Source organism: Corynebacterium breve, assembly GCF_030252165.1.
Lineage (GTDB): Bacteria > Actinomycetota > Actinomycetes > Mycobacteriales > Mycobacteriaceae > Corynebacterium > Corynebacterium breve.
In genome coordinates this window covers 798,495-1,029,180 of sequence record NZ_CP126969.1, presented here as the reverse complement: position 1 = coordinate 1,029,180, position 230,686 = coordinate 798,495, and the positions used below count along the sequence as shown (strand labels likewise).

200 protein-coding genes, 5 tRNA genes, 3 pseudogenes and 2 other annotated features (2 of these 210 only partly in view) are annotated in these 230,686 nt (G+C 56.7%); of the genes and pseudogenes, 85 read left to right on the top strand and 123 right to left on the bottom strand.

Features of this window, described 5'->3' with window-relative positions:
* Positions 1 to 357 carry the final stretch of a DUF2339 domain-containing protein gene (locus tag QP027_RS05050; RefSeq protein ID WP_284826505.1) on the top strand. Its footprint begins 1,641 nt before the window's first position, so 357 of the gene's 1,998 nt are visible here — the last part of the coding sequence; its start codon lies beyond the left edge, outside the window; it ends in the stop codon at positions 355 to 357.
* On the opposite strand, the gene uvrA is transcribed toward QP027_RS05050, so the two are convergent.
* On the bottom strand, positions 321 to 3,173 hold the full coding sequence (gene uvrA / locus QP027_RS05045) for an excinuclease ABC subunit UvrA (RefSeq protein ID WP_284826504.1): 2,853 nt from the start codon (positions 3,171 to 3,173) through the stop codon (positions 321 to 323). The two genes, QP027_RS05050 and uvrA, sit on opposite strands and share 37 nt — an antisense overlap.
* Positions 3,174 to 3,276: 103 nt before the next feature.
* On the opposite strand from uvrA, the gene QP027_RS05040 reads away from it, so the two are divergent.
* The 3 genes from QP027_RS05040 to QP027_RS05030 all read left to right on the top strand — a co-directional run bounded on the left by QP027_RS05040 (position 3,277) and on the right by QP027_RS05030 (position 7,236).
* Positions 3,277 to 3,879: an MBL fold metallo-hydrolase gene (locus QP027_RS05040; protein WP_284826502.1), complete on the top strand. Its 603-nt coding sequence runs from the start codon at positions 3,277 to 3,279 to the stop codon at positions 3,877 to 3,879.
* A gap of 116 nt (positions 3,880 to 3,995) precedes the next feature.
* Positions 3,996 to 4,922 carry a DoxX family protein gene (locus QP027_RS05035; RefSeq protein WP_284826500.1) on the top strand — a complete coding sequence of 309 codons (927 nt, stop codon included), beginning with the start codon at positions 3,996 to 3,998 and terminating at the stop codon, positions 4,920 to 4,922.
* A 112-nt stretch (positions 4,923 to 5,034) separates the two neighbouring features.
* The gene (locus QP027_RS05030) at positions 5,035 to 7,236 is read left to right on the top strand and encodes a HelD family protein (RefSeq protein ID WP_284826498.1); all 2,202 of its coding nucleotides are present in this window, start codon (positions 5,035 to 5,037) and stop codon (positions 7,234 to 7,236) included.
* Between the two features lie 57 nt (positions 7,237 to 7,293).
* On the opposite strand, the gene QP027_RS05025 is transcribed toward QP027_RS05030, so the two are convergent.
* From QP027_RS05025 to rpsA, 6 genes are all read right to left on the bottom strand, one after another.
* Complete coding sequence (locus tag QP027_RS05025) at positions 7,294 to 7,737, bottom strand: universal stress protein (protein WP_284826497.1); 444 nt, start codon at positions 7,735 to 7,737, stop codon at positions 7,294 to 7,296.
* A gap of 90 nt (positions 7,738 to 7,827) precedes the next feature.
* Positions 7,828 to 8,286 (bottom strand): universal stress protein, encoded by a 459-nt coding sequence (locus tag QP027_RS05020; RefSeq protein ID WP_284826496.1) that lies wholly within the window; start codon positions 8,284 to 8,286, stop codon positions 7,828 to 7,830.
* Positions 8,287 to 8,305: 19 nt separating this feature from the next.
* Entirely contained in the window at positions 8,306 to 10,399 is a 2,094-nt protein-coding gene (gene uvrB, locus QP027_RS05015; protein WP_284826495.1) for an excinuclease ABC subunit UvrB, read from the bottom strand.
* A 22-nt stretch (positions 10,400 to 10,421) separates the two neighbouring features.
* The gene (locus QP027_RS05010; RefSeq protein WP_284826494.1) at positions 10,422 to 10,775 is read right to left on the bottom strand and encodes a DUF4259 domain-containing protein; all 354 of its coding nucleotides are present in this window, start codon (positions 10,773 to 10,775) and stop codon (positions 10,422 to 10,424) included.
* Positions 10,776 to 10,829: 54 nt separating this feature from the next.
* Positions 10,830 to 11,435, bottom strand: a complete 606-nt coding sequence (coaE, locus tag QP027_RS05005) for a dephospho-CoA kinase (RefSeq protein ID WP_284826493.1) — start codon at positions 11,433 to 11,435, stop codon at positions 10,830 to 10,832.
* Between the two features lie 91 nt (positions 11,436 to 11,526).
* The gene (gene rpsA, locus QP027_RS05000) at positions 11,527 to 12,996 is read right to left on the bottom strand and encodes a 30S ribosomal protein S1 (RefSeq protein WP_284826491.1); all 1,470 of its coding nucleotides are present in this window, start codon (positions 12,994 to 12,996) and stop codon (positions 11,527 to 11,529) included.
* A gap of 209 nt (positions 12,997 to 13,205) precedes the next feature.
* Here rpsA and QP027_RS04995 point away from each other — a divergent pair, with 209 nt between their 5' ends.
* Positions 13,206 to 13,937, top strand: coding sequence for a class I SAM-dependent methyltransferase (locus tag QP027_RS04995; RefSeq protein ID WP_284826490.1), 732 nt, complete (start codon positions 13,206 to 13,208; stop codon positions 13,935 to 13,937).
* On the opposite strand, the gene QP027_RS04990 is transcribed toward QP027_RS04995, so the two are convergent.
* The gene (locus tag QP027_RS04990) at positions 13,922 to 14,944 is read right to left on the bottom strand and encodes a winged helix DNA-binding domain-containing protein (protein ID WP_284826488.1); all 1,023 of its coding nucleotides are present in this window, start codon (positions 14,942 to 14,944) and stop codon (positions 13,922 to 13,924) included. The genes QP027_RS04995 and QP027_RS04990 overlap by 16 nt on opposite strands.
* On the bottom strand, positions 14,928 to 17,528 hold the full coding sequence (gene polA / locus QP027_RS04985; RefSeq protein ID WP_432418620.1) for a DNA polymerase I: 2,601 nt from the start codon (positions 17,526 to 17,528) through the stop codon (positions 14,928 to 14,930). Before polA ends, QP027_RS04990 begins: the two co-directional genes overlap by 17 nt.
* Positions 17,529 to 17,670: 142 nt before the next feature.
* Between polA and QP027_RS04980 the strand changes: the two genes are divergently transcribed.
* The 10 genes from QP027_RS04980 to QP027_RS04935 all read left to right on the top strand — a co-directional run bounded on the left by QP027_RS04980 (position 17,671) and on the right by QP027_RS04935 (position 26,576).
* Positions 17,671 to 17,747 (top strand) — tRNA-Leu (locus QP027_RS04980).
* A 123-nt stretch (positions 17,748 to 17,870) separates the two neighbouring features.
* Positions 17,871 to 18,227: a hypothetical protein gene (locus tag QP027_RS04975; protein ID WP_284826485.1), complete on the top strand. Its 357-nt coding sequence runs from the start codon at positions 17,871 to 17,873 to the stop codon at positions 18,225 to 18,227.
* Between the two features lie 201 nt (positions 18,228 to 18,428).
* Positions 18,429 to 19,688 carry a Na/Pi symporter gene (locus QP027_RS04970; protein WP_284826483.1) on the top strand — a complete coding sequence of 420 codons (1,260 nt, stop codon included), beginning with the start codon at positions 18,429 to 18,431 and terminating at the stop codon, positions 19,686 to 19,688.
* A 36-nt stretch (positions 19,689 to 19,724) separates the two neighbouring features.
* Entirely contained in the window at positions 19,725 to 19,970 is a 246-nt protein-coding gene (locus tag QP027_RS04965; protein WP_284826482.1) for a hypothetical protein, read from the top strand.
* Between the two features lie 4 nt (positions 19,971 to 19,974).
* The gene (locus tag QP027_RS04960) at positions 19,975 to 20,946 is read left to right on the top strand and encodes a substrate-binding domain-containing protein (protein ID WP_284826481.1); all 972 of its coding nucleotides are present in this window, start codon (positions 19,975 to 19,977) and stop codon (positions 20,944 to 20,946) included.
* Between the two features lie 96 nt (positions 20,947 to 21,042).
* The gene (locus QP027_RS04955) at positions 21,043 to 21,930 is read left to right on the top strand and encodes a DUF368 domain-containing protein (RefSeq protein ID WP_284826479.1); all 888 of its coding nucleotides are present in this window, start codon (positions 21,043 to 21,045) and stop codon (positions 21,928 to 21,930) included.
* A gap of 105 nt (positions 21,931 to 22,035) precedes the next feature.
* The gene (locus QP027_RS04950) at positions 22,036 to 22,617 is read left to right on the top strand and encodes a 2-oxoacid:acceptor oxidoreductase family protein (RefSeq protein WP_284826477.1); all 582 of its coding nucleotides are present in this window, start codon (positions 22,036 to 22,038) and stop codon (positions 22,615 to 22,617) included.
* Complete coding sequence (locus tag QP027_RS04945; protein ID WP_284826476.1) at positions 22,610 to 23,866, top strand: transketolase C-terminal domain-containing protein; 1,257 nt, start codon at positions 22,610 to 22,612, stop codon at positions 23,864 to 23,866. The genes QP027_RS04950 and QP027_RS04945 overlap by 8 nt, the downstream gene beginning before the upstream one ends.
* Complete coding sequence (locus QP027_RS04940) at positions 23,866 to 24,912, top strand: thiamine pyrophosphate-dependent enzyme (RefSeq protein WP_284826474.1); 1,047 nt, start codon at positions 23,866 to 23,868, stop codon at positions 24,910 to 24,912. The genes QP027_RS04945 and QP027_RS04940 overlap by 1 nt, the downstream gene beginning before the upstream one ends.
* Complete coding sequence (locus QP027_RS04935; protein ID WP_284826472.1) at positions 24,912 to 26,576, top strand: NAD(P)-binding protein; 1,665 nt, start codon at positions 24,912 to 24,914, stop codon at positions 26,574 to 26,576. Before QP027_RS04940 ends, QP027_RS04935 begins: the two co-directional genes overlap by 1 nt.
* 82 nt (positions 26,577 to 26,658) lie before the next feature.
* Here QP027_RS04935 and QP027_RS04930 read toward each other — a convergent pair whose 3' ends face one another.
* Positions 26,659 to 28,758: a purple acid phosphatase family protein gene (locus QP027_RS04930; RefSeq protein WP_284826471.1), complete on the bottom strand. Its 2,100-nt coding sequence runs from the start codon at positions 28,756 to 28,758 to the stop codon at positions 26,659 to 26,661.
* A gap of 215 nt (positions 28,759 to 28,973) precedes the next feature.
* On the opposite strand from QP027_RS04930, the gene QP027_RS04925 reads away from it, so the two are divergent.
* From QP027_RS04925 to ehuA, 3 genes are read left to right on the top strand one after another with little or no spacing between them, the layout of a single operon-like run.
* On the top strand, positions 28,974 to 29,867 hold the full coding sequence (locus tag QP027_RS04925) for an ABC transporter substrate-binding protein (RefSeq protein WP_284826469.1): 894 nt from the start codon (positions 28,974 to 28,976) through the stop codon (positions 29,865 to 29,867).
* Positions 29,868 to 30,779, top strand: a complete 912-nt coding sequence (locus QP027_RS04920; RefSeq protein ID WP_284826467.1) for an amino acid ABC transporter permease — start codon at positions 29,868 to 29,870, stop codon at positions 30,777 to 30,779.
* Between the two features lie 2 nt (positions 30,780 to 30,781).
* Positions 30,782 to 31,552, top strand: a complete 771-nt coding sequence (gene ehuA, locus QP027_RS04915) for an ectoine/hydroxyectoine ABC transporter ATP-binding protein EhuA (protein WP_284826465.1) — start codon at positions 30,782 to 30,784, stop codon at positions 31,550 to 31,552.
* A gap of 1 nt (position 31,553) precedes the next feature.
* On the opposite strand, the gene QP027_RS04910 is transcribed toward ehuA, so the two are convergent.
* Genes QP027_RS04910 through QP027_RS04880 form a run of 7 tightly spaced genes read right to left on the bottom strand, consistent with a single transcriptional unit; the run spans position 31,554 to position 38,634 of the window.
* On the bottom strand, positions 31,554 to 32,300 hold the full coding sequence (locus QP027_RS04910; protein ID WP_284826463.1) for a sulfite exporter TauE/SafE family protein: 747 nt from the start codon (positions 32,298 to 32,300) through the stop codon (positions 31,554 to 31,556).
* Positions 32,297 to 32,773, bottom strand: coding sequence for a pantetheine-phosphate adenylyltransferase (gene coaD / locus QP027_RS04905; RefSeq protein ID WP_284826461.1), 477 nt, complete (start codon positions 32,771 to 32,773; stop codon positions 32,297 to 32,299). The genes QP027_RS04910 and coaD overlap by 4 nt, the downstream gene beginning before the upstream one ends.
* A 1-nt stretch (position 32,774) precedes the next feature.
* Positions 32,775 to 33,350 (bottom strand): 16S rRNA (guanine(966)-N(2))-methyltransferase RsmD, encoded by a 576-nt coding sequence (rsmD, locus tag QP027_RS04900; RefSeq protein WP_284826459.1) that lies wholly within the window; start codon positions 33,348 to 33,350, stop codon positions 32,775 to 32,777.
* A 21-nt stretch (positions 33,351 to 33,371) separates the two neighbouring features.
* Entirely contained in the window at positions 33,372 to 35,465 is a 2,094-nt protein-coding gene (locus QP027_RS04895) for an ATP-dependent DNA helicase RecG (protein ID WP_284826458.1), read from the bottom strand.
* 4 nt (positions 35,466 to 35,469) lie between these two features.
* Positions 35,470 to 37,014 carry a DAK2 domain-containing protein gene (locus QP027_RS04890; protein ID WP_284826456.1) on the bottom strand — a complete coding sequence of 515 codons (1,545 nt, stop codon included), beginning with the start codon at positions 37,012 to 37,014 and terminating at the stop codon, positions 35,470 to 35,472.
* An 11-nt stretch (positions 37,015 to 37,025) separates the two neighbouring features.
* The gene (locus QP027_RS04885) at positions 37,026 to 37,670 is read right to left on the bottom strand and encodes a uracil-DNA glycosylase (protein ID WP_284826455.1); all 645 of its coding nucleotides are present in this window, start codon (positions 37,668 to 37,670) and stop codon (positions 37,026 to 37,028) included.
* 1 nt (position 37,671) lies between these two features.
* Positions 37,672 to 38,634, bottom strand: coding sequence for a thiamine-phosphate kinase (locus QP027_RS04880; protein ID WP_284826454.1), 963 nt, complete (start codon positions 38,632 to 38,634; stop codon positions 37,672 to 37,674).
* Positions 38,635 to 38,668: 34 nt separating this feature from the next.
* Here QP027_RS04880 and QP027_RS04875 point away from each other — a divergent pair, with 34 nt between their 5' ends.
* Positions 38,669 to 39,601 (top strand): DUF3515 domain-containing protein, encoded by a 933-nt coding sequence (locus tag QP027_RS04875; protein WP_284826453.1) that lies wholly within the window; start codon positions 38,669 to 38,671, stop codon positions 39,599 to 39,601.
* A 126-nt stretch (positions 39,602 to 39,727) separates the two neighbouring features.
* Here QP027_RS04875 and QP027_RS04870 read toward each other — a convergent pair whose 3' ends face one another.
* Both QP027_RS04870 and QP027_RS04865 read right to left on the bottom strand, forming a co-directional pair.
* A complete protein-coding gene (locus QP027_RS04870; protein WP_284826452.1) occupies positions 39,728 to 40,789 on the bottom strand; it encodes a D-alanine--D-alanine ligase family protein in 1,062 nt (353 codons plus the stop codon).
* A gap of 19 nt (positions 40,790 to 40,808) precedes the next feature.
* Positions 40,809 to 41,807 carry an NAD(P)H-dependent glycerol-3-phosphate dehydrogenase gene (locus QP027_RS04865; protein ID WP_284826451.1) on the bottom strand — a complete coding sequence of 333 codons (999 nt, stop codon included), beginning with the start codon at positions 41,805 to 41,807 and terminating at the stop codon, positions 40,809 to 40,811.
* 96 nt (positions 41,808 to 41,903) lie between these two features.
* Here QP027_RS04865 and QP027_RS04860 point away from each other — a divergent pair, with 96 nt between their 5' ends.
* On the top strand, positions 41,904 to 42,911 hold the full coding sequence (locus tag QP027_RS04860) for an NUDIX hydrolase (protein WP_284826450.1): 1,008 nt from the start codon (positions 41,904 to 41,906) through the stop codon (positions 42,909 to 42,911).
* A gap of 70 nt (positions 42,912 to 42,981) precedes the next feature.
* On the opposite strand, the gene leuD is transcribed toward QP027_RS04860, so the two are convergent.
* Positions 42,982 to 43,572: a 3-isopropylmalate dehydratase small subunit gene (gene leuD, locus QP027_RS04855; protein ID WP_284826448.1), complete on the bottom strand. Its 591-nt coding sequence runs from the start codon at positions 43,570 to 43,572 to the stop codon at positions 42,982 to 42,984.
* Positions 43,573 to 43,583: 11 nt separating this feature from the next.
* Positions 43,584 to 45,005, bottom strand: coding sequence for a 3-isopropylmalate dehydratase large subunit (gene leuC / locus QP027_RS04850; RefSeq protein ID WP_284826446.1), 1,422 nt, complete (start codon positions 45,003 to 45,005; stop codon positions 43,584 to 43,586).
* 49 nt (positions 45,006 to 45,054) lie between these two features.
* Here leuC and QP027_RS04845 point away from each other — a divergent pair, with 49 nt between their 5' ends.
* Positions 45,055 to 45,750 (top strand): IclR family transcriptional regulator, encoded by a 696-nt coding sequence (locus QP027_RS04845; protein ID WP_284826444.1) that lies wholly within the window; start codon positions 45,055 to 45,057, stop codon positions 45,748 to 45,750.
* Between the two features lie 198 nt (positions 45,751 to 45,948).
* Positions 45,949 to 46,824 (top strand): alpha/beta hydrolase, encoded by an 876-nt coding sequence (locus tag QP027_RS04840; protein WP_284826442.1) that lies wholly within the window; start codon positions 45,949 to 45,951, stop codon positions 46,822 to 46,824.
* A 4-nt stretch (positions 46,825 to 46,828) separates the two neighbouring features.
* Here QP027_RS04840 and QP027_RS04835 read toward each other — a convergent pair whose 3' ends face one another.
* The gene (locus tag QP027_RS04835; RefSeq protein WP_284826440.1) at positions 46,829 to 47,998 is read right to left on the bottom strand and encodes an alpha/beta hydrolase; all 1,170 of its coding nucleotides are present in this window, start codon (positions 47,996 to 47,998) and stop codon (positions 46,829 to 46,831) included.
* Between the two features lie 200 nt (positions 47,999 to 48,198).
* Between QP027_RS04835 and QP027_RS04830 the strand changes: the two genes are divergently transcribed.
* Positions 48,199 to 49,541 (top strand): IS3 family transposase gene (locus QP027_RS04830; protein ID WP_432418610.1). Its coding sequence is split into 2 segments (ribosomal slippage): positions 48,199 to 48,640 and positions 48,640 to 49,541, totalling 1,344 coding nucleotides; the frame shifts between segments, so codons are not numbered across the junction.
* Between the two features lie 639 nt (positions 49,542 to 50,180).
* Here QP027_RS04830 and QP027_RS04825 read toward each other — a convergent pair.
* The 6 genes from QP027_RS04825 to QP027_RS04800 form a co-directional block, all read right to left on the bottom strand.
* Positions 50,181 to 50,963 carry a hypothetical protein gene (locus QP027_RS04825; protein ID WP_284826438.1) on the bottom strand — a complete coding sequence of 261 codons (783 nt, stop codon included), beginning with the start codon at positions 50,961 to 50,963 and terminating at the stop codon, positions 50,181 to 50,183.
* Complete coding sequence (locus tag QP027_RS04820; RefSeq protein ID WP_284826436.1) at positions 50,939 to 51,511, bottom strand: ATP-binding protein; 573 nt, start codon at positions 51,509 to 51,511, stop codon at positions 50,939 to 50,941. The genes QP027_RS04825 and QP027_RS04820 overlap by 25 nt, the downstream gene beginning before the upstream one ends.
* Positions 51,512 to 51,599: 88 nt before the next feature.
* Complete coding sequence (locus tag QP027_RS04815; protein WP_284826435.1) at positions 51,600 to 52,127, bottom strand: restriction endonuclease; 528 nt, start codon at positions 52,125 to 52,127, stop codon at positions 51,600 to 51,602.
* On the bottom strand, positions 52,058 to 54,568 hold the full coding sequence (locus QP027_RS04810) for a type III restriction-modification system endonuclease (RefSeq protein ID WP_284826432.1): 2,511 nt from the start codon (positions 54,566 to 54,568) through the stop codon (positions 52,058 to 52,060). Before QP027_RS04810 ends, QP027_RS04815 begins: the two co-directional genes overlap by 70 nt.
* A gap of 2 nt (positions 54,569 to 54,570) precedes the next feature.
* Positions 54,571 to 55,443 carry a DNA methyltransferase gene (locus tag QP027_RS04805; RefSeq protein ID WP_284826431.1) on the bottom strand — a complete coding sequence of 291 codons (873 nt, stop codon included), beginning with the start codon at positions 55,441 to 55,443 and terminating at the stop codon, positions 54,571 to 54,573.
* A 180-nt stretch (positions 55,444 to 55,623) separates the two neighbouring features.
* Positions 55,624 to 56,888, bottom strand: a protein-coding gene (locus tag QP027_RS04800; RefSeq protein ID WP_284826429.1) for an IS3 family transposase whose coding sequence is annotated in 2 segments (ribosomal slippage) — positions 55,624 to 56,597 and positions 56,597 to 56,888 — 1,266 coding nt in all. Because the reading frame shifts where the segments join, the coding sequence is not laid out codon by codon here.
* Positions 56,467 to 56,598: a sequence feature (AL1L pseudoknot), on the bottom strand. (Overlaps the previous gene by 132 nt.)
* Positions 56,889 to 57,377: 489 nt before the next feature.
* On the opposite strand from QP027_RS04800, the gene QP027_RS04795 reads away from it, so the two are divergent.
* The 6 genes from QP027_RS04795 to QP027_RS04770 all read left to right on the top strand — a co-directional run bounded on the left by QP027_RS04795 (position 57,378) and on the right by QP027_RS04770 (position 60,613).
* Entirely contained in the window at positions 57,378 to 58,433 is a 1,056-nt protein-coding gene (locus QP027_RS04795) for a sensor histidine kinase (RefSeq protein ID WP_284826428.1), read from the top strand.
* A gap of 27 nt (positions 58,434 to 58,460) precedes the next feature.
* Positions 58,461 to 58,622, top strand: a complete 162-nt coding sequence (locus tag QP027_RS04790; RefSeq protein ID WP_284826426.1) for a hypothetical protein — start codon at positions 58,461 to 58,463, stop codon at positions 58,620 to 58,622.
* Entirely contained in the window at positions 58,619 to 59,272 is a 654-nt protein-coding gene (locus tag QP027_RS04785; protein ID WP_284826424.1) for a response regulator transcription factor, read from the top strand. Before QP027_RS04790 ends, QP027_RS04785 begins: the two co-directional genes overlap by 4 nt.
* 168 nt (positions 59,273 to 59,440) lie before the next feature.
* On the top strand, positions 59,441 to 59,992 hold the full coding sequence (locus tag QP027_RS04780) for a hypothetical protein (protein WP_284826422.1): 552 nt from the start codon (positions 59,441 to 59,443) through the stop codon (positions 59,990 to 59,992).
* The gene (locus tag QP027_RS04775; RefSeq protein ID WP_284826421.1) at positions 59,979 to 60,242 is read left to right on the top strand and encodes a hypothetical protein; all 264 of its coding nucleotides are present in this window, start codon (positions 59,979 to 59,981) and stop codon (positions 60,240 to 60,242) included. The genes QP027_RS04780 and QP027_RS04775 overlap by 14 nt, the downstream gene beginning before the upstream one ends.
* Positions 60,239 to 60,613, top strand: coding sequence for a hypothetical protein (locus tag QP027_RS04770; RefSeq protein WP_284826419.1), 375 nt, complete (start codon positions 60,239 to 60,241; stop codon positions 60,611 to 60,613). Before QP027_RS04775 ends, QP027_RS04770 begins: the two co-directional genes overlap by 4 nt.
* Positions 60,614 to 61,280: 667 nt before the next feature.
* Here QP027_RS04770 and QP027_RS04765 read toward each other — a convergent pair.
* A pseudogene (locus QP027_RS04765) lies at positions 61,281 to 62,545 on the bottom strand (IS3 family transposase).
* Positions 62,124 to 62,255, bottom strand: a sequence feature (AL1L pseudoknot). It overlaps the preceding pseudogene by 132 nt.
* 71 nt (positions 62,546 to 62,616) lie before the next feature.
* On the opposite strand from QP027_RS04765, the pseudogene QP027_RS12340 reads away from it, so the two are divergent.
* Positions 62,617 to 63,345 (top strand): annotated as a pseudogene (locus QP027_RS12340) (recombinase family protein); the annotation flags it as partial.
* A gap of 78 nt (positions 63,346 to 63,423) precedes the next feature.
* Here QP027_RS12340 and QP027_RS04750 read toward each other — a convergent pair.
* From QP027_RS04750 to QP027_RS04740, 3 genes are all read right to left on the bottom strand, one after another.
* Positions 63,424 to 63,612: a hypothetical protein gene (locus QP027_RS04750; protein ID WP_284826413.1), complete on the bottom strand. Its 189-nt coding sequence runs from the start codon at positions 63,610 to 63,612 to the stop codon at positions 63,424 to 63,426.
* A gap of 87 nt (positions 63,613 to 63,699) precedes the next feature.
* Positions 63,700 to 63,837, bottom strand: coding sequence for a hypothetical protein (locus QP027_RS04745; RefSeq protein WP_284826411.1), 138 nt, complete (start codon positions 63,835 to 63,837; stop codon positions 63,700 to 63,702).
* 232 nt (positions 63,838 to 64,069) lie between these two features.
* Positions 64,070 to 64,145, bottom strand: a tRNA-Glu gene (locus QP027_RS04740).
* 129 nt (positions 64,146 to 64,274) lie between these two features.
* Here QP027_RS04740 and QP027_RS04735 point away from each other — a divergent pair.
* On the top strand, positions 64,275 to 64,688 hold the full coding sequence (locus QP027_RS04735; RefSeq protein ID WP_284826410.1) for a hypothetical protein: 414 nt from the start codon (positions 64,275 to 64,277) through the stop codon (positions 64,686 to 64,688).
* On the opposite strand, the gene QP027_RS04730 is transcribed toward QP027_RS04735, so the two are convergent.
* Positions 64,661 to 65,902, bottom strand: a complete 1,242-nt coding sequence (locus QP027_RS04730) for a glycosyltransferase (protein WP_284826408.1) — start codon at positions 65,900 to 65,902, stop codon at positions 64,661 to 64,663. The genes QP027_RS04735 and QP027_RS04730 overlap by 28 nt on opposite strands.
* Positions 65,903 to 66,660: 758 nt before the next feature.
* Here QP027_RS04730 and QP027_RS04725 point away from each other — a divergent pair.
* The gene (locus tag QP027_RS04725) at positions 66,661 to 67,749 is read left to right on the top strand and encodes an alpha/beta fold hydrolase (protein ID WP_284826407.1); all 1,089 of its coding nucleotides are present in this window, start codon (positions 66,661 to 66,663) and stop codon (positions 67,747 to 67,749) included.
* Positions 67,750 to 67,816: 67 nt separating this feature from the next.
* Here QP027_RS04725 and QP027_RS04720 read toward each other — a convergent pair whose 3' ends face one another.
* The 4 genes from QP027_RS04720 to gltX all read right to left on the bottom strand — a co-directional run bounded on the left by QP027_RS04720 (position 67,817) and on the right by gltX (position 70,424).
* Positions 67,817 to 68,362: a cupin domain-containing protein gene (locus QP027_RS04720; protein WP_349293181.1), complete on the bottom strand. Its 546-nt coding sequence runs from the start codon at positions 68,360 to 68,362 to the stop codon at positions 67,817 to 67,819.
* Positions 68,363 to 68,645: 283 nt separating this feature from the next.
* Positions 68,646 to 68,721 (bottom strand) — tRNA-Glu (locus tag QP027_RS04715).
* Between the two features lie 25 nt (positions 68,722 to 68,746).
* Positions 68,747 to 68,818: transfer RNA gene (locus tag QP027_RS04710), tRNA-Gln, on the bottom strand.
* Between the two features lie 115 nt (positions 68,819 to 68,933).
* Positions 68,934 to 70,424: a glutamate--tRNA ligase gene (gltX, locus tag QP027_RS04705; RefSeq protein WP_284826405.1), complete on the bottom strand. Its 1,491-nt coding sequence runs from the start codon at positions 70,422 to 70,424 to the stop codon at positions 68,934 to 68,936.
* Positions 70,425 to 70,563: 139 nt separating this feature from the next.
* Here gltX and QP027_RS04700 point away from each other — a divergent pair, with 139 nt between their 5' ends.
* Complete coding sequence (locus QP027_RS04700; protein WP_284826403.1) at positions 70,564 to 71,679, top strand: isochorismate synthase; 1,116 nt, start codon at positions 70,564 to 70,566, stop codon at positions 71,677 to 71,679.
* Between the two features lie 18 nt (positions 71,680 to 71,697).
* Here the strand turns inward: QP027_RS04700 and QP027_RS04695 are convergent, their stop codons facing one another.
* The 7 genes from QP027_RS04695 to QP027_RS04665 all read right to left on the bottom strand — a co-directional run bounded on the left by QP027_RS04695 (position 71,698) and on the right by QP027_RS04665 (position 80,132).
* Positions 71,698 to 72,489, bottom strand: coding sequence for a fumarylacetoacetate hydrolase family protein (locus QP027_RS04695; protein WP_284826401.1), 792 nt, complete (start codon positions 72,487 to 72,489; stop codon positions 71,698 to 71,700).
* A 22-nt stretch (positions 72,490 to 72,511) separates the two neighbouring features.
* Positions 72,512 to 73,081, bottom strand: a complete 570-nt coding sequence (locus QP027_RS04690) for an exonuclease domain-containing protein (RefSeq protein ID WP_284826400.1) — start codon at positions 73,079 to 73,081, stop codon at positions 72,512 to 72,514.
* Position 73,082: 1 nt separating this feature from the next.
* A complete protein-coding gene (locus tag QP027_RS04685; RefSeq protein ID WP_284826398.1) occupies positions 73,083 to 74,933 on the bottom strand; it encodes a DUF294 nucleotidyltransferase-like domain-containing protein in 1,851 nt (616 codons plus the stop codon).
* A gap of 64 nt (positions 74,934 to 74,997) precedes the next feature.
* Positions 74,998 to 76,431, bottom strand: coding sequence for a cell wall-binding repeat-containing protein (locus QP027_RS04680; RefSeq protein WP_284826929.1), 1,434 nt, complete (start codon positions 76,429 to 76,431; stop codon positions 74,998 to 75,000).
* Positions 76,432 to 76,567: 136 nt separating this feature from the next.
* The gene (locus QP027_RS04675) at positions 76,568 to 77,584 is read right to left on the bottom strand and encodes a 3-isopropylmalate dehydrogenase (RefSeq protein ID WP_284826397.1); all 1,017 of its coding nucleotides are present in this window, start codon (positions 77,582 to 77,584) and stop codon (positions 76,568 to 76,570) included.
* A gap of 70 nt (positions 77,585 to 77,654) precedes the next feature.
* Positions 77,655 to 77,849 carry a YbdD/YjiX family protein gene (locus tag QP027_RS04670; protein WP_284826395.1) on the bottom strand — a complete coding sequence of 65 codons (195 nt, stop codon included), beginning with the start codon at positions 77,847 to 77,849 and terminating at the stop codon, positions 77,655 to 77,657.
* A 12-nt stretch (positions 77,850 to 77,861) separates the two neighbouring features.
* Positions 77,862 to 80,132, bottom strand: a complete 2,271-nt coding sequence (locus tag QP027_RS04665) for a carbon starvation CstA family protein (RefSeq protein ID WP_284826393.1) — start codon at positions 80,130 to 80,132, stop codon at positions 77,862 to 77,864.
* A gap of 485 nt (positions 80,133 to 80,617) precedes the next feature.
* Here QP027_RS04665 and QP027_RS04660 point away from each other — a divergent pair, with 485 nt between their 5' ends.
* Positions 80,618 to 82,114: an alkaline phosphatase PhoX gene (locus QP027_RS04660; RefSeq protein WP_284826391.1), complete on the top strand. Its 1,497-nt coding sequence runs from the start codon at positions 80,618 to 80,620 to the stop codon at positions 82,112 to 82,114.
* Between the two features lie 74 nt (positions 82,115 to 82,188).
* Here QP027_RS04660 and serA read toward each other — a convergent pair whose 3' ends face one another.
* The 7 genes from serA to QP027_RS04625 all read right to left on the bottom strand — a co-directional run bounded on the left by serA (position 82,189) and on the right by QP027_RS04625 (position 91,098).
* A complete protein-coding gene (gene serA / locus QP027_RS04655) occupies positions 82,189 to 83,772 on the bottom strand; it encodes a phosphoglycerate dehydrogenase (protein ID WP_284826389.1) in 1,584 nt (527 codons plus the stop codon).
* Between the two features lie 49 nt (positions 83,773 to 83,821).
* The gene (locus tag QP027_RS04650; protein ID WP_284826387.1) at positions 83,822 to 84,712 is read right to left on the bottom strand and encodes a hypothetical protein; all 891 of its coding nucleotides are present in this window, start codon (positions 84,710 to 84,712) and stop codon (positions 83,822 to 83,824) included.
* Positions 84,693 to 86,498: a DUF262 domain-containing protein gene (locus QP027_RS04645; protein WP_284826385.1), complete on the bottom strand. Its 1,806-nt coding sequence runs from the start codon at positions 86,496 to 86,498 to the stop codon at positions 84,693 to 84,695. Before QP027_RS04645 ends, QP027_RS04650 begins: the two co-directional genes overlap by 20 nt.
* Positions 86,499 to 86,560: 62 nt before the next feature.
* Positions 86,561 to 87,487 (bottom strand): cation diffusion facilitator family transporter, encoded by a 927-nt coding sequence (locus QP027_RS04640; protein WP_284826383.1) that lies wholly within the window; start codon positions 87,485 to 87,487, stop codon positions 86,561 to 86,563.
* Positions 87,488 to 87,596: 109 nt separating this feature from the next.
* Positions 87,597 to 88,613 (bottom strand): ketol-acid reductoisomerase, encoded by a 1,017-nt coding sequence (ilvC, locus tag QP027_RS04635; protein ID WP_284826381.1) that lies wholly within the window; start codon positions 88,611 to 88,613, stop codon positions 87,597 to 87,599.
* A gap of 94 nt (positions 88,614 to 88,707) precedes the next feature.
* Positions 88,708 to 89,223: an acetolactate synthase small subunit gene (gene ilvN, locus QP027_RS04630; RefSeq protein WP_284826380.1), complete on the bottom strand. Its 516-nt coding sequence runs from the start codon at positions 89,221 to 89,223 to the stop codon at positions 88,708 to 88,710.
* A gap of 6 nt (positions 89,224 to 89,229) precedes the next feature.
* Positions 89,230 to 91,098 (bottom strand): acetolactate synthase large subunit, encoded by a 1,869-nt coding sequence (locus QP027_RS04625; RefSeq protein ID WP_284826379.1) that lies wholly within the window; start codon positions 91,096 to 91,098, stop codon positions 89,230 to 89,232.
* Positions 91,099 to 91,380: 282 nt separating this feature from the next.
* Here QP027_RS04625 and QP027_RS04620 point away from each other — a divergent pair, with 282 nt between their 5' ends.
* From QP027_RS04620 to QP027_RS04605, 4 genes are read left to right on the top strand one after another with little or no spacing between them, the layout of a single operon-like run.
* Positions 91,381 to 92,928 (top strand): mechanosensitive ion channel domain-containing protein, encoded by a 1,548-nt coding sequence (locus QP027_RS04620; RefSeq protein ID WP_284826377.1) that lies wholly within the window; start codon positions 91,381 to 91,383, stop codon positions 92,926 to 92,928.
* Between the two features lie 28 nt (positions 92,929 to 92,956).
* On the top strand, positions 92,957 to 93,460 hold the full coding sequence (locus tag QP027_RS04615) for a PH domain-containing protein (RefSeq protein WP_284826375.1): 504 nt from the start codon (positions 92,957 to 92,959) through the stop codon (positions 93,458 to 93,460).
* A gap of 1 nt (position 93,461) precedes the next feature.
* Positions 93,462 to 95,303 (top strand): dihydroxy-acid dehydratase, encoded by a 1,842-nt coding sequence (ilvD, locus tag QP027_RS04610; RefSeq protein ID WP_284826374.1) that lies wholly within the window; start codon positions 93,462 to 93,464, stop codon positions 95,301 to 95,303.
* A 10-nt stretch (positions 95,304 to 95,313) separates the two neighbouring features.
* On the top strand, positions 95,314 to 96,621 hold the full coding sequence (locus QP027_RS04605) for a glycosyltransferase family 87 protein (protein ID WP_284826373.1): 1,308 nt from the start codon (positions 95,314 to 95,316) through the stop codon (positions 96,619 to 96,621).
* On the opposite strand, the gene QP027_RS04600 is transcribed toward QP027_RS04605, so the two are convergent.
* Positions 96,559 to 97,428 (bottom strand): DoxX family protein, encoded by an 870-nt coding sequence (locus QP027_RS04600; protein WP_284826372.1) that lies wholly within the window; start codon positions 97,426 to 97,428, stop codon positions 96,559 to 96,561. The genes QP027_RS04605 and QP027_RS04600 overlap by 63 nt on opposite strands.
* A gap of 153 nt (positions 97,429 to 97,581) precedes the next feature.
* Here QP027_RS04600 and QP027_RS04595 point away from each other — a divergent pair, with 153 nt between their 5' ends.
* Positions 97,582 to 98,655, top strand: a complete 1,074-nt coding sequence (locus tag QP027_RS04595; protein WP_284826371.1) for a glutathione S-transferase family protein — start codon at positions 97,582 to 97,584, stop codon at positions 98,653 to 98,655.
* Here the strand turns inward: QP027_RS04595 and QP027_RS04590 are convergent.
* Entirely contained in the window at positions 98,627 to 99,484 is an 858-nt protein-coding gene (locus QP027_RS04590) for an ArgP/LysG family DNA-binding transcriptional regulator (protein ID WP_284826370.1), read from the bottom strand. The two genes, QP027_RS04595 and QP027_RS04590, sit on opposite strands and share 29 nt — an antisense overlap.
* A 70-nt stretch (positions 99,485 to 99,554) precedes the next feature.
* Here QP027_RS04590 and QP027_RS04585 point away from each other — a divergent pair, with 70 nt between their 5' ends.
* Positions 99,555 to 100,214: a LysE/ArgO family amino acid transporter gene (locus QP027_RS04585; protein ID WP_284826368.1), complete on the top strand. Its 660-nt coding sequence runs from the start codon at positions 99,555 to 99,557 to the stop codon at positions 100,212 to 100,214.
* Positions 100,215 to 100,302: 88 nt separating this feature from the next.
* On the top strand, positions 100,303 to 100,776 hold the full coding sequence (locus QP027_RS04580; protein ID WP_284826367.1) for a MarR family winged helix-turn-helix transcriptional regulator: 474 nt from the start codon (positions 100,303 to 100,305) through the stop codon (positions 100,774 to 100,776).
* On the opposite strand, the gene mgrA is transcribed toward QP027_RS04580, so the two are convergent.
* The 10 genes from mgrA to gatC all read right to left on the bottom strand — a co-directional run bounded on the left by mgrA (position 100,773) and on the right by gatC (position 113,656).
* Positions 100,773 to 101,849 (bottom strand): L-glyceraldehyde 3-phosphate reductase, encoded by a 1,077-nt coding sequence (mgrA, locus tag QP027_RS04575; protein ID WP_284826365.1) that lies wholly within the window; start codon positions 101,847 to 101,849, stop codon positions 100,773 to 100,775. The genes QP027_RS04580 and mgrA overlap by 4 nt on opposite strands.
* Positions 101,850 to 101,853: 4 nt before the next feature.
* Complete coding sequence (locus QP027_RS04570; RefSeq protein ID WP_284826363.1) at positions 101,854 to 103,149, bottom strand: YkvI family membrane protein; 1,296 nt, start codon at positions 103,147 to 103,149, stop codon at positions 101,854 to 101,856.
* A 180-nt stretch (positions 103,150 to 103,329) separates the two neighbouring features.
* On the bottom strand, positions 103,330 to 104,736 hold the full coding sequence (locus tag QP027_RS04565; RefSeq protein ID WP_349293180.1) for a YkvI family membrane protein: 1,407 nt from the start codon (positions 104,734 to 104,736) through the stop codon (positions 103,330 to 103,332).
* A gap of 208 nt (positions 104,737 to 104,944) precedes the next feature.
* Complete coding sequence (gatB, locus tag QP027_RS04560) at positions 104,945 to 106,444, bottom strand: Asp-tRNA(Asn)/Glu-tRNA(Gln) amidotransferase subunit GatB (RefSeq protein WP_284826361.1); 1,500 nt, start codon at positions 106,442 to 106,444, stop codon at positions 104,945 to 104,947.
* 62 nt (positions 106,445 to 106,506) lie between these two features.
* Entirely contained in the window at positions 106,507 to 107,538 is a 1,032-nt protein-coding gene (locus tag QP027_RS04555; RefSeq protein WP_284826359.1) for a 6-phosphofructokinase, read from the bottom strand.
* Between the two features lie 52 nt (positions 107,539 to 107,590).
* Entirely contained in the window at positions 107,591 to 108,931 is a 1,341-nt protein-coding gene (locus tag QP027_RS04550) for an MFS transporter (protein ID WP_284826357.1), read from the bottom strand.
* On the bottom strand, positions 108,900 to 110,522 hold the full coding sequence (locus tag QP027_RS04545) for an ABC transporter transmembrane domain-containing protein (protein WP_284826925.1): 1,623 nt from the start codon (positions 110,520 to 110,522) through the stop codon (positions 108,900 to 108,902). The genes QP027_RS04550 and QP027_RS04545 overlap by 32 nt, the downstream gene beginning before the upstream one ends.
* A 1-nt stretch (position 110,523) precedes the next feature.
* The gene (locus QP027_RS04540) at positions 110,524 to 111,699 is read right to left on the bottom strand and encodes a DUF1611 domain-containing protein (RefSeq protein WP_284826356.1); all 1,176 of its coding nucleotides are present in this window, start codon (positions 111,697 to 111,699) and stop codon (positions 110,524 to 110,526) included.
* Positions 111,700 to 111,868: 169 nt separating this feature from the next.
* The gene (gatA, locus tag QP027_RS04535) at positions 111,869 to 113,353 is read right to left on the bottom strand and encodes an Asp-tRNA(Asn)/Glu-tRNA(Gln) amidotransferase subunit GatA (RefSeq protein ID WP_284826354.1); all 1,485 of its coding nucleotides are present in this window, start codon (positions 113,351 to 113,353) and stop codon (positions 111,869 to 111,871) included.
* Positions 113,354 to 113,356: 3 nt separating this feature from the next.
* Positions 113,357 to 113,656: an Asp-tRNA(Asn)/Glu-tRNA(Gln) amidotransferase subunit GatC gene (gene gatC, locus QP027_RS04530; protein ID WP_284826352.1), complete on the bottom strand. Its 300-nt coding sequence runs from the start codon at positions 113,654 to 113,656 to the stop codon at positions 113,357 to 113,359.
* 130 nt (positions 113,657 to 113,786) lie between these two features.
* Here gatC and QP027_RS04525 point away from each other — a divergent pair, with 130 nt between their 5' ends.
* Complete coding sequence (locus QP027_RS04525) at positions 113,787 to 114,458, top strand: ACT domain-containing protein (protein WP_284826350.1); 672 nt, start codon at positions 113,787 to 113,789, stop codon at positions 114,456 to 114,458.
* Here QP027_RS04525 and ligA read toward each other — a convergent pair.
* Positions 114,441 to 116,459 (bottom strand): NAD-dependent DNA ligase LigA, encoded by a 2,019-nt coding sequence (gene ligA, locus QP027_RS04520; protein ID WP_284826348.1) that lies wholly within the window; start codon positions 116,457 to 116,459, stop codon positions 114,441 to 114,443. The genes QP027_RS04525 and ligA overlap by 18 nt on opposite strands.
* Positions 116,460 to 116,488: 29 nt before the next feature.
* Here ligA and QP027_RS04515 point away from each other — a divergent pair, with 29 nt between their 5' ends.
* Positions 116,489 to 117,163, top strand: coding sequence for a 3'-5' exonuclease (locus tag QP027_RS04515; RefSeq protein WP_284826346.1), 675 nt, complete (start codon positions 116,489 to 116,491; stop codon positions 117,161 to 117,163).
* Here the strand turns inward: QP027_RS04515 and QP027_RS04510 are convergent.
* Together QP027_RS04510 and mnmA are read right to left on the bottom strand one after the other, a co-directional pair.
* A complete protein-coding gene (locus QP027_RS04510) occupies positions 117,156 to 118,025 on the bottom strand; it encodes a uroporphyrinogen decarboxylase/cobalamine-independent methonine synthase family protein (RefSeq protein WP_284826344.1) in 870 nt (289 codons plus the stop codon). The two genes, QP027_RS04515 and QP027_RS04510, sit on opposite strands and share 8 nt — an antisense overlap.
* Positions 118,026 to 118,034: 9 nt before the next feature.
* Entirely contained in the window at positions 118,035 to 119,114 is a 1,080-nt protein-coding gene (gene mnmA / locus QP027_RS04505; protein WP_284826342.1) for a tRNA 2-thiouridine(34) synthase MnmA, read from the bottom strand.
* Between the two features lie 25 nt (positions 119,115 to 119,139).
* On the opposite strand from mnmA, the gene QP027_RS04500 reads away from it, so the two are divergent.
* From QP027_RS04500 to QP027_RS04480, 5 genes are all read left to right on the top strand, one after another.
* The gene (locus QP027_RS04500) at positions 119,140 to 119,940 is read left to right on the top strand and encodes a spermidine synthase (protein ID WP_284826340.1); all 801 of its coding nucleotides are present in this window, start codon (positions 119,140 to 119,142) and stop codon (positions 119,938 to 119,940) included.
* Positions 119,941 to 120,121: 181 nt separating this feature from the next.
* Positions 120,122 to 121,033, top strand: coding sequence for a PIG-L deacetylase family protein (locus QP027_RS04495; protein ID WP_284826338.1), 912 nt, complete (start codon positions 120,122 to 120,124; stop codon positions 121,031 to 121,033).
* Positions 121,034 to 121,053: 20 nt separating this feature from the next.
* Positions 121,054 to 121,866 carry an ATP-grasp domain-containing protein gene (locus QP027_RS04490; RefSeq protein WP_284826336.1) on the top strand — a complete coding sequence of 271 codons (813 nt, stop codon included), beginning with the start codon at positions 121,054 to 121,056 and terminating at the stop codon, positions 121,864 to 121,866.
* Positions 121,867 to 123,192, top strand: coding sequence for a glycosyltransferase family 2 protein (locus QP027_RS04485; protein ID WP_284826334.1), 1,326 nt, complete (start codon positions 121,867 to 121,869; stop codon positions 123,190 to 123,192). It begins immediately after the preceding gene.
* A gap of 46 nt (positions 123,193 to 123,238) precedes the next feature.
* On the top strand, positions 123,239 to 124,216 hold the full coding sequence (locus QP027_RS04480; protein WP_284826332.1) for a hypothetical protein: 978 nt from the start codon (positions 123,239 to 123,241) through the stop codon (positions 124,214 to 124,216).
* Here the strand turns inward: QP027_RS04480 and QP027_RS04475 are convergent.
* From QP027_RS04475 to QP027_RS04445, 7 genes are read right to left on the bottom strand one after another with little or no spacing between them, the layout of a single operon-like run.
* Complete coding sequence (locus tag QP027_RS04475) at positions 124,213 to 125,262, bottom strand: glycoside hydrolase family 25 protein (RefSeq protein ID WP_284826330.1); 1,050 nt, start codon at positions 125,260 to 125,262, stop codon at positions 124,213 to 124,215. The two genes, QP027_RS04480 and QP027_RS04475, sit on opposite strands and share 4 nt — an antisense overlap.
* 56 nt (positions 125,263 to 125,318) lie before the next feature.
* Entirely contained in the window at positions 125,319 to 126,446 is a 1,128-nt protein-coding gene (locus QP027_RS04470; protein ID WP_284826329.1) for a cysteine desulfurase family protein, read from the bottom strand.
* Complete coding sequence (locus tag QP027_RS04465) at positions 126,446 to 127,396, bottom strand: electron transfer flavoprotein subunit alpha/FixB family protein (RefSeq protein WP_284826327.1); 951 nt, start codon at positions 127,394 to 127,396, stop codon at positions 126,446 to 126,448. Before QP027_RS04465 ends, QP027_RS04470 begins: the two co-directional genes overlap by 1 nt.
* 9 nt (positions 127,397 to 127,405) lie before the next feature.
* Complete coding sequence (locus tag QP027_RS04460) at positions 127,406 to 128,200, bottom strand: electron transfer flavoprotein subunit beta/FixA family protein (protein WP_284826325.1); 795 nt, start codon at positions 128,198 to 128,200, stop codon at positions 127,406 to 127,408.
* 52 nt (positions 128,201 to 128,252) lie between these two features.
* Complete coding sequence (locus tag QP027_RS04455) at positions 128,253 to 129,407, bottom strand: THUMP-like domain-containing protein (protein ID WP_284826323.1); 1,155 nt, start codon at positions 129,405 to 129,407, stop codon at positions 128,253 to 128,255.
* On the bottom strand, positions 129,394 to 130,260 hold the full coding sequence (locus QP027_RS04450; protein WP_284826321.1) for an NUDIX hydrolase: 867 nt from the start codon (positions 130,258 to 130,260) through the stop codon (positions 129,394 to 129,396). Before QP027_RS04450 ends, QP027_RS04455 begins: the two co-directional genes overlap by 14 nt.
* A 20-nt stretch (positions 130,261 to 130,280) precedes the next feature.
* Positions 130,281 to 131,120 (bottom strand): ABC transporter ATP-binding protein, encoded by an 840-nt coding sequence (locus QP027_RS04445; protein WP_284826923.1) that lies wholly within the window; start codon positions 131,118 to 131,120, stop codon positions 130,281 to 130,283.
* A gap of 101 nt (positions 131,121 to 131,221) precedes the next feature.
* Here QP027_RS04445 and QP027_RS04440 point away from each other — a divergent pair, with 101 nt between their 5' ends.
* Both QP027_RS04440 and glgB read left to right on the top strand, forming a co-directional pair.
* Complete coding sequence (locus tag QP027_RS04440; protein WP_284826319.1) at positions 131,222 to 133,249, top strand: maltotransferase domain-containing protein; 2,028 nt, start codon at positions 131,222 to 131,224, stop codon at positions 133,247 to 133,249.
* A 109-nt stretch (positions 133,250 to 133,358) separates the two neighbouring features.
* Positions 133,359 to 135,566, top strand: a complete 2,208-nt coding sequence (gene glgB, locus QP027_RS04435; protein ID WP_284826317.1) for a 1,4-alpha-glucan branching protein GlgB — start codon at positions 133,359 to 133,361, stop codon at positions 135,564 to 135,566.
* 43 nt (positions 135,567 to 135,609) lie between these two features.
* Here glgB and QP027_RS04430 read toward each other — a convergent pair whose 3' ends face one another.
* The 19 genes from QP027_RS04430 to rho form a co-directional block, all read right to left on the bottom strand.
* Complete coding sequence (locus QP027_RS04430) at positions 135,610 to 136,494, bottom strand: tetratricopeptide repeat protein (RefSeq protein ID WP_284826316.1); 885 nt, start codon at positions 136,492 to 136,494, stop codon at positions 135,610 to 135,612.
* Complete coding sequence (locus QP027_RS04425) at positions 136,495 to 136,806, bottom strand: thiamine-binding protein (RefSeq protein WP_284826315.1); 312 nt, start codon at positions 136,804 to 136,806, stop codon at positions 136,495 to 136,497.
* Positions 136,807 to 136,816: 10 nt separating this feature from the next.
* On the bottom strand, positions 136,817 to 137,110 hold the full coding sequence (locus QP027_RS04420) for an Rv1322 family protein (protein ID WP_284826313.1): 294 nt from the start codon (positions 137,108 to 137,110) through the stop codon (positions 136,817 to 136,819).
* Complete coding sequence (gene nucS, locus QP027_RS04415; RefSeq protein WP_284826311.1) at positions 137,111 to 137,803, bottom strand: endonuclease NucS; 693 nt, start codon at positions 137,801 to 137,803, stop codon at positions 137,111 to 137,113.
* Between the two features lie 10 nt (positions 137,804 to 137,813).
* Positions 137,814 to 138,278, bottom strand: coding sequence for a DUF2550 domain-containing protein (locus QP027_RS04410; protein ID WP_284826309.1), 465 nt, complete (start codon positions 138,276 to 138,278; stop codon positions 137,814 to 137,816).
* Between the two features lie 187 nt (positions 138,279 to 138,465).
* Positions 138,466 to 138,834, bottom strand: coding sequence for a F0F1 ATP synthase subunit epsilon (locus tag QP027_RS04405; protein ID WP_284826307.1), 369 nt, complete (start codon positions 138,832 to 138,834; stop codon positions 138,466 to 138,468).
* A 10-nt stretch (positions 138,835 to 138,844) separates the two neighbouring features.
* Positions 138,845 to 140,290 (bottom strand): F0F1 ATP synthase subunit beta, encoded by a 1,446-nt coding sequence (gene atpD, locus QP027_RS04400; protein ID WP_284826305.1) that lies wholly within the window; start codon positions 140,288 to 140,290, stop codon positions 138,845 to 138,847.
* A 3-nt stretch (positions 140,291 to 140,293) separates the two neighbouring features.
* Positions 140,294 to 141,268 carry a F0F1 ATP synthase subunit gamma gene (locus QP027_RS04395; protein ID WP_284826304.1) on the bottom strand — a complete coding sequence of 325 codons (975 nt, stop codon included), beginning with the start codon at positions 141,266 to 141,268 and terminating at the stop codon, positions 140,294 to 140,296.
* Between the two features lie 47 nt (positions 141,269 to 141,315).
* Positions 141,316 to 142,992 (bottom strand): F0F1 ATP synthase subunit alpha, encoded by a 1,677-nt coding sequence (gene atpA / locus QP027_RS04390; RefSeq protein WP_284826921.1) that lies wholly within the window; start codon positions 142,990 to 142,992, stop codon positions 141,316 to 141,318.
* Between the two features lie 23 nt (positions 142,993 to 143,015).
* The gene (locus tag QP027_RS04385; protein WP_284826302.1) at positions 143,016 to 143,840 is read right to left on the bottom strand and encodes a F0F1 ATP synthase subunit delta; all 825 of its coding nucleotides are present in this window, start codon (positions 143,838 to 143,840) and stop codon (positions 143,016 to 143,018) included.
* 5 nt (positions 143,841 to 143,845) lie between these two features.
* Positions 143,846 to 144,415: a F0F1 ATP synthase subunit B gene (locus QP027_RS04380; RefSeq protein WP_284826300.1), complete on the bottom strand. Its 570-nt coding sequence runs from the start codon at positions 144,413 to 144,415 to the stop codon at positions 143,846 to 143,848.
* 51 nt (positions 144,416 to 144,466) lie between these two features.
* Entirely contained in the window at positions 144,467 to 144,706 is a 240-nt protein-coding gene (locus QP027_RS04375) for an ATP synthase F0 subunit C (RefSeq protein WP_284826299.1), read from the bottom strand.
* Between the two features lie 109 nt (positions 144,707 to 144,815).
* On the bottom strand, positions 144,816 to 145,613 hold the full coding sequence (gene atpB / locus QP027_RS04370) for a F0F1 ATP synthase subunit A (protein ID WP_284826298.1): 798 nt from the start codon (positions 145,611 to 145,613) through the stop codon (positions 144,816 to 144,818).
* A gap of 426 nt (positions 145,614 to 146,039) precedes the next feature.
* Positions 146,040 to 146,483 (bottom strand): Cg1360 family ATP-synthase-associated protein, encoded by a 444-nt coding sequence (locus tag QP027_RS04365; RefSeq protein WP_284826296.1) that lies wholly within the window; start codon positions 146,481 to 146,483, stop codon positions 146,040 to 146,042.
* 33 nt (positions 146,484 to 146,516) lie between these two features.
* Positions 146,517 to 147,695: a glycosyltransferase family 4 protein gene (locus QP027_RS04360; protein WP_284826294.1), complete on the bottom strand. Its 1,179-nt coding sequence runs from the start codon at positions 147,693 to 147,695 to the stop codon at positions 146,517 to 146,519.
* Positions 147,696 to 148,355 carry an L-threonylcarbamoyladenylate synthase gene (locus QP027_RS04355; RefSeq protein WP_284826292.1) on the bottom strand — a complete coding sequence of 220 codons (660 nt, stop codon included), beginning with the start codon at positions 148,353 to 148,355 and terminating at the stop codon, positions 147,696 to 147,698. It abuts the gene before it with no gap.
* A 30-nt stretch (positions 148,356 to 148,385) separates the two neighbouring features.
* Entirely contained in the window at positions 148,386 to 149,261 is an 876-nt protein-coding gene (gene prmC, locus QP027_RS04350) for a peptide chain release factor N(5)-glutamine methyltransferase (RefSeq protein ID WP_284826290.1), read from the bottom strand.
* Entirely contained in the window at positions 149,230 to 150,303 is a 1,074-nt protein-coding gene (gene prfA, locus QP027_RS04345) for a peptide chain release factor 1 (protein ID WP_284826289.1), read from the bottom strand. The genes prmC and prfA overlap by 32 nt, the downstream gene beginning before the upstream one ends.
* Positions 150,303 to 152,384 carry a transcription termination factor Rho gene (gene rho / locus QP027_RS04340; RefSeq protein WP_284826288.1) on the bottom strand — a complete coding sequence of 694 codons (2,082 nt, stop codon included), beginning with the start codon at positions 152,382 to 152,384 and terminating at the stop codon, positions 150,303 to 150,305. Before rho ends, prfA begins: the two co-directional genes overlap by 1 nt.
* A gap of 309 nt (positions 152,385 to 152,693) precedes the next feature.
* Between rho and QP027_RS04335 the strand changes: the two are divergent.
* The 6 genes and pseudogenes from QP027_RS04335 (at position 152,694) to mobA (QP027_RS04310) (ending at position 157,958) form a co-directional block, all read left to right on the top strand.
* A pseudogene (locus QP027_RS04335) lies at positions 152,694 to 154,429 on the top strand (long-chain fatty-acid--CoA ligase).
* Positions 154,430 to 154,490: 61 nt separating this feature from the next.
* Positions 154,491 to 155,624 carry a GTP 3',8-cyclase MoaA gene (gene moaA / locus QP027_RS04330; protein WP_284826287.1) on the top strand — a complete coding sequence of 378 codons (1,134 nt, stop codon included), beginning with the start codon at positions 154,491 to 154,493 and terminating at the stop codon, positions 155,622 to 155,624.
* Between the two features lie 9 nt (positions 155,625 to 155,633).
* The gene (locus tag QP027_RS04325; protein ID WP_284826285.1) at positions 155,634 to 156,884 is read left to right on the top strand and encodes a molybdopterin molybdotransferase MoeA; all 1,251 of its coding nucleotides are present in this window, start codon (positions 155,634 to 155,636) and stop codon (positions 156,882 to 156,884) included.
* A 27-nt stretch (positions 156,885 to 156,911) separates the two neighbouring features.
* Positions 156,912 to 157,388 (top strand): cyclic pyranopterin monophosphate synthase MoaC, encoded by a 477-nt coding sequence (gene moaC, locus QP027_RS04320; RefSeq protein ID WP_284826283.1) that lies wholly within the window; start codon positions 156,912 to 156,914, stop codon positions 157,386 to 157,388.
* Complete coding sequence (gene mobA / locus QP027_RS04315) at positions 157,385 to 157,669, top strand: molybdenum cofactor guanylyltransferase (protein WP_349293179.1); 285 nt, start codon at positions 157,385 to 157,387, stop codon at positions 157,667 to 157,669. The genes moaC and mobA (QP027_RS04315) overlap by 4 nt, the downstream gene beginning before the upstream one ends.
* Positions 157,575 to 157,958, top strand: a complete 384-nt coding sequence (gene mobA / locus QP027_RS04310; protein ID WP_284826282.1) for a molybdenum cofactor guanylyltransferase — start codon at positions 157,575 to 157,577, stop codon at positions 157,956 to 157,958. The genes mobA (QP027_RS04315) and mobA (QP027_RS04310) overlap by 95 nt, the downstream gene beginning before the upstream one ends.
* Before the next feature lie 3 nt (positions 157,959 to 157,961).
* Here the strand turns inward: mobA (QP027_RS04310) and QP027_RS04305 are convergent, their stop codons facing one another.
* A complete protein-coding gene (locus tag QP027_RS04305; RefSeq protein WP_284826280.1) occupies positions 157,962 to 158,450 on the bottom strand; it encodes a molybdopterin-binding protein in 489 nt (162 codons plus the stop codon).
* 211 nt (positions 158,451 to 158,661) lie between these two features.
* Here QP027_RS04305 and QP027_RS04300 point away from each other — a divergent pair, with 211 nt between their 5' ends.
* From QP027_RS04300 to QP027_RS04265, 8 genes are all read left to right on the top strand, one after another.
* On the top strand, positions 158,662 to 159,999 hold the full coding sequence (locus QP027_RS04300; RefSeq protein ID WP_284826278.1) for an MFS transporter: 1,338 nt from the start codon (positions 158,662 to 158,664) through the stop codon (positions 159,997 to 159,999).
* Between the two features lie 57 nt (positions 160,000 to 160,056).
* Positions 160,057 to 163,785 carry a nitrate reductase subunit alpha gene (locus QP027_RS04295; RefSeq protein WP_284826276.1) on the top strand — a complete coding sequence of 1,243 codons (3,729 nt, stop codon included), beginning with the start codon at positions 160,057 to 160,059 and terminating at the stop codon, positions 163,783 to 163,785.
* Positions 163,785 to 165,380: a nitrate reductase subunit beta gene (gene narH / locus QP027_RS04290; RefSeq protein ID WP_284826274.1), complete on the top strand. Its 1,596-nt coding sequence runs from the start codon at positions 163,785 to 163,787 to the stop codon at positions 165,378 to 165,380. Before QP027_RS04295 ends, narH begins: the two co-directional genes overlap by 1 nt.
* A gap of 2 nt (positions 165,381 to 165,382) precedes the next feature.
* Positions 165,383 to 166,078, top strand: a complete 696-nt coding sequence (gene narJ, locus QP027_RS04285) for a nitrate reductase molybdenum cofactor assembly chaperone (RefSeq protein WP_284826272.1) — start codon at positions 165,383 to 165,385, stop codon at positions 166,076 to 166,078.
* 9 nt (positions 166,079 to 166,087) lie between these two features.
* The gene (gene narI, locus QP027_RS04280) at positions 166,088 to 166,882 is read left to right on the top strand and encodes a respiratory nitrate reductase subunit gamma (RefSeq protein ID WP_284826269.1); all 795 of its coding nucleotides are present in this window, start codon (positions 166,088 to 166,090) and stop codon (positions 166,880 to 166,882) included.
* 122 nt (positions 166,883 to 167,004) lie between these two features.
* Positions 167,005 to 167,745, top strand: a complete 741-nt coding sequence (gene modA, locus QP027_RS04275; RefSeq protein WP_284826267.1) for a molybdate ABC transporter substrate-binding protein — start codon at positions 167,005 to 167,007, stop codon at positions 167,743 to 167,745.
* Entirely contained in the window at positions 167,745 to 169,685 is a 1,941-nt protein-coding gene (locus tag QP027_RS04270) for an ATP-binding cassette domain-containing protein (protein ID WP_284826265.1), read from the top strand. The genes modA and QP027_RS04270 overlap by 1 nt, the downstream gene beginning before the upstream one ends.
* A gap of 15 nt (positions 169,686 to 169,700) precedes the next feature.
* Positions 169,701 to 170,435, top strand: a complete 735-nt coding sequence (locus QP027_RS04265) for a helix-turn-helix transcriptional regulator (protein WP_284826263.1) — start codon at positions 169,701 to 169,703, stop codon at positions 170,433 to 170,435.
* On the opposite strand, the gene thrB is transcribed toward QP027_RS04265, so the two are convergent.
* The 4 genes from thrB to argS all read right to left on the bottom strand — a co-directional run bounded on the left by thrB (position 170,425) and on the right by argS (position 175,887).
* On the bottom strand, positions 170,425 to 171,354 hold the full coding sequence (gene thrB, locus QP027_RS04260; protein ID WP_284826261.1) for a homoserine kinase: 930 nt from the start codon (positions 171,352 to 171,354) through the stop codon (positions 170,425 to 170,427). The genes QP027_RS04265 and thrB overlap by 11 nt on opposite strands.
* A gap of 29 nt (positions 171,355 to 171,383) precedes the next feature.
* Positions 171,384 to 172,712, bottom strand: coding sequence for a homoserine dehydrogenase (locus QP027_RS04255; protein WP_284826259.1), 1,329 nt, complete (start codon positions 172,710 to 172,712; stop codon positions 171,384 to 171,386).
* A 170-nt stretch (positions 172,713 to 172,882) separates the two neighbouring features.
* On the bottom strand, positions 172,883 to 174,220 hold the full coding sequence (lysA, locus tag QP027_RS04250; RefSeq protein WP_284826918.1) for a diaminopimelate decarboxylase: 1,338 nt from the start codon (positions 174,218 to 174,220) through the stop codon (positions 172,883 to 172,885).
* 14 nt (positions 174,221 to 174,234) lie between these two features.
* Positions 174,235 to 175,887 carry an arginine--tRNA ligase gene (gene argS, locus QP027_RS04245; protein WP_284826257.1) on the bottom strand — a complete coding sequence of 551 codons (1,653 nt, stop codon included), beginning with the start codon at positions 175,885 to 175,887 and terminating at the stop codon, positions 174,235 to 174,237.
* Between the two features lie 236 nt (positions 175,888 to 176,123).
* Between argS and QP027_RS04240 the strand changes: the two genes are divergently transcribed.
* From QP027_RS04240 to QP027_RS04230, 3 genes are all read left to right on the top strand, one after another.
* The gene (locus tag QP027_RS04240; protein WP_284826255.1) at positions 176,124 to 177,734 is read left to right on the top strand and encodes an alpha/beta fold hydrolase; all 1,611 of its coding nucleotides are present in this window, start codon (positions 176,124 to 176,126) and stop codon (positions 177,732 to 177,734) included.
* A gap of 92 nt (positions 177,735 to 177,826) precedes the next feature.
* Positions 177,827 to 177,900: transfer RNA gene (locus QP027_RS04235), tRNA-Arg, on the top strand.
* Between the two features lie 227 nt (positions 177,901 to 178,127).
* Positions 178,128 to 179,117 (top strand): GNAT family N-acetyltransferase, encoded by a 990-nt coding sequence (locus QP027_RS04230; RefSeq protein ID WP_284826254.1) that lies wholly within the window; start codon positions 178,128 to 178,130, stop codon positions 179,115 to 179,117.
* 67 nt (positions 179,118 to 179,184) lie between these two features.
* On the opposite strand, the gene QP027_RS04225 is transcribed toward QP027_RS04230, so the two are convergent.
* Positions 179,185 to 179,370, bottom strand: a complete 186-nt coding sequence (locus tag QP027_RS04225; protein WP_432418619.1) for a PspC domain-containing protein — start codon at positions 179,368 to 179,370, stop codon at positions 179,185 to 179,187.
* A gap of 122 nt (positions 179,371 to 179,492) precedes the next feature.
* Positions 179,493 to 180,002 (bottom strand): MarR family winged helix-turn-helix transcriptional regulator, encoded by a 510-nt coding sequence (locus QP027_RS04220; protein ID WP_284826250.1) that lies wholly within the window; start codon positions 180,000 to 180,002, stop codon positions 179,493 to 179,495.
* Positions 180,003 to 180,213: 211 nt separating this feature from the next.
* Here QP027_RS04220 and QP027_RS04215 point away from each other — a divergent pair, with 211 nt between their 5' ends.
* Positions 180,214 to 180,753, top strand: coding sequence for a YceI family protein (locus QP027_RS04215; RefSeq protein ID WP_284826248.1), 540 nt, complete (start codon positions 180,214 to 180,216; stop codon positions 180,751 to 180,753).
* A 108-nt stretch (positions 180,754 to 180,861) separates the two neighbouring features.
* Here the strand turns inward: QP027_RS04215 and QP027_RS04210 are convergent, their stop codons facing one another.
* Genes QP027_RS04210 through QP027_RS04195 form a run of 4 tightly spaced genes read right to left on the bottom strand, consistent with a single transcriptional unit; the run spans position 180,862 to position 188,621 of the window.
* Positions 180,862 to 183,501, bottom strand: a complete 2,640-nt coding sequence (locus QP027_RS04210; RefSeq protein ID WP_284826245.1) for an AAA family ATPase — start codon at positions 183,499 to 183,501, stop codon at positions 180,862 to 180,864.
* A gap of 3 nt (positions 183,502 to 183,504) precedes the next feature.
* The gene (locus tag QP027_RS04205; RefSeq protein WP_284826243.1) at positions 183,505 to 184,641 is read right to left on the bottom strand and encodes a metallophosphoesterase family protein; all 1,137 of its coding nucleotides are present in this window, start codon (positions 184,639 to 184,641) and stop codon (positions 183,505 to 183,507) included.
* 58 nt (positions 184,642 to 184,699) lie between these two features.
* Positions 184,700 to 185,503 (bottom strand): SWIM zinc finger family protein, encoded by an 804-nt coding sequence (locus QP027_RS04200; RefSeq protein ID WP_284826242.1) that lies wholly within the window; start codon positions 185,501 to 185,503, stop codon positions 184,700 to 184,702.
* Between the two features lie 25 nt (positions 185,504 to 185,528).
* A complete protein-coding gene (locus QP027_RS04195) occupies positions 185,529 to 188,621 on the bottom strand; it encodes a DEAD/DEAH box helicase (protein WP_284826241.1) in 3,093 nt (1,030 codons plus the stop codon).
* Between the two features lie 112 nt (positions 188,622 to 188,733).
* Between QP027_RS04195 and putP the strand changes: the two genes are divergently transcribed.
* Genes putP through QP027_RS04180 form a run of 3 tightly spaced genes read left to right on the top strand, consistent with a single transcriptional unit; the run spans position 188,734 to position 191,456 of the window.
* Positions 188,734 to 190,317 carry a sodium/proline symporter PutP gene (gene putP, locus QP027_RS04190; RefSeq protein ID WP_284826239.1) on the top strand — a complete coding sequence of 528 codons (1,584 nt, stop codon included), beginning with the start codon at positions 188,734 to 188,736 and terminating at the stop codon, positions 190,315 to 190,317.
* Between the two features lie 7 nt (positions 190,318 to 190,324).
* On the top strand, positions 190,325 to 190,942 hold the full coding sequence (locus tag QP027_RS04185) for an HNH endonuclease family protein (RefSeq protein WP_284826238.1): 618 nt from the start codon (positions 190,325 to 190,327) through the stop codon (positions 190,940 to 190,942).
* Positions 190,943 to 190,982: 40 nt separating this feature from the next.
* Positions 190,983 to 191,456 carry a DUF2269 domain-containing protein gene (locus QP027_RS04180; protein ID WP_284826235.1) on the top strand — a complete coding sequence of 158 codons (474 nt, stop codon included), beginning with the start codon at positions 190,983 to 190,985 and terminating at the stop codon, positions 191,454 to 191,456.
* Between the two features lie 10 nt (positions 191,457 to 191,466).
* Here the strand turns inward: QP027_RS04180 and QP027_RS04175 are convergent, their stop codons facing one another.
* Together QP027_RS04175 and QP027_RS04170 are read right to left on the bottom strand one after the other, a co-directional pair.
* A complete protein-coding gene (locus QP027_RS04175; protein ID WP_284826234.1) occupies positions 191,467 to 192,387 on the bottom strand; it encodes a hypothetical protein in 921 nt (306 codons plus the stop codon).
* A gap of 155 nt (positions 192,388 to 192,542) precedes the next feature.
* A complete protein-coding gene (locus tag QP027_RS04170; protein ID WP_284826232.1) occupies positions 192,543 to 194,720 on the bottom strand; it encodes a DEAD/DEAH box helicase in 2,178 nt (725 codons plus the stop codon).
* A gap of 171 nt (positions 194,721 to 194,891) precedes the next feature.
* Between QP027_RS04170 and QP027_RS04165 the strand changes: the two genes are divergently transcribed.
* The 4 genes from QP027_RS04165 (at position 194,892) to QP027_RS04150 (ending at position 199,965) form a co-directional block, all read left to right on the top strand.
* Positions 194,892 to 195,455 (top strand): hypothetical protein, encoded by a 564-nt coding sequence (locus tag QP027_RS04165; protein WP_284826230.1) that lies wholly within the window; start codon positions 194,892 to 194,894, stop codon positions 195,453 to 195,455.
* 54 nt (positions 195,456 to 195,509) lie between these two features.
* Positions 195,510 to 195,911, top strand: a complete 402-nt coding sequence (locus QP027_RS04160; protein WP_284826228.1) for a (deoxy)nucleoside triphosphate pyrophosphohydrolase — start codon at positions 195,510 to 195,512, stop codon at positions 195,909 to 195,911.
* A gap of 113 nt (positions 195,912 to 196,024) precedes the next feature.
* Positions 196,025 to 198,802: a DUF3427 domain-containing protein gene (locus QP027_RS04155; protein WP_284826226.1), complete on the top strand. Its 2,778-nt coding sequence runs from the start codon at positions 196,025 to 196,027 to the stop codon at positions 198,800 to 198,802.
* Positions 198,803 to 198,879: 77 nt separating this feature from the next.
* Positions 198,880 to 199,965 carry a ParA family protein gene (locus tag QP027_RS04150; protein WP_349293186.1) on the top strand — a complete coding sequence of 362 codons (1,086 nt, stop codon included), beginning with the start codon at positions 198,880 to 198,882 and terminating at the stop codon, positions 199,963 to 199,965.
* On the opposite strand, the gene QP027_RS04145 is transcribed toward QP027_RS04150, so the two are convergent.
* The 7 genes from QP027_RS04145 to QP027_RS04115 form a co-directional block, all read right to left on the bottom strand.
* Complete coding sequence (locus tag QP027_RS04145; protein ID WP_284826223.1) at positions 199,962 to 201,122, bottom strand: ATP-binding cassette domain-containing protein; 1,161 nt, start codon at positions 201,120 to 201,122, stop codon at positions 199,962 to 199,964. The genes QP027_RS04150 and QP027_RS04145 overlap by 4 nt on opposite strands.
* Complete coding sequence (locus QP027_RS04140; RefSeq protein WP_284826221.1) at positions 201,113 to 201,799, bottom strand: energy-coupling factor transporter transmembrane component T family protein; 687 nt, start codon at positions 201,797 to 201,799, stop codon at positions 201,113 to 201,115. Before QP027_RS04140 ends, QP027_RS04145 begins: the two co-directional genes overlap by 10 nt.
* A 2-nt stretch (positions 201,800 to 201,801) precedes the next feature.
* Entirely contained in the window at positions 201,802 to 202,575 is a 774-nt protein-coding gene (locus QP027_RS04135; RefSeq protein WP_284826219.1) for an ECF transporter S component, read from the bottom strand.
* 117 nt (positions 202,576 to 202,692) lie between these two features.
* A complete protein-coding gene (locus QP027_RS04130; RefSeq protein WP_284826217.1) occupies positions 202,693 to 203,643 on the bottom strand; it encodes a nucleoside hydrolase in 951 nt (316 codons plus the stop codon).
* A complete protein-coding gene (locus QP027_RS04125; protein WP_284826215.1) occupies positions 203,633 to 204,208 on the bottom strand; it encodes a histidine phosphatase family protein in 576 nt (191 codons plus the stop codon). The genes QP027_RS04130 and QP027_RS04125 overlap by 11 nt, the downstream gene beginning before the upstream one ends.
* 51 nt (positions 204,209 to 204,259) lie before the next feature.
* Positions 204,260 to 205,063, bottom strand: coding sequence for a hypothetical protein (locus tag QP027_RS04120; RefSeq protein ID WP_284826213.1), 804 nt, complete (start codon positions 205,061 to 205,063; stop codon positions 204,260 to 204,262).
* A 157-nt stretch (positions 205,064 to 205,220) separates the two neighbouring features.
* The gene (locus QP027_RS04115) at positions 205,221 to 206,456 is read right to left on the bottom strand and encodes an MFS transporter (RefSeq protein WP_284826212.1); all 1,236 of its coding nucleotides are present in this window, start codon (positions 206,454 to 206,456) and stop codon (positions 205,221 to 205,223) included.
* Positions 206,457 to 206,566: 110 nt separating this feature from the next.
* On the opposite strand from QP027_RS04115, the gene QP027_RS04110 reads away from it, so the two are divergent.
* Entirely contained in the window at positions 206,567 to 207,073 is a 507-nt protein-coding gene (locus QP027_RS04110; protein ID WP_284826210.1) for a hypothetical protein, read from the top strand.
* 1 nt (position 207,074) lies between these two features.
* On the opposite strand, the gene QP027_RS04105 is transcribed toward QP027_RS04110, so the two are convergent.
* Positions 207,075 to 207,956 carry a hypothetical protein gene (locus QP027_RS04105; protein ID WP_284826209.1) on the bottom strand — a complete coding sequence of 294 codons (882 nt, stop codon included), beginning with the start codon at positions 207,954 to 207,956 and terminating at the stop codon, positions 207,075 to 207,077.
* A 147-nt stretch (positions 207,957 to 208,103) separates the two neighbouring features.
* On the bottom strand, positions 208,104 to 209,708 hold the full coding sequence (locus QP027_RS04100; protein ID WP_284826207.1) for a carboxylesterase/lipase family protein: 1,605 nt from the start codon (positions 209,706 to 209,708) through the stop codon (positions 208,104 to 208,106).
* A gap of 265 nt (positions 209,709 to 209,973) precedes the next feature.
* On the opposite strand from QP027_RS04100, the gene QP027_RS04095 reads away from it, so the two are divergent.
* The 3 genes from QP027_RS04095 (at position 209,974) to QP027_RS04085 (ending at position 218,402) form a co-directional block, all read left to right on the top strand.
* Complete coding sequence (locus QP027_RS04095) at positions 209,974 to 210,879, top strand: hypothetical protein (RefSeq protein ID WP_284826205.1); 906 nt, start codon at positions 209,974 to 209,976, stop codon at positions 210,877 to 210,879.
* 56 nt (positions 210,880 to 210,935) lie between these two features.
* Complete coding sequence (locus QP027_RS04090) at positions 210,936 to 214,574, top strand: ABC transporter ATP-binding protein (RefSeq protein ID WP_284826916.1); 3,639 nt, start codon at positions 210,936 to 210,938, stop codon at positions 214,572 to 214,574.
* A gap of 123 nt (positions 214,575 to 214,697) precedes the next feature.
* Complete coding sequence (locus QP027_RS04085) at positions 214,698 to 218,402, top strand: multifunctional oxoglutarate decarboxylase/oxoglutarate dehydrogenase thiamine pyrophosphate-binding subunit/dihydrolipoyllysine-residue succinyltransferase subunit (protein ID WP_284826203.1); 3,705 nt, start codon at positions 214,698 to 214,700, stop codon at positions 218,400 to 218,402.
* An 89-nt stretch (positions 218,403 to 218,491) separates the two neighbouring features.
* Here the strand turns inward: QP027_RS04085 and QP027_RS04080 are convergent, their stop codons facing one another.
* Together QP027_RS04080 and QP027_RS04075 are read right to left on the bottom strand one after the other, a co-directional pair.
* Positions 218,492 to 219,223, bottom strand: a complete 732-nt coding sequence (locus QP027_RS04080) for a type 2 periplasmic-binding domain-containing protein (RefSeq protein WP_284826201.1) — start codon at positions 219,221 to 219,223, stop codon at positions 218,492 to 218,494.
* Between the two features lie 65 nt (positions 219,224 to 219,288).
* Positions 219,289 to 219,846, bottom strand: a complete 558-nt coding sequence (locus QP027_RS04075) for a YflT domain-containing protein (protein WP_284826200.1) — start codon at positions 219,844 to 219,846, stop codon at positions 219,289 to 219,291.
* Between the two features lie 130 nt (positions 219,847 to 219,976).
* Here QP027_RS04075 and QP027_RS04070 point away from each other — a divergent pair, with 130 nt between their 5' ends.
* Genes QP027_RS04070 through QP027_RS04060 form a run of 3 tightly spaced genes read left to right on the top strand, consistent with a single transcriptional unit; the run spans position 219,977 to position 223,001 of the window.
* Positions 219,977 to 221,281, top strand: a complete 1,305-nt coding sequence (locus QP027_RS04070) for a magnesium transporter MgtE N-terminal domain-containing protein (RefSeq protein WP_284826199.1) — start codon at positions 219,977 to 219,979, stop codon at positions 221,279 to 221,281.
* Positions 221,274 to 221,828: a DUF1003 domain-containing protein gene (locus QP027_RS04065; RefSeq protein ID WP_284826197.1), complete on the top strand. Its 555-nt coding sequence runs from the start codon at positions 221,274 to 221,276 to the stop codon at positions 221,826 to 221,828. The genes QP027_RS04070 and QP027_RS04065 overlap by 8 nt, the downstream gene beginning before the upstream one ends.
* Before the next feature lie 39 nt (positions 221,829 to 221,867).
* A complete protein-coding gene (locus tag QP027_RS04060) occupies positions 221,868 to 223,001 on the top strand; it encodes an Mrp/NBP35 family ATP-binding protein (protein WP_284826195.1) in 1,134 nt (377 codons plus the stop codon).
* A gap of 2 nt (positions 223,002 to 223,003) precedes the next feature.
* Here QP027_RS04060 and QP027_RS04055 read toward each other — a convergent pair whose 3' ends face one another.
* The 3 genes from QP027_RS04055 to sigE form a co-directional block, all read right to left on the bottom strand.
* Positions 223,004 to 223,429 (bottom strand): twin-arginine translocase TatA/TatE family subunit, encoded by a 426-nt coding sequence (locus QP027_RS04055; RefSeq protein ID WP_284826193.1) that lies wholly within the window; start codon positions 223,427 to 223,429, stop codon positions 223,004 to 223,006.
* Between the two features lie 37 nt (positions 223,430 to 223,466).
* Positions 223,467 to 223,865 carry an anti-sigma factor family protein gene (locus QP027_RS04050; RefSeq protein ID WP_284826192.1) on the bottom strand — a complete coding sequence of 133 codons (399 nt, stop codon included), beginning with the start codon at positions 223,863 to 223,865 and terminating at the stop codon, positions 223,467 to 223,469.
* A 106-nt stretch (positions 223,866 to 223,971) separates the two neighbouring features.
* Positions 223,972 to 224,607 (bottom strand): RNA polymerase sigma factor SigE, encoded by a 636-nt coding sequence (sigE, locus tag QP027_RS04045; RefSeq protein WP_284826191.1) that lies wholly within the window; start codon positions 224,605 to 224,607, stop codon positions 223,972 to 223,974.
* Between the two features lie 128 nt (positions 224,608 to 224,735).
* Between sigE and QP027_RS04040 the strand changes: the two genes are divergently transcribed.
* Positions 224,736 to 225,383 carry an O-methyltransferase gene (locus QP027_RS04040; protein ID WP_284826189.1) on the top strand — a complete coding sequence of 216 codons (648 nt, stop codon included), beginning with the start codon at positions 224,736 to 224,738 and terminating at the stop codon, positions 225,381 to 225,383.
* A gap of 121 nt (positions 225,384 to 225,504) precedes the next feature.
* Here the strand turns inward: QP027_RS04040 and glgC are convergent, their stop codons facing one another.
* A complete protein-coding gene (glgC, locus tag QP027_RS04035; RefSeq protein WP_284826187.1) occupies positions 225,505 to 226,722 on the bottom strand; it encodes a glucose-1-phosphate adenylyltransferase in 1,218 nt (405 codons plus the stop codon).
* A gap of 164 nt (positions 226,723 to 226,886) precedes the next feature.
* On the opposite strand from glgC, the gene glgA reads away from it, so the two are divergent.
* Positions 226,887 to 228,041: a glycogen synthase gene (glgA, locus tag QP027_RS04030; RefSeq protein ID WP_284826186.1), complete on the top strand. Its 1,155-nt coding sequence runs from the start codon at positions 226,887 to 226,889 to the stop codon at positions 228,039 to 228,041.
* Positions 228,042 to 228,061: 20 nt separating this feature from the next.
* Positions 228,062 to 229,444, top strand: coding sequence for a GH32 C-terminal domain-containing protein (locus QP027_RS04025; RefSeq protein WP_284826184.1), 1,383 nt, complete (start codon positions 228,062 to 228,064; stop codon positions 229,442 to 229,444).
* Here QP027_RS04025 and QP027_RS04020 read toward each other — a convergent pair.
* The 3 genes in view from QP027_RS04020 to QP027_RS04010 are tightly spaced (at most 59 nt apart) and all read right to left on the bottom strand, a layout consistent with a single transcriptional unit that may run on beyond the window.
* Positions 229,441 to 230,307: a class I SAM-dependent methyltransferase gene (locus QP027_RS04020; protein WP_284826182.1), complete on the bottom strand. Its 867-nt coding sequence runs from the start codon at positions 230,305 to 230,307 to the stop codon at positions 229,441 to 229,443. The two genes, QP027_RS04025 and QP027_RS04020, sit on opposite strands and share 4 nt — an antisense overlap.
* A gap of 59 nt (positions 230,308 to 230,366) precedes the next feature.
* A complete protein-coding gene (locus QP027_RS04015; protein WP_284826180.1) occupies positions 230,367 to 230,537 on the bottom strand; it encodes a DUF3117 domain-containing protein in 171 nt (56 codons plus the stop codon).
* A 42-nt stretch (positions 230,538 to 230,579) separates the two neighbouring features.
* Positions 230,580 to 230,686: the 3' portion of a cell division protein DivIVA gene (locus QP027_RS04010; protein ID WP_284826179.1), read on the bottom strand. The gene runs 190 nt beyond the window's last position; 107 of the gene's 297 nt are visible here — the last part of the coding sequence; its start codon lies off the right edge, out of view; it ends in the stop codon at positions 230,580 to 230,582.

Genomic DNA, 230,686 nt, shown 5'->3' with positions numbered 1-230,686 from the left:
GCCGTGGTGACATTTGTGTCCTTCGTCTTCAGCTTTGGTTCCCAGACTCTTCTCATTCTCGGGTTCGTCATTGGCCACGCGTCAGTATCTGTTACTTGGATCACCTTCGCAGCCTGGATACTGCTGGCACGTACCCGACTGTCCAACAGGATGAGTCTTGGAGCGGGTTTTGTCCTGGCAATCGCCGCGGTGATGAAGCTCATCTTCTTCGATCTTGCGTCGCTGAGCGGTATCCCACAGGTCGTAGCTTTCATCATCTCCGGCATCATCCTCATCGCGATTGCTGCGATCAGAGCACGACGCCAACCCCAAGCCCAGAGTCAGACCAACAACTCGGACAAGTATGAACCTGTGTAAGAGCCGTCAACCTTGGCCACGTCTTCCGGCGTGCCTTGTGCAACAACGCGTCCACCGCCACTGCCACCTTCTGGGCCCATATCGATTACCCAGTCGGCGGACTTCACCACATCTAGGTTGTGCTCGATCACCAGGACTGTATTGCCCTTCTCGACGAGGCCTTGCAACACCATCAAGAGCTTGCGGATATCTTCAAAGTGCAAGCCAGTTGTTGGCTCGTCGAGGATGTAAATTGTCCGTCCGTTTGAGCGCTTTTGGAGTTCCGCAGCGAGCTTCACACGCTGCGCCTCACCGCCTGAGAGGGTGGTTGCGGCTTGTCCCAAGCGGACATATCCGAGGCCAACATCTGCCAAGGTCGCGAGATACCGGTGGATGGACTGGATCGGCTCAAAAAACTCGGTGGCTTCCGAGATAGGCATGTCCAAAACCTCGGCGATGTTCTTGCCCTTGTAACGAACCTCTAGAGTCTCGCGGTTAAAGCGTGTTCCCCCGCACACTTCGCAAGGAACGTACACGTCTGGCAGAAAGTTCATCTCGATCTTGATAGTGCCGTCTCCACGGCAGGCCTCGCAGCGTCCGCCCTTAACGTTGAAGGAGAATCGCCCCGCTTTGTAGCCACGGACTTTCGCTTCATGAGTCTCCGCGAAAAGGTTGCGTATTTTGTCGAATACACCCGTATAGGTAGCCGGATTTGATCGAGGGGTCCTGCCGATTGGCGATTGGTCAACCTGAACCAGCTTGTCCAAATGTTCTACTCCCTCGACCCTTTTCACTCGCCCAGGTACTTGTCGTGAACGGTTCAGATTATTCTGCAGCGTCTTGGCCAAGATCTGGTTCACCATCGTGGACTTGCCTGACCCAGACACACCGGTCACCGCAACGAGGACACCCAGCGGAATATCCACATCAATATTGTCCAAGTTGTTCTCGCGAGCGCCGATTATGTGGAGCTGCCGTTCCGGATCCACTGGTCGTCGTGAAGCGGGTACCTCGATTTTCTTGCGACCAGAAAGGTAGTCCCCGGTTACCGAGTTCTTGGCCGTCAGAATTCCTTTTGGCGGTCCTTGGTAGACGACTTCACCGCCATATTCACCCGCTGCGGGCCCAATGTCGATCAGCCAATCAGCTTCACGGATGGTGTCTTCGTCGTGTTCAACAACGATAAGTGTGTTGCCGATGTCCCGCAGTTTCTTCAGAGTGGAAATCAAACGCCTATTGTCGCGCTGGTGCAATCCGATCGAGGGCTCGTCGAGGACATACATCACGCCGGCGAGACCCGAGCCAATCTGTGTTGCCAGACGAATGCGCTGCGCCTCACCACCCGAGAGCGTGCCAGCCGAGCGGTCGAGGGTGAGGTAAGTGAGCCCAACATCGATCAAAAAGTGTAGGCGAGCTTGTGTTTCTTTGAGTACGGCGCCGGCAATCATTTCCTCGCGGTAACCCAAAGTTAGATGGTCCAAGAAGTTGGAAGCATCGTTGATCGAAAGCGCGGTGAGATCGGCAATAGACAGTTCACCGTGTGTGGACGAGTTGAGGCGAACTGCCAGAATCTCCGGCTTTAGACGAGCACCCTTACAGGTCGGGCACGCCACTTCGCGGGTATAGGACAAATAGCGTTCTTTGGCAGCTTCTGTCTCCGCCATGTCGAGCTTTCGTCGCAAGTAGCCCATCACGCCCTCGAACGCTGATGTGAAGTTGCGCTGACGACCGTAGCGATTCTTGTAGCGCACGGATACCTGGACCGGCGAGCCCTCTAGCAGAGCGCTTTGCTCTGACTTTTTGAGCTGCGAGAACGGCGTACTCGGGTCGAATTCTAGTTCTTTTGCAAGCCCCTCGATGAGTTTGACAAAGTAGCTCTTGTTTGGGCTGGAGTTCCACGGTTGGAAGGCATCAACCGCTGGTGCGTCGGGATCGGGAACGATCAAATCGGCATCCATCTCTGTGCGGGTGCCTAGGCCATCACACGCCGGGCAAGCGCCAAATGGTGCGTTGAAAGAAAATGATCGTGGCTCGTAGGAATCGATGTCCAAAGTGTGACCGTTCGGGCAGGCCATCTTCTCGGAGAAAATTGCGTAGCGCGCTTCGGAATCTTCAGGTTCATCGACGAACTCTAGGACAACGAGTCCATCGGCAAGCCGCAGCGCTGTCTCCACCGAATCAGTCAGGCGCTGTTTCTGGCTCTCTTTTACTTGGAGTCGGTCGACGATGACATCAATGGTGTGCTTGATCTGCTTCTTCAGTATCGGCGGCTCTGAAAGCGAGTACACCTCGCCGTCCACCTTGACGCGCGAGAACCCCTGAGCTGAGAGATCCTTCAACAGATCGACAAACTCTCCTTTTCGCTTCCGGACTACTGGCGCGAGAACCTGAAACTTTTTGCGCTCTTCCATGCTGAGGACTTGATCCACAATCTGCTGCGGAGTCTGGCGCGCAATTGGCTCGTCGCACTGCGGACAATGGGGTGTGCCGGCGCGAGCATAGAGCAATCGCAGATAATCGTAAATCTCCGTGATGGTACCCACGGTGGACCGCGGGTTACGGTTAGTGGACTTCTGGTCAATCGAGACAGCCGGTGACAAACCGTCAATGAAATCAACGTCCGGTTTGTCCATTTGGCCTAGGAACATGCGTGCATAGGAGCTCAGGGATTCGACGTAGCGACGCTGCCCTTCGGCAAATATGGTGTCAAAGGCCAATGATGATTTGCCAGAGCCCGAGAGCCCCGTGAACACGACCATTTTGTCGCGTGGCAGTTCAATATCAATACCTTTGAGGTTGTGTTGGCGTGCGCCTTGCACGATGAGCTTGTCAGCCACGTAGAGACCTGTCCTTGCTTTGAGGAGCGAACCAGAGCAACATTGTCGAACATACCATCGATCAAGGCCCGTGCGCTAGTGAGGTTTCCCGTAGGCTGGTGCCATGACTGAGACTTTATCGCTGCACCACATTTCTGTGGGAAAGATGGACAACAACAGTTACCTAATCGCCTCCGACAGCAAAGCTTTGTTGATCGATGCACCAACCGATGCCGATGCATTGCTCAAGCTTGCCGACGATGCCGGCGTGACGATCACGGACGTGCTCACCACACACCGCCACGCGGATCATGTCCAAGCCCTCGTCGAGGTACTTGAACACACAGGCGCCACACACTGGGCATCATATCTGGACTCCCCGGCCCTGCCGGCAAAGGTAGATCGCGAGCTGGATCACGGCGACGCACTGGAATTTGCTGGGCACTCCATTCCTGTCATCGTCCTACGCGGACACACACCGGGTGGCGCTTGTGTTGCTATCGAATTGGAAGGAAAGCCCAACCTATTCGTCGGCGACTCCATTTTCCCGGGTGGCCTAGGAAAAACGGGTTCCGAGGGAGACTTTGTCCGCTTATACAACGACGCCAAAGAGCGCGTTTTCGATGTTTACCCGGACGAGACTGTTATCTGGCCAGGTCATGGCGCAAATACCACTGTCGGCGCTGAGCGTCCTCACTTGGCCGAATGGTGGCAGCGTCGCTGGTAACTAACCGGCACAACGTTAGTAACTGAAGCAAATCTTTACCTCCCTGTGACAATCAAACGTCTACAGTGGTTGGGGTAAATCTATAACACAATCCTCATAGAAAAGGACTGAGTTTCATGATCCGCAAGATTGCCCGTCCCATGCTCGCGTCGGTATACATTGCTGACGGTGTAGACACCGTAGTGAATACGTCGAGCCATGTTGAAGCCTCCGAGCGCTTCCTCAAGCAGCTTCGTACGGTGCTTCCTGCCGAATACGCAAAGAGTGTTCCCCAGGATCCTGAACTAGTTGCGCAGATCCTTGGCGGCACCAAGATCGGTGCTGGCACCCTGTATGCACTGGGTAAGGCACCTCGTTTGTCTGCAACCATGTTGGCTGCAGCGGCAATCCCGACTTTGATTGGTCGCCACGCATTCTGGGAGGCGGAGACCCCTGAAGAGAAGTCCTCCCGCCGCAATGGAGCGTTGACAAACGTCGCACTACTCGGTGGTTTGTTCCTGGCTTCTGCCGATACCGCTGGCAAGCCTGGTGTTGCTTGGCGTGCCAACAAGGCAGCCAAGACTGTGAACAAGAAGGTACAGGCAGCGCTGCCAACCCAGTCGGAGTCCGAGAAGGCTCGCGAACAGGCAAACGCTTGGTTGCAAGACACCGCAGACAAGGTCACCGTAGGCGCCACCGCTGCGACGGCTAAGGCCTCCGATGCTGGAGCAAAGGTTTCGGACTTTGTCGCTGAGAACAAGGATGATTGGATCGACACCGCAACTAAGTGGGTTGACTCCGCCGTGGATTCTTCAACCGATTGGTTCGACACCGCCCGTGTTTCCGCTCAGGATTGGTTGGACGAAGTCAACAACGACACCAAGGCCTCCCGCAAGCAGATTGTGAAGAAGGCCAACAAGGCTCAGGATCGAGCAGCTAAGGCCTACAAGAAGGCCGACAAGACGAACGGCCGTGCAGCAAAGCGTGCGAATAAGGAAGCGGAGAAGCTTCAGGCTCGTGCAACCGATGCTGTTGAAAAGGCTCGCAAGAAGCTTGACAAGTAGTGTTGCTGGCTGACTAGCCAACTCTTTTGGCCCGCCCCCTCGACTCGCTTCGAGGGGGCGGGCCAGTTTTGTTAGGCTGATACGTCAGTCTTGTCCAAGGAGGTCTCAACTGATGGGTCACGAAAGTGGTGATTCTCGCCAGATCGCTCAAGAGCAAACGTACGTGGATACCTTGTTTCAACACCTCGACATGGAGGTTGAACAGGCGCGCGATCGTCTGCAACTGGTGCAGAGCGATGTCGACCCAGATAACCCCGACCCCGATGCTTTGGTGCGACGTGAAACCGAGTATCACGGCCTCAACGCCAAACTGGACGCGCTCAATGTTGCCGAGATCGGTCTAGTCTTTGGTCGCATTGATATTGCAGATCCAGGCGGAGACAATCCTGTCCCGGGCTCCGAACACCTCGATCGTCGCTACATCGGGCGCATGGGAATCGACGATCGTGAGGATCATTACCGCACCCTACTTCTCGATTGGCGCGCTCCCATGGCACGCCCCTTTTACTTGGCCACGACAGCTCATCCCGAAGGGGTGGAAGTGCGCCGCCACATTCGTACAAGTGGCCGCACAGTGACAGGTGTTGATGATGAGGTGCTATCTGGCGCTATTGTCGACGACCCCGTGGCCAATGTGGGTTCCGAGGCCGCGCTTCACCGAGCGATGAACGAAGCACGTTCCGGCCATATGAGCTCCATAGTTGAGACGATCCAGCGCGAGCAGGACGAGATCATTCGGGCTAATACTCGTGGCGTCCTTGTCGTCCAAGGCGGTCCCGGCACAGGCAAGACAGCCGTCGCTCTCCACCGAGTGGCGTATCTCCTGTACACATGGCGCGAGCAACTCGCCAGGACCGGTGTGCTGATCGTCGGCCCCAACCGAGCCTTCTTGGATTACATTTCGCGCGTTCTTCCGGAGTTGGGTGAAACAGGAGTCGTGCTCACCACAATTGATGGACTAGTTCCAGGCGTGCAACCAGAAGGCACCGAGTCTTTGATAAGCCGAGAGATCAAAGGCTCGGAAGAAATGGTCACCATCCTTAAGCGTGCGATGCAGTCGTGGCAGACTATCCCCGATGACACCGAGGTGGTCACAATCGAGTCGATCAACCTCGATGTCACGCCAGAAATAGTGAAGGCGGCGCGAACCCGCGCACGGCGTACCCGTAAACCCCATAACCAGGCTCGCGCAGCGTTTGGCGAGCACCTTACTCAGTTGCTTGCTCTGCAGCTGGCCGACAAGATCGGCGCCGATCCGCTCGGCGGTGAGAACCTCCTTTCTACAGCCGACGTGGACCAGCTGCACGATGACTTGGCTGAGGAGCCTGCGGTTCAGACAATCGTCGACAAGCATTTCCCGGAGCTAGATCCAGTGACGGTGCTTGAGCACCTGCTCACCAGCAAGGAGGTGATCGCCGAGGTCGCAGGTGATTACGACACGGTCACGCAAGACGCACTTTACCGGGAACCAGGCTCTCCCCTGGCACCTTCTGACGCAGCGCTTATCGACGAGCTGGCGGTGCTCATTGGTATTGCCGACCCAGAAGAGCAGCGCCGAAGAGAAGAGGAAGAATGGCGTCGGCAGATCGAGGAGGCGGAAGAAGCCCTGGACGTTTTGGCGTCTTCGGAAGCAACGGATAACGACGACGACCTGTTTGAGGCAGAGATCTTGTCGGCGCACGACGTGATCGATGCGGAGACGCTGGCCAAGCGTCAACAGGCTCGGGATACGCGGTCAACCGCTCAACGAGCAAGGGAAGACTACCGTTGGGCGTACGGCCATGTGATTGTTGATGAGGCACAGGAGCTGTCGCCCATGGAATGGCGCATGATTTTCCGCCGCTCGCCTTCTAGGTGGATGACTCTCGTCGGAGATACGGCTCAGACGTCATCCCCGGCAGGCACCGATGACTGGGCGACAAGCCTTGAGCCGTACGTGGGCACGCGTTTCGCGCAGCACGAGTTGACCGTGAACTATCGAACACCGTCCGAAATCATGGTGGTTGCTAATCAGATTCTGCAGGTTATCGATGCTGAAACCACCCCAGCCACAGCGATTCGCTCGAGCGGACAGGACGTGCGTTTCTTGCCATCGGGCACCGATCCTCACTCAATCAGCTTTGACGACGGGAGGTTGGTCGCCATCATCACGGCCGATAACGTGAAAGAGGTCAAAGGGTTGGAGTTCGACCACGTGATCGTGGTGGAGCCAGCGGATTTTCTCCAGGCTTCGCCCCAAGGTTTGCAGGATCTCTATGTAGCTGTGACTCGCGCGACCCAAACTCTCACTGTTATCGGCGACTTTGAGGTGTAAAGACGCACAGAGCCCGTTCCCAGCGTGGTTGGGAACGGGCTACCTTAGCGTTTGGTCTTAGCTCACGGTGTGAACGATCATGACATCGCAGTCGGACTGACGCGCAACGTCGGCAGGAACGGAGCCCAGAAGGCGACCAGTGAGGGAGTTGATTCCACGGTTACCAACAACGAGCAGATCTGCGTCGTTGGAGTTAACGATTGCCATCAGCGCCTCCACTGGGGTGCCCGGACGGACGGCGGTTTCAACGTTGGTTGCGCCCGCCTCACGTGCGGCCTCAGATGCGGATGCAAGATTCTTCTGTGCAGTGCTGTCACCGAGAATGGTCACGGAGTCCTGACGAAGAGTCTTGGACGCTTCCTCTTCGGACTCGTAGTAAGCGCAGCCGATGATCAGCTTTGCATCGAAAGCCGCCGCGATCTTCGCTGCACGGGTTACCGCGAGCAAGGAAGACTTAGATCCATCAGTACCGACAACGATGGTCTCGTACTTTTCATTCATAATTGTTTTGACCTTTCGATTTCTGCGCGTATGCACTGCGGAGAACCGCCTGCTTAAAGATTCTCTCTTAGTGTACCAACATGGTATTGGTTAGTCGTTTGCTTGGGATGATGTATCGACGATCATGACGTCCACATTGGCTTTTCGCGCTACACCGGTAGGAATGTTGCCAAAGACGCGACCCGACAATGTGTTGACTCCCCTGTTACCCACAACGAGCAGATCGGCGTCGTACTTTTCTACTGCATCGATCAGCATCTGTACTGGGGATCCCGACAGAGCTGCGGCAGTGACGTTGGTCGCCTTTTCCTCTTCGGCGACTGCTTGTGCCTGCGCTAGGTATTCCTCTGCGCGAGAGTCGCTGACTACCGGCAGGGTGGAATATTCTGCGCTTGGCGAATTCAGTAGTGAACCGGTGGTGTTGTAGTAAGCGCAGACGATCACCAAGTGTGCATCATATGCGCGGGCAAGACTTGCGGCAGTACGCACTGCCATCAACGAAGAAGCGGAACCGTCGGTACCAACTGTGATCGTGTTGTACTTGTGCATTATTGTTCCCTCAACCTTTCTAGATTCCTGATTCCTTAATACCACGAAGCTCACGTTTCAGGTCGGCAATCTCGTCGCGAAGCCTTCCTGCCAGCTCAAACTTAAGCTCACGCGCGGCCGCGCCCATCTGTACAGTGAGCGAATCGATCAGCTTTTGCACCTCGTCTTCAGCCATTGTCGACGTGTCAGGCTTGTCGACGACTGCAGCGTCACCCGCTGCCTGATCCGAGTCGCCCGAATTCTCGTACACCTCGTCCAGAATGTCGGATATCTTCTTGCGCAGCGGCTGCGGATCGATACCGTGTTCTTTGTTGTATGCAATCTGTTTCTCGCGTCGACGTTCGGTTTCCTCGATCGCCTGCTGCATCGAATCTGTGACCTTGTCTGCGTACATAATGACGGTGCCGGACACGTTTCGTGCCGCTCGGCCGATGGTCTGGATCAAGGACTTCGTGGAACGCAAGAAGCCTTCCTTGTCAGCGTCGAGGATTGCAACCAGGGAGACTTCTGGTAGGTCAATACCCTCGCGGAGGAGGTTAATTCCTACAAGCACGTCGAACTCACCCAGGCGAAGTTGCCTGAGCAGCTCGACGCGCTGCAATGTGTCAATGTCGGAGTGCAAGTAGCGGACCTTCACCCCGTTTTCCACGAGGTAATCAGTGAGGTCTTCCGCCATGCGTTTAGTCAGCGTTGTCACCAATACTCGTTCATTCTTCGCGGTCCGTTGCCGGATTTCCTCAATCAAGTCATCGATCTGGCCCTTCGTCGGGCGCACATCCACATGCGGATCGACCAGGCCGGTCGGGCGAATCACCTGTTCCACGTATTCGCCCTGTGCAGCCTCCAACTCGTAGTCACCGGGGGTCGCCGACATGTAGACGGTTTGCCCTACACGTTCCTCAAATTCGGCAAAGGTCAGGGGTCTGTTGTCCAGCGCCGAAGGCAAGCGGAAGCCGAACTCGACTAGATTGCGCTTGCGCGACATGTCGCCTTCAAACATTCCGCCGATCTGTGGCACGGTGACGTGTGACTCGTCGATAATGGTCAGAAAGTCTTCTGGGAAATAGTCGATCAGCGTCGCAGGTGCCGAACCAGCCTCTCGCCCATCCATGTGGCGAGAGTAGTTTTCGATGCCTGAACAAAAGCCAACTTGTTGGATCATTTCTAGATCGTATTCGGTGCGCATGCGCAGTCGTTGGGCCTCGAGGAGTTTACCGCGGTTTTCCAGCGACTCGAGCCGATCGGCTAGCTCCTCCTTAATCGCCTCGACAGCCTTCTCCATACGTTCTTCGGTGGCAACGTAGTGTGTCGCCGGGAAAATTCGCAGTTCATCCACCTTCCGCAAAACGTCGCCTGTCACGGGGTGGATGTAGTAGAGCGCGTCAATGTCGTCGCCGAAGAACTCCACGCGGACCGCGAGCTCCTCGTAGGCCGGGATGATGTCAACCGTGTCGCCCTTCACGCGGAATGTACCGCGCCGAAAGTCGATATCGTTGCGCTCATACTGAATATCAACGAGCAAGCGGAGGAATTGGTCCCGATCCACTTCTTCGTCTAGGCGTAATACCACCGATCGGTCAAGGTATGACTGCGGAGTGCCAAGGCCGTAAATACACGACACAGAACTAACGACGACCACGTCGCGCCGCGAGAGCAGCGCCGACGTAGCGGCGTGGCGCAGGCGTTCGACATTTTCATTGATGGAAGAGTCTTTCTCAATGTAGGTGTCCGTCTGGGCGATATACGCCTCTGGTTGGTAGTAGTCGTAGTAGCTAACAAAGTACTCCACGGCGTTGTTGGGCAAGAGCTCTTTCAGCTCATTCGCAAGCTGAGCTGCGAGCGTTTTGTTCGGTGCCATCACCAACGTGGGGCGTTGTTGTTGTTCGATGAGCCAGGCCGCAGTCGCAGACTTACCGGTACCCGTGGCACCCATGAGGACCACATCTTCTTCGCCACGGTTCAGCCTTGCATCTAATTCGGCGATCGCTTTGGGCTGATCGCCCGAAGGCTGAAACTCTGAGATAACTTCAAACGGTTTGTCGGATCGTTCGACCTCACCGACGGGGCGGAACTCGGAGTGAGAATAGACAGGGTGTTCACCAGCAAAAGCCATACATTCCAGGGTAGCGCGTCAGCTACGGGATCACCCGCGTTGTCTCCTCAATCCACTGCTCCAACTCCCCGGTGTCCTCCCACAATGCATACAGCTCGGACTGACCCGGCATGATCGCACTCTTCATGTTCTTCGCAATCCAGCGCCTGTCGCGAAAAGACAGTTGTTTATCTATCCCCTCTAGATTCACACCTTCAGGGCGTTCACCTGCAAGGAGCGCACCAAGTGCGATAACCCTTTCTGCCTGCTGCGCCGTTAGTGGCCCATTAGCGCATTCGAACTTGAGCTGTTGCATGCGAAAGACACCGCGCTGCAGCTCGGATACAAGCTCAGACGCGGTGTCGTTATCAAAAGCACCAACACCCCACGTACCCATGGGTAGAAAGACTAGGGAGTTAAAGTTACATCTACGTAACCCCCGTCTTAATTTTCAATACACGTTGAGCGAATTGATGCGCTGAATCAGCATTTCAACCTGCGGGCCGAGAGCTTCAACAGGACCGTTGTTGTCGATGATGACATCTGCGGCCGCACGTCGCTCATCGTCGCTTATCTGTCTCGCAATACGATTCCTTGCGTCTTCCTCATCAAGTCCCCTATGCTCCACCAGACGCTTGACTCGCTCATCAGCCGCAACATCCACCACGACGACAAGATCCATCTCTTTGTGCCTGCCTTGTTCGATCAAAAGTGGCATGTCATAGATTGCGGCCTCGGCGCCTTCTTGTTCGGCTTGGGCAAAAGACTCCTGCACACGCTGTTGAATTGCAGGATGAGTGATGGAGTTCAGAAGCTGTGTCTTTTCTTCGGAAGCGAATGCACGCCGAGCAAGCTCTGCACGGATGAGGTCACCATTTGAATCTAGAATGTCCGATCCAAATCCATCGGCCAGAGCCGACAAAGTGGGTGACCCCGGTTCGACGATCTCACGTGAAATCTTGTCGGCATCGACAACGGGAAAGCCGTCCTGGGCGAGCATCTTTGCCACGGTCGATTTGCCGCTACCGATTCCACCTGTCAGTCCGATGAGTTTCATGATGTACATCGTATCGTCGCTAAGCAAAAGCAAAGACCCCAACACCCTTGCGGGATGTTGGGGTCGAAGAGAGCTTGTAGCTAGCTAGATCCTAGTTGCCAGCGAGCTTCTCGCGCAGAGCTGCGAGCTGCTCGTCGGAAGCCAGGGAGCCGCCAACCTCTGCTTCGGTCTCGGAAGACGCCGGAGCTGGTGCGTCCTCAGTGGACTCGGAGCTGTAGTTGCCTGCCTCTGCCTGCTCTGCCGCTTCTGCTGCAGCCGCACGGTGACGCTCGATCTGAACGGTGTGGGCCTGGAAACGACGCTCTGCCTCTGCGTAGCGTGCTTCCCATGCCTGGCGTGCTTCGTCGAAGCCTTCCATCCACTCGTTGGTCTCTGGATCGAAACCTTCTGGGAAGATGTAGTTGCCCTGCTCGTCGTAGGAGTCAGCCATGCCGTAGCGGGATGGATCGAAGTCTTCTGCGTAGTCTTCGTCAGCCTGCTTGAGGGATAGCGAGATGCGACGACGCTCGAGGTCGATGTCGATGACCTTGACCATGAGTTCTTCGCCAACGTTGACGATCTGGTCTGGAACCTCGATGTGACGCTGTGCCAGCTCGGAGATGTGAACAAGGCCCTCGATGCCCTCTTCGACGCGGACGAACGCACCGAATGGAACAAGCTTGGTGACCTTGCCTGGCACGATCTGGCCCACTGCGTGGGTGCGTGCGAATACGCGCCATGGATCTTCCTGAGTTGCCTTCAGAGAAAGGGATACGCGCTCGCGGTCGAGATCGACGTCGAGAACCTCAACGGTAACTTCGTCGCCAACGGTGACAACCTCAGATGGGTGGTCGATGTGCTTCCAGGACAGCTCGGAAACGTGAACCAGTCCGTCGACACCGCCGAGATCGACGAATGCGCCGAAGTTGACGATGGAAGAGACAACGCCCTTGCGGACCTGGCCCTTCTGCAGCTGGTGCAGGAACTCGGAGCGAACCGCAGACTGGGTCTCTTCCAGGTATGCACGACGGGACAGAACAACGTTGTTGCGGTGCTTGTCCAGCTCGATGATCTTTGCCTCGAGCTCCTGGCCAATGTATGGCTCCAAGTCGCGGACACGGCGCATCTCAACCAGGGATGCTGGCAGGAAGCCGCGAAGACCGATGTCGAGGATCAGGCCGCCCTTGACAACCTCGATGACGGTACCGGTGACTGGCTGCTCGTTCTTCTGCAGCTCTTCGATCGTGCCCCATGCGCGCTCGTACTGTGCACGCTTCTTGGACAGGATCAGGCGACCTTCCTTGTCCTCTTTGGTAAGGACAAGTGCGTCGATCTCATCGCCGACCTCGACCACGTCATCTGGGTCGATATCGTGCTTGATGGACAGTTCGCGAGTCGGGATGACGCCTTCGGTCTTGTACCCGATGTCAAGCAGAACCTCGTCGTGATCGACCTTAACGACGGTGCCGGAGACGATGTCGCCATCATTGAAGTACTTGATGGTTGCGTCTACTGCGGCGAGAAAGTCCTCAGCAGTGCCAATGTCATTGATGGCTACCTGAGGGGTGTTAGAAGTGGACATTAATTAATGTGCTCCGATATGGATAGGAGATAGAAAACGGACAGAAGCATGTCTCTCGAAAAACCTTTGATAAGCTGGCATTTCAATCTCGCCCCGAGCACGCGCCGCCCCTCCTATTACGGGCAGCAGCGCCTGAAAGCACAGACATGCCCAATAGACTTTAGTACGTTTGTGCAGCTCGGGCAAATGATTTCAAAGGAATCACCCTCATGGCGAACCCCTCACACGCAAACCGTCAGTTTTGGGACTCTGATGCCACTCGATATCACTCAGAGCATGCGAATTACCTCTCCGGATTTTACTGGTGCCCAGAGATGTTCGCGGAATCTGAAGCGCGTCTTCTAGGAGACGTCAGCGACAAGTCAGTCCTCGAAATCGGATGTGGTTCAGCGCCGTGCGCTTCCTGGCTTGCCGACGACGGGGCGGGGTTTATCACTGCATTCGATATTTCCCGGGGCATGCTGGATCAAGCTCGCCGCAATCTTCCACTTGCGCAAGCTGACGTCCTAGCCCTTCCCTATCGCGCTGAGGCGTTCGATGTCGCATTCTCTGCCTTTGGCGCGCTACCATTTGTCAAGGATGTATCGATCGCTCTCAGGGAAATTGCTCGGGTCCTACGGCCACAAGGGCGTTTCATCTTCTCTGTTAATCACCCGATGCGCTGGGTGTTCCCCGACGATCCTCAAGCCTTTGTAGCCCAAATCAGTTACTTCGCTCGCGAATATGAGGAGTATGACGACGGAGGTCAGTTGACCTATGCCGAGTATCACCGCACTTTCGGAGATTGGGTCCGTGCACTTACTGCCTCAGGTTTTATCCTTACCGACATCATCGAGCCTGAGTGGCCCGAAGATCTCACCGAAAGCTGGGGACAATGGTCACCGGAGCGCGGACGTCTTTTTCCAGGCACGGCGATCTTCGTCGCTCAGAAGAACGGATAGTCGCGAAACTTCCGTCTAATCCCAGGCTCCGCGTACGCCGGAATTCCGGCAACATCTTCAATCACAAGTTTGTCCCCGACTTTGCGCCACGAACCTCGCACGACGCCATCGACCACCACGGGTTTGCGGAACACCCCCATGTTCCTTGGGACAACATGTTCGTGCGTCTCCTGGCTCATCGCAAACAGGCGATCCTTATAGCCCAAGATGTACTCATCAAAGGCAGGTAGCAGATGTGGCGCACGCAGCACGCTTGACGACGATCCTGCGGCTTCGTCGATAAGCCCTGCCCGGAGATAATCCTCACCGGAAGTTTCGATGTCATTCGGAAGGTTACGCAGCGACTCCTGAACCAGCTTCTTCGGTAGCTTCGACCACCAGACGATGTCTTCTAGAGTGACTGGGCCGTGGGTACGGATGTATCGCGCGATGATTTCATTTGCGGCGGCTTGCCGGTCGCCGTTGAAGACCTCTTCAAGGCTGCCTCCGGTAGGCGCCGGGCCGATGCGTTGGTCACGGCCGAGGTACGCCAAAGTGCCCTCGACCATCAAGAGGTAGCGCGTGCGGTAAAGAATTCGCGCACTCGCTTCGGGATTGACCTGGGTGACGATTGCTTTGAATTCAGCGTTGGTTACTGGGCCCTTGTCTAGAACGATGTGGCGAATCGCATCGATATCCGAATCGCTGCCTCCGGAATCAATCACCGTTGTGCGGGCACGTTCGATACCCGGATTGGCTAGGAGTTCGGTCATCCACCGCAGATCCTCTGCGGGTGCGGCAAAGACGGTGCCGCGCATGGGGTAGCCGCGCACGATTTCCTGCGACTCCAGCGCATGCGCTACATCGGCGATGTCTCCGGTCGAACGCAGCGCTATCGAAGAAAACACGGATTGATCTTGGCCCTGCATCAGTCCAAATGCGCGCATGGCATCAACAGGATTGACCCACTTCACGCCGACAAGGCGCTGCGCAACAAGCCGGGTACGAGCTTTAGTGCGCGGCTTCATCCCAATTCTTTCCCGCTCCTGCCGAGACCTCCAATGGAACACGCAGCGTGATCGCCTTGTCCATTTCACGCTCGACGATCACTTGAACTTGGTCCAACTCTCCCGGAGCTATCTCCACGACAAGTTCATCGTGTACCTGCAACAGCACGCGGGATTTCATTCCTTGCATCGCCTTGTCTACCCGAATCATGGCGACCTTGATGATGTCGGCTGCGGTACCCTGAATGGGCGCGTTGAGCGCTGCACGCTCGGCATTCTCTCGAGCAACTCTGTTGTCCGAGTTCAACTCCGGCAAGTAACGACGACGCCCAAAAACGGTCGACGTATAGCCATCTTTACGGGCCTGATCGACCACGTCGTCAAGATAGCGTTTCACGCCACCGAAGCGATCAAAGTAGCTTTCCATAATGCCCTTTGCCTCACCTGGCGAGATACTGAGCTGCTGAGACAACCCAAACGCCGAAAGGCCGTAGACCAAGCCATAGCTCATCGCTTTGACGCGACGACGCAACTCGGGAGTCACTTGGTCGATTGGGACATCGAACACCTTAGAGCCGACATAGTTGTGCAGGTCCTCGCCATCTTTGTATGCCTCGACCAATCCCGCGTCTTGCGATAAGTGCGCCATCACGCGCATTTCAATCTGGGAATAGTCGGCGGTCAGCAGGCACTCATAGCCCTCGCCCACTACAAATGATGAACGAATCTTCTTACCGGCATCAGTACGCACCGGAATGTTTTGCAAGTTCGGTTCGGTGGAACTCAAGCGGCCTGTTGAAGCCACGGTCTGGTTGAAGGTGGTGTGAATCCTGCCGTCGGACTGCACAGTCTTGATTAAACCTTCCAGCGTCGACTTCATCTTTTGGTACTCGCGGTGAGAAAGCAGCTTGTCTAGGAATGGGTGCGGATTCTTCACCGCCAACGCTTCAATTTCCTTCGCGGCCGTGGAGTAACCCGTCTTGGTCTTCTTCGTCTTTGGCAGGTCGAGTTTGTCAAACAGCACCACAGAAAGCTGCTTCGGGCTCGAGAGATTCAATTCCGGTTCGTCGACAAGTTGGCGGGCTTCGGCTTCCACCTGTGTCGTTTGGTCGGTAAACACCTGCAGCTGGTCCTCCAACACCGCGAGGTCTACCGCAATTCCGGTGTGCTCCATGCGCGCGAGAATCGTGAGCAACGGAATCTCTAAATCCTGGTAGAGCTCAATCGCGTCGATCTCCTTGAGTTGAACGGTGAGTTCTTCTGCTAGCTCCAAGATTGCTGCTGCCGAATCCACTAGCGAGGTGTCCCCCATCAAGCTCATCTGCTGACTTGGTTCTGCTAGTTGGCGTTGCAAATGGCGCTGGTAGACATCACTAAGTTCGTAAGTGCGCTGGCCGGGGCGCAGCAGGTAGGCCGCGATCGCGGTGTCATGCGCGATACCACGCAATTCGATTCCGCGGCCCTTCAACATGTGATAAGTTGCCTTCGCTTCATGAAGGTACTTTGGGTCCTCGGACTCGAGCCACTGCCCAAGCGCCTTGTCTTCCTCAGCCGAGAGATCTGCGAGTTCTTTGGAGATACCATGGCGCTGCTTATCGACGATCCCGATCGCCGAGGCATCACCCTGGAACGGAGCGGAGTTACCTAAGACATAGACAGCGAGTCCTTGACCGGAGCGAGCGTGGAGCCACTCGTCGAGCGGGCCTTGGTCAACCGTGAGATCGGCAAGCTCAACGCTTTCTTCTGTCAGAGCTCCAGTTGTTTCCACTGCAGCGAGAACTCGCTCGCGTAGGTTTACCCCGAATTCAAGCTTGTCAAAAGCGACAGCAACGGTGCCCACGTCCACTGGCTTCATGTCCAACCCTTCTGGATCGACGGGGAGCTCCATGTCGGTGACCATTTGGGTGAGCTGACGGTTCAAGCGCACTTGATCAATGCGCTCGCGCAGATTGTTGCCTACCTTGCCCTTGATCTCTTCAGCGTGGTTCAGCAGGTTTTCAAGGTCGCCGTACTGCTTAATCCATTTGGTGGCGGTCTTCTCACCGACACCTGGAATGTTGGGCAAGTTGTCCGATGGGTCGCCACGGAGAGCCGCAAAATCCGGGTACTGCGCAGGGGTGAGATCGTATTTCTTCTCCACGGCCTCAGGGGTAAATCGTGTGAGTACCGAAACACCCTTGGTTGGGTACAAGACGGTGGTGGAGCCGTCGACAAGCTGTAGATAGTCTCGGTCGCCAGTGACGATGATCGTTTCGAAATCACCCGATGCCTTGGCCTGGGTGGTCAAGGTGGCGATGATGTCATCCGCTTCGTAATTTTCCTTAGACAATGTGACGATACCGAGGTCACCCAAAACGTCTTCGATGATCGGGACCTGGCCCTTAAACTCTTCCGGGCTTGCCTCGCGCTGCGCCTTGTAGTCGGGAAACATCTCGGTACGGAACGTCTTTCGTCCGACGTCAAACGCAACCGCGGCGTGGTCCGGCTTTTCTTCCGCCAGGATATTAGCCAGCATGGACAAGAACCCGTACACCGCGTTGGTATGCTGCCCGCCCGAGGTAGAGAAATTCTCCGCCGGCAAAGCATAAAAGGCACGGAAGGCCATCGAGTGTCCATCAATGAGCAGCAAACGTTTTTGAGTCACGGTTCCCCAGTGTAGCGTGTGGCCCAACACGCAATTTCTTTGATTCACAGGGTGTGCGCTATGCTTATTTCTCGCTAGCCCGGAGCTTGTTTTTCCGAGCTAAGCCCCTGTAGCCCAATTGGCAGAGGCAACGGATTCAAAACCCGTCCAGTGTGAGTTCGAGTCTCACCAGGGGCACCACCAACCCCCTTGTAATGCTTCATTGCAACACAAGGGGGTTTCGTCGTCCCTCAAAATGGTCAAAATGCGAGACTTGGATAGGCTCACTTTCTCGAGCGCATAAGCCGAACAAAGGGTTAACGCATGGCAATCACAATTGAACAGGCAATGATGATCATCAGGAAATCTCCATTGCCCGTCTCCCACTGGGCTCGAACAGTCCTTCCGAAATGGACTGGTGAGCCGTTCGGGGCCGATTCACTCCCCACGACGGGTGCATACACACATTGGGTGGACGGCAGAGAAGTGAACGCCATTGTCACCACCCAAGCAATCCAGTCAGCAGCCGAGGAGTGGGCACGATTGCGCCTTCACGACGCCGAGGAACGGATCGCCTCCGATGCTCGCGCGGTGCTTTCCGGCAGGCTTCCTGAGCGTCTGGCGCCTCGGTCAATCGATGAGATTATACAAATTGCTGCGTTTGCCCAGGTACGCCACTAACTCCACAAACACCGTGTTTTCGACGAATACTTTGACCGATTTCCGCACGCCGGTTGAAAATGGACTGAAAAACACTTAACTCAGGTTTAACTTTGGTTTCATGACGATTTCATAGGTGAATGGTTATGTGAGCTGCGGTGCACGCGCCAAAGCGTGTCTATATTTTTGCTAGCTTCTTCCACTACTCCGAAAGACATGACAATGAGTCCAACCAGCTCCATTGAAGATGATCTCCGGGACAAGAACGAAGTCCTCGAAGAAACCGCTCTTACTGAAACCGATGAGAAGCCAGCGCCTAAGTCTCCGCTTGAGCGCTTTGGCTTCTCGGGCAAGTCTCTTTCCATTGCTAACTGGGTTGCAGTCGCACTCTGCATCTATTTGCTGATTACCGCGGTGAGCGTGATCGGTGACGGGTTCAAGGCCGCCACTGGAGACCAAGCCGAGCAGCTCTTCGCTTTTGCATCAAACCCAATTATCGCGTTGATGATTGGTCTCCTGGCAACAGCGCTGATCCAGTCATCCAGTACCACCACCTCGATCGTCGTCGGTCTTGTTGCTGGTGGCCTTCCAATGGGCATTGCGATTCCCATGCTCATGGGAGCCAATATTGGTACTTCCCTGACTTCCACGCTTGTGTCATTGGGCATGGTCAAAGATAAGGAATCTTTCCGTCGCGCTTTCGGTGCAGCAACTGTCCACGATATGTACAACCTGCTAGCGGTACTTATTCTCTTTCCGCTTGAGATCTTTACTGGTTATTTGGAAAAGCTCTCCGGTGCCGTTTCACGTAGCTTGGCTAGTTCGGATGGCGGAATTGTAGCCACCCTCTTCAACGGTCTTGGTGCGGCTATCACTTTCGTCACCGATCCACTGGCCGACCTGATCGGCATGCTCGGTGACGTTCTCCCTGCACCTTGGGGAGGCATTCTGCTCATCATTATTGGTGTGGCTGGAATCCTGATCGTGATCAATATGCTGGGAGATCTTCTCCAAGCTGTGCTTGTAGGTCGTGCTAAGGAAGTTATGCACACTGCCATTGGCCGTGGCCCTATCTCAGGCATCACCTCAGGCACCCTGGTGACCGCGATGGTGCAGTCCTCGTCGACAACCACCTCTCTGTTGGTCCCATTGGCAGGTGCCGGAACCATTTCGCTCAAACAAGTTCTACCGTTCACTGTTGGTGCAAACATCGGTACCACTGTGACCGCACTCCTTGCGGCTTTCGCATTCACTGGTGTCGATGCCCAGCCGGCACTTCAGGCCGCATTGGTGCACATGTTCTTTAACATCACTGGCGCTCTCATCGTCTTCCTCATTCCAGGAATGAAGAATGTTCCAATCTGGGGCGCATCCACTCTTGCTCGCTTGGGCGCGGAGAACAAGCTCTGGGTCGTAGGCTGGGTCGTCGGCGTGTTCGTTATCCTGCCTGCGATCCTCATCGGTATCACCGTTCTCTTGTAGTTCGGCATTCAAACCCCACAACTGTGAAGGATTCGCATGACTGACAATAATCAGCACAACCCAACCACCGACCAGCTTGAGCAGATCCTCAAGGACACTGAGGATCTCACTCGCGAGCTTCGTGAAGAGATTCAGCTGAAGCGCCAGCACGAAGCGGTCGAGCAGCTCCCAGAACTGTTCAAGACAGTCGACCAAGCAAAGTGGTCCAACCTGAGACTACTTCTCGAAGAACTCGTGTCTGAGTTCCGCGAGCGTCGTGAAGCAAAGCGCGGAGGCGAGTAGGAACATGCCATTCGCATTCCGTAAGACAGCGATCTCCGCTCTCCTTGCAACCTCCCTGGTCCTCACCGGCTGCGCACAGAACAGCGAGGACGACGACGCGATCCGAATCACTGGTTCCGCCACCGTCGAGCCAATCACCCGCCTTGCTGCTACCGAGCATAAGGCGAAGATCAATATGACCGCTGATGGTACTTACGACGGCTTCGAAGCATTCTGCGCGGGCAACTCCGATATCAACAACGCTTCTTCCGCGATCACCGAGGAATATATCGAGGCCTGCGAGAAGAATGGCGTTGAATTCGTCGAATTGCCGATCGGCATCGATGCTTTGAGCATGGTGGCAAACCGCGCAAACTCGGAGGTGGACGATCTTAGCACCGAGGAACTAAAGAAGATCTGGGAGCCAGACTCCCAGGTTAAGACATGGGCAGATGTCCGCGAAGGCCTTCCTGACGAGGAAATTCGTCTAGTCGGTCGCCCGGAAGGTTCCGGCACTTTCTCCTACTTCACCGCGATGGTCAACGGCGAGGCTGATGCAGTTCGTAAGGACTACGAGAAAACTGACTCCATCACCGAGCTCACCGGTTGGGTTTCTGAAAGCGAGTACGCGCTGGGATTCATGGGCGTAGGTAACTACCTCGCGTCAGATGAAGATCACCGCAACGAAATGAACACTCTGACGGTCGATGGTGTCGAGCCGAGCTTGGGTAACGCCCAGGACGGTTCCTACCCATTCACTCGCCCACTGTTCATCTACGTTTCCGTTGACGCTCTGGAGAAAAAGGACGGAGTTGAGGAATTCGTCACCGACTATGTTGAGAACTCCACCAGCATCGTTCCGCGCGTGTTCTTCTACGGTCTCACCGAGGACGCACAGGAAGCTGTAGTAAAGCGTTTGGAAGACCGCGAAACAGGTTCGCTCTTCGACGGTGATCCATTCCAAGAGCTGGACGTAAACGAGGAACTAACCAAGTAGCTCCGCGCTTAACGACGATTGCCCGGGCCTCGTCGGCTACGCTCATGAGAGTTCATATCTGTTAACTCTTAGAAAGCGACCGACGAGGCCTGTTTTATGTCTGCTGACTCACACGCCACAAAGAAGCGTTCACTATTGTCCTATATCGCCGATGTTTTCCGCGGGTTCTTGATCGGCATGGCCGAGCTTGTCCCCGGCATTTCGGGAGGTACAGTCGCCCTCATCGTCGGCATCTACGAAAAGGCTCTACACAACGCCGACCTCTTGGTGCGTCGTAAGTTTCGCGAAGTCGATTGGCTTTTCCTTGTTTTGGTCGGCATCGGCATGGTCGGCGCCGTCTTTGGGATGTCAACACTCATGCACACCTTTGTCAGTGAGTACACGGACATGTCGAATGGACTCTTCCTCGGAATGGTTGCTGTGTCGATTTTGGTGCCAGTAGGCATGATGGATCGTCGTACAGCATCTTGGAAGCTCGTTGCTCTTTTCGTCCCGTCCGCGATTATCGGCTTCATCGCTACTGGCTACATTTCCGAGCCTGTGGAGAACCCGTCACTGATTGTCATCTTCTTCGCTGCCGCGATCGCCATCTGCGCCCTGATGATCCCTGGTGTCTCGGGTTCGTTCCTCCTGCTTGCCATGGGGCTCTACGAGCCGATTGTGAAGGCCGTCTCCGAGCGTGACCTCAGTGTCATCGTCGTCTTTTGCCTTGGAGCCTTACTCGGCGCGGTAAGCTTCGTCCGCGCGTTAAGCTGGTTGTTCAAGACCCACCGTAATACGGCACTTGCCGTAATGTCGGGACTAATGCTCGGCTCACTTCGCGCCTTGTGGCCGTGGAAGGACGGCGACTTCTCTAACGCCGGACCAGTCATCGGCATGATTATCCTTGGCGCCCTGATCGTCGCCGCGTTCATCGTTGCCGACCGCAGGAAATCGACCCACCAACCTGCCGAGGTTGTTGAAGAAGACGCCCCGCGCGTGTAGAAGGTCACCGCAGGTAAAACCCCCGATTGTGCCAATCGTCACAATCGGGGGTTACTGATCTGTGGCCCAGCCCGCAAATCACATTTTCCCCATACTCTAGGAAGTATGGTCGAAGTTCGAATTCACGGTCGAGGCGGCCAAGGCGTGGTCACTGCCTCCGACCTCATTGCAATGGCTGCATTTGCCGAAGGGCGATTTGCACAAGCCTTCCCCTCGTTCGGTTCTGAACGCACCGGAGCTCCGGTGGTGTCCTACTGTCGCATTTCCGACGAAAAGATCCGCACCCGCGAACCTGTTCTCTACCCCGACCTTGTCGTGGTACAAGACCACACGTTGCTGCCTGTTTTGGACGTCTTCTCCGGGCTGACCGAAAACGGTTACGTGCTGATCAATTCGTCGAAACGCTCCGCAGAGCTGGGTTTGTCTGACCTTCAGGCACGCCAACCGGCGGGTCACTTCATGACGATTCCGGCAACCGACATCGCCCGCGAGCACACCGGCCGCACTGTGCCCAATGCGGTGCTTCTCGGTGGTGTCGCGGCCTTGACCGGCTTGTACAAAATGGAAAGCGTGAATGAGGCGATTATGAACCGATTCCCGGGCAAGGTCGGCGAAATGAATGTCGCCGCCGCCCAAGCAGCATACGACCTAGTCGTTCAGAAGCAGGAGGAAGCCGCCCATGCTTAAGCAAATCCAAGGCTCCAAGGCAGTAGCCGAAGCCGTCGGAGCGTGCCGACCGGAAGTTATTTCGGCCTACCCGATCTCCCCACAGACACATATCGTCGAGGCGCTGTCAGCAATGGTCAAGGCCGGCCAGATCGACAATTGCGAGTACGTGAACGTGGAGAGCGAGTTCTCCGCCATGTCCGCTTGTATCGGCGCATCTGCTGCCGGTGCTAGGACCTATACGGCGACTGCTTCCCAGGGGCTGTTGTTCATGGTCGAAGCCGTGTACAACGCGTCTGGACTCGGCCTTCCCATCGTAATGACCGTGGCCAACCGTGCAATCGGCTCCCCGATCAACATCTGGAACGACCACACCGACTCCATGTCGCAACGTGACTCTGGCTGGCTCCAGCTCTACGCCATCGACAACCAAGAAGCCGTTGATCTGCACATTCAGGCATTCAAGATCGCCGAAGAGCTCTCCTTGCCCGTCATGGTGTGCATGGATGGATTCATCCTCACCCACGCTGTGGAGCAGATTGATATTCCGGAACGTGAGCTCGTCGACAAGTTTTTGCCTGAGTTTGAACCTCGCCAGGTGCTCGACCCTGAAAACCCGATTTCGATCGGCGCGATGGTGGGGCCAGAAGCGTTTACCGAGGTTCGCTATCTGGCTCACAAGAAACAGCTGGACGCCTTGGAAATCATCCCGCGTGTACAGAAGGAATTCCAGGAGGTATTCGGCCGTGAATCTGGCGGATTGCTCCACGAGTACCGCACCGAAGATTCCGAGACGATCATCGTGTGCCTGGGCTCAGTGACGGGTACTCTGCGCGATGTCGTCGATGAGCGACGCGAAAACGGTGAGAAGATCGGCGTTTTGTCGCTGGTATCGTTCCGACCATTTCCTACAGAGGCAGTGCGTCAGGCGCTGGAAAACTGCGAACGCTTCGTCGTATTGGAAAAAGCATTCTCGGTTGGCATTGGCGGCATCGTATCGTCGCACTGCCGCGCTGCGCTTCGCGGAACAAGCTTCAAGTGCCACGAACTCATTGCAGGTCTCGGCGGACGCGACATCACCAAGAACAGCTTGCACGCCTACCTAGACAAGGCAGTGAAAGATGACGTCGAAGACACGACATTCCTTGATTTGGACTATGAACTCGTGGACAACCAGTTGGCGCGTGAGGCAGCTGAACGACGAAGTGGCTCGGCTCCAGAGAACATGATGCGCGAAGCCGCCACGCGATCGAGGAAGAAGGACAACTAATGACTACCCACCTACCTAACCCCTCTTTCCCCGCAACTGAAATCCCAGGCAGCGAGGACTACCAGTTCTACCAGGTAGGCACCTTTGCTGTGGGCAACCGCTTGGTGGAGGAAAAGCTAAAGTCTGAGCAGGCAGACACCGAACGATTTAACTCGCTTACGTCTGGACACCGCGCCTGCCAAGGCTGTGGCGAGGCACTGGGAGCGCGCTATGCGCTGGATGCTGCCGTGGCCGCCGCTGATAAAAAGGTCATTGCGGTCAACGCAACCGGTTGTTTGGAAGTGTTTTCTACTCCATACCCAGAAACCTCGTGGAATTTGCCGTGGCTTCACTCCCTGTTTGGCAACGCCGCCGCCGTGGCAACCGGTGTTCAGGCTGCGATGCGCGCCAAGGGTCGCGAGGACGTCCGCGTGATCGCCCAGGGTGGCGATGGCGGAACTGTGGATATCGGCTTTGGTCCCCTGTCAGGCATGTTCGAGCGTAACGACGATGTCCTGTACATCTGTTACGACAACGAGGCCTACATGAACACCGGCGTGCAACGATCAGGCGCTACCCCGCCGGCTGCGCGCACCGCGACTACTCAGCCCGTCGGCCCACGGCCTGGCAACGAGTTCGGTCAAGGCAAGTTCTTGCCACAGATCGCCATGGCGCACAACATTCCATACGTTGCCACCGCATCAGTGTCTAACCTGCACGACCTAGAATACAAGGTGCAGCGTGCGATGGAGTTCCGTGGCGCACGTTACCTGCACGTGTTTGTCCCTTGCCCGCTGGGCTGGGGCTCTGCGTCCAAGGACACCATCAAGATCGCACGTCTGGCAACTCAAACGGGTCTGTTCCCGATCTTCGAAGCCGAATACGGAGAAATCACCTCGGTAACAAAGATTCGTCGTCAAGAGCCAGTGGAAAACTACCTGAAGTTGCAGCGTCGTTTTGCTCACCTGTTCAAGAAGAATGCTGATCCTTCCGTGATCGAGCGTTTGCAGCAGCACGCTGATCGCAACATCCGCCGGTACAACCTCATCGACAAGGAGGAAAACTAATGACTGAGACTAATTTGGGCATGCCGACGACTCAGTTGCCTTTTGCCATCACGCTGGAAACCGGCTCATCGCTGGCTAATCACACCGGCTCATGGCGCTCCGAACGTCCGGTTTACGTGGACCTTCTGCCCCCTTGCAATAAGGCGTGCCCTGCAGGTGAAAACATCCAAAAGTGGCTCTACCACGCAAACGAAGGCGACTACGAGGCCGCGTGGCGCGAAATCATGGTGAATAACCCGCTACCTGCTGTGATGGGGCGCGTGTGCTACCACGACTGCGAAACCAACTGTAACCGCGTCGAGGTCGACGAAGCGGTGGGTATCAATGCTGTCGAACGCTTTCTGGGCGACAAGGCCATCAAGGAAGGCTGGACTGTAGAGCCACTCCTCGATCCATCGGGCAAGAAGGTGCTTGTGGTGGGTTCCGGCCCATCGGGTCTGTCTGCGGCGTACCACCTCGCACGTATGGGCCACGACGTCACAGTGCGCGATCAAGGTGAGAAACCCGGAGGCATGATGCGTTACGGCATCCCTTCCTACCGCCTGCCGCGCGAGGTACTTGATTCCGAGATCGCACGCATCGAACAGCTCGGTGTCACGTTCGAGCAGGGAGCGCGTGTCGACGATCTTGGGGCTGTTCTGGAAGAATTCGATGCAGTTTTCACTGCCGTTGGTGCCCAGATCGGTCGAAACATCAACATCCCTGCTGGCTCCGCTGCCAACATGGTTAACGCGGTGGATATGCTGCGCGAAACCGAGATGAACGCCGCAAGCACTGCCGACGAGAAGCCGCTGCTTGGCCGACGTGTCGTCGTCTATGGCGGTGGTAATACGGCAGTTGACGCTGCCCGTACCGCGAAGCGACTCGGAGCGACCGACTCAGTAATTCTTTATCGTCGTACCCGTGACCACATGTCGGCTCACGATTCCGAAGTGATGGAGGCCGAGGAAGAAGGCATCACCATGCGGTGGCTATCCACCGTGCAGCACGTGGACCAGGGAACCGTCAAGATTGAAAAGATGGAGATCGACTCCGAGGGAAACCTCACCCCTACAGGCGAGTTCGAAGACCTCGAGGCAGACTCGTTGGTGATGGCATTGGGCCAGGAGTCCGATCTGACGCTATTGGAGGAGCTCGAGGGAGTCAGTATCGAACGCGGTGTCGTCCAAGTCGACACCAACATGATGACCGGACGCGAAGGCGTCTTCGCCGGTGGCGACATGGTCCCGAGCGAGAAAAACGTCACCGTTGCGATTGGCCACGGCAAAAAGGCCGCTCGCAACATCGACGCTTGGCTGCGTGGTGGTTCCTACGAGCCTGCCGAGAAGCACGGCGACGCCACCCTGGATCGCATGGAGACCTGGTACTACACCGATGCCCCACACCAGGTGCGCGAACGCTTGGAAGGCGCTCGTCGCGCTTCCAACTTCGACGAGGTGGTCAAAGGCCTCGATGAGGATTCCGCCCTGTTTGAAGCACGCCGCTGCATGAGCTGTGGCAACTGCTTCGGCTGCGATAACTGCTTCGGAGTCTGCCCCGACAATGCGGTCACCAAGCTAGAACCAGGTAGTTACGAATTCAAGTACGACTACTGTAAGGGCTGTGGTATCTGCGCCGAGGAATGCCCGTGTGGTGCGATCAGCATGGTGACAGAAGAAAACTAGTTCTCTTCGCCCACCAAAAACACAATCCCGCCCCACCCAGCCGTTCGTAGCTGGGTGGGGCGGGATTGTCGTTTTAAAGCGCCTAGCGTTTAAAACTTAGGCCCAGCGGGCCCTTGAAAACGTCCCAGATCTTGTCCATCGTTTCGGGGCTAAATGGCATCAATGTGAACGCCGTAGTGACAAGGCCCAAGAAGGTGATCAACTTGCCGAGGAAGCTCGGGTCATCGGAAGAGTTCTCGGTGTCGTCGTTTGGCTCGTCGATCGGTTCGTCGATCGGTTCTTCGGCGGTGTCATCGTCGATGTCGGCTCCCGAGCACTCGGATCCGCGCGGGGCTGGTGTTCCGTCAGCGTTGAAGAAGATGGACTGGACATCGTTGTACTCGCGACGCTCAACCTCGACCAAGTTGTAATCACTGTCAAGAACTGGGAACGCATACACCGGTGTGGTGGTGAGTTTCGCTCCTGTACCACCATCGGCGCATTCGACAGGCTCAAGGTCCATCTGCAGATGACCGTAGTGCTTGCCTCCATCGATGAGTTGGCGAACTCCGTCGACGTCTTGCCAGTTCTCAGGCTCGTCGGCCTGGGCCATCCACTCGGAATAGGTGTTGAAATTAACTGGGGTGACTTCCCCGTCGACCTCTTGGCGGTAGTCACCGCGCAGACCGTCAGCAGCCACTCCCACGTCAAAGCTGTGGAAGCCGACACCGTCGCCGTCCATGTCGACCCAAGACCGCTCAAACATTTCATCGTGACCAGAGATCACGGCAGCTACACCGTACTTCTCAAACATCGGGGTGTACACGCGCATGGGCGTGCCTGGCTGTGCGTCAGGGGTTGCCGAGCGGGTGGCGGTGCCGTGCACGCCGTTGGAATAAGCCGCGTGGTGGAATTGGACTACAACATATTGACCAGCCTCGCGGGCGTCGGCAAGCTGCTTTTCTGCCCAGACCCATTGCTCCGATCCTTCGCCAAAGTCAGGCTGGTCGGTGTTCCCGGCAGCCTGGATACCTTCGAGGCTGTAGCTGGTATTGGTGTCGGTACCAATTGCACCTGCTGCTTCGATGTCCTTGTCGTTGCCAGAAATCTGCTCCTGCTTGACCTCGTCGTAGTTCTCATCTGGCAGGCCGTTAGTGGAATCAAGGGTAATGATGGTTAACGGGCCGTGGTCAACGCGATAGTAGGAATCTGCGTGGTCAGGGTTATCCGAGCCAAAGGTGTCGATGTAGGTCTGGTATGCAGCTCGCCCCTTGTGCGCACCGTGGGCAACACCATTCTCATCCGAGTAGGAACCGTTGAGAGCGCCAAAGGTTTCCCAGTTACCCAAAGCGGTAAGCATCGGAGTCGATGCCGCAATGTCACCATTCTCGCCCGCCACATAGCCCATGTACTCGTCCCATGCCGGTTGGTAGCCAGAGCCCTGGGTCAAATCACCCGCGACCATGAGCAAGTCAGGGTTCTGAGCCTCGACGATCCCCAGGTTGTGGCGGAAAGCCTCGTCCTGGGTCAGCGGGTAGCGGGGTTCATCCTGGCCCTGACGGTTGTTCGATCCAAACTTTTCAAACCAAGCGGAACCTGCACCTGGACGATCTAGTGAACCTTCCGCAAACGTGCGGTTGCGCTCCCATTCACGCGCTCCAGAGACCTTCGGGCGGCCAGCCGGCTCGGTTTCAGAGTCGGAAAAAGCGATAACGCGAATGTTGTCCCACTCGTCGCTGGTTGGCGCGGTGGTAAATGCGTTGCTGTACTCAACTTCATCGACGGTCACTGTGTAGTTGTAGGTCGTGTTCGGGGCGAGGTCTGACACCGTGACCGAGTACTTGTAGTTGTCGTTCGACTTCAACCACGATCCCTTGTCTAGGCCCTCGATTTCTTGTTCAAGTTCAAGCTGGGTGTACTGCAGATTTTCCTGGTACTCGCCCCGCGCTTGCTCTTCGAGGACAACCTCGCCGGACTGAGTCACGGTTACGGTGGCGTCGTTGCCAAGCTCGGTGAAGAAGTTGATGGTCATCTGGTCAGACGCTGGCTTCATAAGATATGGAAGCACGCGGAAACCCGGCTGCGGTGCCGCGGGTTGGGAAACGCTTGGTGCGTTTTCCTCTGCGATTGCTGGGACGTGGACGAAAGACAAGGCCGTTGCTAGAGCAAGTACGGTCGCGGGAACACGGCGACGAGAAGACACTGCAGAATTCCTTTTCAGTTAATCGGGGTGTATAGGCAACACGGATGTAGAAAGCCATTGTGGCAAACTAGGGTTAACAGTACATCTACCTGTGATTACTTTCAGATTAACCTTATCATCGGCTGAGGAACAATTTTCCGCTGTTTGGTTCCAGCCCTCCCTCCACGCTGGGGCGATACCCGCCTTCCGGTGCTGAGCAGGTAGAGTTTTGCACTATGAAAAAACACGTCACATTGGTCGCCACCCTGGCGGCTGCCGGAACACTTACCGGCTGCGTGACCAACGTCGAAGGAGGAAACCCCGACGGGTGGGAGCAAGTCTCTCCCGGCGAGGTTCCCGAAATCGCTGCCCTAGTGCCTGACGACGTCGCCTCCGACGGAGTCTTGACCGCGGGCACTAATCCACCTTTTGCTCCGTTCGAGTTTAAAGACTCAAAAGGGCGGATCATCGGTGTGGAAATGGATTTGGGCCACGCAATTGCATCCGTTTTGGGGTTGGAGTTCCAACCAGTCGAGCAAGATTTTGCCATGATTCTGCCTGCAGTTCAGGCGGGGACGCTCGATTCGGGCATGTCAGGGTTTACCGACAACGAGGAACGTCGGCAGAACTACGACTTTGTCAATTTCCTCTACGCAGGAATCCAGTGGGCGCAGCAGCCAGGAGATAACATCGATCCCGCTGACCCCTGTGGACTCACCGTCGCTGTGCAGCGTACAACCGTTTCTGAAACCGACGACGTTCGCCCGAAGAACGACGAGTGCATCGCGGCCGGTAAGGACCCCATCACAATTTTGTCCTACGACACGTCCGACAACGCGGCGCTAGCGCTATTAGTCGGACGCGCCGACGCACTATCCGCCGACTCTCCTGTCACCGCGTGGGCGGTCAATCGCTCCGACGGCGAGATGGAACTCGTCGGCGACATGTTTGATGCCGCCCCTTACGGCTTTGCGGTACCGAAAGACTCTGAACTTGGCCCAGCGATGGCTGCGGCAATGCAACACCTCATCCAGACCGGCGAGTACGAACGCATTCTTAGCCAATGGTCAATCACCACAGGCCTCCTCGATGAGGCCCTCATCAACGAACAACCAGTGGAGGGAATCTAAATGAGTACACGCCCAGAAGCTATCCAAGCTAGGCCACTGCGCCACCCCGGTCGCTGGGTTCTCGCCACGATCATCCTCGCGCTCGCCGTGTGGTTCATCATCGGTGCGGCGAACAACCCAGCCTATGGGTGGAGCACCTACTTCTCGTATCTTTTCGATTCTCGTATTGCGATCGCGGCGCTTCACACGATTGCCATCACGATCCTTGCGATGATTATTGGCGTTGTCGGTGGCGTGCTCCTCGCCGTCATGCGCATGTCCGACAACCCTGTCTTCAAGGCCGTGGCGTGGGTCTTCCTCTGGATCTTCCGAGGCACTCCGGTCTACGTCCAGCTGATGTTCTGGGGTCTTTTGGGTGCGCTGTATCAAACAATCAACCTTGGTTTTACCGAGATCTCTCTTGACGCCGTGACTTCTTCTGCCTTCCTGCTTGCTGTCATTGGATTGGGCCTCAACGAAGCGGCATACATGGCCGAAATCGTCCGCTCTGGTGTGTCATCCGTTCCGGAAGGCCAAATCGAAGCCTCGAAGGCACTGGGCATGAGCTGGTCTCAAACAATGCGCCGAACTGTGTTGCCACAGGCCATGCGTATTATTATCCCGCCCACCGGCAACGAGTTCATCTCCCTGCTTAAGACTTCGTCGCTCGTAGTCGCGGTCCCATATTCACTAGAGCTTTATGGTCGCTCGATGGACATCGCGGCAGCACTTTTCGAGCCGGTGCCAATGCTTCTCGTAGCAGCCACCTGGTACCTCGCGATTACCTCGATCCTCATGGTCGGCCAGCATTACCTGGAAAAGCACTTTGAAAAGGGAGCCACCCGCGAACTCACCGCGCGCCAGCTCGCCAGCCTCGCTGATGCTGAAGGCACCGTGCCAGGAAACGTCACCATCGTCGAAAGGAACAACTAATCATGGCAAACGATCTCATGATCAAAGCCGATAACGTCTGGAAGTCCTTCGGCAACTTGGACGTTTTGAAAGGCATCAACCTTGAAGTGCCCAAGGGCACTGTCACTTGTTTGATCGGCCCATCGGGTTCCGGAAAATCGACCTTGCTACGCTGCGTCAACCATTTGGAAAAGGTCTCAGCAGGTCGCCTGTATGTCGAAGACGAACTGATCGGCTACAAGGAGAAAGATGGCGTACTGTACGAAATCTCCGAAAAGGAAGCTTCCCGCCAGCGCGCCGACATCGGCATGGTATTCCAGTCCTTCAACCTCTTCGCACACCGCACTGCGCTAGAGAACGTCATTGAGGCCCCCGTGCAGGTAAAGAAGCAGCCCGTCGCTGCAGCCAGAAAGCGCGCCATGGAGCTGCTCGACATGGTGGGTCTCGCTGCGAAAGCGGATGCTTACCCAGTCCAGCTGTCAGGTGGTCAGCAGCAGCGTGTGGCCATCGCACGTGCGCTAGCCATGGATCCTAAGCTGATGCTTTTCGACGAACCCACCTCCGCCCTCGACCCAGAACTTGTCGGTGAAGTCCTGCGCGTCATGCGCGACCTAGCAAACCAGGGCATGACGATGCTCGTCGTCACGCACGAGATGGGGTTTGCCCGCGAGGTCGCCGATACCGTCGCGTTCATGGACGGCGGAGTGATTGTCGAGCACGGCACCCCCGAGGAGGTCTTGGATCATCCGAAAGAGGAACGAACAAAGTCCTTCCTCTCGTCGCTCTTGAAGTAAATTAGCCGACAAGCCCGATAAGTCCGCGGATCACCGCGGTAAGCCCACCTAGCACTGCCAACGCCAAGGCAAGCTGGTGGGCTTTTTGGCGCGAGATCCGCGGTGCGATTTTCACTCCGGCGAAGATGCCTGCTGCCATTCCGAAAAGCCCCAGCGGCCAAATGGCTGGATCGATTGTGCCCAGGTCGCCAGCGCCGGTGAACTGCTTGATGATAAACGACAGCGCACCAGAGACCATGAAAATCGGCTGAAGTGTTGCGGCGTACATCCGCTGGTCCCACCGCGCCGCGGTCGAGTAAACAGTGATGGCAGGGCCTGCGATCCCGGCAAGGGTGTTCATGAAACCAGCGACGATGCCGGATGCTGCCATGGGGACGTAGCCCTCGACGCGCGGGACATAGCGCTTACCCGCTGTTACTACTGATAGCGCCAAAAGGAGCAACGTTCCGGCGACCAAAAGCAGCCAATCCGGTGACACCTCACGCACCATGATCGCGCCTGGCACTGCGCCAAAAACGAGTACGGAGGCAATCACAGCGAAGTATTTCCAGTTCACGTTTTTGCGAACGGTAAGAGTTGTCATCAAGGCGTTGATGGTGGCAAGGACGTTGAGCACCAAGATGCCGTTGACAGGTCCCATGACAAGCATCAAGACGGGCCCGCCGACAAGACCTAAGCCCATGCCTGAGATGCGCTGCATGCACGATCCGATGAAGACCGTGAGAAAAACAATAATTGCTATGGTCACCGGTACTTCTCTTTCATCGCTTCAAGAACGATGTCAGGAACAAGACCCTTGATGTCACCGCCATACTTCACTACTTCTTTGCACAGCGACGACGACACGTAGCCGTATTTCTCATCTGTCATAAGGAAGAAAGTCTCCACCCCAGACAGACGACGATTCATCTGAGCCATCGGCAGCTCGTAGTCATAGTCAAGCGAGGACCTCAGTCCCTTGACCAAAGCACCCACGCGATGCGCCGTGGTGTAGTCCACCAGGAGTCCGCCCCAGAAGTCAACGCGGACATTCTGGATGTCGCGAGTGACCTGGCGAATCAAGTCCATGCGCTCTTCCACCGAAAACAGCCCCGTCTGCTTCGCTGGGTTGGCGGTGACCAGCACTATGATCTCATCGAAATTCCGGGCGGCCCGGCGGAAAATGTCCAGGTGGCCGTTGGTCACCGGATCGAACGATCCAGGGCACACTGCGATAGTCATGTCAGGACTCCTCCATCATCGAGTAGGTCGCCATATCCATCCTGGCAATCCCATATAGGCGTTTCTTCAACTTTTGACCGGTGGGAGTAAACCCTTCGGGCCATTGCGTTTCGGGGCTTTCTCTATGCCGCTCGACGACGACGATCGCGTCGTCGACAAGCGTGGGTTTGAGGGCCGTAAGCATCTGGACAACTGATGCGTCCTCGAGCTCATAGGGCGGGTCAGCAAGCACCATCGAGAAGTACTGTTTCGGCGCGGTAGCTAGATAGGTGGACGCCGCGACGGGTGCGATCGAGACGTTGGGATGTCCGACAACTTCTGCATTGTGCTCAATGACAGCCAGTGCACGCGGGTCATCTTCCACCAAAACGACGTGCTCAGCACCGCGGGAGGCTGCCTCAAGACCCAGCGCGCCGGAGCCCGCAAACAGATCGAGCACGGTCTGCCCCGCAAATCCGACACGGGCATTCAGAGATGAGAAGAGCCCTTCACGCGCACGGTCTGAGGTGGGTCGGGTGCCTTCTGGCGGAACCTTGATCTTGCGGCCCCGCGCTTCCCCGGCGATGATGCGATTCATGGTGACCACCTTAGCGGGTGACTAGCTCTTCTCTAGATATTCGAGGTCGTCTTGCGCCAATTCCGCAGTTAGTGATCGCGCAAGATCTGCATTCTTTTCGACAATTCCCGCGGCATCATCGTTGGCACGTTGGATAATGGAGAAGTCTTTCGTCAGGTTGATCAGCTTCAAACGTCGCTGCACTCCCGACTGCGCAGTGCCTAGCACGTCGCCTTCGCTGCGAGTTTGCAAATCCAGTTCAGCCAGCTGAAAGCCGTCCGAGGTGCTCGCCACGGCTTGCACTCGGGCGAACTGGCCCGAGTCCTCTTCTGCCAGCGTGTGGAACAGGCACAGAGACTTATGCCCGCCACGACCCACGCGACCGCGCAGCTGGTGGAGCTGGGATACGCCAAAGGATTCGGATTCGCGGATCATCATGACAGTTGCGTTCGGTACGTCAACGCCGACTTCGATAACTGTGGTGGATACCAATACGTCGATGCCTCCACGAGAGAAGTCGGCCATGATGGCGTCTTTCTCTTCTCCTTTCATTCGCCCATGCAAGATGCCCACCGAGAGATCTGGGAATTGGATGCGCTGAAGATAGTCCGCGATCTCCAGGACACCGCCCTCGCCCTCAATGCGTGGACACACAACATATGCTTGACGCCCATCCGCCACTTCTTCGCGGATCTTCTCCCACGCACGCGCCACCCATTTAGGGAAAAACTCGGGGACGACCGACGATTGGATGGGCTTTCGCCCACCCGGAAGTTCCTTGAGAGTGGAGACTTCCAGGTCTGCGAAAACCGTCATCGCAATGGTGCGAGGGATCGGCGTTGCCGTCATCACCAGCATGTGCGGGGTGTAGCGATCATTCTTCGAACGCAGTTGGTCACGCTGTTCCACACCGAAGCGGTGCTGCTCATCAACCACCACGAAACCTAGATCGAAGAAGTCCACCGAATCCTGTATCAGCGCATGCGTGCCCACAATGATGTCTGCCTCACCGGAGACAATGGAGAGCAAGGACCTTTGTTTAGTCGCAGTGTTCATCGAACCGGTCAAGGCCACAACACTGACTTGCGCCCCTGCGTTGAGCAACGTCATCTGCAGGGAACGCGCATGCTGCATTGCGAGGACTTCCGTCGGCGCCAGCAACGCACATTGCTTCCCGTTGTCGATCGCCTGCAGCATCGCCAACAGCGCAACGATCGTTTTGCCCGAACCAACCTCACCTTGCAAAAGGCGCATCATCGGGAGTGAGCGCGCGAGATCGTCGCTTAGTTCGCCGACGGCTTTCTGCTGGCCTTTTGTCAGAGGAAAAGGCAAGCTCCGAAGCAGCTGGTCTTGGGCCCGACCTTCGACGCGCAGAAGCGCAGGAGCAGTTTCGTGGGACGCATCCACTCGTCGCAAAGCCATCACTAACGCGATCGACAACGCCTCGTTGTACTTCAACCTGTCGATGGCCAAGTCTGGGCCCTCCGGCCCCGGCGCATGCACCTGGCGCATCGCCTCATCAAAACCGATCAGCCCGGCGGGGGTTTCCTCGAGTGGCTCTAGGATCGGTGGCAACGATTCGAGTACCGCATGCGCAGCACCCATGAGCGTCCACGTGGATACTTTGCCCGTAGCAGGATAGACGGGAAGCCACTCGCGATCTGCAAGCATGTCGCTGAGGGACCCGAATTTGCTCAGTTTTTGCAGCGAGCCTGTCGCTTGGCCCGACCCGTTGAGTAGTACATAAGAAGGATGAGACATCTGGGGCTGCCCCCGGTAAAAGCTGAGCTTTCCTGTGACCATCAAACGGGTGCCCACCTCAAGGGTCTTTTCCAGGTAGGCAGAATTGAAGTATGTTGCGCGCACGCTGGTGACGCCATCAAAGATGGTCAGGTGCAAGATGTGTTTATTGCGACGCCACTCGCCACGCACCGCCTGGATCGTACCCATGAAGCTAATCGTGTCGCCGTCGTGAGCAGACATGATTGCTGAAGTTCCACCGTAGTGGATATAACGTCGCGGATAGTGTTCAAGGAGATCTTGACACGTCGAAAGCCCAAGGTGCTTCTTTAGCTGCTGCGCCTCCTTCTCCGGAATTACGTCGACAAGGAGACGGTCATCCCGAAACCCCAACACGGCGCTACTCCACCCCGATTTCCGCCAACACGTCTAATGCATCTGCAGGATAAACTACGACCTCGACATCGAGGGTCTGCGCAAGTTCTTCCTGGACAATCGAATCGACAAACTCCGAGCGCACAAGCAGGGTGACCATTTCGCCGCCGGGTTCTAAGAGACGGCGACAACACGACGCGATCGTTTCTGCCAACGAATCTCCCACCGCGATGACCTCGCCGTGCGCATGTGCGACGATATCGCCTTTCGACGCCGGACCAGACTTGGTCAACACTGCACGGCTAGCCTCCGTGACCACCGCTAGTCGCATCTCCCCTGCTGCCTCCGACATCGTGTACGACGCCGTGGCCAGAGGCTGCGACGGATCGTGAACCGCCAAAGCCGCGATACCAGAGACGAGGCGCACAGTGGGCAGCAAAGTGATCTGCTGTTCAAACGCAGCGGTGGCCTTCTCCACTGCGATGAGGCTGCGATTGTCCAGCATGCCGTTGGGCAAAAGCACAATCTCTTGGGCACCGGAAGCACGAATCGTCGACAAAATCTCCGCGACGATGTCTTCGCTCGGGTTCACTACAGTCGCCGATGCCTGGGTGTACAACTCCGCTAACGATCCCGGCGGGGTCACAGCCATGACGATGCGTTCGGGCGTCGACGTGCGCGGTCCCCCTGGCAAAATTTCGAGGCGAAGGTCACTGACCTGCCCCGCAGCAAAAGCAGCTTCGATCACGCGCCCTGCATCATGAGAATGTACATGCACGGTCCCCTCAGTCTCACTGCTGCGCGCAACAACCAGGCAATCACCCAGGGGCTTCAGAATCTCTTCCAGCTCGGCCACGTCACCTTCGTAGAAGAACATAATTTCCAGTTCGCCCTGTCCCCCATGCGTTTCAGGGTGCAACGCTCCGGCATTGCTTAACGACGATTCTTCCGCTTCTTCACCCGTCACTTCACTGTAAAGGGCATCAAGCAAGACGACGAGCCCTGCACCGCCGGCATCCACAACTCCTGCTTCGCGCAAGGCACCTAGCTGCGAAGGCGTGTTTGCCAAAGCTGTCCGAGCTGCCTCAGATGCGGCCACGACGACGTCGTGAAGCTGTGGCCCCGCAGTGCGTGCGGCCGTTGACGCCGAACGAAGCACCGTAATCACGGTTCCTTCCACGGGATCAGCTATCGCGCGATCAACAAAGCGAACCGCCACATCGAGGGCGTCCGCCACGCAGGCACCATCGATGCTTCCCGTCGATGCGGATTGGGCCAAACCACGCAGCACTTGGGAGAGCACCACACCGGAGTTGCCACGTGCGCCCCTGACGCTGCCGGTGGCCAGGGCCTCGGCAACCTTATCTGCAGGCGCATCAGTTCCGAGGGCCTTCGCGTGCTCCAATGCCGCGTTCATTGTGTAGGCCATGTTGGAGCCAGTGTCTGCATCCGGTACCGGGAAAACGTTGAGGGCGTTGATGTCTTCACGGCGTCGGTTGAGTTCGTCAACGGCACGTTGCGCCCAAGAAAGAAGTCGGGCGCCATTCAGCTCGGAAGGAAACGTTGACATGATCGATAAGTTTACAGTTGCCAGTCGACGGGCGTGGCACCCTGGCCGGTGAGAGATACGTTTGCTTGAGAAAAGGGACGTGAACCGAAGAATCCGCGGCTAGCTGAAAGCGGCGAAGGGTGTGCCGATGCGATAACGGGGGTATCACCGAGGAACTTCTTGGCCTGCTGTGCGTCACGGCCCCACAGGATCGCAACCAACGGTGTGCCACGCTGAGCTAGGGCGCGGATGGCATGCTCTGTCACCTGCTCCCATCCTTTTCCACGGTGCGAACCTGCGGCACCTGGACGGACGGTGAGCACCCTGTTCAGCAGCAGCACGCCTTGGTCAGCCCACCTCGACAGGTCTCCGTCCGAGCGCGGAGGGATACCGAGGTCGTCGTTAAGCTCCTTGTAGATGTTCATCAGCGAGCGAGGAGGTTTGACTCCCGGCATCGTCGAAAAGCTTAAGCCCATGGCGTGACCAGGTGTTGGATACGGGTCTTGGCCAACGATCAGTACCTTGACTGAATCAAAGGGATCGTGGAAGGCGCGCAAGATGTTGTCGCCCGCGGGTAGAAAAGCAGGCTCTGAGCGGAGGAAATCGCCGAGCCGGTGAATTTGGTCTTCGACCGGTGCAAGGACTTGTTGCCACGAGGGATGAACAGGTAGTGCCATGTTAGAAACTGTGCCATCCTTCGCCGAACTTCGGGCTACGGCCGTCGATGCGAACCGCATCTCCCTTGGTCACCTGACCAATCGAGCGGAAACCCGCCGGCGCTTGGCCGCTTGTGGTGCCGAGGAGAGTGTGGTCTTCCCCACCGGAGAGTACCCACAGCCATGGATCGACTCCAAGGAGTTCGCCTGCCTCGATGAGCAAGGCGTCGGGTTGGATCGAGACTGAAGACACGTTAATGCCGACGCCCGAGCGCGTTGCAATCAGCTGCAGATCCTGGACAAGTCCGTCGGAATTATCAGTCATGGCCGTGGCACCGGCGGCGCGAGCGATCACACCGCGACCGGGAGTCAAGCAAGGTGCCTGGTGAGATTCCACAAGTGGAACAAGGGAATCCGGGATTTTCCTCCCCGAAGACAAAAGCGCGAGCCCAGCGGCAGAGTAACCGATGCGTCCGTGCGCGACCACGCGCTGGCCAACTCGGGCGCGATCCAGGGAAAGCTCGGGAAGATTTCCACCAAGCGAGCCGATGGCGGTCACGGAAAGGACAAGCTGCTCGCCCGCGGTCAGGTCGCCGCCAACCAGCTCAGCCGCGTATTCGTCGCAACGCGAGGCAATTCCTTCGGCAATCCCCCTGACCACTGCCACCGGGGTGTGCACCGGTGCGGAGATCGCCAGAAGGGCCGCGATCGGGCGGGCACCCATCGCTTCAACATCGGCGAAGTTCTGCACGATGGCCTTCCGACCCAGCTGAAACGGGGTAGTCCAATCGCTGCGGAAATGGCGACCTTCGACCAGCATGTCCGTGGTGGCCACCGCACGTGAGTTCGGAGAAGCGTGCATGAGCACGGCTGCGTCGTCACCATTTACCGACGAAGGCGCAGCATCCACGATCACTTGAATTGCCGCATGCTCACCGATATCACCCAGCGTGGGGCCATCAGTAGGAAAACCGGTGCTGAACATAGGTGGCGGAAGCCTTTCAGTAGACTTTAGGTTTATGACTCACGATACGTCGAGTGATGAACTCCAATTTAACCGAACACCGGTCTACATCAGCCTCGGCCTAGCCTTGGCGCTGGTTCTCGCGGTCATTGTCGGTGCAAAAGTGTACTTTGACAGGCTGACTAATCAGCCAGTTGCCATGACTCCACTGCCCGCCCCCGATGCTGAATCCGCGGAATGCGCCTCGCTGTTGGAATCGCTTCCCGACGAACTGCTTGGCCACAAACGTGCCGAGCTGGTCGAGCCCGCACCGGCTGGTGCCGCAGCCTGGCAGACCAGCGAACTCGAGCGTATTACTCTGCGTTGTGGCGTCGACGTTCCGCTGCAGTACACCGAGTATTCCTCCACGGAAAACATCGGCGGTGCGGAATGGTTGCGCGTTGATGACGCCACACCCGGATCCACGTTGAAGACGTGGTACACCACAGATCGCTTCCCTGTGGTGGCCGTGACCACTGATGAACTTGGTTTGGATGGTGCCACGGAGCCTGTGTCCGAATTACCTGTCGCTGAGCTGAAAGAACAGCCAGTGAATCCAAGCGATGCGCCTTTAAAGCAGCTGGCTGGTGGCGATTCTTCGGCGTGTGCGCCTCTGATGAGCGTCTTGCCTGATGAAGTAGCCGAGGGTTACAAGCGTTTGGAAGTAGCTGAGGAGTTCACCGCGGCCTGGGTTGCTGACGGCCAGGAACCAGTTGTGCTGCGCTGCGGTGTCGCGGAACCCGAGAACTACGAGGCGGGCGTGCAACTGAATCAGATCAATGGCGTTCCTTGGTTCGAGGACACCAAATTGATTAATGGCTCTACCTCCTCGACGTGGTTCGCGCTGGGCCGGGAGGCTGAGATCGCGGCTTCCATGCCTCAGGCGGTGGGCAACGAGGCAGTGGTCAAGTTGACTGACGCGATTGCCGAGTCTGTGCCGGAGAAGTAGTTCCGGACGCCCTTCGCAGAACCCGAATGGCAAAACCCGAACGCCCTGGATGGCTTAACTCGCAGTGAGTTTCCATCCAGGGCGTTCGGGTTTTGGCGTTCGAGATGTACCCAAACTGCACGAAAACTAAGCCATTCGACCACCGCGGGCCAGCGCAGTTTGGATCAAAGTGTCCAAAAGCTCCGCGTAACCCACACCATCGGCGGCAAAGACTTGTGGGTACATCGAAATCGGTGTGAAACCTGGCATGGTGTTGACCTCATTCAACACCGGGCCCTTCTCTGTCACAAAGAAATCCACTCGAGACAGGCCAGTGCAGTTGAGCGCCCGGAAAGTCTCGATCGCCAGCGCCTTGAGCTGACGAATCGTCTCCTCGTCGTAAGGCGCTGGAATCTCGGCGGAAACGACATTATCCAGGTACTTGGTCTCGAAACCGTAGAACCCCTCATCGGAATCCTCAGTCCCCAACAACTTCGCAGGCGAAGAGGCAACTAGGCGACCATCGGGATATTCAAGCACACCAACTTCGACCTCGTCTCCAACGATCTCAGATTCGATGATCACCTTGTCATCCGATTCGCGAGCCAATCGGATAGCCGCGCCAAGTTCATCCCAATCGGTCACCTTAGAAATTCCGATCGACGATCCGCCACGCGCCGGCTTCACAAAAACAGGCAGGCCAAGGCGGGCTTTTTGATCCTCGGGCAAAACGTCGTCGCCACGCAAAATGTACTCATCGGTGACTGGAAGCGACTCGGCCATCATGAGTTTCTTGGTGAATTCCTTGTCCATGCCACACGCGCTCGACAGCACGCCGGTGCCGACATACGGCAGGCCAGACATCTCCAGCAGCCCTTGGATAGTGCCGTCTTCACCGTACGGACCATGCAAAACGGGGAATGCGACGTCAACAGTTGCGATGGTTTCGCCAGAGGTCACATCGATGAGCTGACCGCGACGAGTCGGGCTTACCGCGAGTTGAATTTCCCTGCCCATGGTGACTTCGGGCAAACGAGCTTCGCCGACTGGGTCGAGCGAGCCCTCCACCCACGCGCCTTCGCGAGTTATGCCAACTGGGACGATGTCGTACTTTGACCGGTCCAGCTCTGCCATGATGGCTCCGGCCGAGATGCACGAAATGGAGTGCTCAGTGGATTGACCACCATAAATAACTGCAATACGGATCACGCGCTCATCCTACCTTTTCCTATTCCGACTTCTTCGACCGGCCCATGAGGGCTACGACCATATCCGCCACGGTCATGTCGCGATGGCAGACCGCGTAAACAGCCTGGGTAATTGGCATTTCTACACCAACGGTGCCTGCTAGATCAAAAATACTTTCCGACGAAATAACGCCCTCGGCGACCTGACCATGCGTGGCTTCCTTCGCTTCTTCCAAGGTGCCGCCCTGCCCCAGTTGGTAACCGAAGGTGCGGTTACGTGACAGCGGGGAGCTGCAGGTAGCGACGAGGTCGCCAATCCCGGCCAGTCCAGCAAACGTGCGCTGATCCGCGCCAAGCGCCATGCCCAGCCGAGTGATTTCCGCGAGTCCGCGCGTAATCACTGTAGCGAGTGTGTTCTCACCCAGTCCCCTACCCGATGCCATACCGCAGGCAAGCGCGATCACGTTCTTACAGGCACCGGAAATCTCGCACCCAATAACGTCGGTGTTGGTGTACGGGCGGAGATAACCGGTGGCGCAGGCAGCTTGCACGAGCTTGGCGCGATTCTCATCGATACATGCGATGACGGTGGCGGCGGGCTGCTCTTCGGCGATCTCGCGTGCAAGGTTCGGTCCGGTCAAGACGGCAATTCGGCTTTGGTCGGCCCCGGTGATTTCCGCGATGACTTCGGTCATCCGTTTGTACGTTCCCGACTCAATACCCTTGGAAATTGAGACAAGTGTTGCGTCGTGAGGCAACAGTGGCGACCAGACTGTGAGGTTCTCGCGCATGGTTTGCGAAGGCACTGCGAAGACAACGATGGTGGCACCCTCGAGTGCAGCGGTGGCGTCGGACGTTGCCGAAACAGCCTCTGGAAGCTCCACATCAGGCAGGTAATCGGGGTTGACGCGGGTGGCTTGGATCTCGCGGGCAAGTGAGTCGCGACGTGCCCACAGGGTCACAGTGTTTCCTGCGTCTGCAAAGACTTTGGCCAGTGTCGTGCCCCATGAACCGGCTCCCATGATCGCAACATTGACCACCGTGCAGCGCCCCTTACTTAGATTCGTCCAATTTCTTGTGAAGATCATCTTAGATGAGATAGCGAATCGTCTTCGAGTGCGCCACAATAAGAAGTTATGGGCAAGAACAACGCACTGCATGAGCAAGACAAAGATGCACAAGGAGAAAAGCTCGTCACGGGGCGTCTCCAAATGATTCCGAAGGACCCCGCGAAGGAGTTCAAACGGACAACTCTTGCCGCGGGCGCTGTGCTATGGCGTGGAGATTTGAGTGATATAGATTCCATCGAGGTCGCTTGTATCCACCGCCCTGGCTACGACGATTGGTCTTTGGCTAAGGGAAAAGTCGACCCAGCAGAGTCGCTGCCGGTCACGGCAGTACGTGAGATCCTCGAAGAAACGGGATACGAAGTGCGCCTAGGAAAGCTTCTCGGTCGCACAATTTACCCAGTGCTGGATCGCACCAAGGTGGTCTACTACTGGACCGGCGAAGTCATAGGCGGTGAATTCGCACCCAATGAGGAAGTCGACGAGATTCGCTGGCTCCCCATCGCCGAGGCCCAAGACATCATGACTTATGATCTCGACCGCGAAGTCCTAGTTAAAGCCGAGAAGCGCTTCCGACTTCCCGCGACTTCCCGCATTCTCTACGTCCGCCACGCCAAAGCCCACGAGCGCGAGAAGTGGGCCGGAGACGACAATCTGCGACCGCTAGAGAAGAAGGGTCGTCGCCAAGCAGAAATGCTCGTGCCAATGCTTGCGCCTTTCGGCCCCGATCGCATCTACTCTGCGGTACCTGATCGGTGCCAGCAAACCGTTGCACCGCTTGCCGACGAACTTGGGTTAGACGTGATCGTCGATAAGCGATTGGGCGATGACGGGCTTATCGACGATCTTGTGGGCGCACAGCAGGCCTTCATGGACGTTGTAAATGAAGGTGGTGTGAGCGTGATCGTGAGCCAGGGGTTGAGCATTCCGGATGTGATCGCTTGGTTGTCGGCGAACGGGCGGCTCCCGATTGATATTGAGATCAAGGCGAAAAAGGCGTCGGTGTGGGTGCTGTCGTTTAACAATGGTGAGCTGACAGGGGCGGATTATCTGCCTTCGCCTTTGCCTGTGCGGTAGGTGTTAAAAGTAGCCTTCCGCAAAACCGTACGGTGGGTCGCACGGTTTTGCGGAAGGCCAAGAAAACTACCTACTGTACAGCGGGTTTGAAGGCGGGACGTTGAGCTTCGAAATCAACGATCGCGTCTTCTTCGCGCAGGGTGAGCCCGATATCGTCGAGGCCCTCCATGAGACGCCAGCGAGTGTAATCGTCGATGTCAAAGGTATAGCTCGATTCGCCAACTGTGACGGTGCGGTCCTCGAGTGACACGATAACTTCGCGGCCTGGTTCCTCGTTAAGCAGCTTCCAAATCAGCTCGATGTCGGATTCAGCCATGAGTCCCGCGAGCAGGCCGGCTTTGCCGGAGTTACCGCGGAAGATGTCTGCGAAACGAGGGCTGAAAACAGCCTTGAAACCATAATCCATTAGGGCCCACACCGCGTGCTCGCGGGACGAGCCAGTACCGAAATCAGGTCCGGCAAAAAGCACGGATCCTGCCTTGTATGGCTCTTGGTTGAGGACGAAATCCTGTTCATTGGTGCGCCAGTTGTTGAACAATCCATCCTCGAAGCCGGTGCGGGTGACGCGCTTGAGGAAGACAGCCGGGATGATCTGGTCGGTATCAACGTTTGTGCGTTGCAGTGGAACGCCAACGCCGGTGTGAGTGGTGAACTTTTCCATGCTAATTCTCCTTACAGATCGGCTGGGCTGGACAGGTGGCCGGTGACTGCGGTGGCGGCGGCGACCAGTGGCGAGACAAGGTGCGTGCGTCCACCTGGGCCCTGGCGGCCTTCAAAGTTTCGGTTTGAAGTGGAAGCGGAGCGCTCTCCAGGCTTGAGCTGGTCTGGGTTCATGCCCAGGCACATGGAGCAACCCGCGGTGCGCCACTCGGCGCCGAAGTCGGTAAAGATCTTGTCCAATCCCTCTTCTTCGGCCTGTTGCTTCACGATCGTGGAGGACGGCACCACCATCATGCGAGTTCCCTCTGCAATCGCGCGACCTTCCACAACGGATGCCGCAGCACGCAGATCCTCGATGCGGGCGTTGGTGCAGGATCCCAAGAAGACGGTATCGATCTTGATATCACGCAGCGGAGTGCCTGGAGTCAGATCCATATATGCCAGAGCTTTTTCGGCGGATTGTTTGGAGCCCTCGTCCCCGAAATCCTCTGGGTCTGGAACGTTGGCGCTGAGCGGCAGGCCTTGACCCGGGTTGGTACCCCAGGTGACAAATGGGGTCAGTGCGGAACCGTCGATTTCAACAACTGTGTCAAACTGCGCACCCTCGTCGGTGGGCAGGGTCTTCCAATAGGCAACCGCTTCGTCCCAGTCCGCGCCCTTCGGCGCAAACTCGCGGCCTTCGACGTAGTCAAAGGTCTTCTGGTCAGGCGCAACCATGCCGGCACGCGCGCCTGCCTCGATGGACATGTTGCAGATAGTCATACGTGCTTCCATGGAGAGCTTCTCGATTGCTTCTCCGCGGTACTCGATGATGTGGCCTTGGCCACCGCCGGTGCCGATCTTCGCGATGATCGCCAGAATCAGATCCTTTGCAGAAACGCCTTGTTGGAGTTCGCCGGAGACCTCGATCGCCATGGTCTTGAACGGCTTGAGGGACAGTGTCTGGGTCGCCATGACGTGCTCAACCTCAGAGGTTCCGATTCCCATTGCGATCGAGCCGAACGCGCCGTGGGTGGAGGTGTGCGAGTCGCCACACACGATGGTCATGCCTGGCTGGGTAATGCCCAGCTGCGGGCCGACGGTGTGCACGATGCCCTGCTGCTCGTCGCCCATCGAATGGAGACGCACGCCGAATTCTTCGCAATTCTTGCGCAGGGTTTCTACTTGTACGCGGGAGGTCTGCTCCTTGATCTCAAGAAGTGAGCCGGTGACGATTCCCTCGGTAGGTACATTGTGATCCTCGGTCGCTAGGTGTAGCTCTGGGTGACGCATGGTGCGCCCCGCCATCCGCAGGCCGTCGAACGCCTGTGGGCTAGTGACCTCGTGTAGAAGCTGGAAGTCAATGTAGATCAGATCTGGGTCGCCGTTTTGCCCCTGCTTGACCACGTGGTCGCGCCAGACCTTCTCGGCCAGTGTGAGCGGTTGGTCCGCCATGTACGCCTCCTTAACCAATCCCAGTGTATGAGATGATATTATCCGTTGTATGGGACAGTATAGCGTAGAATCCGGCATCCAAGTTCTTGACCGTGCCATTGCGATCATCGATGCGATTTCCCAGGGCGACAAGACCTTGGCAGAGCTCGGCGACGCCACGTCCATTCCACGAGCAACCACCCACCGCCTTGCCACGGCCCTCGAAATCCACCAGATTCTCGACCGCACCACCCAAGGCGCGTGGACCATCGGCCCTGCGCTTGCTCACTTCCATTCCAATACGCCGACACGCCTAATCAACATCGCGACACCAATCATGGACGAACTCGTCGACACCACCGGCGAATCCGTCCAACTCTACAAACTCACCGGCACCACCCGCACCTGCATCGCCGCCATCGAGCCACCATCCGGCCTACAAAACACCGTCCCGGTCGGCTCTCGCCTGCCACTCACCCACGGTTCCGCTGCCCGCGTCTTTGCCGCTTTCACCGAGCATTTGCTTATCGACGACCCCTTCGCCCCTGACGACCTTGCCAAAGTAAGGGAATCTGGCCTAGCCGAGTCCGTCAGCGAACGCGAAGTAGGTCTCGCCAGCGTCTCCGCGCCGATTTTTGCCGGCAACCAAGAAATCATTGCCGTGCTTTCCGTCTCCGGGCCTGCTGAGCGCTTGCGCCCGTCACCAGCAGATAAGTGGGGCAAAGAACTGGTCGCTGCCGCCGAGCAGCTCACCCGCGCGCTGTAGCTATACACCTGCGTCGATACCATCGAAGCTTCTAGGGGTTCATACACGCCGCGCTAGTTTTCACTCGGGTTATTCTCTCAGTCTCCCCGCATGAAATAATGAAGCTAACAACTCCAGAAAGCGGGCAGCCCCATGAAAAGAGTAGTTTCACGAATACTTCTAGCACTCGTAATAATAGTTCTTTTATTGTCTTGTGCAGTGTTTCTTTTCATGGGGTCGCAGGTGTACAAAGGCACCACGCAACTGTCTTCTCCGGAGTCCACCACCAAAGAAACCGCCGACTTTCTCGACTACGCCGGGGTGCACCGCGAGGACATCGCCAAGGACTTCACCATCGAGGAGTTCACCGTCACCGCCTCGCACGATGACCACACCATCCCCGCAATTCACATTCACAACGGCGACAAAGACCGCGACACAGCAATCTTGATCCACGGTCTCGGAGGCACCAAAGACGCAACTCTTCCTGTCGCGAAAATGTTCCTCAATCTGGGATACAACGTGATCGCCTACGACCAGATGAACAGTGGAGGCAATACAGCGTTGGTCAACACTTTTGGCGCGCGCGAGTCTGACGACACGATGAAGGTTCTCACACAGCTTGACACCGAGCTTTCCGACGACTGCGAGATCGTTATGTGGGGAACATCCTTCGGTGGCGCGACGGCGGCGATGGCCGCAGCGAAGGACGAGGGAATCGTCGACAAGCTTGTGCTGGATAGCCCGATGGCCGACGCACTCGACATGATTCGGATCGAACTAGACAAAGTTGCAGGAGAAACGCCGTTCTCTACCAACTTTATGCTCGCTGCGGGCGAACCATTTCTCCGCGTGCACCAGGGCGTGTCTTACTACGAGCTCGACGCTGCCGAAGCGATCAAGGACTCGGACATGCCGGTACTTTTGATCCACTCGCGTGACGACGAAGTCACCCCGCCGCACATGGGCCACGAATACGAAGAAGCCCTCGGCGATCGCGTGACGGCAATCTGGACCGAGGGCAAACACTCCGAGGCATACATCACCCAGCCGGAGCAGTATCAGCAGTGGCTAGCTGATTTCTTGGGCCAGTAGGATTTTATTCCACCCCGAGAGCTGGACCGATGGTCTTCCAAGTCTCTGGGAGCTGGCGGCGAAACAGTCCCCAGTTGTGGGTTCCTTCGTCGAATTCATACCAGTCGATGTCCAAGCCAGCGTCACGAGCGTTGTCAACGAAAGCGCGCGAGCAAGCGTAAGCAAACTGCTCATCGACGACCAGCGCTGGCATCGGCGAATCCTTCACTTCCTCGTCCGTCTCTGTCGGCACACCGCGGGATGCCGCCGCGAACAACTTGATCCCGCGCATGTCCTCGAGGTTGAGCATCGGCGAATGCTCAGCCCACGCTGGATCGGATGACGCTCCCCACATGTTCGCTGGATCGCCACCGTAAAAACGCACTGTCGATGATGCGAATGGTTGGCCCAGCACGCCGGTTGTGGACTGGCAGCTCGAATACGTGCCAGCAACCTTGAAGCGATCGTCCATGGTCGCGATGTGAAGTGCGGGGCCGCCAGACATAGACATTCCACCGATTCCATCGGTTCCGTTGCCGTAGAACATCTCGTCGATCAGCTGTGGCAACTCCTTTGCCAGGTACGTCGACCACTTGTAAATGCCCATTTCAGGGTCCTCGTGCGCCCAGTCTGCTTGCTGCGAACCGACAGCGCCGCGTGGTGTCACCACGTTGATCAGCTTGTCCTTGAAGAAGTCCGGCGCCCCGCCCGCACCAGTCCAACCGCCACCACCTGCACCACCGAGCAGGTAATAGGTCGGGCGCGGGGTGGTGTTATCCGGGCCACCTTCCGGCAGAACAAGATCGTTGGTGATCTCACGCTGCATTGACGGCGAGTACACCGTGAGCGTCCAAAGGTTATCGCGCTCATGCACCAGGGAGACGAACTCGGCCGCCGGCGCGTTTGGATCCGGGAACGTGTCCGCGATGTCCACCGTGCTCGATCCCAGTGCCTGGCTGCTTCCAGAGCTTCCCCCGAAAACGTGGGTGCCAAACGCGAGATCTCCCAGCGGGCCTTCCATGAGCGAGGCGGAGCTCAGACTCGACGCCTCCACGCCAGCTGACGAGGCATCACTCTGGCCTAGCGGTTGCCCGCTTGCCGACGACTGAGCCAGCGCATCTGGGGCCACCAATACAGAAAGGGACAATGCGGAGGCAAGAGCAAGCGATAGGCCACGACGAGGGTTTAATTCCATTTGGTCAATCTTACGGGAACAGTAGTTGCCACAAAAATTGATTTGTGCGCGGAAGGATTGGTATGAGTGCGCGTGGAACAGAGCCCCGAAGCAAAAGATGAATGTGATCGGGGAACATAAAAAGCCCCCAACCGAAATGTGAACTGCTCCCCACTAGTTGGACTGAGAAATCAGTTTCCGACTAGTGGGGAGTTTTTCTTTTGAGAGCACGAAGTTCGTTGAGTCAGGCACAGCGGGAGCAGCTCGTTGAGTTATTTGAACAAGGGCTGGGCTATACGGCAGCAGCTCATCGTTTAGGGGTTAACCCCTATCCGGTGAAGAGGCTTGCCCGACGGTTCAAGCTTCATGGCAAGCTATGTCTTGTGGAGAAGCCAACGAAGCAGCAATATTCCTTTGAGGTAAAGAAAGACATCGTTGATCGGTTCAATGCTGGCGAGTCCAAGATGGAACTCGCCAGGGAATTTGGTTTATCTTCGGATCAACTTGTCTCTGGTTGGGTGCGTGCCTGGCGTGCCGGCGGTGATGAAGCTTTGCGGCCGAAACCGAAAGGGCGCCCGAAAGGCAGTTCACCTGCGAAACCGTTCACTGAGGAAGATCGGTTGCGTCGCGAGGTAGAGAAATTGCGGGCGGAAAACGCGTATTTAAAAAAATTGCGGGACTTGAGGAACCAACGACGAGGCTAAAAGCTGAGGTCATCGTCATCCTCAAGTCAACTCACCGCCTGGACGATCTGCTGGGTGCGGCAGGGCTTGCCCGGTCAACATTTTTCTATCACCAACAACGCCTCACCATGGGCGATAAGCACGCCCAGCTCAAGCAAGCAATCATCGAGGTCTTCGAGCGTATGAACCGTCGTTATGGTTACCGGCGGGTGCACGCCCAGCTACGCCGGGCAGGATGGGTCGTTAACCATAAGCTGGTCTATAAGCTCATGGACCAGCTCGGGTTGAAGTCAAAGGTCCGAGTGAAAAAGAAGTACAACTCGTACAAAGGCACTGTCAGCCACATTGCGAAGAATGTACTGGATCGACACTTCACACCTGATAGGCCCAACACGGTGTGGGTCAGTGACATCACGGAATTTCGCGTTGCTGGCACCAAGGCTTATTTGTCGCCAATCATGGATCTATATGACCGGTCAATCCTGTCGTACAGCGTATCTACCTCACCAAATACAGCCTTGACATCACAGTCTCTGCGTGACGCCATCGCACAACAATCACCAGGGCAAGGACTGCTTGTACATACAGATCAAGGGGTCCAGTACCAGCATTCCAGCTGGCGCGGGCTGATCACAAGCATCGGTGGAGTGCAGTCAATGTCAAGGAAAAGCAACTGCTATGACAATGCGGTGATGGAAAACTTCTTCGGGCACTTAAAGACTGAGATGTACCACGGTGAATCATTTACCAGCTTGCAGGAATTCTACAAGGCAATCGATGACTACATCTACTGGTACAACCATGAACGCATACAGAAACGACTCAAGGGTCTGACTCCGATGCATTATCGGAACCAGACCCTTGAACCCCTAACCGCCTAGAATTAAACCAGTCCAACTTTCAGGGGCCAGTTCAAATTGGCTGGAGGCTTCTACTGGTACCCCAGATGGTACGCAACATATATAACGACTTGTCAAGGCTGAGTGAGATCAGCATCTCTGCACTTCAGGGGGCATAAAGAGAGAGGTTGATCACTAGGGTCCTGGCCGAAAAAGTGGGCTCAATATGCACTTTAAAGACCCTGCGGGACACTACACATAAAACAAAACCGTCCGGAATGCTTGGGCATGAGGCATCCGGACGGTGTTAGTTTAGCAATAATTATGTGTAAGGATAGTTTGGTGGAGTTCGATAGATTAAAACCCCTTATGCTTATCCTCTTGATTCGATGATTAAGAAAATAAAAAGGATTGATCAAAACCGCTAATATTTATACAATATTAAAGTGGTTATGCTATTGACAATCCTTTTTAATTATGTGTTAACTTAGATTGGTGGCCCTAACTATTTGCACCACATAATAACTAGGATTGGTCAAAAAGCCATTGGCTCTGACCCCTGTTAAAAGCTGCTTCGAACTGATTTTACACAAAATCGCGAGCTAGAAAAATGGTCACTTTTCGGCTACCAGCTCGACTGAAATACGTCGCCTCTCATGAGCGATGGCATGTTTTCACCTGCTAGTTGCCACCGTACATGGCAATATCAAGGCGACAAGCCGCTCTTCTCAAAGCATTTGCGACCTTGCCATCATCCTCGTAAAAAGAATTAAAGCAATCTAGTATCACACGACAATAAAGATCAAAGTATTGGTCAACCTCATCATTTTCTAGACACTGAACCGACTCAAGGACCAAACGCGCATCTTCGGAGTTAGAGATTCCGACCAATTGTTCATCACCGGATCTCAGCCGCTCCAGAAATGAAATCTTCTTCTTCGAAGACTTATGAGTAGATGCCGCAGAAGGACACTTCATCAGTAGCTGATCACCTGACTCGAGTCGCTTCAGCAACCTTGTCTTGGCCTGAGATCTAGTCTTCTCAGCCCTAATTTCGTCGGCAGCGAAGTTGATACTCCAACCCGCTGCCTTACGGAAGAAGTGAATGGGTACAAAAGCCGAAGACCCAGTCGCCGCCGCTTTAACATAACTCTCCGGTGACTCACTAGGATCTTGATTAAGGAAGCGCACGATAATATCTTCCGATGTCACTGCCGAGTGAATAACCTTGTCCGTAGTAACTGTTATTGTACTAGCTGGCTGAACTTCACCGATTAGTTTAAGTGTCGGTGCGCCAACGGTTTCGCTGAACTCACCTTCCCGGATAAACGAAATACTGTCCACGAGCTTCTGGTCGATAAGTAACTTTTGTCCACTAGCCCCACGCACCTCTTTTTTCGACAGATCAAAGATCGCAGCGTTTTTGGCACCAGCCTCAATCAAGTACCGAAACTGTTCAAGCAATAGCTGAGATTCTCGTTCCCTTGATTCTGCAATAATCCGATTGAGCTCCGGGTACTTAATTTTCTCCGAGCGAGAATTATACCGATAAAGAATGTCGCCCTCTTGCACAACCTGCTTTCCGGTATTGAATGTTTTTTCGTGACGCCGGGCTTGTTTTCTGATTCAGCCACATAAATCACACCCAGGGTTCTCCCTTCGAGCTTAAAAGTCTCGGCCTCCCATCGAATTTCCGGAGAAAAATACTCGTTCAAACCATCAGTTAGTTTGGCACGATCTAGGTTATCGAATTGATCCAGATGACTCCCTTCTAAGCCCTTGAGTGATCTTGGATTGTCAGTGACCCCAAAAATTATGTATCCACCCTTGGCATTTGCAAACGCTGCCATGGTTCGAAGGTAGAGAGGAAGAGCGCCGAAACTAAAAGACTCCTTGAACTCCTTCTGCGTCCCTTCTCTGGTCTTAACCGTAATACGCTCGCCGCCTGAAGAAACCTCCAGAAGAGATTTGAGCACACTTTTTGTTACTAATAGCAAGGAGTCGCCATTCATTTGCGCTCACCCCACTTTGCGCACAGTCTTGCCGACTCCCAGCGCAGGCGTCCGCCTGACAAGACTCGTTTGACGCCAGCTTTCGGAATCATCCCAGCACCTGCTTAATCATCGACACAATGTCGTCATTTTTGAGCTGCGCGCGGAAAGCCACGTCAACACCCGACTCCTCCATCGATTCAAAGAACTTCTTGGCGGCAGCGATCCGCATCTGTTCACTCTGGCGTAAATCAGTCTTCTTTTCAACGTCTTTCGTCTCAATAATAAAGTTCAACGCCATCTGCCCATCACCCTTCTTGAGGACATACATGAAATCTGGGCTGGTCGTTCCACCAAAATACAGCGGAACCTTGATCGAGCGACGAGGGATTTTTCCGTACACCACCACTTGGTCCACGTCAGAATCCCGGATCGTTTCTTTCTCTTTCGGTGAATCGAAAACGAAAACATCATAGAGGAATTTGTCCGGCACCTTGGATGTTGCGTCCTTATACACCCCAATGTTGCCCTGAACAATATCCTCTAAAGGTTCGCCCGCTTCATCCGTTAGCGCAGTAGCACCGACAACTCCCCGCACCTGGGTATAAGAGAACCGGTTGAGGAACTCCTGCTCCATCCACTCATTGAAAGCCGCCACAAATCGACCCAGCGTCGCCTTATTGAAAAATCCTTTGATATCTTCTTGGATTTGCTCTTTTCAACTAGTCCATGATGGATTCTGCTCACCGGGAGGTACGTCTGTTTGTAGGCCAGTTGCAACCACTGCCCATACGGAATCGGCTCAGTAGCGTCAAAGGTAGCCTTTGTCTCTGAGCGTGTTTCTAACTCACCATCCTCACCCGAGATGACGACGTCTTGAGCGAAGCGCCCCAACTGAGCCTGGTACACATCCTGATCCAAGATATCCGCGATGCACTGATCAACCTCAGCGTCTGTCAAATCGTCAAGCCGTAAGTAGTACTTGTCGTTGACCTTCTCCCACAGCTGCTTAATCTCGTGGTACCGATCCTGCCTGATCCCAACACGCGCCCGGCTCTTATCTTCCACAATTTTGTCCGGTTGCAGCCGTTTCTTCGTAAACTCCGGATAAGCCGCAAAGAACTCATCGGCCTTCTCGGGGACAATGTTTTGATCGGCATCAATGTACCCAGCAGTAAGAAGCTCAACCATCAATTCGGTCACGGTCTTGCCCCGTTGCTTGCCGACGGCCTCCAGCAAGCCCTTCACCGAGGCCAACTTCTCACCGACATCCGAGTTCACCTCACTGACCAGCTTCTGCGCAAAATCCCGCTCGGTGTAATCCACCAAATACGTCAAATAGAACTGCTCACCAGAAAGCCTGGTCCCTGACACATCCACCGGCAAACGAAGACCACGACCAACCTCCTGCAACTTAGAGATGTCCGACCCCGAGGAACGCAACTTCACGATCTGAAACACATTCGGGTTATCCCAGCCCTCACGCAACGTCCACTTCGAGAAAATGAAACGCATCGTGTTCGGCTGTCCGTCAGCATCCTCAAACGCCAGTAATTTCTGCTTGTCCCGCAGAATCTGATCAACCTCACGCTGGATCGCCTCATCCGCTGTCGAGTTATCCGCCGAAAAGTACCCACCGTTAGTGGCCAGGATATCTCCCAGCGAAGCCTCAAGATACTTCACGTATTGTTTCGCCGTTGACGACGAATCCCCGCTCCTGGCCTTAATCTCCTGACGAAGTTTCTCCTCAAGGAGTTCCTCAAACCTTTGGCGCAAATGGCCACTGGAACCATCCACCCCACGGTACGACTCCACCGCATCAATGAAGAACAAACTCAACGTCTTAATCCGCGAGGCCCGCCGAAAGTTCTTCCACTCCTGCCCAAAGTGGTTATCCAGCGCCTGTCGCATCATCAATGCCTGATACGTATCCGAGTAGACATTGGCAGAAATAATATCCCCGCGCGCCAGCACCTGATCGTTAGACAGCGTCACGCCCGACTTGATTGCCGGATTCGGGGTCTTGCCCACCGCCTCTACGGTCAGCCCCGCAAAATCCCCCGCGATAGAGCCCAGTGACTCGGTCAAGCCAAGCGACACGCTTTTACCGGTCTCAACATTCTGGAAAGTAGCCGTCTTCGGCTTCGACGCCGACAGATTAGTCAACTTCAACCGCACGGTATCCTGGCTCTCGGCCTCCGGGTACTGGATCGCCACGCCCTTGACGAGCTGCTCATTGAAGGCCTCGATCGCCCCCAAGTTGAAAATGAGGTTGTTGTAGTCTGTTTGCTTCGTCTTACCAAGCTCTGGGAAGGTAGCCCCAAACCGAATAATGGCCTGCGGCTGAATCTGATCCAGCAACGCCTCATACGCCTTATTTTCACGCTTAAACCGATGCGGCTCATCAATAATGACAATCGGGCGTGTTTGGGCCAATGCCTCGTACGGCACACTCGACGAACCCAACACCATCTGGTCATAATCCGCCGCCATCGTCGCCTTCGACAGCAACATTCCATCAGTCATCAACAACGCCGAAATCCGACCCTTGGTCAAACGCGATCCGGACACAAAGTTAGCAATCGCCGATGGAAACAGCTTCCTACCCTTGGAACGCTTCTGCGGATCAAGCACATCCAGATCAAGTCTGATCCGCCCGCCATACGCATCATTGAAGTACTGCCGCGCATAATCTGCCTGCATAAACGAGCGCGCCCCCTCCTTAATAGGAGTCGACGGCACAAGAACAATGAACTTGTTAAAGCCATACAGCCGGTTCAACTCATGCATCATCTGGGTATAGACAAGCGTTTTTCCAGTGCCTGTCTCCATCTTAACGTCGATACCCAAAACCCCGTCATCGACCTTGCCCCGCCACGACGAAGGAATAGCGTCAACCCCCTCAACCTGGCCGATCTGCAAACTATGGATATTATCCCGCAGCTGCGGATCAGCCGGATCAAACACCGGATTCGCTTCGTGGCGTCCGCCATAGTCCAACTCCACACCGTCAAACACCTTATTGACAGCACGAAGCGCGCTCTGCTGATGCTCAAGAGTCTGTAAACGAATCTGCATACTTACAGCCTCTCAATGACCGTGACATTGCGGCCGGACTTCAACACGTTCATATTCTTCTTCAACTCATGCATCACATTGAACTTCACCGAATAACCGAACACCACAATCCGCGACACATCTAGTTCGCCCGTTTCAATCAGGCGCACCAACTCCACCACGTCATCACTAGTCAAGCCCGTGTCGATAATGTAGGCCGAATCCTCGCAGACATCAAGCGTGTAACCAGCAAGATTGACCTGCCCAGGTTTAGCATTCAAACCAAAACCATCCTGATTCAACCACGTCGTCAGGATCACGTCCTTACCCGACGCTTCATCAGTAGCGAACTTCGAAACATAGTCCCCCTCAAACAGCGCTCCCTGCGATGGATCAAACTCATACAGCTGGTCAATCGTCTGCTCGGACGGCTCATCCAAACGGAAAAGCTTAAAACCGTAGTCTATGTCCGCACCGGTCTCTTCCTTGATTTTTGCAGCAGCGCGCTTAATACGTTCACGACCGATTTGATCAATCGTCGCGAATCCTAGGGTCCGAGCGATTCTGTCTTCTGCAATACCATCATCCAACTGCACCAGGATGTACTTTAGACCGAGACCTTCTCGAGCGTTGATGTCCAAGACCGCCTCTGCTGTAGTCGCTGATCCTGAAAAGAAATCTATGACCGTAAAATCGGTGTCGTTTTCTACGCCACGCATATGCCCTAAGAGCGCGCGAATCAATCGGACTGGCTTAACCGTGTCAAAGACATCTTTGGTGCCAAAATATTCTTTCAATTCAAGGTTTGCGGATTCCGCAGTTCCGTAAACATCCTTCGCGAATAGATGTGACCAGAACGGATGATAGGTATTTGCGTCCTCATCATCGGGGCGCATCCTCAAAGCTGGACGCCCATCTATTAACTCAAGATCACCTCGCTCTTGATAAAACGAAATTGTGTCTTTACCAAGCTGCCTGAATCGGCCTGAGTTTTGTGGAGACTACGGGCAAAAGCCTTACTGGGCTTTTCGTGCGGTGAATCGGCCTGAGTTTTTCGGAGACTACGGGTAAAAGCCTTACTGGGCTTTTCGGGTGGTGTTGAATTCCTCGTAGTCCTGCTCGTATTCGATCGGGGGAACGTCACCGATCGACGAGTGCAGACGCTGGTGATTATACCAATAGATCCAGGATGCCGTTTCCGTTTCGACCTCCCGGGCATCCCTCCATGTGCGTGCGGGATCGACGTCGATGAGCTCAGTCTTGTACAGCCCGATCGTCGACTCCATCATCGCGTTGTCCAAGGCATCACCGACCGAGCCGATCGAGCCCTGGAGTCCGGCGTCTGCCAGCGCGTCGGTAAACGCCAGCGAGGTGTATTGCGCCCCGGCGTCCGAGTAATGGACGATGCCGGTGGCGGTGAAATCCATGCGGGTGCGTCTGCGACTGAACAACGCGTGTTCCAGGGCCATGAGCACCATCCTGGTGTCCATCACCGTGGTGACGACCCAGCCGAGGACCTGCCGCGAGTAGGCGTCGACGATGAAGGCGACGTAGCAGAATCCCTCCCTGGTCCAGGCGTAGGTGAAGTCCGCGATCCACCACTGATCCGGATGCCAGGGGTAGGTCCACCGACGGTCCACCAGGTCTGGGTGCCGGCGGTGCGCAGGATTGGCCACGGTCGTCTTCTTGCGGTGCATCCCGCGGGACACACCACGAATACCGGTGATCTTCATCAGTCGTTCCACCTGGTCACGACCAATAAGCATGCCGTCACGGATGGCTGCTTTCCAGAGCTTGCGCCGGCCATAGACCTTGCGGTTGTCCTCCCACAATCGGTAGATGCGGTGGGCGGCGTAGGCCTCATCCAACTCGGCGTCGGTGGGGCCGAAGCCGCGGGACTGGTGGGCGTAAAAGGTGCTCGGGGCAATCGCGATGCCGTGGGCAGTCAAGGTCTCGCAGATTGACTCGACCCCGAAGCGGTTCCGGTAGGTGCGGATGAAATCCACGACTACCGAAGTTTGCGGTCGAGCTCCGCCTGGGCGAAAAAAGCTGACGCCGTCTTGAGGATGTCATTGGCTCGTCGCAGTTTGGCGACTTCCTTGGCCTGCTCCTCGTAGGCAGCCTGGAGCTGCTCGTAGGACAGGGAGCCGGGCTGGGGTGCTTGTTCCTGCTTTTCCTGTTTTCGGATCCAGTTGCGCAGGGTGGATTCCTTTACGCCGAGTAGTTCGCCGATTTCTCGGCGGGCGGCTGCTTTGGAGATGTCGCCGTCTTCGAGACGTTCGAAGTACATGCGTACCGCGCGTTGTTGGGTGGCGGTGTCGTACTTGCTGGGCCGTGCCATGATGCTGATCGTCCTCCTAGGGTAAAACCTAGTCTCCGACCAACCCAGGCCGCCTCAGAGTCCTTCCAGAAACCCCGGCCCCGTGTGGGCCGCGGTCGTTCGTTTGAACTGACCCCATCGTCACAAACACCCAATCCCACCTGCCCGAAAGCAACCCACGACCAACATTAAGGTCACACCACTGCAATGGTTCGGCTTGCAACCTTGGTAGACGGATTCGCGTAATACCAATTTAACGATTCGCGTGTGAAAATATTTCACCTTTGTAACCTAATGGCCTGTTGACCGTATGTGAAACCTGACCAGCAAGATCGATTGCCCTGGGCGGTCCACCACGAACGAACCCACAGATCCGTTCCGCTCGTGGGAAATGCCAGCTCTCCTTGTCAGTGCGCAACACTTCTACTTGCGGCCTGTCCTCGACCTTCGAATCGGCAGGAAGCCTGGTGCAAGTACGCGGTGCGGGATCGACTGGGTAACCTCAAATCCATGCCTGTCCAGCGTTTTCCTACCACTTTTGCACTGGCGACAGTCGCCTTGATTTTCGGTGTTGTCGGCATTGCCAATGAAACCGAAGTCACGCCACTGTTCACCGGGTTGGTCATCATTCAAGCCCTCAGCTTGATCGGCTCCCCCCGCTACCCGTTCGCCAGCATCACGACTTACATCGCAGCCTTCATCGGCACACTGCTGGCCGGCCATTCCACTGGCCTAGAAATCTTTCTCGGAATCTTCCTCATCACCGCACTCATCGCCACTGATCGCCAACTCCTAGCTGCAGTGATCGCAACGACAATCACGCTCGGTGGTTTCTACTCTCCCATCAAAGGCCACATTCATTTCGACCTTATAGCCCTGTTCATCTTCCTTACCATCATTTTGTTGGCCTACCTGTTGGGCTTCTGGATCAACCGCACCCACAAGCAACGGCACCATGACCAGCTACTGAGGAAATCAAGAATCCAGGAACTCACCAGCCTGCTGCATGACACCATCGCTTCCGACCTAACTTCACTGATCGTTCAGTTGGAAACGCTTGCCCTCACTACCCCTCAACGCCACAAAGAACTCAAAAAGGCAGCGCACACAGCCCGCAACACTCTCGATAGAATCCGCCAACTACTCACAGCCCTCAATACCCAGCCCAATACACGGCCCACTGCAAGTTTTCCGAACACCCTGGAATCCTTTATTCAACGACTCCGTGACCATGGTTTCACCGTCACAACCTCCGCAGAACTGGACACCCCGGTAACCATGACGCTGCACAACACCGCTCTGCAACGCGTGCTCAGCGAAGCCTCAACCAACATCATCAAACACGCCACGCCCCAATCCACTGTGACTATCGACGCCATCACCAACGACCAAGGCATCGCACTCAGCATCACTAACCACCACGCCCCCACGAAGAATTCGACCTCAGACTCAACAGGTCTCGGGCTGGCCAATATGCTCCACGTACTATCCGCTGTCGGTGGAACGCTGAGAACATTCAGTGATGACCACCAATGGGGCATCACTGCCCACATCCCCTTTCATTAAGACACGCGATGGGCTATCACTATAAGCATGATCAAAACGACCACATACGCAATCCTGGGCGCGCTCTTGCCGCTCACCCCTGCATTAACCGCTCCTCCCGCAGAAGAAACCACCCTTGCAGTGGTCTACGGCATCAACGATTGGCTGAGCTGCGCGAAAAAACCAGAGTTGCCGTGGTGTAAAGGGTGACCACAAAACTTTTGCTCGTCGATGACGATCCCACCATCCTCGAGTCATTCCCCACGTACTTCGCTACCACCCAGGACCTAGAAGTAGTGGGCACAGCAACAACAGGCCGCAAGGCACTTCATTGGTTAGAGTCCAACATATGTGACCTCATCTTATCGGATGTTTACATGCCTGATATTGATGGTATCGACCTGTTACAGCTCATCAGAAAACACGACCATCCTCCACTCTTTGTCTCGATGACTGCTTTCGATACTGACGAAACCATGCTCAGATGCCTCAGCCTTGGCGCTGTGGGGTACATCATTAAAGGCCAGGAGCCAGAGACAATAATCCACTCGATACGCGTTGCAACACACGGAGGAACAAGCCTCTCTCCGGACTGCCTCAGCCGACTTGTTAAAATTAGAACCCCTGATGAAGACCTCGACAGCAGCAAACCTGTCGCTCCATCTCTTAGTCATCGTGAACAAGTCATCCTCTCCTTAATCTCCGAGGGGAAAACAAATAGAGAAATCGGTGAATCGCTACGCCTGGCGGAGATCACAGTCAGAACAGTGATCTCGCACCTCTTCTGGCGATTCTCCGCTCGAAACCGCGTCGATCTTGCTGTTAAGTACCAGTCGGTCAAAGACTCATACCAGCGCTAGTCGCTTTCGTCCATCTGTTGTTTCCCAAGACATGCAGCCCCATCGGTTCAGCTAATGACCCCTTTGAGGTGTATCGCAAGCGATACAAAACACCTGGACACGCCCACAAAACCACCTTGCAGAATACTCTGAGCCTTGTCATAGTTCCCTCACATACGGAGTAATTCTATGATTCAGAAGAGCCGAAAGTTCCTCACACCATTACTTGCCACCGCGGTGGCTTTCGCCACTATAATTCCTGACGCGTCTGCAGACACCCCCGTGGTGTCCCAACAGGCAAACGGAACAGTCATCACCTCACCTGCCGACATCTCCTCACTAGATACAGATGCAAGTGGCAATCACGCCCCAAGTGTTACGCCTGACGATGATCAAGGTAACGCTGAAACAATCCCTGTGGCAGGCGGACAACAGACAGTGTTCACTATCGACTCCCCAGAGTCTTCTCACATTAGAACTTTTGACCTCGGTCTTCCCGACGGGGCGATCATCGTTGAGCGCGATGGATTCTTCTTCGTAGAGCAGGATGGACAGATCACTATCCGCATTTCCGATCCGTGGGCTAAAGATGCCAACGGGAACGCTGTGAACACATGGTTCACTACCGATGGAAAAACACTAACTCAGTATGTGGAGAAGGACGAATCAGCCGTCTATCCGATCACAGTCGACCCACGCTGGACATGGGGGGGTTGTTTCAGGACATGTGTATTTCAGTAAGGAAGAGACCCGCAAATTGGCTGCCGGCGGCGCTGCCGCAGCTGCAGTTGGTCCTTTTTGGCTAGCGGTTCCGGCACCGTTCGGCCCTGCCATCGCGGCATGGTGGGTGAAGAACTCAATCCACGTCACCGAAACAGCGACGCGGGCGGTAGCCGGCAATAAGGGCGCCCAGTTGAAAGTCGGCTATATTGGAGCAGGATCGGGTGTTATCGGTGTTACTCCAGATGAATATACCAATGGGTGTGCATGATTAATAATAGATATGCTTTCACTTTCGGCTTGTCCGTCTTCTACGCACTATCCACAGCAACGAATGCGGCTAACCAACTTGTCGAAAGTATCAACACAAACACGACTCAGCTTGTTATCAACAGTCTGCTGTTGATCTTGGTGGCTATTGTTGCCACCGTCATCGTGGCTATGTTTAGGCGTAAGCGCTCCCCCGTGGAGCTAAATCGCGTATCCATAGTGTCTTTCACGGTCATCTTTGTTGCAGTCGTCCTGCTCAATAAACTCTCTTTGTCAATGCTAATTTTTCCGGCCTGCATGTTTGTAGGTTTTGTAGTCGTTCCGAGCTACCAGGAATGGCTTAAGCAAAGCGAGGCTCACGCAGCAACCTAAGTACTACCAGCGTTCCGGCGCGAGCCGACTACTGGCAATGTGCCAGCCATGTCGGCGAACCTAGATGCAGATCCTTCACTATCGGAACGCTCAGGCACCTCGCCATAAAGGCTCTACCAGATGGACGGCGGACGGCCCGACCTTGGGTTCGCGTATGGCAGGTACGCAGACAAGCCCCTACGCTTCACAGTGTGGGGGCTTGAAATACAAATGCCTAGCTCGGGAGTCTCATTGGCATGGGCGCGGTAGCCTCGGCACCTTTACGGTTTAAAGAGGTACTTCATGGTTTTCAGCGCGGGCAGAACGTCCCCTACTCGCAGGGCAGTGGCGGTGGCCATGGTGTCATCCTTGGACTCGGTGGTTCATGGCCCCGTGCGAGCCGCGATCGTTCGTTTGAACTGACACCATCGTCACAAACACCCAATCCCACCTGCCCGAAAAGAAGCGGTGCCGCACTATCAAAGTGCAGCACCGCGTCGGCTAGGAAATCTAGTTGATTCCCTCGGGGTAGGCATTCTCAGGGCCACAATCAGTAACAAGGATTGAGACGAGTTCCAGGCTTCGCTCAAGACCGCTGGCGTCACCGTCGAGTGCTCTGCTTATACCGGAATCAATCTGACCCCATTCTGAATCGGCCTGAGTTTTTCGGAGACTACGGGTAAAAGCCTTACTGGGCTTTTCGGGTGGTGTTGAATTCCTCGTAGTCCTGCTCGTATTCGATCGGGGGAACGTCACCGATCGACGAGTGCAGACGCTGGTGATTGTACCAGTAGACCCACGAGGCCGTTTCCGTTTCGACCTCCCGGGCATCCCTCCATGTGCGTGCGGGATCGACGTCGATGAGCTCAGTCTTGTACAGCCCGATCGTCGACTCCATCATCGCGTTGTCCAGAGCATCACCGACCGAGCCGATCGAGCCCTGGAGTCCGGCGTCTGCCAGCGCGTCGGTGAACGCCAGCGAGGTGTATTGCGCCCCGGCGTCCGAGTAATGGACGATGCCGGTGGCGGTGAAATCCATGCGGGTGCGTCTGCGACTGAACAACGCGTGTTCCAGGGCCATGAGCACCATCCTGGTGTCCATCACCGTGGTGACGACCCAGCCGAGGACCTGCCGCGAGTAGGCGTCGACGATGAAGGCGACGTAGCAGAATCCCTCCCTGGTCCAGGCGTAGGTGAAGTCCGCGATCCACCACTGATCCGGATGCGACGGATACCTCCACCGACGGCCTATTCGGTCCGGGTGCCGGCGGTGCGCAGGATTGGCCACGGTCGTCTTCTTGCGGTGCATCCCGCGGGACACACCGCGGAGGCCGGTGATCTTCATCAGCCGTTCCACCTGGTCACGACCAATAAGCATGCCGTCACGGAAGGCTGCTTTCCAGAGCTTGCGCCGGCCATAGACCTTGCGGTTTTCCTCCCACAGTCGGTAGATGCGGTGGGCGGCGTACGCTTCGTCGAGTTCGGCTCCGGTGGGGACGAAGCCGCGGGACTGGTGCGCCTAGAAGGTGCTCGGGGCAATCGCGATGCCGTGGGCAGTCAAGGTTTCGCAGATTGGCCAGACCCCGAAGCGGTTCCGGTAGGTGCGGATGAAATCCACGACTACCGAAGTTTGCGGTCGAGCTCCGCCTGGGCGAAAAAAGCTGACGCCGTCTTGAGGATGTCATTGGCTCGTCGCAGTTTGGCGACTTCCTTGGCCTGCTCCTCGTAGGCAGCCTGGAGCTGCTCGTAGGACAGGGAGCCGGGCTGGGGTGCTTGTTCCTGCTTTTCCTGTTTTCGGATCCAGTTGCGCAGGGTGGATTCCTTTACGCCGAGTAGTTCGCCGATTTCTCGGCGGGCGGCTGCTTTGGAGATGTCGCCGTCTTCGAGACGTTCGAAGTACATGCGTACCGCGCGTTGTTGGGTGGCGGTGTCGTACTTGCTGGGCCGTGCCATGATGCTGATCGTCCTCCTAGGGTAAAACCTAGTCTCCGACCAACCCAGGCCGCCTCATTATCGTCCACAAATTGGACCGCCTGGCCCGCAACCGGGCCGACGATGTAGCCATCACCAACAAGTTCAAAGAGTATGGCATTCGGCTAGTCTCCACCTCGGAAAACATCGACCAGACACCTGGTGGCATGCTGATGCACGGCATCATGAGTTCCATCGCCGAGTTCTACTCCAACAACCTGGCCAACGAGGTAACCAAAGGCACGGACGAGAAGGCCCGCCTCGGTGGCACACCAGGCCGAGCCCCCATTGGGTATCTCAACATTCGTCAAACCGTCAACGGGTCCGAAGTCCGAACCGTAGAGATAGACCTCGAGCGAGCACCCCACATCCAGTGGGCGTTCAAGCGCTATGCCAAAGGAGACATCTCGGTACTCAACCTGGCCCACGCTTTAACCGCGCGAGGCCTACTGTCCGTACCAACCAAGGCCAAGCCCGCTAAACCACTGTGGGGCAACCACGTCCAACGCTTCCTGACCAACAAGTACTACCTCGGCATCGTCACCTACAAAGGCGTGGAATATCCCGGCAACCACCAACCACTGGTCAACCAAGAGACCTTCAACCGAGTACAAACATTGCTCAAATCCAGACGCACGGGCGAACGGCACGTCAAACACGACCACTACCTCAAAGCGACCCTCTGGTGCGGACACTGCGGCCAACGCCTGATCTTACAAAAACCCACCTCCCGCAGTGGCAGACAATACGAATACTTCGTCTGCAACGGCAGACTGTCCAAGCGCACCAACTGCGACATGTCCGCTGTTCCCCTGGAATATTGCGAGGACTCAGTCCAAGAGCTGTACCGGCGGATCGAACTACCGCAGTCCCTGATCGATGACCTTTCCAGACATGTCAAGCAGGAGATCAAGACCTTCCACCAGGACCAGATCGAAGAAAAGACCATGCTCCAGGCTAAGAAACGGCAGATCGAGGACCGTCAAGCCAAGTTGTTTGAGCTGTTCTACGCCGAAGCCATCTCCCCTAAAGCCATGGCCAAGGAGCAAAAAGCCCTCGAGGTAGAACTAGAAGTGGTCAGTGCCTCGCTCCAGCGAACTGAAGAAACCTACGCAGAACACACCGACCTTATTGACCTAGCGGTCAAGCTCGGAGCTAGCTGCCACGGCCTCTACAAACGAGCCGAGCCTCACCAAAAGAAACTGCTCAACAACCTCTTCTTCAACAAGATCTACGTCCATCACGACCAGAACGGCCACCACATGCACGGTCACGCCAACGAGTGGATTCTAACCTTCCGCTCCACCAACACTATCTACGCCGACAACTGCGAGCTCAAACACAACCTCGCCATCGAGCCACACCCTGACGAACCTTTCCCGGAAGCCGCACCAGCGACAGAACTAACCCCGATCTCCCCCGTTTCTACAAAAACAAACGAGGCAGCCAGTGAAACTCCACTGACTGCCTCATTTAATTTTGCACGTGGTGTGTGTAACCACGAAGTGGTACCCCGTACGGGATTTGAACCCGTGTTACCGCCGTGAGAGGGCGACGTCCTAGGCCGCTAGACGAACGGGGCATGATGCTCGCGTTTGCGACTTGCTAACAGTAGATGACGCACGGCGTGTTTCACAAATCACCTGCTCATCCACCCCTTTTCACGCACTTTCATCAGCACCCGGACCGCTGCACGATCTACACTTGAACCATGAAGCAATCGGCGAAGATCACGCTCACCGTTCTCGCTTGGTTTCAGGCGATCTCAACTGTCATTGGGTGGGTGACGTTGTGGTTTGTCCCGCATATTTACGATTCCACGCTTGACCCCACACCGTTTGCGGGCCAGCAGATCCTAGCGGGATTCCTCCTCGGCGTAATCGTCGGCGGTCCGCAATGGGCCGCCATCATCATTGAGCGAGTCAAACCACAGTGGCGCGCGCTCGCCCACCTCGTTGCGGGGTTCGTCATGATGTGTTGGGTCTTCGGTGAGTGCCTCGTGCTTAACAGCTTCAACTGGGCGCACGCATTATGGGGAGGCATAGGACTATTGCAATTGGTCTTCGTCGCCATCTTCCTCGGGGCGCTGGAGCCTACCTACTCCCGCCCCGCGGCCAACCCCTGATAGAGCCTGATTATTTCTTCTGCCTGCGATTCCACTGACCACTGACTGGCCAGCTCGATGGAGCGCGCGGCGGCACGTGTGCGCCAGGTGTCGTCGTCAAGCTGGTTGATCACCCGAAGCAAAGCGGCGGCAAATGCTACGGGGCCATCGTTGGCGATTAGTCCGTTAACACCGGGGTCGATAACTAGATCAAGCTCGGGATCAGCGGTGACAATCGGCAATCCTGCCAGCGCTGCTTCGTGGAGCACCAGCGCCTGGGTGTCAGTAGTAGACGGAAACGCGAAGATGTCTGCCATGCCGTAGAACGCGCCCAGCGACTCGCGCGGCTGCTCCCCGGGCAGTAACACGTTATGGCCGGCTCGGAGTTCCTCGAGGCGTTTGCGGATCTTCTTATAGCGAGTCCAGTCCCCGACAATCATCAGCTGCGCGTCGGGAATCGCCTCGGCGACCAGCTCGAACGCGTCGCACAAGAGAGTCAGTCCCTTTTCCGGAGCGATGCGGCCTGCGTACATGATGAGCGGGCCGTGGCCACGTTCGATGGGAGGCTCGCTAACAGGCAGCGGATCGACCCCATTGGGCACGCACAGCACCTTGGCATCCGGTGCGAGCATGAGCGCCCGTTTGACTGTCTTGGGCGATGGCGCGGTGACAAGATCTGCCTCAGTCAGCATTCTCCGCATCAGTCCGAGCAGCGAGGAGTTCTCCCCCAGCTCAAGGCGGTCGGTCTTTCGGGACTCTGCATCGAAAATCTCTGACCGGTTAAGCCGGGCAAAGATCTCCACAACGCCCTTGAGAAACGGGATCGTCCTTGGATAGTGCCGCGCATACGCATCGAAGTCGGTGTGCCAGGTGACCAGAAGCGGGATGTCTAATCGCAGCGCGACCCATAAACCCAATACGCCGAGCGGGCCAAGCCCATGCACGTGGATCACGTTGGGTTCAAGCTTTGCTACACGCTTGATGGTGCGTTTGAAGTGCCTTCCGGATGCCACACGTGTGGGCATCCGTGGCACCCACACCGAGGGCATGCGAATCTCGGTGCGCTCTGGATGTCCCTGGTGCGGATTCGGACCTTTGGCCGCAGGAGCCACAACTACCACTTGGTGCCCGCGGGCTAGTAAATCCCCTTCGAGCTGTTGTACCGCGAACATCAACCCGTTCGAGCCTGGGCCGTAATTATCAACAAAGTGAGCGACTTTAAGCCGTTGCGTCATTGCTATGAATCTAATCTCTGGTCCAAGTTTGCGCACCAGTAGCGAAAGGACCGCCCCTCACCGGAAGTGCGAGGGGTGGCCCTTCTGAACCAACCTAGGGTTGATTACGTTCTATTGAGCTGCTGGTCATCGTGCGGAAGTCTCTCTAGCCCGAGTTGGTGCTTACTCGTAGCTACGTCCGCTTTTATTATTTGGTTGACGCGCGAGGCTTCAATACAAAGCAATCAGGTCCCTGAGGATTTCGGCAACTGATGCTGGTCGAGACGTTTCGGGTGTAGCTCCTTGGCTTCTCGCATCACTGGCGATTGGGAAGTCCTAGATTCTGGCTATGCCGCGATTGATCCGAAGCGCACCGGCAGATCAGTCTGGCTGAAATGATCGGTGCCATTTACTGCCATCCATTCTCCCTTCTGCGTTACGGTTCAGTCTTCACGAATTCTCTGCTCATCCCGCGTTCCTTACTAGTTTTGCGAGTGGCTTCGATTTCGTACTTCTGAGTCTATGGTGCACAAGGCACGAAAAATAGCTTAACGACGAATCATTCACTGGTTATAACCCCGAGTCACATGAACACCGTTGACAACACAGATATCGGATCAACCGGTCTGGGGTGAACACCAGGTTAACTGCGCGGGAACTAGAGTTTTCCTCGCGATCCCCGGCGCCCCGGCACCAGCCGACGTACACTTGAAGCAGATACTAATTGAGTATTTCCACCTCGCAACCAGCGATAAGCCCACTAAGCAGGGTTCGCCATCATGACGCCACAATCTAAACCGTTGAGCCCGCGACGCCGATTGGGCGCGTGGAAAATCATCGCCCTCATCATCCTCTTCCCCGTGGTCGTCGTCGTGGCTTTTGCAGGCGGGAAGCTCGCCGTAATCAACCACAGCCGAAACAAGGTGATCCAATCCCATTCGATCTCTGAGATTCGCGAGTACACCTTGGGCGGCATCCCCCAAAAGGTCATGCTTGACGGCGCCGACTCCTCTGCTCCGTTGGTTGTCTACTTCCACGGCGGACCCGGCTCCCCGCTCCCCTACAACGTTGGCAGTCGCGGAATGCTGCCAGAGGTGGCCGAAGCCAACATCCTGGTCACTTGGGACCAGTACGGCTCGGGAGTAAACGATCCTGGCAATCTAGACGACATCAACTTGGACACCATCTCCCAGATGGCTGTAGATCTCATCGTCGAGCTGAAAAAAGACTTCCCCGAAAACCGACTCACCGTCTTTGGCATGTCATGGGGCTCGGTCCTGGCCGCCAACGTGGCCACCGAAAAACCAGAGCTTATCGACGAGGTCGTCGTCTACGGCCAGATCACCCACCAGCTCTTTATTAACGACGAGACACTCCGCGCCCTCGACGCTGCCGAGCTGTCGAAGAAGGAGCGGATGCAATTGGAATCCGTCAAAGCAAAGGAGACGTACACCGCCAGGGACGTGGAGATTATCTCCCCGATGCTGATGAAACGTACCGAGGGCTTCTACGCCGAAGGCTCCAGACTTACCGACTTCCTTGACCCCATCCTGGGCTCGCTCATCAGCCCCGACTACTCAATTGGCGACTTCACAGCACTATTCAAAAACAGCTACACCGGAAAGCATGAGCCACTCGAAGAACTGCTGCGCGTTGACATTCGCCCACAGCTCAAGGAGGTTCAAGTCCCCTACTACATCGTCCAAGGCGACAAAGACCTAGTGACCTCCACTGCAGAGGTAGCAAAGCTAATCGACGACACCAGCAACTCCAATCTCCACTTTGAAATCGTCGACAATAGCTCGCACTTTCCGTCGCCCGAGGCCACTGCTTACGTGCTGGACTTTGAGAACTTCCGCGCTACATAGCAATCAATCGTGGAATTACCAATGACCACGCCAAAAGACGTGGTCATTGTAGGACTTGCTCTGGGAACTAGTGCTCGTCAGCGAGCGCATCCGCCTGAGTCTCGTGAACGGTGCCCTTTGGGTGATGTGGAGGCGCATAGATTGTGTAAATCTTCAGTGGCACTTCACCGGTATTGATTACGTTGTGCCATTCCCCGCGAGGCACGAGCACTACGTCCTCAGCGGCGATGTCCTTAGTAAAAGTGACCTCATCCTTAGTAGGGCCCATCTCTACGCGAGCGTTGCCCTGCTCCAGGCGAATGAACTGGTCGGTGTCATCGTGGAGTTCCAGACCAATATCGCCACCGACAGGGATCTCCATCAAAGTGACCTGCAGGAACTCACCAGTCCACAGTTCGGTACGGAAGTTCTCATTCTCCAGCGTTGCATCTTCAATATTGGTGGTGAATGGACCATCCACTCGAGCTGGCTCGCTTGTCGACGACATCTCCGACCCAATGAGCGACTCAAGGAAGCCCGCCGAGGACTGTGCCTGGGCAGCTGGGACGAAAGAACCGAACAAGACAGATGCCGCGACGGCGGAGGCAGCAATTCTCCGGATACTCTTCTTCACTATTAGACTCCTCTTGTATAGACATACTGTGTACAACTCGAACGATACCGGCCGACCCCTAATACTTCTTCACATTTGTATCGAGAAGCTATAAGCCCAATAGGAAAACGCGTTCATCCCGATGTGCTGACCCCGCTTCCAGCGATAGGGGAACTACCTGGGGAAATAGGAGCCATGCAGGAAGCCCCCCCCCTAAATGGGTATTTCCCTGAGGCCCCAAAACTCCATAAGTCAAAATCGGAACGCAAAAAGGCAGCCAGCGAAACTCGCTGACTGCCTTGCTTGGTACCCCGTACGGGATTTGAACCCGTGTTACCGCCGTGAGAGGGCGGCGTCCTAGGCCGCTAGACGAACGGGGCATAGAACTTGCAGATTTCTCTGCTGCTGGCCTACCAGGACTCGAACCTAGAATGACGGTACCAGAAACCGTAGTGTTGCCAATTACACCATAGGCCATTGTTTTTCTTAGCAGCCGAGCTGCTCTGAACAACGTTGATAACTATAACCAGAGAACCCATACGAGGCCAAATCGGCTGGTCACACCGCCCAAATGACCTCGCTGTAATTCATTTTATGCTTGAGCTACATAAGGAGTCTGCTCACGAGTCGCGCGAAGGCGAGCAAGGGTGGATTCGCGTCCCAGCAGCTCCATCGACTCGAACAGTGGCGGCGAGATCGCCTCACCGGAGATACCTACGCGCAAAGCGCCGTAAGCAACGCGTGGCTTAAGCTCCAGCTCTTCGATGAGCGCCTTGGATAGCGCAGCCTCGATCGCTTCAGTGGTCCACTCCCCGATCCCCTCCAGTGCGGCGATGCCCGCCTCGAGCGGCTGAATGGCAGCTTCTTTGAGGTTCTTCTTCGCAGCCTTCTCGTCGAGGACGATGTCTTCGTCGGCAGTGACCAAGAACTTGAGCAGGCCGTAGGCATCCGACAGCGTCTTGATGCGCGTCTGCACCAGATCAGCTGCCACCGCAAACTTCTCCTCCGGGTAGTCCTGCGGGAAGTCAGTGTATTCAGTGAGGTATGCACGCAGCCGGTTCTTAAAGTCCTCTGGTTCCAGCATGCGGATGTGGTCAGCGTTGATCGCCTCTAGCTTCTTCTGGTCAAAGCGCGCTGGGTTACCCAGGACATCGGCGACGTCGAAGGCAGCGGTGAACTCGTCGACAGTAAAGATGTCTTGATCTGACGACAGTGACCAGCCCAAAAGCGCCAGGTAGTTGAGCATGCCCTCCGGGATGATGCCGTTGTCGCGGTGGTTGAATAGGTTGGACTCTGGGTCACGCTTGGACAGCTTCTTGTTGCCCTGGCCGAGCACGAATGGCAGGTGGCCGAACTCCGGAGTGAAGTCGGTGACACCGATGCGCTGAAGCGCTTCGTACAGCGCGAGCTGGCGCGGGGTCGAAGACAACAGATCCTCTCCGCGCAAGACGTGGGTCACCTGCATCAGCGCGTCGTCGACTGGATTGACCAGCGTGTACAGTGGCGCACCGTTAGAGCGCGCGACAACATAATCCGGCTGGGTTTCTGGCTTGAACTCCATCTCGCCACGGACCAGGTCGGTCCACTTCCACACCTTGTTCGGCATGCGCAGGCGCCACACTGGCTTGCGCCCCTCGGCCTCGAACGCAGCAATCTGCTCGTCGGTGAGGTCACGGTCGAAGTTGTCGTAGCCAAGCTGCGGGTCACGCCCTGCTGCCTTGTGTCGCTCCACAACCTCTTCGTTGGTGGAGTACGCCGGGTACACCTCGCCTGCGTCGATCAGCTTCTGCAGGATGTCTGCGTAGATGTCCATGCGCTGCGACTGGCGGTACGGCTCGTGTGGACCACCAGTCTCCACGCCTTCGTCCCAGTCCATGCCGAGCCAGCGCAGCGATTCGACGATCGCCGCGTAGGACTCTTCGGAGTCACGGGCAGCATCGGTATCTTCGATTCGGAAGATGAGCTTGCCGTTGGTGTGGCGGGCGTAAGCCCAATTGAACAGTGCCGTGCGCACCATACCTACGTGCGGCGTGCCGGTAGGCGATGGGCAGAATCGTACGCGTACATCAGTCATGTACGCCATGTTACAACTTGGACAGGACGGGTCGTCGATAAGCGAGCGATGCTACGGCGACCAACCGAAGCTAGTCACTATCCTGCGGGCCACACGAACGTGCCCCGTATTGATAACGCGGAAATCCGTAGGGCTAGAATCGGCTTCCATGTGTGCCAACAGACCGTCAACCGCGCCCGACTTCCTTCTGTCGCGCGCGCACGGCTCCGTGCGCACCCAAGGCTCGCTAGGGTCATTTCTTGATGTGTGGCAGGCTGTTGAGGCTCTGGACACGGGCGACGTAGACATGGTCGTGGGCGCTCTCCCCTTCGACCGCGACGCAGCAGCAGCTTTGACCGTTCCGCACAACATTATCCGCGAACCTTCCGCCCTGGAGCCTCACCCGTACTACCGCATCGGGGAAGGCTCAAAGCTCAACGCCAAAGTGTGGGGCTTTGATCCGGAGCCTTCTGAGCACCTGCGCCGTGTGGAAGCCGCAGTGGAAACTATCCGGAGCTCCGTCTTGGACAAGGTTGTACTTGCGCGGGCGGTGGACATCGAGTTCGACCCGCCTGTCGATCCGCGCCTGGTCGCAGCTCGTCTGATCGATCTTTCCTATACCCGCGACGGTTTCATTGCGGACCTCACTCCTGCCGGAAAACTAGGCCACATGCTGGTCGGTTCCAGCCCCGAGGTGCTGGTGCGCCGCCAAGGAAACAAGGTCACTTCCTACCCGCTCGCTGGTTCTGCACCGCGTAATTTTTACGATAAGGCCGCTGACGAGGCGGCCGGCCAAGCACTCGCCTCCTCAGCAAAGGACCACGAGGAACACGCGTATGTGGTCGAACACATTCGCCAGATCTTGGCGCCGCTGTGTTCGTCGTTAAGCATCTCTGACCAGCCGATCCTAGATAAGACCAACGAGATGTGGCACCTGGCCACCCCGATTGAGGGCGTGCTCAAAGACCCTGCGCCGAACGCGCTGGAGCTTGCGGCGATGCTCTACCCCACCCCGGCTGTCTGCGGCACGCCGACTGATGCTGCCGAGGCGCTCATCGTCACCGCCGAATCCGATCGCTGCTTCTACGCGGGCACTGTCGGCTGGTGTGATTCCTCCGGCGACGGCGAATACATGGTCGCGATCCGCTGTGCCGAAGTCGATGGAGCTGGAACCATGGCGCGCGCGTGGGCCGGCGGCGGCCTGGTTGCTGATTCCGACCCCGAAAGCGAGCTGGAAGAAACAACGGCCAAGCTGCGCACAATCATGCGCGCGCTCGGCCTGTAGTCTCAGATGCTCTAGTTTTTAGGCACGCTCGACTGGGTTGCCCAGCTTGCCAATACCCGGGATTTCCACCTCGATGAAGTCGCCCGGTGCCATTGCCTCGGTGCCCGCCGGGGAGCCGGTGCAGATGACGTCGCCTGGGAGCAGTGTCATGGATGCGGTGATGAACTCGATGATCTCGCCGAACTTCATGATCATCTGGTTGGAGTTGGAGTCCTGCTTGGTCTCGGTCGTGCCCTCGTGGGTCAGGTGTGCCTTGATTGGCAGGTTGTCCAGCTCGAACTTGTCCAGGTCGGTCTCAATCCATGGGCCGAGCGGGCAGAAGGTGTCGATACCCTTCGCGCGCGCCCACTGACCGTCGGCAAACTGCAGGTCACGGGAAGACACGTCGTTGACGATGGTCACGCCGCGAATAACGGATTTCCAGTCCTCAGCCTTGACGTTCTTGCAAGGTTGGCCGACGACCAGCGCCAGCTCGCCTTCGAACTCGACCTTGGTGGCAAACTCTGGGATCTTGATCGCAGCGCCAGGTCCGATGACAGATGTTGGTGGCTTAAGAAACAGAGTCGGTGGCAGGTGCTCAGCAGACTGCTTGAACACCTCGGCTACGTGGTCGGCGTAGTTACGACCAATCGCTACAACCTTGCTTGGCAGCATCGGCGCCAAGAGTCGCACGTCTTCGAGTGGCCATTCCTTGCCGGTGTATTCAGGTTCAGTAAAAGGAGTTCCCGCGATCTGCTTCGCGGTGGTTCCCTCGTCGTCGATTACCGCGAAGGTCATGCCTTCCGGTGTTGCAATTCGTCCAAAGCGCATGTGATGAAGCCTACATCACTGATTATTCGGCTGTCAGTGCTAGGTACACTTCAGCACACGCAATCGCATCAGTCAGCGCATTATGGTTCCCGTAGTTGGGCAAGCCGTAGCGACGACGCACTCGCGCCAACCGCAGATCTTCACCGCGCGGGTAGGTGCCCATCCGCTCCATGTGACGGCGCTCCATCGTCATCGTGTCGGCGATCTCATGCTCCCGGAATTTCCAGCCCGACCCTCGAACCGTCTTGTGTAGATGGTCCAAAAACCCGGTCTCGATCTGGGCAAAGTGTGCAAGCAGCTTCCTGCCTTCGAGAGCTTCTACTACTGCATCGAGGACGAGAGCAGGTTCAACTCCCTCTTTCGCCACAATGTCGTCGGTCACGCCGTGCACGGTGGCCGAATTACCTACGGTTGCCCCCGCCAACACAAAGTAACCCGCACCCGACAAGTCAATTTCACGCCCGTTGACCGGCACATAGCCCACCGACACCAGTTGGTCCTTCTTCGGCGAAAGCCCCGTGGTCTCCACGTCGATCGCAAGGAGCTGGCCCTCAGATACTTCACGACGAGCCCCGCCAAACAGCCCGAACATCCTAGATCGTCCTGACTGGGTACTTCGATGCCAATGCGCTCTGCAAGCCCTTGATCACGCCGAATGCGTCACGCAGGCTGTCGCGTTCCATCGACGGCAGTGCCTTCGGGTCGATGTGGTAATTCGGCTCTTCCCCGCGACGCATCTGCTGTGCTTGTTGCCTGACCGCAATGTTTTGCAAATAGTCAAAGGCGTCGAGCAGATCCTCCGCTCCCTTGATCGAAATGCTCTTCCCAGCGCTAGCTTGAATGCGCGAGCGAGTATCCACTTCAGGAACTCCTGCCGAGATCGCATACAACCGCGCCATTTGCACGACAGCCGCGGTGCCTCCCTTCTTGATGTCTAGGGTGTCCGCGTAGTCACCGGAGCGCTCGACAACGAACCCGCGGAAGAACCCAATCGGAGGCTCTCGCCGCGCAGCCAGCGCCGCGAGGTGCGCGTGCAAACGCCGTGAGCCCTTAGCGTGCATCACGGCCTGCTCATGCACCACATCGGCCAGCGACTGCTCACCGTAAATCAGGCGGAAATCGAAGAAGATCTGCGCGTTAAGCAGTGCCTCAGCTTCCGGAGCGGTGATCCAATTGTGAAAGGTGCTGTGCCACTGCGACACCGTCATGCGCCATTCCGGGTTCGATGCCATCATGTCCCCAGGACACAGCACCTGACCAGCGCGGTGTAGTCCTTGGCACACGAACTCTGTGATCTGCGCGAAGTACTCATCGTGTTGCGCTGGGTCGAAGGAATCGGCAAGTACCAGCGCGTTGTCTTGGTCGGAAGCAGGCCCCATCTCGCGACGCGCCTGGGAGCCCACCGCGACAAACGCGTATGGCACTGGTGCTGGGCCATACTTCTCTTCTGCAAGGACAAACAAGCGCGCTGCGATCGTGTCCGCCACAGAGCTCAACAGCTTCGCAGCTTCCGAGGCAGATGCCCCACGGTCGAGGAATCGGACTGCAACCTCGGCGGCTCGTCGATAAGCTCCTTCAAGCTCTTCAGCGGAGCTATGAGCGAGATCGGCGGTGAGGTAGATCGGGTCACTTTGCAGCTGGGCCAAGATGTCACTGCTGTTGAGCACTCCCACCACGCGCTCGCCCTCCATCACCGGCAGGTGGTGGATACCTAGTTCACTCATGGCAAGCATCGCCTCGAAGGCCAGCATGTCTGGTGCGATGGTGCGCGGCTCCGGCGTCATGATGTCTGTTACCGGCGCCGAAGTATCCGTGCCGGCAGCAACGACTCGCTTGCGCATGTCGGTGTCCGTCACGATGCCCTTGAGCCCCGCATCGACGATCAGTAGCACCGTTGAGCGGTCCTCTGTCATTTTCTGGGCGGCCTCGCGGATCGTTGCTTCGGGGCCGAGTTGAGCAACATGACGCTTGTCGACGAGCTCCTCAACACGGGTCCGCAGCGCATCCGCCGACGTGTCGTCGGAAAGTTCCTTCGCCGCGGAACGCACGCGTTGTGACTGCGTAGAGAAAAACCGCGCGATGTCGGGATTTTCGGCGACCAGCTCGGTGAAGACCGCGCGCGGCATGCACAGAAGAAGAGAATCCTCCACCGCCACCATGCGGTACGAGGATTCAGGCTCTCCCACCAGCGTGGAGTAGCCGAAGTTACGACCGGTCTCGCGGCGGTCGATCAGCATGTCGCCCTCTGCGACAACGTCCACGGCACCGGAGCGGATGATGTAAAGCGTGTCGTTGACTTCACCCATGCGTAGGAGTTCTTCGCCGCGACGAACGTATGTCATCTTAAGCTTTGCTGGCAGCGCGTCGAGGGTGGCGTCGGGGAGGTGGGCAAAGGGCTCATGTTCGGCGAGGAATGAGCGGACCTCGTCGAGTTCAACAGTCATGAGGACACAGTAGCGCAACTGTGTCCCACACAACAGACTTTCTGGGATATGACGTGCAACTCTCCTATTGGTAGGAAACGAACCACGGACGCGGGTCTACCTTCTCGTAGGTCTCCTGCGGTGTAAACATCGGCAGATCCTCGTCTTCGAAGTTCTTCCACGCCATGAAGTAGTCAGGGCTGAGATCCTTGCGCATGACATCCCACGTGGCAAATTTGTCCTTTTCCACTCCGTGGCCGTCCGCATGCAAAATGAATGCCAACTCGGGGTGATCGGTGTTGATTTGCTCACGATCGCGCAGCATCTGCAGCTGGAACTGGTGCAAAATCAAACCCTTTTGCGGCAGGTTGTTGTCCCTGGTGAGTTGCGCCAGCCAGTCGGCTACCTCGTTGATCTCGTGCGCTTCTGCTGACCCCACTCGTTGCATCGGCATTTCATTGGGCCCGATGTTCCACTCGGGATCCAAAGCGAGGCCAACGTTCGGGCGCTTCAGCAGCTCCTCGTAGCGTTTCGCCTGATCCAGAAAGTTCGCCCGGCCAGGCTGGAGATCCAAGAATGCATACCCGCCAGCCTCGGTGATTGCATCGACTAATGGTAACAATTCTTCGATGGTGGCTTCGTTGGAAAAGTCACCATCATCACCGGGAAACTCACTGGCCACAGTCGCGATAATCTCGAATGCCGGCAGCACCGGTTGGTCTTCAAGCGGCTGGTACTCATCGATGAAGCCTTGCAGACGCGCCACGGAATCCTCCGGCGACTGCTCGCCCAGCATTCCTAACGCCCCGCCTGACGGGTGCCCATAAAGCGCCACCATGCGACGCCCAGGGAAGACCAGCCCCCCACCACCTGGCAATTCCCCATTGCTTGCCAACTCCACGCGATCAGCAAATTCCTCCGAACTACCGAACTGCTCACCAAGCGCTAAAGTGTCCTGCTCCGCCACGGTCTGCATTGACTCTGAGGTCAGTCGTGGATCGGCAACATCAAGCACCTGAATCTCAGCGCCCGCAGCACGCGCCGTTGCTACCGCCGCCAGCGAGGTCTCGTTGGTAGCGAAAAATGGTGGCAGCTGCAGCGTGGCTTCCTCTCCTGGCTCCAGCTCCGCGACCGCTGCCGCAAGACTGTCTTGCTTGTCGACGACGGGTTCAGTCTCTGTCACTTTCTGATCGTCGCTGGGCACCTCGTGGATGTCCTTTGCACCGAGGCGTTCGACTTCTTTGTCCACCAAGGCTTCTGCACCGGCGACCCGGGTCAACAGCGGAGCACCGAGTTCCACCGCAAGGGTTGCACCGCGACGTTGGTCTTCCTCGGATTCCGATGCAATGACAACGGCGTCGGATTCGTCGAAAAGCAACTGCGAGACTTCAATTCCTGTGCCGTTTGCGTCGGCGATGACCTCGGGACCGTCAGTTTCAAGGGCTGGGAGTTCAGCCTCGGAGGCACCGTTTGCGGCGGGCTGGTCTGTGCGTGGCCCTGCTTCGCCACATGCGGTCATGGTCAATACGAGTGTGGCTACGGCCGATGTGACGAGAAGTTTTGAGCGTCGCACGGAAGTCCTTTCAGCAGAGGGAAGAAATGCGTCCCCGCATAGACACTTGACGGGGACGCATTGATTAGCAATGCTTCATAGTTTACTGCAAAGCGGCGACGATGCGATCGCCCACTTCCGAGGTCACCACTGCGGTCTCGGTACGTGCAGAAACATCGGCCGCGACGGCATCTTCGATGCGAACGGCATTGGCTTCGTCGCCAAGCCAGCGCAACATCATCGCGACGGAGAGGATCATCGCGGTAGGGTCTGCAATGCCCTTGCCAGCGATGTCAGGCGCAGAGCCGTGCACTGGTTCAAACATCGAAGGGTTGGTGCGCGATGCGTCGATGTTGCCGGACGATGCTAGACCGACGCCACCTGTGACAGCTCCTGCCAAGTCGGTGAGGATGTCGCCGAACAAGTTGTCGGTGACGATCACGTCGTAGCGCTGGGGATCGGTGACCATGTAGATGGTCGCCGCATCGATGTGGTTGTAGTCCACCTCAACCTCAGGGAACTCCTTGGCCACATGATCCACGGTGTTCTGCCACAGGCCGCCGGCATTGACGAGGACGTTCTTCTTGTGCACCAGGGTGAGCTTCTTGTTGCGCTGCATCGCAAGGTCGAAAGCGTAGCGGACGGTGCGCTCCACGCCGTAACGGGTGTTCTGCGACACCTCGGAGGCAACCTCGTGCGGGGTGCCTTGGCGCAGGGTGCCGCCGTTTCCGGTGTACATTCCCTCGGTTCCTTCGCGCACGACGACAAAGTCGATGTCGCCTGGGTTTGCCAGTGGGCTGACCGAGGTTGGGTACAGCTTCGCTGGGCGCAGGTTGATGAAGTGGTCCAGCTTGAAACGCATCTTCAACAGCAGACCAATTTCCAGTACACCAGCTGGGACATTGGCAGGATCGCCGATAGCGCCTAAGAGAATCGCGTCGTGCTCGCGCAGGCTGTCGAGATCAGCGTCGGTAAGAAGCTCGCCGTTCTTCTGGTAACGGCGCGATCCGAGGTCGTAGTCGGTCGTTTCGACATCGTCACGCACCGCATTGAGGACTTTGAGTCCCTCGGTCATGATTTCTTGCCCGATACCGTCGCCGGCGATCACCGCGATTTTCATAATGTGGGATTCCTTTCTCACCATGTGGTCTTTTGGCCTAGTTTAACAGCAACGGTTTAGCAGCAACGGTTTAGCAACACCTCGCGCCGGGGTTGGCATCTTGCTTAGCCCACCGCGCCTTCCAATATTCACGCTCACTCGGTGGCGTTTGACCTGGGTGATGCCGCCTCAGGTGAGCGCAATACTTGGCGTAGTCGTTGTCCCCCATCAGCTCCTTGAAGTACCAGGACACCGAAGACAAGCTCTTCTTCAATACACCAACCATGATTGTCACCCCCTAGTTCTCGCCCGAGGATCCGACAGTGATTCCCAAGTCTTTAGCCAGCTGTTTTTCTTCCTTTGTGGCCACAAGATCGCGCGGGACAAACATCGTCGAAGGCGTATCAGGTTCTTCAGTGGTCAGGATTTCCTCGCCGGCCGCGCGCATGCGCACAGCCTTGATGCAGGCTGCGATGCCCGCAGCTACGACAACCAAGACAAGCACAGCAAACACGACGGACAGGATGCCCTGCACCATGGTGTTGCGGATGACGGCATCAATCGCCTCGGCAGACTTAGCGGTGCCAAACTCCGTAAGTCCCTGCGCCTTGGCATCTTTGAAGCGCGCATGCTGCGCAAAGTAGCCGATGGAAGGGTTGGAGTGGAAGATCTTTTGGAAGCTCGCGTACATCGTAATCACCAGATCCCAGACCAAAGGCACACCCGGGATCCAGGCCCACTTGTACAGCCCCTTCTTGATGAAGACCACAAATACCAGGGTCAGCGCCATTGCTGCCAACAACTGGTTCGCGATACCAAACAGTGGGAAGAGCACGTTGATACCACCCAGCGGATCGGTCACACCCATGATCAAGATGGCGCCCCACAGCAGGCAAACAAAGACCGTGGAAATCCAGTGGCCCAGTGTCCAGTCCGGATCCTTGAACTTCTTCAGGCCCGGGATGTTAGCCAAAGTGTCAGTCATCATGAAGCGTGCAACGCGGGTGCCCGCATCGACAGTGGTCAAGATGAACAGTGCCTCGAACATAATCGCAAAGTGGTACCAGAACGCCTGCATCGCGGGACTACCCAGTAGATCGGTCATGATTTCTGCCATGCCGTAAGCAAGCGTTGGCGCGCCACCGGTACGCGAGACGATTGTTGCCTCGCCAATCGTTTGTGCAGCAGCGTCGAGCTCGGCCGCGGTAATCGGCTGACCGGGCAAATCAAGCGTGGCGACGAATTCGGCGGCGCCCTCAGAAGTCCCGCCAGTCAACGAGGCCGGTGAGTTCATAGCGAAGTACTTATGGCGATCGATGACAACCGCGGTGATGAGCGCCATGACTGCGACGAAAGACTCCATAATCATTCCGCCGTAGCCAATGGTGCGCATCTGTGTTTCCTTCTCAATTAGCTTCGGCGTGGTACCGGAGGAAATCAGCGCGTGGAAGCCCGACAGCGCGCCACAGGCGATCGTGATGAAGAGGAACGGGAAGAGGTTGCCTGCAAAAACGGGCCCATCGCCGTTTACCGCAAATGAGGTCACCGATGGCATTTGCACCTCAGGGCGTTCAATCAAAATTGCCACAGCCAGAAGTGCGATAACACCGATCTTCATAAACGTAGATAGGTAGTCACGCGGAGCGAGGAGCAGCCACACAGGAAGAATCGCCGCAACGATGCCGTAGCCGATGATGACGAATGCCAGCGTTTCCTTTGACCAGGTGAACATCTCCGCGCCCCATTCGGTATCGGCTACCCATCCGCCGCCGATAATCGCAGCGAGCAACAGGACAATTCCGATAATAGAGACCTCTGTAACGCGACCCGGACGCAAGAAGCGCTGGTATACGCCCATAAACATTGCGATCGGGACCGTCATCGAAATTGAGAAAACGCCCCACGGGGAATCCGCCAAAGCATTAACGACGATCAGCGCCAATACAGCAATAATGATCACCATGATGACGATCGTGGCGATGATGCCCGCCGCACCACCGACCTTGCCAACCTCGTCGCGAATCATCTGCCCCAGCGAACGGCCCTTACGGCGCGTAGAGACCCACAAAACAAGAAAGTCCTGCACTGCACCGGCGAATATCACGCCAAAGACAATCCACAGGGTTCCTGGGAGGTAACCCATTTGAGCTGCCATAACCGGGCCTACAAGTGGGCCTGCACCTGCGATAGCCGCAAAGTGGTGCCCGAACAGCACGCGGCGATCGGTCGGAACAAAGTCTGACCCATCGTTGACGTACTCGGCTGGAGTCGCACGAGTGGTAACGGGCTTGACCACTTTGTACTCAATTAGACGAGCATAAAGAGTAAAACCAATAACGTAGGAACCGATGGCCGCGAACACGAGCCACACAGAGTTGATTGTTTCATCACGGTTGAGGGCGATAGCAGCCCATCCGAAAGCCGCGACTATTGCGAAGAATGCAATAACGATTCGTTCAACGGTACCGATGACCTTCTTCGGCCGGATACCGACGATGTGCTCGACGCCGCCGTCGTCGACTGTCTTCTCTATCCGGTCGTTGTCATACCGGTCGATTGCAGTGCTCACAAGCTACTGCCTTTCTCTTATGTGAGGCAAGGTACATTCCCCATCGGCGGGTGATTCACAGCACCGGCCGAAGGTAGGTGCTATTTTTACACACTCCACATAGCTACGTACAGACTTTCCCAAAGATCGCCGTGTAGAGACAAAGGTTAGTTGACAAGTAAACCTACACAAGACCACCGCTCAACCCGCGAGAAATGAATTATCACCCCTGTCCCGCCCCGGCGATCCCGCACGCCAGTAGCCCACTCCGGGCAGCACACTCGTGGGCCACCCAAATTGAATACCCCCATTATAGGGCGACACGGGCGCAAGGCCGTGTCGATCCAAGCCAACAAACGCCAGCATAATCCAGTTTTTGCCAATTGCACTCCAAATGTTTACCTATCGTTTTTCATTTGGCCACCCTTTTGAAAATCAATGTACAGGCAATTCTGCTGGACCGTGAGCGACCAAAGAGTCTTGTATTTCCCTGAAAGGTATCTGAAATGTCCCTGTCTCGTCGTTCTTTCCTAGGCGCTGCAGCTGCTACCGGCTTCATCGCTGCTGGCACCGCTGCACACGCTAACGCTTCCAGCCTCAGCTCCCTGTCCTCCTCCAACGGCTTCGGCCAGCCAGGCCTCTCCTCCGGCCGCAAGAAGGCTCCACTGCTGAACAACATCGTCGACGATCAGAAGCTCGCTCTTCCAAAGGGCTTCAAGGCAAACCGCGTTTCCACCATCGGCGTCGAAGACCTGCTTGACGACAAGGGCGGCGCAGTCGTCGGCAAGATCCCATCCAACTTGGACGGCACCGGCGCGATCCCAGCCGCTGCGGGCACCATCTTGATCCGCAACCACGAGTGCCGCTCCAACGCCGACGTTCCAGTTCCACTGGTTGAAGGAACCATCTACGACGCAGGTTGCGCAACCGGCATGGGCGGCAACACCAACGTAGAGGTTGACGCAATGGGTAACTTCGTACAGCAGTGGGTCGCTCTTTCCGGCACCATCCGCAACTGTGCAGGTGGCGAAACCCCTTGGGGAACCTGGCTGGCATGTGAAGAGGACACCACCAAGGCTGGTACCGAGGTTGTCTCCTCCGTCGATGGAAAGACCTACGTTACAGAGAAGGATCACGGCTACGTGTTCGAGGTCTTCCCTGGTGGCGTCGCAGACCAGCTCCCAATGCCAATCAAGGCATGGGGCCGTGCGGTTTGGGAGGGTGCAGCTATTGATCCATCCCTGACCAAGGCATACATCACCGAAGACACCGGCGGCGGCCTCTTCTACCGTTGGATCGCTCCAGAAGGCACCAAGATCGGCGCACGTATCGCTGAGCAGTTCGGCGAGAATGACGGCATCCTGCAGGCGGCAAAGCTGGTCAAGGACGGCAAGGATCTCATCCACTACTCCGAGCTCACCGAAGCTGACAAGGGCAAGGCATACCCAGTCACCTGGGTTCACGGTGGCGAAGACCGTCAGGCACAGAACTCCGACCTGCGCGCGCAGTTCCCAGGCGCAACCGTTCACCCAAAGATCGAGGGCTGCTGGCCAGATGCAAACGGCCTCTGGTTCACCCTGTCCTACACCAACCAGAAGCAGCTCGATCAGTACCCTTCGATCACCGAACTCGACTCCGGCATGATCATGTACTACTCCTTCGCTGACGAGACCCTGACTCTCAAGGAGTACTACCCAGCAGACAACAGCATGGGTGGCGTTGTTCCGAACCACCCAACCGAGGAAATCAAGCAGTTCCACGGCCCAGACAACATCACCGTCACCCCATGGGGCGGCGTTGTCACCACCGAGGACGGCGACAACCCTTGCAGCCTCATCGCTTACAATGACTCCTTCGGTTCCCGCGAGATCGCCCGCGACCTCGCTGACCGTGGCGAGTGGGCAGGCCCTGCATTCGACAAGTCCGGCATGATCCTGTTCGCTTCTGTTCAGGGTGACTGCACCTACGCAATCTCTGGCCCATTTGTTTCGATCTGCAAGTAGCATCCAGATATAGCTATCGCCTCCCCGCTTCGAATGAAGCACGGGAGGCGATAACTTTTTGCTAGAACGACTAACTAGTCAAGTTCGACCTGGAAGCTAGAAGCGCTGAGCAGCTCTGCAACCTTTGTCTCCAGCTCAGCAGGCACCTCGGAGTCAACGCGCAGAATCAGGATTGCACCGTCACCCTTGGTGGTCTGGGTCAGTGCAGCAGCCTCGATATTGATGCCCTGATCACCCAAGTGGGATCCGACCTTGCCCAGTGCGCCTGGCTGATCGGTGTAACGCAGGAACAGGTTGCGACCAGCAGCGCGCATGTCGATGCCGCGGCCATTGATACGGACGATCTTCTCCACGCGCTCAAGGCCAGTCAGTGCGCCGACGACAGTCGCTGCGTCGCCAGTGGCGGACACAAGCTGAACCTCGAGAACGGAGCGGTGGGTCTCTGATTCGGTCTCGGTCTCAACGGTGTACTCCAGGCCGCGCTGTTCTGCAACCTGCGGAGCGTTAACAAAAGTGACTGGCTCTTCAGTAACGCCAGCGAAAACGCCACGTACTGCAGACAGTGCCAGTGCGGAAACTTCTTCGGTGGACAGCTCGCCACGTGCGGTGACCTTGAGGGAGACAGGAGCGTCGTCGAGAAGCTGCGCTGCAACCGAACCAAGCTTGCGGGATAGTTCGAGCCAACGAGCAACTTCCTCGCCAACCTTGCCGCCGGAGACGTTGACTGCGTCTGCAACGAATTCGCCGGCGAGAGCCTTCAACACGGAAGCCGCGACATCGGTGCCTGCACGGTCCTGCGCCTCGACGGTGGACGCGCCCAGGTGCGGGGTAACAACAACTTCGTCCAGCTCGAACAGCGGCGAGTCGGTGCAAGGCTCGGAAGAGTAGACGTCGAAGCCCGCGCCACGGATGTGGCCGGACTTGATTGCATCTGCCAGTGCCTGCTCGTCAACTAGGCCGCCACGCGCAGCGTTGATGATGATCTGGCCCTTCTTGGACTTTGCCAGCAGGTCCGCGTTGAACATCCCTGCAGTTTCCTTGGTCTTAGGCAGGTGGATGGTAACAAAGTCGGCCTGAGCCATGAGCTCGTCAAGCTCTACCAGCTCGACACCAAGCTGCTTTGCGCGAGCTGGGTTGGCGTATGGATCGTACGCGATGATGTTGGTTTCAAAGGCAGCGAGGCGCTGAGCGAACAGCTGACCAATGTGACCGAAGCCGACGATACCGATGGTCTTTCCGAAGATCTCGACGCCCTTAAAGGAAGAACGCTTCCACTCTGCGTCGCGCAGGGTCTTGTCTGCTGCAGGAATTTGGCGAGCAGTCGACAGGAGAAGTGCAATCGCGTGCTCGCACGCGGAGTGGATGTTGGACGTTGGAGCATTAGCAACCATGACGCCACGTGCAGTAGCGGTCTCAATGTCCACATTATCCAGGCCGACACCCGCGCGTCCGACGATCTGGAGCTTTGGAGCTGCCTCGAGGACTTCTTTGTCCACGGTGGTTGCAGAGCGAACAAGCAGTGCATCTGCTTCTGGAACCGCTGCGAGAAGCTCTGGGCGGTTTGGTCCGTCGACCCAGCGCACCTCCACAGCATCTCCGAGAGCGTCAACGGTTGACTGTGCGAGCTTGTCTGCAATGAGCACGACGGGTTTGGTCACGAGAATTCTCCTGAAATATCGACGAAAAAGACGATTTGCCTGGCTTATTTTAGCCGGAAGGGAACGGCTTTGCGTTCGGTTCGACTGTTAAATCAACCTCACCTACCCGAATTTGGGCAGACAACTCCGCAGCGGTTCCAAACTCTGCTCCCAAAGCGATCAACGGCTGGTCACTCAGCCCGATCACTTGTGCAAGCGTGCGTTCAGATTTCGCGGGATTGGGGTCGCTCACCATAGTAACTTCCGCTCCGTAGCTGCGTGCATTCACTACCGCTACAAGATCAGAATGGGGCGTAGCAATCACCTTCGGTGCCATATCAGCATCCCTCGGCGATTGCCCCGGAACCGGCCGAGCCTCTGCCCGCTTACCGACGAACGGCTCCGCCCACCCAGCCCGCAACCACGTCGGAGTCGCTTCATCCACGTTTGCCACCGCAGCGACAGCATCCTCTGCTTTCTCCACCACTACTTCCTCAAACTGCAAGGCCGTGAACTCCCCCAACGCCTCCGGGCCACCTGGATCACGTATCACATTGCGAGCACCTTCCGAAGGTGCCAACGCAACCGACCCAACCGTCAGGATCGTGTGGGCACCCAACCGGTCGAGCTCGGCCAACATTTCTTTGTGGTGGTCAGGCTTGTACACCAACATTGGGGCGTGAACGACCATGGCGACAGATCCTCCGCGCAGGCCCGCCGCGACGGTGTCGTCGACAAGCACTGCGATTTCGGACTTCTGGAAAAACAGCTCAGAGGACTTGTACCCCTCTGGATCATCGAGCACGATGGGGTGGTCTGGAAACCGTCCGGATTCCGCTCGATTGTGATTAACGGCCTTGGCCTTCTGCCAGGGATCAGCAGGTTCATCCGAGGAACAGGCAACCAGAGTTGTGCCAAGAAGCAGAGCCGCTAGGAGTGCGCTAATTTTCTTCTTCGTCACCAGTACGCTCAGGCTTGTCGACGAAAATCTGGCTCATGTCCTCGCCATCGCGCACTACGGGTTTGTTCATCGCATACTCGATCATGCCGAGGAAACGCTCACGGCGCTCACGGAAGAACCGCTCGATGTCACCGTTGAATAGCGTATCTGGATTGACCTCGTGCGTTGCGACCACCGCATCAAATTCATCGTCTTCCATGATGGACTTCGACTGCATGCGGCGAATGTAGCGGTTGGGTGCTCCCCCGTCAATCATGATCTCCGTGCGACGGCCCATCGGGGTGCGGTTTACCACGGATTCCGCGAGCTCGGGGCGCACGCCGGTGGCTGCGCAGAACGGGCGCGGGAAAATCTGGGCGAAGTGTGGTTGCAATTCTGCGATGGTCTCGGAGTTGAAGGGCAAACCGGTGCGCCAGTCGCGCGCACCACGAGCCATGAGTAGCGCGTATAGGCCGCGATACACACCAGAATCCTGGTCAGCGGTGATCAGTCGCGATTCCTTGAATTCAGCGTCAGCGACGGTTTTGGGAACCTCGTCAGTAGCACCACGCACCCACGCAGTGACTTGGTCAACGTCTCGACCTGCGCGGATGGTCGGTGCCGCAGATCCATAAAGCTCCCCGAATACGCCCGACCAGAACCATTGGTTCAGACGATCGCGTCCTTGGACAGATTCCAACACCTCTGGGCTGTCCTTCAAGATTGCGAAGATCACAGTCAGCGGCACCAGCTGGAAGCTGTACGGCACCTGATCGGTCGAAACGATGCGTCGCTTGTACAGGAATTCCGCCGTGGTGTCGTAGGCAGGCAGCAGTTCTTCTGCAGCTTCGAGGTATTCCTGCAGCGACAAGTTCAAGATGTCACCGCGATGGCCCATCGCGGACCCACGTCGGCTAGTGACCAAAAGTGCCACAGACCGGAGGAACTGGATTCGTTCCACCCCATCGAGCGCTGGATGGCGGCGTAGGTAGGCCTCCACCTCAGCCCAGTGATCCGCCAGTCGGAATGAGTGATCTTCGTTGGCAAATACTGCAGTTAGAAGCTCGAAAACGTCCATGGGCTGGCCCACCGAGTTTGCCTGGGCAAAAATCTGGCCGATACCGCGCTGCGCGGTATCACGATCTAGGCGCACCATGGGAATGTCGTAGGCCGTCATCGCACGCACGATGCGATTGTGGAACTGCTTCACGGCGTCGCGGATCTGCGGATCATCCGACTGGGTTGCCATGTCAAAGAGAAGATCGTTGCCTGCCTCGCCGAGCAGGCTGGATACAGGAACAATGTGGTTATTAATCAGATCGTCGCGGGTTTTGATGCCCCCCGGAATGGAAGGGCCAAAGTGCGAACGGACGTTGCCGTCCATGTCTACTGCGAAAACTGCCTCATCCGGCATGGGGTCGTTCTCCACCGCGTGGACAACATCGACGAAAAACCTCCGTCGAATGGAATTACCACGAAAGCCAACGGTGTCAACGACACCGTCTCCGCGGAGGGAATGGTACAAGGCCGTCAGTCGCTGCTGCCCATCGAGTAGCAACAATCCAGGCTGCACACCCCGATTCGGCGCGCCCTTCACTGGGCGCGGCTTGAAGCGCGACGGGGTGTTCCGGGTGTCAAGCGCAAGTAACGAACCAACCGGGTAGCCACGCAAAACGGTGGTGAGCATAGATCGAATTCTGTCGATATCCCAGGTGTATTCGTGTTGAAAGTCAGGAAGCTGCAGTTCGGAGCGGTCAATACGTTCGAAAAGATCATTCAGCGAGTAGCTTGGCGTGGTAAAACCCATGAGCCTACTGTAACTGGCTTGCCACTTCCCCGCCGATCAAGCCCCGCCATTTAATCACACCTTTAGCAATAGTGTTCATGGCTTTGGTGGCCCGGGTGTTCGATCTGGATTGTCGAATGATCGATACCGTATTCCCTCAGCCTCGCTTGGGCTGCATCCAGCACTGGAGCGGTGCAATCTCGATGCTCCACCACAAGATGACAGGTAGCCAGCGCCTCAGTGCCATTGGTCGACCACACGTGGAGATCGTGGACGGCGTCAACTTCCTCAATCCCCTGCAAACTGCGCTCGATTTCCACCACGTCATACCCTTCGGGAACCTGATGCAGTAAAACACCCAGCGACGAACGGAGCAACTGTACGGCCCTTGGGATAACTAGCGCTGCAATCAACAATGAGGCGATGGTGTCGGCAGCACGGAACCCAGTGAAATGGATGACTACCGCCGCAATAATGACCGCAACCGAGCCCAACATGTCTGTGAGAACATGCAAGAAGGCCCCTTCCACGTTTAGGGAGGATTTGCGTTGCGACGACAACACCCATGCCGAAACCGCGTTGGCCACAAGTCCAACGACAGCGACAATGCCCATGACGTGCGTTTTCACCGTCTCGTCGGAATTCAAACGAAGGATCGCTTCGACGACAATCCACACCGAGACACCTGCCACTGTTAACGCGTTTACCGCCGCAGCCAATGCCTCCACACCGCGGTAACCGTAGGTCGCCGTAACAGTGGCAGCCTTCTTACCAACGATCACGGCGATCACCGCGATAATGAGGCCCGTGGCGTCAGACAGCATATGCATGGCATCGGCCAACAGCGCCAACGAGCCTGAGACGAGCCCACCGATAAGCTCGGCAAAGAAAATTACGCCGGTGATAGTCAGCGCCGTTACCAACGCACGCAGTGGTGTGGTGCGCACGTCTATGCCGTGGTCATGGTCGTGACCATGACCGTGACCATGCGAGTGTTTGTGACCGCCCATATCTGTCACACTATCCCACCGCCCACCTTAATGGCAATCAATTGAAAACACCCGCACAAAACAAAAGCCCAGGATTGTCCTGGGCAGATGTTGTCGTCGCTAAGCGAAATTAACGAGCAGTGTCAGACAGGTCAACCTTGACCCAGCTCATCATGTCACGCAGCTTGGCGCCGGTTTCCTCGATTGGGTGCTCAGCGTACTGCGCACGCAGGCCCTCGAGCTCCTTGTTGCCACCCTCGACGTTAGCGATCAGGCGCTTGGTAAAGGTGCCGTCCTGGATGTCGGTGAGGATATCCTTCATGCGAGCCTTGGTGTCAGCGTCGATGACACGTGGGCCGGAGAGGTAGCCACCGAACTCAGCGGTATCGGATACCGAGTAGTTCATGTTGGCAATTCCACCCTCGAACATCAGGTCGACGATGAGCTTGAGCTCGTGAAGAACCTCGAAGTACGCCATCTCTGGCTCGTAGCCAGCCTCGGTAAGAACCTCGAAACCGGTCTTGACCAGTTCCTCGGTGCCGCCACACAGAACAGCCTGCTCGCCGAAGAGGTCAGTGACAGTCTCTGCCTCGAAGGTGGTTGGGATAACACCTGCGCGGCCGCCGCCGATTGCAGAAGCGTAAGACAGTGCGAGTGCCTGGCCATTGCCCTGTGGGTCCTGATCGATTGCGATCAGGCAAGGAACGCCCTTGCCGTCAACGTACTGACGACGAACGAGGTGGCCTGGGCCCTTAGGGGCAACCATGCCAACAATGATGTTGTCAGCTGGCTTGATCAAGTCGAAGTGAATGTTCAGACCGTGGCCAAAGAACAGTGCGTCGCCGTCATTGAGGTTTGGCTCGATGTCCTTGGTGAAGATCTCAGCCTGTGAGGTGTCTGGAGCAAGCAGCATGACAACGTCTGCCCATGCGACCGCATCCGCGTTGTTCTTTACCTCGAAGCCAGCTTCCTTTGCCTTTTCTGCAGACTTGGAGCCGTCACGCAGACCGATGACAACCTCAACGCCAGACTCACGCAGGTTCATTGCGTGTGCGTGGCCCTGAGAACCGTAGCCGATTACAGCTACCTTGCGACCCTGGATGATGGACAGATCAGCGTCGTCGTCGTAAAAAACCTCAATTGCCATGAGTGAAACACTCACCTTTCTTGTGTAAAAGTATTCAGTGGCTGATTATGCCACGGGTGTTTTTGGAAACTTCTTTAGGTTGTGATGTGTCCGACTATTTAGTCGGCGCCATTGTCTTTGGACCGCGGTTCAGCGCAATTTCACCAGAACTGATGAGCTCGCGGATACCGAATGGTTCCAATACGTCGAGCAAAGCGCGCAGCTTCGAAGGCGTACCAGTTGCTTCGATAACAACGGATTCCTGTGCGACGTCGACAATGCGAGCACGGAAAATATTCGCCGCATCAACCACCTGTGGGCGGTTGTTGTTGTTCGCGTTAACCTTCACCAGCATGATGGAACGAGCAATGGTTGTCTCGTCTTCCAGGCGAACGACCTTGAGCACAGGGATGATCTTGTTGAGCTGCTTGGTGATCTGCTCGATCGAGTGCTCGGTGGCCTCCACGACGATGGTCAGGCGGTTAATACCATCGGTCTCGGTCTTCGCGGACACCAGAGACACCAGGTTGAAACCACGACGGGTAAACATTGCGGTTACACGAGAGATGATGCCGTCGATGTCTTGAACCAGAACGGACAGGATATTGCGAGTGATATCGGTATCAGCCATTGTGAATTACCTACCCTTCTTTTCGGACAAAGCATCCATCACTTCGTCGATTTCCGCAGGAGATTCCGCAGCGGACTCGTCCTCGTCAAAGAATGGGCGGAGTCCACGCGCGTACTGGATTTCGGAGTTCGAGTTGCCAGCGGCGATCATTGGCCACACCTGAGCGTCCTCGCCAACGACGAAGTCAATGACCACTGGGCGATCATTGATCTCACGCGCCTTGCGGATTGCCGGAAGAACCTCCTCTTCCTTGGTTACGCGAATCGCCTCTGCTCCCAGCGCTTCAGACAGCTGCAAGAAATCCGGCACATAGTGTGTGTCTTGATGCAGCTTGGTGTGGGAGTAGTGCTTGTCGTAGAACAGTGTCTGCCACTGGCGAACCATGCCTAAGTTTCCATTGTTGATCAGAGCAACCTTAAATGGGAACCCTTCGACGGCAGCAGTGGTGATTTCCTGGTTTGTCATCTGGAAGCAGCCATCGCCGTCGATTGCCCAGACTTCCTTGTCCGGGCAACCGGCCTTTGCACCCAAGGCAGCTGGGATTGCGTAGCCCATGGTGCCCAGGCCACCGGAGTTGAGCCACGTGCGTGGGTGCTCGAAATCGAGGAACTGTGCCGACCACATCTGGTGCTGGCCAACGCCGGAGACGTAGACAGCCTCAGGGCCAACCTCTTTGCTCAAGGTCTCGATGACAAACTGCGGTGACAGAGAACCGTCTGACTGTGGTTCGTATCCGCGTGGGAAACGCTCTTTCAAGCCGTTGAGGTAGTTCAGCCAAGGCTCGATATCTGGTCGTTCGACCTTCTTCGATTTCTTGAAGTTATCCAGGAGCGCGTGGAGCACTTCCTTTGCGTCGCCAACAATAGGGACATCAACTGGACGGATCTTGCCGATCTCCGCTGGGTCAACATCAGCGTGGACAACCTTGGCGCCCGGCGCGAATGCGTCAGGGTCGCCGGTTACGCGGTCGTCGAAACGCGCACCGATGGTGATCAAGAGATCAGATTCCTGCAGAGCGCCGACTGCTGGAACGGTGCCGTGCATACCAGGCATGCCCATGTGCAGTTCGTGGGACTCCGGGAATGCGCCCAGTGCCATCAGAGTGGTCACAACAGGGATACCGGTGTATTCAGCAAAGGCGAGCAGCTCTTTGTTTGCGTTCGCCTTAACAACGCCACCGCCGATGTAGAGGACTGGGCGTTGTGCTTCTGCAATCATCTTTGCAGCCTGGGAAATCTGGCGCGAGTGAGGAGTAGTCACTGGCTTGTAGCCGGGCAAGTCAATGACTGGCGGCCAGGAGAAGTCCATTTCCGCGTTTTGAACATCCTTCGGGATGTCGACCAAGACTGGGCCTGGGCGACCAGTCTCTGCAAGGTGGAATGCCGAAGCGATGGCCGCTGGAATCTCGGCTGCATCGGTCACCATGAAGTTGTGCTTGGTAATCGGCATGGTGACACCACGAATGTCTGCCTCTTGGAAAGCATCAGTACCCAAGAGCTGGGAACCGACCTGACCGGTGATCGCGACAATTGGCACGGAGTCAAGGTGTGCATCTGCAATTGCGGTGACCAGGTTTGTCGCACCTGGGCCCGAGGTCGCAATGCAAACGCCGACGCGGCCAGAAGAGTGTGCGTAGCCTTCTGCTGCATGTCCTGCGCCCTGCTCGTGGCGCACGAGCACGTGACGGAGTTCAGGCGCTGCGTACAGTGCCTCATAGAGAGGAAGCACCGCACCGCCTGGGAGACCGAATACAAGATCGGTTCCCAGTTCGATCAGGCTTCGCACGATGGCTTCTGCACCAGTCATGCGCTCCGGAGCTGCGTTAGTCGCCTTCTTGGCGACCTTCGCAGGTGTTGGCTTATTGGAAGCTGCCACTTTTGAAAGCTCCTTCAAAAAGAGTTGGTTGTAAACGAATTCACGACCCAGGGGTGGCGGATCGAAGTGTTTAGCCGTAAGTGTTGCGCGACCACATAACAAAGCCCTCGTCCAGCACTACGGGTGGGTGCTGTCGAGGGCGCTTGCACAACGACGAGAAGTGATTTCTCACCGTCACGGCAGGCGCCGCGTCGGTACCACTACTAGTCGCAAAATGATCATGGGCTAATAATACACACTTCACAGCTGGTTACATATATAGGGGGATAACTTGGGGGCACTATGATCCCGTTTGAGTTACTTTTCACTTCTCTGTGGCGCTGGATTGCAGGTCCTGGTGTCAATATCGCTATTTTGATCGTGCTGACCATGCTGGTCCCCCGCGCTGGTCGCTTTGCCAACCGCGTCCTTGAAGCGCGCGTTGCTAGACAAAGCGACGAACAGGAAGGAAAGGGCAAGCTCGCGCTGGCTGGCGTAGGCGTTTACATTGCTCAGCTCATTGCCTACTTCGTCTTGCTTGTGCTGCTCTTGCAACAGCTCGGGTTCTCCTTTGCCGGTGCTGCAATTCCCGCCACGGTTGTTTCCGCCGCCATCGGTTTCGGCGCTCAGAGCATCATCGCGGACTTCCTTGCGGGCTTTTTCATCATCTCGGAGAAGCAGTACGGCGTAGGCGACTGGGTTGCATTCGAGGGCAACGGTGTCAGCGTGGAAGGCACCGTCATCCAGGTCACAATGCGCTCGACCCAGATCCGCACGATCGACCAGTCCACGGTGAATATCCCAAACTCCACCGCACGCATTTGTATCAACCGCTCCCACTACTGGTCCCGCGCCGTCGTAGTGATCCCCGTGCCGTTACTTGGGTCTGCCAATGCTGAAGAGACACTTCATCGCACCGAACAAGCCACGCGCCGAGCTTTGCGACGACACGACGTGCGATCCGAAATCATCGGCGATCTTGAGGTGCACCCAGCAGTCGGGGTGAATCCCCCTTCTACCGTGGGCATGCCATGGACCGTAGATATGCGACTGATGATTCAAGTCAAGGCTGGCTCCCAGTGGCTTGTCGAGCGCGCGATCCGCATGTCAATCCTCAACGAGTTTTGGAACGAGTACGGCTCTGCCACCACTGTCTCGGGTGAACTCATCGACGATGTCCGCACCCCTGCGCTGCCCCTTGTCGACCCCACTCCGACCCAGGAATTTGAACCAGTCACAGGAGAAACGACGATCATCGAAAGTGAAAATACACCTGCCAATGATTCCACCCAGCCTGGTGTGCCAGAGCTTTTCGACGAAGGCGACGGCGAGGACCCAGCCGCACGCGACGCCTCGAGTGATTTCTCCAGTGAGGACGAGGAAGATGATGCACCGCTTCCGATGACCAAACTCCAATCTATCTTGACGGCCGGCGGACGCATGCGCGCGTCTTCAGCTGCTTTGATCGTGTTGTTCTTTGTCCTATTACTACTGCGTGGAATGAGCGCTTCCGGCACTGTCGATGATGAGTACTTTTCGGGAGTGCTGGCACCTCCGTCCACGTTTACGTCGCAAAGCGAAACACCGGAACCAGAACTTACTCCAACGCCAACAAGCGAGCCCGAATCAACACCAATTCCGACGACGTATCCAGAGGAACCAGCCACCCCAACTGAGTACCCCTCAACCGAGCCCACCACTGCGGCTCCGACGAGTAACTATGCCCCGCAAAACGCGCCGCAGCCATCACCGCAGCCATCACCGCAGGTGCAGCCAACTGAGGCAGTAGACGTTCCACCGGAGACGGAATTCCCGCCACAAACCGATTCTGAGACAGCCACTGCACAATAGTGAGACGCGATTGGCTAGCATGTCTACCATGAGTTCCGAAGCAGAACAGCCGGATGCCACCTATTTCCGGCCAGAAAAGACGCACGTGGTCGCCACGGTCATGATGATGTTTATCGCCATGATTGGAATATCCTGGGCTCCACTGCGCCTTGGGTGGATCTTGATCCTCCCAATCCTGTTTATCGTGTGGGTTTACAAAGCCAGCACACGCGTAGACGACGAAGGCATCGCAATCAGCTACCTCTTCCGCAAAAACGTTTCCATTCCTTGGAGCGATTTCAATGGCGTTGCTTTTACCGGATCTCGCGCCAGCGCCGTTGACAAAGACGACAACAAGTACATGCTGCCAGGGGTGACTTTCAACTCGCTTCCAAAACTTGAAGCAGCTTCGAAAGGTCGCATCCCCGATGCACTTACCGCTGGAATCGAAGCGGCCGATAGCAAAGTCGAGGTGCACCATAAAGATGGTCACCAGGTCCTCATGACAAAAGAAGAATTCGCACAACACGAACACAAAGAAACTAAGGAGTGAAATGGTCTTCCCTCTTCGATCTAAAGTCACCACAGTCGGCCGCCAAGCAGCAGGTGCACGCGCCCTGTGGAAGGCAACTGGCACCAAGGACAACGAATTTGGCAAGCCAATCGTTGCCATCGTGAACTCCTACACCCAGTTCGTACCCGGCCACGTTCATCTGAAAAACGTTGGCGACATCGTCGCGGAAGCAGTTCGTGCTGCAGGTGGCGTGCCGAAGGAATTCAACACCATTGCAGTAGACGATGGCATTGCCATGGGCCACGGCGGCATGCTGTATTCCCTGCCTTCCCGTGAAATCATCGCGGACTCGGTGGAGTACATGGTCAATGCGCACACTGCTGATGCAATGGTCTGCATTTCCAACTGCGACAAAATCACCCCAGGCATGCTCAACGCTGCGATGCGTCTGAACATCCCTGCCGTCTTCGTCTCCGGTGGGCCGATGGAAGCAGGCAAGGCAGTCGTCGTTGATGGTGTGGCTCGAGCCGCGACCGACCTCATCGATGCCATCTCGCTGTCCGCAGACGACAACGTCTCTGACGCAGAGCTCGATGCTGTTGTCGATTCTGCATGCCCAACTTGTGGGTCCTGCTCAGGCATGTTTACTGCAAACTCGATGAACTGCCTCACAGAGGCTCTCGGCCTGTCCCTGCCGGGTAACGGGACCACTTTGGCAACGCACTCTGCTCGACGGGATCTTTTCGTTAAGGCAGGCCAGACCGTCATGGAGTTGTGCCAGGCTTACTACGGCAATGAGGACGAATCGGTTCTTCCTCGCAACATCGCAAACCGCGATGCATTCCGCAACGCCATGGCACTTGATATGGCGATGGGCGGCTCCTCCAACACCATCCTCCACACCTTGGCTGCAGCACAGGAAGGTGAGATTGACTTTGATCTCACCGATATCGATGAGCTTTCCCACGTCATCCCGTGCCTGTCCAAGGTTGCGCCAAATGGCACAGCACACGTGGAGGATGTGCACCGCGCAGGTGGCATCCCCGCAATCCTCGGCGAGCTCAACCGCGCCGGCAAGTTGACCGCAGACGTTCGTTCCATCAAGTACGACAACCTCAATGATTGGCTCAACGATTGGGACATCCGCGGCGGCGCGGCAACTGAGGAGGCGGAAGAGCTCTTCTATGCAGCTCCAGGTGGCGTTCGCTCCACCGAGGCTTTCTCTCAGTCCAACCGCTGGGAAACCCTGGATAAGGATCCAGTCGACGGCGTCATTCACGATGTCGAGCACGCACACACCGCGGACGGTGGCCTCGTCGTATTGCGTGGCAACCTCGCTCCGGACGGCGCAGTGCTCAAGACTGCAGGCGTGGAGGAAGAACTGTGGGAGTTTTCCGGGCCAGCCCGAGTTGTCGATTCCCAGGAGCAGGCAGTTTCTATGATCTTGAACCGTGAGGTGCAGGCGGGCGAGGTCGTCGTAATCCGTTATGAAGGTCCAGCCGGCGGCCCAGGAATGCAGGAAATGCTGCACCCGACTTCCTTCCTCAAGGGCGCCGGGTTGGGCAAGAAATGCGCACTTATCACGGACGGCCGCTTCTCCGGAGGTACTTCCGGATTGTCTATCGGCCACATCTCTCCAGAGGCAGCTCACAAGGGGCTGATTGGGTTGATCGAAAACGGTGACACCATCAGCATCTCTGTAAACAACCGCCAGCTTTCGCTGGATGTTGATGAAACCGAGCTTGAGCGTCGTCGTCAGGCGATGGAGGCGTCTGAGAGCCAGTGGACCCCGAAGCGCGAACGCACGGTGTCCAAGGCGCTACGGGCATATGCCAAGATGGCTACAAGTGCTGACAAGGGTGCTGTACGACACGTGGACTAATATGGCCTAAATGAACGATCTTGATCTCCGCCAACTCCTGCCCCGGTTCGTCACGGTTCTGGGGTTGGCCGCAGGCCTTGGGGCAATCTGGCTGCATATTGCGCAGACAAACTTCCCCGTTGACATGATCATCTATCGCGAGGGCGCACGCGCGTTTTTCTCGGGTGGCGAGGTGTACTCGCAACCGATGTACGCGGGCGACCTCGCGTTGCCATTTATTTACCCACCTTTTGGTGCGTTAGTCTTGGCTCCCCTCACGCCTAGTTTCATTAGCGACGACATGGCGGGCAACATCATGATCGTTATCTCAGATGTGTTGCTCTTGGCGTGTTTGTACTACATCTTCAAGCATCTTCTTCCGAAGGCAGGTCAGTGGGAGCGCTGGGCTGTCATCGTTGTGGCGTGGGTCGTTGGAATGATGATCGAGCCCGTTGTACTGAACCAAGGCTTCGCACAGATCAACATGGTGATCATGGGCCTTGTGTTCTTGGATCTTGTGCCCCGAAAGCGTCGTTTACCTCGTGGATTCTGGATCGGGATCGCCGCGGCTATCAAGATCACTCCCCTTGCAATGTGTTTGGTGTTCCTGCTTCGCAAGGAATTCCGGGCGATTTTTGTCACCGCAGCGTCGGCTGTTGGCGCGACGTTAGTGGCAGCTGCCGTGCGTTGGGATGCCACTGTGGAGTATTTCTCCACTACTTTGCTGGGAATGAACTCGGGCAATGAGTTTGGCGTCGATTCTTCATATCAGTCCAACAGCTCGATTAAGGGCGTGCTCATGCGCTTTGCCGAATCGCAGGAGCAATTGGATACGCACTCGTCGTTGGTGAATATCTTGTGGCTCATACTTTCACTAACGACGATTGGCCTCGGCGGATGGCTCATGTGGGCGTTGCTGCGTCGCGAGATGGTCCTTGACGCTATCCTGGTGAACTCACTGATTATGCTGTTGATCTCGCCGGTATCGTGGTCGCACCACTGGGTGTGGCTTGCACTAATTCTGCCCGTGGCTACCTGGCGCATTTTTACCTTGTTCAGAAACAACGACACCGCCCTCAGCGCGATCGTTGCACTGTGGGCGGTGCTGGTTCTGACCAATCCACCGAAGTGGTGGTTCGGCGATGCGATTCAAGTATTCGAATTGCCGATCTGGCAGAAAGTCTTGGTAAGCGACTTCGTTTGGCTCGCTATCGCGACGATGGTTGCGCTAGCCGTGGCGCTGCGTACAGTGCCACGAGCACAACCGGAAGCGGTGCTAGGCAAACGGATTGATTCCGGTTCCGAACCACCACGCAGCGACAACGCCAGCTACGCCTAGGATGATGAAGACCCAGGAGCTGACCAGCGGGCGACGTGCCCAGCCGCGACCAGTGTCAAAGGAGTACAGGCCAGGGCCGGTAAATTGAACAACCACCGACAGGCCGAAAAGAATTAGTGCGAGCCAAGCAGATTCTGGCCAGGAGAAGGCGTTGAAACCGGCACTGGCTGCAGACACTTCGTGGAGAGCCATGAAACCCGTGACGATCGTTGCGATCATAGCTGCAACTGGAGTGAGAAGTCCCAGCACGAGGAAGACGCCAGCGGCTAGCTGCAGGGTCGGAACAATGACGGCAAGTAGGTCACCGGCAGCGTAGTCAGCAAATGCCTTCTCTAGCCCGCCCAGACCCTCATTGCCTCCGAGGCGGAAAAACACCGTAACTGCCGAGAAGATCAGGTAGCCACCTAGCAGCAGACGCAGCAAGAACAAACCGAAATCGATGGTGCCACGTCGGTGCTCAGTTGGTTTGTCTTCTTCGACCTCGGTGCGGTCGGCCACGGTGACCGAGTTTGCAGCTGAATCTGTAGCGGGAGCCGACACGTACTGAGGACTTTCGTAGTTGTCGTAGTTCTCAGAGACTGGGGCGAATTCCGTGTCCGCGGTGCTTTGGCTACCGCGGTCCATGGAAATCGTCTCAGTGGCCGGCTGCTGCGGTCCGACAGACTCGGGGGCCGCTTTGCCGGAACGCTGGTAGATAGAGGTTGAAGCGTCGGACGAATTGCCCTGATAGGTAGGCACGTCGAGGTCTTGCATGTCATCAAGATTGTCAAAATGTTGGTTATTCGGATTAGTTGATTTGTCGCTCATACGGCCAAATCTATGCGAGTGACACGGCAATCTTGGCTAGGTCCCTCGGCGTGCCTGCGGGATTTTCCCGCCTTGTGTAGGTAATTCGTGATTGACAGGTACACAAACCACACTTAACCTTGTTGTTATATCACCAAATTAAGGAGCTTGACCATGCCGAAGACCACGTGGGACGATCCCGCCCAAAATGCTTCCCCAGACGGAGAATTTGTGCGCGACACCACTTATATTGAAGACCGCTTCTCCGCCGAGCTCGTTGCCAAGAATGCACCACAGGCCATGAAAAATGGCGCGTTTAGCTGGCCTGTCGAGCCCGGTCGTTACCGTCTGATGGCAGCACGCGCTTGCCCATGGGCCCATCGCACGGTAATTACCCGCCGCCTCCTCGGCCTAGAAGATGTCATCTCCCTGGGACTTGCAGGTCCGACGCATGACCGTCGCTCGTGGGTCTTTGACCTTGACCCGAATGAGGAAGATCCCGCCACTGGTCTACATTTTCTACAGGATGCGTACTTCAATCGATTTCCCAACTACCCACGCGGCATCACGGTGCCCGCGATCGTCGAAACCGCATCGAAGAAGGTAGTAACCAACAACTTCCCGACCATTCCAGTCGATTTCATCGATGAGTGGGCCCAGTATCACCGTGAAGGTGCTCCCGATCTGTATCCAGCGCACTTACGTGCAGAAATCGATAAGGTGACCACCGAGATTTACCACGAGGTAAATAACGGGGTGTACCGCTGTGGCTTCGCAGGCTCGCAAGAGGCATACGACACGGCATACGATCGCCTATGGAAGGCAATGGATTGGCTGGAAGACCGTCTGTCCACACGTCGCTTCCTAATGGGTGAGCACATCACCCTTGCAGACATCTACCTCTTCCCTACCTTGGTGCGCTTCGACCCTGTCTATTACTCGCATTTCAAGTGTTCGCGACAGCGCCTGACCGAAATGCCGAACCTGTGGGGCTACCTCAAGGAGCTCTTCCAAGTTCCGGGCTTTGGGGACACCACCGACTTCACCGAGATCAAGCAGCACTACTTCATTACCCACCAAGAAATTAACCCGACCGCTATTGTTCCTGCTGGCCCGGACATGTCAGCGATCATGGAACCGCATGGGCGCGACCATTTGCCGGGTTCCCCTTTCCCCGAAGGAACCGTCCTGCCCGGACCGGTCCCTACTGGCGAAGAGGTCAAGCATCCGGAGTCGTTCCAGCACTAATTACGGCCTGAGTTAAGGCACTCAGCAGTTCCGATTCCAGCCTCCAGCGTTGCCAGTAAAGCGGAACCTCCAATGGCTCGTCGTCAAGCACAACGAGCCGCTTTTGTGCCACGAGATCCGACGCAAGAACCTCGGGGAGCAACGCCCACCCGAGCCCGACGCAAATTGCCTCGGTAAACGCATAGACATCGGGGATGATGCTCTCCGCCCGCTCAACTCGCTCCCCGAGGGTGAGGTGCCTATCCAGCATTTGATCCTGCAATCCGTCCGCAGGCCCAAATCGCAGGACGGGCAGTGTGGCCCAATTGATACCCTCGGCGACCAAGCTAGGTGCGGCAACTGCGAGATAGCGCTGAGGGCTCAGCGAAGTAACCTCGCAACCGCTCACCGGCGTGGACTCTTTGGTCACCGCCCCAAGGACATCGCCTCGTCGCAAGAGTGCCAATGTTTGCGATTCATCCTCCACCCGCAAACGTAAACTTGCCTTTCCTAGCTGCGCCATTTCCGCCAGAACTGGACGAAACCAGGTGGACAAGGAGTCCGCGTTGACCGCAATCGACAAAGGCACCCGCGATAGCCTGTTCTTCAGCTTTGCATCCGTTTCCGCCTGTAAGAGGGCCATTCGTCGTGCCGCTTGTACGATGACCTCTCCGGCATCGGTAGCGGTCACAGGAGTCGTGCGTCGGAGAAGAACACGCCCGGTGGATTTTTCCAGCGACTTTACTCTTTGCGAGACAGCACTTGGCGAAATGCCAAGTGCATAGGCCGCTTGCTCAAAGCTTCCCTCGTCGACAATCGTCGCTAGTGTTTCCATCTTTATCGCGTCCATGAAGCAATTCTAAACCAGGGTGAAAAAATGTAACTGGACTTCATCGCCGCGTCATGCTTTGATCATGTGCATGACCACGATCTTCGCAGGAATCGCCCTTGGCTTTTCGCTAATTGTCTCGCTTGGTCCCCAGAACATCTTTTTGATTAAGCAGGGCATTAAGCGCGAGGCTCTTGCTGCAATTGTCACCGTCTGTATTCTCTCTGACATTTTGCTTTACGTCATCGCGGTCACTGGAGTCGGAGAGCTTACGCAACGCGCCCCGATAGTCCTGGAAGTTCTGAAATGGATCGGCGTGGCATACCTTGCGTGGTTTGGTTTCCAAGCTTTTCGGGACGCCGCCACTGCAAGCGAACAAGAGCTCCAAGTCGTCGAGGATTCCGCTCCCGTGAGGCAAGCCTCAGCCGGGCAGGTGCAAGTCAAGGCGCGCGCGGCCACCACGCAGAAAGTCTCCGCGCCCATCGGCACTCTTCTTATGCTGACCTGGGTCAACCCGAATATGTGGATTGACGGCGTTGTCATCGGAGGCATCGCAAACCAATATCCAGGTACGGGCCCGTGGCTTTTCATCATCGGCGCGACCATCAGCAGCCTCATCTGGTTCCCCATGGTTGCCTATGGAGCTTCCGCCCTTTCTCGGCCGTTGTCCAGCCCTCGCGTCTGGCGGGTACTCAACGTTGTTATCGGAATCGTCCTTACGATTTTGGCGATTAAACTCGCACTGCTCTAGGCGCTCTGGTCTTGGCACCCTAGCCGTCGCACCCTAGCCGTCGCACCCTAGTTGAAGTTTAAACCTAATCAGGCTTAGACTCATGCTCATGGACGAGATTCGCTGGCTTGACGACGAAGAAACACGCACCTGGCTTGCCTTGTGGGCGGTATCCGCCTGGTTGCCGACACGTCTCGACGAACAACTAAAACGCGACCATGCTATGAATCTGCATGACTACTTCACATTGGCACAGATCTCGATGGCAGACGATGGTCGCCTCACGATGAGTGAACTTGCCGCTCTAACGCAGATGTCGCCGTCGCGGCTCTCCCACGTAGTTAGTCGCTTGGAAAAGCGCGAATATGTGGTTCGCACACCCGACGAAGATGATCGACGCACCAACATCGCCTCGATCACCGACAACGGCTGGGAGTTCATCACTGCCGCAGCGCCGAGTCACGTGCAACGGGTGCGCGAACTCGTCTTCGACCCACTCACCGAAGACGAGACTGCCCAGTTCGGTGTTTTGCTGCGCAAGATTCTTACACAGCTCGATCCTTCCGCGATGCCACGCGCTTAGCCATGCGTGCGCGACGCGGTTGCTCCCGCCCAGATGTTAATCCCAGCATCGTCGGCAACCTCGTCAATCGCAGCCAGCTCCTCGTCTGAAAACTCTAGGTTGTCCACTGCATTCAAATTCTGGTCCAACTGCTCCACGCTCGAAGCACCTACCAAAGCACTGGATACAGTTTCTGCGCCGAACTCGCCCTGCTCCCGCAGAGCCCAAGCAATTGCCATCTGAGCCAACGTCTGGCCACGTTCGGCAGCGATATCGTTGAGAGCGCGAACCATGGCGAGGTTCTCGTCGGAAAGCATCTCTTGCGACAACGACTTGTGCTCGGAGGCTCGAGACCCCTCAGGGATCCCATCGAGGTAGCGATTGGTAAGCAGCCCCTGGGCTAGTGGCGAGAAAGCGATCACACCGACCCCAGAATCTGCCGCCGTTTCCAGCAGCGACATGTCATCTTCACCCGGCTCTTCGACCCAGCGGTTGACGATCGAGTAGCTTGGCTGATGGATCAATAGCGGGCAGCCTTCCTCGGCCAGGAATTCCGCTGCCTCTGCGGTGAGTTCAGGGCCGTATGAGGACACTCCAACGTAAAGCGCCTTACCACTGGCGACGATATCGCGAAGCGCGTACATCGTTTCTTCCAACGGCGTTTCGGGGTCCGGGCGGTGATGGTAGAAAATGTCTACGTAGTCCACGCCGAGTCGCTCAAGGGATTGGTCCAGTGAACTCATGAGGTACTTTCGTGAACCGCCATACCCATATGGGCCTTCCCACATATCCCAGCCGGCTTTGGATGAGATAATGAGCTCGTCGCGGTGACGCTTGAGGTCTTCTTTGAGAATGCGCCCGAAATTGATCTCGGCACTGCCAGCAGGTGGTCCGTAGTTATTGGCTAGGTCGAAGTGCGTCACGCCGCGGTCAAAAGCTCGGTGGATTATTCCACGCTGGGTTTCCAAGGACTTATCGTCGCCAAAGTTGTGCCACAAGCCCAGCGACACCGCGGGGAGCTTCAATCCAGAATTTCCCACGGTGCGAAAAGGCATCTGCGAATAGCGGTCAGGATGTGGAGCGTAGTCAGTCATACACTCAATTGTGCTCTTTTTCGCCTCCGACCGGTTGTATATCGCCCTGAAGATCCTCTGCTAGTTCGATGTCTAGCTCACTTGCCACATCTTCTTGCACAGATTCCCACAGTTCTTTACCGTCGACGCGGGATTCACGAGCCAACTCCACCACTTCCTTCTTTTCCGCTCGGGTCAGATCATCCTGCTCTGGATCGAGCTTCTGTTCGGCGAGTTCGGTTAGGCGATCGCGAACTTCTTCTTCCTTTTGCAAGCGTGGACGTCCGCGGAACCACGCGATCGTAGTAACCACGATCATCACCATGCCCACATAGCCAATGACCGGGTAGACCCAACCCAAGAGGTTAGAGAACCCGAGGAAGGACACTACGAATCCTGCAATGGTGACGGTGAAGTAAACAGCCACGAATCGCTCTGGTTTGTCCACTGTGATGCGGCGCGCCAGGGCATAAAACATGCCGATTGCAGTGTTGTAAATCATCGCGTAGATCACCCAAGCAACGACGAAGCTTACAGCCGGATGCATCGAGTCGAAAACTCCAAGTAGTGGTAGGTCCAAACCTCCGACCTTGTCAATGTTGAAGTAGATGACAAATGCCAACACGGCCAACATCACAGAGAAAATGATTCCACCGAGGAGACCCCCGCGCCACGCTGCTTTTGTCGACGACTCATTGCCACCGATCACAAGGATCATGGACACACCGAGCATCAGCGCCATTGCCGTGTAGTTCACACTAGATAACAACCAATGCGGCAACGCGGGAGTGAGCTGCTGCGCTGTTTCATTCAGCGACGAAGTGTCAGTTGGCCAGTTCATCAGCGTGTAGACGAAAGCAACGACGATGGCAATCACGATGAAAGGCGTGATTGCCGAGATCACGTTGGTGACCTTGTCAACGTCTAGAAGGCCAGATACGAGTACCAAAATGGTCATCAGCACCGAGCCCACCCAGGTTGGCCAACCGAATTGCTGTTCTAGGTTGGAGCCTGCACCTGCGAGCATGACGAAACCAATACAGAACAGGGTCGCGATTGTCGTCCAATCAAGAAAGCGAGACACCCAAGGGTGCGCAACGTTTTGAAACACTGCGTTGTGCTCTTTGGCTAAGAAGTACGACCCAAGCTGAAAGATGATGGCGCCGGAGAAGATCATGATTGCCGCTGCGACTGCAACACCGACCAGCCCAATCTGACCAAATGAAATGAAATATTGAACAACTTCTTGTCCGGTAGCAAAGCCTGCGCCTACCAGCAAACCGACGAAAGCAAATGCGATGGTAATACTACGTTTCCACATAGGGAAATGAGCCTTTCCGTAACTTGTTTTCAGGACAGTTGACGCACGAGTGAGTCAATTCTGAAATCAATACGGCCGAGCTATCCCAATTCCCCCCGGAATTGTGCTTACTGGGACACTGCACCCATATCGTGCTTTTCCCGTGCGACAACGCGTCTACACTACCACTTGCACAGAAAGTTATCTCTTTGAGTTCGATTCCCCCGCTGATCCAGGGTTGTAATACTCGTCGTACGCTTGCCAGTCGATCTCTTCCGTGTCACCTTCTGGTGGACCAGAATACTCCTCGTGGTCAGGGTCAAATTGTGGGTAATCTGCCAGCTCAAACTCACTAAATGGATCCGCGTCTAGATCCGAGGCTACTTCTTCTTGGACAGATTGCCACAGCTCTGCGTCTTCGACGTGAGACTCCCCTACCAACACCTCAACCTCTTTGCGTTCGCGTCGCGAAAGGTCCGAGCTTTCAGGATCAAGCTGAGTTTCAGCCAGCTCTGCTAGGCGCACGCGACGTTCCGTTTCTACTGCGATGTCGTCGCGACTCTTGACCCATGATGCTGTAAGTACTGCCACCAAAACGACACCCAAGTAACCCAAGATCGGATAAATCCAGCTGACAAGGTCGGAGAATCCGACAAAGGACAAAAGGAAACCGATACCTACGACAGTGAGATAAATCGGGAGAAAACGCTCGGGGTGCCCCGTGGAGAGTCGTCGAGACATGGCATAGAACATTCCGACAGCAGTGTTGTAGATCATGGCATAGATGATGAGCGCCACTACCACACCTACGGCCGGATGCATGTTGTCAAAGACCATGAGAAGAGGCATATCTGCACCGACGATATCTTCCATGTTGAAGAACAAAATCAAAGTGAGAAGAATTAGAAGAGCTGCAAACAACATGCCGCCAACTAGTCCACCGGCACCTGCGTGACGAGGGTTCATCTGCGAGCCTGCAATGACCAGGATCATCGAAACTCCGACGATGATACACAGACCGGCATAGTTCAGCGCAGAGACCCACCAGCTCCCAAACACACCCGAGGCGGCTTGGTTGGACATTGCGATCTCATTCAGGTGCTCGGTATCTAGCTCAGGCAATCTCAAGATGGTCACCACTGCCGCTCCGAGGACCGAAATGATAAGCAATGGAGTGATGGCGGAGATGATGTTCGTGATCTTATCTACGTCGAGGAATCCGGATATCACCAGAAGCGCCGTCATGATCAAGGCGCCGATCCAGTTGGACAGTCCGAATTGCTGTTGCAAGTTGGAGCCTGCACCAGCAATCATGACGAAACCGATGCTGAACAGCGTGATCATCGTGGACAAGTCGAGAAACTTCGAGACATTTGGGTGCGTCACATTGTCGAAGACAACGCTGTGGTTGTCCGCCAGAAAATAGCTGCCCAGTTGAAAAAGAACGGTGCCCGAAATAACAATGAGTACACAGGCGAGCATCGCGCCAATTATGCCTTTTGTACCGTATGCCGAAAAGTACTGAATCACCTCCTGCCCTGATGCGAAGCCAGCTCCGACGAGAAGCCCGACGTACGCGAGTGCAATGGTGATCGATTTCCTTATCACGGTATGTTTCCCTGTGTTTACCCAGCCCTTTCACGCAGTTCCGTGGCTGGTCGTGCAATTTTCAGGCCCTGCGCACCAAGTTACAAGGTACCGAAATTATCATAAGTTCTAGCTTATATCTATCGCTGCGCACGTGATCGAAACACAATCGTAATACGTTGAAGCCCCGCCTACGGTGCAGTAGACGGGGCTTCGTAGCGTTGAGAATCTAGCTCAGCTTTTTCGCAATTAACTGGTTGACCTGCTGCGGATCAGCCTTGCCGCGGGTTGCCTTCATTACCGCGCCGACGATCGCACCAGTAACTTTCGTGTTGCCCGCTTTGTACTTCTCGACGATGTCCGGGTTGGCGGCCAAGGCCTCGTCGACAGCAGCCTCAATGGCGCCATCGTCACGTACGACTTCGAGACCGCGAGCCTGTACAACCTCATCCACATCCCCTTCGCCGGCGATAACACCGTCGAGGGCCTGTCGAGCAAGTTTGGTGGTGAGCTTGCCTTCCTTGACCAGCGCAACCACGCGAGCGACGTGCGCAGGGGTAACACCGAGTGCATCGAGGTCCTTGCCCAGCTCGTTCGCTTTACCGGCAATGTAGGAAACCCACCAGGCACGCGCTTCGTCAGGAGTCGTTCCTGCCTCGACGGTGTCGGCAACGAGATCGAGGGCACCGGCGTTGACTAGGTCGCGGAATTCCTTTTCTGGAAGCTGCCACTCTTCCTGGATTCGAGCGCGACGCACCCACGGGAGCTCTGGCAAGGTCTGACGGATCTCTTCGACCCACTCTGCCGGCGCAAACACTGGAGGAAGATCTGGGTCGTTGAAATAGCGGTAATCGTCGGAGTTTTCTTTCGGCCGGCCCTTCGAGGTAGAACCGTCGGTCTCCTGGTAGTGGCGGGTTTCCTGAACGATCTCCTCGCCATTTTCAATCGCACGGGCTTGGCGCTGCATTTCAAAGCGAACAGCCTGTTCGACGGACTTCAAGGAGTTAATGTTTTTGGTCTCGGTACGAGTACCAAACTCTTCCTGACCGTGCGGGCGCAGCGAGACGTTCGCGTCGCAGCGCATCGTGCCTTGGTCCATGCGACCGTCGGATACACCAAGTGCGCGGACGAGCTCGCGGATCGCGCCCACATAGGCACGCGCGATCTCCGGCATGCGCTCGCCTGCACCGATGATCGGCTTGGTCACGATCTCAATCAAGGGAACCCCGGCGCGGTTGCAGTCAACGAGGGATGCGGTTGCGCCGTGGATACGACCGGAGGTGCCACCCAAGTGAGTGAGCTTGCCGGTGTCTTCCTCCATGTGCGCACGTTCGATCTCAACGCGCCATTCGGTCCCATCCTCTAGCAAGACGTCTAGGTAACCGTCGTAGGCGATTGGTTCGTCGTACTGCGAGATCTGGTAGTTCTTTGGCTGGTCTGGATAAAAGTAGTTCTTGCGAGCGAAACGCGAGGACTCCGCAATTTTGCAGTTCAGTGCCAAGCCAATTTTGATGGCCCACTCAACGCCCTTCGCGTTGACCACTGGAAGCGCACCCGGCAGGCCGAGGGACACAGGGTCAACATTAGAGTTAGGCGCCGCACCGAAATGTGCGGAAGCTGTAGAGAACATCTTCGTCTCAGTGGCGAGCTCGACGTGTACCTCAAGACCCATTACTGGATCGAATTTCTCTAGTACCTCGTCGTAATCCATCAGGTCATACGCAGTCATGCGCACTAGTCTAGTTCTCTGCCGGATCGCCTGCTGCGTGAGGGGGCAGCTTATCGGTAGGCCTAGCCGAACATCGAGCGAGCGGTGTCATAACGGTGGTCAGGAACGGTCTTGAGGTGACCAGTTGCAGCCTCCAGAGTGACAAGCTCGATGTCCTCGCCCTTCAGCGCCACAGAGGTTCCAAAGTTGCCCTCGTGTGCTGCGCGTGCGGCTGCCACGCCGTAGCGAGTAGCCAGGACACGGTCGTATGCAGTTGGGGTGCCACCACGCTGAATGTGACCAAGAACGGTAGTGCGAACATCGTAGCCTGTGCGACGGTGAATTTCGTCCGCAATGACCTGGCCCATGCCGTTGAAAGTCTTGTGCCCGAATTCGTCTTCTTCGCCGAGTCCAGCGTCCATGGTGCCTTCCTTTGGAATAGCTCCCTCGGCAACCACAACAATTCCGTACTTCTCGCCCATCTGGAATCGGCGTTCCATTGCCTTGGTGATCTCTGCAATATCAAAAGGCTCTTCAGGGATCACGGTGTAGTGCGCGCCGCCGGCCATGCCTGCATGCAGCGCAATCCAACCTACGTGGCGACCCATGACCTCGACAATCAGGATGCGGTTGTGCGACTCTGCCGTGGTGTGCAAACGATCAATTGCGTCGGTCGCTACCGAAACAGCGGTGTCGAAACCGAAGGTGTAGTCCGTCGCGTTGACATCGTTGTCAATGGTCTTTGGCACGCCAACGACCGGGATGCCGTTGTCGGAGAGCCACTTTGCGCCCTTCAATGTGCCCTCGCCGCCGATTGGGATCAGTGCATCGATCTTCGCATCAGCGAGGTTGTTCTTGATCTGGTCGATGCCAGCCTTGAACTTGTCTGGGTGCAAACGGCCAGTGCCCAAAATAGTGCCACCGCGCAGGAGGATGCTGTCGATGAAGTGGTCGTCGTAAAGCTGCATCCGTTGGTCTTCGAGGAGCCCTACCCAACCGTCGAGGTAGCCCACAACCGTCGAGCCGAATTCAGTGTTCGCGGTACGGACAATGCCGCGGATTACAGCGTTCAAACCGGGGCAGTCGCCGCCGGACGTCAAGGTGGCTAGTCGCATACTTCAACACCTTAGCGGTTCTGCGGAAAATTGGCTGAGTCAAAACTATTAGTCATTGCTCGATATCGGAAACAAGAAATAGCGATGCAACCAAACCAACAAGCATCACCGCAGCAAGGATGAGCATGGTCCACGCAGTCGCCGCTTGGAGGCCTAGTGCTGGGGTCCAGGTGCCCAATGCCCCGCCGATCAGAGCCACACCGATGACACTTCCGACTTGGCGGACTGTGTTGTACGCACCCGAGGCGGCCCCTGACGCTGATTCGGGAATGGTGCGCATAGTAGTGGCGGCGTTCGGAGCCCAGATGAACGCGCTACCCACGCCTTTGAGCGCAGTAATCCCGATCATCCACAGCGCAGACCCCTCGCCGAGCATGAGCGCCCACGACCAGACCATCGAAACGAAAAGCGTGCCAAATCCCACCACCGACAGAACCTTGGGATCTATCCTGTCGGCTGCAACACCGACGAAAGGGGTAAGCACGAGCGCGACAATCGACATGGGAATTGTAAGCAATCCTGCTGTGACGGCATCGAGACCTCGGATGTCTTGCAGCCAGTACATGATCGGGATGAACTGACACGCGACGACGAAACCCATAGCAGCAATGCCAATTGAACCCAGAGTGAAATTGCGATTTCGGAAAAGACCCAGCGGAAGCAGAGCCTCATCCCCAGAACGCGTCTGCAGCCACGCGAAAAGAATAAGCGCCACGAGACCGACGACGATGGCCCACGCCTGCGCATATTGGATGCCCCACATCAGTAAGCCGAGGCCTGCAAGAGAAATCAGGACCGAAGGGGCATCGATAACAGCACTTGTGGTTGACAAGCGCGGTAACCACAAGACAGCAAGAATCAAGGCGACGGTACCCAGGGCCACCTGGGCTGCAAAAGCACTGCGCCACCCAAACTCGTTGAGCAGCACGCCAGCGAATAGCGGCCCAACCAGTGAACCTATCGAGCCGACAACACCCCACAAAGCGAAAGCTGGTCCCCTAGCGTCGGAAGGAAAGACCCGACCGATAATGCTAAATGCCTGCGGAAGGAATGCAGCCGCGCCGAGTCCTTGGATCGCTCGCCCGACCACCAAAGCAATGAACGATGAGGACAGCGCGCAGACAAGTAATCCAGCAATATAGGCGACAAGTCCTACGAGGTAGATCCGGCGCTGACCACGCTTATCACCAAGACGACCAGTGACAAGCATCGGTACAACCGTGCACAGTAGGTAAATACTTGTAATCCAGACCTGGTCATCCACAGCTGCAGGCAATCGCGGAGTCAGCACCGGCATCACTGCTTGATCAAGCATGATCAAGAAGTAGCCTGCGCTAAGGGCACAGAGAGAAAACCAGCGACTACTCTTCTTCGTCTCCTGCGAGGACTTCATCCTGCCCGCTTTCCTCCAGCTGCTCATCATCAACGTTCCACACTACGTGGTCGCTTGGGAGTAAATCGAGTTTGGCCGTGGAAATCAGCACGACACCTGGGTAGTCCGCTATGAATTGGAAGAATTCTGTCAACGCTTGACCGTCGAGTTGGTGATCGACATCTTCCAACACCAGCAAAGGCGGGGTGTTCAAGGCTGCACGGGCGATCTTAAGTCGAGTGGTTTCTCCAATGCTCCAAGGAGCGCCACCACTTTTCAGTTGGAGCTTCATCCCTTTGGGGTGGGATTCTACAGTTTCAGTCAAGCCCACCGTTTCAAGAACACTGGCCACCTTCTCTGGGCTCGCGTCTGGCTGACGCAACGTCAGAAGCCGCTGAATCGAACCACGCTCAACTGGGACGTAATCTGAGGCAAAGCCAACAAGGTTTCGCCTTACTTTCTCTGGAGCCAGGCCGAAGTCATAACCTGCGATTACCAGTTTGTCAGCTTGATTTACCGACAAGATTGCCGCGAGAGTGTCACGGATTTTAGAACGATCGTTGGCGGACATAAGTACGATGTCCCCAGCATCAACAACGAAATCTTTGCCTAACTGCACCTGACCGTAGGGCAAATCTGGGTAGCTGAGTAGTTCGTTGCCATACCTTAGTTCCCACTTCCGCTGGCGCTGACTCTCCCGCCCTGACAGCTCATCGGCCTTTTCCAGTACCGGGCCGAGGATGCGAGTCGCCGCCTTGTAGTTTTGGCGATATTCCACCACTCGCCCCAAGTCAGTTACAGGAGCTGCAAGAACTCCCAACAAGGTCATCGCCGAGGCAACTACCGACGAGTCCGCCCAGCCTTCCACAGCGATCAAGACCACTGCAACTGTGCACAGCGACGCCGCCGTCGCCGTCAAGGAACGGGTGAGACCTGTAACCCACGCACGATCCACCGCAGCGTCGACGACTCGGTCGCTATGCCGGTCAATTGCCTTGACCTCGCGGGCAACGGCGCCCGAAGCACGCACAGATTCACTGGCCATGACGGTATCTGCGATGCGGGATGAAAGGCGCCCGCGGCGTCGTCGTAAAGCACGCGATCGCACATAAGTCATGTGGGCCAAAATCGGGATTGCTGCGCCGATCAAAGCGATTGGGATTGCAACGGCAAGCCCAATTTGAGGCGAGATGAACAACAATCCGATGAGGACAACGGCAATCAACGGAATGCCTGTCACCAGCGGGACGATACCTAGTGCGATCCAGTTGCGCACTGCCGAAAGATCGTTGGAGGCTCGCGTGACCGTGACTCCCAGAGATCCTGAATAGTCCGCTCCCCCGACCGAAGAAATAATCAAGCGGTGCCGTTGCTCAAAGACATAGTCTTGGCCGAGGTCTTCTGCGACAACGCGCTCGATCCAGCGTGCGATACCGATGCCGAGTGCCGTGCCGACGAGGGCGACGCTGTCCCATTTGTCAGTGGCGATACCAGGGCTGAGCAAGGCATCGACAGATAGAGCCATGATCAAAGCGAGCACGGCCTGGAATATACCGAGCGTGACAAGGAGAATGAAAAGCCCTCGCCGCCGCCCAGCCCACATTGGAGGCATTTTAGTCACGCTTTAGCAGTGTAGTTGCCACGTCAGGACAAGTCAGATCAAATGTACTGATAACAGGCACGTTCAAATCTCCCAGGACCTCATCGGCCTCTTGGGTTGCGAGTGGAGACGCAGTCATGACACCGGTCGCACAGGCGATCTGCAGCTTTGCTTCCTGCAGCGTCTGCACGCCGGCCCGAGCGCCGAGGGCGTCGACCGCGGAGAACACGACTTGGTCCACGGATGCATGGAAAATCTCGTCACGCAGCAAGCGCGCTGTCTCTGTCTGGTAGACGCCGTCGGCAATCTCAACGATGACGACGTCGTTGTCGCGTGAAAGAACGTCGATCATGTTGACGGTAAGGTCGCGCAGCTTTTGAAAGTCCATCTTGAAGGTAGAGCCGTAGCCGAAGTCAGTAAAATCGATGACTTCCGCCGCGCCTGCGTCGTGGTAGATCATGCGGTCATTTCCCGCACCGGTACCGGTAATCTTTCCTGCTCCCACCTTCTTGCCTGCCTTGGTTAAACCGTTAGCCAGGCAAGCGAGTGTGGTGGACTTTCCCGAGTTCATTGAGGTTCCCAACACTGCGATCACCTCTGGACGACTCTCAGCAGCGGAGTCGCGAGGCTCGTTGGCATACGGAGCGTAGTCGCCGATGTTAACGATGCCCTTGTCGGTTGCAAGCAGCCCCAGTGGCTCAATTAGCGTCGGATCATCCATGTTCGCATGCGATTCAGTGACCACACCGGCAATGCCACCAGCTGCGACTAGGTGGCAGTAATCAAGGTTGTCGGGAATATGCGCAAGGAATTGGTCGGCTGCGTAGCGGTGGCCATAAGCCAACAGGATCAGGTTTTCGTCGAAAAGCTTCGCCTTACGAGATTGCTCAGTTTCCACGCGCTTGTGGTTGTGAATTCCCACAACTTTGGCCAAAACGACATCGCCTGCGCGTGGGGCGACGTCCTCCCCAGCCACCAAAAAGTAGTCCTCTGGTGATTCGTGATAAGGATCCGAGATGAACCGACAGGTGTAGGAGTTTTGGATGTGCTGCGAAGGCAACGCTTCACGACGACGTGCCCCCTGGGACGCAGGCGCAGGGCCAGTCGGGCGACTAGCGGCATTGAGTGCCTCGTTGAGCATTGCGGTTTGACGTTCGAGGATTCCTGCACGGGCGAAGTTCATTGACATTTTCGGGACCTTTCTAGATGCAACACACTTATTTCATATTCGAAGCACCATTAAAGCCGACATGTATGAACCTTTCATGAAACTTTGATTAGGGATCATTCATGTGCACAGGAACAAAAAATCCCCCTTTGACGCTTGCTCAGCGCCAAAGGAGGAAAACGCGGATCACTTAGGAAAATTTCGCCTCATATGCAGAACCGACGCGGTACAAGCGATCATCGTGGAAGGCTGGAGCCATCAGTTGAAGCCCCACTGGCAAGCCTGTGTCTTCCGCCACACCAATTGGCAGGCTCATGCCCGGTAGGCCAGCTAGGTTCAGCGGCAGCGTGTACAGGTCGAAGTTATACATCGCCAAAGGGTCGTCGACCTTCTCCCCCAGCATGAACGCCGTGGTCGGGGTGGTTGGCGCCACGATTACGTCCACCTGCTCGAAAGCACGCTTGAAGTCGTTGGCGATGAGCTGGCGCACACGCTGTGCCTGCAGGTAGTAGGCATCGTAGTAGCCGACAGACAGCGCATAGGTGCCCAGCATGATGCGTCGCTTAGTTTCAGGCCCGAAGCCGGCCGCGCGGGTGATCTCCATGACGTCATTGGCGGAGTTCTTGCCGTCGTCACCTTCGCGCAGGCCGTAACGCATGCCATCAAATCGTGCGAGGTTCGACGAAACCTCGGATGTCTGAATGATGTAGTACGCGCCCATAACATCGTCAAAGTGTGGGCAATCGACCTCGATAACCTCAGCACCGAGCGATGCCAGATCCTCGTAGGCCTTGGAAACCGCATCCAGTACGCCTTCTTGGTTACCGGGACGCTCGAACTGCTTTACCACGCCAATCTTGATGCCGGTCAGATCCCCGGATGCGCCCTCGCGGGCCGCTTGGACTACCGGAGCGATCGGCTTGTTCACGCTAGTCGCGTCGAATGGATCCACACCTGCCACAATCTCGTGCAATAGCGCGGTGTCAAGGACGGTACGCGCGGTTGGGCCACCCTGGTCCAGAGATGATGCCGCGGCAATCATGCCGTAGCGCGACACAGTTCCGTACGTTGGCTTCACACCAACGGTACCGGTCAAGGCTGCCGGCTGACGGATGGAACCGCCGGTGTCCGTGCCGATGCCCAGCGGTGCCTGTCCCGAAGCCACCGCAGCGGAGGTACCGCCGCCTGACCCACCAGGTGTGCGATCAATGTCGTGCGGATTGCGGGTAACTTTAAACGCAGAGTTTTCGGTGGACGAACCGAGTGCAAACTCATCCAAGTTGGTCTTACCCAGGATTGGGATTCCAGCCTCGCGCAACTTGGTCACCACGGTTGCGTCGTAAGGGGAGACATAGCCGTCCAGCATCTTGGATGCCGCGGTGGTTGGCGCATCGGTGGTAACAAACAAGTCTTTCAGCGCCAAAGGCACGCCTGCCAGTGCGGATGCGGGCTTTTCCCCTGCCTTGATCGCCTGGTCAACTTCGTCGGCGGTAGCCAGAGCTTCCTCGGCACCCACATGAAGGAACGCGCCTAGCACCTCGTCGGTCTGGGCAATACGGTCAAGATGTGCCTGGGTAACCTCGCGGGAGGTGACCTCGCCGGAGTGGATCTTTTCAGCCAACTCGGCTGCGGACAGGCTGGTCAGTCCCGTAGTTGGGGTGGTGTAGTCAGTCATGTTCTATTCAGCCTCTCCAAGGATTTGCGGAACAACGAAACGATCGTCTTCGACCTCTGGTGCCTGCGACAGTGCCTGCTCCTGAGTCAAGGTGTCCACGACAATATCTTCACGCATCGGAGCCTCAATGGAATGAGGGTGACTCATTGGCTCCACACCTTCGGTGTCGACCTGAGACACCTTGGCCACGGCTTCCAAGATGGTGTCCATCTGGTCGGCATATGAATCTAGCTCATCATCCGTCATGCGCAGACGGGCGAGACTTGCGAGGCGGGCGATGTCCTCGCGGGAAATGTCAGACACGTGAACTACTTCCTTTTATACGTTGTTCCTTTAACCGCTCCCATAATACGGCACCAAGGTTTCTTTCAGGGCGTGGGGAGCACTGGTATAAATGATGGACGTATTCGATTGCAAGGAAGGGAAGGAAGCGATGTCATATCTAATCCGTATCCTGCTCCCCGATGAGCCAGGAAGCCTCGGTGACCTCGCCCAGGCTTTCGGAATTATTGGCGCGAACATCCAGTCCGTCGACATCGTCGAAACGCTGCCTAACAACACAGTCATGGACGACATCGTCGTATCCCTCCCGAAGGGCACGATGGCCGATGCACTGATCACCGCTGCAACCGCGGTGGATGGCGTGGAAGTCGATTCAATCCGTCCCTTTACCGGCCGAGTAGATCGACGCGGTCAGATTGAAATGCTTTCTCGCGTCGCGGCGCAAGCCCACGATGTCCCGCGAGCCATGCAGGAACTCGTCTCTGTCATGCCTCAAGCCTTGACCTCCTCATGGGCCGTGGTGTTACGTCAGGATGCCCACGGTGTCTCCCGCGTGGCAGCGTCGGACGGTGCCCCCGGTGACGATGGCTCTTCCCCATCATTAACTAACATCACCGAGGCGCGCGTGTTGTTCCCCGACCTTGAAGAGTGGATCCCAGAATCCTGGGGCCTGTTGGACTCGACGCTTGCCGCAGCCCCCCTGCCTCAGACCGACCTAGTCTTGATCATGGGACGCATCGGTGGCCCCGACTATTTGGCCACCGAAGTCGAGCACATCGGCAATGTTGGCGCTATCGTCGGAGCGCTACTGCGCTGCTCCTGATTCCAACAAAGTGATAAAGCCGGCTTCGTTAAGCACCGGCACGCCGAGCTCCCTGGCCTTGGTCTCCTTGGAACCAGCGTTCTCCCCCGCCACTACGTAGTCGGTCTTTTTCGATACCGAACCAGCTGCTTTGCCACCTCGGGACACAATCGCTTCTTTCGCAGAATCACGCGTGAAGTTGTCCAACGTCCCGGTGACCACCACGGTTAACCCCTCCAGAGTCTGGGCGACCTCGTCGGAAGTATCAGCTTCCATAGTGACTCCCGCAGCCGCCCACTTATCGACGATCGCCCGGTGCCATTGCTCTTCAAACCACTTTTTGAAGGCCTCGGCGATAATCCCGCCTACGCCATCGGTTTCTGCCAGATCCTCCACAGGCGCATCGATGAGCGCCTGCATAGAGCGGTAACGTCCCGCGAGTGCGCGCGCTGCTGTAGGACCGACGTGGCGGATAGACAATGCGACGATCACGCGCCATAGATCCACGTTTTTCGCCGTGGTGAGATTGTCTAGGAGCTTCTTCCCGGAGGCATTTACCTTCCCTGCTTTGGTCGTATAGACCTTGGTCTGCAAGAGATCTTCTTCGCTGAGGTTGAACAGATCGCCTTCGTCGACAAGCGCGCCGGAGCGGATGAGATCCTCGGCGCCTTTCTCACCAAGCGCTTCAATATCAAATGCGCCGCGGCCAGCCAGGTAGGTCAAGCGAGTCGACAGCTGCGCAGGGCAGGACCTAGTGTTCGGGCAGCGCCAGTCGATATCGCCATCTTTTTGCGGCGCCAAACGGGTGCCACACGCGGGACACAGCGTGGGGAAAATGAATTCGCGCTCTGTTCCATCACGAAGGTCAGCAACTGGGCCGAGCACTTCCGGGATAATCTCGCCCGCTTTGCGAATGACCACGGTATCGCCGATGAGCACGCCTTTTCGCTTCACCTCGGACTGATTGTGCAAGGTGGCCATCGATACGGTGGAGCCTGAGACGAACACAGGCTCCATGACTGCAAATGGCGTGACTCGACCGGTACGGCCTACTCCAACTTGGATGTCTTTAAGTTTGGTAGTTACTTCCTCCGGCGGGTACTTGTAGGCGATAGCCCAGCGTGGCGCACGTGAGGTGGCGCCTAAACCACGCTGTTGCGCAATCGAATCCACCTTGATTACCACGCCGTCCATCTCGTGGATCGCGTCGTGGCGATGGTCCGCCCAGTAACGCACCGAATCGACCACTTCCTGTGCCGTTTCGGCCCGCTTGGTGTATTCCGATACCGGCAAGCCCCATGCTTTGAGGGCTTCGTAGGCCTCATGCTGGGTAGCCGGAGTGAAACCCTCTCGCGCTCCAATGCCATGGCACACCATATGCAGCCGACGCTTCTTCACATCCTCTGGGTTCTTCTGGCGCAGGCCCCCAGCCGCGGTATTGCGCGGGTTGGCAAAAGGCTTACCGCCTTCTTCAATGCGTTGGGCGTTGAGCTCTGGGAAATCCTCTGGCCGGATGAATACCTCGCCACGAATCTCCACCAGTTCAGGGAAATCGCCTTGCAACGCGTGCGGGATGTCCTCGATCACGCGTGCATTCGCAGTGATGTCTTCGCCCACTCGCCCATCGCCACGAGTGGCGGCCTGCGCCAATTCACCATTCCGGTAAACCAAATTGATAGAGAGACCGTCGATCTTGAGTTCCGTCAAGTAGGGCCCGGGCGTGCGCGCGAGCCAGTTGACCAACTCTTCTTCGCTGAACACATTGTCCAAGCTCATCATGCGCTCAAGATGCTCAACATCGTCAAACGATCCCGTAACAGGCGCACCGACCTCCTTAGTCGGAGAATCCGGCACTGCGAGCTCGGGGTGTTCGTCTTCTAGTTGTTGTAGCTTGGCCAACAATTGGTCAAACTCAGCATCAGAGATGATGGGGTTGCTGTTGTAGTACAAATCGCGGTGGCGACGAACTTCCTCAGCTAGGTCGTCCCATTCGCGGCGCAGTTCAGCAAAATTATCGGTCACGGTTAACAAGTGTAGCTAGAGTAAAGGACATGCCGACTTTCAACGCTTCCCGGATGCTTTCGTTCGACTTGGAGACCACCTCGGTCAATCCTACTGAGGCTCGCATCGTTACTTCCGCCATCGTGAGCATCGACGGCCGAGACGTCGAAGCAAAAGAAACCCTGGCTGATCCGGGCGTCGAGATCCCGGCCGAAGCCGCCAAGATTCACGGCATTACCACGGAGAAAGCCCGCGCCGAAGGTCGCCCACACGATGAAGTCCTGCAGGAAACTGTCGACGCGATCAAGCGGGGTTGGGAAAAAGGGCTCACACTCATTGTGTTCAACGCCCCCTACGACCTCTCCGTTCTGCGCGCATTGACCAGCGATTTCACAGTTACCGGCCCGGTGTATGACCCGTACTTGATCGATCGTGCTCGCGACAGATACCGAAAGGGCAAGCGCAATCTCACCGCTCTGTCTGAGTTTTACGGCGTCAAGCTGGAAAACGCTCACGAAGCTACTTCTGACGCGATGGCCGCCGCCCGCATCGCTTGGAAGCAAGTAAACAAAATTTGGCCGGAGCTTGCCACAATGGATACCGATGAACTCATGGAATATCAGGCCGTTGAGTACTACGAACTCCAGATAGAGCTGCGCAAGTTCTTAGAGTCCCGGGGTCGCGACTCAACAGACGTCACCACAGCCTGGCCCATGATCAGCTAAGAAAATCTCGCTGCAAGATGTCGTCCACCTCTCGCGCACGACGGTAGTCTTCCGCGCGGCCACCTGTCGCGTAGACATCGATCTTGATTACCACCGGATCGATCTGCAGCTTGTCGACGATCTCTCCCACCTTCTTGGGTTCCATCGGCGCAATGGCAAAACGGTGCCCTTGTCCCAAGGCAGCACCCGCTTCGTCGAGAAGCTTTGTCGTAGTCAATGAGCTCAGGTCGACGGTGATCCACGGACTATCGAACAGTGGCGAGGTGGTGTGCAGCAAAACGTCGCCGAAAAGCTCAAGGCGCTCATACACCTTTTGCGGATCGACCTTGGCAATCGTGTCGTAGTCCGTAGTTCCTTTAACGCGACCCGCGAGTACCTGCGGCAACTTGGGTTCGTCGAGTTGGACAACAACATCCGCACCAAAACGCTTGGCGACGTCCGCGACGTGGTTCTCAACGGCCTCACGCAGCGCTGCCGTGAGATCCTCTAGTGCTCCGCGATCCGACAGCATGCGGTGCCCGTTGGGCATCTCGATCTCCGCGGCCAGAGTCCACGGACCCACCAACTGGACCTTTAGCTGTTCAATCTTGCCCGCCCAGAGTTCTTCCAACGTGTCGAGATCGCGCTCGAATTGGTCGGCGGCCCGACGGGTCATGATCTGCGGGCGCCGAGTCACTATCCATGACCGAGGGCCTTTGTCGAGGTGAAGAGGCAAAAGCGCCGCTGTCCGTCCAATTAGATCGGATCCGAGTCCCCGCTCCGGCAGTTGCGGAATATGCGGTAGTGGGGTTTCCGAAAAGACGATGTCGGCTGCCTCGACGAAGTTAGTGCCGGGCAGCTCACCAAGACCGAATGCTGTCATGGGCTTATCCTATGCGGTGCCGCAGATGGTTCCGGAACCTAGAACCACGTCTCCCAAACCGTCAGGATCCGGGAGGTAAAGCACTGCTGCTTGGCCACGAGCCACGCCCGACAGTGGCTCTTTCAGCCCGAGCTGCATCGAGTCACCCTGGACGTTCGCCCAGCACGGCACTACCCCGCCGTGTGCTCGGATCTGCACGTTTGCTTCGAATTCGCCTTGCATCTGGGGGTGCAAGACCTTCAGCCTGTCGGCGGTGATGGAGGTAACTTCGAGTGCTTGACGCGGGCCCACGGTCACCGTGCCGGTCGAGGCATCCACGTCGGTCACGTAGCGTGGCTGGCCATCAGCGGCTGGCACGCGCAGGTCGAGCCCTCGGCGCTGGCCGATGGTGTATTGGAATGCTCCGTCGTGTTCCTTGAGTTCGGTGCCGTCTTGATCGACAACCATGCCGGGGCGCACGCCGATCGAACGTCCAAGGAATGCTTGTGTGTTGCCATCGGGAATGAAGCAAATGTCGTATGAGTCTGGTTTGTTCGCTGTGGAAAATCCCTTAGCTTGCGCCTCTTCACGGATCTGTGGCTTCTCCGTGTCACCCACCGGAAAGATGCAGTGGTCGAGTTCATCGCGGGTGAGAACACCGAGTACGTAGGACTGATCCTTCAAAGGATCGGCAGAACGGCGCAGGTTGCCTTGGTCGTCGATAATTGCGTAATGGCCTGTGGCGACAGCATCGAAGCCGAGAGCTAACGCGCGCTCTAACAAGGCTGCGAACTTGATTTTCTCGTTGCAGCGCAAGCACGGGTTAGGTGTTTCGCCGATGGCGTAGGAATCGACGAAGTTGTCGATGACTTCTTCTTTGAAGCGGTCAGAGAAATCCCATACATAAAAAGGGATGCCGAGTTTGTCGCAAACGCGGCGGGCATCGGCGGAATCTTCGAGCGAACAGCAACCACGGGCGGACTCGCGGGTGGCCAACGGATCTTGCGACAGGGCAAGGTGCACGCCGACCACGTCGTGGCCGGCGTCAACAACACGAGAGGCCGCCACCGACGAATCGACCCCTCCGGACATTGCTACAAGAACTCGCATGTCGGGCAGTGTACCCTCTTCATCCATGGCCAGAAAACAGCAGGACAACAAGATCTATGAGATTGATACTGGGATTGCCGAAATCATTGAGGAGTCTGACGGTTCCTTGACTCTCATGGTCAACGGAGTCCCTTCTTCTAGCATCGTCGTGGGTGAACCGGAGCGGCTGGATTTTGAGTACATGCGTTGGATTGCCGCTGCCATCGAAGAACTGACATCATACGAGAAACCGCGTCTGACGCATTTGGGCGGAGCTGGCTGTTCCCTGGCGCGCTATTTCGCACACGTGTGGCCAAACTCGAGAAACACCGTGGTAGAGATCGACATGGATTTGGCGGTGCTAGTGCGCGAGGTTTTTGACATTCCCAAAGCACCTGCGGTGAAGATTCGGGTCGGTGAAGCGCGGGAGGAAACCGACAAGTTTGTTCCGGCCAGCCGCGACATCATTATCCGAGATGTCTTTTCCTCAGCTGTGACCCCGCGCCCGTTAACTACGGTGGAGTTCTTTGAGGCCGCACATTCGTCGTTAAGCGCCACCGGCTTGTATGTAGCCAACTGTGGCGATTACTCGGATTTGAAGAACGCGCGCGAGGAACTCAGTGGCATGCTTCAGGTCTTCCCCCACGTTGCAGCTATCGCCGATCCTCCGATGCTGAAGGGGCGCAGGTACGGCAACATCATTCTGCTCGGATCCAACCAGCCGCTAGAAAATAGCGCGGCGCTAACGAAGAAGTTATTACAAGGCGCGGTGCCCGCCCAGTTCAAAAATGAGGATTGGGCGAGGTCGCTGGCATCCGGCACAGTCGCGCGCCAAGATGAAACTTAAATGAGAGTTTCTTTGCCAAGTTTCCTGTCACCTGCAACAACGATCCAAGATTTTTGGAGATTTCTAGTATCCAGATGAAACGCTTTTCATAATGCGATCGACATTAGTTGCGGGTAACAAAAATCGCGGTTACCGTGCTGTTTGTTATAGTGGCACACACTTTGGCAAAGGAAAATTGAAAATGTCTACGCTCCTTGAGTCGCTCTTACTGCTCCTTTCAGTGTGCGGCCTCCTCTTCTTCTCCCGTCCCAAAGTTCGCCGATTTCTCAAGCGCAACTATCGGGCTCCCGGAGCTCTTTTCAGGGCTATCCGAATCGGTTTCATCCTCACAGGGCTTCTTGCTGCGGGTCACTTGTTAACCACCCACCCGTGGTTCCTTTTCGGCAACGTTATTGCGATTATCGCGCTATTAGGAATGCTGGCCTACGTTGGCCACTACTCTCGCATTCCGCAGCACTCTGCACCACGTCCCTCCAGCGTATTGATCGTTGCTGCGCATCCCGACGACCTTGAAATCGCGTGTGGATCGACAATTGCAAAGCTTGTCGACTCGGGCCACCAGGTACACGGGATCATCATGTCGGACGGTGCAGATGGTGGCGACGCTGCCGTCCGCCCGGACGAGGCTCGCGCGGGTGCAACTTTCCTTGGACTTTCCAGTGTTACGGTTTTGTCGTTGACTGACCGCGCTTTGGACGAGCACATGAACGAAATGATCGATGCCATCGAAGCGAAGATGGGTGCCAAGCAGCCCGATTTGATCTTCACCCATTCGAAGAATGAAGTGCATCAGGATCATTTGGCCGTACACCGAGCGGTCATGCGCGCGGCCCGAAACCACCACTCCATCTTGTGCTTCGAGTCCCCTTCAGTGACTGCTGACTTCTCCCCGACCGTGTTCATCGATGTCACCGACTACTCTGATGTAAAAGCCGAAGCCATTGCCGCGCACGCGAACCAGTCAGGCAAACCATATATGTCACGCGAAATCGTGGATTCGATTACTACTTTCCGCGGACGTCAAGGACGGATTCGTCGCGCTGAGGGGTTCGAACCAATGCGCCTTCGCCTGAACGATCCAATGCCGCTTTAAGACTAAAGGACTCAATTCAGATGGCCACATTCCTCATTACCGGAGTCGGCGGACCGGCGGGCAAATCACTCAGTGAGCAACTCAAGGAACGCGGGCACTCGGTTGTCGGTGTCGACATGGTCGAAATCGCAGGGGCGCTCCAAGGACCGCGAGCCGACTCACCGGAGCTCATTCCTTTCCTGATTCGTGTTGTCAAAGAACACAGCATCGACATTTTTATCCCCACGGTGCAAGACGAGCTTCCTTTCGTGGCAGCAGCGGCCCCGATCTTTCCGTGCGCCGTTGTTCTATCGGATGCATCCGCTGTCGGAATCGCCCACGACAAGTGGCTCACAGCGCAGTTTTGCTTGAGCCGCGGTTTGTCGGTGCCCGAAACAGTCACCGGCACAGAGCTTTTCGACGAGTTCCCCGCCGTGATCAAACCTCGCGTCGCTCGCGGGGGACGCGGCGTTGTGGTCGTCGACACGCAAGACAATCTGCCTGCTGACCGCGACGCTGCGCTGATTATTCAGTCATTTGCCCCCGGCGATGAGTTCTGCCCGCAGCTCTACATTCCTGCTGATGGTGAGATCACGTGCGTGGTTCTTAAAAAGACCAAGCTGCGCGAAGGACGTGTAGGCAACGCTGATGCGGTGGAGCGCACCGAGCACGCCGAAGTTTCCGAGCTTGCCACCCGCATTGCCCGTGAATTGGGACTCTCGGGACCAATTGACATGGACATCCGCATGGATCGCAACAATCAACCGGTGTTGCTAGAGATCAACGCTCGTTTTGGAGCTAATTCCGCACACGCTCCGGAGATTCTTGAAGCTTTGCTTCGTGAGGCGCAATAAATGTGGTTCCTCATCTTCACCCTGGCATTGTTGCTGATCCGGATCCTTTTCGTACCCTTTGCTTTGCTGCACGAGCTTCTGGCTTCACGACGACAACGTAACGGCAACCTCGGCGTGCTTCCCGATCAACCTTCCGTATCAGTGGTTGTTCCCGCACACAATGAGGAAACCGTGCTGGAATCATGCGTGTCGTCGATCGTGGGCGCGGGGTACGAAAAGATGGAAGTCATCATCGTGGACGATGGTTCGAAAGACCGCACCCGCGAGATCGGCGAGGAACTGGAGCGGACATACCCGCAAGTTCGCTACATCTACCAGGACAACGCCGGCAAGGGAGCAGCACTTAATCACGGCTATCGTGAGTCATCTGGTGAATTCTTAATGTTCATCGACTCTGATTCGGTATTCACCCCAGAGACCGTCCCTGAGATGCTTAAGGCGTTTCACAATGATCGCGTTGGTGCAGTTTGTGGTGACGATCGACCGGTGAACCTCAACCGGGTTCTCACTCGTTTCCTGGCGCTCATTACACACGTGGGCACTGGATTGGTCCGACGCGCTTTCGACATCCTCCGCGTTGTTCCGGTGATCTCGGGCAATTGCGGGACATTCCGCCGTTCCTGTCTTGACCAGATTGCGCAGCGCGAACCGGGTCACCCCTTGCGCGAAGACACCATCGGTGAGGACCTAGATCTCACGTGGCAAATCCACGAAACGGATTGGCGCATTACTTTTGCACCCCGTGCTCTTGTTTATGCTGAATCTCCCTCATCGATCAAGGCGTTGTGGAAGCAGCGTGTGCGCTGGGCTCGTGGCCTCATCCAAGGGTTCAAATACCACTGGCGCGCGATGTTTACTCTGAAGTACGGGAGTTTCGGCCCGTATCTCTGGTTTGCAGCGATGACCATGCTCCTCGTGCCTGTTTTACAAGTGGTACTTCTTGTCGTCGCGGTTTTCGAGTTACCCACTGCAGACTTCTCGATCTGGGGCATCATTCTTGGCTCGGGGCTTGTGCTTTCCTTCGTTCTTTTAGTGATTGCAATGGCGATGTCGAATTCTCTGGGCGATCTGCGCCACGTGTGGACGCTGCCGGTGTGGCCCGTTTACTCGCTGCTGATGTCATTCACCATGATCTCGGCGATGCAAAAGGAGATCACAAACGCCGAACAAGTCTGGAACAAACCAGAACGCACTGGCGTTATCTCTCAGAAGAACATCACCGTTTCCAAACCAAAAGCAATCGCTAGTGTTGCCAATAACGTAGGACTTGAACAATATGTACACAACTGGCCGAAAACTACTCGCTCTCCCCGTATTTCTCACTAGCGCCTTGGTTCTCGCCTCCTGCGGACAAGTTGAAACGCAGGCAACTTTGACAACTTCACCCGACCTCACTATTGGGATTGGGTGGGAGTCTGTTTCCGATGACTCAGTTGATTGGAAAGAAGTCCGCTCGCGCCTTGACGAGGCTAACGCGAGTGGCGTCACCGTCAGCGTCGGACGTGCTGATTTCATCGGTTTTCCCGTCAAAGGCCAAGAGGATCGCTGGGCCTCAGGAGTGTCGGAAAAAGACGACATTGTCGACGATGTCATCACCAGCCTGACCAAAGGCACTGATCGGCGAGTAGTTTTGACCATCGATACCATGGCACCCCGGATCGTTGAAACGAACCCGAAGTATGAAGGCGTGTTTGCTAGTGGCGAGAAAGCGGAGGACTTCCCTTCCGCAACAGCGTTGTATGAGGGCGAAGTTGGTGAGGGCGTTGAGAAACTCTGCGCTGCCACCCAGGAGCGTTATTCTCCCGATGCCATCGCATTGACTGAGCTGATCGGCGACACCTTCTTCTCTGCAGCTGACGAAGAGCTGTTCAAGGAAATGACAGGGGAAAAGGAATTTCCGCGCGACGATAAGGGCGACATTGATACATCCGATGACATATTGAATGACTGGCAATCGGAGATTATTACGAGTGTGATCACCCGTTGCCAAGAGGCATCCGGTGGCTCGGTTGTCATGGACGCGAGGGTCAATTGGGACGCGCCTGGCGAGAACCGCTTTGACTCTGGTCACCGCTACGACGACATCCTCGACACCGGCGCGGATCTTACTTTATGGACCTACACCTCATTGGCACAAAAAGACCCGCAGGCTATCGAAGAGATAGCTGCGGGTTTGAAAGATCGTTTTGGCGATGAAGCCGCCGAGCGCTTCACCCTGTCCGTGGGACTCTGGGGCGACATCTCGCCGAAGGAATTGACTCAATCCGTCGATTCTGCGGAAGGCTTCCCAGTGTCTGTCACACCATTGTCTTTGATGACGGACAAGCACTGGGACGCACTGTCCAATTAATTGGTGATTTTGTTGACGTTGTCCAGCAAGATCAGCAGGTCACCAATGCTGTAGTCGCCAGCTGCCATGTGCTGCAGATCCTCAATTGGCAGTGTCCCCGAATTGATCTGGTGCTCTACTGTCTTCGCGATGTTGGTCGCGTCTGTCGAGTTGAAACCGAGGTTTTCTGCTGCGTCGATAAGCGATGGTGCAGCCGCAACACCTACCCCCGCAGCCAAGATCGCGAGGACCAGCGCGGTGTTTTCCTGCTCCAAGACGCTGAGTTCGTCGAAGGCAGGGATACCCTGCATGAGTTCGAGCACGCCACCGGTTGCAAACAAATTGCCCGCTGCGAAGGAGGCCAATTGACCTTCGTGTCCGTTGAAGATGTTCATGTCCACCGGGGTGTTAATTCCCGCTACGCGACCGTTATCGGAGCGCTGCCAAAAAGAGAGCTTATCCCAACCGCCAACAGGCTTCGGTGCGTTGTTCTGGTAAGCCGCGAGCCATAGTGGGTACTCGGAAAACTCGTGGGTGTTAGCCATATTGTCTTTCCAGAAGTAACGGTAGGTGTAGATCATCGGAGTGCGGCCGGTTTGGGCCTTGAGCTCGTCAAGGAAGTCGCGGGTCCATCCCTGCAGCTGTTCTGGGTTCAACCCCTCGGAGACCTCAATGTCTAGAACTGGTGGCAAGGCGGTGCCGGAAGACATCGACAGAGTCGTTGCAAAGTGTCGAGCCTGCGCACGTGCATCTTCAGCCGGGCGCGCGTAGTGATATGCGCCGGTCAGCAGGCCTGCATTGTTGGCGGCCTCAACATCTTGTGCGTAGAACTCGTTTGTCCAGCCGTTTCCTTCAGATGCTTTGATGAACGCATAACGCTCACCGTGCGCTGCGACGGCATTCCAGTCGATGGCTTCCCCACCGGGATGCTGGTGGCCAGCTACGTCGACGCCGGACGGCGCGAGAGGGTTGGGCATTGCGTGGACAGAGTGGGTAGGTACAACAAGGACGGCAAGTGCCATCGCTAAGGCAGCGACGACCGAATTCAGTTTCAGGGAGAGACGCATGCCTCAAACCTTAATCGAGTTATGTCACATAAGCCACATTTGCAACAATATTCACTCTATAATCCGCCGGCGATTCGAGCTTTCCGCACTACCTCCGCAATATTTTCGATGAGAAACTCAACGTCAGCGGAGGTTGTCGTACGCCCAAGGGTCAAACGCAATGCGCCCATACCAGTCCGCTCGTCCACCCCCATCGCATCGAGCACGTGGCTCATCCGATTAACCCCGCTGTGACATGCTGATCCTGTCGATGCCTCGATTCCCAAAGAGTCCAAGAGCATAATCATCGATTCTCCGCTGGCGCCGGGGAACATGAAGTGCGCATGCCCCGGAAGTGCGGGTTCGGTGGTAGTTACGATGACATCGTCGACTTTCGCGCGAACTCTCGCCACAAGATCGTCGCGAAGCTCTCTTAACAGCACGACCTCTTGATCCATTTCGGTTACCGCTTCGCTTAGCGCGGCAGCCGTAGCTGCGGCAGAGGCGACATCCACTGTGCCTGAACGAATTCCGCGTTGCTGACCTCCACCCAGAATGACTGCCTCTGGCACCGGCGAGCGCTTGGCCAAAAGTATGCCGGCTGAGCGCGGGCCACCAAATTTGTGTGCACTCATGGCCATGGTTGTGGCACCGAGCTCGCCGAAGTTGATCGGCACACGACCGACCACTTGCACAGCATCGATATGCACGGGCGTCCCCTGCTCATTTGCCTTGGCCACGATCCGATCTACCGGCTGGATCGCACCTGTTTCATTGTTCGCCCACATGCAGGTAGCCACTGCAGCGGGAGAATCCAGTGCCGCTAAATCGCTCACATGACCCGTCGCTGTGGCGGGCAAGTAGTCCACGTGGGCGCCCTCGATTGCTGCCAGAGACTTCACCGTCTCTAGCACTGCAGGATGTTCAATCTCGGTAGAAACTACGCGATTCAACGAGGACGCGCGGTAGAGTCCGCGCACGCCAATATTGTCCGCTTCAGTCCCCGATGCGGTAAACACCACCTCGATCGGTTCGGCTCCGAGTAGCTCCGCAATCTGTTCACGAGCCTCTGACAACACAGCGTTGGCCTTGCGCCCCGACGTGTATTGCCCGCCAGGGTTCAAGGCCTGTGTATGTTCGACCCACGTATCGATCGCCACCTGGCGCATCGGCGTCGTGGCGGCATGATCGAAGTAATGAGCCACTAGCGCTTCTCCAGCTCCGCTACGAGTGCTGGAACGATTTCTTCGAGGTCGCCGACGATACCGATGTCAGCAATCTGGAAGATCGGTTCGTCTTGGTCTTGGTTCACAGCGACGATGGTGCCGGAGGTCTGCATACCCGACAGGTGCTGGATCGCGCCAGAAATGCCGAGCGCAAAATACAGGTCTGGAGATACCGTCGCACCGGTCTGGCCAATTTGTGCAGAAGCCGGCGCGAAGCCTTCATCGACTGCGTCGCGGGTCGCGCCAACCGCGCCGCCGAGAACATCGGCAAGGGCTTCGACATAGTCATGGAAGCCATCTTCCGAACCAACGCCGCGTCCGCCAGAAACAACAACGTTTGCCTGATTCAGGTCAGGACGGTCACCATGAACAGCAGGAGTAAAGGAAAAAACCTTGACATCCTTATTCGTTGCCACCGGCAATGGCATCGGAGCCACAGCACCGGCACCAGCCTCCGGTTGTGCCTTCACCGCACCCGGGCGCACGGTGTAGATCGGGCAAGCACCACCAGCCGCAGCGGTAGTGACGATCGTGCCGCCAAAGATCTCATGGCGGGCGGCACCGTTATCGTCGATACCAATCACGTTGGTCAATACGCCCGAGGCGAGACGAGCTGCCAAACGGCCAGCGATTTCATTTCCTGCCGCGGTGGCGGCAACCACAATAGGCGCCGGGTTTGCTGCTCCCAGGGCATGGAGTGCGTCGACCTCTGGGAGGATCAGGCGCGCATCGTAGTCTTCAGCAGTCGCATCAATTACCTGGGCGGCACCGGCCTCAGCCAGCGCAGGCGCAACGGCCACTGCTTCGCCAGGCTTACCGACGACCACCGCGGAAACTACTCCCAAGGGACGCGCAGCGGTGATCAGCTCGGAGGTAACTGGGCCCAGCTGTCCGGCGGACTGCTCCACCAATACATATACGTGTGACATGGTTTCCTCCTAGATCAAGTTCTTTTCGGCGAGCTTCGCTACAACTTGTGCCGCGATGTCTTCCGCAGAGCCGCTATCAATAATCTCTCCTGCTTCGCGAGCCGGCACTTCCTCTGCTGCTTGTACAACAGTTGCAGAGTGACCAAGACCCACGTGAGCCGGATCTACGCTGGCAGTGGCAGCGTCGAGCACGGTGATTTCGTGTTTCTTCGCCGCCTGCAGACCCTTAAAGTTTGGAAAACGAGGCTTCTCCGCCTTCTCCGTCACGGAGACGATCGCCGGAAGTGAAGCTTCCAACTCCCATTGTCCCAGCTCGTCGACGCGGGTCGCGTTGACAACATCACCCGTAACTGCGACCGGACCGACCTGTGTAAGGGCAGGAATCTGGCGGTACTCGGACAGCAGGCCAGCGAGTGTTCCCGTGCTTCCGTCCGAAGACTCATTGCCCATGACGATCAGGGCGACATCCTCAATGGTGTTAATAGCGTTGGTCAGCGCCCAAGCAGTAGCTACGGCATCGGAGCCGGCCAGCGCGTCGTCGCTAAGCAAAACTGCATCATCAATACCCATGGCGAGCGCCTTGCGCAGTGCCTCCTCGGAACCTGCTGGTCCCATAGAAAGTGCAACGACGTTGAATCGCTCTGGTTCTGCTTCCTTGATGCGCAGCGCGGTTTCCACGGCGTATTCGTTGATCTCGTCGATCACGGAATCAACGTTCGTGCGGTCAAGCGTGTGATCGCCTTCGAGAGTCTTGGTAGACCAAGTATCAGGAACATTCTTGACTAGCACCACAATGGTGGACATCAGAGCGTTACCCCTTCCAATTTGTCAGACTTTTCTAGCAAATAAGCCTAGCCTAAGCCGAAAGTTGGTCAGAATGCTCCCGCGCCTCACAGACATAGGCCACAGCACCATCACCGATGCGTGCGATGACCACGCCCATTGACCGGTTACCTTTCAGCTTCAGCTTTTTCCGCAGCTGATCAGGGTCAACATCCACACCCCTCACGAGGATTTCGATTGCCCCGGCTCCATGAGCGTGCAAGGCTTGTTTGAGCTTTTTCATCGGCACCATCTCGATGAATGGAAATCCACTTGTCCCCGGTGGCAACGCATCGCCCGTGACATAAGCGATATGCGCATCAAGCATCCACAATTGATGTTTCGCGGCCCAACCTCGCACGAGACCGGCACGAACGATCGCGCCATCCGGCTCGATGATATAGCGGCCTGGCCTGTGAACGGGCACTTCTTGTTCGTCCGCATCAGTCACTGTTTCGCGGTGCTTACCCAAAAGCACTGCTTCACGACGATGCCCCCTACCCAGCCCTGATGTATACAGACAGGCTTCTTTAACAGCCCCGTCCACGCTGACGACACTGACCAAACCGTCCCAGTCTGAATAGTCAATGCCCGGCGCGCATTTGACCGCAAGTTCACGCTGGGGATAGGCCTCAAGCAGATCAGGCAAGGGAGGCATGAGCTGAGCAGGATCGGTAATGCGTCGCCCACCCACCCGACGCGCGGGATCAGCAACGATGACCCCTTCCCTGCTCGTAGGCGCCAGGGCATCTGCCCGAGCAAGCCATGCTCTAGGGCCGAGATTGGCGCGCGCCATCGCCAGCCTGGATTCGTCAAGGTCGCTTCCCAACCACCTCATCCCCTCCTCCAGCACTGCGGGGGCCTCAGTACCGATGGAACAGGTGACATCGTGGACCATCGTCGCGCCCGCGTCTGCCAGCAGTGACGCTCGGTAGCTGGACACCTCATTTGGTGTCGCCTGTTGTGCAGCATCAGAGTCAGTCAGCCAGTGCGAGGGGAACTTTCCTGTGGCTGATCTCCTCGCGACGACCAATTCGGTCACTGAACGGGCAAAGTCTCCGAAAGTATCCCGCAGAATCTTCTGGTCATGCAGCATCGACTTCTTGGAAAGTTCCAGCCCGGTGGTGTGTTCGTCGATAAGCGATCGGTGTGTTGCGAGATAGCCGATCTCTGCTTTATTGAATGCCACCTATTTTTCCGATTCTGTCTGGAGGGTCGTGATTGAAAAACTCAGCGTAGCGCTCGATGCCGACCAACGTGTCAGAGGTTGGGCGCATATCTTGGAGCTTCGCTGCTGCGACAACTTCGTCCACGGAGTCGAATTTTGACAGGTCTACCAACTGAGCCCACGTTGCAGGGGCGAAACGGACCAGACCGACGCGCCACCCTTCCAGCAGTAGCTTGGGCGAGAACCAGTTGGCATCATCAGCCTCACCTGTATTCGCGTCTGGATCTTGGCCGTCTGGCAGTGTCGCCACAAAAGAAAAGGTGTCAAACTTATTGCCCGCCTCGGAAGTACCCACCCAGCGCGCCCACGGGGTGATCATGTCGGCGTTGACTTTGAGCTTGTTTGACTGGAGCACATCCGTCAAGGACGCTTCGTGCGAGACAAGTTTTTCGCGAGACTCGATAAACGGGCGTGTGTCGCTGATCATCTCACCTTTTTGATCGGCAACGAGGAATGCTCCTGTTTCTTCAAAGGTCTCGCGCACCGCAGCAAAGACGAGGGCGTATGCTTTGTATTTAGTCAGAGCAAGACGCCGAGCGACCGAAACAGCAGAGCGGCCCATCCACAATTCACCGGAATTCCAGGTGCGCTGTGGAAAATCTCGACTATCTACACCGCCTCCCGGGAACACAGTCATCCCTGGGTAGTTCACCATGGTGAGAACGCGTTCCTGCGCCCAGACTTCCAGCCCGTTGTGTCCATCTTTGATGAGAAGGACTGTCGAAGCGAGCCGTCCACCTTGGTAGCCGGTCGTGTCAGTGGGGTCGATGTGATCGCCAGCAAAAACTGACGGTGCGCCTTGAGAATTAGGCATGCCGCCCCACCTCCTTGAGATTAAGCTCGGTGTGCTCCACCACGTCGCGCGCGGCGCGCGAAGTATCGGCCATCCACCTTATCCAATTGAATTGGCTGATGATATGCCTTTGTTAGGTTCTCGCTGGTCATAACGTCGTCGATCAGTCCCTGTGCGACCACGTTGCCTTCGTCGAGAAGCATGGCGTGCGTAAAGCCAAACGGGATTTCCTCGACATGGTGGGTAATCATCACCATCGCCGGTGCGTCAGGGTCCAGCGCGAGTTCACCGACGTATGCGACGAGGTCTTCGCGTCCACCAAGATCCAAGCCCGCGCCTGGCTCGTCCATGATGAGCAGCTCGGGGTTGGTCATAATGGCACGCGCGATCAGCACTCGCTTGCGCTCGCCTTCAGACAACGTGCCCCAGGTTCGATCGATCAGATGCATCGCGCCGATCTGTTCCAGCGCTTCCTCTGCCTGCGCATAATCCATCTCATCGTATTCTTCACGCCAGCGACCCATCACTGCGTACCCAGCAGAGACAACGAGATCACCCACGATTTCCTCGCTAGGAATGCGGTGCGCAACGGCCGCAGATGTCACGCCGATTGCGGCTCGAAGATCGCGCATATCGGTTTTGCCAAACTGTTCTCCGAGGACAAACGCCGTGCCTTCCGTAGGGAATTCCTCCGCCGCCGCCATGCGGATCAAGGTCGTTTTACCCGCACCGTTTGGCCCGAGGATGACCCAACGCTCGTCGAGTTCTACTTGCCAAGTCACAGGTCCGACGAGGGTATTTCCGCCGCGACGAAACTCAACGTCGCGGAAGTCAATCAATAGGTCTGGGTCAGTAGGCGCAATGTCAGTCACGTCTCCTATTGTGGCTTATTTTTCACGTGCACGGTGAAAGTGACACAGTTTCGCTAGGCTTGGGCAGGTAACCGTAGACATTATTTGCACTACCCGGGAGCGAGGAAAAGATGACTGGACGACTCGGTATCGACGACGTAAGGCCTCAGATTACAGGTCGCACACTGCCAGCAAAGGCGGCCGTGGGAGAGGTTGTGCCCATCTCTGCCTTGGTGTGGCGTGAAGGTCATGATGCCGTAGCGGCGACAGTCGAGCTCACCCCTCCAGAAGGCGCAGAGCCATTTTCCATCCACATGCAGGCCGAGACCTACCGCCCTGACAACGTCCACGCAGTGTTCGTCCCAGACACCGAGGGCATCTGGCATTTCCGCATCGATGCTTGGTCAGATGTCATGGCTACTTGGCGCAACGCCGTTACTAAGAAGTTCGATGCTGGCCAGTCCGCAGCCGAGATGGCCAATGACCTTGCACACGGAGTTGAGCTTTTCGAGCGTGCCGCCGCCCAGACCCCAGCACCAGACAACAAGGTGCTCGAAGAGGTCGTACGCTCGCTTAACGACGAGTCCCTCCCGCTTGAGGCACGTATCCAGCCCGGCCTATCGGACCAGGTGTTGGATATTCTTGCAGCGTTCCCGCTGCGCGAGCTGGTGACCCGCGGCCCGATTTGCGACATCCACGTCGAACGTCGCGAAGCATTGGTGAACTCCTGGTACGAACTGTTCCCGCGCTCCACCGGTGGCTGGGACGAGAACGGCAACCCAGTTCACGGCACTTTTGAAACCACCGCCGCGGCTTTGGAGCGCGTGGCCAAGATGGGCTTTGACACCGTCTACTTCCCACCGATTCACCCGATCGGTGAAGTTAACCGCAAGGGCAAGAACAACACCCTGACCACTGTCGAGGGCGACGTTGGTTCCCCATGGGCAATCGGTTCCGCGGCAGGTGGACACGATGCGCTTCACCCTGAACTTGGCGCTGAGGAAGATTTCCGCAACCTCATTGCTCGCGCAGACGAGCTGGGGCTAGAAATCGCGTTGGACCTAGCGCTTCAGGCCGCGCCGGATCATCCGTGGGCCGTGAATCATCGTGAATTCTTCACCGAGCTCGCCGATGGCACCATTGCCTACGCTGAGAACCCGCCAAAGAAGTACCAGGATATCTACCCAATCAACTTTGATAACGCGCCGAAAGCTATTTACGACGAGGTCTACCGCGTTGTCATGCACTGGGTTCACCTAGGGGTCAAGGTATTCCGCGTGGACAACCCACACACAAAGCCAGTGAACTTCTGGGAGTGGTTGATTTCCCGCGTTCGTGAGAGCCACCCGGAGGTTATCTTCCTTTCCGAGGCTTTTACTCGCCCAGCACGCATGTTCGGCCTTTCCAAGATCGGCTTTAGCCAGTCCTACACCTACTTCACATGGAAGACTTCAAAGAAGGACCTCACCGAGTTCGCACAAATGATTGCTGGACTTGCGGATGTCTCCCGTCCGAACCTGTTTGTTAACACCCCAGATATCTTGCACGCTTCCCTGCAAAAGGGTGGCCGCGCAATGTTTGCGATCCGTGCTGCGCTGGCTACCACCATGAGTCCTTTGTGGGGCGTCTACTCTGGCTACGAGCTTTACGAAAGCGAACCAGTCATGGAAGGCAGCGAGGAGTACATGAACTCCGAGAAGTACGAGCTGCGCCCACGTGACTTCGAAGGTGCACTAGAGCGTGGTGAATCCCTCGAGCCATTTATCACCTTGCTCAACGAGATTCGCCGCGAGAACCCAGCCCTACAGCAGCTGCGCAATATTCACTTCCACCAGGTGGATAACGATAACCTTATCGCCTACTCCAAGGTCGATTCCATCACCGGCAACTGTGTCCTTGTCGTGGTTAACCTCGACTCCTTCGGCTTGCAAGAGGGCATGATCAAGGTAGACATGGAGGCGATCGGCCTCGAGCCAGGCACGAGGTTCCAGGTCCATGACGCGGTCAGCGGCGCTAACTACATTTGGGGCGACGAGAATTTTGTCCGCCTCGAGCCATTCAAGGACGTTGCACACATCTTCGTCTTGCCTGATGTTGCACCTGAGCGTCGCGAGCAGCTGGCATGGCGCCAGATTAGCGAAAACGACTACCGCCCATAAACATCACCATTCGGTATCCATCTCGAGAAAACACCCTCAGTAGTGGGCTTTCTCGGGTACCGTCACAAGAAGATCACCTACCAACTGTTTTATATACTGCGAGGAATACATGACCGAGGGCCACACCAGCTTGGAACCTGCATTGCTTATCCCGGACGCTGATCGCGCACGCCTTCTTGAATGCAGCCACCATGCTCCACACGATTTCTATGGCTGGCATTCCACATCCAAGGGCTCTGTCATCCGCACACGCCAGCTTGGAGCAACCCGAGTTGAGCTTCTGATTCACAGCGAATCCCGCGAAATGGTCAATACCGGTGACGATATCTGGGTCATCGGCCTAGATGACGAACTTGCACCAGATTATCGCCTGCGCGTGCACTACCCCGTCGCAGAACCAGTGATCATCGCTGATCCGTACCACTTCCTGCCTACCCTGTCATCGTTTGACCTTCACCTCATCGGCGAAGGTCGCCACGAACGCCTCTGGGAAGTCTTGGGTGCGAACATCCGCACGTACGAAACCGCCATGGGCCCGGTCACCGGTACTTCCTTCGCGGTCTGGGCACCCAACGCGACAGGCGTTGCCGTGGTTGGCGATTTCTGTGCATGGAATCCCAACCAGTACCCGATGCGCGTGCTTGGATCTACCGGCGTGTGGGAAATCTTCATCCCAGGCATCGAGGCAGGGGCAACCTACAAGTTCGCCATCCAGACCAAGGAAGGACACCGCCGCGACAAGGCTGACCCAATCGCGAAGGGCACGTTGGCTCCACCGGAAACCGTCTCTCAGGTTGTCGAAGCTGACACCTACACCTGGGGTGATGCCGAGTGGATGAAGGCCCGCGCGCAGATGGACCAAACCAATGCGCCGATGAGCGTCTACGAAGTTCACCTGGGTTCCTGGAAAATCGGCTACGGCTACCGCGAGCTTGCCGACGAGCTCGTCCAGTACGTCAAAGAGCAAGGTTTCACTCACGTCGAGTTCCTCCCTGTTGCAGAGCACCCGTTCGGCGGCTCTTGGGGCTACCAGGTCACCGGCTACTACGCACCAAGCGCGCGTTGGGGTTCCCCAGACGAGCTACGCCTCCTGATCGACCGCCTCCACCAAGAAGGTATCGGCGTTATCGTCGACTGGGTTCCCGCTCACTTTCCTAAGGATGATTGGGCCTTGGCGCGCTTCGACGGTACCGCGCTCTACGAGCACCCAGACTGGCGACGCGGTGAGCAGAAGGAATGGGGCACCTACGTCTTCGACTTCGGCCGCAACGAGGTGCGCAACTTCCTCGTCGCCAATGCTCTGTACTGGCTCGAAGAGTTCCACATCGACGGCCTCCGTGTAGATGCGGTTGCCTCCATGCTCTACCTCGACTACTCCCGCGAGCCTGGAGAGTGGGCGCCGAACGAATTCGGTGGTCGCGAGAACCTCGACGCTGTTCAATTCCTCCAGGAGATGAACGCCACCGTTCACCGCGAGCACCCTGGCGTTGTCACCATCGCCGAGGAATCCACTGCGTGGCCAGGCGTGACTGCCAACACCGAGGACAACGGTCTGGGCTTCTCCCTAAAGTGGAACATGGGCTGGATGAACGATACCCTCGAGTACTTCAAACTTGACCCCGTGCACCGCTCCTTCCACCACAACGAGATCACATTTTCGATGGTGTACGCATTCTCCGAGCGCTACGTGCTGCCATTTAGCCACGACGAGGTCGTCCACGGCAAGGGCTCGCTCTGGGGGCGCATGCCGGGCGATGATTGGAACAAGGCCGCGGGTCTTCGCACACTCTATGGTTACATGTACTCCCACCCAGGCAAACAGCTCATGTTCATGGGCCAGGAGTTCGGCCAGACCGGAGAGTGGGCCGAGGCGTACTCCATCGACTGGTCCAACCTGGAAGGCTGGGGTTCCGAGTTCCACCAAGGTATCCAACGACTTGTCCGCGATCTGAACTCCGTGTACAAGACAACCCCAGCTTTGTACTCGCAGGACAACACTCCGATGGGCTTCCAGTGGATCAAGGGCGACGACTCTGCGAACAACCTGCTCTCCTACGTTCGCTGGGGCGTTGACAACACGCCAGTCTTGGTCGTCGTCAATCTTTCGGGAACCTCGCAGCCTGCATACCGCGTGGGTCTACCCCTCGTGGGACGCTGGGAGCTTTTGATCAACTCCGACGACAAGGTGTACTCCGGTGCGGGGAATGACCTCCCGAAGGAGATCTTCACCGAGCCAACCGCGTGGGACGGCTGCGACCAGTCCGCCCAGCTGCACATTCCCGCGATGAGCGTCCAGTACTACATCCACCGTGGCTAGGTCCTAGGGCTCTGGGGCTCTGGGGCTCTGGGGCTCTGGGGCTCTAGAATAAGGCGGATGCGAGGCGAGTTCTTGCTTCCGCCACCCGAGGATCGGCGGCGTCGAGAAGCGTAAAGAGCTCAATCAGACGCGACTTCGCTGCCTCACGTTCATCTCCGGCCGTCTCTTGAATGACCTTCAGGAGACGGTCGAATGCTTTCTCTGGGGCACCGGCAACAACTTCAGCATCCGCAGCATCCAATTGCTTGTCCACGTTGGTCACATCCGCATCAGCCTCGGCGATCGCATCGGTGTCGCGATTCTGCGGATCTAAGCGCTTGATCACGCCCACGGTCGCCTTCGCCTGCTTGATCTCCGCGTTGGTTGGGTCCTCGGCCAGGATTTCGTCGTAAAGCTTGGTGGCCGCATCAAAGTCACCCATGTTGAGAGCTGCGGTAGCCGCGTCGAGACGAGGATCCGCTGCTTCCTCCTGTTCATCTTCCGGCAGACCCGCGAGCTGCGGCCCCACCTGCTTCACAAGAGTGCTGACCCATTCCTGCAACGCCTCCACCGGCTGGTTGCCCTCAAAGGAGGTAACCGGTCGGCCAGCTGCCAGCGCCAAGGTCGTCGGCATGCCACGCACACCCATCGCCTGAGCAATTTGCGGAGTGGTATCGCCGTCAATATAGCCAACAACGAAGGTGTTATTCGACTGTGCGGCAAGGTGCTCGAAGCTTGCCTTGAGGGCCTGGGAATCCTCAGAGCGCGAGGTACCCACGAGGACAATCACGGGCACTTGGGTAGAGCGGTGCAGCACCTCGGTTTCGAGGTTGTCCTCGGTAATGGTGAAAAACGGCTCCACCGCAGCCTGGGCGAGCTTCTCCTTCGCCTCTGCTTGCGCCTGCACGCGCCCGAGGTCTACGGCTCCGCCGGTAAATGGGTGTGACATTTAGTTGTGCTCCTTTTCAAGCGCTTTGTTCAACGAGTGCATCTTCTGATGCAATTGGTCCGTATATCCCTCGCGGATGTCTGCCTTGATCACCAACGACACTCGTGGCGATACCTCTCGCACCGCATCCGTAGCTTGTTTGATCACGTCCATGACTTCATCCCACTCTCCCTCCACAAGAGTGAACATGGCGTTGGTCTCATGGGGCAGCCCCGACTTATTCACGATGGACACAGCCCGCGCAACAGCCTCGGACATCTCCGCCGTCTCAGTAAAGGTCACGGTCGGCGCGACAGAAAATGCAACAATCATGCTCTCTAGCTTAACGACGATCCCAGCAGTGGCGGTGCCAGTGTCGACGATCGTCGGCGCGACCACCGACATCGCGCGGCCAAGCGACGATGTGAGCAACGCCGGGAGGAATGTTCTGGTTGCATCCTGGACAGACGTAGAATTTCTGCGCCGCATGCGATCCCATGTGTCGCATGAGGTAGATTTCACCGTTTGTCCAGCTCGGCCCTTCAACCTCCTGGGTGCCCAAATAGGCCGCACCATCGCGTGGCAAAGGGCGCGGGGCCGAACCCCGCGCCCTATTATGGCGATTCCTGCGTGGCATCTAGAACAACCTGAGCTCGTTAGATTCGATGCCTCGCAAATCGTCATAATCAAGCACGAGACAACGAATCCCGCGATCCTCTGCGAGAATACGCGCCTGAGGCTTGATTTCCTGCGCTGCAAAAACGCCCGTAACCGGCTTCAACAGCTCGTCCCTGTTGAGTAGATCAAGGTAGCGAGTCAGCTGCTCCACACCATCGATACCGCCGCGTCGTTTCACTTCTATAGCTACGTTGATGCCCTCAGGCGACTTGGCTAGCAAGTCGACTGGCCCGATCGCCGTGGGAAACTCGCGACGAACAAGCGTATAACCATCGCCAAGCGTGGTGATGTGTTCCGCGAGCAATTCCTGTAAGTGGGCCTCCACGCCGTCTTTAACTAAACCTGGGTCCTCGCCAAGTTCAAAGGACTTTTCGTGGTAGATCTTCTCGAGTGTGATGCGCAATTGCTCACCCTTGGGATTTTCCACAATCCACAACTGTTCGCCGGTATCTGCACCATCGATGTCGACGATTGACTCCTCCACCAGAGTGCACGGGGGTGTCATCCAGTTCAATGGCTTGTACGCACGATCGTCGGCATGAATTGAGACGGACCCGTCCGCTTTGACCATCACCAGGCGGTCAGCCATCGGCAGGTGCGCATCTAGGCGACCAACATAATCTACAGAACAGCGGGCAATAACAAGACGCATGCCCTCTACCCTATCCCTCGGTAGTTCTGCGCCCAATCCGTTGGGTCATTGATTTATGATCATACTTCTCTTGGCGCACGTCAGGCGCAGATTCCAGCCAAGAAATCAAAGCCATGATGCTGCGTCGATCGGCTGAAATTTCATACTCTTGATCTCGGGAGGAAAACTGCACGATTCGAGAGCCCAAAGGCATGAAGTGGAGCTCGGTATCGCTCGGTGCGCGATGAGACTCAACCTCCGTGTAACGGCGGTCTAGCGTAAGATCGGCCGTCGGAGAAAGGGAGCGCAGCTTAAAGTAGCCCAGCATGTCACCTTGATACTGCACTGTGCCGTGTCGCCAGCCGTGCTCACCGGATGCTGGAAGACGGCGGATGAGCACTGTTGCCCCACGGGACCGGAGCGTAACAAAACGCCAGACGGCCAAGGCTACGCATGCGACCGCAATGGCGGTCAACAGCCAGGCAACAATCTCCACGGCAACTCCTGAGGCAGTATCAATATTTGATAAAATTCTAGTCTCTTCATGCATCAATTCCAATCGGACTTTCGGATGATGCATCGACAATCGCCAAAGAATGCAAAAAAGTCTGGGGCCGCCACACATAGAGTGTGGCGGCCCCAGACTTTTCCCGAGAAGGAAGAAGGCTTACTGCCTTGCCAAACTAGTTGGCCTTACGACGGACTGCAGCGAGTTCTGCCTCAGAACGCGACTTGACCACTTGGTCATCGCTAGAGAGCTCAGATTCTGCGCGAGCCGTATCGACTTCGTCAGCAAAGATGGCGTAATCCGCAAGGATTGTCACCTTGTCTGCGGTAACCGAAAGGAATCCACCCTGTACAGCGGCAACAATTTTGTCGCCGTCTACTGGAGTGATGGTCACGACACCATTTTCCTTGAGCTGGCCAAGGAGTGGTTCGTGACCGGGCAGCACGCCGATCTCACCTTCGATGGTCTGTGCAGTAACGATGCTGGCCTTTCCAGACCAAAGCATGCGCTCTACTGCGACCAGTTGAACGGTGATGTCAGCCATGATGCGTCTCCTACTTCTCGTTCAGCTTCTTGTAGGCAGCCTCGACGTCATCCAAGCCACCCAGGCCGTTGAATGCCTGTTCTGGGTAGTGGTCGAACTCGCCGTTGCACAGACGCTCGAAAGCGTCGATGGTGTCTGCCAATGGAACGTAGGAACCTGGCAGGCCGGTGAACTTCTCCGCAACGAAGAAGTTCTGACCCAGGAAGCGCTCAAGCTTACGGGCGCGCATAACGGTGATCTTGTCTTCTTCACCAAGCTCGTCCATACCAAGAATCGCAATGATGTCCTGGAGTTCCTTGTTCTTCTGCAGGATGTTAATCACACGCTGCGCAACCTCGTAGTGACGCTCGCCGACGATACCTGGCTCGAGAATACGAGAGGTAGAGGTCAGCGGGTTCACTGCCGGGTAAATACCCTTCGAAGCAATACCACGGTCAAGCTCGGTGGTCGCATCGAGGTGGGCGAAGGTGGTTGCTGGAGCAGGGTCGGTGTAGTCGTCCGCAGGAACGTAAACTGCCTGCAGAGACGTAATCGAACGGCCCTTGGTCGAAGTAATGCGCTCCTGCAGAACACCCATCTCATCAGCCAGGGTTGGCTGGTAACCCACAGCGGAAGGCATACGACCCAGAAGGGTCGACACCTCGGAACCTGCCTGGGTGAAACGGAAGATGTTGTCAATGAAGAGCAACACGTCCTGGTTCTGAACATCGCGGAAGTACTCCGCCATGGTCAGGCCAGACAGCGCCACGCGCATACGGACTCCAGGTGGCTCATCCATCTGGCCGAAGACGAGAGCGGTATCTGGGAGAACACCCATCTCTTCCATTTCAAGGAAGAGGTCGGTGCCCTCACGGGTGCGCTCGCCGACGCCGGCGAACACGGAGGTACCGGAGAACTCGCGTGCGATACGAGTAATCATCTCCTGAATCAGAACGGTCTTGCCCACACCTGCACCACCGAAGAGGCCGATCTTGCCGCCCTTTACGTAAGGGGTCAGCAGGTCGATGACCTTAATACCGGTCTCCAGGATCTCAGTCTTACCCTCGAGGTCCTTGAAAGCAGGTGGCTCACGGTGGATGCCCCAGCGCTCGCCGTCGACGCCCACGGAAGGATCGTCAAGGCAGTCGCCAAGTGCGTTAAATACGTGGCCCTTAACCTGATCGCCGACTGGCACCGAAATTGGCTTACCAGTGTCAACAACCTTGATACCGCGGACCATGCCGTCGGTAGGACCCATTGCGATCGTACGCACGAGGTTGTCACCCAGGAACTGGGCGACCTCAAGCGTCACGGTCTTTGCGACTGCCTCGAGGGTGATCTCGACATGCAGCGCGTTGTACAGTTCGGGCATCTCGTCGCGTGGGAACTCCACGTCGACGACTGCACCGATGACGCGAACGACGCGGCCAGCTGCAGAGCCGACCTTCTCGTTCTGCTCAGTTAGAGCTGTAGTCATGATTTAGTCACTTTCTCCGCTATCGGACAGCGCACCAGCGCCGCCCACAATCTCGGTGATTTCCTGGGTGATTTTTGCCTGGCGGGCTTGGTTAGCTTCACGGGACAAGACATTAACCAAGTCCGTGGCGTTATCCGTTGCCGCCTTCATAGCCGTGCGTCGTGACGCAGACTCACTTGCAGACGATTCCAAGAAAATCGAGTACAAGGTCCTTGACACGTACGTAGGCAAAAGCTCGGTCAGAAGCGTGTCAGGGTCTGGCTCGAAGCTCATGTCTGCCGCCGGCTCGCCGGAAGATTCCAGCATAGATTCCTGGCGGACATCGACGTCTTCGAAGACAGGCTCGATTGGAAGCAGCTGCTGAACAGATGCTTCCTGGGTGAGCATCGACACGAACTTGGTGTAGACGACGTGCACCTGGTCGAATCCTCGAACAGATGCGCCTTCAGCACCGGACAAGCCTTCGCGCCACTTGGCTTCACCGTTGGAGCTCGCTTGGAACCCATCGATCATGTGGCGACGCACATCGTGAGTAGCTTCCCACGATGGGTCCTGGGACCAACCGGTCCATGAACCCGCAACGTCCATGCTACGGAACTTAAAGTGGGTAACACCCTTGCTGCCAGTGACATAACGAACGACGTCGTAGCCATTGGACTCAAGGAGCTTCTCCAGCTCTGCAGCCTTCTTCAAAACGTTGTGGTTGTAGCCGCCGGCCATGCCGCGGTCAGAGGTGACCACGAGTACAGCTGCGACCTTGCCATCCTCACGCTCGCGGAGCATTGGATGATCCAGGGAGCTAGCGGCAGCAAGCCGCTCCATGACGTCTTGCAGTTCAGTCGCGTAAGGCAAAGATGCCTCCACGCGCTGCTTGGCCTTGGTGATTCGCGAGGTCGCGATCAGCTCCTGGGCCTTTGTAATCTTCTTCGTAGAGTTAACGGACCGGATTCGGTCACGCAATTCGCGAAGTGTTGCCATGGTTTACTCTCCTCCCTTCCTTTGTATAGACGGTGAGTAACAGGTACTTAGTTGCTTACAGTCTTACGCTGGACGGAGAGTTGAGTCTTCGAGACATCTGCCTCGTCGAGCGCCTCAGCTTCTGGCTCACGAACAACGCGCTCGCCGGAAGTGGTCTGGAAGCCCTTTGCAAACTCTTCGTTCTGCTTCAGGACAGTTTCCTTGGACTCGTCAGACAGCACTGCGCCGCCTGCGATCTGCTCGTAAACCTCTGGGGAAACAGACTTCAGGTGCTCCTGGAAATCTGCCTCGTAGCGACGGACGTCCTCGACGGGAACGACGTCGAAGCCGCCCTCGTTGGCGAGGAAGATCGAGACGATCTGGTACTCGACTGGCTGTGGCGAGTTCTCTGGCTGCTTCAGCAGCTCGACCAATCGCTGACCACGCTCAAGCTGCGACTTGGATGCAGCGTCAAGGTCGGAAGCGAAGGCAGCGAACGCCTCGAGATCACGGAATGCAGCAAGGTCAAGACGCAGGTTGCCGGCAACTTTCTTCATGCCCTTAGTCTGTGCGGCACCACCAACACGGGAAACGGAAATACCCACGTCGATAGCAGGACGGACACCCTGGTTGAAGAGGTCAGACTGCAGGAAGCACTGGCCGTCAGTAATGGAAATAACGTTGGTCGGAATGAAGGCACCGACGTCATTCGCCTTGGTTTCAATGATCGGCAGAGCGGTCAGGGAACCAGCACCAAGCTCGTCGTTAAGCTTTGCAGCACGCTCGAGAAGACGGGAGTGCAGGTAGAACACGTCGCCTGGGTAAGCTTCGCGACCTGGCGGGCGGCGCAGCAGCAAGGAAATTGCGCGGTATGCCTCAGCCTGCTTGGTCAGGTCGTCAAAGATGACCAGGACGTGCTTGCCCTGGTACATCCAGTGCTGGCCAAGCGCTGCACCGGAGAATGGTGCCAGCCACTTGAAGCCCGCGGAGTCAGACGCTGGAGCTGCCACGATGGTGGTGTAATCCAGGGCACCTGCCTCTTCCAGGGTCTTTCGAACACCAGCGATGGTGGAACCCTTCTGACCGACAGCAACGTAGATGCATCGCACCTGCTTGCTTGGGTCACCGGACTCCCAGTTCGCCTTCTGGTTCAAAATGGTGTCGATACAAACCGCGGTCTTACCAGTCTTACGGTCACCAATGATCAGCTGGCGCTGGCCACGGCCGATCGGGGTCATCGCGTCGATAGCCTTGATGCCAGTCTGCATTGGTTCTTCGACCGGCTGGCGGTCAAGAACGCCTGCAGCCTGAAGCTCCAGCGCACGCTCTTCGTTTGCTTCGATTGGGCCCAAGCCGTCAACTGGCTGACCCAGTGGGTTGATTACTCGGCCGAGGAAATTCTCCCCGACCGGGATGGACAAAACTTCTCCAGTCCGCTTAACCTCATCGCCCTCGGAAAGGGTCTCGAAGTTACCCAGGACCACGACGCCGATGGAATCGGTGTCAAGGTTCTGTGCGACGCCAATAACGCCGCCTGGGAACTCGAGCAGCTCATTCGCCATGCAGCCTGGTAGCCCGGAAACCTGGGCAATACCGTCTGCTGCCGAAATGACCACGCCGACCTCCTCACGGGAGGCCTCCGCGGAGTAGCTCGAGGTGTAGTTCGCTATCGCGCTACGGATCTCATCGGAGGAGATCGTCAGCTCCGCCATGTTCTTCCTGCTCTCGGTAGATTCTTCCAGCATATTCTTCAATTCATTCGGTCTAGTTAGTTGGTCACAAGGTTGTCGCGGAGACGCGTGAGCTTGCCACGTGTCGATCCGTCGATTAGCTCGTCACCTACGCGGATGATCATTCCACCAAGGAGGCTGGGGTCAACCTCGGCGTGAATAGACATCTCTTGACCGTAAATGCGTCCCAGCTTCTCGGCCACTGCCGTCCGCTGTCCTTCGTTCAGTTCACCTGCGGAAACGACGTGTGCGACCTGGCGACCGCTTAAGGCTGCTGCCTCAGCTGCCAGAGACTTCATGTCGCCTGCAGGATTGTGCTCAGGTCGGCCAATGACCTGCTGAGCCAGTGTTTCGGTAATCGGGGTTACCTTGCCGTAGAGCACGGAAGCCAAAAGGCCACGCTTGCGCTCTGCGGTTTCTGTGCGATCGGACAGCAGCTGCGTGAGCTCACCTTCGCGGTCCAAGACGCGTGACAGCTGGAAGAGTTCTTCTTCAACCTGCCACAATTGGCCCTGCGCTTCGGCACCGCGCAGAAGAGCACGTCGACCAAGTGCGACGAGTCCAGTGCGCATCTCGCGCGGCGTGGACCAGTAGCGCTCGGCGGCTGCGCGCAGTACCTCAAGGGTGCTGTCTGCAACCTTGCCACCGAAGATTTGCTCCATGACGCCTACACGCTGTGTAGGCTGCCAGGAGGACTCAGCCACAGCGATGCGCAGTGCGCGATCTGCGTCGAGTGCCTCTACGGTGTCAAAAATCTCTGTGCCAGTCTGTGCTGCCAATGCCACGACGTTGTCCGCGTTGCGGAGCATTCCGTCGAGGTGCTCGGCGACCTGTGCTAGTGCTTCGCGACTTGCTGCTCGCATCTCGCCTACTTTCCTGCCGGGGAGACGTTGTCGAGCTCAGACAGGAAGGAATCGATCGTGCCAGAGCGACGGGTGTTATCCGAAAGCTCAGTACCAAGCAGCTGTTCTGCAAGGTTGATCGAGTTCTGTCCGAGTTCGGAGCGCAGTTCTGCAACAACCTGATCGCGGTTTGCTGCAAGCTGCTTCTCTCCAGCTTCAACGATACGACGAGACTCTGCTTCTGCTTCCTCGCGCATTTCTGCCTGGATCTGCTTGCCCTTTTCGCGGGCAGCTTCGCGGATCTCAGCAGCTTCTGCACGTGCTTCTGCGAGCTGTGCGTTGTTCTTTTCCAGGGCAGCCTTGGCTTCAGCCTGAGCGGCTTGAGCGCGCTCAATGCCACCCTTGATCCGGTCTTCGCGCTCGGTCATCATGTCGCTGAAACGCGGAAGAACGTACTTCCACATGATCAGGAAAATGACGATGAATACGACGGCAGACCAGACGATGTCGTACGCCTTCGGCAAGAGGATGGAGTTGCCGCCCTCGAGTGGCAACGTCTCGGCCTCCGCCGCAAGGTAATAAATGACGTTCGTCATAGGTTGCTCCTGTTTCTTAAAAAGTTAATTCCGGGTTTAGTGGAGTTCTTTTTAGAACAGGAAGCCTGCAACCAGGCCGATGAGGGCAAGTGCCTCAACGAATGCAATACCCAGGAACATGGTGGTACGCAGCTGGCCAGCCATTTCAGGCTGACGTGCCATGCCCTCAACGGTCTTGCCAACCAGGATGCCGATGCCGAGGCCTGGGCCGATGGTTGCGATGCCGTAGCCGATAGCGCCAAGGCCCGAAACGGTGGATTCAGTAGCCTGTGCCAGGATGATCTCGTTCATGTGAAAGTCGTTCCCTTTCTAGTAGTCCGAAAGTTTTTCTAGATGTTCATTCGGACTGAGTGACGAATTGTTGTGGGGTATTTAGTTTGGCCGCGCGTGAACGCGTTTGTTAATGCGAATCTGCATGCAGAGAAAGCTCAATGTACACGGCCACCAGCAGGGCAAAGATGTATGCCTGCAGGAAGATAACAATGAGCTCGTACACGGTGAACAGAACCGCTGCGACAATGGTCAGAGCCGATAGACCGGTCCATGCGTTGAACTGGAAGAAGAAGAAGTTCGTCGCAGAGTAAAGAAGGACCAGAATGATGTGACCCGCCAGGAAGTTCGCCATAAGACGAAGTGCCAAGGTGACCGGGCGCAGGATAAACGTCGAGAAAAACTCGATCGGTACCACCAGCAAGTGAAGAAGTGGAGGCAGGTTCGGAATTACCACCGAAGACTTGATGTACTTGCCAAGGCCGTAGCGCTGAGCTCCGGCGTAGATCATCGTGATGTAACCAACAATCGCAAACACAATCGGCGCACCGATACGTGCGTTTGGCGAGATGTTGAGGAACGGAATGATCGTCGCAACGTTCATAAAGAGGATGGTGAAGAACAAGGTAGCGATTACCGGGAGGAATCGCTTTCCGTCCTTCTTGCCCAGGATGTCCTCGGCAATGTGTACCCTCACAAAGTCAACGGCAATTTCACCTAAGTTCTGCAGACCCTTAGGAACCAACTGTGGCTTCCTAAAAGCAAGAACAAAAAGGATCACAACGATGGCTGCCACCAAAAGGCGGACAATCATGATGCGATCCAATGCGAACACGCCACCGAGGAAGTCTTCCCCGATGATGTCGCCATAGTATTGCCCCGGGAAAAATTCTGGGTCCAGTTCGGGTGCGTGAAATTCACCCTTCATGGCCAAATTAATAACGCTCAGCGTTCTCTCCCGTTCTCGGGCCGCACCCGCCTTTTGTGCGGTGCGGTGCGATGGACGTCTTCAAATCGTCTGCCCCCGCGGCGGACTCCGTCGCACATCAGCGTCCGCGGTGGCAGGGGATGTTCTTCGGTAGTCCCCCACCACATTTCTGAAGCGAAGTTCCACCTTAGTAACCCGCAAATAGCCTATCAGTCGGAGCGAAAAGTCACGTCTCGAGGGTGTCGATTCATTGTTCGCTTTCCAACCTAAGGTTCCTATTTCGAAGAACTTGGCAGGTATTTCGCATATTTACCACACTGTAGCGCCCGTCACACTACACCCAGTCGGGGGCGATTATGTGTTGATATCAGACAAAAAGCCACGTCGCGACAAGCGCAACGTGGCCTTTCTGTAGGTAACCATTCATCAACTGACATACGTGACCCTGGTGGTAATAGCCCCCCAGACTTCAGTTGCAAGTACAACAATCAGTGCGACGATCGTCGTCACGCCCAGCGCCGCTTGATCATAAAAGTCCATGTCTCGTAGCCATGCCAGGATAAGAATCAAGACTAGAATCTTGACCAACCACCCTCCGAGCACCACTGCCAGGGTGGTTGCTGGAGTGGTGTTAGCGGTGAGCAGCACCGATATCACCGTGAAAAGTACAAAACCTCCACCGATGGCGGCACCGATCAGCACACCCCAGATCCCTGGGAGATCACGCAAGCCTCCCCACAGGGCCAGCGACGCTACCGTCAAGATGACCAGGGCCCACGCCCCCAGCTTGAGTGCCCGCAATAGCGGGCGCTTTGGGTCTTCGTAGTCGATCTCGTTTGGCTCATTCACGCCGTTTACAGAACTAGTCACGGAGGTGATCCTACAGAACGGCCAACTGGCTACCTACCTTGGATCAGCCGAATGCACAATCACTGTGGGCTGCGGTGGTTGAGGCCCAATCTTGCCTCGCAGCGCAGGCACTGCGGTAGCAACTGCCGCAAATACAAGCAGCACGATTGAAAGCGCCACCGCGAATTTGGCTGGGAAGATCGAAAAACTCACGGCGCCGAAAGCAACTGCCGAAACCCAGAGGTACAACACCAAGACTGTACGACGATGCGTGTGGCCCAACGCCAAAAGACGATGATGAATGTGCTGGCGGTCCGCTGCGAACGGGCTTTTTCCCTGGGACACGCGACGAATCACCGCCATGATTAGGTCAAGTACAGGCAGCGCGATCGCCGCGGCCACGACGATGATTGGGCTCATGAGTGCGACAACATCAGCGGTGCCGTACAGCGACATGTTAATTTTGCCCGACGCAGAGATACTCGCCGCTGCCAGCAAAAGCCCGATGAGCATGGCTCCGGAGTCACCCATGAAAATGCGCGAGGGATCAAAGTTGTGTGGCAAGAAACCCAAGCAAATCCCGACCAGTGCCGCGCAGATGATGGCCGGCGGATAGGCGGACACAGCCCCGCCTTGGTCGTGCAGCACTGTAAGCGAGAAAACGAGGATCGCTCCCCCAGCGATCATTCCGAGTCCTGCAGCTAAACCATCGATTCCATCGACGAAATTGATCGCATTGATCAGCAACACCGTGAAGACACTTGCCAGCAGGCTCCCTTGGACTTGGTCGAGCAGCAGCGTCGTGCCTCCCTGGAATGGCACATACATGAGCGTGAACGATAAACCCATCGTGCTCATGAGGACCGCCGCCAGGATTTGCCCAATGAGCTTAGTTAACGCACCTAGCTCGTAAAGGTCATCGATCACTCCGACAACCACAATTGCAAAAGCTCCCCACACAACCGCCGTCATTTCTGGAGTTACGGGTGCAAACCCTCGTGTGAGCGCTGGAAGTTGGTCAGCCAGGAATATCGCGGCCACGAAGCCAGAAAACATCGCTACTCCACCCAGGCTCGGGGTCGGCTGAGTGTGCACATCACGTTTGCGAATCTCTGCTACCCGCCCCGTGCGCACTAAGAGCGAACGCACGGGTCCGGTAGCGAGGTAAGTGATCGCGGCAGCGACAAGCAGAACAATGCCCAGCTCGCGCAGCGGTACGCCGGCGCCAGACAATTATTTCCTCCGCAATTGCTCCGCTGGGAGGTTCAGCACTTCACCGATCCGTTCGGCAGAAATGGCCCCCTCGCGCAAGATCACTGGTTCAGGACCAGAAATGTCGATGATCGTGGAAGGCTCGCCGATGGAAGACTCTCCCCCGTCCAAATACACCGCGACTGCCGAACCGAGCTGTTGCTTCGCGCCCACAGCAGTGGTCGGTGGCTGCTTGCCAGAAATGTTCGCACTTGATACCGCCATCGGGCCTACCTCGCGCAAAAGCTCGATCGCTACAGGCTGTAATGGCATACGCAACATGACGGTGCCACGGGTGTCTCCAAGGTTCCACGGCAGTGACGGCGCCTCAGGTACAACGATGGACAGGCCGCCCGGCCAAAATCCTTCGACGAGAGTCCGAGCAGTATCGGTGAACTCGCGCACGAGGCCTTGGATGGTGTCCCATGACCCCACGAGGACTGGGACAGGCATGTCGGGGCCGCGACGCTTCGTCGCCAGTAGGCTTGCTACCGCATCGTTATTGAAAGCGTCGCAACCAATGCCATAGACCGTGTCGGTGGGAAGCACCACGGTTCGCCCAGCCCGCGCCGCCTCTGCTGCGGCTTTGATGCCATCTTCGCGGCCCTGCGGGTCGAGACAGTTGTAGATTTTGCTCACCATGACCGGCGTGTCTCCCATCCTCGTTGGTTGTTATTCCTGTGCAAGCTTACCCGCAACAACAAATCGGTCACGGCCGGCGAGATCTTTCACTACCTGCGGTGTGGTGAAACCGCCGTGAGCAGTAACAACATCTTGAACCGCTTGTGAAGTCGCATCGTCATGTTCTATACCGATTACCCCGCCTGGTCGCAACAGTCGGGAGGCAACGGGCACCAACCCTTCGATCACGGTCATCCCATCGTTACCGGCAAAAACCGCGTCATGAGGGTCGATATAGACCTCGGCGTCCAGGTCTTTGGTCTCCGGCACGTACGGCGGGTTCGATACAACGAGGTCAACCACACCGTCGAACTCCGCAAGTAGCTGCGGGTCCGTCATGTCTCCTGCCACAATACTTATCGACGACCCCGTCGATTTCATATTGGTCTCAGCAAAGGCGCGGGCCGTGGCCGATTTCTCCACTGCGAACACCCGCGCGTCAGGCCGAGCATGCGCGATATAGAGCGCGAGCGCTCCAGTTCCCGTGCCAAGGTCGACGACGAGGGGCTCGTCGATAAGCTTGATCTGACCAACAGCCCACTCCGCCAGTACTTCGGTTTCTGGCCGCGGGATAAATACCCCAGGGCCAACGGACAGGTCGAGAGGTCCGAATGGCGCTGAGCCGATGATGTGCTGGAGTGGTTCGCGGGCCTCACGGCGCGTCACCCAGGTTTCATAACGCGCGGGAAAATCATCTGGAAAGTCGTCCAATAAGCCCAGCTGCAACGGCCGGACGTCAAGAAGTTCGGCCGCGAGAATCTTAGCGTCAACAACGGGCGATGCCACCCCCGCCGTGGTGAGGCGGGCGGTGGCATCGTCGATAAGCTGACGGAGTCTATTCCGCTTCGAGTCGTTCAGCGCGTTCATGGGCCTGCAATGCAGTAATCAGATCGTCCATTTCACCGTTGAGCACCGCATCAAGGTTATTGGCCTTGTAGTTGATGCGGTGATCAGAGATGCGGTTCTCTGGCCAGTTGTAGGTACGGATGCGTTCGGAACGGTCCATCGTGCGCACCTGGGATGCGCGGCCTTCGGCGGCCTCAGCTTCGGCCTTCTCGCGCTCAAGCTGGTCCAGACGAGCCTGGAGGACCTGCATCGCGCGGGCGCGGTTTTGAATCTGGGAGCGCTCGTTCTGACAGGTCACTACGATGCCTGTGGGCAGGTGAGTAATACGCACGGCAGAGTCTGTGGTGTTCACACCCTGGCCGCCCTTGCCGGACGAGCGGTAAACGTCGACGCGAAGATCTTTCTCGTCGATATCTACAGTCTCAATCTCCTCAGGCTCTGGGTAGACGAGCACACCGGCAGCGGAGGTCTGGATGCGGCCCTGGGATTCGGTCACGGGCACGCGCTGCACGCGGTGCACGCCGCCTTCGAACTTGAGCTTGGACCACGCGCCATCGCGCGACGGAGTCTTTGCCTTGATCGCGACGGTCATGTCCTTGACGCCATTGAGATCGGATTCGGCAAGGTCAAGGACGTCCCAGCCCAGATCGTTCTTTTCACAGTACTTCTGGTACATGCGCGCGAGGTCGCCAGCGAATAGGGCTGCCTCCTCGCCGCCGGCGCCAGCTTTGATCTCCATGATCACGTCGTCAGAGTCGTGTTCATCGCGTGGGGCGAGCAGATCAGCCAGCTCGCTTTCCAGCCGCACGATTTCGGCTTCGAGGCGAGTCGCTTCTTCGGCGAACTCCTTATCCTCATGCGCCATCTCGCTGGCAGCCTCGTGATCCTCGCGGGCCTGCACCAACGCGTTGTTCACGTTAATGATTGGCTGGATCTGCGAGTAGCGCTTGGACAGCTTGCGGAATTGATCCTGGTCACCAGCAATGGCTGGATCGGCCATCTGCGCCTGGATGCCTTGGTATTCGGCGACATAGTCGTCGACAAGTGAAACTTCGCTAGCCATTAGATGTAGTCCTCTGGTTCAGTATCAGCGGCCATTGGTGCGCTCTGTGCAACCTGCATCAGGAATTCACCGTTGGACTTCGTCTTCTTCAGCTGCTTAATCAGCAGATCAATCGCGGCCTGGGAATCTAGCGCGGAAAGAATGCGACGCAGTTTGTGCATGATGCGTGCTTCTTCCTGAACCAGCAGGAGCTCGTCCTTACGGGTACCCGACGGGTTGACGTCGACGGCCGGGAAAACGCGACGCTCGGAAATCTTGCGATCCAGTTTGAGCTCAGCGTTGCCGGTGCCCTTGAACTCCTCGAAGATCACGGTGTCGCCGGCCGATCCCGTCTCGACCATCGCGGTGGCGATAATGGTCAGCGAGCCCCCATCTTCGATGTTTCGTGCAGCGCCTAGGAATCGCTTTGGTGGGTACAGCGCGTTGGAGTCAACACCACCGGAAAGAATGCGGCCCGAAGCTGGGGACGAGTTATTGTAAGCGCGGCCCAGACGGGTGATCGAATCAAGCAGAACCACAACATCCTGGCCCATTTCCACAAGGCGCTTTGCTCGCTCAATAGCTAGCTCAGCAACAGCAGTGTGCTCTGATGGTGGACGGTCGAAAGTAGACGCGATCACCTCGCCTTTGACGGAACGCTGCATGTCAGTGACTTCTTCAGGGCGTTCGTCGACGAGCACGACCATGAGGTAGCACTCAGGGTTGTTCGTAGAAATCGCGTTGGCAATGTTCTGCAGAATCGTCGTCTTGCCGGCCTTTGGCGGCGAGACGATAAGAGCACGCTGCCCCTTACCAATCGGCATGACTAGATCGATGACGCGAGTGGTGAGGATGTTCGGCTCAGTCTCAAGACGCAGACGCTGGTTTGGGTATAGCGGGGTTAGTTTGTGGAAGTCAACGCGTTCCTTTGACTTCTCCGGCTCAAGTCCGTTGATGGAGTCAACGCGAACCAGCTGGTTGTAGCGGTGGCGATTACGTCCACTGCCGTGCGACTGACCTTGGCCGTTTTGGCGGACTTGGCCGATAATAGCGTCACCAGAGCGAAGGCCGAAGCGGCGCACAAGCTGGTTGGATACAAACACATCGGCTGGGTTTGCGCGGTAGCCGGTGGTACGGACGAACGCTGCGTTGTTGTCAACGATGTCGACGATGCCCGCGACTTCCTGCAACTCTTCCGGATCCAGATCTTGGTTCTGATTCTGGTTCTGATTTTGGTTGTCGCCACCGCGGTTGTCGCGTCCACGACGGTTACGACGACCGCGGCGTCCGCGGCGGCCTCCGCCGTCGCCACCATCGCGGTTGTTGTTGTCGCGGTTGTTACTGCGGTTGTTGCTGTTATTGTTGCCGCGCTCGTCGTCACGCTCTCCTGCGTTGTCACCATCGCGGTTGTCATTGCGGTTGTCGCCCTGGGAGTTCTGCCGCTTGTCGGTGTTGTCGTTGCGGTTGCTACCGCGATTATCGTCGCGGGAGTTATCGCGGTTGTCACTCTGGGAGTCTTCGCGTTGCTCGTCGCGGGAGTTGTCGCGATTGTCATTGTTATTGCGGGCGCGGTTGCGACGTGCGCGGCGAGCCGCGGAGCGGGACTCGTAGCGCTGCTCCCCTTGTTCGTCTTGTTCGCTAGGCGACGATTCCTTGACCTCGGAGTCAGCAGCTTGCGCGGGCTTGTTGTCCCGGCTATCAGGAGAATCTGTCTTGGAAGCGTTGTTAGCTACTTCCGCAGGAGCGGTAGTCTCAGCCTTCTGCGAATCGTCGTTAGACTCAGTATCTTTCTGAGGCTTCGCGGTTGAGGTGGCGCGACGAGTGGCACGACGCGGTGCAGTCCTGCCATTATCTTCTGCGGTGGCTTCGCCTGGGGTACCAGAAGCCTGCTTTGCAGGAATCTTTCCGGTCTTGATCGCTTCGATCAGCTCGCCCTTGCGGAGGCCAGAGACACCTTTGAGTCCCTTATCAGCTGCGATCTTGCGCAGTTCAGGGATTTTCAGGGTTGCCAGATCCTGGCCCGCATTGTTAGCCGAGTTTGCTGCATTGCCCGTTTCGGTCACGGAGGTCCTTTCGTCGCTTGACCAGTACGTACGCGACATCGTCGCCGCTTCAAACTGGAAGCTTTCGTGTGGAATTGATCGCCTGCCCCCGCACAGGAAGCGCACTGAGGTCAGAAGAGCGTTGTCAAACTACTTTCGCTACCCAAACGGCGGTCTAAACACACCAGAGGGGGAAAGCAATAAGGTGTCTGAAAGATCCGGCTCCCACCAATAGTTTGGGCAGGTAGTCCTCGGGAACGCGTAATCTAAATTGATACGTCCCCATCGATCTTGCGCATAAGTGTAACGCATGGAGTCTTGTTGTGTGTTCTTGACCCCCAAATGCAGAACACCGCTAGAGTAGATTTCATGCTCTCCACCATGCAAGACCTACCTCTGTCGATTGGACGAATTTTGGAGTATGGCTCCACCGTCCACGGCTCTACAAAGGTCACTACGTGGCGTACCTCTTCTGCCGAGGAAGCGACATTCGCCGAAATTGGTGCGCGAGCGGCTGCCTTTGCCCATGCTCTTGAAAACACATTGGGCATTGACGACGACCAACGTGTAGCAACGCTGCTATATAACTGCGCCGAACATCTCGAGGTCATGTTTGGTGTATCTGCAAAGGGTGCGGTATTTACCCCGCTGAATAAACAGCTGATGGATGACCAGATTGCCCACATAGTGCGACATTCCGAGTCTGAAGTCATCGTGGTGGACCCCCGTTTGATTGAGCAACTGTCCGGCATTGTGAAGCTCTGCCCGAAGGTCCGCGCTGTCGTCGTCACTGGCGTAAGCCCGATCGGGGAAATGATGGGCCACTTCCCTTCCGCTGTGAAGCTGTACTCCTACGAGGCCCTTCTTGATGGCCAGTCGACTGTCTACGACTGGCCCACCCTGCCAGAGAACACCGCCGCTGCGATGTGTTACTCCACAGGTACTACCGGCGCACCAAAGGCTGTGGCGTTTTCCCACCGCGCGATCTGGCTTCAGTCGATGTCACTTCGCACGACCGATTCGTTGGCGATCACTCATGGCGAATCGTTCCTCTGCTGCATCCCGATCTATCACGTGCTCAGCTGGAGTGTTCCTTTCGCTGCTTTCATGTCCGGTACCCCATTGGTTCTGCCGGATTCTGATGTCTCTGCGCCATCGCTAGCAAAACTCATCGCAGCAACCCACCCTCGTGTTGCCCACGGTGTTCCAACATTGTGGATCCAATTGATGCTGCATTATATGAGCAGCCCTCCGGAGCGCATGAGCCTGACCGAAATTTACGTCGGTGGCTCGCCAGCACCACCGGCCCTGATTAAGACATGGGAAGAGCGCTACGGCGTAGATGTGATCCATGTGTGGGGCATGACCGAAACCACCACGGTGGGCACAGTCGCGCGTCCACCGTCGGGTGCATCAGGCGAAGCGCGCTGGGCATACCGCATTTCGCAGGGACGCTTCCCCCTTCGCTTGAATATCGCCTGGTCAACGACGGCAAAGTCGTTCGTTCCACAGACCGCAACCAAGGCGAGATTCAAGTCCGTGGCAATGGTGTCACTGCGAGCTACTATCACTCACCCGCCGTGGAGAACGAAGGGCCAGCGTCCATGTACCGCGGTAAGGCCGTCGAGGATGCCAACCACAAGTTCACCAAGGATGGCTGGCTGCGCACCGGCGATGTGGGTTCTGTGTCCGAGGATGGCTTCCTTACGCTCTACGACCGCGCCCGCGACGTCATTCGCTCTGGTGGTGAGTGGATCTACTCTGTCCAGCTGGAGAACTTGATCATGGAGTCTCCGCAGGTTGTCGAGTGCGCTGTCATCGGCTATCCCGACGAAAAGTGGGGTGAGCGTCCCTTGGCGATCACGATGCTGTACCCGGACTACGAGCCTTCCACCGAGCTCGCCGAGCAACTTCGCGACCAGCTTCGCAAGGAACTTCCAAACTGGATGCTTCCGGAGTACTGGACTTTTGTGGATCACATCGACAAGACTTCGGTGGGCAAGTTCGATAAGAAGGATTTGCGCAAGCACTTGGCCAACGGCAAGTTCGAAATTATTGCGCTCAAGGGTCCTGGTAATCATGGCGGGATCCACACCAAGAATTAACCACGGACTTATTCGTTGATATTCTGCCAGCGGTGACTTTGTCTCGTAGGATAGAAGAATCATGACCGATCGCGAAGCATCTCGAATCCCCCTGCGACTGACCCCGGTTCGCACACAAGCCGGCAATAAGCCGCGCTACGAAGTACCGGATGATCTTCCGCTGCCCGGGTCTGACAGCACGCGAAAACTCGTCGACCGCTTCGGTCGAACAGCCCGTGATCTTCGCGTGAGCCTCACCGATCGCTGCAATCTTCGCTGTACCTATTGCATGCCGGAAGAAGGCCTAGAGTGGATCCCTACCGAGGCAACGCTTAACGACGAAGAAGTGATTCGACTCATCCGCATCGGTGTTGAAAAACTCGGCATCCGGCAGGTCCGCTTTACCGGTGGCGAACCGTTGTTGCGCAAGAACCTCGGACAGATTCTCTCTGCCACAAAGATTCTGCGCACCGACGAGGGGCTTTCCCCACAAACAGCCTTGACCACTAATGGACTCGGGCTTGCTCGTCAGGCCGCAGCACTCGCCGAGGCCGGGCTCGACCGCGTCAACATTTCCCTCGACACGGTCGATCGGGAGCTCTACGCAACGTTGACTAGGCGTGACCGTATCCATGACGTGTTCGCCGCCATTGATGCTTCTATCGCCGCAGGGCTTGCCCCGGTCAAGCTCAATGCCGTGGTGATGCCGGGGATCAACGAAGATGGACTTGTCGATCTCACCCGCTATGCACTTCGGACAGGTGCTCAGCTTCGTTTCATCGAACAGATGCCGCTGGGCCCTCGCGATCAGTGGGGTCGAGCAGACATGGTCACCGCCGAAGATCTTCTCCGGATGTTGCGCTTCGAGTTCGATCTCACGCCTGCCTCTGAGCCTCGTGGCTCTGCTCCAGCCGCGCTGTGGAACATCACCGATGGTTCCCTTCACGGACGCATCGGCATCATCGCAAGCGTCACGCACCCCTTTTGTGGCGACTGTGACCGCACTCGCCTCACCACCGACGGTGCGATTCGCAACTGCCTGTTCGCTGCTCAAGATGCCGAGCTCTCGCTGCGCGACCTCATGCGTGCAGGTGCCACCGATGACGAGTTGGCTACTGCATGGGCTAGCGCCATGTGGGTAAAAAAGCCAGGCCACGGCATTGACGACGAAGGCTTTCTCCAACCGGATCGCCCGATGTCAGCCATCGGCGGATAGGACTTCCCCATGTCAGCGACTCATGACGTTACTTCCCGCTCCATTGACGACCATCTTTCCCAAGTGCTTCATCTGGCGCGGCGTTCCATAAGTCAAGGCGCGCGATTGCGCGATTCTGTCGGGTGTGTCTTGGCCACTGACGTGCGTGCTCAACGTCAGCTCCCTCCATTTGATAACTCAGCCATGGATGGGTTTTTGGTGCACGCAGCCGACTTAACAGGCGCCGGTCCGTGGACCTTTCCTGTTGCAGGCGATATTCCCGCAGGTTCTTCCCCTATTTCTGTTCCCTTTGGTAGCGCCGTTCGCATCATGACAGGTGCCCCGGTACCACCCGGGGACGGCTTGATCGTTGTTCCCGTGGAAGACACCAACATCGACCGTGGGCCTACTCCGCTACCCAGTCAGGTGGTGGTTCACTATGCAGACAAGGCACGTGACCATATTCGCCGCGCCGGCGACGCCACGGCAATTGGTGATCTTGTCGCTCAAGCTGGCAATCGCATCGATTCCGGTACCTTGGCCGCATTCATTTCCATGGGCATCGAGACAGTCGATGTCTTCCGCGCTCCCGTCGTTGCCGTTATCTCAACCGGTGAGGAACTTGTCGAGACTGCGCTAGATACCACCGAGACTCAGATCGCCGATTCAAACCGGCCGATGATTGCGGCCTTGGCTGATGCAAACGGGGCTCACAAGGTCCTCGAGTTCCATGCCGGAGACAGTGAGGAAGCATTTCGGTCTGTGCTCGACCAAGCCTCCCGGCGCGCCGATATTGTGATTACCTCCGGTGGAATTTCCGAGGGCGCCTTTGACGTGGTCCGCGCCGTCACCAGCACGTCCAGCGCGATGTGGTTCGGACCTGTCGCGCAGCGCCCCGGAGCACCACAAGGAGCCGGTGAATGGAATGGTGCAGCGCTGCTTTGCCTACCCGGTAATCCCGTTGCTGCCTTTAGTTCATTCCATCTCTATGGCGCACCTTTAATTCGCACGGCCGGCGGACGCCCGGCACCACAGTCTGTACTAAGCCGCCCTTCGCTTTCTGCCACAGTGGCCCCAGACTTCCCTCGCCCTCACCGCCCCGTGCCATTGGTCGTGCCCGTGAGGCTCAGTTTCGAAGGAGGAACGGCAGCCGCTACGCCTTTTACCACCCGCGGGCCCGGTTCTCACCTGGTGGGCGCGCTCGTCGACACGCAGGGGCTCGCGATTGTCCCGCCTGGACATACCGGTGATCAAGTCACCGTATTGTTAACCCACACGTAGTTTTGACAGCACTTTGGAGAAGTCATCGTGAAGTTCACGCACCTTAATGAATCCGGCCAGGCGTTTATGGTCGATGTCACCGAGAAGGCGCCCACGGTGCGCTCGGCAACCGCTCAAGGCGAGGTGGCCTGTTCTCCCGAGGTCATGCAAGCCCTTAACGAAGGAACCGTCCCCAAAGGTGATGTGCTGGCTGTCGCACGAATCGCAGGCATCTCAGCTGCAAAGAAGGTGCCTGATCTGCTGCCTCTGGCGCACACGATCGGGGTGCACGGCGCAAGCGTTGATCTTGAGCTTTTCGACGACCATGTGTTCATCGAAGCGACCGTCCGCACGGCGGATCGGACCGGCGTGGAAATGGAAGCGCTCACGGCAGTATCCGTGGCTGCTTTAGCAATCATCGACATGGTCAAAGGCGTGGATCGCTCCACGGTGATTCGTCGCATGGGGATCGTGGCTAAGTCCGGCGGACGATCCGGCGACTGGTCCCGGGAATTGCCAGAATGATGTCTGCCCGCTGTGGTGTGATCGTCCTGGCGGGCGGCCAATCAACCCGGATGGGTAGCGACAAGGCCCGTGTAAAGCTCAATGGTCGGCGCTTAGTGGACATCATGCTTGACTCGCTAGATCCGGGCACTCCCCGAGTAGTGGTCTCCCCCTTTTCCTCTGGATCTTCCCGACACAACGCCGTCGGTGAGCGAAGATCCGCCGTTCGGGGGCCCTGTGGCTGGTATCGCGGCCGGGGTTTCTCGTTTGAGCACCGATTTCGTCGCAGTGCTATCCGTTGATGCTCCTCGGTCTGCACGTCTCCTGCCTGCCTTGTACTCGGCGGTGGAGTCGTCGACAAGCGATTGCGCTGTAGTGCGATCAAGCGATGGCTTTGTGCAACCGCTGTGTGCCCTGTGGAGGAAGACATCCCTACTGGCGGCACTAGACGCGTTGGGAGATCCGCGGGACAAATCAGCGAAAAGCCTATTGCGTCATGCCAAATCGGTCGCAGAGATTGCGGGCAACGGCGACGAAAGAGACTATGACACGGCTGCTGAGCTTAGCGAACTGGGAGATGTTCAGCTGTAGCTTTTAGCGCCCCAACTTTTCTTGGATGTTGGGCCACACGGAGAGGATTACAGCGAGGGAATCGTGTACTCCTCCCGAAGAGCTTGGAGCATTGACCACGAGCGAGGCGTCGGGCCCGCGCGATGTCAGTCCCACGATCCCGCGGGATAGCCCTGCCTGGGGAGAATTTTTCAGGCCTTCGAAAAGAATCTGAGTTTCAAGTCCTTGTAAACGCACTGCGAGGAGCTCCTCGGTTGCTTCTGGAGTGAGATTGCGCGCTCCGGCACCCGTGCCTCCGCACGTGATGATCAGCGGTATGCGATCGCGTACCGCTTGGCTCAATGCTGCTGCTACAGCGTCGTAGCCTTCGTTGACGATCACTGGTGGGTCGACCCTGAAGCCAGCTTTTTCGAGCATCTCGGTGGCGCGGGGGGAGGCTTTGTCCCCCCGTTCTCCGGCAATAATACGGTCGGAAACCACAATGATTCGGGCACGAGAATCGTCAATTCCCACTTGGTACTCCTAATTCGCATTTCATAGCGACACTGTAATTCGTTGACATATTTACATCACAAAACCATGCGTATATTTAATACGCTCTTTTCCGGTTTAAACCATGTAACCTGTGTGTTTAAGTACTAACATGATCAATAGTACGCGCGTTCAGATATACCGAACTCCAAACTTCAAAGATCCGTCCAACTCGCTTTTCTAAGGACACCCCATGACGCAACTAGACACCTCCCAACGTGTGCTCCACGGCTGGGACCCGGAAGATCCTGACAAGTGGGATTCCGGCATTGCATGGAAGACCCTATGGATTTCCACCATCACGCTCTTCTTCGGATTCACCACTTGGTACCTCGTCTCGGCGATCGCACCGATCCTCAATAATATCGGCTTCGACCTCACCGCCTCCCAGCTCTACTGGCTCACGTCGATCCCAGGTCTTTCTACTGGTCTCTTCCGCTTGATCTGGATGTTCCTCCCACCGATCTTGGGTACCCGCAAGCTGGTCAGCCTGTCGACATTGCTCTTCCTGATCCCACTGTTCGGTTGGTTTTTCGCAGTTCAAGATACCTCGACTCCGTATGGTTGGCTTCTGACGTTGTCGTTCCTCTCCGGTATCGGCGGCGGTGTCTTCTCTGGATTTATGCCTTCCACCGGCTACTTCTTCCCTAAGTCGAAGTCCGGCACCGCCCTGGGTCTGCAAGCTGGCCTGTCCAACATGGGTATGTCTGCGATTCAGTTGGCAACTCCATGGATCATCGGCGCATCGATTCCGCTCATTTCCCTGGGCACCGCGCAGCGCAACGCAGAAACCGGCAAGGACATCTGGCTGCAAAATGCCGCCGGTGTTCTCATTCCATTTGTCATTGTTTTTGCGATCATCGCTTTCTTTGTCTTGAAGGATGTTCCCGTCAAGGCAAACTTCCGTCAGCAGATCGATATCTTCGGAAACGTCAACACCTGGGTCATGACGGTCATTTACGTCGCAGGCTTCGGCGGATTCGCCGGTTTTTCGGCCCAGCTCGCCCTGTTGATTACAAACAACTTCGGCGCAAAATCTGAGCTGGCCACCCAATTTGCCGCCAGTGAACTCCCTGTCGCCGCAAAGATTGCGTTCTGGTTCCCCCTGATCGGCGCCGCGACCCGCGCTTTGTGGGGCCCGATGTGTGACAAGTTCGGCGGCGCAATCTGGACCTTCATCGGCCTGATCGGTATGGCTGTGTTTACCGGCGCGGCGGCTCTGTTCCTCAACCCGGATTCGCCAAGCGACTTCACCTGGTTCTGGACGCTCATGCTGATCATGTCGTTCTTCGCAGGTCTGGTCAACGCAGGCTCGTTTAAGCAGATGCCGATGATTCTGCCGAAGCGCCAGGCCGGTGGCGTCATCGGCTGGACCGGCGCGATGGGATCGTTCGGCCCATTCATCGCTGGTGTACTGCTTTCCATGATTGCGCCAGCAACATTCTTCTGGGGCTGCGTGGTGTTCTTCGCCATTGCCGCGGTTTTGTGCTGGGTCTTCTACACCCGCCCCGGCGCGCCCTACCCAGGATAAAACTCCACAACTTCTCCTCGTCCGTAACTTTCTTCTCTTCGAAGGGAAACTCCGAAAATGACTACAGCGACTTCAAACAACCCGCTGTTTAAGCTCGGCGGCTTTGTGCGTAAAGCCGATGTGAGTGAGTCGGGTCAGCAAATCTTCCTCCAGGGAGGCCGCGAAGCCGATGTCTTCTATCGCAACCGCTGGGCCTTTGACAAGATGGTGCGCTCCACGCACGGCGTCAACTGCACCGGCTCATGTTCGTGGAAGGTCTACGTCAAAGACGGCGTAATCACCTGGGAATCCCAGGCAGTTGACTATCCAACCACTGGGCCTGACATGCCAGAGTACGAGCCCCGCGGCTGCCCTCGCGGTGCTTCCTTCTCGTGGTACACATACTCGCCTACCCGCATCCGCTACCCATACGTGCGCGGTGTTCTCTTGGACATGTACCGCGCGGCGAAGAAACAGCACGGCGATCCCGTTTTGGCGTGGCGCGAGATCCAGGAGGATCCAGAGAAGCGCCGCGCCTACGTCTCGCAGCGCGGCAAGGGTGGACTTGTTCGCGTGCAATACACCGAGGCCATCGAGATGGCAGCAGCGGCGCACACCTACACGATCCGCCAGTGGGGTCCCGACCGCATCGCGGGCTTTACTGTTATTCCGGCGATGTCTCAGGTGTCCTACGCCGCCGGCACCCGCTTCCTTGGTCTGATCGGCGGCATGCAGCTATCGTTCTACGACTGGTATGCCGATCTCCCTCCGGCTTCTCCTCAGACCTTTGGCGATCAGACCGACGTTCCTGAGTCTGGCGACTGGTACAACTCCTCCTACCTGATGATGTGGGGTTCCAATATCCCGGTCACCCGTACCCCGGACTCACACTTTATGGCTGAGGTCCGTTACAAGGGCACCAAGGTAGTCGTCGTAGCCCCTGACTTTAACGACGCTGCAAAGTTCGCCGACGAGTGGATGCGCCTCTCCCCTGGTTCCGATGGCGCTCTCGCCTTCGCCATGGGTCACGTCATCTTGAAGAAGTTCCACGTCGACCAAAAGACCCCGTACTTCCTCGACTACATGAAGAAGTACACCGACGCACCATTCTTGGTCGCACTCGACGAGCTGGAAGACGGACGCTTTACCCCAGGCAAGTTCCTCACCGCAGACAAGCTTGACGACGAAGCCCTGGCCTCCTCGGACAACGCAAACTACCGCCTGCTCAACATGGAAGCCGACGGAAAGATCGTCGACCCAGGTGGCACGCTGGCGGATCACTACAAGACCGATCCGGGCAAGTGGAACCTGTTCCACGATGGTGTCGATCCGATCATGTCGGTGGCTGATACCGGCGATTTTGAAACTGCTGAGCTGCTCCTCCCACGCTTCGACATGGATGCGTCGCAAGAAGCACTTGACTCTGATGGTCCAATTGGTGCCGGCGTAGTGCACCGTGGTGTGCCATACCGCGTGGTCAACGGCCACAAGGTCACCACCGTGTTCGACCTGATGCTCGCGCACTACGGCGTCAACCGTGAAGAACTCAACCTACCTGGCACCTGGCCTGCCGACTTTAACGATGCTTCCCAGGTTGGCACGCCTGCATGGGCTGAGGAGCGCACCGGTGTACCAACCGCCCAGGTGGAGCGCATCGCTACCGAGTTCGCGCAAAACGCGGCGGATTCCGAAGGCCGATCGCAGATCATCATGGGCGCTGGCGTAAACCACTACGTCAACGCAGACTCCATCTACCGCACTTTCCTTGCGCTGACCTCCATGTGTGGCACACAGGGCAAGAACGGTGGTGGCTGGGCGCACTACGTGGGTCAGGAAAAGCTCCGCCCACAAAACGGCTGGGGCCAGTACGCCTTTGGCAACGACTGGGGCCGCCCACCACGTCAAATGATCACCACTGGCTTCTATTACCTGACTACTTCGCAGTGGCGCTACGACAACTCCAAGGCGTCGCGGATGGCCTCGCCATTGGCGCGTTACGGCTCGGCCGATGACAAACTACTGTCTGAGACCCTCGTCGAAGCAATGAAGCGCGGCTGGATGCCGTCCTACCCGCAGTTCAACCGCAACCCGCTTCTGCTTGCCGACGAAGCAGCCGAAAAGGGTATGGATGTCAAAGACTACATCGTCTCCGAACTGGAAAACGGCAGCATGAAGTTCGCAGCCGAAGACCCCGATGCACCGGAGAACTGGCCACGCATTCTGCTCAACTGGCGCACCAACCTCATGGGTTCCTCCGCCAAGGGCACGGAATACTTCCTGCGCCACATGCTGGGCGTCGATTCGGATGTCTCTGCCGAAGAGCTCCAGGAAGGCGAACGCCCCGCGACTATCCAGTGGCATGACGAGGCACCGCAGGGCAAGCTCGACTTAATGATGACCACGGACTTCCGCAACACGTCCACCACCTTGGTCTCCGACATCGTTTTGCCTGCGGCAACGTGGTACGAGAAGCACGACATCTCCTCGACCGATATGCACCCATTCATGCACCCATTCTCCGAGGCCATTAACCCTCCGTGGGAAGCACGCACTGACTGGGAAATCTTCCGCGACCTGTCCGACGCGCTTTCGCGCATGGCCGGCAAGTGGCTGGGAACACAGACGGACGTCGTCGCTAAGCCTTTGAACCATGACTCTCCTGACGAGATCAACCCTCTGATGGCCAACGGCGTGGTCCCTGATGTCAAGGAGACCGGATTGGTCCCTGGACAAACGATGGCGGCGCTGGTTCCCGTGGAGCGTGACTACACGAAGATCTACGAAAAGTGGATGACGTTCGGACCGCTCGCCGCCAAGGCTGGCACCAACGTGCACGGCACACCATTCGATATCACGAAGCAGGTCGACGAGCTGTTCCCGATGCTCGGATCAACTGAAACCGCGGCTGGCCAACGACCTTCGATCAACTCGGATATCAAGGCCGCGAAGACGATCATGCACTTGTCCGGTGTGACCAACGGCGAGGTTGCCAAGAACGGTTTTGAAAACCTTGGCAAACTCATGGGCACCGATACCCACGAATTCTGGGAAGGCACCGAAGACGTTCGCATCAACTGGGACGAGATCAAGGAGCGCCCGCAGGAGGTCATCACCTCCCCTGAGTGGTCAGGCGACAAGCGCGACGGCAAGCGCTACACCGCATTCTCGCTGAACCTGAAGATGGGCAAGCCGTGGAATACCCTGTCGGGCCGCATGCACTACTTCCTCGACCATGACTGGTTCATTGACTACGGCGAGCAACTACCAACGTTTAAGCCGCCAATGGATCGTATGCGGATGAATGGCGAAACCCGTCCGGGCGAGCTCCTACGCGGCGAGGACGGCAATCCAGAAATCACCGTGCGCTACCTCACCCCACACAACAAGTGGTCGATTCACTCGCAGTACTTTGACAACCTGCACGTCTTGTCCGTTTCTCGCGGTGGTCAGGTCGTCTGGATGTCAGATAGGGACGCAGAGAAGATCGGCGTCAAGGACAACGAATGGGTCGAACTGTACAACCGCAACGGCGTCGTTTCTGCCCGCGCGATTGTCTCGTTCCGCATCCCTGAGGGCACAGTGATTATGAACCACGCCCAAGAGCGCACCGTCGGTACTCCATTGAATGAGAAGTCCGGCCGTCGCGGCGGTACCCACAACTCGTTGACGCGCATCACGATCAAACCTATTCACGTGGCGGGCGGGTACGGGCACCTGTCCTACTACTTCAACTACATCGGCCCAACCGGAAACAACCGCGACGAGGTCACTCGCATCCGTCGCCGCTCCCAGGAGGTGCAGTACTAATGAGAGTTATGGCTCAAATCGCCATGGTCATGAACCTGGACAAGTGCATCGGATGCCATACGTGTTCCGTCACTTGTAAACAGGCGTGGACCAACCGTCAAGGTACCGAATACATTTGGTTCAACAACGTGGAAACCCGCCCCGGCGTCGGCTACCCGCGAGGTTGGGAAGATCAGGACAAGTGGGAAGGTGGCTGGGAGCGCACCTCCAGCGGCAAGCTCAAGCCACGCGCTGGCGGACGTTTAAAGAAACTCGCGACGATCTTCCATAACCCGAAGCTTCCGACAATCAAGGACTACTACGAGCCATGGACCTATGAGTATGACGCACTTCTGTCCGCTCCAAAGGGCCAAAAGACTCAGCCGACCGCACAACCGCTGTCGCAGTTGACGGGCAAGCCAATCAATAAGGTCGAGTGGTCTTCCAACTGGGACGACAACTTGGGTGGTTCCACCGAGACTCTCGATGAAGATCCAGTGCTCAAGCAGATGAACATGGAAGTGGCGCATGAAATCGAGGAATCGTTCATGTTTTATCTTCCTCGTATCTGCGAGCACTGCTTGAACCCAACGTGTGTTTCTTCCTGCCCATCGGGCGCGATGTACAAGCGCGCGGAAGACGGCATCGTCTTGGTTGACCAGGACCAATGCCGCGGCTGGCGCATGTGCGTCTCCGGTTGCCCGTACAAGAAGGTCTACTTCAACCACAAGTCCGGCAAGGCTGAGAAATGTACGTTCTGTTATCCACGCATCGAGGTCGGCCAGCCGACCGTGTGTTCCGAAACCTGTGTGGGCCGTTTACGCTACCTCGGCGTCTTGCTTTACGACGCTGACCGCGTCGCCGAGGCAGCCGCAACCGAGAACGAGCAGGACCTGTACCAGGCGCAAAAGGACATCCTTCTCGACCCTCACGACCCAGCAGTGATCCGCGAGGCACTCGCAGCTGGCATCCCGCACTCCTGGCTGGATGCTGCCAAGGCATCTCCGATTTACGATCTGATCTTCACCTACGGTGTCGCGCTGCCGCTCCACCCCGAGTACCGCACGCTGCCGATGGTTTGGTATATCCCGCCACTATCGCCAATCGTCGATCAGGTGACTCGCACGGGTAATGACGGTGAGGATCACAAGATCTTGCTGTCCGCGATCTCCAACATGCGTATCCCATTGGAGTACTTGGCAGGACTGTTCACCGCGGGCGACACTGCTCCGGTGGAGCTGTCGCTTCGTCGTCTCGCAGCAATGCGTTCCTACATGCGCGATATCAATCTGGGCAATGAAACCCGGGAAGAAATCGCCGAAGCCGTTGGAATGACCGGCCAGCAGATCCAGGAGATGTACAAGCTGTTGGCGATTGCTAAGTACGACGATCGCTACGTCATCCCAACCGCGTCTCCAGAGACTCCCCGTGGTATCGCTAGCCTTGACCCATTCGGCGGCACCGATCCCTCGGCACTGGATGCGTTTCCGAACTTGGGCGAAGGCGCTCCAGAAGCTTGCCACACTGAGGCATCCAATGGAGAAGGTGGCAAGGTAAGCCTGTTGTCCTGGTCCGGCGATCGCCCTGACTCGATGTTCCCGCCGAAGAAGGACTAGCCATGACTACTCGCACTCACACCGGCATGGTTCCAGAAGAACTCATCAAGCCCGTTGCGCTTAGCGACGACCAACGCAAAGTGGTAGCCATGATCGGCTCCCTGCTTTTGCGCTACCCCGATGAGAACTTTGCGGATCTTGCTGGCACCGTGCGCGGTCAATTGGATCAGCTTCCCGCTCAGATCGCTGAACGTTTTCGCTTGTTCCTCGACGGCGCAGAGTCCATGGGCACCCGCGCGCTTGAAATGCACTTTGTCGAAACGTTTGATCAGCGTCGTCGCTGTTCACTCTTCCTTTCGTATTATGCTGTGGGCGATACTCGTCAGCGTGGCGCCGCCATCTTGGCTTTTCGCCAACAGTTAGAAGGACTTGGACTTGAGGAAATCTCCGACGAGCTCCCGGATCACCTCTGCGTGGTTCTGGAGGCAGTCGCGCTGACCTCAGGCGAGGCGCATGCCCGCGCGGTGGAAATGATTTCCAGCCACCGCGATGGCATCGAAGTTCTTCGTTCCGCATTGCAAGCAATCGATTCGATTTACCATCACGTCATCATCGCGATTTGTATGGCCTTGCCGAAAATCGATCAAGACACTATTGACCGCTATGTCGATCTCATCCGTTCCGGGCCACCGGCAGAGATGGTAGGCATCGACGTTCAACACCTGCCGTTTCCTACTTCAACACCGGATCATGTTTAAGGACTAACAATGAACATTCAAGAATTCTTGTGGGTCGCATTCCCCTGGCTCGCTGTAGTCGCCTTCTTTGTCGGCATCTTCTGGCGCTGGCGTACCGACCAGTTTGGTTGGACCACCCACTCATCTCAGATCTATGAGTCCAAGCTCCTGCGGCTTTCGTCGCCCCTGTTCCACTGGGGCATGATGTTTGTCATCATCGGCCACATCATGGGCTTGGCTATTCCGAAGAGCTGGACGCGCGCGATGGGTATCTCTGATACGGCCTACCACTGGATCGCCACGATCCCCGGCACCATCGCTGGCATCATGGTCGTGCTCGGACTCATTGGCTTGTTGTACCGCCGCATCGTCAACCGCTCCGTATTCCTGGCGACGTCCAAGTCGGACAAGGTCATGTACGTCTTCCTCGCCGGCGCGATTCTGTCTGGCTTCTTCGCCACGGTGTCGCTGCAGGTGTTTGGTGCTTCGTCTGGTTTGCCTCACGGCTATGACTACCGCGAGACCATCTCGCCGTGGCTACGTCAGTTGTTCATCCTGAATCCTCAGCCTGAGCTGATGATGGATGCGCCGTGGCAGTTCAAGGTACACGTGATTGCAGGATTCACCCTGATTGCCATTTGGCCATTCACCCGCTTGGTGCACGCCATGTCCGCGCCTGTTGGCTACGTCTCGCGACCCTATGTTGTGTATCGTTCTCGCGACACGCGCACGACTCCGAACAAACTACACCAGGCGTGGGAACCAATTCGCTCGCATACTGAGCAGCTAGATATCCACAACCAAACTCCGTCACGCGGAGCCTAACCTACCAAAATACATCTACCCCTAAGTTATGCATGCGGTGTTCTGGGATAAATCTGCACCGCACGTGCAACTTAGGGGTATCATTCTAGGGCGAAGAAATTGCTTAAATCCGGAGAATTACGATGCGCCTGCCCCGACTTCTTACCCTTGCGTTGATCACGTCAGCAGCGCTCACCTTGGCTTCCTGTAGTTCCAGTGCTGGCGATGGCACTTCTGTGACAGTCCTCGGTGCAGCGTCAACACGAGTACTCAACGACGAGTTGGTCGAACTATTCGGCTCTGGCATCGACTTTGTCAATGCTGGCTCGTCCACGCTAGTTCAACAGCTCGCCGATGGCTCCCCGGGAGACGTGCTGATCACTGCAGATTCAAAGTCGATGGACCAGGCAGTCGCAAATGGTTCAGTCTCGGATCCCCGCCCTGTGGCGACAAACTCGATGGTGATGGTGGTCCCAATTGGAAACCCTGCCGGTATCAGCTCAGTGAATGATCTAGAGGCAGACATAAATCTTGTGCTGTGCGACCCCCAAGTCCCTTGTGGCGGTGTATCGGAAGAACTCATTGAAGCAAATGATCTTGACATCGCCCCTGTATCGCTTGAGCATTCAGTTTCCGATACGCTTGGAAAAGTCACATCTGGCGAGGCTGACGCAGGGTGGGTCTACCGCACCGATGCAGCTTCAGTGGCTGACGAAGTAGAAGTAATCAGCATTCCACACGCTGAGGAGCACCCGAATACGCTCCTCGCTGCCGTCACCACAGGTTCAACCCAGCCCGAGAAGGCCGCTGAACTGATGGATGTGCTCACCGGTGCCGAAATGGCTCAGGTATGGACTAAATACGGATTTACACCGAGTAATTAATGGCAAGTACTTTAAGACGATTAACCCCTGCGCCGCCCAAACTCACCGTGGCGCTCGGGTTTTTGGCGGTTGCGTGGATCCTTGGCCCCGTCTTTGCTTTGGCAAACCGAGCCCCGTGGGCGAAGCTGCCTAGCATTGTCTCGGATCCCCAAACTCATGACTTACTCACCGTCACCGTGTGTTCCGCCGTTCTTTCGACGCTCATCACTTTGACCTTGGGCCTTCCTCTGGCGATCTGGATACAGCACCTGCATCGAGGCAGCGATCTAATCCGAATCCTGGTCTTTTTGCCGCTAGCCATGCCGCCCGTAGTTGGCGGACTCGCACTTACGGCCCTGATCGGCCGCCACGGTTTACTCTCCCCGCTTCTCGATGCGACAAACATCCAATTTGCCTTCGCGTTTGCTGGAGTTGTGGCCGCTCATACGTTTGTTTCGCTGCCATTTGTCGTTGTCACGATCGATTCCGCACTCCGCAACATCGACCCTGAAATCCCCTCATCCGCGTCTGGCATCGGTTTCCCGCCTGGCAAGATCGTCCGACGCATCGTTTTGCCTGCCATCGCGCCCTCGATCGCGACAGCCGCAGGATTGGCGTTTTCGCGATCACTTGGCGAATTTGGCACCACACTCACCTTCGCAGGTTCCATGCCCGGAGTCACCCGCACCATGTCACTAGGCATTTACCTGGCACGTGAAACTGATCAAGACACCGCTTATGGTCTCGCGGTTCTGCTCATCTTCCTCGCCCTGGGCACATTGCTTCTGTCCACTCTTCCGACGTTGCTTGTAAAGCAGCACCAACCAGTCGCCCGCAGCACCGACAAGATCAACACCGATCTGCTCAAGAAACTGACCACGCCAGAAACAACAGGAGTCTCCATTGACGTTGACGGCGTACACATCCCAGCTGACCGGTTAACCGCAGTTGTCGGCGAGAACGGCTCGGGCAAGACCACATTGCTTAATCTGATCGCCGGTCGTGTCCGAGGTGCTGAAGTCAAACTCGGCGACCGGATCGTCGATAAGCCAGGCATGCGACCTGTACCCGCCCACAAACGCGGCGTGGTGATTCTGACGCAACAGCCAGGGCTGCCACACACCACCACCGTGTTGGGTGCAATAGAAATGGTCACAGATGACGAAGAACGCGCCAAGCAGCTCCTCGGGGCGGCGGGATTGGCGAGCTTTGAGGACGTGCCCATTCCTGCGCTTTCCGGCGGTCAAGCGGCCCAAGTCGCCTTGGTCCGTGCGCTGGCAGCGCGGCCTTCGGTGCTGCTTCTCGACGAACCACTAGCTGCCGTCGATATAAAATCCGCCCGTGCTTGGCGACGAGTCCTGCGTGCCATTGGGCCACAACGTACAACGGTGCTAGTCACGCACAACCCGCTGGACATCACAGGTATCTCTGAGCACCTTGTCGTCATGGAGAAAGGCGCGAACGTTTCATCTGGGCCTACTGCTACCGAACTGCAACAACCGACAAACTCCTTTATGGCGCGAATCTCAGGGCTTAACCGTCTGAAAGGTGTCATTACAGGTTCTAAGAATGGTACGATTCGGGTTGATGTAGACGGGGTAAGCGTGTCGGGTGTGGTTCCCGATGCTGAGCTCGACATCGAGGAAGTCACAATTGGCTCTCCGGCGGTGGTCACGTTCCTCCCCACCGCGACGACGATCCGTCTCGAAGACAACACAACGATAGACAAAACTAAACAGCAGTCAGCACGCAATATCTGGCCGGGCACTATTCTCAGTGTTGAGGCCTCCCCCACTGAAGTACACCTGATTATCGATATCGTGGGTCAGTCCATTACGGTACCCGTAACACGTGACGCAGCTCTCGATCTGGAACTTGAACCAGGAACAAAGGTGGAATGCGTGACAAAAGCGCTGAGCATATGGGTCCACCCACAGCGCGTAGAAGATTCCTCGGATTGAAAGGTCAGGTAGGTTATGTCTCGCGCAAATACTCCACGTCCTGCCTCGGAGCTTTTTCCGCGCGAGCTGCAACTTAGCGCGAAACAAACCGAGGTCCTTGAGGCAATCCAATCTTTTCCTCTGGGCGCCAAGACCACAGACATTGCAAAGTCGCTGGGTATGCATGTCAACACTGTGCGGGGGCACCTTGAAGAGTTGATTGAAAAAGGTGCAGTGCGCGCCACCACCGCGCCGGCTGCGGGCCGCGGAAGACCGAGCTTGATCTTTCATGTCACCGTTCCCGATCACACTGCTATCGCAGATGAGTACATCCATTTAATCGAACTCCTAGCCGAACACATCGAGGGCGAGAATTTGCCCGAGGTTGCGCAGGAGAAGGCTTACGCGATTGGTCGTGCTTGGGCGTTGAATTCTTTGCACAGCGAATCCGGCCAGATTCCTCCCGAGGAAGTAGTCGCCCGCCTGCAAAATCAGCTACGCGGAATGGGATTTGACCCCGAAGTAAAAAAGAAGGCAGCAACCGACGAGGATGTCGACCTCGCTCTCAATGCATGTCCTTTTGTCGCTGAGGCAGGCGTAAAACCGTCAGCGTTTGTCTGCGCCGTTCATGAAAGCTTCATCGAAACCGCGTGTCAGTCGCAGTGCAGCCAGGCGAACAAAATGAGTTTGACGCTTTTGCCTTTTACACCTGAGAACCAGTGTGTGGTCCGGATTTCTCAGGAGCAATCCATCCCGGCGTCTAAACCCTAGAAACCTCAGCGGTCACTGGACCAGCGATCTCTAGTTCCAAAACTCGCAGGCCCGATTCACGAGCAGAATCCAAAATTGCCTCATCGATTGGTGTGGTCGACAGCACCATGACTGTTGGGCCGGCCCCCGAAAGATAAGCGGCATAACCGCGATTGCGCAGGCGATTAACCCACTCTGCGGTCACTGGCAACACGTCGGAGCGGTATGGCTGGTGGAGGCGATCTCGGGTGCCTTCCCACAGGAGTTCGGGATGGTGCTGCAGGGCGACCGTCATAACCGCCGCGCGCGATACATTGAAGCGCGCATCCATGTGCGTGACGTTTTCGGGCAGGACGCGGCGCACAGCCATGGTCGATGCATGGAAGTTTGGCACCAGCGCAGTAGCCTTGATCGACTCATGGACCGGCACCGTGACCGCACGGTACTCCGGCTGAGAAATGCCGTCTACAGGGATCTCGGTCCACGACACAACAGCGTCACCCAACACGGACGCCGCAGCATTGTCTGGGTGCCCCTCGAATGCGGAGGCCAACTGTACAACAGTCTTTGTATCCAGCGGGTTGCCCGCCAAGGCGTTCGCTGCGACAACACCGGAAACAGCCGCTGCGGCAGAAGAACCCAGCCCGCGAGACTGCGGAATGTTGTTGTGGCAGGTGACTTTCAGCCCGGGGGCTTCCGCATCGGCTGCACTCAGTCCCGACCGGATCGCCTTAACCACGAGGTGGCTAGAGTTTCGAGGCAAGTCCTCGGCACCCTCGCCGAAGATCTCGACCGCAAGACCAGATTCGGTGACCTCGACCTCGATGGTGTCATAAATGCCTACCGCTAGGCCAAGGGTGTCAAACCCTGGGCCCAAGTTTGCCGATGACCCCGGCACTGTAACGGTTGCTTTCAGTCCAACTTCAAGTTCAATGGTCACGGAAATCTATCCTTCGTAGGGCAAAGTAATTAGGAATCCAGTCGGATTACCGACTTAACTTCCTTGACGTTTGGCAGAGCTGCGAGTTCTTCTACCATCGCGCGGAGATCCTTCTCCAGTGCCTCGTGCGTGACGACGATCAGACGAGCCTCATTCTCAGCGTCTTCCTCCTGGCGAACGGTGCGCAGAGAAATACCCGCATTAGCAAAGCGGTTTGCAAGGTCAGCAAGGACACCAGTGCGGTCTTCCACACGCATATCGATGTGGTAGCGCGTTGGAACTTCGCCAAAGTCTGCGATCGGCTGGTTCGCGTATGGGTTGTCTCCCGGTGCGCGGCCGCCATGGATCTTGTTGCGCGCTGCACCAATCAGGTCGCCACACACAGCAGAGGCCGTCGGTGCGCCACCGGCGCCGTTGCCGTAAAACATCAGGCGACCAGCCGCTTCGGCCTCAACGAAGATGGCGTTGTAGGACTTATCAACGGTGGCCAGCGGGTGTTCGTTGGGAACCAGCGTTGGGTGCACGCGAGCGTTCACGGATTTGTTGCCCTCTTCGTCGACAAGCTTCTCGCAGATAGCCAGGAGCTTGATGGTGTAGCCGGCTTCCTTTGCTGCTTCGATGTCTTCTGCAGTGATCTTGGAAATGCCTTCGCAGTACACGTCGTCGAAGCTCACGCGGGTATGAAAGCCTAGGGAGGCGAGAATTGCGGCCTTAGACGCAGCGTCGTGACCTTCGACGTCAGCAGTTGGATCGGCTTCCGCGTAGCCCAAACGTGTAGCCTCGGCCAACGCGTCGTCGTAAGAAGCACCGGTAGAGGTCATCGCATCCAAAATGAAGTTGGTGGTGCCGTTGACGATGCCGGAAATGCGCTGAATCTGGTCGCCCGCCAGGGAACGGCGCAGCATGCCGACGACTGGGATCGCCGCTGCAACTGCCGCCTCGTAGTAGAGGTCAACGCCTGCTTCGTTCGCAGCATCAGCCAGTTCACCAGCGTGCGCCGCAACGAGGGCCTTGTTCGCGGTGACAACGGACTTGCCCGCCTTCAAAGCTGCGAGAACTAGCTCGCGCGGGTACTCGATGCCGCCGATGACCTCGACGACGATATCGACATCGTCGCGGTTGATCAGACCGAGCGCGTCGTCGGTAAGCAGTGCTGGATCGACACCCTCGCGAGGTCGCGATAGATCAGACACCGCGACACCACGGATCTCGATCGGTCCACCGATACGGTTTGCGTAGGCGTTTGGGTTTTCAGCAATCAGGCGAAGCACCTCTGTGCCGACGGTACCCATTCCCAATACGGCCACGCCGACAGGCTGGCCCAGTCCCTTGCCTTGATTGAACGAGGTGGTAGTCACAGTCTTGTTTCTCCTGATCGTTTGATATTTCTGTGGTGACGCGTGGACGCTATCCGCACTGCTGTACTACGAAAGAGCACATGGTTGCTCAGTGTACCTTTCAAGTATTCAGTGCAGTACTTACGGTTACAAATCTATATTCACTCGCACCAGTTTGCGCGAAGTGTTAGTTAGGGCTGCGCAGACTCCAACGCCAAAAGGTCCTCAATCGTCTGGCGGCGCAGCATAGGCGTGACGCGCCCGGTGCGCACACTTACCACCGCAGGCTTGCCAAAGGCGTTGTAGTTGGAGCTCATGGCGTAGCAGTAAGCACCCGTAGCAGCAACACCGATGAGATCCCCAGTGGATACGTCTGCGGGGTACTGGGTGTCTTTGACGATGATGTCGCCTGACTCGCAGTGCGAACCGACCAGACGCGCCTGCAATTTCTCGCCGTCGGTAAATCCGCTGACCACGCGAGTATCGTATTCCGCTTCGTAGAGGGCTGGGCGGATGTTGTCGCTCATGCCTCCGTCAACCGAGATGTAGCGTCGGGTGGTGTCGTCGTCGACATGCACGTCTTTGATCGTGCCGACTTCGTAGACGGTCACGGCCGTTGGGCCAGCAATCGCTCGGCCCGGTTCGACGACAACAGTAGGTGCCGCGATGCCGAGCTCGGCAGCGAACTCGTTAACGGCTGCGAGCAGTTCTTTTGCCACCGCTGCCACATCCAACGGTTCCTCGTCGACGGTGTATGCAATGCCGTAACCGCCACCGAGGTCGAGGTAGGGCAGGTCCACGCCAAGCTCGTTGTGAATGCGTGCGTAGAGGTCGAGGACGCGCTCCGCAGCGAGCTTGAAGCCCTCAGCGTCAAACACCTGCGAGCCGACGTGGCAGTGCAGCCCGCCGAGATCTAGGTTCTCTGCATTGTGTGCAGCCTTTGCGGCCTCCCACGCGGAACCTGATGCCAGGGAAAAGCCAAACTTCTGGTCCTCGTGGCTTGTTGCAATGAATTCGTGGGTGTGCGCCTCTACGCCCGGTTTGACGCGGATGAACACTTCCTGGACCTTGTCCTGGGAACGCGCAATCATGTCGAGTAGTTCGAGTTCCTGTGGCGAATCGAGCACGACGTGTCCGACGCCTTCTGCAACGCACAGGCGCAAGAACGCTGCAGACTTGTTGTTACCGTGCACGGTGATGCGCTCAGCGGGAAACTCAGCGGACAATGCCAACCGAAGTTCATTTTCGCTGGCGACGTCTAGCGCGAGGCCTTCTTCATCGACCCAGCGCGCAATGCGACGGGTGAGGAAGGCCTTAGACGCGTAGTGCACATTCTGTGCCCCGCCGAAAGCGTTGGCCATGTCTCGGCAGCGGGAGCGGAAGTCGTCTTCGTCAACGACAAAGACTGGTGTGCCGTACTCTTCGGCAATCTCTGGCAGGGGAACTCCTGCAATCGTGACAACGCCGTCTTCCTGACGCGCTGCGTTACGTGGCCAAACATGTGCCGGTAGATCATTAAAGTTCGTCATCATTTTCCCCCTGCTTACATTCTTTCCGGTGCGGTCACGCCGAGTAGCCCCAGCGCATTTGCCAAGACCTGACGGGTTGCAACTGCCAAGGCCAAACGAGCCGAGTGAATCGGTTCTTTGCCCTCCCCTGCCTTGGGCAAAATCTGGCATGCGTCGTAAAACCTATGGAACACTCCCGCTAGCTCCTCGGCATAGCGAGCAACTCGGTGTGGCTCGCGAAGTGTCGCAGCCGACTCGATAACCCCAGGGAATTCACCCAAGGTGCGAATCAAATCGCCTTCCTTGTCATGAGTCAGCAGCGACAGGTCCGCATCATCAAAAGTCACGCCAGCGTCTTCCGCCTTACGCTTGATGGAGCAAAGACGCGCATGTCCGTACTGGACGTAGTAGACAGGGTTGTCGGATGACTGAGACGCCCACAACGCAAGATCAATATCCAGCGAGGAATCCACACTGGAGCGAACTAGCGAGTAACGCGCCGCATCGACACCGATCGCATCGACCAAGTCGTCGAGGGTGATCACGGTTCCTGCACGCTTCGACATGCGCACAGCCTTGCCGTCGCGCACCAAATTCACCATTTGCCCAATGAGTACCTCGACTCGCTCAGGGTCATAGCCCATCGCAGCGGCCGCGGCGCGCAAGCGCGCAATATAACCGTGGTGGTCAGCGCCAAGCATGTAGATCGCCAGGGTATGGCCACGATCAAACTTGTCGGCCACGTAAGCGATATCACCGGCGATGTAGGCGTGGTTCCCGTCGGACTTGATCACCACGCGGTCCTTGTCGTCGCCAAAGTTCGACGAACGCAGCCACCAAGCGCCGTCGGCCTCGTAGAGGTTTCCGTTGTCCTTTAGTTTTTGCACGGACTTGTCCACCGCGCCCGACTCAAACAGCGAATTTTCGTGGAAGAATACGTCAAAGTCGGTGCCAAAATCATGCAGGGAGGTCTTGATGTGCTCAAACATCATCTCCACACCGTCGGCACGGAAGTTCTCCTCGACAACCTCTGCATCGCCACTTAGAGCATCAGGACGCTTGGCGACGACCGCGTCAGCGATCTCCTTGATGTAGTCGCCTCCGTAACCGTCTTCTGGGGTAGGTTCGCCCTTGGCCGCTGCAACTAGGGAGCGCGCGAAGCGGTTAATCTGCTCGCCGTGGTCGTTAAAGTAATACTCACGGACGACCTCAGCACCGGCGGCTTCCAGGACTCGGCCTAGGGAATCACCCACTGCTGCCCAGCGGGTTCCGCCCAGGTGAATCGGCCCGGTCGGATTGGCCGAGACGAATTCCAAGTTGATCTTCTCGTTTGCGTAGATGTCCAGACGCCCGAAATCCTCTGCTTGGTCAAGCACCGCGGTGATGATCGACCCTTGCGCGGCAGCACCGAGACGGAGGTTAATAAAGCCCGGACCGGCAACGTCTGCGGAAGCGATTTCCGGGTTGTTCGCCAGTTCGTCGACAAGCCAGCCCGCAAGCTCGCGTGGATTTGTGCCCGCCTTCTTCGCTACCTGCATAGCAATGTTGGTGGAATAATCGCCGTGTTCGGGGTTGCGTGGACGCTCGACGGTCACAGTTTCAGGTACGACTGAAGCATCAAGGTCATGGGCTTTCAGGACGCTAACTGTCGAGTCCTTAATTGTTGCGGCGAGATCTGCAGGTGTCATGAGGCAAAAGTCTAGTAGAGACACCCGACAATCTCTGAATAAGGTTCATTGATTCTTCGACAAGTAACCTTGTCTTACCAGACAAAACAGCCGGTGGGCCCCCTCCAATTGAGAAGCGACGCACCGACTGCCCTGTTGCCCTATGTTTCCCGGTTTCCCGTGTCGCGTTTCCCTCGCGACCCCTTGAGTATGGAATACAATTCCAATAAACCCCTGTCATCTACCTGGAAAGTTCTATGTTGAACCCGATTAGTTCCATAACGAAGCGCACATTAGGCATTGCGATTGCCGTGTTCGTCGCAGCAGCCGGAGTTACTTCTCCTGCTGTTGCCGAGACACCGAACATCGCTTGGGAGCACTGCCCCGTCCACGTAGATGCAACCAACGCTGAATGCGGCCGCATCGAAGTGCCAATGCATTACGACGACCCCGACGGCCCCAAGGTTTCACTGGGGTTCTTGCGCATCAAGGCCGAAGCTCCTGGGGCGCGCCGCGGAGTACTGTTTGGCAACCCCGGAGGCCCTGGTGGCGATGCCTATTCTTACTTCGGCACGAAAGACGGCTACTTCTCTTGGCCACAGGACATCCGAAACGAGTGGGACCTGATCGCGGTGCAGCCTCGTGGGCTAGCGCACTCGTCGCCGCTCAACTGCGAAGTCGACGAGCCCGCAGATCCAATTCAGGCGATGCAGCTTAGTTCCGATGCTGTTTTGAACGCCGGTGGGTTCTCACGGGCCGCCTGCGAAAAGTCGCACCCGGGTTTTACTTCGTCCATCACCACCGAAAACAATGCTCGGGACTGGAACGAAGTTCGACGCGCTCTCGGCGAAGATCAAATTTCCATCATGGGCCTTTCCTACGGCACCTACTTGGGCTCCGCTTTCGCCACGATGTACCCGCAAAACACTGACCGAGTGGTGCTCGATTCCGCTATGGATCCAGCACTCGCCTGGCAGGGCACCATCAAGGTACAGAAAGCAGGATACGAGAAAACCCTGCACAGCTACTTCGAGTGGGTGGCTGCCAACAACGATCGCTTCGGAATGGGCGACACCCCGCTTAAGGCCTACCAGTACTGGTCCAACAAGGTCGTCGCCGAGACGGGCACCAATCCCACCGTCGTCCCACCTCCTGCTCAAGTTGGCGACCTCCCACCCGGCCTCGAATTCGCCGGCCAAGCAGGTGCCGATGCTCTCACCTCGAGTGGAAAGGCGCGCGTCGAAGGCGAGGGCATCGTCAGCCGCATGCTCAACCCTGGTGCAAACCAGGCATACTCTCCCCTCTTAGCAGCAACTCGCCAGTTGGTTCCAGCACCGCACTTCTGGGAAGAGCTGGCCAAAGCCACCAACGGCACCGGTGATTTGCTTGCACCACAGGAGCTTTCCGACGAGCTCGCGGCCGAAATGACTGCCCAGGCCACCGCCAGCTCGCAGCTTCAGGCCATCCAGCTGTGCAACGAGAACGTCTATCCAGCCGACCACTCTATGATCCCGGCCGCGGTGTGGGCGAACTACGTCACCGGCGACATTTTCGACGCCCCACCAGCACTGGCCGCAGCAGGCGCGATGTGCAACGGCACCGGCCCAGTAACAGGCCTTGTTCCGCTCGATGGTTCTCGGCTGCGCATCCGACCGTTGCAGGTACAAGGCACCAATGATCCGCAAACCCCGTATCAGTATCGCGGCGGCATCTCCGAACCAATGGGTACACACCTGGTTACGGTGCATGGACCTGGGCACGGGCATGTCGGCTTCGGCAATAAAGTGGTGGATCAGATTGTGATTGACTACCTACGTGGCGGCGAGGTGTCTGTGACTGACGCCCCTGGCTACTTCGAGGCTCGATAGCTCCTGACACGCGTTTTCTGGCTTTGGCCGGTGCGTGCTAAAGTCTTACCCGTTGTGCAAATCACTTCAATGTGCTTTGCGCAGCGGATTTCGTCTCCGTAGCTCAGTGGATTAGAGCATTGGTTTCCGGTACCAAAGGTCGCAGGTTCGAATCCTGTCGGGGACACTTTTTGTTTTTGGGGATTTTGCACCACGTGCTCTGGCCGGGAAGGCCGACCATCCGCCCCGTTCTCTCCCAAACTGACCTTTATAGATTGACCTTTACCGACAAGCCTTCATTCCGTTCAATGGTAAAGGTCATTCTGTAAAGGTCAGTGTGCCAAAAATCACCCATCCTGGGCCAGATATTGGCCGCGGAACCCAGAGTCGGCGTACTTGTGGCACAGTGGCCTCATGGTGCAGGACAGCGTCAGATGGCAAATTCGACTGGGAACCGAAGCAGACGGGGTCGGCGATCCCCCAAGCCCGCGTGGCTTCACGATGGTCTGCTACGTCGATCGGCTCGTCGGCCATGCCCAGGTTTCGGAATCCGACGGCGTGTATCACCTCGTCGATCTGTTCGTCGAGCCTGAGTGGTCCGAGCGCGGAGTTGACCAAGCGCTCGTGACGGCGGTGGAAGCCGAAGTCATCGCCCGTGGTGCAACTGCCCTGACCTTGGTAACCAAGCGGGCAGCGTTTCTTGCTGAGCTAGGCTACCAAATGACCGAAGACCTTCCCGTCGCGCTCCGTCCCCTGAATAAGCCCGGTCACCAGCCGATGATGAAGGAGCTGGCGCAACCCGTACATCCCCATCCGGCGGTCAGCGTTCTACCGCTGCGCGATGGCCCCAAAGGTCTCGAGGTCTTTGTCCAACACCGCGTCGGCACGATGGATTTCGCAGCAGATGCCGTCGTCTTCCCAGGTGGCCGGGTGGATCCTCGCGATTATGACAACCAGCTTACCATTGCGGCTGAGGTGTCTAGCGCATGGAGCCACACCGCCCTACCTCCTGCGGATGTTCTCGTGTCCGCCGCCATCCGTGAGGTCGCCGAAGAGTGTGGAATCGAGCTCGCAGCTAGGAACCTCGTTCCGTGGGACAACTGGGTTACTCCTCCCGGTGGACGACGTCGCTTTGACGTGGCGTTTTTCCTGACCTTCGTGAGACCAGAGCAGCACATTGCGTGGCAAAACACCACAACCGAAGCACTCCGCTCAGCTTGGGAATCTGTTAAGAGCCTTCTCGACGACAACGAGGCCGGGTGGATTCGATTGATGGCTCCCACCAAAGCGCTACTTACCGAGTTGGGCACTTTCGACAAGGTAGCAGATGCACTCGCCTACCGCCCGAATATCACTCCAGTGCTTGACGACGACCCCGTGCGCCCACGACCATCGACTATCTGACACTGGATCGGGCACCAACGCACGTTGCCCACGCGACTACTCGCGTGGGCAACGTGTGGGTTGGGGATTAGTACTCGGGCATCAGGAACCAAGCGATGATGTAGAGCAGCACGCCGGAGAAACCAAGCAGAGTTGCCGCGACGAAAAGCAGGCGGACGAGGGTTGCGTTGATTCCGTAGGTTTCGGCGATGCCTCCACAAACACCGGCGATCATACGGTCGGTGCGGGAGCGGACGAGGCGGCGGGAAAACATATCAGACATTTGGGGCGACCTTTCTGGGTAATAGCGGTTGTTTTGTTCTTCACTATCTATTGAAGTCCCCGGAGCAACTAAGCACATCGGGGTCTGCCCTGATCTTTTCCCTGATTAATCCTCTACTTCTTCGGTGGATTCACCACGAGAGCACCGGAAAATCCTGGGGTTCCCGGCACATTGTTTACGGCCTCCACGCCCTTCATGAAACGCTTCAGCGACGCGACATCGTCTTGGTGCATGTGATCGAATACCAAGCGTCGCACGCTTTCCACGTGCTCGGGCGCAGCTTGTTCGAGCCGGCGCATGCCTTCGTCGGTAAGCGAAACGACGACCCCGCGAGCATCTCCTGGACTCTTACGCTTGGTAACCAGCCCGCGGCGTTCCATGCGGGTGATTTGGTGGGATGTTCGTGAGCGATCCCAATCGAGACCGAGGCACAGGTCACGCAGACGAAGCTGGCAGTCCTCAGCTTCAGAAAGGGTGACTAGGACAGCAAACTCCGAGGAAGAAAGGTCTGAGCCTGCGAGAAGTGTCTCATCCATTGCGCGGTTGATCTTGCGGAATGTCGCCAACATCGCACGCCACATCTCTTGTTCTTCATCATTTAGCCATCGTGCCTCATTTGCCATGCGACTCAGGATACTACTTCTTCTTCAAGACGGTAACTATTGGGCTGTTGACCTGTGCGGACTACACCTTTCAAAAATTACTTTAAATTTGGAGTTGACACATCATCATCCTCTTCGTTACTGTGGTGACATCGCAGCAAACAAGACACTAAGACTTGATCGCGCTGCGCCACTGAAAATCACGATTAACTAGCTTTTAAGGAGCATCACAATGCAGAACCTCAACGGAACTTTCGTCCTAGACAACGCTCACACCGCTATCAACTTCGTTGCACGTCACGCAATGGTTACCAAGGTCCGTGGCCACTTCACCGACTGGAACTCCACCGTTGTTATCGACCAGGACAACCCAGAGAACAACAAGGCTGAAGCAGTCATCAACGCAGCTTCCGTAAACACCGGTAACGCTGACCGCGACGCTCACGTTCAGGGTGAGGACTTCTTCGACGTAATGAAGTTCCCGGAGATTACTTTCACCTCCACCAAGTTCAACCTGGACGAAAACGGCGAAGGCACCGTCGATGGCGATCTGACCATCAAGGGCATCACCAAGCCTGTTACCCTCGACGTCGAGGTCTTCGGCGTTGAAGAGGATCCATTTGGCAACACCCGCGTTGGCTTCGAGGCTTCCACCAAGGTCAACCGCAAGGACTTCGGCATCGATTTTGACGCTCCTCTTAACTCCGGCGGCATGCTGGTTTCCGAGCAGGTCACCCTTGAGGTCGAAGGCTCCGGCATCAAGCAGGCATAAGCCACTCCATAGATTTCCACCACCGGTTACCCCACCGCGCTTAAATTACTTTCCTCCTCTCAAGAGCGCGGGGCGACCGGTGGTGGTTCCTTTTCCCAGTGCAATTATCTAGTGCGGGTTCTCGCCCGTAGATTTCAAGTCGTCGATTGAGTGACGCGCTGCGGTATTCACTCGGTCAAACCTTTGTGGGTAACACGTCAGCACAAGCACCTGATTATTCATCCCGACCGTGTTGAACAATGTGTTCATCAGTTTGAGACGCTGTGGATCGGTGGAGCCCAAGGCATCATCGACAACAACCGGCACCGAACCTGCTTCAGTCCCCCCGGAGGCTAATTCAGCGATCGCAAAGCGGGTAAGGACTGCGAGCTGCTCCTTCGCTCCACCCGACAATTGCTCTAAAGGCACCGTAGCTCCTGCGAGCGAACGCTCCACTACTTGCAAGTCATCATCCAGCTCAAAGCTCACCTCAGGCCCAAACACGATCGATGCATACCTATTGAGTGCACGCGCAAATGGCTCGGCATAACGCTTTCGAGCTGCGTCACGATACGAATGCATCGTGCTTCGGAGTAGATTCACCGCATCCGCGCGCCGCTGAACACGATCTGCCTCGGTTGAAAGCTGAGCAACCTTGGCTTCGAGTTGATCCACTTCCTCCGCGATGCCTTGTGCCGTCTCAATGTGGCTGGTGAGCTCGACGATCCGAATATGCGCGTCACTTTCGCGTTTCTTCAGATTCTCTACCCGTGCTGTGGCACCATTCAGCAGACTCTCGGCAAGGTCTGGTCTCGCTGCTTCCAATTCCTCGCGTGCTAGCTCCAATGCCTTTCTTGTTGTTTCATGAGTCGTAGTGGCTTCATGAAGCTTCAGCGCAAAGTCCTCGTCTGATAGTTTTTCCAACTGCGTGTCTAGCTCGCTGGTCGCGGTCTTGACAGCTTCCTCAGCGGCCTGCAACCTAGCGCGAACAATCTCCAGCTCAGTATGCGCTTTTCGGGCAGCCCAACCGCCCAATTGCGCCTCTGCACTACGTGCCAAAATCGACGCCTGATCGAAGGCTTCCTGATTTTCTTGTACCCGTCGCTCAGCTTCTTCTTCAGTGAGCGCATCTGCACTTTCGCGAAAACTATCAAGCTGTTCTTCTAGATTCTCGATCTCCGCCTTAATGTCATCGATCTCACGTGTCCCAAGAATTGATTTTCTACTGTCCACCGCACTGCTCAGTTGCGCGGTAACTTCACGATGCTGATCACGCTTGAGACGAACCTCTGCAAGCTCTGCGCATCCAAGCTCGTCGAGCAGCTCGCTCAAGGCGTGCTCTGCGTTCTCCACCGCAGACACTGAATCACTACTGGTCGCTGCGGCTTGGAACGTCGCAGCAAAGTTGTCTAACTCCAGCCTTGTGCCGTCATGGAGTTCGATGAAAGTCTCGCCAGACAGTTCAACCGGAGTGTCGTCGACAAGTACTTCGCCTGAAGTAGGTCGAGAGATGATGAGTTTGGCCGCGGAAGCTTCACGGAGACGTTTCTGGATCAGGAGCTCGTTGGAGGCATCTTCCACCGCGCTGACATCATCATCAGAGATAGTCCGCTCGGGAAGTTCCGATCGCAGGCGGGCTACTTCTTCGTCGGCTTTGTGCCAATCGTCGATCAAGGCGCGTAAGGCAGTGAGCTTTGAGCTTGCTCGTGTGTTGTCGCGAAGATTTTGTGCCTCGCGAAGCGCTTTGCGGGCTTTCTTCTCTTGTTCGACAGCGGTGTCGCGATGCAGTTCTAACTCCGCAATCTTGTCACTTTCCGCTTTAGTTTTCGCAGACAATTCAGAGACCTGCGCTGCAAGAGCAGTCCTGTTCGCTTTCGCCAGTTCAAGTCGTTCTACCAATAACTCACGATGTTGCTTATCTGCCAAGATTCGCTTCAGCGCCGCTTCCGCGTGATATGCCCGCTCGGCTGCCTGGTCTGCAGCATCCTTGGTCTTCTGCGCGGTGACAAACTGTTTCTGCAATTCCTCTACTTCGCGGACGGCATCAGGAAGTTCAGATCGGATTCCTTCGATCTCACGGTGTTTCCGATCAACTTCGTCAACCCGCTCCCCTAGGCGGTCTTTCTCGCGTCGCTTGTCCTCAAGCAACGCCGTAAATTCTGCAATTTTCTCGATACGCTGGGTGATCTCCTTGACGGGTTTTCCCTTGGGGGTGAAGTATCTCTGGTACTCCGATTCAATGCGTTGCAGGAGTTCGGTGTCTTCGGTTCCCGTGGAGTCTTCCCCGACTTCACGATCCAAAGCATGAGTCATGCTGGGAATCCCTACCGCCTTAATGCCACTTGGAACCGCGTTCTGCCGCATGAAAAGTGTTTGTGCAAGCTCGGCATCCATGTGCTCGGCGATGATGTCTGCAAGTTTGTCGTCGGCTTCTCGGCCTTTGAAATTGGCGCGTTGTGGGGCAACAAGTTCTAGCTCAGTCGCGGCGCGGGAGAGCCATTGCTTCCGCAGCTTGAACGTGTACGGGCCGATGGTTGCATGGAGAAAAACTTCTGGAGGTACATCACGATGCACCGGCTGCAGCTGCTTCACTGCCGAGTTCTTCGCCCCGTGGCGTTGGTTCAATACCGCATCTAAGGCGTCAAGGATTGTTGATTTTCCCGCCTCGTTCTCACCGTGAATCACGATGACTCCGGTTTCGGGCAGATCAGCGAGCTCAAGGTGCTCGATACCACGGACGTTGTCTAGCGTGAGAGAGTGAATTCGCATGAGTTACGCCTCCTGGCTGAGACGGAAAAGTAGATTTACGGCATCGCGAGCAGTTGGATCGTTATTGGACGCTGAAGTCACAAGCTCGCCCATCGCAGAGCGTGCGAAACCTTGGAGTGGCAGGTTCGCCATCTCTTCATCGCTGGGTTCTAGGTGCAAATCCCACAGGCGGTCCCGCTCGTACAAAGCGCCGAACACGGGTTCCTGTTTGGCTATGCCCGCTTCCAACATGCGCGTAGCTTCTAAACCAAGAGTCCCCGAAATTGAATACTTAATCACGGTGCGTGCCTTGTCTTCGTACGTATCAAGGTCTGCCAATAACGCTCTGACATCATCTAGGTCAGAGACTTCCCAGCTCAGCGCTTCAAAACGCCACTGGCCGGTGTGTACTTTCTCAACGTCGATGTCATCACCGCTAAGGGTCACCACGAGGGCATTGCCGGAATCGACCTCTCCGCCCGCGGAACCTGGAACAAAGTCATGAAAATCCGTTACCTCGGGCGAGCCAGAAAACCACACTCGCCCGCTGGTGCCCAAGGATTGAGTGGAGTGGGTATCACCCAACGCCACATAGTCGATCGTCCCATCCGCAATCCTCGACTCAATGTTGTCAAGGTCGATGAGACCAGGTGCTGGTTCGCTAGAAAAGGAAGCAACCTGTCCATGCCCTACAAGCACTCGAAGAGCATCACTGGGTTCTAGGTCACGCAGCGCCACTGCAACAAGGTCTTCACTCGCGTGCTTCGCGATCAATGGGGCACCGATAAGCTCCACTCCAGGTCGAACCTCGATCACAGAGCTTTCTTCAATCACGGTGACATTGTCGATGTCGCGCGTGCGGTTAAAAATCGAATCGGCAATAAGGGGATCATGGTTACCGGGCAAGAGATACACCGGGACAGGAAGCCGGGAAAGCAGTTCGACCGCGCGGCCAATCGTGCGCGGGTCTAGGGAGTTGTGCTCGAAAACGTCTCCGGCGATGACGATAAATTCGGCGCCGCGCTCGTCGGCAAGCATGCCTAGTCGCTCGACTGCGCGGAGCCGAGAGTCGTCGAAACGCGATTGTGCGTCGCTATCGAGGAACTTGCGCGTCATGCCTAACTGCAGGTCAGAAGAATGAATGAAGGTTAGTGTGTTCATGGGTCCAGTTGTAGCATTCGGTTCCGACATGGCTGCCCGGCTGAATCGAACGCGCAGGCTAACGGGTTAATTCGTCGTAGAGATCTTCGATGTCAGCTACTGCGCGAAGCTGGTCGATATTGGTAAATGAGATGGACTGCATTGCGGCGTGGAGAAGATCAAGGTCGGAATCATCGAGCATTGGGGCGACCTTCGGATCGGGCAGGTCCGGCATGGCACGGCCCGTCCAAAAATACTCGGACCCTTCCTCCGCATTTGCCTTGGACACAGAAACTGCAGCAACTCGTACCGTGCGTTCCAGCGAGTTCAGGTCGATCCCGCGCAACTGAAAAAGCAACGTCGGATCGGCATCGATTTTCGCGGCCAATTTCTCGGCCACAGCCACGGAGTGTTTACACACGTTGGATGGATCGGGGCAGTCGCAAGAAAACCAGATGTCGTCGCCTTCGTCACCGAGCAAGACATCGAGCACGTCCTGGGAAATATCACCCCGTCGAGCTTTGGTAATCCCGTTGGGAGTCTGGGCCAGCAATTTTGTCACTTCGCCCAAATCATCCGGTGAACGATACGGTAGGCGCATCACCACGGAAAAAGGCTGGTTCTGGGAACCGGCCACCTGCCCGTGCGCCGCTCCGAGGCGAATTTGAATGTCGATTACTTGCCCACTGGCTGCGTACTGCCGTCCACGAGTCACTCGCCCCTGGTCAGTCTTACGCACCGCTGCATTGAAAACGCGCATGGAGCCCGGCGACCATGTCACGCCTGTTGGACGTGGAGGAACGTTGACCTCGGCAGCATTGGTCACGCGCTTCTTCGCGCCAAAGTTGGCGTAAATAACGTTGTCTTCCTGTGGACGAACCATCTCGTTGTACCTCCTAGTCCTCTTCCTAGTCCTCTTCCGCACGGTAGCTGATCAGACGGGCCAAGTCTTCTGAATCCAGCTCGGTGATCCAGCCTTCCCCCTCGCCCACCACGGTTCCAGCCAGGTGCATTTTCCCGTCGAGAACATCTTGGATCGATTCTTCCATCGTTCCCCTGGTGATCATCTTGTACACATCGACATCTTTGTCTTGGCCAATGCGGTAGGCACGGTCGGTAGCCTGGTTCTCCACGGCGGGGTTCCACCAGCGGTCCATATGAATGACGATCGAGGCTGCGGTGAGGTTTAAGCCGGTACCCCCAGCCTTCAGCGACAAGATCATCGCTCGCGGTCCGTCAGCCTTTTGGAACGATGCCACCATCTTGTCACGCTGGTTCTTGGTCACGCCGCCGTGCAAGAACGGAATGTGCTCGCCAAACCGAGTGGATAGGTACGGCTGCAAAATATCACCGAAAGCTTTGTACTGGGTGAAGATCAGCACGCGACGATCTTGTTCCACCGCGTTGTTAAGCAGCTTCATCAGTTCCTCCACTTTGCCCGAGCGGTGTTTACCGTTCACGGTCACTGTCGAGCCATCGCCCAGGTAGTGCGCCGGGTGATTGCAAATCTGCTTGATGCGCGTGATCGTGGCTAGGACTAGCCCCTTGCGCGCCATGCCGCTGCGCTCCTCCAACGCCTGCTGCATCGAATCGGTCAGCGCCTTGTACAGCGCGGCCTGCTCTGCGGTCATATCCACCACGACGATTTGCTCGTCCTTCTCCGGCAGATCGTCGATAATGGCAGGATCGGTCTTCAGCCTGCGCAAGATAAAGGGTGCAGTCAACGTCCGCAGCCTCTCGCCCATCTCCATGGCCAGCTCTTCATTTCGCGCCGTTTCGATCGGCTTGGAAAAGTGGTTGCGGAAAAAGCTCGCTCCACCCAGCATGCCTGGGTTGACAAAGTCGAGGATTGAGCGCATTTCACTCAGCCGGTTTTCAATCGGCGTACCAGTCAAAGCAATGCGGTGACGCGCAGGAATCGCCCGGACGCTGCGCGAGGCGCGTGTCGACGAGTTCTTGATCGCCTGCGCCTCATCGAGCACAACATGGTCCCACTCAAAAACCGAAAGCTCCTTGAAGTCACGCCCCACAACGCCATACGAGGTAATCAGTATGTCGATGTTGTCGATTCTTTCTTGCAGGTCCAAGCCGTGCAGACGCTCAGCCCCGTGATGCACTTCCACCTTGAGATGCGGCACAAACCGACGCGCCTCGTTGGCCCAGTTACCCACCACCGAAGTCGGCGCTACCACCAAAGTTGGTCCGCCACGCTCGCCACGGTCTGCCTCCACTGCCAGTAGCGTGAGAAGTTGCAGGGTCTTACCCAACCCCATGTCGTCGGCAAGCACAGCCCCTAAGTTGTTGCGTGACATGTAATACAGCCAGTCCACGCCGCGACGCTGATATTCGCGTAGCTCCACCTGAACGGTGTCCGGAATCGCAATTCGCTCTGGGGCCGGTCGATCTGGGCCACCCATGAGAGAGGTAAACCACGGCGAACCAGTGAATTCGAGTGGCTCGTCGGCCAGTGATTCCAGCGCGAGCGCGCGCAGCTCCTCCGCTGTGACAACACCGCCTTCGCCCTCTAGCGCGGCGTTGTACTCGTCGCGCAGACGTTCGACCTCCGCCTCCAGCGCAAGAAAGTTCGGATCCCCATTGGCCTTGGCAAACTCAGCACGCATCGCTGCTTGCTCAAGGCGCTTTTTCATCTGCTCGGTGGAGCGCTTGGACAGCTTCTCCATGTATTCCTGGATCTTCGCCAGCGAAGAGTTGTCGGCCAAAACCCATTCGCCACGCAGTTTGATTAACCCGGATTTGGAGCGGATGAGGTCCTGCATCTCCTCGTGGGTGAGCTGCGTATCCCCCACACTTACTCGCCAGTCATAGCTGACCAGCTGATCAAAGCCCAACCGAGTCACCGAAGAACCGTCGGCGCCCTCGGAAGCACGCTGAACGTTCAACTTCGCCGACGTCTCTGCGGTGGACCACGCGCGCGGCAACATGACCGTAAAGCCTGCTGCCTTGAGTCGCGTTGCTTCATGCTGCACAAAGCGAACGATGTCTTCAGTGGAAAGAAATACGTCCCAATCGCCGGCAACCTGGTCGTCGTCGAAGAACATGCGGCGTGGATGCAAAGTGGCATCCACAAGGGACGTGATGGTGATCGCTTGGCGCAAAGAGTTCTTCAACCGCTCTGTGCTGTTCGGGTCCAGCTCCCCTAATCTGATGGGGCGCGGGGCATCAGTACCGCTGCGCACCTGCAATCGCACAGGCCATTGCTGAGCCCCGGGGTCAGCTGCTTGCTCGGTGTCTTCGGGCTGCTCAACGATGAAGACGAGCTGAACGTTGACCGCTGTAATTGACCCGTTCCACGCATTCATATGCTTGAGCAACTGCGGGTTCCCGCGACGCAAAGGCGCGGACATCAAAAGCGACTCAGCGAAGTCATGCCATGGGTACGGACGCTGCACCTCAAGGAGGTGGCGCAAACGCGCCGAAACAATCCAGTGCACAAACGTCTGCGCGATGGATTCGGTGAGGTTGACATTGTTAATTGCGATGACACCCGGCGCTGCCGCGACCATGTCCGCCAGCCAACCGCGCTCTTCCAATCCGGTGCCCAACTGCCACTCCGGATACCACTGATGATCGGCGTAGTTCACGCGAATCGTCACCCGCCCGGCGCGCGCAAACTTGGTGATGCCCGTGTACATGCGGATAATCCAGTACAAATCGGGGGCGATCGCTGCGCGCTGTTCCTTCGTTGCAGCGGGACTGTTGTCGTCGAGAAACGCGATCTGGCTCAAGAACGAAATCGTCTCTTCGGGGGCAAAAGCTGCGGCTGGGATGCGCAGCTCTACGTGGCGACCTTTAGGCGTCTGCAATTTGATGTTTACGCGACGGCGAAAGTGTTCGTCGTCAAGCAATGCCTCGATGACAGGAGGAAACGTGCCCGGTGCTGCAGCGGAAGGCAGCACGATCTTGTGGCCTTCCACCATCTCAACCCAGAGGTTGAGTCCGGAGTCTGGCAACCAGAGCCCGTGGAGAAGGAATTTAGGCATAAGTTCCTTTTTACCACCTTTAGCGATTTCGTCACTGTAAATCAACTACGTACAGTAGTGTCATTGCTAATTTTGTGCCCCTTGTCACCCAGGAAAATTGAAAGGCCTACCCATGACCGACAACGCATGGATCATTGTCGCCATCGTTTTATATTTCGGGGTGATGCTGAGCATCGGTTTCTACTCATGGCGTCGCACCAAGAAATACGACGACTACGTCCTTGGCGATCGTGGCCTCCACCCATTTGTCGCCGGTCTTTCCGCAGGCGCATCGGATATGTCTGGCTGGCTTTTGATGGGTCTTCCCGGCGCGCTTTTCGCCACCGGCATGAGTGAGCTGTGGATCGTCATTGGTCTGCTCATCGGCACCTGGGCCAACTGGAAGTGGATCGCACCGCGTCTGCGCTCCTACTCGGAGGTGGCCAACAACTCGATCACCCTGCCAAGCTTCTTTGAGAACCGCTTGCATGACTCGTCGCGCCTCCTGCGCATCATCGCGGCCGGCATCATCATCTTCTTCTTTACCTTCTATGTATCCTCCGGCATGGTCGCCGGCGGGCGCTACTTCGAGTCCACTTTCCACGGCGACTACCTCACCGGAATGCTGATCGTCGGCTCTATTACCGTGATTTATACCTTCGTTGGCGGCTTCCTCGCTGTGTCCTACACCGACGTGGTTCAAGGTCTGCTGATGTTCGCCGCTCTGATCATCGTCCCTGTCATGGCATTCTTCGCATTGGACAACGTCTCCGAGCTGTTCACATTTGCCACCAACAACGCCTACGGACCGCACCCCGAAGGCAACCCGACATACTTCAATCTTGTCTCCGGGGTCTCACTTGCTGCGATCATCGGCAACCTCGCTTGGGGCTTGGGTTACATGGGCCAGCCGCACATCGTCACCAGGTTCATGGCGCTGCGCAATCCATCCGAAGCCAAGCAAGGTCGCGTCACCGGAGTCTTCTGGGTGACTCTGTGCTACATCGGTGCGATCGCTACGGCGATCATCTCCACTGTCTACTTTGCTCAAAAGGGCGAGACGATCACCGATACAACGAGCTACGAGACGATCTTCCTCGACCTCGCGCGCTTGCTTTTCCACCCACTGATCGCGGGAGTCATTTTGACCGCCGTACTTGCCGCCATCATGTCCACGATGTCCTCGCAGCTCTTGATCACTGCGTCGGCGCTTGTCGAAGATCTCTACCGCGTATTCGCGAAGAAGCAAGCCCCGGGTCGCGTTCTGCTGTTGTGGTCGCGAGTGATGGTTGTTGTAGTCGCACTGGTTGCCATCATCTTGGCTGTCAACCCTTCCGACTCCATCCTCAGCCTCGTCGGCTTTGCATGGGCTGGTTTTGGCTCGGCGTTTGGTCCTGTCATGATTGCAGCCTTGTACTGGAAACGCCTGACTGCGCCGGGTGCCATCGCAGGCATGACCACCGGCGCTGTCGTGTCGTTTGTCTGGGGTAACCTCGAAGCGACCTCCTCGATGATCTACGAAATCGTTCCAGGCTTCATCGCCGCCACCGCTGCCATGATCATCGTCTCACTTCTCACCCGCGCACCCGAGGAAGCCCCAGCGGAGTTCGACGAAGCGCTCGCGATCACTGAGTACTCCAACGCCCACCCGGATCTTTCCTTCTCCCAAGCTCGTGAAGCTATCCATGGAACCCAGGAGGGGTCAACCGCAGTCTAAAGAGGGTATGAACCTTCGCAGGCTATACCTCGCTTTTCTCATTGTGCTCACGCTTGCCACCGTGAAATTCCCGGTTGGCTCGCGTGAGCTTTCTTTGCTTATCGACGACTCCCCCGCCGTCCCACAGCGCCTCACCGTGATCGGCTATGCCCGCACCGAGTTCGGAGCGGGCTGGGCGACTGGCCGCTCAGGTTGCACTACTCGCCAAGAACTACTGGCGTGGCATCTAGATTCCCCAAGTTGTCATATCGCCCCGGCGCCTGGGAGCACCGTCTACGACCCCTACACCGGAGTGGATACACCGGCTCACGAGCTAGAAATCGACCACGTCTTTCCTTTGTCCGCTGCCTGGGATCTGGGAGCACACGCCTGGGAACATGACAAGCGAGTCGCCTTTGCCAACGATCCTTTGAACTTGATCGCCACCTCGCGCGCCGCGAATCAAGAAAAATCCGACCAGCTCCCCTCTGAGTGGTTGCCCAGCCATACTCGTTTTCGTTGCGAGTACGTCACCCGACTGGCAGCGGTTGCTGCCACATACGAGCTTTCTTTGCCTGCAGAGGATCGGAAAGTAATGAATCGCCAATGTAGGTTCAGCGTGACTACACTACTGCCCGTAGAGTAGTTCGAGGTAGTAACAGACACTGAAAAGGAATTCGTTTTTTATGGTTAGTTTCTTGATTTTCCTGCACGTTGTGTCGGCAATCATCCTGCTCGGCCCTGTCATGGTGGCAACGTCGATCTTCCCACGCCAGGCAGACGAAGCACGCGCCGGCGATCAGCGTGCTGCGGGCCGCGCCCAGCTGCTCGGGCGCATCAGCTCGACCTATGGCGTGATCTCCGCTTTGGTTCCGCTGTTGGGCGCAACTGTTCTGTTCGCGGGGTGGGCGCAGTTTAAGACCCAGGGGCAGTTCCACGCCTCCCTGGTCCTCGCTGTGATCGCCTGGGCGATCTTGATCGCGCTGGTAATTCCGCAGCAGAAGAAGATGCTGGGCACTTTAAACCTGCTCCCAGTAGATGACGTTGATCCTGAGCACGATCAGGTTAAGGACTGGGACAAGTCCAAAAAGATGGCGACAATCGGTGCCGGAATCTTTAACCTGCTCTGGGTGATCATGCTCATCCTCATGTTTATCTAGGCAACCCAGCCTAGAATCGCGCGAATCCGCACAAAGAATCTTCTAGAGCAACAGCCGCGAGTCCGACGAGTTTCCAGTTGACCAGGTGATCGACGGGAACATCGGGAATACCGTAGAAAAAGTCATCCATCCAGTGGTCGTCATGCATTTCATCGCTTTGCACGGTCAGTCCCAGGCGAGTGCCCACGATGTGGGCGATCAAGCCAAGCTCCATCGGGTGGATGGCTTTTTCGCATTCTGACACGTTTTCCACATGCTCCAGAAGGCCGATATAGACCACCTGCGCCAAAGCTTTAAGTACCGTGGCCGTGAGATCGACACCGGCCTCCGCGTTCACTTTGACTACGCAACGCGCGGGCGCACTACTGTTGCCGGCTGGGCGTTCCAGCGCCATACGTACTAGCACGTCGGGGTCTGGCTGCTCGTCTTTCTGGAGATGAATGCCGGACTGTGGAAGTTGGGAGAAGTACACGAGAGCGTCGTCGACAAGCACTGCGGAAATTTCCGCAACAGCCGGGTCGATGTCGACGTCGAGAGGCGGGTGCATGCTGCCGACAAGTGTTGGCGACGACTCTACCGTCATCGGCGGGGTCACGTCACTTGCCGGGTAGACCGGAATTGTTCCATCACCACCGCTTGGGATCATGATCGGACTCGTTCCGGCAAGCGGGTACGCGCCGCGCATGACCCAGTCCAGCTCGGTGCGAACATCCAGCTCTGCGAGTGCGCGCAGCACCGCGGGATTATCAAAGTCTTCAGGCGAGAGTCGGCTGGTGAGTTCTAAGGCGATAACGGTGGCCTGCTCCACGGTGAAATGGGCATTCTGCGAGATATAGTTGACCACCCAGCGTTCCACTATTGCTCGGTGTTCGAGACATGTTGTGGTACGCACGATGGAGTCAAACATCACAAAGAGCTGATCCGTGGGCACAATCCAACCTCCATGTGCTCGTGTCAAAGCTTCACAGGTCCGCAAGAGAGGACTCGAAGCAGGGGGATGAACGCAAAAATGCGATAAGCAGAATAGTCACTACTATTCTGCTTATCGCACACAAGGCAAATGTCGTTACATCGCCACAGAAAGCACTAGTCGCGCCACTGTCCACGGCCGCCGCGATCATCGCGCCCACCGCGGTAACCACCACGATCATCACGGTCGCGTCCCCCGCGGTAACCACCACGGTCGTCGCGGTCGCGTCCGCCACGGTAGCCGCCACGATCTTCACGATCGCCACGTCCGCCACGGTCACGACGGTATCCGCCGCGTCCACCGCGATCGTCTCGGTCGCGTCCACCGCGTCCCCCGCGGTAGCCGCCACGATCGTCGCCCTGATCACGCTGAGGGCCACCGTGGTCGCGCTCAATGTTGATCAGCTGGCCCGAAATGCGGGTATCAGACAGGCGATCGAGTACGGAAGAGTCCATGTTCTTGGGCAGCTCGACCAAGGTGTGGTTAACAGCGATGGTGATGCGACCGAAGTCCTTGGAGCTCAAGCCACCTTCGTTAGCCAATGCGCCGACGATGGCACCTGGGCGAACGTGCTGACGCTTACCCACGGCAAGTCGGTAGGTGTCAAAGTTACCGTTACGCTCGAAGCGATCGCGTCCACCGCGCTCACGACGATCACCGAAGTCACGATCACGGCGGTCACCACGGTCACGACGATCGAAATCACGACCACCACGGTCGAAGTCGCGGTCACGCTTCTGCTTTGGTGGCTCCTTCATCAAGAACTCGTCGCCAGCCTGCGCCTGGGTAGCCAGTGCCGCAGCGATATCCTCCATTGGGACGTCGTTTGCTTCGGAGTATGCCTTGACCAGCGAACGGAAGACGTCGATCTGCTTGGATTCCAGCGACGCTGTGATGGAGTCAGCAAAATTAGCCTTGCGGGACTCGTTAACCTCATCGACGGTTGGCAGATCCATCTCTTCGATGGTCGCGTTGGTCACGCGTTCGATGGAACGCAGCATGCGACGCTCACGAGGGGTAACAAACAGGATCGCTTCGCCCTTACGACCTGCACGGCCCGTACGACCGATGCGGTGCACGTAGCTCTCGGTGTCGTTCGGGATGTCGTAGTTCAAAACGTGTGAGATGCGCTCTACGTCCAGGCCACGGGCGGCGACGTCGGTTGCGACAAGGATGTCCAGGCGGCCATCACGCAGCTGATCGACGGTGCGCTCACGCTGCTGCTGGGCAATATCGCCGTTGATCGCGGCTGCGGAGAAGCCACGTGCGCGCAGCTTCTCGGCAATTTCTTCGGTTTCGTGCTTGGTGCGCACGAACACGATCATTGCTTCAAACTCGGTCACCTCAAGGATGCGGGTGATCGCGTCGAGCTTGTTGCGGTGCGCGGTGAAGAGGTAGCGCTGGGTGATGTTGGTGTTGGTGCGGGTCTCCGACTTCACGGTGACCTCTGCAGGATCATTCAAGTACTGCTTGGAGATCTTGCGAATGCCGTTTGGCATGGTCGCCGAGAACAGTGCAACCTGCTTCTCGTCCGGGGTGTCTTCCAGAATGCGCTCAACGTCTTCTTGGAAGCCCATGTTGAGCATCTCGTCTGCCTCGTCAAGTACGAGGAAACGCAGCTTGGAGATGTCCAGGGAGCCCTTCTCCAGGTGATCAATCACACGGCCAGGGGTGCCGACGATGATCTGTGCGCCACGACGCAGGCCGGAAAGCTGCACGCCGTATGCCTGACCGCCGTAAATCGGCAGAACCTGGATCTTGCCCAGGTGGTCAGCGAAGGACTGGAAAGAGTCAGCGACCTGGAGTGCCAGCTCGCGGGTTGGTGCCAAGACCAGTGCTTGTGGGTGACGCTCAGACGGATCGATCTGGGACAGGATCGGCAGCGCGAATGCTGCGGTCTTGCCAGTACCGGTCTGTGCAAGGCCGACTACGTCGCGGCCTTCCATCAACAGTGGAATGGTCTCTGCCTGAATGGCAGATGGCTGTTCGAATCCGACGCGCTTTACAGCCTGAACTACCTTGTCAGGCAGGTTGAGGTTCTCGAAACCATTGGCAGCTTCTTTGGATTCCTCCGCTGCGGGTTCTGAGGTTACGTCGTTGTTTTCTTCGGTATCTTCGTTGGTCGAGTCCGTGTTTTCGGTCTCAACGCCGGTATCCTCAGAGTTTTCCGCATCCCTGGTGTCATCAGAAGCAGTATTTTCCACTGCGACATCCTGCGGGTTCATCTGAGTTTCCGACTCGGTAAAGTTCTCCGGCGAATTTTCGCTGCCGGTAGCGTTTTCGGAATTGCTCATCGCGAGCAACGATACGCTAAATGTTGGCATTTCACCATTTGCGCTTTACTTTCGCTACAACCGAGCCATTGCTTAGCGACGATTTCCTCTGCTTTTCACCACAGTATTTCGTTATGGAATCGTGCAAATTGTTACTCCGGCAAGTAGCTTGTTGCCGATAAACTACGGCGCATGCGACTTCGACTTTCCGCCGTACTGCTTGCTACTCCCCTGTTTCTGCCCCTGTTACTAACCGCGTGCGCCAACGACGACCAAAGCAACGAAGCCTCCGCTCCATCAACGCCCGTAGTAACCACCACAGAAACGGTCCAAGACTTACGCGCCGCACAGACATCTACTGCAGCTCCTGTCTCCGAAGATTCTTCGCAAATCTCTGCCCCTGAAACTCCTGGCACGAGTTCTAGTGTTGATCCGGTTTCCTCCGCCGAAGCTACTTCTGCATTGGCAAGCGAAGGTGATTACTGTGGCGCCGCCACGGCTTCACACTCCGGCGTTGAATTCGACATCATTGCGGTGAGCTCTGACACAGACTGTGAAGTCGGTCTAGCAGTGATCTCCGAGTACTTCTCCGGCAATCACGATCTGTTCGGAATCGATGCCACCTGGACATCACCCGAAGGCTGGTACTGCCTGTGGGATGCTAACTCCACCGACCCGAACGCATCCCCGTATCAAGGGAAAGCACGCTGCACGAACCAGAATGGCTCTGATGGGGTTGTCGCACAGGAACGGTAACTGCCCTTTCCTTGATTCCGCGATAATTTTCGGCGCCTAACCTATCCTGTGTACATGACAAAACACATTGAGGTAACCGGCGCGGTTTTTGTTCGCAATGGTTACGTCTTCGCAGCGCAGCGCGGTCCAGACAAAAACATGGCCGGCAAATGGGAGTTTCCAGGCGGCAAGATCGAACGCGGCGAAACCCCGCAGGAATCTCTCGCGCGCGAACTCAAAGAAGAATTGCTTATCGACGCCACAGTCGGCGAACACATCACCACCACCTCTTACGAATACGACTTTGGTGTGGTGAACCTAGCCACCTACTATTGCACCGCAAAAACTGATGCTGAGCCTGTTTTGACCGAGCACTCAGAGGTGCGCTGGGTTCCCGTCGCTGAATTGGATCAGCTTGATTGGGCGCCAGCTGACATTCCTGCAGTGAAGTTGATTATGGGAGACACCGAGGGATGAAGGATCGCCTTTCTCGGCTAGCCCTCGATACTGAATACGGATTCCTTGATTCTCAAATCTTGTCCCAGCGATTAGAGAATCCCGTCCTCGTTGCCAACGGCGAAGAGAATACGATGCTCGCCGCACTCAGATCTGAATTGTCTTCAGCCGAGTCTTTCGTCTTTTCAGTCGCTTTTGTCACGAACGGTGGGATCGGCGCATTGAAACAACAGCTTGTCGAATTTCCAGGTCACGGCGTTATCATCACCTCCGACTATCAGGATTTCAATGATCCGAACGCGCTCAGAGAGCTATTGAACCTCCGAAACATTGATGTGCGTGTAATGACAAAGTATCCGCATCACGCTAAGGGATACATCTTTCGGCGCCACGACCACGTCACCGCTCTAGTTGGAAGTTCCAACCTCACTCGTGATGCTCTCATGACAAATCGCGAATGGAATCTCCGATTTTCGACTCATAGCGATGGAGACATCGCAGACCAGCTTAACCATGCAGTCGAGCGGCATATTAACGACTCAGAATTGCTCACAAACGAATGGATCGACGAATACGAGCAACGTCGTCGCCGCGTTCCTATCTCTATCGACCCAATTCGCTCCGCAGATCATATCCAGCCCAACGCAATGCAGGTTGAAGCACTAGACAGACTCCAGGAAGTGATAAATGCCGGTGAATCCAAGGCGTTAATCATCTCTGCAACCGGTACGGGAAAAACCATTCTCTCGGCCCTTGCTGTTCGTCAATCAAAACCACGCACCGTTTTGTTCGTCGCCCACCGTGAACAAATTCTCCGCAAAGCTGCCGAAGAGTTTCAGCGTGTCTTGGAGTGCGATAGCACCGATATCGGATTCTATATCGGTCACCAACGTGACTTGAACTGCAGGTTTGTCTTTGCAACGGTGCAGACCATCTCTCAAATGAAGAATTTGAGCGAGATTTCTCCTGTTCATTTTGACTACATAGTGATCGACGAAGTTCATCGCTCGGGTGCCGACTCATATCGCAGACTCCTCAGCTACTTCCGCCCTCAATTTCTGCTCGGACTCACGGCAACACCTGAACGTACGGACCAATTCAATGTCTTTGAGCTATTTGATTACAACGTTCCCTACGAGATTCGATTGGGTCGAGCACTCGAAGCTCACATGCTGGTGCCATTTGATTACTACGGAATATCTGATTACGAGTCCGCCCAAGGACGCATCATCAGCGACGTTTCTTCTGTCTCTGACTTGATTGCCGATGAACGAGTGGATCACATCGCACAAACTCTGGAAGATTTCGAGTTTCCACGTGGGACGAAGGGACTCGTATTCTGCAGTTCGAATGATGAAGCAAGGTTGATCTCAGATCGGCTGAACAAGCGGACCGTTAATGGTCGATTGCTTCGCACCGAAGCTATCTCCGGGGCGACCCCGATTGCAGAGCGCGAAAACGTCGTCGACAAGCTTCTTCAGGGGCGGATTGATTACATCTTGACAGTCGATATCTTCAACGAGGGTATCGATATCCCACCAGTAAACGTTGTTGTCATGTTGCGAGGGACGCAGTCGTCGATCATCTTCACGCAACAATTGGGACGAGGGCTGCGAAAGTCACCTAACAAGGAATCGCTACGTGTCATTGATTTCATTGGCAATTACGCGAACAACTATCTCATCCCGATTGCCCTTACGGGAGATCGATCGTCGAACAAGGACACGATTAAGGCTCGCATCCGGCAATCCCGTTCAAATCCAGTGGCAGGCCAATCAACGATCAGCTTCGATGAAGTTTCAACCGCACGCATCCTAGAGTCGCTGCACAAGGCTTCACTGTTGGATAAGCGAAAATGCAAAGAGGCCATCATCGCATTGCGACAAAGAATTGGACGAATCCCACGCTTGATGGATTTCGAAACGCACGAATCTGTCAACCCCTTTTTGCTCGCAACCAAGGACCAGAGCTACTGGGCACTGCTTCACTCGTTAAAGCTTGTGGAACACGCTCCTCATCAATCTGAGCAGGCTTTCCTTAGCTTCATCTCCAATGAATTACTCAACGGAAAACGCCCCCATGAGTTGCTCCTTCTTCGAGAGGTTTTGCTCAATGAGAAGGTAGCAGTAGAAAGCTACGTGCAAATCCTCAAGTCTCATGGTCTTGACCACTCTTCGCAGGTTCTATCGACTGTGGCTGCGATTTTCGATTTGACGTGGTTCGCTACTACGACCCGAAAGAAATACGGAGATACCCCTGCGATCGTATTCGACGGTGCTTCTTTTGAGCTTTCAGATACTTTTCGTTCTTTCTATACCTCGTATGCAGAATCACATACGTTCTCACCAATAAGCTTTAAAGACCACGTAGATGACGTAATCGAAACCGGACTCCTCCTCAACCGCAAGTATTACGGGGGCGGTGCAGCGCTCGTTCGCGGCCAGCGATACTCCCGGAAAGACGTTTGTCGCCTATTGAACTGGCCGAAGAATCTTGACAGCACGATGATGGGATATCGGTACGAATCCGAAACAAACACGTGCCCTATCTTTGTGACTTATCACAAGGACGCCGATGTGTCGGCCAGTCAGCGATACGAAGATCAACTCATCGATTCGTCGACAATGCTCTGGTACACCCGCCATGGCCGCACATTGAAATCGGCCGAACTTCAACCGATTCTTTTCGGCGACGCGGAACTCCACCTCTTCGTGAAGCGTGAAGATGCAGATGGCAAGGACTTTTTCTATTTGGGCCAAGCCAAAGCAACCGAACCAAAGCAAGAGAGCATGCAAGACGATCACGGTAAAGAATTAGACGTAGTAACCACCCAGCTCAAGATGCAAATTCCAATCCCATCGGAGCTTTTTCACACCATTACAGCGAGAAAAAATGTGGCGGCTGCGGAATAGTTGTCGATACATCGTTTACGTCAAGCGATTTATCAAGTCCTCAAATATCAATTCACTTCAAGGCAGGAAAAATGACGATTAGAGCTCTGAGCTTTTTCAACAACAAAGGTGGCGTTGGCAAAACCACCTTGTCCACCAATGTGGCTTACAACTTCGCCCGAAGTGGAAAGCGCGTACTCTACGTCGATTGCGACCCGCAGTGCAATGCGACGCAGCTCCTGCTTAACGACGAACAAACTGCTGAAATCTACGGCAGCGTTGACAGCACAGACTCGGCTTTGCATGAATCTTTAGCCAAGACCGTCTACCGCCTCTTCATTCCGCTGAGAGAAGGCGAGCCACAGATCGACACCAACTTCCCCGTTTACCGATCTGATCGGTTCCAGTTCGATGTACTCGCTGGACACCCGAGCCTGTCTCAGATCGAAGACGTCATGTCGTCCGCGTGGCAGTCCGCACTGGGGCGTCAAACCGCCGACTTCCGCCGTGTGCACTGGGCGGGCCAACTGGTCAACGCCATGGAAGTGGCTGATCGCTACGACGTGATCTTCTTTGACGTTGGACCGAGCCTCGGCCCATTCAACAGAACCGTTCTGCTGGGCTGCGATGCTTTTGTCACTCCGACAGCTACCGATCTCTTTAGCTTTCACGCATTTGGAAACCTGGCACGCTGGTTCGAAGCCTGGGTGACGGAATACTCCGAGATGTCAGAAGCAAATATTGCGCAGTGGAAATCATTCTCGGCCAACATCGACGACAAGAAGCGCAATCTACGGCTTCACGGCCACGATGACCACAATCTAAAGTACCTGGGGTACACCACGCTCGAATATGTGAAGAAAAAGTCCAATGGCCAAGAACAACTGGTTGGAGCGTTCGAGCGCTTCCGTGGAAAGTTCGCTGAAGAATCTCTCCGTATCGCACGAGTCCTCGGCCAGAATCAAATCGACTACTTGGTGGGCCACGTCCCACACATGCACTCCATGCCGGCGACTGCCCAAGACGTGCATTCTCCGATCGCCGATCTTGAATACAAAGACGGCATTAAAGGTACCCAAGGCACACAACGTGATGGATACGCGGAGAAGATTCAGCAAGTTTCCGACATCGTTCGCAGTCGTTTGTACGACCCGCCAATTGGCAAGAATGTCTTTAAGGTTTAAAGGACAAATCCCCGCACCGCCGCATACCCGCTAACCTCCCGCACGAACGATTCGTCATGGCAGGTCAGCACCACACCAGCGCCGCGACGCAATGCATCTGCCAGCAGTTCATGAGCTTGCGTCCGGCCACGGGTATCCAAACCTACATCGGGCTCGTCGAGAAGCACAATGTCTCTCCCCTGCGCCGAAACCGCCGCAAGCTGCGCTAGCCGCAAATCGCGCGCGGGGAGATCCAACGGGTGCTGCTCCGGGTCAAACCCCAGCTTGTCGACGATTCCCCTGTCCCCCACGAACGCCTCGACCGTCGAGTCGACTACTTGGTCCGCCGCGTGCTGAAACGCCAGAGAGACCGAGTCTGAAACCGGCGCGTGACCATCCAACCCGGCCATTGCACGGAGCAAGGTCGTTTTTCCCGAACCATTTTCCCCTTGAAGCAACACCACTTGCCCCGGATAGACGGTGATGTCTAGGGGGCCGACGACAAATTCGGCAGCATTCACGGTGTGAAACTGCCACCACTTCCTCTTGCGGCCTCCGCGCCGGGCGGTCACACCTTGAAACTCCCATGGTGCCTGTCCTGCCACACTCACACGTTCCGGCAGTGCGACCTTTTGATTGCTCGGGGTGTGTGGGATCAAGTGGTCGTCGACAAGCGACAGCATGGTCGCGCCGAGCTCTGGGCGCGGGCGATTTCCCAGCACAATAATATCGGACGGGAGGGCGCGGAAGAGTTCAATGATGCGCGTGATGGAGTGTGGATCAAGGCCGGCGAAAGGGTCGTCGAGGACCAAGACGCGTGGTTCAAGGATTGCGATGGTGGCAATCGCTAATCTGCGGGTCTGTCCGCCCGAAAGCTCCGTGGGGTGGCGTTCCGCGAGGTGCGTCAATCCGCTCAGCGGCAAGATACGCTCGCACCGGCGCTGCATCTCTTCGGGCGCGATACCGTACTGTTCGAGGCTGATCGCTACTTCCTCGATGACCGTTTCGCGCAGCAGCGAGATGTGCGCGTGTGGGTCTTGCGTCACCACGGCTACACCAGCCACGTTCTCGTGCAGCGTCCGTGCGAGACGGCTGAGGCCTTGCCCAGAATCGGCGATCACCTGGACTGTGCGGTTGTGGCTTGTCGCCAGTGTCGTGGGGAGAAGCTCTAGATCCAAATGACCACCGCCAAGGTCACAACCGGTATTGTCCAGCGCAAGAATCGCTGGGCTGTGCTGTCCGGGGCTGGGCGTAGGACGGTGCGTCGGCCTTGCACGTCATAGCCTGTCGTCTCTAGGAACTGCCCACGGGCCGCGCCGTGCGTCAGCAAACCAGTGATCACCGGTAGCACAACCGCTGGGACTACAGATGACATAGTGATTCGGCGCCCCCGCAACTGGTTTGCGTCCCGTGCCGTTGTCACCGTTAGCTTTCCCTGGGGAAGAAACTGCAACGATGAGCCAACAATGTACGCCGCGCGACTTCCCAGGGGGCTGATTTGCACGGCTTTGACCAGTTCAGGGATTTTCACAAAGGTCATCGCCGCGATCAAGCACGACATCAATGCCATAAAACGCAGCGTCATCTCCCCTGCTTGGGCTACTCCATCGGCGGTGATCAGCGGTGCGATGCGTTGTTTCCCAAAAGGTGCGTGGACTAGCAGCATCGACACCGCCACGGGAGCTGACAGGGCGAGTACCGATGCTGGAACGGAAAAGTTTCTGGTGCGGGCGGTACCGATGATTAACGCCACAACCACCAAACATGCGGAGACTTCCGGCCGGTTCATGCCCAGGGCCACGATCCAGCCGGTAAATCCCAGGCTCAGCGCCGTCAGGGGGTTGACCGTGCGCACACCTAGTTCGCTTCTTGCGACGTGGTTCCAAGCGGTCGGAAAGCACGCAGCGTCTTCTGCGGTAGCGCCTTGATCGCGGCAAAGACGATCAGCATGACGACGATCTTGTCCAGTGGATCGGAAACGAAGGATTGCAAGGTCACCGACCCGATCAGTGAGTTGCCCATCTCGCGGAACAGGCTGACCAGTGCACCGGTGCCAACGCCTGCAGTTCCTCCATAGACGAAAGCTGCAACAGGCGCCGCGAGCATGCCACAGATCAAACCGATAACCGCACCCCACAGCACCACACGCAACACGTTCTTAAATGCGCCAAACCGGTGAATAGCGGTTCCGGAAAGCCAACCCGTCGCCGCTGAGACCGCAGCAAACGGCAAGGCAGCAGGGTTGAGCAGCCCCCACACCACTGAGCTCAACGTACCTGTGGCAAGTCCTGCAATAGGCCCGGCAAGAGCTGCGACCAAGATGGTACCAACAGAATCCAAGTACAGCGGGATTCCCACCGAACCAACAATCTGCCCGATGACGATGTTGAGCACGAGCGCCACTGGAATCACGCCGATAGTACGCGCTGGCAAGACTGGCAAAGTAGCAATGAGAAGAAGCGCGGCTCCGCCAACATAGCCAGCGAGTGCGATGAGAGCTTCCGTGGATCCGCCGACGGATTCCCAGTTGGTCGGGCGTACCAGCGCCAGGTACACCCAGGTAGCTGCGATAACAAGCGCTCCGACTCCGGCAATGATGCGACGAGCAGGCGAAAAGGTTTCATGTGACATAGAGATTCCTCGCGAAGGAATGCGGAATTGCGTATGGGAAACCATCGCCCTATGTCACCTCGGGCGATGAAAACGAGGATTAGTGTAGCCCGACCCTTGTATTTAAGCCAATGTGGCCTACCGATTCAGGGCAGCACAGGCGCGGTCGAACTCGTCGTGGGCCGCTTGAATGGCGGCGGAAGTCACCAACCGAGCATTTGGCTGCCTGCCCCAGTGCCCGCGCACATCAGCTACCGACGTCCCGCGTAGCAATGGGCTCTCGGTTTCTACTGCCACGGTGGTCGCCGTCGCTGCGAAGTCGATGGTTCCCAATGCGATCATGCATGTGAGCAGATCGTGAATCTGCGCCTGATAACCCTCGCCCTTTGCTTGATGAAACTCAAAGTAAAACCGCAGGATCTCCGGCAAGTACTGCGCGATTGCAGTCGCACCAAGCTTGTCGACGATGTCCTGGAGCCGTTCCGGGCCAACCAACATCTGGTCAGTGACCTCCAAGCTGCACAGCGTGATGGGACAGGGCGCGTGGTCGAAAATATCGGCGGCAGCGTGGGGGTCCACCCAGAAGTTCCACTCGGCAGTTGGAGTGCTGTTTCCTCGGTGGTTCACCGCACCACCCATCACGGTGATATTCACAAGCTCTGCGAAGCGTTGTGGATCGCGGGAGCGGAAAGCGCTTACGTTTGTTGCGGGGCCAGTGACGATCACGTGGAGGTCGCGGCCATGAGTGTCAACGGCGCGCTGCCAGAGGTCCACATAGTCGTCGCCAAGCATGTGCTCGGGCGCGTTGAAGTAGCCGAGTCCGCTGTCCCCGTGGGTTTCTGGGGTAGTGACCAAAGGAACTTTCTGCGGGGCAGGCTCCCCGGGGACGACGGGAATGGTCGAAATACCGCACGCGTTCAGCACCCAGGCGGCATTGCGGGCGGTGGTTGCAACGTCGGCATTGCCGGCAGTGGTGGTGACCGCGTGGAGCTCAATCTCACCGAGCGAATGCAGACCCGCGAGGTAGATCAGGGCAAGGGTGTCGTCGATGCCTGGGTCGCAATCGAGAAGTACAGGTTTAGACGCCAACGTAGTTATACATCTCTAGGCGAATGTCCTCTGCTTCGATGTTCAGCACAGAAACTCCAGCATGGCGGGGGTTAACCATCTTGGAGATGTTCAGGCCAATACCGCGCGCGAGGTAGCGACGAATGACACCCCCGTGGGAGATAATGCAGACCGTGTCGATGTTGTTCTTGCGCGCGTGGGCCAACGCCTCGAACACTGCCGAGTTGATGCGCAGGAAAAAATCATCCATATCCTCGCCTCCCGGAGGAGTAAACTTGCCAAGGCCCCACTGGTCATATTCTTCGGCGACAAGCTCGTCGATAAGCGCACCCTCCCATTCGCCCAAACTGAACTCGTTCAATCGCGCATCTTTCTTGTCGATGTGCAGGCCAGCAGCCTCGGCGGTTTGGATCGTGCGCTGCAGCGCGGAGGTAACCACATAGCCTGGCGCAAGCGATTCCAAGATGGGGCGAATGCGCTCCGCCTGGGCACGACCTTCGTCGCTGATCGGGACATCGGTTTGGCCCTGCATTCGGCGGGCGGCGTTCCAGTCGGTTACTCCATGACGGATCAGGACAAGTTTCATGGGTTACACCTTAGCTTTGATACTAGGTGCCTGCATTTCTACAAATAAGGCCTAGTCACGAGAGCGAACAGCATGCTCACTGATGGTGATGGCTGGCTCTGTGAGACACAAAGTGTGGATCTTCCATATGGGCAGTAAGAACTGCAAGAGCGCGTACCCGATAAACAACAAAAGTAGTTTGTCCAAGAATTGCGTGACTAACGTTTGGGCCACCAAGGCCTGAACGGGGTCTTCAAGCACCATCTCGAAGAAGTAGTTGAGGTTTTTTGCGCCGATATGCTCGATTTCTTCGATGGCCGTGAGCCGGTTGACTACCATGATCACACTAGACGCCAAGGCCAAGAGGCTACCAGCGACGAACAGGCTACCCACCGTAGTAATCAGCTGTTCGGCAAAGAGGTACCACACCACTGCGCCGGGAATCATAGCCAGCAAAATCGTCGGCATTTGCTCGGGGTAAAACACTGATCCCAAGAGGGTCGATAGCACTCCCACCGTCATTCCCATGGACGGTCCTGCCGCGAATCCGGCAAAGGCACTACCTAGGACCGAGAAATACACCGGAATATGCGAGAAGTGAAACACCAGCATGATGCCGAGGTTCAACACAATTCCTAAACCGATCAGTTGCATTCCTTTGAGGCCGAATCGTCGGAAAGCCGGAATCAGCAGCAACACCCCAGAAGCGAAGATCATCCAAAACGCCAGCGCGAAGACGGGCTCGGCGAACACCGTGGATGGCAGCTCCTTCCCCGACAAGACAATGACGAGCCAGGCAACTACTGCAAGGCCGACCCCCGCCCACGACAAGACGAAGTCAAGACGACTGAGTCGCGGGTTGGCAGAAGCCGCCATTTTTCCTCCTACGTCGCGCATACATGTGGCCGGTTGCTTTCAGCGATTTTGAGTGCACATCACATACTAGTGGGAATGCAGTCGCAGATAGCGCTTTACGCTGACTTTATACCTAAGTGCTATCAATCGGCCGCTCTTATATAGACATATTTGTTGCCTAGGTTGGATCGACGGATGAGGGCTGGGCAGTCTTGGAGTTCAAGGTCTCTCGCCCAAAAATCCACAAGATAGCGGCAACTAATGCGAGGGCTCCACACACCATGAATGCGATTGGGAAACCGAATGCCTCCGCCAGCGCGCCGATCAAAATCGGGCCAAGAATCTGTCCCGCATCCATGCTCATCTGGAACGTGGAGAGCACCTTGCCGCCCGAACGCTCATTGCCAATCACATCCGCCAGCACTGCCTGTTGCCCTGGATTAAGCATGCCGCCACCCACGCCTGCGAGAGCAGACACAATAATGAGGGGCCAGAAACTATCCGCAAAACCCATTCCACCGGTGAACACAGCCGTAACCAGGAGCCCGCCAACAATCATCGGCTTGCGACCTATCGTGTCGGCCAACCGGCCAGAGAACTGCAGCGCCACCGCATTGCCAAACGCAAACGCCGCCAGCGCAAGGCCCGCAGCTGCGCCACCGTGAGTGAACACCGCCGCGGCGAAAAGAGGCAGGACTGCCACACGAATACCCATGTTGATCCAGCCATGCGCAAAGTTAGAAAGCAAGACACTTCTATAGGCCGAATCTGCCACCGCTTCCGACAGTTCCATCGGAGGAAGGGTCTGCCGGCGAACATTCTCGTTAACACGCGGCATCGCAACCCAGACGACAAGGGCGGCTAATCCCACGCCCGTTCCATAAATGACAAAGGGCCAACGCATTCCCAAAAAGGACATGGCGGCACCGGCAACAGGCCCTACGACGTTGCCCAGCAAAAAGGCGGTGCTATATACCGACGAGGCGCGCCCACGGATTTGCGGCGGAGCCACTTTGACAATCAGCCCGACCGCCGAGATAGTGAACATCGTTGAACCAATGCCCGCAATCGTGCGTAGTACCAGAATCTGCCAGTAGGCCTGCGTCACTGCCACGAGCCCAGTGGTGACCGCAACAATCAGCAATCCCGTGATATACACCTTGCGAGAACCAAGCTTATCGACGAGCACCCCGGCCCACGGTGCGCCAATCAATCGGGCAGCAGAAAACACTGAAACAACGGCGCCGGCGGCAGCCATCGATACGCCGAAGCTCACTGCAAACTGGGGAATAATCGGTGCGATCAGGCCGTAGCCCAGGGCAATCAGGAAAGCTGCCGAAACTAGAACCCAAATTTCCTTGGGAATCTTCGGCGTTTCTTCGGCCCTTGCGCCATGTTCATTTAGAGGAGTCATTGTGGCTACTAGGCTATCCCCTTTTTTCGTGATTCACCCACCCACGGATGTTCGAACACTTGTTCTATGCTTGCAGGGAAGGTGTCGTATGCCCTCGATAGTGTCCAATCATGATCAAAGCACGCAGCGCATCCAGCACCCTTCGCACCGACAACACTTTCGTCGAAGACTTGTCACCTCATGAGATCGCACGCAAACACGCCGAGGTGCTGAGCAACCTCCACGGAATCATCCATCACCCGCGCTCTCTTGCGCGGCCAACTCCATCGTGGCGCCCGCCTACTAAAGACCTTCCCGCAACCCGCTCAGGTCCTAAGTTGACGGTGGCAATTACCCGGCACCGCGTTGGCCCGCTGGCCCAGGCGCGAATCCGCGGATATGGAGAAACCCGCATACCGGCCTATTTGGTCAGCATCCGGGTCACAGACAAGTCGGGGCTCCCCGTAGATCCACAAGTTTCCGAGGCATGGATTCGTGCCCTGCTCTACCGCGAACACGACGGAAATATCCACGAGATTTCCACCCACAGCTCCATGACATACGTCTGGATTGTCGATGGAAAATTCAATCCACTCCAGTCCCCCGGCTCTCTTTTCGAAGGTCTAGCGGCAGCGTGATTTAACGCTCGGATTCGTCGTCTAGATCTTCGTCGTCTAGGTCTTCGTCGTCGAATTCATCCCCGTCGAGGCCGTCGTCGTCAAGCTTGTCATCCTCGAGGTCATTGTCTTCTTCGTCTTCTTCAAGGTCTTCCACGTCGAGATCGTCAGCACCGAAGATGTCGTACACCTCCGGCTCATCGAAATCTTCGTCGGCCACAGGCGATAGCTGCGACTCCCACTCTTCCGCCTGATCCGCGGCAAGAGAAAGAACATCGAAAAGACGGTCAAAGTCCTCAAAGTTACCAAGCGCGAGGATCTCGCCTTCTAGGTTGACCTCTACGGCCAAATCATTGAACAAACGGTCACGATCTTCGTCGGAAAGCTCGGCATCGCCGTCAGACTCCCACCACTCGTCGATCGCCTGATCAATCAACGTATCGTATTCACTGTTCAATGCGATGAACTGCACGTTCGCCACTGGAACACCGTCAATGACTTCGACAAGGACATGCAGCTCGGAGCTATCGCCCACCTCTGCACGAACAAGATTTGGATTCACGGAGTCTTGGTAAAATTCCAAGTCGCCGATCCGCTCATCAGTGCCTTCCAATAGATCCCGGAGCACGGTGACTACCTGATCTGTAGCCATATGTTCTGCAACCGTGGCAACCGCCGCTTCTACAGAAAACACTACCGAAACCAACACGGCCTCAAAGTCTTCGTCGTCCTCATCCACATCGGCTGCAGCGATATACACATTTGCCGCCGGCAAAAGCGGATCAATCTCAACAAACTGAATTTCTACTTCAGCCGTAATAGGCACGAACATCGTCTCGTCGTGAACTCGAGATTCCACACCATCGCGGTCAAGCGCCGCGGCAATTTCCTCGAAAAAGCTCATGGTCACAGGTGTCCTTCCAGGATGATCGTCCTCAGCGCGGATTAGTCATTGAAAACCAACAACCGGCCACCAGCCTAGCCAGAACGCAACAAATTCGCTGACAAAAACGCCAAATCCGTAGCGAGATTGGCCCACAACACACTCCAACTATTCATCGGAGTTTGCCGCCAAGCCTAAGAAATCAGCCAAGCGCTCCTCTACGTCAATGCGCCCATCACCCCACTGCGTCATTCGAAATGACTCCCACGCACGTCTTTTAGTTTGGCGCGGGTCGTAGACAACATGGGCGGTGGAATCAAAAATTGCCGTGGCACGACCAGGTTCGGTATCAGTTCTCGTCGCATAACGTGGCCACTCTTCTCCCGGACGACCGAAGTGGAAAAAGTGGCCCCAGTGGTACTGCATTGTCGTACTAACGTCCTCGAAGCCTTCCGTCGAACCGAATCGGTCCAATCGACTTGCCCGTGTCACGCCCGGCGCGCCAAAGACAACAGCGAGATCCGACGAATGCATCGCGCCAAGCCCCAGACGCTGCATCGTCTCATTCGCGTAGTCAAAGCGGTACATCCATGTCGGGGCGAAATGGCGGTGAGCCGAAGCAATCGATACGGACGGAGCCCAGAAAACTGCGTCCGCCAGAAGCGCTGCAAACTCCTTGCGCTCGGTGGCCATGCCATAAGCTTTTAGCACTCGATCGGCGTTTTCTGCATCGAACACCTCAAGAATCCGTCGAGCCGCAGCGCTGCGCTTGCTCATGCGCAGATACAAAGCCTTGGCAAAGCTTGCTTCATCAGAGTTCGTTCCAATGATGAATGGCACAGGAGCTTCATTGCCATCGTTAAACGCATCGATCGGGTGTTGCGTCAGAGTCTCGCCGTCCACGGTGGGCATAAACGACGAATTGAGATACATCAGTTCGCGACCACGAACGATCATCGCCTGCCCCACACGAACAAGCTCCTCGCCTTCAACCGCGCGAAGATCATCCAACGTAGAAAGTCGCGACATTCCCATGTAATCCAGCAGCGTCGAAGCCCACATTGCTGCCTGAATCCTCGTGTGCACAGCGCTGACCGGCGGTGACTGGGCAATAGCTCGATGGAACAGACCACGAGCGGAAGGGGCGATCATCAGCGATACCACAGAGGCCCCGCCTGCGGACTCCCCCATGATGGTCACCGAATTCGGATTGCCTCCAAAGGCTGCGATATTGCGTTTGATCCAACGCAAACTCAAAATCTGGTCGCGCAATGCTGGGTTGGCCACACAGTCCGGCCCGACAGAGCGCAGATCCAGATATCCCAAGACACCAAGGCGGAAATTTACCGAAACGTACACGACATTGGTGTTCACCGCGAGGTTATGTCCTTGCAGAACCTTCTCGTGTGACGATCCCATCAAGAATGACCCGCCATGAAAATAGACCACCACGGGCAGTTCTTCATCAGTGTCCGGACGCACAATGTCCACGGTAAGGCAGTTTTCGCTACCAATGACCTTGCTAGTTAGTCCGTACGTGCCTTGAAGCGCCGGCGGGGCGTACTCCGTGCAGTCTTTGATCCCAGGCCAGGATGGCACCGAACGGGGCGCACGGAACCGATGCGGCCCCGAGGTGTCCGCGCCATATGGCACACCGCGCCATGTGCGAACCTTGCTTAACGGGTCGATGAGGCCACGAACTCGACCCGAGGTGGTTGTCACCACGGGTCCTGTTCTGCCGCTTGATTCATCAGCGGTGGCTTGTGCGTTCATAAGCCCAAGGCTAGCCCCAGTTTCTAAAAATCTTCTGTCAGATCGTGGGCTGGGTTTTCGTCGATAAGCAACCGCGAGGAACGGAACTGCGCAGGTCACAACTTGGTCAAGAAGTAGATAAATAGAAATATATCTTTGCTCGAGCGCGCTGTGAAAAGTGCAATCGATCTACACTCGACCAAGATAAAACGATACGAAAGCGCACGCTGATAGTAACTACTCACTCGCGAAGCCAAAACCCAAGCCACTACCCAAGGAGGCCACTATGACCGGTGTACGAACTAAGGCGGAGAAGAAGCAAGAAGACGCCGTGCTTACCGACGCCATGGGCTCCGACCCAGCGGCAATCGAAGCCAATGCTGGAACAGTCGGACGCGCACTGATCGGTGCCGTAGACAAGGCTGTGCATATTCAGGGATCGACGATTAGGAAGTACGTCGACCGACTGCGTAGGAAAAATCCTGACGCGACTCCTGAGCAAATCCAGAAGATCATGGACCGCCACTTCCTCACCACCGTCTCCGGCACCGGCGCTGGCGTAGGTGCAGCTGCTGCGATCCCGGGTATTGGTTTCTTTACTGGCGCCGCTGCTGTGGCCGGTGAGTCCGTGGTCTTCCTCGATTTCGCAGCCGTCTACACGGTGGCTAGTGCTTACCTGCGCGGTGTCGATATTCAAGACCCCGATCGTCGCAGCGCCCTAGTGTTGACAATTCTGCTCGGCGCAAAGGGCTCCGCAATCGTCGATTCACTTCTTGGCGAAAGTGTCAAGGACCTCAGCCTGACCAAAAGCCTCACGCGCTTCAGCGGCCCTTCACTAAAGGATCTGAACAACCGCCTGCTTAATACCGCCGTACGCCGAGCCACACGCAAATTCACCCGTGCGTGGATTGGCAAGTTGTTGCCGCTTGGCTTAGGCGCCATCGCAGGCACCTTGGTTAACCGAAAGCTGGCCCGCCAGGTGATCCGCAATGCATCCGACAGTCTTGGCCCCACCCCGGCTCGATTCCTTACTGAGATTTCGCCTGTAACCAAGATGGAAGACATCGACCAAGAAGAAGTCCGCGAGCTTGAACGACTGGCCTCTACGCAGTCAGACAACGACAAAGATGGCGCATTGAAAAAGGCAGCAGCGCGCGTCGGTTCTATCCTGAAGCGCGATAAGAAGTCCTAGTGGATCAGTCCTTGCCCGCGAATCGCGGCGCGCGCCTGATCTGGCGCATCATCAAAATGAATCCAGTTACTACTGCGATTGCTTTCGGCAGCGCGATCGTGGCCACTCTGCTTCAAGTCGCGGTCCCGGCCCTCACCGGCAAGGCCATCGACGTTGCAACAGGTGCTGCTTCGGGTTCGATCCCCACCATCGCATGGACCATGGTTGCCATTGCGCTGATCCAATACGCAGGTCAGATCGTGCGTCGCTGGTCCGCCGGCAATTTGTCGATAGGATCGCAACACCACCTGCGAGTTGAGGTGCTTGATACCCTCAATTCGCTCGATGGTCCTAGCCAAGACGACATTGTGACAGGCCAGATTGTTTCGCGCTCGATCAGCGATCTCAACCAATTCCAATCAGTTCTGGCCATGACTCCGCTGGCTGTCTCGCGAAGTGTCCAGCTCGTAGTCACCGTGGCGGTCATGCTCACGATGTCCCCGTGGCTCACCGTGCTGTCTTTGGCGTTCCTGCCCGTGATCTTGTTCATCGCTAACCGCTCACGCACGACGCTCTACGCCGCAACCTGGGCAAACCAGCAAGCAACCGCAGATCTTGCCGAGCATGTCGAACAAACCGTCTCGGGCATTCGAGTGGTCAAAGCCTTTGGCAAAGAAGAGCGCGCCGTTGACACACTCGAAACGCTGGGCAAGCAGCTATACGCGGTCAAGATGCGCGCCGCAAAGCTCACCGCACGCTTTCGCCCGTTGCTCTCGCAGCTTCCCAATGTCGCACTAGTAATCACCATCATCGTGGGCGGCATCCTGGCGATCCGTGGTGGGATCACCGTGGGTGAATTCGTCGCGTTCACGGCGTATCTCACATCCATGACCTCGCTGATGAGCATGCTCACCAACACATATGTCGGCCTGCAAATGGGCATGAGCAGCGTCGATCGCTTAGACGATGTCCTGCGTCTTCGCCCTCAGCGCCGCTCCCCTGCCGATCCGCTCACGCTTGGCGACGAACCCGTGGGCATCGAGTTTCGCAACGTTGGCTTTTCTTCCAACGGCCACACCATCCTGAACGGGTTCGACGTCACAGTGCAGCCGGGCGAAACCGTTGCGGTTGTCGGCGGCCCGGGCGCGGGAAAGTCGATGGCCGTTCAACTCGCAGGCGCCTTCTACGAGCCGGATTTCGGTGACATCGCGCTCGTCGGCAAGCGAGATTATCCGTATTCTCAGCTGACGATCGAATCGATCCGACAACGCGTCACCTGTGTCTTTGACGAGGCTTTTCTGTTCTCTGCATCAGTGCGCGACAACATCACGATGGGGCTTCCCGCCTCCGATGAGGACGTCGCGCGCGTTGCCAAGCTTGCCCGCGCAGATGAGTTCATCGAGAAGCTCTCGGATGGCTACGACACAGTGGTTGGTGAACGTGGCCTCACGTTGTCGGGCGGCCAGCGGCAGCGCATCGCACTCGCTCGGGCGCTGCTGTCTGCGCCTTCGGTGATGATTCTCGACGATGCCACCAGCGCCATCGACGCCGAAAACGAAAAACTCATCCTGGGCAACCTCCGCGCCGAGCTTGCCGAAACTACTGTGATCGCGGTGGCCCACCGCCAATCCACCGTGGATCATGCCGATCGCGTCCTTGTTGTAGAAAACGGTCGGGTTGTACTTGATGGTCCGCGTGATCAAGTGACAATCCACCCCAGCTACCAGGCGCTCATGGCACCAACGCTTGTCGACGAGCCCCCGCGCATTCCCACAAGCGCCGAACTATGGCCCGACGTGGCGGCAGTGGAAGACCCTGACTTCCTGGTCACCACTGCCCGACCAGGAGCTGGACCCCGCGGAGGTGGTGGGCCGGGCATGCGCGGCGGCATCATCACCGCTACGCCAAAGCTCAAGTCGAAGCTGGCACATTTGCCAGAGGCCTCGGAACAGCCACAATTGGACTCAGAGTTGCTCCGCCGGGCGGATCGCCCATTTCGAATCCGTGACCTTTTCTCGGCTGTGCGTTGGTTGATCGCCGGGGTCGTTTCGCTGCTGATCATCGGCGTCATGGCCGATGTCGCCTTCCCAACTTTGATCCGCGCGGCGATCGACCGCGGAATCGTCGCTCAGCAGCCTGACGCGCTGTGGGCGGTGGCGGGCGTAGCGGTAGTGGTTGTGCTGGTGGCGTTGGCGTCAAGCGTGGCGATGACGATCTTGAGTTCCCGTTCGGGCGAGCGTCTCCTCTACGGTTTACGCTTACGCAGTTATGCGCACTTGCAGCGCCTAGGCGTGTCCTATTTTGAAAGGAATCTGTCAGGCCGCATCATGACGCGCATGACAACGGACATCGATACATTGTCCAACTTCCTTCAGACAGGTCTTGCTCAGGCAATCGTCTCGGTAGGAACGCTTTTCGGCGTCGGCGTGATGTTGGTAGCCACCGACGGATCCTTAACCGCAATCGCCCTACTTGCAGTGCCGGTGATCATCCTGGCCACAGTGGTTTTCCGCGTGCTGTCCAAAAAGTATTACACGGAAGCCCGCATGCAGATTTCCGCCGTCAACGGGCAATTCGCTGAGCTAATCGGCGGCATCCGCACAAGCCAAATGCATCAGATGGAACCACGTGCGCTTGCAGATTTCACCTACGAATCGGACCTCTACCGGCGACTGCGCATGCGTTCTCAGCTCTTGGTGGCGTTGTACTTCCCGGGGATGCAAGCAATCTCTCAGGTTATGACGGCGGTGGTTGTCGGCGTCGGGGCGTCGCGTGTTGCCCAAGGCGAGCTCAGCGTTGGCGTCGTCGTAGCTTTCACCATGTACCTGGGTCAGTTGTACGGGCCGATTCAGCAGCTGGGCCAGATTTTCGATTCCTGGCAACAAGCTACTGTGAGTTTCAACCGGATCGCTGAACTTCTCGAAACACAAACCACAGTGCCAGACACTGGTACTAATCCAAGGGCGCACCAAGCAGCGGAAGGCCCGCTCGAATTCGACTACGTGACGTTTGCTTACCAGTCCGCCGAGGACCCCTCTGCCACGCCCGTGTTGGATCAGTTGTCGGTCACTCTCCGCGCAGGAGAAACCGTGGCGCTAGTGGGCCCGACCGGCGCCGGAAAATCCACAGTGGTCAAACTCATCGCCAGATTCTACGACCCCTCTTCGGGGGTGGTAAAGGCCACTGGGACCGACATTTCTGAGTTCCCAATCCCGCAGTGGAGGCGCCAAATTGCCCAAGTCCCGCAGGAGTCTTACCTGTTCCCAGGCACTGTCGCAGACAATATCGCCTACGGTCTGGACCAATTCTCCAAAGAGGACGTGGAAAATGCCGTCCGCAAAATCGGCGCGCTCCATGTAATTGCCGCGATTCCAGGCGGCTTCAACCACCACGTTGGCGAGCGCGGAAGAGGCCTTTCAGCAGGACAGAGGCAGATCATCGCGCTGGCCCGCGCAGAGCTTATCGACGCCGATGTCATGCTTCTCGACGAAGCCACCGCAACACTTGATCCGGCTACCGAAAAGGCTGTCTTAGACGCTTCCTCAAACGCTACTCGGGGACGGACATCTGTGATCGTCGCTCACCGTTTAGCTACCGCTAGGCGGGCCGATCGTATCCTCGTTTTAGAGTCAGGCCGTATCATCGAAGACGGATCACACGACCTACTTCTCTCGATCCAAGGTAGGTATGCCCAAATGTGGGAAACCAACCGCTAACGGGGGTGGGTACACTGTGTAAGCAGGAATTCATCCACTCAAGTTCGCGCTTGAGAATGATGGACAATTAAAGTCGTAAGAACACTAAACATAAAGCACCAAGAAATGAGGCGAGCACCTGCCGTGAGCAGCGCAAGTACATTCGGCCAAAACACCTGGCTGGTTGACGAGATGTTCCAGCAGTTCCAGAAGGATCCTTCTAGCGTGGATCCAGAGTGGCGAGAGCTTTTCGAGAAGAAGGGCGCTCCCAAGACTGCACCTAGCGCGACCGCGCCAACCCCTGCCGCCTCAAACACCGGAGCTTCCGCCGAGAAGTCCACCAAGAGTGCCGAGGTCAAGACCGCCGACAAAGAGGTACCACCAGCAGCCTCCCAGCCTGCGAAGAAGGCTCCAAAGCCAAAGGTCAGTCCGCTAGACAAGATCAAGGAGCAGCCTGAGGCTTCTGAAAAGCAGCTCAAGGGCATGTTCAAGGCCATCGCTAAGAACATGGACGAGTCTCTGGAGATCCCGACGGCTACCACCGTTCGCGATATGCCAGTCAAGCTCATGTTTGAAAACCGCGCCCAGATCAACGATCACCTCAAGCGCACCCGCGGTGGCAAGATTTCCTTCACCCACATCATCGGCTGGGCAATCGTGAAGTCCACCATGCTTCACCCTGCGATGAACGTGCGTTACGAGCTGAAGGATGGCAAGCCATTCGTAATCCAGCCGGAGCACATCAACCTCGGTCTTGCGATTGACCTCCCTCAGAAGGACGGCTCTCGCGCCCTCGTCGTTGCTGCGATCAAGGAGTGCGAGACCAAGACTTTCGCCGGCTTCATCGATGCGTATGAGGACATCGTTGAGCGTGCGCGTGTAAACAAGCTGACCATGGACGACTTCTCGGGAGTCACCATGTCACTGACCAACCCTGGTGGCATCGGCACCCGCCACTCCATTCCTCGCTTGACCAAGGGCCAAGGCTCCATCATCGGCGTTGGCGCAATGGATTACCCAGCGGAGTTCGCTGGTGCTTCCGAGGACCGCCTCGCTGAACTGGGCGTAGGCAAGCTTGTTACGCTGACTTCCACCTACGATCACCGCGTGATCCAGGGCGCAGAGTCCGGTGAGTTCTTGCGCGACATCTCCCAGATGCTGATCGACGACAAGTTCTGGGACGAGATCTTCGAGTCCATGCAGATCCCTTACGCTCCAATGCGTTGGGCACAGGATCAGCCAAACTCCGGTCTGGATAAGAACACCCGCGTTATGAAGCTCATCGAGGCATACCGCTCTCGCGGCCACCTCATGGCAGACACCAACCCAATCGGCTGGCACCAGCCAGGCTTGGCTAAGCCAGACTCCCGCGACCTCGAGATGGAAACCCACGGACTGACACTGTGGGATCTGGATCGTACTTTCCACGTCGGTGGATTTGGTGGCAAGGAGACCATGACGCTGCGTGAGGTTCTCACCCGTCTGCGTTCCTCTTACACCCTGCACGTTGGCGCTGAGTACACCCACATCCTCGACCGCGACGAGCGTCGTTGGCTCATGGATCGTCTGGAAGCAGGCATGCCAAAGCCTTCCAACCCAGAGCAGAAGTACATCCTGCAGAAGCTCAACGCTGCCGAAGCATTTGAGAACTTCCTGCAGACCAAGTACCTCGGTCAGAAGCGCTTCTCGCTGGAGGGCGCTGAGTCCTTGATTCCTCTGATGGACTCGGTCATCGACACAGCCGCAGGCCAGGGCCTAGACGAAGTCATCATCGGCATGCCTCACCGTGGACGCCTGAACGTCTTGTTCAACATCGTCGGCAAGCCAGTTCGCACCATCTTCAACGAGTTTGAAGGCAACATGCAGTCGGGTCAGCAGGGCGGTTCCGGCGACGTGAAGTACCACCTCGGATTCGAGGGCGAGTACACCCAGATGTTCGGCGACGGCGAGATCAAGGTCTCCCTGGCTGCGAACCCATCCCACCTTGAGGCAGTTGATCCTGTCCTCGTCGGTATGGCACGCGCCAAGCAGGACTTCCTGGACAAGGGCAAGTCCGAGGACGGCTACTCCGTTGTTCCACTGATGCTGCACGGAGATGCGTCTTTCGCTGGCCTGGGTATCGTTCAAGAGACCCTGAACATGTCCCAGCTTCCTGGCTACACCGTTGGCGGCACCATCCATGTCATCGTTAACAACCAGATTGGCTTTACCACTACCCCTGACTCCGGTCGATCCACCTACTACTCCACCGACTTGGCTAAGGGCTTTGACTGCCCAGTCTTCCACGTCAACGGCGACGACCCAGAGGCTGCGGTCTGGGTGGCAAAGCTTGCTACCGAGTACCGCCGTGAGTTTGGTAAGGATGTCTTCATTGATCTCATCTGCTACCGCCTGCGTGGACACAATGAGGCTGACGACCCATCGGTAACTCAGCCACTCATGTACGAGCGCATCGGCGATCACCCATCGGTTCGTACCCGCTACACCGATGACCTTGTCGGTCGCGGCGACATCACTGATGAAGAAGCCAAGATCGCGGCTCAGGACTTCCACGACCAGCTGGACTCCGTGTTCACTGATGTCAAGTCCAATGAGGGCAAGCCTTCCGAGCAGACTGGCATCACCCACTCCCAGCAGCTGACCACGGGCCTGGATACCTCCATTGACCAGGGCATGCTGGAGAAGCTGGCAAAGGCTTACGCTGAGCTGCCTGAGGATTTCACCGCGAACAAGCGCGTCGGCTCAGTGCTAAAGAAGCGTGGAGAGTCCGCGGCGAAGGGCGACATCGACTGGGCATGGGGCGAGCTCCTTGCGTTCGGTTCCTTGGCGGACGAGGGCAAGCTCGTTCGTCTTGCTGGTGAAGACTCACAGCGCGGTACCTTTACCCAGCGCCACGCGGTTCTTTACGATCCAACCAACGGTGAGGGCTTCAACCCACTGCACCAGAGCGCAGTGGATGCCGACAACGGCGGTAAGTTCCTCGTATACAACTCGTCCCTGACCGAGTACGCAGGAATGGGCTTCGAGTACGGCTACACCATCGGTAACGAAGATGCTGTCGTTGCTTGGGAGGCACAGTTCGGTGATTTTGCCAACGGTGCGCAGACCATCATCGACGAGTATGTTGCTTCCGGCGAGACCAAGTGGGGCCTCCTGTCCCGCCTGATCCTGCTTCTGCCACACGGCTACGAGGGCCAGGGACCTGACCACTCGTCTGCACGCATCGAGCGTTTCCTCCAGCTGTGCGCTGAGGGTTCGATGACGGTTGCACAACCATCGACACCGGCTAACCACTTCCACCTGATTCGTCGTCAAGCTCTTGGTGAGATGCGACGTCCACTGGTTGTGTTCTCACCTAAGTCGATGTTGCGTAACAAGGCAGCGGTGTCCCAGCCTGAGGACTTTACCAAGACCACCGGCTTCCGCTCCGTGATCAACGATCCAAACTTGGTCGACGCGGACGGAAATAAGGTTGGCGATACCGACAAGGTTAAGACCATCCTGCTGTGCTCCGGCAAGATCTACTACGAGCTGGAGAAGCGCCGCGCGAAGGACGGTCGCGACGATGTCGCAATCGTTCGTGTCGAGATGCTGCACCCGATCCCGTTCAACCGTTTGAACGAGGCATTCGGTGCGTACCCGAACGCCGAGGAAATTCGCTTTGTTCAAGACGAGCCTGCAAACCAGGGTCCATGGCCGTTCTACCAGGAGCACCTCAAGGAGCTGATCCCGGATCTGCTGCCTATGAAGCGTGTCTCCCGTCGTGCGCAGTCCACCACCGCTACCGGTGTGGCAAAGGTTCACGCCCAGGAAGAGCAGCAGTTGCTTGACGAGGCATTTGCCAAGTAAAGGCTGAGAACAAAACTCGGGTGCCCACCAAATTCGGTGGGCACCCGCTGTTTTTGGCTCTTGAGAAGGTGCTGGAGCAGTGCGCCGCGCTACTCCGAGGATTCGGTGTCTTTCTTCTCTTCTTGCTCTTCTGCCTTGCTCCCCAACCAAGCTGCCACGACATCTGATGCCGATCCAACGCGACGTGCGCGATCGACCAAGCGCTGCAGCTCGTCGGTAGTCAAGATTCGGGTGATCGTGTTGAGCGCGTTAATTTCGCCGCGGTCGAATAGACCTTTGTAGAAAACCGGCACAATATTCTGCGACAAAATATCCGACGGTGCGCCTTGACACCCTACTGCTGGGGAGGGGTCAATCGTCATGAAATCGCCGGGAAGCGAGCCAACAAACTCGGTATAAACCTCATGGCTGAGTTCTATTTGCTCGTATGTGTTCATGTTGACGATCCCCACTTCGTCGCGCATTTCCTTGGCAGTCGTGGGGTTCAAATTTCCCAGGAGATTTCCCGTGCAACCGATAACGAAGTTGGCATCGAGCTCACGCAAACGATTGATCTGATTTTGTTCATCCGGTTTCGTCGCCACTGCGAGACTCGACGAGCGCCCATGGGCACGCAACACTTGGTGGTAGATCTCACCCAACACCATTTGCTCCATCGAACCAGAGTTGATGGAGATGGAAATTGGTTCGTCTTGCAGCCGGCGGTGATCAGTCGATGGCGATTCAAGGGGTTCGACCGAACATCCCACTAGGACGACAGACGCAGTGGTTATTGCGGCCACTACCGCTAGTGCACGGTGCTTTTTCCGGTGTTGCTTCATGGTGTTGTGTACCCCGGGCGTCCTTTCTGGCCACATGATGCGGCTAGACGTTGATCCTACCCTGCTTATTTTTCGACTGGAGAATCCTCGCCGGCGATCTCTGGTTCAGACGTGTCCGCAGTTACTGGCGCATCTTCAACCGCGACCTGAGGATCGTTCAACGACGCGATGATGTTGCGCGCCTCCGTCGCACGGTTTGCAGAGCATAGGACGTCGTAGCGGCCAGCGATGATCTGCGTTTGCGACGAAAAGTCGCGCTGGCCACCTGTGGCGCCATAACCAATTGCTGCGAAAACAAGTCCGAAGACGGCGCCCATCAAGATACCCATGATCACCGGAGCCCACAGCGGACCGCCCAAGAGACCGAGCAACAGGCCCATGAATAGGCCCCAAAACGCGCCGCCAAAGGCTCCGCCCGCCAGTACACGGCCCCAGGTGAGCCGACCCGTGATCTTTTCGACTTCCATGAGATCAACACCAACGATGGACAACTCCTCTACCGGGAATGCACGATCCGATAGTGCGTCCACCGCAGCTTGAGCTTCGGCATAGTTATTAAAACTCCCCACGGGCCAACCACTTGGGCGTAGACGCGGTTGCAAGATGTTGCGGCTAGCAGCCATTACTTATAACACACTCCTAATTGATCCACGGTGAATGCTTGTTCACATTGTTAACGGGTACGCGAGTCAGATAGTTCCGCCTCGTATAAGAATGCGACTACTTTCCACGACGACAGCTAAAATTGCGAACATGAGTGCAATTTCCCGAGTGTATGCCGGTCGCTTGGCCGGCCTACAGGTACGTGGCCCAGACTTCGAGGTAATCGGGCGCGTGCGCGATGTCATCGTGACCATCCGCCCGGTGCCGCAACCGTCCCGTGTCTTGGGCATTGTGGTTGAGCTGGTCAACAAACGTCGCATTTTCTTGCCGATGCTCCGCGTCGCCTCCATCGATCCCACCGACATCACACTGGTATCCGGCTCGGTATCAATGCGTACTTTCCGTCCCCGCGCGGGCGAACAATCAGTCCTCAGCGACATCATCGGTTCAAAAGTGCACACCGACGATCCCGATCTCGAGCACCTGCACGGCAAGGCCATCGAAGTGGCCGATGTTGAAGTCGAGCGCACCCGCACCCGCGATTGGGTCATCACCAAGGTCGCAGTCTTCGCCCAGCGCCCCAAGTTCGGACGCGCTCCTAAGCTCGACATCGTGCCGTGGAACTATGTCCACGGCATTTCCGCGGCATCCACGATCTCGATGGAATCTGTGGCCGAACAGATCGCTCTGTTCGACGACATGCGACCTGCCGACGTGGCAAATTACCTGACTGATCTGCCCGAACGTCAACGCAACAACCTCGCCCGAGAGCTTGACGACGAACGCCTTGCCGACGTGGTCCAAGAGCTCCCAGAAGACGACCAGAAGAGTCTGTTGCAGCAGCTGGACATCGAGCGTGCAGCAGACGTCCTCGAAGAGATGGATCCCGACGACGCAGCCGACATCCTCCAGGAGCTGGACGATGAAAAGGCCGAAGTTCTCCTTGAGCTGATGGACCCTGAAGAATCAGCACCTGTTCGCCGCTTGATGAGCTTCTCCCCCAACACCGTAGGTGCGCTCATGACCCCCGAGCCACTCATCCTTACGCCCCAAACTACTGTCGCTGAAGCACTCGCATTGGCGCGCGACCCAGATCTGACCACGGCGCTTTCGTCGCTGATCTTCGTCGTTCGTCCGCCAACTGCGACGCCAACCGGCAAGTACTTGGGCTGTGTCCACCTGCAAAAGTTACTGCGCGAACCGCCCTCCACTCTGATCGGTGGCATCTTGGATCCTGATTTGCCCCCACTCTACGCCAGCGACTCCGAGGAAACCGCGGCCCGCTACTTTGCCACCTACAACCTGGTGTGTGGCCCTGTCCTCGATGAAGTTGGCCACCTTCTCGGTGCCGTCTCCGTCGACGACTTGCTCGACCACCTACTCCCCGAGAATTGGCGCGAACAGGACCTCCGCCCCTCCCCGGCTGCACAACCACACGAGGTGACCCATGGCTGATTTCAACCGCACATCGCTAGAAACCCCAGTGGGCGCCCAGCGCAAAAGACTCTTCCGCATTGACGACGAAACAATCGGCGCCGCTGCCGAGAAAGTAGCGCGCTTCTTTGGCACTGGGCGTTACCTCATGTGGCAGACCGTTTTCGTTGTCATTTGGATCTGTCTGAACATCGGCGGCTTTTGGTGGAACTGGGATCCTTACCCTTTCATCCTGCTCAACCTTGCCTTCTCTACTCAGGCTGCCTATTCCGCACCGCTGATCTTGTTGGCCCAGAATCGCCAGGAGGACCGAGACAAGGTCACTTTGTCCGCAGACCGACGACGCGATGAGCAGACCAAGGCAGATACGGAGTTCCTTGCCCGCGAGCTCGCCAGCGTCCGCCTCTCATTGGGCGACATGGTCTCTCGTGACTACCTGCGCAAAGAGCTAGAGGACGTGAAGAGTTTGCTCGAACGTGTCGAGGCAAAGCTCGACGACGCAGCCGCCGAGGACAATGACTCCGTCGCTGATCTTTCCGCACCGATCCAGGGCGATGTGCATCATTAGGTTTCGCACAATTTCGGCCAGACTATACTAGAAACCCATATGAGTACTTTGACTGAATCCGCTGTTCGCAGCGCGCTTTCCCGCGTAGAGGACCCCGAAATCGGAAAGCCCATCACCGAGCTGGATATGGTCAAATCCGTCCAGATCGATGGCAGTGATGTAGCTGTTGAAATCTACCTCACCATCGCTGGTTGCCCGATGCGAGACACCATCGAGGGCAACACCCGCGCTGTGCTAGAAGAACTCGACGGAGTGGGTAGTGTATCCGTCACCATGGACGCCATGAGCGACGAACAGCGCAAGGCACTGCGCCAAAAGCTGCGTGGTGATCACAGCGAACCTGTAATTCCGTTTGCGCAGCCCGGAAGTACCACGCGCATCTTCGCAGTAGCTTCCGGCAAGGGCGGTGTGGGCAAGTCTTCGATGACGGTCAACCTTGCTACTGCCATGGCCAAGCGAGGCCTGAAGGTCGGTATCGTCGACGCTGACATCTATGGCCACTCTGTTCCTGGCTTGATGGGATCCGAGGACCAACAGCCGACCATGGTGGAAGACATGATCATGCCTCCGATCGCTCACGATGTGCGCCATATCTCGATCGGCCAGTTCGTCGAAGGCAACGCGCCTGTAGTGTGGCGTGGTCCAATGCTGCACCGCGCTATCCAGCAGTTCCTAGCAGACGTGTTCTGGGGCGATCTGGATGTCCTCTTCATGGACCTTCCTCCTGGAACTGGTGACGTTGCGATCACCGTCGCTCAGCTCGTACCAAATGCCGAACTCCTGATCGTCACGACACCACAGGCAGCAGCTGCGGAGGTTGCTGAGCGCGCTGGTTCCATCTCCCAGCAAACTCGCCAGCGCGTCACGGGTGTGATTGAAAATATGGCTGGCATGACGATGCCTGACGGAAGTGTGATGAACATCTTCGGTGAAGGCGGTGGTCAGCAAGTAGCAGACCGACTCAGCGTGCTCACCGGCGCCAAGGTACCTCTGCTCGGTTCTGTCCCACTAGATCCCGAGCTACGAGTCCACGGCGATGAGGGGACGCCACTATCCGTATCGAGTCCGGAATCACCTGCAGCTCAGGCGGTTAACGCAATCGTCGATAAGCTCATTGTGCGTAAGGATTCCCTTGCAGGCAGATCTCTCAACCTTGGGGTCACGCGTAAATAGGGCTAAGTAATATCCGCCCAGGAGAAACCGCCGCCGATCGAAAAATCGCCCTTATCTTCGGGCTGTTCGGCCGGCTTTTGGGTTGTCTGCTTAGGCGACGCTGGGGCGGCTGGGTCTTCTTCGAGCATCTTCTTCGGATCGAATTGATCGAGAAACTGCTCATCTTCATCGAAGAGCACTTTTGCTACGGCACGCTTCGGGCCTAATGCGGCGTATTCGCTGACGGTGTTGAGAGGTTTCTTGAACTCCTCGAAGTCATCCCCAAAGTCACCATTGAGCTCTGCCTTCGCGTTGTTGATCGCGCGTCGAGCTGCGAAAATTGCGGCGCGGATGTCCTCGATGACTCCAGGCAATCGCTCCGGACCAATGACGATAAGCCCGATAATGATGATGGCGAAAATCTCGAGCCAACCAATACTGTCAAACACACATCCACCTTAGTACGCGCACGCTGTGCTGTCTTGCCTAGCCGCGACGCTTGAAAGCGCGCAGAGTCATCTCAATCTTATCCATCACGTCGTCGGCCTCAGGCAATGGTGTTGACTCCGCGCTCGGTCCTGGTTTCACCGAACCTTGGGTAAGGTTAGCCAATCGATCGACAAGTCCGCGGGGCGCTCGAACGCACGCTTCAAGGTTCTTGCCACGCACATACTCTGAGGCGCGGCGCTGGTCATGAACTTCTTCTCGGCAATCCTTGCAGTGAACAACATGAACGCGCGCTCGGTGGGCAGCTCGTTCGGACAGTTCGCCGTCGACGAACGCCGCTACCGCTTCAGGGCTAAGATGCTCCACCGCGGCGATCTCAATACGGAGGCGCCGGCGCAATGATCGTCGCTCCGGGTGGTGTTGCTTTTTCAATGCCACGCACTCGCTCCTCTCCGCGCACAAAGTTGTGGTTAATGCCGTCAAGTATCAGGCTACCCTCTAATTTGGGCGACCTGTTGAGCCTGGTTCAGTGTGTGGCAAGTGTCTAACGGCTGCGCAGAAGAACTTGAACTTCCTCGTTGTTTTTCGCCTGTGCCTCGAGGGATTCACGAATTTGCGAACGTCCGCGGTGAATACGCGAACGCACCGTGCCCATCTTGACCCCAAGTGTGTCAGCGATTTCTTCGTAGCTCATTCCGACGACGTCACAAAGTACAACTGCTACGCGGAAGTCAGGACTCAGCTCGTCCAGTGCTTCTTGCAACGCAGGGTCGAGGTTGGAAACCGAATACGCCTGCTCCGGTGTCATGTCAGTGCCTGGGACACGTTCATAATCTTCAGGCAACGCCTCCATGCGGATTTTGTTTCGGTGGCGCACCATGTCCAAGAAGAGATTAGTGGTGATGCGGTGCAGCCAACCTTCAAAGGTGCCAGGCTGATACTTCTTCAGACTGCGAAAGACGCGCATAAACGTTTCTTGTGTCAAGTCTTCGGCATCATGCTGGTTACCCGAAAGGCGGAACGCGAGGCGGTAAACACTATCAGCGTGCTCAGCGACCAGCTCGGACCACGACGGCATATCTCCCTGACCCGCGTCGAAAGCTGCGGTGCCGGTGAGCTCCTCCGCACCAAGGGAAATGGAAGAGTCACTCTCCAAAGGGTGATTCTCAACTGTGGTCATAGAAACTATTGTTCCCTATCTCACTTTCAATAGCCAGAAATTGAGTTAAAAGCATTCTGTGAGGGAACCTGCCAACTCGCTGCGGGTGGCAATCCCCTGCGGAAAGGACTTTCCCTAGAATAGCCAGTGTGAGTGATACAGCCTATAAAGCCATCGAAGAGTACATCGTCTCCTCCACCGAAGAGGCCGAGGCGATAGTCGCCGCACGTGCCGACGCTGACGAATTCCGTCTCAACGTCCCCGACGACATGACCGGCCGTTTTCTTAGTGGCTTGGCGGCCACCACCTCCCACCCTGATTCCGGCGGCGCCATCGCGATCACGCCAGCCGCCGGCTTGGTTGGGCTCTACCTACTCAACGGACTCCCAGGCAAAACGACAGTGACATGTATCGATCCGGAGGCGGAGCATCAGACCCGCGCGAAGGCTGCGTTCCGCGATGCGGGCTTTGCTCCATCACGGGGCCGCTTCCTGACCTCGAACCCCGTTGATGTGATCCATCGCCTTGCGCCCTCCTCCTACCAGCTTGTTTATGCGGATGTAGCGCCGATGGACCTGCCCACCATTATCTCCCAGGCGTTTCCGCTGCTCACCCCCGGCGGCGCGTTGGTCATTGCCGATGCTTTGTTGGATGGCACCTTGGCCGACCAGACCCGCAAGGACCGCGACACAGAGGCTGCGCGTGAAGCAGATGCGCTCGTCGACACGCTTGACGATGCGTTGGTTGTGCGCCTGCCACTTGGCGCGGGGCTCACCATGGTGGTTCGCAAGGCCTAGTTTTCTTGGTGGCCTGGCCACATTCCGAACGCCAAAGCCCGAACGCCCTAGTCGTCCTTCTCCAGCGAGAAGCGCGATCTAGGGCGTTCGAGCTTTGCAATTCGGGTTCTAGCCGAAAGAGCTACACCACTTCGCTCTTTCCGACGACCACAACGCCGCCTGGGGACACCTTGAAGCGTGCCTCGTCCCGTGCCGCGTCGACACCGATGATCTCGCCATCGGAGACGTAGACGTTCTTGTCCAGAATCGCATGGCGGACAACCGCGCCGCGACCAACACGCACGCCTGGAAGAAGCACGGAACCTTCAACGGTTGCGCCTTCTTCAACGCGGACGTCGGTGGCAAGGACGGAGTTACGCACAGTTGCACCCGAGATGATCGAACCTGGGGACACCATCGAGGACTGCGCGATACCACCCTGGACGAACTTCGCAGGAGGCAAGTTGCCATCCTCGGTGGAGTGGATTGGCCACGACTTGTTGTACAGGTTAAAGATTGGGTGAACCGAGATCAGGTCCATGTGTGCCTCGTAGAACGAGTCGATGGTACCGACGTCGCGCCAGTATCCCTTGTCGCGCTCGGTGGCGCCTGGGACTTCGTTTGTAGAGAAGTCGTAGACGTTTGCCTCACCCTTGGAGACGAAGTAAGGGATGATGTCGCCGCCCATGTCGTGGTCGGACTCGTCGTTCTGTTCGTCTTCCAGCAGCGCCTGAACCAGTGCCTCAGTGGAGAAGATGTAGTTACCCATGGACGCGTACGCCATGTTTGGATCATCTGGAGTCCCAGGAGGGTCAGATGGCTTTTCCAAGAACTCGGTGATGGTTCCATCGTCATCAGCCTGGATGACACCAAAGGCGGTAGCTTCTTCGCGTGGCACTCGAATACCAGCAACGGTTGCCGCCTTGCCGGACTCGATGTGATCTTCCAGCATTTGGCCTGGATCCATCCGGTAGACGTGGTCTGCGCCGAAGACGATGACGTAATCAGGCTTTTCGTCGTAGATCAGGTTCAGGGACTGGACAATAGCGTCGGCGGAGCCGTTGTACCAGCGCTTGCCACGGCGCTGCTGCGCTGGCACGGAAGCGATGTACTGCGGGGTTGGGCCGGACACGTTCCATGCGGTCGCAATGTGGCGGTCAAGCGAGTGGGACTTGTACTGGGTCAGGACGGCGATTTTGAGAAAGCCTGCGTTGACCAAGTTCGACAATACGAAGTCGACTAGGCGGTAGTTACCGCCAAAAGGTACAGCTGGCTTTGCGCGGTCAGCGGTGAGGGGGAAAAGGCGCTTGCCTTCACCACCCGCAAGAACAATGGCTAGAACATTTGGCTTAGTCTTCACGTTATCTAGCTTATTGTTTTCCCCGGCACTTTGCAGGGGAAAATTGCTATCACTCCGAAAACATCACACTTTTAGTAGCACTTGGGGTAACAAGGGGGCATTTAGGGAACATCCGCCCCCATGGGTATCTGCACCGATCAGTTTTCGTCTCTAGTATCGGAGGCATGAGAGTCGGAATGATGTCCAGAGAATACCCACCTGAGGTCTACGGTGGCGCAGGAGTTCACGTCACAGAACTCACCCGTTTCATGCGTGAGATCGTGGAAGTCGATGTCCACTGCATGGGCGCACCACGCGACAAGGAAGGCGTGTACGTACACGGCGTCGACCCAATGCTGGAAGACGCAAACGGCGCAATTAAGACCCTTTCCACGGGTCTTCGTATGGCCCATGCAGCATCCAACATCGATGTTGTTCACTCCCACACCTGGTATGCAGGCCTGGGCGGACACCTCGCAGGCAAACTGCATGGCATTCCGCACGTTGCAACCGCTCACTCCTTGGAGCCTGACCGCCCGTGGAAGCGTGAGCAGCTCGGCGGCGGCTACGACGTGTCCTCGTGGTCCGAGAAGAACGCGATGGAGTACGCAGACGCTGTTATTGCGGTGTCGGCGGGTATGAAGAAATCCATCCTTGAGGCCTACCCACGTATCGACGAGTCTCGCATCCATGTCGTTCTCAACGGCATTGATACCGCGAAGTGGTACCCGACCACAGGCACAATCGCGGAGGAAATCGGCGTAGACCCTTCCCGCCCGATTGCTGCATTCGTCGGCCGTATCACCCGCCAGAAGGGCGTGGAGCACTTGATTAAGGCCGCCCGGCACTTCGATCCCGACGTACAGCTGGTCCTGTGCGCTGGCGCACCGGATACCCCAGAGATCGCTGAGCGTACCAAGGCACTTGTCGAAGAACTCCAGCAGACCCGCGAGGGCATCATCTGGGTCCAAGACATGCTCCCTTCGGAGAAGATCCGGGAGATCTACTCCATTGCTGATGTTTTCGTATGTCCTTCGATCTATGAGCCACTGGGCATTGTGAACCTTGAAGCAATGGCCTGCCAAACCGCCGTGGTCGCATCCGATGTCGGTGGCATTCCTGAGGTCGTCGTTGACGGCGAAACTGGTACTTTGGTCCACTACGACGAGAACGACATTGAAACATTCGAACGCGATATCGCCGAGGCTGTCAACGCGCTCGTAGCCGACAAGGACAAGACCGAGACTTTTGCCAAGGCTGGATTGGCGCGCGCCAAGGACAAGTTCTCGTGGGCAACCATCGCACAGCAAACCGTGGACATCTACAAGTCCTTGATCTAGTTCGAGAGGAAGGATTTCTATTGACTTCGCTTCGACCTGAACTCCACGTCACCGCAGAAAACGGAATACTGGAAGCCGCAGCTGGCATGCTGCGCGACGGCGACAACTGGCACATGCTGTATCAGTACCGCCCCGCGCCCGACCAGCCTGCACGCTGGGGCCACCAAATGAGTGAAGAAGGACCATTCGATTGGATGGTCTGCCCCGACGTCATCGCTCCAAAAGGTGGAGAGATTGATGTGCTTGCCGGCTCGGTAGTCGCTGATAACGGTGGCGCGGACCTGTTTTTCACCTCTGTCACCGCAGCGGGCACATCGGTGCAGATTGCCCGCGTCGATGAGGTCGACCGACTCGCAGAAGTCACTGAAGACCCGTTGGCACTAGATCCCTCAGTCCACCGGGTGGGCGTGGCTATCGCGGATTCCAAGGAGTTCTCTCGGTTCCGCTCCCCGTGTGTGATTCCCGATTGGGAATCCGCGGATGATCGCGATCAGGGACACTCGGGCTGGCTCATGGTGACCAGCTCCGGCGAGTCAGACGCACCAGTTCCAGTAGTCCTGGAATCTCCTGATGGCAAAGACTGGGAACTGCTCGATGCGCTGACATTCGTCGGCGATACTGGTCTTCCTGACGATCCGATCATGGTTTCGCCTCGTATCATTCGTTTGCGCGACGAGGTAGACCAAGAAATCTACGACCTTCTCCTCCTCACGCTCGAGCGTGACGGCCTGGACCACTCGGGATATATCGTCGGCCAGCTCAGTGGCGCGGAATTTACCGTGGCTACACCATTCCAACGAGTCGACTTTGGGCACGATTTCACCCGCCCCCGCAACACCAACCTCACTGCTGGCACTGTCTCTGAAGAACGGCGCTACGCCGAGGCATTCATCTTCGGCCTGTTTAATGGCATCGGGCGTGGCGACGACGCAACCACCCAGCCTTCGTGGGAAGCCGAAGGCTGGGCAAACACGTTGTCCCTCCCTCGCGTGGTCACCTTGCAGGGCGGCAAACTCTACCAAACCCCGGCCCGTGGCCTGCCCGACGCGATTGCAGCGTCGGAGCACGCGAAGTTCTGGACGGCTTTGTGTGAGATTCCATCGGGCGCCGAGGTCCGCGCAGAAATTATCGACGGTGACGACAATGTCGTGGCAACAGTCGTCCATTCCGGCGACCAACTGTCACTAGACCGCGGAAAAGACGCGCCAGCTACGGCACCGCTTGCCGACGATGACGAGGACAACATTTCCATCGTCGTCGACGGCAACACCCTCGAGGTCTACGCCGGGGGTGGCGCCGTGGTCATGGCTAGCCGCATCTGGCCACACAACGGCATCCACGGGATCCGCGTGCGCGCCAGCGAAGACGCAACCATTCATAGCGAATGGCGTCGAGGCAACTAGCTCTTTGCCAAGCGCGTGAGCTGCGCCCTTGCTGTCACAGTCATCGTGTCAGGAAGGGCGCTTAGTCGTACCGCAAGATCTGCTGGGTCGATGTGGCGTGCAGATGGACTCATGCCAACCTGGGCAGCAATGGAGTCACGGTCAAGCGTCATGGGGAACTCGATGAGTTCCGGATCACCTACCGGCGCGAGATAGCCTGCGGCCTGCTCGATCATTCGCTCGACTTTGCCGTCTTCGACTGACAAAATGCCCAGTGGGTCGCGAAGCTCGTCGAGGTGGCCGGGGTCTGCAGTCAGGACTACTACTTGGCCGTCGTCGGCAAGCACTCGTGCGAATTCGGCCGGATTTCGTGGGGCGAAGACCACGGTAATCGCATTCAGTACGTTGTTGCGGATGGGCAGGCGTTGCCACACGTCCGCAACCACAGCGCCGATTCGCGGATGGGCTTTGGCAAGGAGTTTCGCCGCCGGGACGGATGTGTCAAGGCCGATGCCCACAGCGCCTTCGACGTCATCCAAAGTATGGGACAAGTAGTAGCCGGTGCCAGCGCCCACTTCGAGGATTGCGGGGGTGCGGACTTCGTCGGAAAGCGTTTCATCGAATACTTCGTGTACCGCGTCAGTCACAGCCTCGACGAAAGGGGCAAAGTGACCCTGGGAGAGGAAAGTTTCGCGCGCTGCAACCATGGCAGCATCATCGCCTTGGTGCTTGATCCCAGCACCCGCGGCAAGAGTGACGTAGCCCTGTTTTGCCACGTCGAAAGAATGCCCGCTTTCGGACACTAAACGCGAAAAATCGTCCGCCCCGGAAAGTGGAGTAAGATCGGCAGGATCTGCGAGCAAGTCAATAACATGGTTGAGCATGTTAAGCAGCCTACCGGTTCTCTTCGCGAGCGAACGATTTGCCTAGATTGTTATGAAGTTTATGCTTCTGCAGCAGCGACGAGCAGCGCGCCCAACTCGGCAGCCTCTTCCTTGCTCATCTCTACGACCAGACGACCGCCACCATCGGATGGGATGCGCATAACGATCTTTCGGGATTCTTCCACCGCTTCCATCGGGCCGTTTCCGGTCCGTGGCTTCATTGCTGCCATTGGATCAAACTCCTTCACTGCAAACGATTTACCCTACCTATTCTACTTCTTTTTGTCGACTAGCGGTTCAAGGTCGTCGTTTGCGCTGGCAGAAGCACGATCAAGTAGTTGTGCGATCAAAGCGTCCACCTGATCTTGGCGGTAGCCGC

Coding starts and splice junctions, on each gene's coding strand:
- moaA (WP_284826287.1), top strand. CDS start 154,491: ATGACCGATCGCGAAGCATCTCGAATCCCCCTGCGACTGACCCCGGTT.
- narJ (WP_284826272.1), top strand. CDS start 165,383: ATGACTACTCGCACTCACACCGGCATGGTTCCAGAAGAACTCATCAAG.
- QP027_RS04120 (WP_284826213.1), bottom strand. CDS start 205,063: ATGGCGGCTTCTGCCAACCCGCGACTCAGTCGTCTTGACTTCGTCTTG.
- argS (WP_284826257.1), bottom strand. CDS start 175,887: ATGACACCTGCAGATCTCGCCGCAACAATTAAGGACTCGACAGTTAGC.
- QP027_RS04615 (WP_284826375.1), top strand. CDS start 92,957: ATGAGTTCCGAAGCAGAACAGCCGGATGCCACCTATTTCCGGCCAGAA.
- QP027_RS04675 (WP_284826397.1), bottom strand. CDS start 77,584: ATGAAAATCGCGGTGATCGCCGGCGACGGTATCGGGCAAGAAATCATG.
- mnmA (WP_284826342.1), bottom strand. CDS start 119,114: ATGCGAGTTCTTGTAGCAATGTCCGGAGGGGTCGATTCGTCGGTGGCG.
- QP027_RS04540 (WP_284826356.1), bottom strand. CDS start 111,699: ATGTCAATGAACTTCGCCCGTGCAGGAATCCTCGAACGTCAAACCGCA.
- QP027_RS04210 (WP_284826245.1), bottom strand. CDS start 183,501: ATGCGAATTCACTCTCTCACGCTAGACAACGTCCGTGGTATCGAGCAC.
- QP027_RS04295 (WP_284826276.1), top strand. CDS start 160,057: ATGACTACAGCGACTTCAAACAACCCGCTGTTTAAGCTCGGCGGCTTT.
- QP027_RS04950 (WP_284826477.1), top strand. CDS start 22,036: ATGGTCGAAGTTCGAATTCACGGTCGAGGCGGCCAAGGCGTGGTCACT.
- QP027_RS04645 (WP_284826385.1), bottom strand. CDS start 86,498: ATGGGTTTTACCACGCCAAGCTACTCGCTGAATGATCTTTTCGAACGT.
- QP027_RS04640 (WP_284826383.1), bottom strand. CDS start 87,487: ATGGGCGGTCACAAACACTCGCATGGTCACGGTCATGGTCACGACCAT.
- glgB (WP_284826317.1), top strand. CDS start 133,359: ATGACCGAGGGCCACACCAGCTTGGAACCTGCATTGCTTATCCCGGAC.
- leuC (WP_284826446.1), bottom strand. CDS start 45,005: ATGGCGGACCAACCGCTCACACTGGCCGAGAAGGTCTGGCGCGACCAC.
- modA (WP_284826267.1), top strand. CDS start 167,005: ATGCGCCTGCCCCGACTTCTTACCCTTGCGTTGATCACGTCAGCAGCG.
- coaE (WP_284826493.1), bottom strand. CDS start 11,435: ATGAAACTCATCGGACTGACAGGTGGAATCGGTAGCGGCAAATCGACC.
- QP027_RS04205 (WP_284826243.1), bottom strand. CDS start 184,641: ATGAACACACTAACCTTCATTCATTCTTCTGACCTGCAGTTAGGCATG.
- QP027_RS05025 (WP_284826497.1), bottom strand. CDS start 7,737: ATGAATGAAAAGTACGAGACCATCGTTGTCGGTACTGATGGATCTAAG.
- QP027_RS04660 (WP_284826391.1), top strand. CDS start 80,618: ATGTCCCTGTCTCGTCGTTCTTTCCTAGGCGCTGCAGCTGCTACCGGC.
- QP027_RS04890 (WP_284826456.1), bottom strand. CDS start 37,014: ATGTCAACGTTTCCTTCCGAGCTGAATGGCGCCCGACTTCTTTCTTGG.
- QP027_RS04225 (WP_432418619.1), bottom strand. CDS start 179,370: ATGTTTTCCCGCCGCCTCGTCCGCTCCCGCACCGACCGTATGATCGCC.
- QP027_RS04970 (WP_284826483.1), top strand. CDS start 18,429: ATGAGTCCAACCAGCTCCATTGAAGATGATCTCCGGGACAAGAACGAA.
- QP027_RS04700 (WP_284826403.1), top strand. CDS start 70,564: ATGTGTGCCAACAGACCGTCAACCGCGCCCGACTTCCTTCTGTCGCGC.
- QP027_RS04570 (WP_284826363.1), bottom strand. CDS start 103,149: ATGTGGAAACGTAGTATTACCATCGCATTTGCTTTCGTCGGTTTGCTG.
- QP027_RS04945 (WP_284826476.1), top strand. CDS start 22,610: ATGCTTAAGCAAATCCAAGGCTCCAAGGCAGTAGCCGAAGCCGTCGGA.
- narH (WP_284826274.1), top strand. CDS start 163,785: ATGAGAGTTATGGCTCAAATCGCCATGGTCATGAACCTGGACAAGTGC.
- mgrA (WP_284826365.1), bottom strand. CDS start 101,849: ATGACTGACTACGCTCCACATCCTGACCGCTATTCGCAGATGCCTTTT.
- QP027_RS04620 (WP_284826377.1), top strand. CDS start 91,381: ATGATCCCGTTTGAGTTACTTTTCACTTCTCTGTGGCGCTGGATTGCA.
- QP027_RS04585 (WP_284826368.1), top strand. CDS start 99,555: ATGACCACGATCTTCGCAGGAATCGCCCTTGGCTTTTCGCTAATTGTC.
- QP027_RS05030 (WP_284826498.1), top strand. CDS start 5,035: ATGGGTCACGAAAGTGGTGATTCTCGCCAGATCGCTCAAGAGCAAACG.
- mobA (WP_349293179.1), top strand. CDS start 157,385: ATGATGTCTGCCCGCTGTGGTGTGATCGTCCTGGCGGGCGGCCAATCA.
- sigE (WP_284826191.1), bottom strand. CDS start 224,607: ATGACCACAGTTGAGAATCACCCTTTGGAGAGTGACTCTTCCATTTCC.
- QP027_RS04385 (WP_284826302.1), bottom strand. CDS start 143,840: ATGCGAGCAGCAAGTCGCGAAGCACTAGCACAGGTCGCCGAGCACCTC.
- QP027_RS04110 (WP_284826210.1), top strand. CDS start 206,567: ATGATCAAAGCACGCAGCGCATCCAGCACCCTTCGCACCGACAACACT.
- QP027_RS04080 (WP_284826201.1), bottom strand. CDS start 219,223: ATGAAGCAACACCGGAAAAAGCACCGTGCACTAGCGGTAGTGGCCGCA.
- QP027_RS04820 (WP_284826436.1), bottom strand. CDS start 51,511: ATGAATGGCGACTCCTTGCTATTAGTAACAAAAAGTGTGCTCAAATCT.
- QP027_RS04090 (WP_284826916.1), top strand. CDS start 210,936: ATGAATCCAGTTACTACTGCGATTGCTTTCGGCAGCGCGATCGTGGCC.
- QP027_RS04215 (WP_284826248.1), top strand. CDS start 180,214: ATGCAGAACCTCAACGGAACTTTCGTCCTAGACAACGCTCACACCGCT.
- QP027_RS04425 (WP_284826315.1), bottom strand. CDS start 136,806: ATGATTGTTGCATTTTCTGTCGCGCCGACCGTGACCTTTACTGAGACG.
- QP027_RS04170 (WP_284826232.1), bottom strand. CDS start 194,720: ATGAGCAATTCCGAAAACGCTACCGGCAGCGAAAATTCGCCGGAGAAC.
- QP027_RS04395 (WP_284826304.1), bottom strand. CDS start 141,268: ATGGCAACACTTCGCGAATTGCGTGACCGAATCCGGTCCGTTAACTCT.
- atpD (WP_284826305.1), bottom strand. CDS start 140,290: ATGACTACAGCTCTAACTGAGCAGAACGAGAAGGTCGGCTCTGCAGCT.
- putP (WP_284826239.1), top strand. CDS start 188,734: ATGACCGACAACGCATGGATCATTGTCGCCATCGTTTTATATTTCGGG.
- QP027_RS04780 (WP_284826422.1), top strand. CDS start 59,441: ATGATTCAGAAGAGCCGAAAGTTCCTCACACCATTACTTGCCACCGCG.
- narI (WP_284826269.1), top strand. CDS start 166,088: ATGAACATTCAAGAATTCTTGTGGGTCGCATTCCCCTGGCTCGCTGTA.
- QP027_RS04105 (WP_284826209.1), bottom strand. CDS start 207,956: ATGAGCTTTTTCGAGGAAATTGCCGCGGCGCTTGACCGCGATGGTGTG.
- QP027_RS04835 (WP_284826440.1), bottom strand. CDS start 47,998: ATGGAATTAAACCCTCGTCGTGGCCTATCGCTTGCTCTTGCCTCCGCA.
- QP027_RS04925 (WP_284826469.1), top strand. CDS start 28,974: ATGAAAAAACACGTCACATTGGTCGCCACCCTGGCGGCTGCCGGAACA.
- QP027_RS04485 (WP_284826334.1), top strand. CDS start 121,867: ATGTGGTTCCTCATCTTCACCCTGGCATTGTTGCTGATCCGGATCCTT.
- QP027_RS04885 (WP_284826455.1), bottom strand. CDS start 37,670: ATGGCACTACCTGTTCATCCCTCGTGGCAACAAGTCCTTGCACCGGTC.
- QP027_RS04920 (WP_284826467.1), top strand. CDS start 29,868: ATGAGTACACGCCCAGAAGCTATCCAAGCTAGGCCACTGCGCCACCCC.
- QP027_RS04525 (WP_284826350.1), top strand. CDS start 113,787: ATGTCATATCTAATCCGTATCCTGCTCCCCGATGAGCCAGGAAGCCTC.
- QP027_RS04555 (WP_284826359.1), bottom strand. CDS start 107,538: ATGCGACTAGCCACCTTGACGTCCGGCGGCGACTGCCCCGGTTTGAAC.
- QP027_RS04735 (WP_284826410.1), top strand. CDS start 64,275: ATGAAGCAATCGGCGAAGATCACGCTCACCGTTCTCGCTTGGTTTCAG.
- leuD (WP_284826448.1), bottom strand. CDS start 43,572: ATGGAAAAGTTCACCACTCACACCGGCGTTGGCGTTCCACTGCAACGC.
- ilvC (WP_284826381.1), bottom strand. CDS start 88,613: ATGGCAATTGAGGTTTTTTACGACGACGACGCTGATCTGTCCATCATC.
- prfA (WP_284826289.1), bottom strand. CDS start 150,303: ATGGCTAGCGAAGTTTCACTTGTCGACGACTATGTCGCCGAATACCAA.
- QP027_RS04020 (WP_284826182.1), bottom strand. CDS start 230,307: ATGCTCAACCATGTTATTGACTTGCTCGCAGATCCTGCCGATCTTACT.
- QP027_RS05040 (WP_284826502.1), top strand. CDS start 3,277: ATGACTGAGACTTTATCGCTGCACCACATTTCTGTGGGAAAGATGGAC.
- QP027_RS04440 (WP_284826319.1), top strand. CDS start 131,222: ATGACTGGACGACTCGGTATCGACGACGTAAGGCCTCAGATTACAGGT.
- QP027_RS04685 (WP_284826398.1), bottom strand. CDS start 74,933: ATGACTGTTGAACTCGACGAGGTCCGCTCATTCCTCGCCGAACATGAG.
- coaD (WP_284826461.1), bottom strand. CDS start 32,773: ATGACTATCGCAGTGTGCCCTGGATCGTTCGATCCGGTGACCAACGGC.
- QP027_RS04510 (WP_284826344.1), bottom strand. CDS start 118,025: ATGACAGCATTCGGTCTTGGTGAGCTGCCCGGCACTAACTTCGTCGAG.
- QP027_RS04230 (WP_284826254.1), top strand. CDS start 178,128: ATGGTGCAGGACAGCGTCAGATGGCAAATTCGACTGGGAACCGAAGCA.
- glgA (WP_284826186.1), top strand. CDS start 226,887: ATGAGAGTCGGAATGATGTCCAGAGAATACCCACCTGAGGTCTACGGT.
- QP027_RS04940 (WP_284826474.1), top strand. CDS start 23,866: ATGACTACCCACCTACCTAACCCCTCTTTCCCCGCAACTGAAATCCCA.
- QP027_RS04355 (WP_284826292.1), bottom strand. CDS start 148,355: ATGGTGAGCAAAATCTACAACTGTCTCGACCCGCAGGGCCGCGAAGAT.
- QP027_RS04475 (WP_284826330.1), bottom strand. CDS start 125,262: ATGCGTCTCTCCCTGAAACTGAATTCGGTCGTCGCTGCCTTAGCGATG.
- QP027_RS04500 (WP_284826340.1), top strand. CDS start 119,140: ATGGCCAGAAAACAGCAGGACAACAAGATCTATGAGATTGATACTGGG.
- QP027_RS04495 (WP_284826338.1), top strand. CDS start 120,122: ATGTCTACGCTCCTTGAGTCGCTCTTACTGCTCCTTTCAGTGTGCGGC.
- QP027_RS04880 (WP_284826454.1), bottom strand. CDS start 38,634: ATGTTCAGCACCGGTTTTCCTACTGATGGCCCCACGCTGGGTGATATC.
- QP027_RS04580 (WP_284826367.1), top strand. CDS start 100,303: ATGGACGAGATTCGCTGGCTTGACGACGAAGAAACACGCACCTGGCTT.
- QP027_RS04515 (WP_284826346.1), top strand. CDS start 116,489: ATGCCGACTTTCAACGCTTCCCGGATGCTTTCGTTCGACTTGGAGACC.
- QP027_RS04465 (WP_284826327.1), bottom strand. CDS start 127,396: ATGTCACACGTATATGTATTGGTGGAGCAGTCCGCCGGACAGCTGGGC.
- QP027_RS04160 (WP_284826228.1), top strand. CDS start 195,510: ATGACAAAACACATTGAGGTAACCGGCGCGGTTTTTGTTCGCAATGGT.
- QP027_RS04590 (WP_284826370.1), bottom strand. CDS start 99,484: ATGGACGCGATAAAGATGGAAACACTAGCGACGATTGTCGACGAGGGA.
- QP027_RS04115 (WP_284826212.1), bottom strand. CDS start 206,456: ATGACTCCTCTAAATGAACATGGCGCAAGGGCCGAAGAAACGCCGAAG.
- QP027_RS04220 (WP_284826250.1), bottom strand. CDS start 180,002: ATGGCAAATGAGGCACGATGGCTAAATGATGAAGAACAAGAGATGTGG.
- QP027_RS04135 (WP_284826219.1), bottom strand. CDS start 202,575: ATGTCACATGAAACCTTTTCGCCTGCTCGTCGCATCATTGCCGGAGTC.
- QP027_RS04995 (WP_284826490.1), top strand. CDS start 13,206: ATGGCGAACCCCTCACACGCAAACCGTCAGTTTTGGGACTCTGATGCC.
- prmC (WP_284826290.1), bottom strand. CDS start 149,261: ATGAACGCGCTGAACGACTCGAAGCGGAATAGACTCCGTCAGCTTATC.
- QP027_RS04965 (WP_284826482.1), top strand. CDS start 19,725: ATGACTGACAATAATCAGCACAACCCAACCACCGACCAGCTTGAGCAG.
- QP027_RS04605 (WP_284826373.1), top strand. CDS start 95,314: ATGAACGATCTTGATCTCCGCCAACTCCTGCCCCGGTTCGTCACGGTT.
- QP027_RS04375 (WP_284826299.1), bottom strand. CDS start 144,706: ATGAACGAGATCATCCTGGCACAGGCTACTGAATCCACCGTTTCGGGC.
- QP027_RS05035 (WP_284826500.1), top strand. CDS start 3,996: ATGATCCGCAAGATTGCCCGTCCCATGCTCGCGTCGGTATACATTGCT.
- QP027_RS04155 (WP_284826226.1), top strand. CDS start 196,025: ATGCTCGCCGCACTCAGATCTGAATTGTCTTCAGCCGAGTCTTTCGTC.
- QP027_RS04595 (WP_284826371.1), top strand. CDS start 97,582: ATGCCGAAGACCACGTGGGACGATCCCGCCCAAAATGCTTCCCCAGAC.
- atpA (WP_284826921.1), bottom strand. CDS start 142,992: ATGCTGGAAGAATCTACCGAGAGCAGGAAGAACATGGCGGAGCTGACG.
- nucS (WP_284826311.1), bottom strand. CDS start 137,803: ATGCGTCTTGTTATTGCCCGCTGTTCTGTAGATTATGTTGGTCGCCTA.
- QP027_RS04200 (WP_284826242.1), bottom strand. CDS start 185,503: ATGGTTCGTCCACAGGAAGACAACGTTATTTACGCCAACTTTGGCGCG.
- QP027_RS04805 (WP_284826431.1), bottom strand. CDS start 55,443: ATGCGCCCCGATGATGAGGACGCAAATACCTATCATCCGTTCTGGTCA.
- QP027_RS04100 (WP_284826207.1), bottom strand. CDS start 209,708: ATGAACGCACAAGCCACCGCTGATGAATCAAGCGGCAGAACAGGACCC.
- ilvD (WP_284826374.1), top strand. CDS start 93,462: ATGGTCTTCCCTCTTCGATCTAAAGTCACCACAGTCGGCCGCCAAGCA.
- QP027_RS04860 (WP_284826450.1), top strand. CDS start 41,904: ATGGGCAAGAACAACGCACTGCATGAGCAAGACAAAGATGCACAAGGA.
- QP027_RS04725 (WP_284826407.1), top strand. CDS start 66,661: ATGACGCCACAATCTAAACCGTTGAGCCCGCGACGCCGATTGGGCGCG.
- QP027_RS04490 (WP_284826336.1), top strand. CDS start 121,054: ATGGCCACATTCCTCATTACCGGAGTCGGCGGACCGGCGGGCAAATCA.
- QP027_RS04960 (WP_284826481.1), top strand. CDS start 19,975: ATGCCATTCGCATTCCGTAAGACAGCGATCTCCGCTCTCCTTGCAACC.
- QP027_RS04095 (WP_284826205.1), top strand. CDS start 209,974: ATGACCGGTGTACGAACTAAGGCGGAGAAGAAGCAAGAAGACGCCGTG.
- QP027_RS04935 (WP_284826472.1), top strand. CDS start 24,912: ATGACTGAGACTAATTTGGGCATGCCGACGACTCAGTTGCCTTTTGCC.
- QP027_RS04405 (WP_284826307.1), bottom strand. CDS start 138,834: ATGGCTGACATCACCGTTCAACTGGTCGCAGTAGAGCGCATGCTTTGG.
- QP027_RS04795 (WP_284826428.1), top strand. CDS start 57,378: ATGCCTGTCCAGCGTTTTCCTACCACTTTTGCACTGGCGACAGTCGCC.
- QP027_RS05020 (WP_284826496.1), bottom strand. CDS start 8,286: ATGCACAAGTACAACACGATCACAGTTGGTACCGACGGTTCCGCTTCT.
- gatA (WP_284826354.1), bottom strand. CDS start 113,353: ATGACTGACTACACCACCCCAACTACGGGACTGACCAGCCTGTCCGCA.
- QP027_RS04730 (WP_284826408.1), bottom strand. CDS start 65,902: ATGACGCAACGGCTTAAAGTCGCTCACTTTGTTGATAATTACGGCCCA.
- QP027_RS04810 (WP_284826432.1), bottom strand. CDS start 54,568: ATGCAGATTCGTTTACAGACTCTTGAGCATCAGCAGAGCGCGCTTCGT.
- QP027_RS05010 (WP_284826494.1), bottom strand. CDS start 10,775: ATGGGTACGTGGGGTGTTGGTGCTTTTGATAACGACACCGCGTCTGAG.
- gltX (WP_284826405.1), bottom strand. CDS start 70,424: ATGGCGTACATGACTGATGTACGCGTACGATTCTGCCCATCGCCTACC.
- QP027_RS04420 (WP_284826313.1), bottom strand. CDS start 137,110: ATGCCACGCAGGAATCGCCATAATAGGGCGCGGGGTTCGGCCCCGCGC.
- ehuA (WP_284826465.1), top strand. CDS start 30,782: ATGGCAAACGATCTCATGATCAAAGCCGATAACGTCTGGAAGTCCTTC.
- QP027_RS04670 (WP_284826395.1), bottom strand. CDS start 77,849: ATGGTTGGTGTATTGAAGAAGAGCTTGTCTTCGGTGTCCTGGTACTTC.
- QP027_RS04180 (WP_284826235.1), top strand. CDS start 190,983: ATGGTTAGTTTCTTGATTTTCCTGCACGTTGTGTCGGCAATCATCCTG.
- QP027_RS04545 (WP_284826925.1), bottom strand. CDS start 110,522: ATGCCTCCAATGTGGGCTGGGCGGCGGCGAGGGCTTTTCATTCTCCTT.
- QP027_RS04430 (WP_284826316.1), bottom strand. CDS start 136,494: ATGTCACACCCATTTACCGGCGGAGCCGTAGACCTCGGGCGCGTGCAG.
- QP027_RS04265 (WP_284826263.1), top strand. CDS start 169,701: ATGTCTCGCGCAAATACTCCACGTCCTGCCTCGGAGCTTTTTCCGCGC.
- QP027_RS04165 (WP_284826230.1), top strand. CDS start 194,892: ATGCGACTTCGACTTTCCGCCGTACTGCTTGCTACTCCCCTGTTTCTG.
- QP027_RS04815 (WP_284826435.1), bottom strand. CDS start 52,127: ATGGAGCAGGAGTTCCTCAACCGGTTCTCTTATACCCAGGTGCGGGGA.
- QP027_RS04070 (WP_284826199.1), top strand. CDS start 219,977: ATGAGTGCAATTTCCCGAGTGTATGCCGGTCGCTTGGCCGGCCTACAG.
- gatB (WP_284826361.1), bottom strand. CDS start 106,444: ATGACTGCGTATGACCTGATGGATTACGACGAGGTACTAGAGAAATTC.
- QP027_RS04695 (WP_284826401.1), bottom strand. CDS start 72,489: ATGCGCTTTGGACGAATTGCAACACCGGAAGGCATGACCTTCGCGGTA.
- rsmD (WP_284826459.1), bottom strand. CDS start 33,350: ATGAATCGCATCATCGCCGGGGAAGCGCGGGGCCGCAAGATCAAGGTT.
- QP027_RS04990 (WP_284826488.1), bottom strand. CDS start 14,944: ATGAAGCCGCGCACTAAAGCTCGTACCCGGCTTGTTGCGCAGCGCCTT.
- QP027_RS04075 (WP_284826200.1), bottom strand. CDS start 219,846: ATGGCTGCTAGCCGCAACATCTTGCAACCGCGTCTACGCCCAAGTGGT.
- uvrB (WP_284826495.1), bottom strand. CDS start 10,399: ATGGCTTTTGCTGGTGAACACCCTGTCTATTCTCACTCCGAGTTCCGC.
- QP027_RS04015 (WP_284826180.1), bottom strand. CDS start 230,537: ATGGCAGCAATGAAGCCACGGACCGGAAACGGCCCGATGGAAGCGGTG.
- QP027_RS04325 (WP_284826285.1), top strand. CDS start 155,634: ATGTCAGCGACTCATGACGTTACTTCCCGCTCCATTGACGACCATCTT.
- ilvN (WP_284826380.1), bottom strand. CDS start 89,223: ATGGCTGATACCGATATCACTCGCAATATCCTGTCCGTTCTGGTTCAA.
- QP027_RS04380 (WP_284826300.1), bottom strand. CDS start 144,415: ATGACGAACGTCATTTATTACCTTGCGGCGGAGGCCGAGACGTTGCCA.
- rho (WP_284826288.1), bottom strand. CDS start 152,384: ATGTCGCGTACGTACTGGTCAAGCGACGAAAGGACCTCCGTGACCGAA.
- QP027_RS04790 (WP_284826426.1), top strand. CDS start 58,461: ATGATCAAAACGACCACATACGCAATCCTGGGCGCGCTCTTGCCGCTC.
- QP027_RS04975 (WP_284826485.1), top strand. CDS start 17,871: ATGGCAATCACAATTGAACAGGCAATGATGATCATCAGGAAATCTCCA.
- QP027_RS04460 (WP_284826325.1), bottom strand. CDS start 128,200: ATGTCCACCATTGTGGTGCTAGTCAAGAATGTTCCTGATACTTGGTCT.
- QP027_RS04195 (WP_284826241.1), bottom strand. CDS start 188,621: ATGCCTAAATTCCTTCTCCACGGGCTCTGGTTGCCAGACTCCGGACTC.
- lysA (WP_284826918.1), bottom strand. CDS start 174,220: ATGACGAACTTTAATGATCTACCGGCACATGTTTGGCCACGTAACGCA.
- QP027_RS04845 (WP_284826444.1), top strand. CDS start 45,055: ATGGGACAGTATAGCGTAGAATCCGGCATCCAAGTTCTTGACCGTGCC.
- atpB (WP_284826298.1), bottom strand. CDS start 145,613: ATGAAGGGTGAATTTCACGCACCCGAACTGGACCCAGAATTTTTCCCG.
- QP027_RS04270 (WP_284826265.1), top strand. CDS start 167,745: ATGGCAAGTACTTTAAGACGATTAACCCCTGCGCCGCCCAAACTCACC.
- rpsA (WP_284826491.1), bottom strand. CDS start 12,996: ATGTCCACTTCTAACACCCCTCAGGTAGCCATCAATGACATTGGCACT.
- QP027_RS04450 (WP_284826321.1), bottom strand. CDS start 130,260: ATGCCTAATTCTCAAGGCGCACCGTCAGTTTTTGCTGGCGATCACATC.
- QP027_RS04875 (WP_284826453.1), top strand. CDS start 38,669: ATGACTCACGATACGTCGAGTGATGAACTCCAATTTAACCGAACACCG.
- QP027_RS04125 (WP_284826215.1), bottom strand. CDS start 204,208: ATGAAACTTGTCCTGATCCGTCATGGAGTAACCGACTGGAACGCCGCC.
- QP027_RS04680 (WP_284826929.1), bottom strand. CDS start 76,431: ATGACCGCATGTGGCGAAGCAGGGCCACGCACAGACCAGCCCGCCGCA.
- QP027_RS04690 (WP_284826400.1), bottom strand. CDS start 73,081: ATGTTCGGGCTGTTTGGCGGGGCTCGTCGTGAAGTATCTGAGGGCCAG.
- QP027_RS04955 (WP_284826479.1), top strand. CDS start 21,043: ATGTCTGCTGACTCACACGCCACAAAGAAGCGTTCACTATTGTCCTAT.
- QP027_RS04600 (WP_284826372.1), bottom strand. CDS start 97,428: ATGAGCGACAAATCAACTAATCCGAATAACCAACATTTTGACAATCTT.
- QP027_RS04300 (WP_284826278.1), top strand. CDS start 158,662: ATGACGCAACTAGACACCTCCCAACGTGTGCTCCACGGCTGGGACCCG.
- polA (WP_432418620.1), bottom strand. CDS start 17,528: ATGGCCTTCCGTGCCTTTTATGCTTTGCCGGCGGAGAATTTCTCTACC.
- QP027_RS04060 (WP_284826195.1), top strand. CDS start 221,868: ATGAGTACTTTGACTGAATCCGCTGTTCGCAGCGCGCTTTCCCGCGTA.
- QP027_RS04240 (WP_284826255.1), top strand. CDS start 176,124: ATGTTGAACCCGATTAGTTCCATAACGAAGCGCACATTAGGCATTGCG.
- QP027_RS04185 (WP_284826238.1), top strand. CDS start 190,325: ATGAACCTTCGCAGGCTATACCTCGCTTTTCTCATTGTGCTCACGCTT.
- QP027_RS04770 (WP_284826419.1), top strand. CDS start 60,239: ATGATTAATAATAGATATGCTTTCACTTTCGGCTTGTCCGTCTTCTAC.
- QP027_RS04065 (WP_284826197.1), top strand. CDS start 221,274: ATGGCTGATTTCAACCGCACATCGCTAGAAACCCCAGTGGGCGCCCAG.
- QP027_RS04550 (WP_284826357.1), bottom strand. CDS start 108,931: ATGAAGTCCTCGCAGGAGACGAAGAAGAGTAGTCGCTGGTTTTCTCTC.